The organism is Mesomycoplasma sp. (assembly GCF_056854695.1).
Map to the genome: position 1 here is coordinate 1 of NZ_JBXGGF010000009.1, position 193,948 is coordinate 193,948.

A 193,948-nucleotide genomic window follows, 5' to 3' on the forward strand; every position below is an offset into this window, starting at 1 on the left:
ATTTTTTTTTTTTTTTTTTGGCGTAGATTTTCTTTTGCATATAACCTTTTTTTTATTTCTTAATTTATTCAATGAATTATTGATTAAGGAAACTGATGTTAATTTATTCAATTATGATAGTTTGAATTAAATCACTTTTAACTCAATTATTTCCTTATTTAATTATCAAAAAAATATTCATTTAACCATCTTATAACTGTATCATTTAATTATTAATTAAATATTAAACACAGATAATTAATATAATAATCTAATTTTATTATTTAATAAACAAATATAGTTTTATAAAATAATATTTTAAACTTTTATAAATCGCTATTATTCATAATTACATTCAAGTTTGAAGGTATCAAATCTAATATTTTTGCTTGAATAAATTATTTATTTGTGTTTTTAATACTTGTGTTATTTTTCTTTATTTTCGGTTGATAAATTCAAACCAAAATTGTGCAAATTACAATTACAATAAAGTAAGCGACAAAGGCATATAAAGCTCAAATTGTTGCAAGGTAAGTAAATAAAATCACAAATAAAGAACCAAGTATAATTCTAAAGCTTAAAGAAATACCATTTTGTTTATGGAATGTACTATTATCAAATAATTCATAGGTTAAGCTATAATATTGACTTAAAAATAAAGAAAATAGAAACTGTTGAATCGAACTAAAGGTTAAAAATAAAATTAGGTTTGTCATTTGATTTTTTATAAATAATAAGCCTAAAATCCAGATTAGTCCGGATAATGAAATTATAGTTAAAACCCAAGACACCTTAATTTGTTTGATTTTTTTCAATCTAAATTGAATTATTGAAGAAATTAAGGCGCTAGCTGAAAATATAATGTTGATGTAAAAAGCTCAAGTATCAATCGAAAACTCTGACATTAACTTAAAGTACTGTGGCAAACCGCTGCCACGAGGATAAATAAAAATGCCAATTATCATTGATGCGCTAAGTACATAAATTCATTTTTTATATGCTTTGTCTTCTATAATAGCTATACTAGTTGGTTTTAAGGTATTTGTAACAAAAATAGATTTTTCTTTGTGTGTTTTTAGTGATAAGTATAAAAAACCGGATAACAAATAGGTGATACAATTAAAAATAATTAAATAATAAAAATCTAAATTTTTATAAATAAAAAAAGATAAAATTGGTGAAGCCATAAAACCAATCGATGTAGCAAATGATGATCCAATATTCATTTTCCACATTTGCTTGTCATCTTTTGCAATATAGTAGACTATATTTTTAATATAAATAAATCTAAAGGAGTGTACAAATCCTAAAAGAGAGGATATAGCAATTAATAAAATAGAAAAAATGTAACTATTGTGTATAGCAAAAAACATACCGATTAACGAGATTAGTAATAAAACACTAAGAATGTCACAAATAAACAAAATTAAACGGCTAGAAAATTTTTTTAAAAATGTTACAATTTTAGAACTAAAAATATAAACAATAATTGTTGGCAATTGTATCAATAAATACAATGTAGAAACTAATCAAAAATCTCCAGTGATACGATAAATATACAAAGATGAAGCAAACTTAAATGCTTCAGATCCTATTAAAGAGGTCGCCAAAGAACTTGTATATTTATAAAGGTTATTACGAAAATGCATCATTTAAAATAACAATAGCAAAAAGCATATAAAAAATATTTTTGTTGAAGATTTTTGATGAATATGAGTGGACATCATTTGCGGGAATTGCTAGTGTAACTGAATTTTCGAATTCCAATTCAGTTACATCGGTTGAAGCATCTCCAAAATAATATTTAAAAGGAATAGCATAGTCATTAAAGATTTTTGTAATTCTATCGATCATTTTTGTGTTGATTCCTGTATAAAAATCCGATACTCGAATTAAAAGATTTTCGTTATCCCAATTTAAATGTTTAGATACTTCCAAATTGCAAATGTATTTATTTTGTTTTATAATTTGTTTAACTTGTGATGTTTTAGAGGATTGTAATTGAATCTCTCTTCTAGTTGTTATTAAATAGTTAATGTTAGATAATTTTGTTTTATCTACAAAATTAAGCCCAAGCACATTAATGCGGTTATCATGATTTCTTGTGGTAAAGTAAAAATCATTAAATTCAGCTTTTTGGCTTGAGATCATTTGTAAAATTTGGTCATTATTGCTTGGTTCATCTATTTCCACTAAATTTTTAGCAACCTTTATTTGAAATTCTTTTAAATATTTTTCATCTTTTATTTGATCTGTATTTATTTGTTTAATAAATTCACCTTTAAGGTTATATAAGTCATATTTACCTGAAATTCAATTATATTTGCCAAGATTATAAACATTTTTTCCTATAATGACAGCGCCCACTTCATCACAATGGCTGACAAATATAGTTTTGTTTTCATTATTTTTTTTAAAATAATCAAATGCTTTACTATTATCATCAAGCTCAAAAATACTACTTAGCAACTTTGATTCTGCCCCTGATAATGAAGGAATTTGATAATTATTTAACAAAAAATCAATAATTGTTTCTTTATGGTTTAAAATTTTTTCACCAATTCTTACAATTTGTTTTATTTTTTCATCAGTTGAGAAGGCATCATAAAATTTAACAATAATGTCAATAACTTCTTGGTCATCTGTTATTTTTATATAATCTTCTTTATTGCCATAGTCAAAAATTAACATTTGTTTATAGTTATATTTATAAAAAATAAAAAAACTATTTCACAAACAAGATCTTAAAAAACCAATCGATTCATCATCGAGTAAAGAATCTAAATCAACTATATTTTTTCATTTAGATAATTGTTTAATTGTGCGTCGAATCTTTTTATCTCTATCATGAGGGAAATAATCACTCATTATATAAGGCAGAGCAAGAAGTTTTTGGATAAATAATCACTTTTTTTTAAGTAATAAAATACCTTCTCATTGCGAGCTAGTTGCAAACTTTTTATCTAAATATTCAAGCAAGATAATTTCAATAGTTATGTTCTCAAAATTAAAAATAAATAAATTACCATCACTTTTTATAATTTCTATCTTGGCATTTAATTCTAAAAAATTTAGGAAAGCAAGCTTTTTTTCGAAGTTATTTTCAAATAAAATTACATCCAAATCTCCAGGAGTATTATCATTTGTTTGATTATCGAGTCAAAACAAAGTACTACCTTTAAGAATTATTTGCAAATTTGAATTTGTTTCCTTGTTAAACTTTAATATTAATTCACTAAGTTTTTTAAAAATTTGTATAGTCATTATGGTAAAGTCCCTTATTGGTCAACCTTGGAATAATTAGATTTTGTGTTACCTCTGATTTTATAATTTTTCAAAAAATTATTTTGATAATTAATAAATCACTTTTTTTATTCATAATGTGCCACATTATACTTTGTTTTTTAAAAAAAATATACAAAAAGTAACAAAAACTATATGCAAGTTCATGTTGCATATAGTTTTTGTTAGTAATTTTTAGACCTTTTTTTAAAACTAAATAGTTAATTAATAAAAAGGGATAATGTGAATGTGAGTGTGAAAGATTTGTTGATTAGCGGCTGATTCATTATTTACTAATAATTTAAAACCTTTGGCTCCTAACAATTTAACTTGTTCAAGAGCTAATTCTCTTGCTTTAATTATTGCGTAAACTAGAGTTTGATCATCAATTTCAAACAAATTACGAGAATAAATTTTAGGAATTACCAAAAAATGACCCTTTTGATGTGGAAATTTATCTAAAATCGCGATTACTTTATCATCTTCATACAAAATAGTTGCTGGTAATTCGCGATTAATAATTTTTAAAAATAAATCTTTATTTTCCATATTAGCTTAGTTTGATAATTTTATCTTTAACATCTATTGTGTAGCCTTGTGCTTCAAAAAAGTTTTTAGCATCATTGTAAATTCCATTTTCATCAGCTAGATAAAATAAATATGCGAGTTTTTCTTTAGAATCTTGACTTGCCCAAGGAGTGTTCACTAAAGAGAAGTAAAACTTATTAGATGCACTATCTTTTTCATAAAGGGGTGCTAATTTATTGACAAAGCGAATGTTAATTTCATCTAAATTTTCATTTACACTAGATAATCCATCTGTAAGTTTCATTAATTGTTTACCAGTGTCTGGAAATTCTGGGCTTTGAGTAATTTGTTTATCATTTCAACTAAAATCAATTGAATAATATAAATTAGTTGTAGCTAAAGCAATTTTAATCACTGCTGTTGCACTACGATTATTATCACCACTACTTGGGTAAACTTTGATAACACTATAATTTAAATGATTAACACTTACATCGCTAGTTGTTATTTCTGTGTTAGTTTTCTTTTTATCAAAGTTTGGGCTAAAGGTTAATGGATAAACTTTAGTGGAGTTAATTTGATTATATGCTGCGATTTGTGAACTTGATCAAATTTTGTGTGTTTTAGGATCAACAAAACCTGAGCGAACTTCACCTTGTGATTTTAAAAAGTTTAAACTATAATCTAAATCTCCAAGTGGATTTGAGTTCCCTTGATTATAAAGTATTCCGCTATATCCAAAAAGTTTAGTTGTAACAACTGAATTATCATTTGTTCCAATATTTTCATATGTTTGTTCTTTTTTAGTTAAAAGAGCATTATTCGTAGCATCGCCTTTTCGTAAAAAAGTGTTAAATGTATCAACATCGCGAACACGCAATTGGCTTAAAGTTGTAATATCGATAGGATCTTTTGATTCGAATTTTCAAACTTGTGCTGGTTGTTTAGTAAGCATTAGTTCCAATAAGTAAAAATCACTATTTTTTGGATTAAGACTTTGATAAATTTCTTTAAGTCCTGAACCTGCAATTGCATCTTTATAATTAGAAGATGAAGTTATATCTTGTTCGCTTAGGTTAAGTAGGTACCCTTTCACTAATAGCATTTTATTTACATTTTCCCTAATACCAGTAGAAAAATTGTTATATAAGGTAATAAAAGCACTAGAATCAAACCTTTTATTTCAACCAGCTTGTGATGTTAATTTTGCTAAATCTTCATTTGCTAATGCGTTATTTTGACTAAGTTGATTTAGCAATTCTAATGTAAATGTTGGATTTTTAGCAATTTCGGAATCCTGATAAAAATTAAAAGCTTTTAAAGAGTCTTTGAAAATAGCAGAATTTGAATCATCAAAATTTTGTTTAAAAGTTAAAGAACTATTTGGATAAAATTTATGACTTAAAATGTTTTCGATGTAAGCATTTTGAACATATTTGCTAGTTTCTGATGAAGCTAATTTTTTATCTTGTTCAATTTTTGCTCCAGTATCAACCACAGTACCACAAGATACAAGAGCAACTACTAATGGCATCCCTAAAAATGGTAAAATAATTTTTTTAAATTTAGACATTATTTTCTCCCTGTTCCAATTCCAAATGTATCTTCAAGGTCGTTTAAAATTTGATCTCTAATTTCAACGCCTGGTTTAGAGGCAAGTTCCCATTCTTCTCTGCTTTTATTATATGTGTAATCTGAATTTAAATTATTAGTTGTTACTTGTAAAATATAATCTTGAATTTTTTTATTTACTTTTAAAACTTGTTTAATTAAATATGAATTTAAATAATTTTTTGCAGTTTTTTCCACTGATTGTATAAAGTTTGGATTTTTCTGGATATTAGATGTTGAATTATCTGTCAAAATCTTTACATAATCTGGTTCTTGCATCACTAATGATTGGATAAAATCGTTATCAGTCATGCTATTAAAAATGTTATTCAAATCTAAAGTGCTATTAATATTAGAATCAATCAAATTATTTGCTTTTAATTGAAGTTGTTTTTTAATAATTGCAAAAAAATCATCATAAGTAGTTATTGGTTTAAAAGCAACAGCATTCAAACCATTAGAATTTAATACTAATTTTAAATTATTATTAATTTTATAACTAGTTTGAATACGACCATCATTTGCAGAAACTCCAAATGTATCACGAAACGCTTTTCCAACCTCTTTTAAATCATTGTCACTTAGACCTTCGATAAATTGTTTAAGTTTGAAATTAATTTCCTTAATATTATCTAATGAATCATTAGCTAATGTTGAAGGGTTTGGTAAAAGAGTTGTGTGATTTTTAAATATAGTTGTTTTTAATTTGTCAAACAATGTTTGAGACAAAATATTTGGAGATTCTTTTGGTTTAAAACTACTTAAAAATGATAAAAAGTAACTTGGATCATTTTTGTTAAATAATTCTTCACGACTAACTAAACCAATTCTTCCCAATGATTTAGCATTTTTTTTGTTATCAGAATAGTCTAAGGTACTTAACAGGATTTGATCATTTAAATTTTGATTGCTATCTTGAGATAATCCGCCTTTAAAATTTTGGATTAATTCTAAATTATTTTTAACTGTTAATGCATTATTAGTATCATTTTCTGTTAGTGGTCTATAACTTAGCAAGTACTCTAAAGTTTTTTTGTCAACAGTTCAAGGGGCGTTTGCATCTTTAGAATCTGGTTTTGCATTTAAAGATAATTGAGAAATGTCATAAAAATAAAAATTATTTTTTAAAGGAGCATTTGCATTCTTATAAATTTCATTAATTATTGTTCTTGGATTCATATATTGTTTAATAAATGATTTAGTCAAAAACGCTGCAACTTTTTGGTTCTTATCTTGTTCTTTGCTTGCAGCACCATTGTTTGGACTAACTATAGAAGGCGCAATAGCATTATCTCCAAAAACTAAAATATCTTTAAATAATTTTTGACCTTTAGCAAAAATTATTTTATTGTTTTTATCAACAATATCAGCCCCTACAACACGATTTTCAATATCATCACGAGTAAAGCTTGTATCGAAATTAAGTTTAAATCTTGCAAAAGCTATATCAGTTGCTTTGGAAATTGTTAGGTTATCAACAGCTTGATCGAAAGTTGTTGCATTACCAAAACGAGGGTCACTATTTAAGTGTTTATTAAATTCTGATTCCCAATTATTAAAACCATATGTCTTTTGATATCTAGCTCTCTCTTCTTCTAAAACTTTTTTTTGAGATTCTCGAATTTCATCATAAGATTGAAGTTCAAATTTTCTAGAATTATTTTGTGTTTTATCATTATTAGAACTATCTCAAGCTTTTTGGAAAATTTTAGAAGCTTCATATTCCTGATTATATAAATATTTAATTAAAGTTTTTTTAGCTTCTTGAAAATCTTCTTTTTCTTTGTTGGAGTTTGAATCAAAATTGGATAAAAGTTGACCAATTGTGATGTTGTTGTCGCCATTTTTACTTTTTAAAACAACAGCAATATCCTCTGCTTTATGAAGTTGTGCATCTTTTCCTTTTTGAGAAGTAACTGAAATAGGAACACCAATACCAATGGCTATCACTGCAATTAAAGAACCAGGACCTAAAATAGAAAAAATAATTTTTTTCTTTTTGCTAGATATTTTTTTCTCATTATCATCGCTTAAATTAGGTTGGTTTTTAGAATTTAGTTTAGCAACTTTTTTAAAGAAGTTTAAACTTTTCATAATTTGCCTTTCTTGAACTTTTTACAGTCTATTAATTATACATTAAGTTGGTAAAAAAACATCGGAAAGTATATAAAAAAATGAATTTTAAAACACTTGAATTTCAATTTTAGTAAAAGTAGTGAAAAAAGTTTAGTATAATTTAAGGTTTTGCAAGGAACCACTAAAAATAAATGAAATACAAAATAACTTTTATTGATTTAGACGGGACTTTTTTAGACCTTGGCTATGGTGTGAAATCTGGCGTTTCTAAAACAAATATTAGAGTAGCCAGACAATTATCTAACTCTAGTATAGTTGTTATTTCTACAGGTCGAAAAATGAGTAAAAAAATCCAATTAATTGGTGAAAAAATAAATGCTAAATATTACATTTGTCAAAATGGAGCTGCCATTTTTGATGCTAATTTAAAATTAATAAGTCATCACTTAATTGATAAATCTATTGTGGAAGAAATATCTCAAATTGCTTTTAGAAATAAAGCGACTATTGCTTTTGATGATCAAGTAATTTATGGTAAAGGTGGATGAAAACATATTGTTTCTTGATTTAGTGAATTTAAACCTAAATCAAACAAGAAAATAAATATTTTAGATACTGAAAAAATTTTAATTATTTCTTATAGTCGAAATAAAATTATAAATATTGAACAAACTTTAAAAACTATATTTTCAAATAAAATCAATATTTCTAGAATAGGAAAAAAATTCGCTCTTGAAATAACAAACAGCAAAGCGTCTAAAGGAATTGGTGCTAAATTTATTGCTGAAAAAGAGCAAGTAAACCTTAAAAACACAGCTCATATTGGAGATTCTATGAATGATGCTAGTTGTAAAGGGGTTGTTGGTAATCTTATTGCAATGAAATCAGGCTCCAAAAAATTAAAAGCCATTGCTGATAGTATAGGATTTTCAAAAAGACATGGAGTTGCCAAAACAATTAACAAACTTATCTTGCAAAAACCTTCTATAGCCATAATTGGTAAATATGCAAGTGGAAAAACAACTTTTTTAAAAGAAGTAGAAAAATTCGGATATTCTGTTTTATATACTGATGAATTTTTCAAAAATTCTTATTTAGCAGGTAATTTGGGTTACAAAGCTATTAAAAAAATAAATTCTGATTTAGTTACAAAAAAAAGTGTAGATAAAAATAAGTTAAGACTATTTATAACAAAATCTGATATTAACCGTAATTTAATAGAGCAAAAGGTCTATAAAATTTTGGAAAATTATTTAACCAAGAATCATTTCGATTTTGTTGAAATTCCCAACATCGATAGTCCTAATGCTAATTTTCGAAAATTTTTTGACAAAGTTGTATTGATTTCAACTACCGAAGAACAAAGAGTTATCAACATTACTAAAAAAAATGTGGAAAACTTTGCTGCTAAACTAAATAATTCATTAAATAAAAAGGAAATTAAAAATTTTGATGTGGAAATAAGGAGTCAAGAGTGGAAAAATGATGGTTTTTTTTCTGCTTTTTTCCAAAACATTTTTAATTAAATTATAAAATAAAGTCATTATGGATAAATATCATGTTATCAATGAAAAAGTAATAAGTTGAAGCGATTTACAAACTATTTTATATTTTTATTTCCCTATAATTAAAAAAAACGGATTTGTACTTTATCATTATCTTTATACTTTAGGCGAAATGACAATTAATTTTGAACTTTTAGAAAGGCTTTTTCAAATTAATTTTGTTGTTTTTGAAAGTTTAAAAAAAATTTTTGAAGCATTGGGTTTAATTTCAACTTTTTATAATAAAAAAACAAAAGAATTTTTTATAAAATTACAAAACCCACTTTCTGTTGAAGGGCTACAAAAAAACCAATATATTACACAACTTCTTATGAAACATATTTCTAAACCTTTAGTTGAGGAATTATTCGATAAATTCACTCAAAAATCAATTAATTTAAATAATTTAGAAGATGTTTCCCATAATTATGGAAAAGTTTTTGGTTACAATTTAGAAAAATTAGAAGAAAATTCTAATGAAATAAGTAATATTAGCTTAGTGGATATGAGTGTAAGAGAAGCTAAACAAATGTTAGATAATGTGCAATTTTTTCAATTTTTATCTAGACGAGACCCTATGCCTAGTTTAAAAAATCATTTTCGAAAATATTTAAAATTAGGCTACACTCATGTAAGTATTAATCATTTTATCGAGTTTTGCTACAAAATAAATGGTGGGAATCTTAACCAGAGATACTTTAGCAAAGTTATTAATGACTTTTATAAAAATGGTGTAGTAAATGAAAATGATGTTAAAGTTGAATTAGAAGAAAAATATAGATACAAAAAAGTTAATCAACCTATTTTTGAACAAGATTTTAGCTTTAATAGTGATGCCAAACCCCAAAAATTTAATAAAGACAAATCTAAAAATAATGATTATAATAAAAATGAATCTGATAGCAATTTTTACGAAGACCTTCAAAATGGTAAAGGGTGGTTTTAATGAGGTCTAGTAATTTATCTTCAATTTTAGATTTAGATTTTAAAAAACCAACTGATAAAATTGAAGAAGAAAAAATATGAAACAGTCCTGAAATACAAGAAATTGCAAAAAAATGAAATATTAGTTTTGAAGAATTTCGAGCTCATATTTATTTATTTTTAGTTCAATTACAAAATAAAGATAAAAATTTAAATTTTTCTATTGTACGTAATAACAAAAATAAATTAGTAAGAAAAATTCATTTTATTAACAAGCCAGAAATTGATTTTAGATCTTTTTTAATTTATAAGGAAGAAGGCTTTGCAGAATATGAAGATATTTTTGAAAAAATTAAAAACATCGATAAAGCACCTGACTTATCTAAAATTTTTACTTTTTACAAAAACAATTTATCTAAATTTTTAAAACAAAACAAATGAATTTTTTGATATGGTGGCACAAGTAATTGAAGAAGCACTTTGTTAAAATTTTTAGCAATCATGTTTGCTAAAAAAGAAAAAACAGTTGTTTATTTTGATATAAATGATTTTCATTGATGAATTTATAGTAAATCAAAAAATGAATTTCACAGTATCATGAAAAAAATTAAATCTGTGGATGTTTTTATTTTGGAAGGAATTAACAACAACAACTTAAATTTGTGGACTGTTGAACTAATCAATCAAATATTAAAATCAAGAAGTTTTCATAGTGACAAAATAACTTTTGTTTCTTCAAACTATGATATTAACCAACTTCAAAATGCTATAAACATAGCCAAACAAAAAAAAGAAAATATAGTAGAAGGTAAAAAACTGATCGATTTGATTAAAAACCAATCTAGAATGGAATGTTTTGGCGACATAGAAAACAATAGCAGCTCAATTAATTAATTTGTTAAAAAATAAATAATTATTTAATTTTTAAATTTTCTTACTATAATAATATAGTTATTTTTTGCTATTTTAAGGAATATAATGCTAGAAATTAGAAATTTATCAAAAGTTTTTGCTGACAAAAAATTGTTTGAAAACGGGAATTTGAAATTTGTTGAAGGAAATACATACGGAATTATTGGTGCCAATGGTGCAGGTAAATCCACATTTTTAAAAATTCTTTCAGGACAAATTGAGCCAACGTCTGGTGAAATTATTATTTCAAACGAACAAAGAATTTCAACTTTATCACAGGATCACTTTGAATTTGATAACTTCAATGTAACTGATGTAGTTATCATGGGTAATCAAAAAATCTTTTCAATCCAACAAGAAAAAGATGCTATTTACAATAACCCTGATGCGACAGAAGAGGATTATAATCGTGCAAGCGAATTAGAAGAACAATTTGGTGCATTAGGCGGTTGAAATGCTGAAAATGATGCTCAAATTTTATTATCAGGTTTGGGTGTGCCAAAACAATATTGAAACCAACAAATGAAAAATTTAAAATCAGCTCACAAAGTTAAAGTTCTTTTAGCAAAAGCGCTTTTTGGTGAGCCAGGTATTTTGATCATGGACGAACCAACAAACCACCTTGATATTAAAGCTATTAAATGACTTGAAGAACTATTAATCAACTATAAAAATATAGCTATTATTGTTAGCCATGATAGCGATTTTTTAGACCAAATTTGTACTCACATTGTCGACATTGACTTTAATGAAATTAAGTTGTTTACAGGAAATTATAGTTTTTGAAAACAATCTTCTGAGCTTCTAAAAGAAATGGTTAAAAATAGCAATGCCAAAAAAGAAGAACAAATCGCCAAGTTACAAGCCTTTATTGCTAAGTTTTCAGCTAATGCAGCCAAATCCAGCCAGGCTACTTCTCGTAAAAAATCTTTAGAAAAAATTCAACTTGAAGAAATTAAACCTTCATCGCGTAAATACCCATTTATTCGTTTTAATGTTCATCCTAGACCTGGAAAACAAATTTTAAATGTTGAAAATTTATCTTATAAAAATCCACAAACTGGTGAAGTTTTATTTGATAATATTTCTTTTAATTTATTACCAGGTGAAAAACTTGCCATTTTCGGTGAGGATGATCTTGTTAAAACTAAATTATTAGATATTTTAGCTGGTAAGGATCAACCAACTAGTGGAACAATTACTTGAGGAAGTACAATTTCATTTGATTATTTTCCCTCCAATAATGATAGTTTTTTTGAACAAGATGAAAATCTTCTAACTTGACTTAGCAAGTGGCCACTAAACAATTCTATTCAAGAAAACCAAGATAATTCAGACCATAGAATGCGCAGCTTTTTAGGTCGAATGCTCTTTAGTGGTGAGCAAGTTTTTAAAAATGTAAAAGTTACATCTGGAGGTGAAAAGGTTCGCCTTATGTTTGCCAAAATGATGTTAGGTGAGTCTAACTTTTTGATTTTTGATCAACCTCTTAACCACCTAGATTCTGAATCTATTGACTCCTTTATTGAGGGTGCTAAATCTTTTGATTCAGGAATGATTTTTACAACATATAATCGAACTTTAATAAAAGAAGTGGCTACAACTATTTTAGAAATTCGTGATGATTCTTCATTTTTCTTCCGTGGAAATTTAGAAGATTATCAGAAAAAAATGGGAATTTAAAAATTTTTTTATGATTTTCGACACTATTGCTGCAATTGCCTCTGGCTATATTAACCAAGCTATTTCGATTATTCGAATTAGTGGTGAAAATGCCATCAAAATTATGGAACAAATTTTTGATGGCAAAGTTGGCAACAATCGACAAATCACTTATGGTTGAATTCACAACAAAGGACAAAAAATTGATGAAGTTTTAGTTCTTTGATTTCCGGGAAATCAAAACTTTGTTGGTGAGCCCACTGTTGAAATTAATGCTCATGGTGGTGTGCTTAATACCAACTTAATTTTAGAACTTATTCTTTCAACAGGACTAGCCAGACTTGCAAATCCAGGTGAATTTTCTTTACGTTCCTTTTTGAATGGCAAAATGAATTTAATTAAAGCCCAAGCTATTAATGATTTAATTCATGCTCAAAGTAAGTCGCAACATAGCCTTGCTTTGAAACAGTTTCAAGGCCAAACTAGCAAATATATCAAAGATTTAATAACTGATTTAGAGTTTATTATAGGCGCTATAGAGGTTAACATTGACTATCCAGAATATGATGAAACTAGCCAACTAACTTCACAAACAGTTTTAGATGGTATTGTTAATTTGGAAGAAAAATTTGTTAATTTAATTAAAAAAGCTGAAAATAGTCGACTAATTTATAATGGGATTCAAATGGCCTTGGTTGGTAATGTTAATAGTGGCAAGTCTTCCTTACTTAATGCATTAATCAATGAAAATAAAGCTATTGTTAGTGACCAAGCCGGAACAACTCGAGATATTGTTGAGGGTTCATTTGTTTTGGATAACTTACTATTTAAAATTAGTGATACTGCAGGAGTGCGGCAAACCGATGAAAGTATCGAGCGAATTGGGATTCAAAAAAGTTTTGAACAAATTCGAAAAAGTGATTTAGTAATTCATGTTATTGATTCACAAGTTGGATTTAGTCAAAACGATCAAGAAATTATTGATAGTTTAACAAATCAAGTTTATATTCAAGTTTACAACAAAAAAGATTTACTTACAAACTTTGAATCTAATAAAATCTATATTAGTGCTAAAAATCACGATATAGATGCGTTGCTAAAATATATTAAAAACTCATTTGAGTTTTTAGAAAATAATAATGTTGGTTATAATACTTATCAATTTAGTCAAATAAGTAAAGCTCAAAATGCACTTTTAGAAGCTAAAACCAGTTTAGATAACTATGGGCCTGATGTAGCTATTGTTGATTTAAGAACTTGTTGGACTGAACTTAGTTCGATATTTGGACGAGCTGATGATGAAAAGTTGCTTGATTCCATTTTTTCTAATTTTTGTCTAGGAAAATAAGAGTGTTATGAGAAAAGTTAAAAAAAAATGAATTATTAGTTTTGCTGTATTTGCATCAATTTCAATAGGGGTTGGAATTGGGGTTCCTGTTGGTATCCATGTTGAAACAAATAGAATAATAAACAATTCTATCATTGAAATTAAAAAAGAAATTCAAACATCTAATTTTGATTTGTTGTATACAAAACTTATAGAAAATCTTTATCCTAAACAAATAATTAATAGATATATTCCAAAACTTGATGAAAAAAACAACGCCTTAAATACTCAAGAAAAAGTTGCTAATTTAAATGAAAAATATTATCAAAGTTATAACAAAAAAATAAAACAAGAAGATATAAAACAAAAAAATATTCTCAATAAAAGCATCACCACAGCTAAGTGGTTTTTAACAGAATTACTTTCTCAGTCATTTTCAATCAATGTTAGACTAGCAATTTTGTCATTTTTAAACAAAATTAAAAATGGTGAAGACCCTTATCAAATAATTAAACAATCTATAAATAGTCCTGATTTTAAATCTAGTATTGAATCCTTTTTCGATGGATGAATTAATAGTGATAATATAAAAATTACAAATTTACAACAAATCAATCAAGATGTTAATAACAATTATTCTTTATTTGATTTGAGTATTAAATTTTTTCAAGATGTTTTTCAAATCAATTTTACACATCAAGAACTTAAGGTTTTTTTATTTGCTTTAAAATCTTTATTATTTCAAACACCACAAAAAACTCAAACCAACAATAATTTTATTGCTACATTATTTGAAGAGGCAAACAAACTAAATGAAAAAGAAGTTAAAATAAATAATCAAAAAAATAAGGTTAGTGTTGAAATATCAACTTTGTTTTCAAATATTTTTAAAGCAACTCTAAATAGCAATGTTGTAAAGTTTGTGATTTTTAATTTCAACTATTTATACAAAGAATTAAGTGACGATGATAAAGTGAATTTAAAATCTAGTATAACTAAATTTTTCCAATCAAAGCCGATTTCAAAACAATTTTATTTAGCTTTAGAACCTCAAATAAAAATAGTTTTACCTAATGAGTTTAAACCTTTTTCGGATGATATAACAACTGTTTTAATACAAATGCTATCTAATTTAAAAACTTATATTTTTTTATTTAATCATTTTTTAAAAAACATCAATATTAGTGAGAATAGTCATCTAAGTATAAGTGAAATTTTAGCAAAACTTTTAAAACAAAATGCACAAAAGTTTTTCAATTTGTTAGATGACTTAGAATTTGAGACGGATTTTGCTCCAGGAACACTTGCTTCTATAGCATTTATTAAACTTAAGCCTGAATTTGAAAAAATAGCTGGAATACAAAACGATTTAGCAGAACCAGCAAAAAACACGAATGAAACTTTTTTAAATAATGAACATTAACTTGTAATTTAAAAAAGATAAAAACTACTTTTAAAGTAGTTTTTTTATAATATTATTTAGATTTTTGATTTTGAAACACATTAATTCTATTAGAATCATCAAATCCGTTTGGAAATAAATATGTTTTAATATTTTTGTAACTTTCATGGTTGCTCTGCATTAGTTTTTGCATTGCATCAAAGTAAGATTTTTTTTGATCTCCTTGACCATTAGGGGTTCCATCACCATAAATTAAATCATATTTGGGTAAATTGTATGTTCCATAATAACCATGATAATCATGACCATATGATCTAACATTTAAACTAATATTTGTTGCTGCTCTATCATCTGCAGCAAAAACTAATGAGTAAAGCTTATCTTTATAATAAACACCGCTTCCTGACATCCCAGTTCCACCCGACATATTACTCAAATTAGTTGCCAGACCTCAAAATACATAAGGAATTTCTTCAAATTTATGAGCTTCTTTATTGTATTTTCTTATTTTGATTGTTCCATTAGAAATATATGGAGATGTAATAAATAAATCATTAAGCCCTGGTAAATTAACAAAGGAACGGAATGAACGAGATCAGGAAAGATCACCACCACCTTCGAATTTTTCTAAAATATTTTTATCTTCACTCTTAGTTTTGTAATAAAGTTCTGTTGGTTTATTAACTGTTGCAGAAAGACTAAAGTTTACTATAGTATCAAATTCATCTTCTTTACCTGTGTAATCTCTTCTTAGTTGTTCAAGTGTTCCACTTCTTTTTTCAAACTTACTAGCTGGATAACCTAAACTATAAAGTTCATTTTTACCAAATTTTTTATATTGATCACTATCTAATAAATTTAAATCTGAAGTTATAGTATTGCTAATATTTTTTTTATCATTTTTATGAGCATCTTTATTACTGTGTTCTTCATATCATTTTCCAGTAATAGTTCTTGCTTGCTCTTCGTTGTCGAAAGTAATTTCTACAACTGCAAAGTCCATAAATTCTTCTTTATTTTTTCACAAATCTTGATTAGTATAATCACCAATACTTGTTTTAAAAGGATTTGTTCCGATCACAATTGTACGAGCATTAAGATTGTCTTCTATTGGTTTATTATTATCACCTAATTTAATCGCATTATTACTATCATATGTTTGATTGTTATTTGGTGTACCTGTTTTATCACGAACTTTTATAGATAATTTGTCATAAAAACGATCTTGATTTTGTATTAATGGAATGATAGTTTTAATATCTACATCGGGTTTGAGTTTAAAAAAATTTAGTTTATCAGTATTGTATTGACGATTATGGGTGTCAAAAACATCATAATCACGACCATAAACACCATTACCTGTATCATTAGCAAGTTGGAACGCATTGGCAACGTGAGCGTTTGTAATGAAATACCAAGTCAATGGATATGTATTACCTTCTGGCAATTTATAATCAATAATATTGAATGTTCCTTTGAAATTATCATGACGATGAACAACTTGAGTAGGTTCAACATAATCATCAACTCTAGTTGTATTGCCTTTTGAATACTCTTGTTGACTAGCTCGTTCTTCTCCTGTATCCTTGTCAACAATTTTATCTCAAACATGAGCATTTGAAACAGATATTGAAACCGCTGAATTAATTAATTTTTTATACTTCTCATTTGGAATTACACGAGGCAAGCCATATTCACCTGGAGCACCAAAAATTTTTCCATCTGATAAAACTTGCAAAGCAGGAGTTGTTAGTGCTCGTTGTGTGGTAGGGATGTGAATTTTTCCATGCCCATCTGGGGTTGAAAAACCTCTAAATCAAGCATTTCCTGGCAAAGGTTGATTTTCAGTTCTGGCCTGTTGATTTAACTGTTGGGAAAAAGTTTTAGTATTATTTGGATCTCAATTAGTTAGTCCATCTGGATTACCTTGTGTTGAACCAACAACAGTAGCTTCCCCTGAATAAATTGCAGTAAAATAATCTAAATCAGATTTTGGATTATCATATTCATATTGGTCAGTAACAATGCGTGTGCCATCTGGGTTGAATTTAGCTCTATTTTGACCTTTTGGCTTAATAGCTTCTATTTTTTTAACATATTGATTGATTCTATCTTGTGAAATGGCTGGTTGTTGGGGTTTTTTGTGTGGTTGTTCTTTTTCTTCTTTAGGTTCAAAGTATTGATGAAAAGAATTAAGAATTAAACTAACTGTTTCACTGTTAGAATACCCTGATTCTTCAAGTGATTTTTCCAAAGCACTTAGAGGTGTTTTTAAATTAATAGATCTATCTATAGATGAAACAGTTTCAGAAAAATGTTTAAATCCTTCTTTATTTAAATTTTGAAGTAGCGCTGATTTTGCATCATCAATTTTTTCTTTAATATTTTCTATCGTTTTATTGCTTTGCTTGTTTTTAGATATCAAGTCATTTTTATCAGCACTAACTTGTTTACTATCTTGGTTATTTAAAGTACCACATGATACTAAATAGATCAATGAAGAAGAAATGCTTGATAATATCAATAATGATTTAAATTTATTTTTAATTGTTTTTGTCATTGTAAACCTCAAAAAGTTAAAAAAATAGAACTTTTATTATAAATAATTAAATAAAACCTTCACTATCATCACCTGAAGAATTAGAATTTATTTCTGTAGATGGTTCATTAGGACTAATTTTTGTAATTTTATCAGTACCTGGAGTATTAATGTTTTCTTGATTTTTAAATAGGTTAAAGTTTTTAGGACCAACATTTACTAAAGTAATATTCATTCCACTAGAACCACTGTTTGCAATATGAATAAATTCAATTAAATTTTTAGCACCAGCACTATTTAAATCACCTACAACCTCAACAGTTGGATTTGGAGTAAACTCATCACCATCTTTGATTTCAATTTTGGGTTGTTCTCGCTCATTTTTAGCAAATCAATTTCAACCCGCATCATTTAAATCAGCTGCTTGAAAAATTAATTTATTTGATTTTGAACCAATAATTAATTTAGTAAATCTTAAATCCCTATGTTGAAAATCTTCAACTGCATATTTATCATCAGGTCAATTTTTGATTTTTTCATTAAATAATTTATTGATTTCATTTAAATGTAGCCCTGTAAATGTATTTTGACTTGTAGCAGAAAAATCTAAAACTGTTGGATAACCACCTTTACCACCAGAACGACCTTGGAAAATTCGCTCAGTTAATTTTGTATCATAAGCAATTTTTAATCCTTCAGAAATAGATTCTCGATTATCATTTTTTGTCCATCTTAAAGTGTTAAATACAATTGAACCACCAGCTTTACCAGCGTTTCTATCTAATTCACCTTGGTTGAAATAATCAAAACTAATATAGTTGACATTGGCAATATCATTTGGATTAATTGCTCAGTCATCGTTTAAAGAATTTTTTTCTGTATAAATTGCTAGTTCATCTAATTTTTTGCCGCGAATACCATCTAGGGAATCTGCTGCATAATAATTATTTAAAAATACATAAACTGCTTTAATAGAATTTGGCAAATGACTTAAAATATTAGAAGCATTTTGGGTTGAATAAACTTCCCCAATATTTTTAATTCGCACAGCAGTTAATTTTGAATCAGATGCTGAAACTTGCTCTACAACACTTAAAAACTTATTAAATGATTGTTTGTCATTTGCATCCAACTCTATTAAGTGTTGCTCGGTTTTTTTCTTACCATCTACTGGCTCATAATCTGATCCTGGTTTATAACTATAAACCTTAATGTATTGTCCATCAACTCCTTGAGCTCTGTAATTTTCAGAAATATTAGTTTTAGTTCATCCTGGAAAATTACCATTTGAAATAGATTCACCTGTTAGTTGTTCTCAACCTGGTGTATTAAAGAATCTTTTTTGATTTCGAATACGATAAGTTCCATTTTTACCTGTAATAGGGTTATCATCTGGATTGCGAAATGTCATAACATAATTATCATCCCGGCTAAAAGTCATTCCTCTCGAAATAGCTTTGAGTTCGTCAGGTGTTAAACTAGTTTTTACAGGTTGATTTGCATATAAATCTAATTCACGTTGATAGTGTTGTAAACTATTATTATATGAAACACCAATTAGTTCAAAACGCTTACGATCATGGGCTTCTTCTCAAAGAGAACGGTTTCCTTTAGCATAATAATTATAAGGAGTATCAAAGTCTTCTCTTCTAGAGCGTTCATTTTCTAAGTATTGCTGTTTTAGATTTAAATAATCTTGTAATGTTCGTTTGATTCTAGCTTTAAGTCCTAATTGATAATTTATGAGCGCTTCTTTTTGATTTTCATCTGTTATATTATTTGGAACAACAATTGCTGAACTTAATTTTTCTTGCAATTCTTTTAACAATTTATCATCATTTGGTAAGATCGTATCTATTGATAGGGGGGGGGTTCACTGGTGCTGGATTTGAAATAGTTGAATCTTTTGACCGAACAGGAGTAGAATTTTTAATAGGTTTTACTTCAATTTTTGGATTTGAAATAGATAGTTGAGTATCTGGTGCTTTAATATTTTGTTTCGGTTTGGGTGGAATAATATTGCTTTGATCAGTTTTAGGTGCTTCTACTTTTTTAATTGTTTCAACTTTTTCAGGTGCTTTTGGTGGAACAAATTTGACATTTGAAACAGGAGATTCAAAAGTTCTATCGTTAGCAGAATTTTTTTCTATAGTAGAAGGCGCTGAAGTAGAATAAATAATATTTTGACTAGCAAAATAACTAAAATTAAACAAATTTGTAGTCAATCCAAAACTAAACACTCCAATAGAAGCTATAGTAGAAATTCCAATAACAAACTTGGTTCTTCTAGTCAAATACAATTTATTCATTATCACCTCATTTTAACTGTTACTTTATAATCTACTAATAATTTTATAACTAAATAAAAATTTTTAAACTCACTTTTATTTTTTATTTTTTTTAAAAAAAAACAAAAAATGTTAAAGCTAACATTTTTTTGTTTTACTTTAATAATTTTATTGTTTGCTAAATACATGCACTCTATGGGATTCACTAAATCCATTTGGAAATAAAAATGTTTTTACATCCTCATGTTTATCGGTATACATATGTTGCATTGCATCAAAATATGATTTTTTTTGTTCTTGTCCACCACCATAAATCAAGTCATATTGTGGTAAATTATATTTACCATAATATCCTTCATAATCTTTCCCATAAGAACGCAAGTTTAAAACTCCCGCAACAGAAGCATTAGGCCCACTCATATAAATAAGACCATACATTTTGTCTTTTAAATAAACCGCTGAACCAGACATACCTCCATGCCCAGACATATTATCTAATGTAGTTCCAAGGCCAGAAAAAACATATAAATCATCTGTTTTAAACTTTTGAGTTTGACTATCATAAGTTTCAAGTATTTGGCCACCTTGGTCTAGATAAGGAGCAGCTATAAAAATATCCATAATTCCAGGTGTAGACATAAAAGTCCTAAAAGACCTTGATCAATTAAGATCGCCCCCATCTTTTTTAAGTGATTCCAGTTTTTTTAAATACTCCGGAGTTGGACGAGCTATTGGAAATAATTTGGAAGGTTTGTTAATTAAAGGTGATATCGAACCATCTAAAAGGTTTTCAATAGCTGGTTTATCAAAACTTCTTCCATTGCTAAGTGGAATTTTGTGATCAATTTGAGGAATCATTTTTTCGAAAGCTGAAGTTGGGAATCCAAAAGCATAAAATGGATTTTTTTCTAGTTTAGAATACTGATTTTTATCAAGTAAATTAACATCGGAAGTTAAAACATAATTTGGATCAGGAGTTTTATGTTTTTCATACCAATTACCAGTTACTTCTTTTGCTTGTTCTTCATTTTCGAATGTAATTTCAATAATTCCAGCATCCATTAAAAAATTAACACCTTTTCAAAAGGATTGATTTGTTAGATCGCCTAATTTTTGTTTCATTATTTGAGAACCTATCATAACCAATTTCACTTGATTAGGTTTTATTGGAATTTGCCTGTAATATTCTTTTCAATCACCTTGACCAACCAAAGGTATTTCTTTATTTAGTTTGACTTTTTCTTTTATAAGTTTTGAAATATTAATTTCTCTTGTATTATATGCTACATTATAAGTGTTATAATTGGATTTATCTCTTCCATAAACACCATCACCTTGGTCATCTTTAAGTCTTAATTGAGCTAAAACGTGTGTGTTAGTGATGAAATACCATGTTAAAGGATACTTTTCTCCTTTTTTAATTTGGTAATCAATAATATTCATGGTCCCACGTTTTCCTTCTGTGTTTCCACGCTCTTCACCTGGTTTACGATAATCTTCTTGAAAATGTTCTTGGCCATTTTCATCTGTTACTAATTTGGTGCCAATAGCACCATCACCTATGTAAATAGAAACCGCGTTATCAATAAGTTCTTTATATTGATCATTTACAATGTCACGAGGAAGTCCAAAGTGCCAAGGTCCTGATTTATCTTTGTCAATCTCACCTTTCCTTAACCCTTTTGTGTAAAAACTAATAGGAGGGACAGGAAAGCTTCTCTTAGTTGTAGGAATATGTATTAAATTTCTATTATTTGGGTCCGGAGTTACAAATGTTCTATAATAGGCATTTTCTGGAAGAGGTTGATCAACTTTTTTTGCTAATTGCTCAAGTTCGGGAGAATATTTTGGAGGATGATCACCATTTCATTGTCCAAAAACTTTAGAAGGTTTTCATTCATAAGTTGCAGACTGAGAAGCACCTAAATTGGGGAAATATGTTAAAAGATACTTAACCTCATTTTGCGGAAAATCATATTCATATTGATCTTTAACAATTCTAGTTCCATCGCGAAACTCAGGAATATTTTGCCCTTTAGGTCTTGCATTAGCTAATTCGTTTTCAAATTCTTTAACTCTTTTTTCGCTTACTGGAGGTTCTGGTGTAAAAGATGGTGATTCTGATTTCTTTTCTTGTGCTTTAAAAATTTCATCAAGAGAGTTAATTGCTAATTTTGTGTTCTCAGCTCCTATGCCATCAGTTTCAATTTCTTTCCTAATAAAATTAATTGTTCTTTCAAGTTGTTTTTGTCTTTTTGCTTTAGTTTCAGCATCTAAAGAAAGACTATTTAATTTTTCAGAAAGAGATTTAGAAACTTGATTAAGAGAATCTGAATCTTGGATTTGATCTTTTAAACTTGAAATATCTACTGATGAAGAATTTGGGTTATTAGGTGTCTTTGGTGATTCAACATTTACACCTTGTTTTTCTTGTTCCTGTGGGTTAACTCCACAAGAAATCAAAATAGGCAAAGTTATAATAGGTGATAAAACCAAAATAGCTTTCATTTTAAGAGATAATTTAAAACTAAATTTTTTGAATTTCATAATCTCTCCTTATTTAATATGAAAAAAGTAATAATTTGTTTTATATAAATTTAAGCAAAATAATAAATATAAATTAAAGTATATTAGCAAGAAATAATTAAGTGATTACAAGTTTATGAATTACCTTCGCTGTCATCACTGTCATCATCACTGTCATCGTCACCATCGTCACTATTGCTTGCGATTTTAGCTACATTAGGATCAACTTGTATTTTTGTAATAGTACTTGATGATTGAACTACAACTTGTTCAGGTTCTCCCTTAGGTCAATTTTGAACTATTACTTTTTCAATTCTATTACCTGAGCTGCTACTGTTTGCCATTTGAAGAAATGTTATTAACTGACTAGCTCCATTGGCGTTTAAATCACCAGTAACAGTTATAACTGAATTATTTATTATTTGAGAAGTATCTCTATCTCTTATTGATATTTTAACTGGATTTTGGGGACCGCCAGGTTTAAGTCATTTATCAAAACCTGCATTATTTAAATCTGCTGCCTTAAATTTAATCTGCTCATTTGTAGAACCTACTATCAACTTAGTAAAACTTAAAGTATGATGTTCATAATCTTCTTGTGCATATTTATCTGTTTTTCAATTTTTAATTGAGTTGTTGAATAGATCTTGGATATGTTCCATATTCAAACCATTAAAAGTATTTTGATTAGTTAAAGAAAAATCTAAAGTAGTTGGGTATCCACCCTTTCCACCAAAACTACCTTGAAAAGGTCGCTCTTCCATTTTTTGACCAAAAGCAATTTCAAGACCTTTTTCAATAGTGTCTGTGTTATCACCAGCATATCATCTTAGTGTATTAAAGACAATAGAACCTGCAATTTTACCTTGATACTGACCATATTGTGCTTGGTTATTATAATCAAATGAAATAAAACCTACATTCTGAAGGTCGTTTGGAGAAACAGATCAATCGGCATCAATTGAATTTTTATCTGTGTAAATAGCAAGTTCATCAAGATGTTTATTTCTAAGTCCTCTAAGAGAATCAGTTCCTAAATAATTATCTACAAATAAATAAACTGCTTTAATAGAGTTTGGTAGTGATTTTAAAATATCTTCTGCGTTTTGAGTGCTATTGTTTTCACCAACATTTTTAAGTCTAACACCTTTAAGTTGGTGGTCTGCTTGATTAACATTTGCCAAAATTTCTTGGAATTTTTCAAAAGCATTATCATCATTTGCATCCAATTCAATAATATCACCTGGTTGACGAGCTTTATCTTCATTTTGAGAGTTTGGAGTATAGTGATAAATTTTAATAGAATTTTCAAAACCTTGAAGTTGAGCTTTATAATTAGAAGTTACATCAGTTTTATCTCAACCTGAAAAATTACCATGAAGAATATCATAAGGACTTTGTGAATATCAACTTTGAGTGTTAAAAACTCTTCTTCTATTATTAACCCTTAGTCTTCCATTAGTTCCTGTTTCTGGATTGTCATTTAGATTATCATATCCTCATACATTTGGACTTTCTGTACTTGGTATCATCCCTCTTGAAAGCATTGTTATCTCATCCTGAGTAAATGAAGTTTTTGGTGGTTGATTTTTTAAATATTCCAAATAATTTTTTTCTCTATCTAAATCGTATTTGGCCAATGATACTTGACCTTGAAGCTCTGCTTGTCATTCATATTTGGATAATCTACCTTTATTTCACATAGGCGAATAGTCATTTCATTTATTCTGCTGAATGTCAACTTTATTATCATAGACTTGCTGAGCACTTTCAATTCTTTGTTCAGTTCTTTTAATTTCAGCTTGCAAACCTTTCCGATAATTTTCTAAGGCACGTTGTTTTAAATCCTCTGTTACTTCAACATTTCTAATTACTTGTGGTGTATATTGTACAGATGGTTGAGTAACCTTTGGAACTGGAGCAGGAGAAGAAGGCACTATAGGAGTTTCCACAGTTTTTGGTTTTTCTTTGGGTTTAGGAGCAGGCTCAATAACTTGAATATCTGGAGCTTTTACAACTTGTTTAGGTTTTGGAAGTGGAGTTGCACTTTGCTCAACTTTTGGTGTTTCAGTTTTTTTAGTTGTTTCAACTTTTTTTGGAGGTTTCGGAACAAATTTCACATTTGCAACAGGAGATGAAAAACTTTTATCATTGACAGGGTTTTTTAATATGGTTGAAGGTGCTAAAGTACTATAAATAATACTTGAATTAGTAAAAGAATGAAAATTAGACAAATTTGTGGTTAGTCCAAAACTAGTTAATCCTACAAAAGCAATGGCAGAAAAGCCAACAATAATTTTTGTTCTTTTAGTAAAAGACAATCTATTCATTTTTACTCCTATCTCACTTTGTAGTTATTGAGATTTTATATAATTTTATTACTAATTATAATAATGTGACTAAAAAGTTTAGTTTTTCAAAATTAAGTGTAATTTTTAAAGACAAAGATTTATCAAATTACTCATATTACTCATAGATTAAAATAGGTGTAATTTTTTGATCATCCATTCGAGTCGATAATTCTAAAATAACAGCATTAAATTGACAACTATTTTTAGATGTTACAAAACGAGTGCTATGATTATAACGAGCCATTCTATAAACATCTAAGAAATTTACTCCAATAGCATCATTGGCCGGACCTGTCATTCCCACATCTGTAATAAACAATGTTCCATGAGAAAGACGGCGAGCATCATTTGTTTGCACATGAGTGTGAGTACCCAGTACTGCATTTACTTTACCGTTTAAATAAATTCCTAAGACATTTTTTTCACTTGTCGTTTCAGCATGAAAATCAACAATATGAAAATCACTTTTATCATTTGCTATAATTGGATCAATAGCGTCAAAAAAGTTTTGCGCTTCTTCTTCTTGTCAAGGTTTATTCAATTTATTAAAAGTTATTCCAAGGAGAGAAGTTACTCTAAAAATTTTTTTATTTTTTTCTATAGTTACACTACCTGTTCCTTCATAATGATCTGGAATATTAAGGGGTCTAACAATGTCGCCATTATTTATAATTGCATTAATGTCAGGATTAAATCAAACATGATTTCCAACTGTAAATACATCAATTCCAATTTTTTTTAAATATCAATAGTCTGCTTGATTTAGCCCTTTTCGCCCAGTGATATTTTCAGCTTGAGCAATAACTAAATCAAAATTGTGCTCTTTTTTTAACTGCTCAAATGTCCGCTCAAACATTTGTATTCCGGGTTGACCAAAAATATCGCCAATAAATAAGACTTTTGCTGTTTTCATAGTATTCCTTATTATTAATTATTGAAAAATTTATCATCTAATTTGTATCAGTCACTAATTTTATTTAATGATTTACTATTAACTTGATAATGTTCAGATAAAATTTCTTTCATTTTTTGATTGATAAAAAATTTATCACTTTTTTGATTTTGAATACATTGCTTTCAAAATAGGTGGGGTATATTGTCTCAAATTTCAGAAATTTTTTTATGCAAATCAAGTTCATTTTCACTAAAATCATAACTCCAGAAAAACTGCTTGCAAACATAATTTTCAAAATCCTCTATTTTAGAAATTTGCACAATAAGTTTTAAAAAATCAGCAAGCATATTTGGACATATTTTGTCACTTTTGTCTAAAAATCTTTCGCTATAAATATGTAAAAAGTATGAATTGGGTTTGGTTTTTATTAAAAAATTATTAAAACTAAAACTTGTAGTTGAAAGAATTTCTTTGAGTTTAGTAAAAAAATTAAAGAAATTTAAATCAGTGAATTTTATAGAAAAAGCTGTTACACTGTATGAGTTTTTAGCAAACTTCGGACTTAGATTACTAAAAAGAGAGTTAATAAATGGAAGTTTATTTTCTTGAATTTGTTTTTCCTTGTTTTGATTCTTATTTTTGTTTTTTATTTTCTCTTTTTTTTCTTCTTCAAATTTATTTAAATAAGCTTCAACATCAATAAGTTTACCGGTTTTTACATGTTTGTCATATTGTGAAACTTTACCACAAAACAAAAATCTATTTTTTATATTTTTTTTCTCATTGTAATAAACTTTATATTGGACATTATCGATTGAAAAACTTAATTGGTCTGCCTTGGATTCATTTGTTAATATTGATGTTGGTTGAAGATTCATCTCATGGTCTTTAGAAAAATTTGGAATTAAATTAGTTTGCTTAAATTTATCACATTTACTTTTAGGAATGATGTGGTCCAAATTTCATTCTTTAAAATATTTTTCTTTATTAATTTGCTTACCAGCAAAATCCAAGTATTTATTTTTATTATTTCATCCGCGATAATATAAATCTCAAATTTCATTAGCTTCTTTAATGGTTTTTTCATTTGGTTTGTGATTCAATTCAACTTTAAGTCCATTTTTTTGCTCTTCAAATTGACTTTTATCAAAATTTAAAGTTTCTGTTTCGCTTTTTTTGCTAGTTTCTTCTATTTGTTTATCTAAATTTTCATTATTCTTAATTTGTGTTGATTGAGAATCTTCTTTATTTTTAAGCATTTTTTAACAAGTACCTCCTATAAAATAAAAAAAGATGCAAATAATAGTAGCATCTTAGGTCTATATTAGATATGGTGCCAACAACAGGAATCGAACCTGCGACCCCATCCTTACCATGGATGTGCTCTACCGAATGAGCTATGATGGCTTACATTTAATTAATTTAACAATTAAATTATAATATATTAATGTTAAAAAGTAAAAAAATTGAATATTATTTTTCCTATTTTTGTTTATTTTTAAACTGGTTTTAAAAATTTACTTAAAAAAATATTCATTCAAAAAAATAATATTAATCATAAATATTTTTTCAAATATCATCTTTTCAAAATCCTTTTTTTTCTTTTTTAGCTGCTTCTTGAGCTTTTGAAAATAATTTAAAAAGTTTTTTATATTGAGGGAAATAATACTTGCTTTTAGAATTTTCGATATCAAAAAAACGAATTTTAGCTAGACCATAAATTAATTGTTCAAAACTAGCATTTTTATCATCTATTTCAACAATTGCAACCTTACGATCATAGGCATCTGAAGCAACAATTGTAATTTTAACCAACTTATTTAAAATTAAATCACTTAAAATTTTTCTTGCTTTTAATCCATATAATTTACTTAAACGAACGTTAATTTTATTTTTATTGTGTTTATAGTTTTGTTTGGGTTTTAATTCGGGGGTATCAATACCAAAAAGTCTAATTCGATTGCCAATGTAATCCGTGAAAGTGTCGCCATCATAAACACTTTTGACAATAGTGTAATAGCTTTTATTTGCAAATAATTTAGTTTCTTTTTTAACAAGTGGAAAATCTAATTTTTTATTTATATTTATATCAACTTTATGAACTAGAATTTCATTAGTATCGCTAGAGGAGCAACTAGTAAAAAGAAAAAAAGTAAATAAAAAAATTAATAGTTTTTTAAAAATGATTCAATTTTCCTTTTTTGATCACGTTCTTTAATAGTTTCTCTTTTATCGTGTTTAGTTTTTCCTTTCCCTATTCCTAAGATAATTTTTATCTTGCCATTTTGTCAACCTATAATTTGCGGAATAATACTAATTCTCTCTTTTTCTTTGAGACTAAATAATTTGCGTAATTCAGCTTTGGTAAGTAATAATTTGCGTGACCTAGTAGAATCACCTGCAACATTCATATATTTGCTTATATGAATGTTGCTAACAAATAATTCACCTTCCTTAAAATAGCAAAAACTTGATTTTAAGTTAACATTTCCGGCACGAATTGACTTAACTTCTCAACCTAAAAGAGACACTCCCGCCGTTAGTTGTCAATCAATTTGGTAGTCATAGTTAGCAATTTTATTTTTAGCAATCTGTTTCATTTTAATTGTTATAATTATATTATATTTTTTAAAGGTTTTTGCTTATGAAAAAAGAAAAAAATAACAAAATTGATGCAAAAATTGTTAATTTTTTAACTACTATTGATCGCACTAATGGGCCCTCACATCAACAAGTAATCGATTCTAAAAACAATTTTGGAATTAACAAATTACCAACTATTAAACCAAAATCATTAGGAAAAAGAATTTTTGAATTATTAATAGAACCACTGACTATAGTGCTTTTGTGTGTTATTATAATTTCATTGATTTTAACTATTGTATTCCACCATGAACATAAATTATCTGAACAAATTGTGGCTTATTTAGAACCAATTCTTATAGCATTTATTATTGCGATTAATATTTTTTTTAGTTTGTTACAACAAAATAAAACTCAACAAGCCCTTGAAGCTATTAAAAACCTTAATTCACCTGTTGCAACTATTATTAGAGATGGAAAAAAAATAGAAATTGATAGCACTTTAGTTCAAATTGGTGATTTATTAGTTTTAAGTGCCGGTGATATTGTTGCTGCAGATGCTTTTGTGATTTCACAAATCAACTTACAAGTTCAAGAAGCGATGCTCACTGGTGAATCGCATGCAATTTTTAAAGAAAATTGTAATAATTTCGAACAAATTAATAGCCAAATTTATGCAGGTTCATCTGTGATTTCTGGTCAAGCCATCGCTTTAGTTTATGCAATTGGTGAAAATACTAAAATGGGCGAAATTGCAAAACTTGTTCTAAATACAAAAGAAGCACAAACTCCAATGCAAAAAAAAATGATTTTATTTTCTAAAATCATTTCTATAGTTGCTATTTTAATTAGCATTATTTTCTTTTTTATTTATATTTATGTAGTTGCAAAAGGAGATTATCAACAATCTAAAACTGCCATTGTAGTATCGTTGGTATTAGCTATTGGTTTTGTTCCAGAATCTCTTGTTCCTTTGATTAGTATCAATTTAATCATTGGTGTTAAAAAAATGGCCAAACAAAAAGCTATTATTAAAGACTTGTCAACTATTGAATCTCTTGGAAACATCTCTATTGTGTGTAGTGATAAAACTGGAACTTTAACAGAAAACAAAATGACTATTGTAGATGTTTACACAACTAATGATCGAATAGAACAATTTTGGGAAGAAATTGTTCTAAATTGTAGTGCTTATTCTTTTTTTGAAAATGGAATTGAAGAATTTAGAGGTGATCCAGAGGAAATTTTAATTTTACAAGAAGCTAAAAAATACAACATAGAACAAAAACAATTGTTGGAAAATTCTACAATAATTGGTAAAATTCCTTTCAATTCTAAAATAAAATTTAGCGCTGTGGCAGTTAAAAAATTTGAAGAAAAACTATTATATCTTAAAGGAGCACCCGAAGTTTTAATTCCACTAGCAAAAGAAAAAAATAGGCAAATAGAGGCAAAACTAGCTTGATTCCATACAAAGGGATATCGTGTTTTTGCAACCGCGATTGCAAAAATTCAAGATTCTGATAATTTGGAAAAACAAGTAGAAAATCTTGAAATTACTGGCTTAATAGCTTTATTCGATCCTCCTAGAGTTGAAATTAAGGATGTTGTAGATAAACTAAATAAATCTAGTATTTCAACAATCATGATTACAGGTGATAGTTTACCGACAGCCAGCTCAGTTGCAAGTCAAGTTGGTATACTAAATGAATCAAAACATTTAGCAGTTTATAGGGATGAATGAAATAATGATTCTCAATGATTGGAAAACTTAGAAAATTATAAAGTTTATGCTCGAATGCAACCTGAGGACAAGTTAGAAATAATTCAAGCATTGCAAAACCAAAATCATCAAGTTGCAATGCTTGGTGATGGTATCAATGATGCTCCCGCACTTAAAAAAGCGAATGTAGGAATCGCAATGGGTCGAACTGGAACTCAAGTTAGCAAACAAGTTGCAAATGTTGTTTTAGAAGATGATAATTTTACAACCTTATATAATGCAATTAAAAATGGACGAATCACCATTTTAAACATTAAGCAACTGATTAGCTTTTTATTTATTGCTAATTTGGTAATGCTACTTACTATGTTTATAGGGACCTTACTGTTTAAAAACAATATTTTTGGTTCATTACAAATTCTTTGAATTAATGTAGTTTCAGAAACTTTTGGCGGTATAGCAATTAGTTTGACAAGTCTAGAATCTAGTGTAATGAATCAAAAATTTTTAAAGCAAAATAATTATTTACTTACTAAAGAATTAATAATAAAAATAATTATTTGAGTAACTTGCATTACTTTTTTAACTCTTTTATCTTATTATTTTAATAAAGATAATAGTTTACAAGCATCAGGAATTAGTTTTTTTGTTGCATCTGTGGGCTTGGCAAGTTGTTCATATTTACTAGCTAGCAATCAACCTATTTTTAAATTCAAATTAACTCAACAAAAATACTTACATTTCGGATTTTTAATTAGTTTTTTAACTATTATTTTTGTTACTTTTATACCACATTTAAATGTTATTTTTCATATGAATATCTATGAAGGTAAAAGTCTTAAATTAACATTTTTAATGCTTGCTTTTCTACCTTTTATAAGCGATCAATTAGTTAAAGCATTTTTGACAAGATTTATAAAATTTGTCAAAAATAAATAATTTATATTTTTACTTTTATAAACTAACTTAAAAATAGTGCCAATGGCACTTTTTTTTTTTTTTTTTGTAATTTTTAATTATTTTTTAATTTGTAAACAATTAAAAAAATTTCACTATTATATTAAATAACTATATAAGTCATAAACTATGTTAATATTATTTAACAGTATTCATAGGAGTGGTTATCATTTAATTTTAAAAAAAATCAGCTTATAAAGCTGATTGATTTTTAATATTTATTTTGTATAACTATTTACAAGTGATTCAAAAACAGAATTTAGATCATCTTTAATTGCAGGATTTGTTGATGCTTGAGATGATTGAGGAACTAGAGTAGTTTTTGGTGTTTCTAAATGGTTGTAAAACATTAGAGAGTGTAAGGTTGTTTTTGAAACAGCTGTCTGAGTAGGGTTGGAGTTAACAGGTGAGGCAACTGTAGTAGGTGATGGAGGAACTGTGGCACTAGTTGTTCCTATAATAATCGAAGAATTCGACTTACCTAAGTTACTTAACAAGTTAATAGCTGTTGAAGGAACATTATTATCAAGTTCGAAAGGTGTTTGTTTATCTATATTTTTACCATCAAACATTGCTGAACTAATTTTAATTTTGTCATCATTTCTATCAATTGTTAAAATAAATGTAGTTGTTGATTTAGTATCAAAACCTTCAGTAATTGGAAAGGCAGCTAAAATTTTCACTTTGTCATTAATAGTTCCAGAACCAGAAGCTTGAGATAAAGAATTAATGTTACCTTTATTACCAAACCCTATAATTCAAGCTGCTCCTGTGATTTTAGATGTATCAATTTTATGATTTGAAATATTTTCTAATTTCTCAATTTCGGTTTTATTTGAAACTTTTTCTACAAATAATACATAACTATCTTGTGTAGTAGTGGTTTGCATAGCTGAAGTTTGAGTTTGTGCTTTTTCTTCTAAAATAATTTTTGGTTTATCGTTTTCTAATGAATTATCTTGTGAAAATACAATTCCAAAAGATGGGTTTTTCACTGTTACTTGATTTGTTTGTTGTGCCACTGGTTGAGTAACTGTAGTTGTGGATGGTTTTGGTTCAGGTTTTGGAGTATTATTTGTTAAAGTCAACTCACCCGAATCCAAACTAACACCATTAAATCCATTAGCATCATTAACTTGTATTGTTGAACCGGCTTTTGCCTCGAATACAAAATTACTATTTAACAATGATGGTAAGACTAATTTAGAACTTTTAACTTGACTAGTTTGATCAACATTATCGATTGTTTTTAAAGCGGCCCCATCAAAAAATAAATCAGAACCAGTACTTTTGACTATATCAAGTGCTGGTAATGATGGTGCAAATCCAGCTATAACAACACTTTGAGTTGCCACTCTTTCATTTTTATCATTATAAATAGAAATACCAATAGTTAGTTGTTGAGATTTGTTATCAAAACTTAAATTATAGTTAACCTTATCTTTTTTAAGTCCATTTTGATTAATGATGTTGTTAAGGCTAGAAAATATTTTCGCAAGTGCCTTAGATGCTTTATTTTCTATTTCTAGTCCAGTGCTTGGATCAATTATTTTTTCTTTAACAGATTTTTTCCATTCTGGAAAATCAATAACCTTATCAAAAATGTGTTCCACTCAATAAACTATAGCTTGTTGAATAGTTAAACTATCATAATCAGATGCACCTGTTAAACTAACAACAGCAAAACCTTTTGGTAAAGTAATATTTTGTAAAAATGCATAATAGGCAACATTCATATTTTCTAATCTAGATATAATGTCAAGACCATTAATATATTTAGCTTCAGGACGAACTACAAAATAATTGTTGTTTTCTACAACTGCATTCAAAAAATCTTGAGCATAATTGCTAAAAACCTTAAAATTAAAAGAGAAAAAATGACTTTGTGAGTTTTCATCTTCTTGCTCAGAATCATCATTTGTATCGGCAACTGCTTGAACAGCTATTGGTTTAACATTTGATGTTGATGATTCAGTTTGCTGGCTTGGGGTTGTACTTTTTAAACTGTTTTTAAAATCGACAATTGCACGAACTTTAATTTCACCAAGCTTATCTAGTCTAAAGTTAGTTTCTTCAATTTCGGCTCTAAAACTTGGATTTAAATGTTTAAAGTAATGTTTTAAAATGCTAAAATCAAAAAAGTTTGTTACATCTTGACCGACTTTAAAAAAAGTTGAAAGATTTTTTTGACTCAAAGCAATTTCTCTTTGTTTTTCAGGAACTATTTTAACTGCATTATGATCTTCATTAACATTAGATGTTAGTTTAGTAAATTCTTCTAATGCTAATTTATAGTAATTTAAATTAGTTATTTGTAATTTAAATTCCCCGACTTTATTTGTTCCATCTAATATATTGATAGAAACCAAAATAGTTCCATCATTATCGCTAATGTTTTCAAAATCAATTTGATTATCAGAATTTTTCGCAAAATCTAATCTAAGTTCTGAAGGTATTGTAATAATATTGCCACTTTTATCAATAAGCTGCATACTTCCGAAATGAGAAATAGTTTGGGAAAAATTTTCATTGGAGCTATTGTAATATTTTTGAATCTCACTTGCTAAGACAGAAGGAAGAATATTGGTTGATGGATCTGTATTGTTATAAACTAATTTAGATTTATTTTCATCAACACTAAAAACTGGCACACGAGATAGTTGTGCAGCACCAAATCCAGAAATATTTACAACACTTGAATAAATTTCATCTGTTACATTGTCAACAGCAGTAAATAAAACATTTTTTAATTCTTGAGCTGTTGCAATTGAGTTATTTGCTGCTAAATCACTAGTGATTAAAAAAGAATTAACTTTAATGTTAGGATATTTTTTTGCAAAAGCACTTAAATCGAAAATGTCAATTAAATTTATAGCACTTTTTTTATCTGAAGCCAAATGAAAAATTTGGCTCGGTGAATATTGTTTATATTTTTCTCGAAGTGGTAAAGTTTCCATTTCTTTTGCAAAATCTTTGGCACTAAGAGGTGTAGAAGAGCTTATTAACTCTTCTGTTTTACCAAATTTAACAAAATTTTTGTAATTTTTCTTTTGAATATAATTGTAAGTTGCTCAACCTGCGGCTATTGCAGCCGCTGGAACTAACAACGCTGTACCTAAAATTAATATTGCTTTAAAATGTGATACTTTTTTAACTAAAACACGTTTCATATTATTGATTTTCCTTAGCTTCTGAAACTGTAAATACTATAATACTTGAACCAATTTGTTTGTCTTCTTCAGGTTTGGAGACAGGTGCGGCAGCACCACTGTGTCCTGCACCGCTATTAACAACTCCTGGTTGTACCACAGGGGATGAAGGACTGGTCGATGATTGTGATACTATAGGATTGTTTTCATAATTGTCTACAATCTTATCTTCATCTTCTTTAGGAATTCTGGTTAAGAAAAATTTAACTGTGGTTTCACCAGAAAAATTGGTAGAAACATTATTTGGCTCATAAAATAGAGCTAAACCTTTTAACAATGGTTGAATTTCCATAAATTTTTTGTAACCAAAATATTGTTGAAAAGCTTGAGCTGTATCTAAATGAGACATCTTTGTGCCATTAAATTTTGATTTAAAATCAGCTAATGTTTTATTTTTAAGAACTAATTGATGCAAGTTTGCTGGCAAGTTATTTACAACTTGTCTTGCTAAACTCATATCACTTACTTGCTCTATTGTTAAACTAGAGACCATTAAATTTAATTCTTGTTCAGTTGTTTTGAAAACTATATTATCTGGTTTGTCTGCCTCATAAAATTCGTAATGATAAGTTAGTTTTAAATTTTTTTCATTTGTTGGTGTAGACTCTGATGAATTTTGAACTTGTTGGGATTGTGATTGACTAGAAGGTGTGTTAGGTTGAGTTTCTTTACCTGGTGTTTGCAAACTATCAGTTGCATCATCAAACTTAATGTTGTATCTTAAAGATCTAGCAAAATTGTCATAATCTTGAATATCCTTATCATCTTTATAAGTTGAAGCAAATAATTGAGCAAAAGAAGAGGCATCTAATGGAGAGTCTTTTTTCTCACTAATTGCCTGAATTAATTTATCAAGCAAATCAATAACAAATGTTTTTTTAACAAGTTTTAAAGATTCAAGGATTAGTTCATTAGATTTTTGAGTTTTTTCTACTTTTTGTTCCCCTGCTTGTTTAGAAACAGTTGAAGAATGCGTATTATCATGCTCGTTTTCAGGAACCAAGTTACCACCATTGTTTAAATTATGTTCTGTAGGTGGTGCAGAAATAACAGCACTTTTAGCTTCAACAACATGTGTTTGTTGACTTTCCTTAGTTGAATTTGATTTATCTTTATAGTCTTGGTTGAGGCTATTAAATAAATAAGTTAAATAAGGTAATCTATCTTCTTCACTTAATTGTAAAATTTTATTTGTAAACTGACCGAATGCAAAATTGCTATCAAAAAACAATTTAGTATACTCGTTATTTTTAATATGTGTTGGTAATAAAGTTTGGGTTTTAAAATCATCAATATTTGCTAATTTGTATTTAGAAATTCAAGCATTTAAAAATGGTTGCTCAATGAATGTATAATCGAATTGACTTGGATCTTTTAGAACATTTATCAATTTATTATAACTTTTATCCTTAACTAATTTTTCAATTTCTTCATAAGAAATTAATTGATGAGATTTTAAAAATTCCTTTTCAGAAGTTTGCGCAACTGATTTGTCGCTATTTTTTAAATCAACAACATTTGAAATATTGGCGATATAAGGAACCACTGGTGCTCCATCTTTGATTTGGTAAGAACCTGGTTTACCTTCAACAGGTTTATATTGGCGAAGTAAAATAGTTGTATTTTTACTTAATTCTGAAGAAGGAGATTTATATAAAATTTTCAAAGGCACACTAATATAAGTGGAAATGTCATCTCCACCTAAAACAATGTTGGAAACATCTATTTGATAACTAAAACGATTGCGAACTTCATCTGAGATGTCCTTGAGTTCGTTAAAATTAAATGGTAAATTCGTTTTTAAAAAAGAGTTTAAAATAATTTTAGATTCATCAGAAGTATTTAGTAGTTGATTATTTTTGAATTTAAGCTCACGATAAACATTAATAAGAGATTCGTTAGAAATATCTTTTTTTGTTTTAATTGTTGTGCTTGGGTTTGATGGGTTTTTAGACTCCACACTTTCATCAGCCGTTGTTTGAAGACCTGTTAGTTTTTGTTCTTCGTTAGAAAAATAATAATTTTTCGCGGCAGGAGATTCAATAGTCACTTGTGCTAAAAAATTTTCTTCACTAATAAAAGGTGATTTTTTAGTTTTTGAATTTGTAATTTCAAAACTAATTTTATTAGTCAAATCAGTGTTGAAACTTTTTGGAAATTCGTTTTTAGCTTGATCTGTAAAACTAAGTTTTATGTTAGCTTCAAATGTATCTTCAGCTGTTGTTGAACGAACAATCCATTTGACTCCATCTTCATTTTTGAAAATTGGCTGTAGTGAAATTGAGTAGGGTTTAATTGTTTTATTGTTTAATTTAACAAAAAAGTTAGAATCATTTAATAAATTGCTAATTAATTCTTTAATATTAAAATAATCATTAATTTTTTCAATAGCTTCTTCTGAAGTTGTAGCTTTATTTACATCAGAAAAAAAATCACTGGCTAATGTTATTTTAGCTAATTTGTGTTCACTAGAAGGGGCATCATATGGTCTTAATGCACTACTAAATAAAATTTTAGTGGCACTACTGAAGTTGTTTAAAAAAAATGTAGATTCAATATTGATAGGAACAGTTGTGCTTCTTTTTTTAGAATAAAAAGTCTGACCATTTATTGTTGTAGTTATATAAAACTCAATATCAAATGATTGAGTTTTATCATTTGGTTTGACATTTGAAAATGTTACATAATAAGAACTAGGTAAATCAAAATTAATAAATTGACCATCTACAAATTTACGTAAAACAAAAAAATCTTTTGCCTTGTCTAATGTTTTATTTTCATTTCATTCATTTTTTAATTCATCAAAATTACTAAAAGGACTAAGTTTACTTGAGCGAAAAGAAACTCCATCTACTTCTTTGGCATATTTTTCTAATTGAGATGTGATTTTAGAATAATCATTATTGCGACTTTCAGCCAAAACATAAGCAATTCCGGCCGAAGCTCCAATCGCAATTACCGAACTAGTTATCGCTGTTAGTCCTATTAATAATCTAATCTTTGTTTGTTTATGAACACCTTTATCAACTATAGTTTTTTCTGCCATATAAATCCTTTTATTTTATTAATTAAAAAATTTAATAAACTATTTCATAGTAATTTTACTATAAAAACCTAGCTTTTTAACTTATAAATGTTAATAAATAACATTTTTTAAGCAAAAATATTATTTTTAAAAGTTTTTTTACAAAAAAATTAAATTACTTTTAAATAATAGGGATAATTTTGATAGGCTCTAATTCAATTAGTTATCACTAAATAATATTTAAAATTATTTGAATAATAAAACTTTAAATGCACACAACTTAACTATAACACTAAAATTGTAATAATTCTATTTAAAAAGAATTATGTTGGAAAATCTTTTTACCAGTAGGTTAATTAACTAGCAAAAACTCAAACTAGAAGAAAATAAGAACTACTAAATTATAACTTTAAAGCCTATCAAAATTATCACTAGTATTTTTGAACTTTAATTTCACCTCCGGGGTTTTAAAGGTTATTATATCATTTTGAAATTAATTATATTTTTATTTTATTAATTCTTACTAGTTTCTTTTGATAATTTGAAAAAAAATAATAAAAATTGCACTAAATTTATTTTAGTGCAATTAGTTTATTTAAAACTTAACTAGCTTCTGGATTATCAATTTGAAATGATGTTTTTAAAATAGAGGGATCAATTTCAAGTGAGTTTGTACTATTTTTATTGTTTGGATCATATTGTTTGCTATCAGAAATAAATTGATTGTGAATAGAAGTTAAAAAGTAGTAATAACCTTTTCTTCATGGTAAATTTACAACAAAAACATATGAATTATCTTTAGAACCTGCTCTATTGTATTCTGCTACAAATTCTTGATCTTTATTTTCATCTGATTTTTTAATATATTCTGGAGCAAGTGGTTTGGTTTTTGCTTTAAAAATTAATTTGTAATTTGAAACATTAGAGCTGTTAACTATTCCTCGAGCAAATTGTACTTCAAAATATTGTCTAATATTTTCTAATTTGGAGTCAATTGCATTCTCATTTGGATTAGGAGGTAAAAGCTTTAAATCAATAACATCTGAACTAGTTTGGAAATTCAACAAATCATTTGGTTCAAAACGCAAAGATTTACCTTGACTATCATAAAAACCAATTACTTTATAGTTTGTAGCACGATCTAGGTTTGTTAACCGAATATGAATCAAACCATCATTTTCTTGATTGTTAACAAATGATTGACTTATATATTTATCATTGCTTAATTGATTGGTTTTAGCAATTCGAATTGTAATAAGTTGATTTGTTAATTTATTATCAGTTATTGTTGCATCGAAAGAATATTCGCTTGATTTATCATTAACTGGGACCACTTTAAAATTATTGATTTGAGGGGCATCCTTGGTTGTAAAAATATTATCTCTGAAAAAAAGTTCTTTTCCAACATTTTCAGTTGGAAGTTGTTGGAAAATTTTTGCAACATATTTTGTGTTAGGTTTCAAATTGTCAATTGTTATAATAACTTGATTTTGATCACGACCAATTAGTTGATTAGTTATAGGTATAGACTTGTAATCAGCACCTTCTGTTTTTAATTGAACATCAAGTTTACCAAAATCATCTTTGTCTCCAACTTTAACCTTTGAAACATTGCTAAGAATTAATTGAGCGGATGTTGATGTAATATTTTGAATGCTAACTTTACTAATTGTTTCTTGTTGGCCACAAGCTACAAAATAAATTGGAGCAACACTTACTACTAGTGAAGTTGCAAAAATAGTTTTAATTTTTTTTATGTTCATGGTTGATAATCCTTGCAAAATTTCTTTAAATTTTACCACAAATTAAAGTTTGTAAAATATAGTTAACTTTATTCCTTGTGATATTCACTACTTTTTAGAGCAATAAAGAAAAATTGAGTATATTTATCATACTCAATTTTTCTTAATTTTAAACTAACAACTTGTTTGAAATAATTGCTATTATTTAGCAATATTTTTAATTTCTTCTAAAATATTATCACTGGTTTTTTGAGTTGGTTTTTCAAAATCAGTTCTTTCAATAAGTGAGTCACCAATTATTGCGTTAATTTTTCCAGCTTTTGTATTACTACTATCATAAAGGAATTTAGTTTTGCCATCTTTTGTATGTTTTAATGCTTCCAACATCGATGTCATTGATAAAATAACTGAATTTAAATTAGCTAATTTTTCATAAAGATTTCAGTTAATATTTTTAGCTTCATCGTCTCGTTTTTCAAATGTTTTACCAGTAGTTTTTTCTGCTTTTTGAATTTCAGCCAGAATTCCATCACGCTCTTGAGTTAATTGATTTAGTTTAGCTTCATTTAAGTAATTATTAGTTGGTACAAAATAAGCTCCAACTTCAGCGATATAATCAAGGTTACTCATAGCTTTACCTGTTATATTATTGGTTCCTGTATACAATCACTCCAAGAACTTAACTGTTCCTTTGTTAATTTTTTCATCATCTGTTTTGATTGGGATAATTGATGATCCACCTGATCAATAAACTGAATAAGGAGCATTTGGTGTCGCTTTTAACGCTTGCCCTGTTGTATAAACATCTTGGTAAGTTGCAAAGTGTGCAATTTGGTCTGGGAAAAGTGAACGAGATGTAGCTGTGTCAATTGATTGTTTAATACCTACACCTGGAACATACCCAAAAGCAGTACGATATAGCAAAATGTCATGACTTCCTCACTCACCAAATCCACCTGGTTTTTTGTAGTTTTTATACTGAATAGCTTGAATAACTTTGGTTTCACCATTAACAGTTGTTTTAATTTTATTGATTTGTTTTGCAAATTTATCATATGTTGATTTAAAGTTATTTTGTAATTCGGTATTTGTATCAATTGGGAATTCAAAAGATGGTTTACCTGTTGTATCTGTAATATCTCATAAACCTTTACCAGTGTTTGAAATAACATCTTTAACAAGTGATTGATGTGCATAGTCGATGTCGAAAATTGAAATATTTTCAGTTTCATTATTTAAAGCACTTTTTTTGGATGGATCAATTTCAATTCCGGCAACAAAATCATTAGCAAATTTTAAAGCACTTTCAATGGTTGTGAAAGTATCTTGGTTAACATGCATCCTTTGAAAAATTGTAATTGTTTTTGGCTTAATTGCTCTAAATAAACTATTTTCTGGAACAGAATTTCCCTCGCTTTTAGAATTCATGGCTTTTTGATAAAGTGACATGGATGTATCAACAGTTCCACCACCATGCTGAATTAAGTCAAAAATAATCGCCATATTGTCTAAGTTAAAACTTGTAGCATCAACATCATTTACATTGAAAGGGATGTTAAATAATTTGTTACCACTAAGGTTTAATTTATTGTAATTGTTAACCACTTCTTCATTAAATAAATTTGAATTTAATTTGGATGATAATGATGATAAATTTAATAATCTATTGTTTCGGTTAGCAACTATTGCAGATGTAACATCACCCAAAACAAGAGCTGGAAAATCTTTACTATTTGTAACAAATGCATTTTCTAAATTATTAGCGGTATCTAGTTGTGTTTTAGTTTTTGTTTCATCTTGTAATTGTAATCTAACTGGAACAAAATCTGGATCGTTTTTAAATTTTTCATTGTAATATGGTATTAACCCACTTTTGTGTTGCCCAAGTTTATCTAGAGCAAACACTAATGGTCAATATGGGCCCTGTGAAGTAGCAAATTTAACTTCTTTAGTTTCTGCTGTAGGTGTTGCTGTTTTGGAACCTTCTGCAGGTGTTGCTGACTTCGCGCTTTCACTTGATTTAGAACCGGAAAGATTAGCACAAGATGCTAAAACAACTATTGGCGCTACAACAGGTAACGCAAATAAAATTTTTTTGAATTTCATTCTTAAAAAATCGCTTTCTATAAAAATATTTATATTATTAAAATTAATAAAAAAGTTTCATTTTTTTGATTATAATACTTAAAAAAATGTAAAAAACTTAAATTTTACTATAATTAAAATATTTAATTATTAAAATGAGAATATTTTTATGCAAAACCCAAAATTAATTGAAGTAAAAAATTTAAATTTTTCTTATGATAAAAAATATCAATTAAAAATTTCAAATTTAACTTTACCTTCTAAAAAAATTATTACACTACTTGGACCATCTGGATCAGGTAAAACAACTTTTTTAAATTTAATAGCTGGTTTTTTAAACTCAAATAACCAAATTACTAATTACAAAAATTTTGAAAACATTGGTTACATAATGCAAAAAAATAATTTATATGAACAAATCAGTGTTATTAAAAACTTGTGAATTAGTACAAAAAACTCCACAAAATGAACAAATTGTACTTATAAAACAATTATTTCTGAATCTAAATTAAGTAACAATGACAAACAAAAATTATTAAATATTTTAGATCAACAATCTATTTTTTTAAATAAATCTCAAAAATTTTATTTCAAAATTTATAAGTATAAATTTTGATTAATACTGCTATTTCATAACAAATTATTTTTTTATTTTTTAAAACAAAGAAAACAAATTTTTGAATCTCAAGTAAATGATTTGCTTAAAATTTTGCAAATTGAAAACATAAAATTTAAAAAAGCTAGTCAAATTAGTGGGGGGCAGCAACAACGAGTTGCTTTTGCAAAAGCAATTATAAAAGGAAATGATCTAGTTTTGATGGATGAACCTTTTGCTTCTTTAGATGCTAAAATAAAAGAATCTACTATAAAATGATTGGAAAATGTAAAAAATCAATTTGATTTGTCAATTATTTTTGTCACTCATGACCAGGTAGATGCGCTTAAAATTAGTGATCTTGTTGTCTTATTAAAAGATGGAGAAATTGCCCAATTCGGAACGCCTCAAGATCTTTTTGAAAACCCAAAAAATCTTTTTGTTGCCAAATTTATAGGTAATCCGGAAGTTATCTTTCTTCAAAAACAAAATGAAGTCGAGTCTTATATTAGGGGCAAATATATAAGAATTTCAAAAGGAACCACAAATAAAGTGATTAGTTCTAAAAACATAGGTGATGGTTTTTTAACTAAAATTTTTTATGAAAAATTTCAAGTTGAAATCGAATTAATTACAATCGAAAACTTTGAAAATCAATTTGTTGAAATAGATTATGATCAAAACAAAGTTTTATTTTTTGACAGACAAGGGCAAAGAATGTATGAACATTAAAAGAAAATTAATTCAACTAAAAAAAGTCCAAAAACATAATTTAATTAGCATTTCTTTAATGGCTCCAATATTAATGTTTGTCTTTGTTTTTTCTATTTATCCTATTGTTGATGCATTTGTCCAATCTTTTAAAATTCAGGATCCTCTTGAACCCAAAACAACAATTGGAATTGACAATTATAAAGAACTTTTGTTAGATCGAAATTTTACTAATGCAATTCAGAATAGTGCAATTTTATTTTTTGTAAGTTCACCAATTGCGTTATTAAGTGGATTTTTAATAGCTTTACTTTTAGATAAATTATCAACAAAAATCAGTAAAAATTTTTTTATAACAGCTTTTTATTCTCAATTTTTCATTTCTGCATTTGCAATTGGTCTTTCATTTACTTTTTTATTTGGAGAGAAAAATATGTTATCTAAAATTTTAGGTATCAATTTTTCTTTTGGAACAGGAAAAAAAGCTATTGATTTAATTTGACTTTATGTAATTTATCAACTTTGACGAGCAATTCCGTTTAATACTGTCTTATTTTTTTTCGCTATTTCAAGTATCAATAACAGATATCGCAAAAATTTTGCTATTGACAAGTTAAGTTTGTGAGATAAAGTTGTTAATCTTTATCTTAAAGAAATTGGTGTCCAATTCATTGTCATTGCATACACAAATTTTATTTTTGCAACAATGTTATATCCACCTGTTATTACAGGTTCAACCAATTTAAATTTACACAAAGGACACACACTAACTTCATATATTATAGATTCATCGAAAGATAATTTGTATAAACGCAATGCCGCTTCCTTTGTTTCATTACTATTTTTAATTGCTATTTTTAGTTCATTTATTATTTTTAACCCAAAAATGTGAGTTAAATCTTATAGTTTTTTTAAAAAAATTACAAAGGTGAAACGTGTTTAAAAATAAATTTAATTATTCTAGTTTTTTCTTGCAAATATTTTTGTGAATTTTATTATCTTGTATTTTAGTTTTGGTTTTATTTCCTTTATATTACTTGATAGTAAGCGCTTCATTACCGATTGCAAAACAGGACAACCCTGATGCTAGTTTAAAAATTAGCAGTTATTTTTTTCAAAATTTCAAGCAATCAATAAATGAAAATTTTTGAAATGGACTTGGTAACTCTTTAGGCACTATTGTTTTAGTCAACTTTTTTCGTTTAACTTTATATACTCTTGGAATTTTTGGAATTTGATGAGCTAGCAAAAAAGTTAAGATTATTTTTTTAAGTATTTTTATTCTTGTTTCAATGATTCCTGAAGTCACAACATATATTGGAATTGCCAAATTACTAAATACAAACAATATTGTTAATAAATCACCAATATTTTCTTTAGTAGTAAATCAATTTTTTTCTTTTTTTAGTTTTTATTATTTATACAAAAGCATCAAAGCTATTTCACAAGATAAATTACAACTTGCCAAAATTGACAATTTACCAACTATGGCTAAATTTAGATTGATTTTTTTCCCACAATTAAAAATGGGTTATTATTTAATTATTATTTTTTCATCCATACAAGCTTGAAATGATTACTTATGACCTAATTTTATTTTTTCTTTTACAAAACACGACACCATTTCAACATGGTTTAGCAACACAGCGGGACAAAATTCACTAGGAACTTTTCAAAATATACAAGCCTCTGGAGCACTTTTTGCTGTTTTAGTTCCTTTAACTATTTATTTAATATTTTCACCATTTATTAACAAAATTAATAGCAAAAGTTTTAGCTAATTATAGTAAACATAATAAACCTTTTAAAAAGTAACCGAAAATAACTTTGCAAATTATTTTGCAATATTCTCTTTTTAATATTATAAAAATTAGTGGTAAAATTTTTAATTAATGAGTCAAGTAATTACTATAAACAATAAAGTAGTTTATGAAATTAAAAAATCTATTTTTATAGCTTATAGCTTTGAAATTTTTCACAAAGAAGAAGTAAAAAAATTAGTTGAGCAAATTAAAAACAAACACAATGATGCGAATCATATTTGTTATGCTTGAAGATTAAACAAAAATAATTTTGGTTTTTATGATGCGAATGAACCAAAAGGAAGTGCGGGTCAACCAATTTTCAAAATTTTAGAACATCAAGACATTGTTGAAATTTGTGTTATTGTTGTTCGTTATTTTGGGGGAATAAAACTTGGAGTTGGGCCTCTAGCTAAAGCTTATTTACAAAGTGCCAAAATGGTTATCGAATCTAGTCAATTAACAAATTTTGTTCAAAAGTTTTATTATAAGTTTAGTTTTAGCTTTTTAGAACAAAAACAATTTTGAAATTGATCAAAACAAGTTGAATTTACTGAAACTCAAAGAAAAATGGAAAATAATTTGATACACATATATTTTGAATCAAACATTAAAATAGAACCACCTTATTTTGGTAAATTGGAACAAATCAAATAAAAAAACACCAACATTTGGTGTTTTTTGAAAGAAATTAAAAAATATTTTAAACATTTGATAAATCAACATCTGCGCGTTGAGTAGCAGAAGCTTGAAACAATGGATAAGTTTGTAATCTTAAAAAACTAGAAATAACTGTATTTGGATAAGTTAAGATTTCTGAATTAAACTCTGTAACTTTAAAATTATAAAGGCGACGAGCTGCTGAAATTTCACGTTCTAAATAAATAGCTTGTTCCATTCCTTCTTTATATAATTCACTAGTTTTTAGTTGTGGATAATTTTCAAAAGTTACAACCATTCTTGAAAGCACACCATTTGTTAACTCATTTAACTCACCTGTCTGTTCAAATTTACGTCCAGATTGTGCTAATGAGCGAAGACGAGCAATATCAGAAAATAATGATTGTTCATGTTCTTTATAAGAACTAAGTAAATTTGCTACTTTAATAAGTGTATCTGCTCTTTTTGCAAGTTGAGTATCAATAGTACTTGCTGCTTGATTAATTTCATTTTGTTGCACAGTTCATTTATTTCTTCTAGAAAAAAAATAAATTGGAGCAAAGAAAAATGTAAATGTTCCTATAACTCAAAAAAAAATTTTTGCTGCAATACTTGCAATTGGTTTTACTGGTGTATTATCTACATAAGGAGAGAAACCTTCCTGAGAACTGGGTTTTCTTGAATCAAATAAATTTGCCATTTTTTCCTTTAATTTTTAATTTTATTTTTTAATATAAATACTTATAAAAATTATAAAATGTTTTTTTATTTTTTAAATAAATATTTTCTACAAAATAAATAATATTTCATTATTTTGTATTATCTATTTATTTTTAATTTTAATAACTTGAAAAAATTATTATATTTTTTTAAAATAATTTTATTTTTTTGTTACAATATGTAAGGGTTCTAATTGATAAAGGACAAATATGGGGGGTTTGCAGAGCGGCCAAATGCGGGTGGCTGTAACCCACTTTCTTCGGATTCGGGGGTTCGAATCCCTCACCCCCCACCATTTTGCCCCATAGCCAAGCGGTAAGGCAACGGTTTTTGGTACCGTCATGCGTTAGTTCGAATCTAACTGGGGCAGCCATTTGTTTATTAAAGGACTCCATTTACCTAGCCATTGCTAGGTTTTTTATTAAATAAAATTAAGAAAATAAGTTTCAAAACGCAAAAATTAAATTAAAGATATGAAAAAATTAGAAAAAATTACTCCATGGCAGCAAGATTTTGCTAAATGATACATTGATGTTGTGACTCAAGCCGAACTTATGAGTTACGCCCCTATCAAAGGCACAATATACTACAGACATCATGGATTTTCTATTTGAGATAAAATTCGGCAAATTGTTACTTATAATCTTTCTTTTAGAAATGTCAAAAATGTCTATTTACCATCACTCATTCCACAATCATTTATTTTAAAAGAAAAGGAACATGTTGAAGGTTTTGCACCCGAACTATTAACAATAACTCATGCTGGTGATAAAGAATTAGCTGAAAAAATTTACATTAGACCGACTAGTGAGGTTCTTTTTGCTGATTTTTTTAAAAAAGAAATTGACCTTAACAACAAGTTACCTTTAATTTATGCTCAATGAACATCTGTGGTACGTTGAGAAAAAACTACAAATCCTTTTTTAAGAAATACTGAATTTTTATGGCAAGAAGGTCACACTGCATTTGCAAGTGCTGAAGAAGCTAAGCAAAATGCCATTGAAATGATTAATTTTTATCACGACTTTTTAAAAACCTATCTTGCAATACCGACTATAGTAGGACAAAAAACTGTTCGTGAACGGTTTGCAGGAGCAGAACAAACTCACACAGTTGAAGCGATGATGTTAAATGGAAGAGCTTTACAATCTGGGACTTCACATTATTTAGGGCAAAATTTTTCAAAAAATTTTGACATAACTTTTAAAAATGTTGAAAATCAATTGGAAAATGTTTATCAAAGCTCATGAGGAATTTCAACTAGATTATTAGGTGCTATTGTTATGTCTCATAGCGATGATCGTGGGTTAGTTTTACCACCAAAAATAGCGCCAAATCAAGTGGATATTTTAGTCTTTTATGGGAATAAAAATCCCGAATTAAAACAAGTGGGAAAAAAATTAGCTTTAATTTTACAAAGCAACCAAATTACTACAAATTTAAATGATAGTGATGACCAGCAAGTTGGTTTTAAAATAGCAGATTCTGAAGTACATGGTACTCCAATTAGAATTGAAATTGGTCCTCGTGATTATGCTAACAAAATGATAACTATAATTAGACGAGACACATTAGAAAAACAACAGTTTAAATTAGAAGAATCAACATCAGAAAATGAATTTATAAATCAAATCAATGATTTATTGACAAAAATTCAAGATAACTTGTTGTTTCAAGCTAACTTGAGATTAAAAAATAACTTTGTTTATACAAATAACTTTGAAGAATTTACACTGTATACAAAAATTAATAAGTTTATTGTTGTTCCATTTGAAGAAGATTCTTCAGTAGAACAACATATACAAGAAATAACCGGCGCCACAGCTCGTTGTATTATTGATGTTGATTCATTTAATTATTTAAATATTCCTAATCAGGATAATTCATTATTTAGCAAAAAAATTACTAAAAAATTTGTGCTTTTCGCAAAAGCATATTAAAATTTATTTTATAACATTCATATATAAAAAAAGGAAAAAAATGGCAAGTTTTAACTTATCAAAAATTGATGAAATTAAAAAAGAAATTACACAATCAAAAGCGGCTATTGTAGTGTTTTCTCAAAAAGGTTGCGGAGCATGTGTGATGTTCGAGCCTACTATTGAAGAAGCTGAAAAAAGATTCCCTAATCTTTCTATTATTAAATATAATATTCGCGAAGATTTAGCATTTGCTAATGAATCTAAAATCCAAGCCACTCCTACAACATTTTTTTATCGTGATGGTAAATTTGTTGCAAGTGAATTAGGTTATTTTAGAATTGAACGTTTGGAACAAATCTTAACTGTTCATAAAATGATTAATTAATAAACAAACTTATGTAATAAAAAAACTCGCTTTTAGGGCGAGTTTTTTTATTAATGACTTTTTTTAAATTTTTAAATTATGATAAACGTCTTGAATGTCATCATCTTCTAAAAAAGTGTCAATTTGATTCAAAAGTTTTTCAGTTAATTCTTCTGAAAGTTCCACTTCTTCACTTGCAAAATAACTAATTTCAACCGTTTTAAAATCTGGATTAAATTTTTGCTCTATAGCATTTTTTAAATCAGGAAAACTTCTAGGTTCACAATAAATTTCAAAAGTTTCATCGTTTGCAACAAAATCATTAGCACCATTTTCCAAAACAAACATCATAACTTCATCTTCGTTTAAGTTAGTTTTATCAACTTCGATCAATCCTTTTTGTTCAAAAATATAAGGAATTGAATTTTGCTTACCTATTTGACCATTAGCTCTTCTAAATAAAGCTTGCAATGATGAAATCGCGCGATTAACATTATCTGTTAAAATTGTGACAATTAATGTAACACCATGTGCTAAATTTCCTGAATAAATTAATTCCTTAAAATTAGCTCCGTCACTTGCACCACCAGTTGCTTTTGCAATAGCTTTTTCAATATTTGCTTTAGGCATTGATTTGGCTTTAGCTTTTGCAACAATCATTCTAAGTGCTGAATTTGAATTTAAATCTGGACCACCTTTAGCTGCGGCTACCATTATTTCTTTAGAAAATTTATTAAATATTTTTGCTCTAATTGCATCCTGCGCACCTTTACGGTGCTTAATATTTGCTCATTTTGAATGTCCTGCCATTTTAGACCTCTAACTTTAATTTTGGTTTTGGTAATTTATTTCTCTTGTGTTCACTAATTTTGTGAAGATATTCAATTCTTTCTTTTTTTGCCTTACTTAATTTAGATGAGTTTGCTAAAAATAAATCAAATTCTTTATAAGTAAATCCCATTTCATTTTCATCCCTTTGATTTTCTCAAAGTCCAGCTGAAGGCGCTTTTTCTAAAATTTCTTTATTTACCCCTACAAACTCAGCTAACTTATAAACTTGGGTTTTAGTTAAATTGACGATTGGTAATAAATCTACACCACCATCACCATATTTAGTAAAATAACCAATATACATTTCAACAAAATTATCAGTCCCTAAAACCAAATAGTTATGTTCTTGAGCCAAAGCATACAATGTTGTCATTCTTAATCTTGGTTGAATATTTGCGATTGCTAGGTGATCACTAACATTTAAAGCTTTTGAAAGCTTTTCGAAAGTTTCTTTTAAACTTACAGTAGTAACTTTAATATTAAATTTATTAACTAACTTGTTGATATGTTCAACATCAGTTGTCATATCTCTAATTGGCATAATAACACCTAAACTATTATTAGGGAAAGCTTTTTTTGCTAAAACACCAACAAGAGCAGAATCAATTCCACCTGATAAACCAACAATAACTCCTTTTTTGTTAGCTTTTTTAACTTGATTTTGTATTCATTTAACTAAATAGTCTGCATATTTTTGAAAATTATTCATAGTATATTTGAAAACCTAAAAATTTTAAATAAAATAGCCAATTCTAAGTTTGGCTATTTTATTATGGTACTTTTGTATATGGCGCGCCCGGAAGGAGTCGAACCCTCAACCTCTTGGGCCGTAACCAAACACTCTGTCCAATTGAGCTACGGGCGCATTTTTTGGAGGCACCAACCGGACTCGAACCGGTAATCAGGGTGTTGCAGACCCATGCCTTGCCATTTGGCTATGGTGCCAAACCAAAAAGATATTATAACATATTTTTTATAAAATTAGTTTTTTTAAAAATATTAAATTATTTTTTACAATAAAAATTTTATTGGTAAGTTGTAAATGAAAATAAAATAGTAATATTTATGGTAAAATTCTAATTTAATTATGCAAAAAATTACAGTTTTAATACCTTGTTACAACTCAAGAAAATTTCTATTAAGACTGCTTACATCTTTAGACAAACAAACTAATAAAGATTTTCACATTATTTTTTTAGATGATTTTTCTAAAGATGCAACTTTGTCAATGTTAAAAGATTGAACTGCAAAAAATGAAAGCAATTTTTTATCAATTAAAATATTAGAAAATAAACAAAACAAAGGTATAGCATACAACCGCAATTTCTTAATTGATTCTTGTGAAACTTCGCACTTTATTTTCTTTGATTCAGATGATAAATTATCTCCAAAATGTATTGAGATTTTTTCTCAATATTTAGATGAAGGCCAAGATATGGTTTTTTCTAAATTTCGTTTATTTTTTAGAAATATTCCTTTGGTAAATATTTTTTTTAAATATAGAAAAATAAAGAAAAATTTAACTCCCGAACAAATCATCAAATCTGGTTATAATTTTGTTTGAAATATTTTGATTAATAAAGAATTTTATAAAAAAATTGGAGCAAAATTTTTAGAAAATTACAATTGCGAAGATATGCCTATTCTTCCTTTTTTAGTACTCAAAGCAGGAAAAATTTCTTTTACAAATCAAATTACACATTCATATTTTTTAAATTCCAATTCTATAAGCAATACAAAATCTGTTTTTAATTTAGAATCGCTAAATGCTAATGCTAATTATTTTTATGAATTAGTTATTAAACACAATTTACTTTCAAAGGTTTTAATTCATAATTTAGATATATTTTTATTAAAATGTCTATTTTTTATTGTTAGGCCTATTAAAAATAATAAAAAATCCAGAGAAATTTATTTGCAAAGTTGAAAAGAAATAGAAAAAGTAAACAAATTACTTGAAGAATGAAAAGTTTATGAACGTTTTATGAATTTGAAAACAAATGATTTTCATTTTGTATATTCATACAAATTAAGTGCAAAAGTTTTTAAATTTTACACAAAAAAATTATCAAAATTTGTGTAATTAGCACTATTAATAGTTAATGGTTTTTAAGTTAACGAAAGGTTTGAATTTAAGATATGAAAATTCGAAAATGCATTATACCGGCAGCGGGTTGAGGGACTCGATTTTTACCTCTTACCAAGATTGTTCACAAGGAATTAGTGCCTGTATTAAACAAACCGGCAATTGATTATTTGATTCAAGAAGCTTTTGATGCTGGTATTGAAGAAATCTATTTAATTGTTTCACCACGAAAAAATGAAATTATGGATTATTTTCGCAAATATGATTTACTAGAAGAACAACTTGAAAATAATAAAAAATATGAACTTTTAGATTTAGTTAAACTAACTAATCGCGAAAGCAAAATAAAGGTTATTTATCAAAATGAACAATTAGGCCTAGGGCATGCTATTGGTATTGCAGAATCTAAAATTGGAAATGAACCCTTTGCAGTTATTCTAGGTGACGATTTAATTGATGGTGCCTTACCAGCCATTGGGCAACTTGTTGACATTTACAATAAAACAAAATCTAATGTAATTGGTATTGCAAATATAGATATTAAGCAATCAAACAAATATGGGATTGTAGCTGCTAAAAATCCGGATGATTTAAACAAATCTGTTTTTGAACTTGACTATGCTATTGAAAAACCCAATCCAAAAGATGCACCTTCAAACAAGGCTATTATAGGTCGGTATGTTTTTAATCCATCTATTTTTAATTTATTAAAACACCAAAAAGCTGGTGTTGGCGGTGAAATCCATTTAGTGGATGTTTTCTCAAAATTAATGGAAACAGAAAAAATTTATGCTGCAGAATTAAAAGGTAATCGATATGATTTGGGTTCTGTTTTAGGTTTTTTGAAAGCTAATATTGATTTTGCTTTGAAAGATCCTCAATATCAAAAAGATTTAATAAAATTTATAAAAGAAAAAAAACTATGATAAAAATTAATAATAGTTTTTTATATATTTGAAAATCATAAAAACTATTTAGAAATATCAAATTGAGGGGGTAGTTGAGATTCAAAAGTATAAATTTGACCATTTAAGTGCTCAAAAGTTATTCTGAAAGCATGCAATCTTTGACCAAAGTCATCAATTTTTTTTCCATACACTCCATCCCCATAAATTGGAAAACCGATATGAGATAAGTGAACTCTAATTTGATGAGTACGACCTGTTTCTAAACTACACTCAATTAAACTAAAATTTTGTTTTTCATAAACAAAATTTTTAATTAATTTAACATTTGTAATTGCATTTTTAGAATTAAAATTTGAAACCATTTTTTTTAAAGGGTTTTTCTTATCACGAGTTAATGGCATATCAATGCGCATTTTTTTATGCAAAATAGTCCCAACTGTAATAGCTTTATATTCTCTATTAATTTTATGTTCCTGTAATTGTTTTGCTAAAAAAGCGTGCATTTCATTTGTTTTAGCTATCAAAATTAACCCACTTGTGTCCTTATCGAGTCGGTGCACAATACCTGGTCTTAAATTACCATTAATGTTGGATAAATTATTTTTAAAATGAAAAACTAATGCATTAGCCAATGTTTCATTTCAATTCCCCACTCCAGGGTGCGTCACTAGTCCTGATGGTTTATCAACCACTAAAAGATGCTTGTCTTCGTAAACTATGCTAAGTGGAAAATTATATGGCAAAAGTTCACTTGAAGTTTCTTGAATCTTTAAACTAAATTCAACAGTTTGGTTAGTTTTTACCAATGTTTTTGTTTTAGAAATTACTAGACCATCAACAAAAACTTCATTATTTTCTATTAACTGCTTTGAGAGAGATCTTGATATTTGCGCAATGCTAGAAACTAAAACATCAAGGCGTTGTTCTAAACCTTGATGTTTTAGTTTAAATATTTTCTGACTTACTTGCATTAATTTGTCAAAGTTCTTTATGATAATATAAAACTATTTCATCTAACAATGGAGTTAATAAAACTAATTCTGAACTTTGTTCTTCATATAGACTTTTAGTAAAATCAAGAATTTTTGAAATTTGTTCACTCAAACTTCTTCAAATTTGACTTTCTGAATAAAATTTTGAAGCTTCTAAATTAATTAATGAGTTTTTGCGAATTTCATCAAAATCATTGTTAGCAAATTTGCCAAACATTAAATTTTTTTCAGCAAGTTCATCAACAAAATCTATTGTTTGACTTGCTAATTTGTCTGTATATTTGTGAATTACTAAAAAATTGGAGCCTTGAACATTTCAATGAAAATTTTTAATATTGTTATATAAAACAAACAAAGAAAATTGTAATTTTTCTATTTTGTTAGTTATGGAATTCATGGTTAAAGTTATTTTTTATTTTTAACTGCTTTAGCAGCCATTTTGTTGAAACGTTCAATACGACCTGTTGTTCTTGCTAATGAATGGTCACCTGTGAATTGTGGGTGGCATCCTGAGCAAATATCGATGGTGAATTTATCAATGGTTGTTTTAAATTGGTATTCATTATTGCAAGTTGTACAACTTACTTTTAATGTATTAGATTTTGGATGAATGTTTTTTTGCATAAATATCCTTTAATTTAAGTTAAATTTGTTTAAATTATACACTTTTTTAAAATTGTTTTGCTAAACTAATCAATTCTGACTTATTTTCGTCTACTAATTCAGAAATAGACTTTTGATTATTTGGGGAAACTTTAGTTCCTGCAAGAATAAATGGTTTGTTGCTAATTGTAGCACCTAATCATTTAAAAGTATGAAAAATAAAGCTAGTGTGATCTCCGAAAGGATATCAACCTAAAGGTGCACCTTGTGATGTTATTATTTGAACATTTTTTATATTTGTAAGCAAACCTGTGATTTTTTCTAATTCTCTATCTAATTTAAAAGTTTTATCAGCAACAATTATCGAATCAAAAAAATTTTTAGTTGTTGCTGAATAATGAAAATTAGTCATAGATGTTGAAAACACAATTTTATCAGCCTCTTTGAGTTTTTCAATTCAAAATTCTGATTCTGATTCTTCTCAAAATTTACCATCTACTAAACTATCTTTGTTTAATGAAACATTTGCCAACCTGTAATCATTCAAATCAAAAACTTCAATTTTATCATTTGGATTTAATTCGGAGTAAAATTTTACAAAATAATCTGTGATTGTTGATGAATATGAACCTTGCAATTCATTAACTGATGATTTAATTACTAAAATATTCATAATTTATCCTTTTTTTACTAAAAATTCCTTGCTAATTTTTCAATCTCAGGATCGAATTTTTTCAACAATTCTTCTTTATTACGAAACTCAAAACCACGATATACAACAAGAATTTCATTAACGTTTTGTGCACCTATAAATTTAAATGTTCCAGCAATGGAATCTTCGATATTAAATGGTAGTATTTGTTCTTTAGAACTATGGTATGTTGTAATAATTTGCACATTTTTAATATTATTAACTAGCCCAATAGAACTACCTTTTTTACTATATTTATAAGAAAAAGTTTTGTCTGCTAAACAAATTGCATCAAAAAAGTTTTTTATTTCAGCTGTATAACCTCAATTTATTATAGGGGTTGAAATAATAACTTTATCAACGCTTTTTAATAAATTAATTAATCTATCTGATTCGGTATCTAACCAAAATGTTGCTCTATTGCGAGTGTTTAATGAAATATTGGTTAATTTTTCAGTGGTTAAATCTAAATTTATTATCTCCAAATTTGGATTTTTTATTGATAAAAATTCAATAAATCTTTCTGCTAAAATTGTGGGTTTTGAGTAATTATTTAACTCAGATTTAATGTATAAAATTTTCATTTTTATATTTCTCTCCCTATTTTTCTATATAATTATATCTTAATTTTATTTTTGGGAAGGGTAATTATGTTGAAAATTTTAAAACATATTTTTAGCTCGTTTTTGAAAAAAAGAACTATTTTTGTAGGTTTAACAACTCTAATTTTTTTCACAATTGGAGTTTTTACATTATTATCTACAACCACTAGCGCATATAACAAAAGATTAAATGATTATAAAAGGGTATCTGGACTTCAAGATGCTACAATTAACACTGATTTTAACTTTTTTGGAAATGCTGTCAACAACGGTTATACAAAACTTTCTGATGAAGTTTATGAAACCACAAATCAAAATCCTAACAAAAAACAATTAGTGATTAGTAATAATTTTGTTTCTTTAGCAGCGCTCAATAAATCGGAAGAAAATAAATATAAAAATAAATATATTTTAACTTCTGATTTATTAAATCAATTTTATTTAAATAATACCAACAACAATTCCTTAAACTCATTATTAATTAATGTTAAAAATAAAGATGTTGCTCCTATTTTTGAAAAAAATGGAGACAAATATCAAAAAATTAGCAAAACATATACTATAAATTCTTCAAATACTATTCATTTAGATAAATCTGATTATAAAATTGATGATGTAATTTTGTTTCACAAAGAATTTGATAAGTATGTTATTGATTTTGTAAATGATTTAGTTGTAAACGCTTTAACTAATCAAGCCACATTTAATACTGAATTAGCATCTAAATGACTTCAATCAAACATCGGTATTAAAGTTAATTCAGATGAGCTTTTAAAATTATTAGGATTAACAGTAAACTCTGAATCTAAAAAACTCGAACTTACTAATTCACAAGCAAGTACAACACAACAAACAACTAATAATTCACAAGCAATTGCTACAATAGTATTAGATAATACTGAACAAAAAATCACTTTTAATAAAACAAGTTTCAACTTAACTGAAACTCAAACATTAAATTCTTCTGATTTTTTTACTTTTGAACCTAACAAAGTTTTAAATTTAGATCCAGAATGAATTCAAAATATAGATTCAAAAGTCGAATATATTAATCATAGATTCAAACTAAAAGAACTAAATAATCCGGATAATTTTAGTGGTTTTATCAAACAGTATTTAACCTTATTAAAAGAAAATAATCCGGAAAAGTTTGCTAAAATAGAAAATATTCATTATTGAGAGAAAAAAACAATAACTACAACTGATAATATAAGTCAATTTAATTCTTCAAAAGTATCAATTGAAGATTTAAATACTCCAATTTTTCTATTAGACAACACAAACTCAAAAACAACACCAAAAACTACAACAATTGCAAAATTAGAAAACTTGAGCCAAGATGATATTTTAAGCTTAACAAAAGAGCAACTGGATGAATTATCGAATGCCAATGTTAAAGATGCAACATTTCTAAAAATTAGTGAAGATGTTCGTCACTTTGCAAATGCTTATCTTTATAAAAAATTACAACAATACAAACAAACTATTAATGGAAAACAACAAGAAGCTGTTCAAGCGATAGGTACTCGTGAATTTTTAACTCTCGACTTATCACAAAAAGATAAAAAAGAAGGTCGAAAAAATCAAATTATTCAATTTATAAATGCTGGAATTAGTCCTCAAAACTTTGATGAAATTGAAAATTTAGCAAATGGGTCTAAAGAAAAAGAATCAACTATCGATTTACCACAACAAGTTGGAAGACTATACAATGAAACTTTAAAATATAAAGACAAAAACAATAGCCCCTTATTTCCAGTAGCGAGCAAGAGTAATAACACTAATAACTCAAGTATTCCGCCTATTTATGCCGCACAAATTATAAATAATATATTTTCAGGAAATGCTGTTGATCCAAATTATTTGAATGTTGATGTATCATTTATAACATATCGTGATTTGAATATTGATCCGTCAATTCAAGTTGTAAAAAATCAACAAAAAGCTGTGTTATTACAACAAAACGGAACTAATAAAATAACACTAGACAAAGCGATTGTTTTAATTAGTCCTACACAATTTGGAGTAATTGAAAAACAAGGAAATCAATGAATTTTAACCCAGATTTTAGGAGATGCCTTCAATCCAGATTCTTCTCAATCTAAAGCTTCTGGAAATAGTGGTGTAGTACAACTTGCACAATACTTACAAAAAAATAACTATGAAATAAGTGGGAAAATAGGTCCTAATGGTTGACTACGTTCAAACGATGACTATTCCAATACAAAAACTGTTCCATTCATTTTTTATGCACCATCAACTGATGTTTTAAATGAAATTCAGCAAAAAAAAACAATAAATCTGCTATTCAGTCAACTTGCCAACTCTATTAATAACTCAGCTATTGTAGCACAAGGGTTCTTCTTAAAACCAGATGTTGATGCAATTGCTAAAGCTTTTGCACAATCTGCGCAAGATTTAAATGTTGTTTCTTTTTTCACTGGTGAAAACACTAACTACAATATTTTATATAAATGAGTCTTTAAGTCTTTAAAGTATTTAATTGATGATAATAGACCTACCATTATTAGAGACATTTTAATTAATTTTGTCGATAAAATGATTTCAAAAACACAACAAGAAAGTAATGTGTCAAATCAGCAAAGTTTATACTTAATTAAGCAATTACAATCATTAAGTTCTTTTTTAAAAATTTTTAATGTAAATATATTTGACTTACTATTTGCATCTACAACACCCGAACAATTGTCTAGAGCTATTAAAAACCCTATAATCTTATTACAAGGAATTAAACAAATAATTTATAGCATTGATTTTTCAACTTTTGTTTTAAAAATAAACCAATGATTGGCTCAAGATAAATTGAGTGAAAATAAAGTCAAAATCCTAACCAATGCCGATATTGCTCAAGCTTTTTTTAGTTCAATAAATAGTCAAAATTTCAAAGCAGGCTTAATTAACATAATTGATAATATAAATTTTGAAGCTATTATTTCAGCTAAAGTTATGAGTAACGGCAATGGAAAAAGTTTTGTAGGATTTCTTGTTCAACCTTTACTTAACAAAATAGCAAAAGAAAAACAACAAGAATTTTTAAAATTTTTAAATAAATTAAATAACAAAAAAGACCAAAACTTCACTAATATTAATGAAGGTTTAAAAAATTTAGTAATAAATTTCGACTTAGAAACCTTTACTAAAAACTTACAACTAGCATCCACTAGTGTGACAGAGAGTTCAACTAAAACTATAACTAACAATGGGCAAAAAAGTCAACAAATTATTCAATTTCAAAAAAATTACATTTCAACTAATGGTATTTTAGTTGCATTACTTACAACTTTTTTCAAAGATGAGTATACTAGACAAAACACTATAAATCAAATTATTAAAATTTTCAACATTTCAGACAAAATCGAAAGAGAAGGAAGTGATGATTTTGGTTTGACTATTTTCAAACCAGCAAAAGATGAAAATAAAATTGATATTTTTGATTTACAGAATTTAAGTTCTTTTCTTTCAGGTGATACAAATTTAGATGAAACTATTGAAAGGCTAACAACAAAATTCGCTATTAACAAAACCTTGCTTGCAAAAGACTTAACTCCTGATGAAAATAAATTTATAATTAATTTTTTAAATTTCGAACTACCAGGTAATAATAATTTAGCAAATAAATTAACTGCTTTTAACAAAATTTATGATCTTTTTAAAGTTAAAAATTTCAAAAAGATTGGAAAGGGTAAAAATCCTTTATTACAAAATTTATTTAGATCACCTGGATCACCAGCCTTTAGTGGATTAGCTTCTATAGGTGATTATTACTATCAATTAACAAAATCTACAACCGAAGCGTCCACAAGCAAGATAAGTTATCCGGATGAAAAAAGCAAACCAATTTACACAATTGCTTCTAAACAATTAATACAAGATATTCAGTCAAAATATATTCAAAATCCTAATAGCATTATTGGTGATGCAATAAAAACTTTTGATTTCTGAATTCGTTTTTCAATCGAAAATAATCTAAACACACAAGATCTTCGTTCAGCGTTTGAATTGTTATATGAGGAAGCAACTAATTCGACAACTCAACTATCCCAAAAATTAAACTCCACAGATTTATTTGGTACTCATAATTTGAAAAGTACAAAAGCATTAATTGAAGGATTTCCATTACCTTCAAATTCTTTGGTAAAACCTTATCAAACAGCTAATCAATTATTTGAAAACTCAGGAGCTTTAACACTGTTTTTAAATAAAAACCCTATTTTTCAAAAACATTTTACAACACCATTGGGAACATCAACATTAGCAAAATGATTAATATCAAATAAAGTCGATTTTGTTGAAAATTTAGGATTATTAGCTTTTTACAAACAACACTATCCATTTGATATCAACTTCGCTATTGCTGTAAAACAAGTTGTAGAACAATATTTACTAAACACAAATGCACCTTTGTCTGAACTAGATAAAATTATTTTAAAAAGTTTAATTACAAATTTCGCATCTATAAACCCTCTAATTCAAGGTTTAAATTTAAATTTAAAAGGTTTATCTACAATTTTTGCTGCACAATTACCTCAAATCGCTCTTTGATTTAGTGTTAATCCAGATGCAACTAGCGAATCTCAAGCAAATGCTGGGAATTTAGCCTTTATTTTACTTCATAGATTACCTCTTGCCTCACAACTAAAATCCACTGACCATCCTATTGGTATTATCGATTTATTTGCAACCCTAAAAAGTAATTTAGCTCAACAAAAAATTTCAGATTCTAAACAACCTAATTTTAGTATTGACTACTATTATCTCAATTGAATTGGCAAACAACTTAGCGATGAAACTCAAGGTGAATTTTTCGGAATTAGCCTTGGTAATTTCTACTACCAAATCTTAAATAACACTTTAGTTACTAAATCATTTTATAATCTAGTTAATGTTAATGATAATCGAGCTTATGTTATTAAAATCAATGAAGCTTTCTTAAAAGCAAATAATAAAGAAGTTTACACTGGCAAAATAGGGCAAACTAGTGAGGAAATTGAACAACAAATTGCTTCTTTAGATCCTAAATATATACTTGAAGCTGGTGGTTTAAAATACATTATTGTTGGTACTGATTTTACTGCTGATTATTTATACCCGGTTTTAGACGAAAAAAATCTTCAAGTCGACCCTACAAACCAAGTTCTTGGTTATGTAAACAAATGGGGGTTTGATAAAGCTCGTTATTCTTTTAGAACAACACCTGTTAAATCTTACTTACTAGTCAAACTAAAACCAGGAGCCTCATTTAATAAATTTAAAAAAGATGTTGATGAATTAATGACTCAAAACTTTGGAGAGAGCAAACTAGAAAGAGTCTATGGTGCTACGCAAGTTGACTTTTTAAATCCAGAACGATCATTAAGAATTTCAGTAGCTACTCAAATTATCAATGGATTTAAAACTATCAACATTTACCTAACACTCTTTTTATCTATTTTAGTCATTTTTGCTGTTGCTTTTATTACCAAACGTTTTATTAGTCAAAATAACAAAATATTAGGCTTATTAAGGGCTCAAGGTTACACATTATTTGAAATTGCAACCTCGTTTATTGCTATTTCCTTCTTCATTTCTTTTATTGGTGGTATTTTAGGATATCTGGTTGGATTTTTCTTAAAAATCCCCGTTATTAATTTAATTTCAGGATTTTGAGAATTTGATGTTAACTTATTTGGCTTTGAACCTATAACTTTTATTGTATCTATTTTAGGTCCTTTTGTAATTTTAACTTTACTCGTTTATGCAACTATTTTTTGAATATTGCGCCAAAAACCTTCCATGTTATTATCAGGTATGAGTGAAGTCAATACATCTCGTTTTGCTCAAAAAGTTGGCAAAACCTTCATGAAAGCTGGTGTGACTACTAAATTTTCTATATCATTAGTAGTTAACTCGATTTGAAAATTAATTTCTTTAATAGTTTCAATTGTATTAGTGCAATTTATTCTAATTTTTAGTTTGTCTTCACAAAACATATTTAGTAATGCTGTTAACAAAACTTATGAAAACCGAAATTATAACTATAAAGTAAATTTATTTACACCAACTCGCGAAGGTGGTCCGATTATTCCATATGATCCTAAAAATGTAGCAAACTCACTTTATGTGCCAAGTGGAGATGTAGGTGAAATTAATCAAAGTGCAGGTACATATTTTGAACCCGGAAAAGCAACTGTTATGGGGTCAAAAGGTCAAAATGGTCACCTTCAACCAAATCAACCTATTTTAATAACTTATTCATCTCTTAATTTAAAAACAGGTAGTGCAAATGGAACAACAATTTTCGACATTGTTCTTGGTCAATTACCTGAAGCTCTTAAAAATAATATTTTTAGCATTTCAAATAAAGTCATTGAACAAATGGAACAAAGTCAAGACCTCAAAGTTGAAAAACGTAATGGTGTTGATTTTGTCTACAAAGGAACACCTCCTAATTACGAACCTTATTTTAAATTTATCAAGGATCAAGATAGTAATCAAGGACGCTTTTGATATTTCCAGTACAATAATAAAATAAACAACTATCAAGCTAGTGAAGTTTCTATTTTTGGTGGTAATAGAAATGCTTACCGTAATTTCTTAGTAGATTCTTATCTAAGTCCATCAGTAAGTAAAGATTTTTTAATTTCATTTGGTGGAATTGATTTTGATAAAAATAAAGATGAAGTTTACACATATTTGGAAACAAATTATAGTAGCGGTCCTTCACAAGAGTCAGGACTAAAAATTTATGGATATGATGTAAATAGCAAATTAGTTTCAATAGTTGATGAAAATGGTAAAAATTTACTAAAAGTTATTGATAATAACTTTGCCCAAAATTCTAATCAACCATACCCAATAGCTGTTAATCAAGTTTTTGCCAAAAAACATGGTGTAGGAATTGGAAGTATAATCGATCTTCCTATTCTTAACTCTATAAATCGTTTTACAGACTTTATTAACCATGAAGAAGCAAAAAAAGTTAAATTTAAAATTGTGGGAATTTCAAACACTTTTATTAATTCTGAATTAATTACAACAAACACTGTTGCTAATAAAATTTTAGGCTTAGATTCATTCAACTCTGCTTTAGCACCTTACAATGTAGAACCATTTAATGGTATTTTGATTAAAGGTGGACAAATTGACCAACTTACATCTTCATTTGGACTTTATGCTCCATCTGGTTATTGAGCAGGACAACCAGATATTGATGCAAATAAAATAACAGAAGATGATGCCGCTGGATTTTTTGCAAAAATATTCGCTTTCAGCCCATCTAATGACAATAATATTGGATTAATGCAACAAAAACACTACAGTAAAAAACAGATTGTAGAAGTCATTAATTGAAACAAACTAAATGATCCACAAGATTGAAAAATTAATGATTCAACTGATCTTTCTTACCAAAACTTAACTAATAGAAATTTTGTAAATCAAAATATCGGAATTATTAGACAAGCTCTCCAAAATTTCAACCAAATTTATGGTAAATCCTTATACCAAATCGAAACTCAAGGTGTTGAGGCAAGAAATATCGAAGTTAACTTTATATCTAATTTTGGTAGCTTATTTGGTTCAGGAATTAATTTAATTGTTATCATATTCCTTGTAGTTGCCGTAATTATTTTGTTGATTATATCTTCATCCATCATCAATGAAAATGAAAGAAATATTGCAATACTAAGTATTATTGGATACTCAAATTGAACTAAGATTAAATTGTTTTTTGGAATCTACCTTCCAATTGTTTTAATTGGTTCTCTACTTTCTGTTCCAATTGTATTAGGAGCGATGTCTATTTTTAACAATTTAATTTTAGCAAGCAACTCTATTTATCTAGCCCTTGGATTGACAGCTGGTATATTCATAGCAGCTCTTGTGATAGTTGCAATTATATTCACCATTACATTAGGGGCTTCTTGATACATTCTAAATCGCAAAAAAGCTGTTATGACATTAAAAGAACAAGATTAAAATAGGAAGTAAATATGAATTTTAAATTTTGAAATATATTTAGCAAAAAACACAAAGCATTAAAAAAACAAAACATTCTTGAAACTATCAAAAACCAAGATACACCCTTAACTAATAAGCAACTAAAAGCTATTAAAAAAGCGAATGATTGACCTTTGATTAAACAAGGTGAAATTGATACTAAGAACTCACCAAATTGCATTATAGATTTTAAAAATGTTTCTAAATATTATATTTTTGGAAGCGTTGTTACTAAGGTTTTTACCGATATCAACTTCCATGTTAAAGAAGGTGACTTCGCTATTCTTAGCGGAAAATCCGGTTCTGGTAAATCCACAATTTTAAATCTGATGTCTGGTTTAGATAGAGCTTCTGAGGGACAAATTATTGTTGATGGAAATAATCTTTCGTATTTAAAAAATTGGGAATTAACTAAATTTAGACGTGAAAATATTTCTTTTATTTTTCAATCATACAATTTGTTAAACAACATCAATAGTTATGATAATGTTGAAGTTGGAGCTTATTTGCAAAAAGATAAATCCAAAATTTTAAATATTGATGAACTATTTAAAGAATTCGAACTTGAAGAAGTTAAGTTCAAGTTCCCTTCACAAATGTCAGGTGGCCAACAACAACGTATTTCCATTTTAAGAGCTCTTATTAAAAATGCAAAAATTATTTTTGCTGATGAACCAACAGGAGCCCTTGATGAAACAAACACAAATATTGTGTTAAAAATTTTAAAAGAAATTAATAAAAAATACAAAACTACAATAATCATGGTTAGCCACGATGATGATATGAAGCCACTTGCTAATCTTTTAATACAAGTGGAAAAAGGAACAGTCAAAACTATTCGACAGGAAGCGATGACATTTGAAGAGTTTATTGCTAAAAAAGAAAAAGAACAATTATCAATTCAACAAAATATCAATCCTAAAATGGAAGAATTAAAAGTTACAGAACTTCCTCATATTGAAGAAAAAATACTTTAGTTCAAGTTATAAAGTGGTGTTGATTCAATTTTGTTAAACCAAATTTTTTTAATAAAATCTACTTTTTTGATAGATTTTCCTAATATTAATAATCTACTTAATTTTGTGTTAGTATATGAAAGAGCTGTATAAAAATGGCAATAGTCATGTTTATATAAATCGCTTTTACTATTTTTATTCAAACCTATAATAGCGTATCTTTTATTTTCAAATCACATCAAACCACGAAAAAAATTTAAATGCTGTGATAAGTTAACATTTGAAAGAACCAAGGTTTTTAACGTTACACCTTCTAAAAATAACAAATATTTTCCTCAAACAAATATTTTAGCTTCAATTTGACTTATGATAGCACTTGTAGTTTTAGAGAGATTTTTATCTTTCATTTTTTTTACAAATTTTCCACTTTTAATTCAAATATTAATTTTATTTGCAGATCAATCTTTAAAATAAGCTAATTTCTTTAGCCCAAGTGCGTGAGGAAAATCTAAAATATTCATTTGTATGGATAAATTTGGTTCACTTTCACTATAAATAACTTTAACATTTCGAATTTCATTGGTAATTTTTTGGTATCGAAAATAATAGTTTTCTATTTTATGTCTTCAATCTAAATTGCTAATTTCTGTTTTCATACTTGATTAATTAACAAAAATTGACAGAAATTCATTAAAAGCAAAAAATAAATAAACTTTTTGTAGGTTTTGTGCTATTTTTTACTCAAAAAAAAAATTAATTAATCTTTTTTTGAGTAAAATTTATATAATCACAAAAGCAACGCTAGGATATTTATGAAATTAATAAAAATTGAAATAGAAGGATTTAAATCCTTTGCAGACCCTGTTAGCATATCATTCGATGGTTCTGTTGTAGGTATTGTTGGTCCTAATGGGTCTGGTAAATCTAACATTAACGATGCAATTCGTTGAGTTTTAGGTGAAAAATCAGCTAAACAGCTACGTGGTTCTAATATGGACGATGTTATTTTCGCTGGTTCAAAAACAGTCAAGGCACTTGATAGAGCAATGGTGCGCTTAACTTTTCAAGATCTTTCTAGAGTTGACGAGTCATCACAAATTTTTACAATTGCTCGTGTTTTAAAACGTGGAGAGGGAACTAATGAATATCTTTTCAACGGACAACCTGTTCGTTATAAAGATATCAGAAATTTAGCTGTTGAATCTGGAATTTCTAAGTCTTCACTTGCCATAATTTCACAAGGGACCATTAGCGAAATTGCTGAAGCAACTCCCGAACAAAGAAAAGCTGTAATTGAAGAAGTTGCAGGAACTGCAAAGTACAAACTAGACAAACAAGAAGCACTAACAAAACTAGACCAAACTCAAAATGCACTTGAAAAAATAGATATTAAAATTAAAGAATTAGAACGACAAACTAAAAATCTTGAAAAACAAGCAGAAAATGCAAAAATTTATCTTGAAAAATCTAAAGCTCTTGAATCTGTTGAAGTGGCTTTAATTGTAGCTGATCTTAATAATTTTTTAAATAAATTTGATGTCTTAAAAAGTGAAATTCAAGATCTTTCAAATAATGAAAAGTTTAGTAATGATGAATTAGACAAACAACAACAAATAATTGTTAAAAACATTGAAATTAAAAATGAACTAGAAAAGCAACTTAGTGAAATTCAACAACAAATTAACTCATACAAAGATAAAATTAATCAAATCAACATTGAACAAGCTAAAGCCGAAAGCATGCGTGAAATGATTCTTTCAGGTCAAATTCAAGTCGATTTTAAACAAAAATTAGAAGCTTTGCGTAGTGAATATGCACAAACTCAAACAACTATCCAAAGTACAGAAAAGCAAATTAATAATTTAGAAAATCAAAGATATTCTATTGAAAAACAGCAAAATGAATTGTCAAGTTCTAAGCAAGATATCGATTCCAATTTGCGTAAAATTATTAATTTTAAATCACAAGCTGAAGCACACATAAACCAACTTAAAACACAACTTGAAAGGCAATCTTTTTTACCTAAAGGAACAAAAACTATTATTGACAACAAACACTTGTTCGATGGTTATTGTGGAATTGTTTCTGAACTTATCCAAATTAAACCAGAATATGTTAGTGCGATTGAAAGTGCAATTGGACCAGCATTAAAACAAATAGTTACAAATGGTTCAGAAGACGCTGTTCAAGCTGTTAACTTTTTGAAGAAAAATGCAAGCGGAACAGCTACATTTATTCCTCTTTCTTCAGTAAAGGGTAGAACAGTTAATGAATCTCATATGTTAGCAGTTCGTGGGCAAAAAGGCTTTATAAATGTAGCAATTAACTTAGTTTCTTTTGAAAACAAATATCAAATTTTAGCTGAATTTTTACTTGGTTCTATTTTAGTTGTTGACACAATTGAAACCGCTAATAGAATTGCTAAAATTATTGACTTTAAGTATGTTATTGTTACCTTAGATGGTGATTTAGTTCGTCCTAGTGGAACTATCACAGGAGGGCAAAAAGTTAAAACTGATTCTGTATTTAGCATACAGCAACAAATTGATGAACTTGAAAGTAAATATGAGTTTTACACCAAAAAAGAAAGTGAATTATACAACGTTTTATATCAAAAAGAAACTGAAATTAAAAATTTAAATAGTCAAACTAACAATTTAAATATTGAAATTGCAAGATTAAAAGATAACTTATCAAATTTAAATAATAAATTGTTTAAAATTCAAGCTGATAATGCACAATATAGTAAAGATCAAGAAGATTTTAAAAACTCGGATTCAATAATTGAAGATAACTTTCTTACCAAACTAGAATTAGAAAACACGTTAAGTTCTTTGGAATTGACACACAAATCACAGGCTGAGAGATTGTCTAGTTTAGCTGAAGAAATCAATGAAATGCAAATTGAAAATAAAAAATTATCAGATAAACAAAGGCAATTTAATAATAGCTTAAATGATAAAAGAACTCAATTAAATAAACTAGATATGTTGATTAATGACTTGCAAAGCAAGTTATCTCAAAAATATGGTTTAACTTTCGAAAACGCTTCACAAAATTACAATCTTGAAATTGAAATTGATGACGCTCGTCGTTTTGTTGATGCCTTAAATGCTGAAATTAAGGCTTTAGGTAATGTTAACTTAAATGCTATTGAAGATTTTGAAACTACAAAAGAAAGATTTGACAAACTTTTAGCAAATCAAGAAGAGTTAGAAACCGCTAAGTCTAAAATTCTTGAAGCTATTAGTGATTTAGACAAAATCATTATTAATAAAACTATGGAAGTATTAGAAATGGTTAATTCAGAATTCAATCTTGTTTTCCAAAACATGTTTGGAGGTGGAAGTGCCAAAATTTACTTCACAGACAAAAATGATATTTTAAATTCTGGAGTTGAAATTAGTGCTCAACCACCTGGTAAAACCATCAAAAATCTAAAATTATTTTCAGGTGGAGAAAAAGCAATTATTGCAATTTCATTGTTGTTTTCAATCATCAAAGCTAGACCAATACCACTTTGCATTCTAGATGAAGTTGAAGCTGCGCTTGATGAATCAAATGTTATTCGCTATGTAGAATTCTTAAAACAATTAAAAGCAAATACTCAATTTTTAATTATCACTCACCGTCATGGAACAATGTCTAGGGTCGATCAATTACTTGGTGTAACAATGCAAAAACGTGGAGTAACATCTATTTTTTCTATTGAGCTTTCTAAAGCCAAAGAGTTACTTAAAGACGAGATGCAATAAATTATCTTAAATTTGGCACAAATGGAAACATTTTGTGCTTTTTATTTAAATAATTCACTTTAAGTAACTATTATAAATTATTTATTTTTTCGTTTTAAAAGTAAAAATTTTATTTAAAACATTGTTAAATTCAAAATTTAATGCTTTTTAGTATTAATTTATAACTTTTTTTTATAATTAACAATAAAACAAATTAACACATTTTTATAGCAACCAAAAGGAAATTTTATGTTTGATAATTCGAATAAAAAAGATATTATTTTAAAAAATATTAACAATTGAAAAACTAAACTCTTGGACTTAAGTACTAGAAATAAAACTATTAATTTTAGCATGAAAGAAACCAAATCAACTCCCTCTCAATTGGAAATTCTTATTCCTGATTTTAATAATTTTATTAGTACAATCCTAGATTCAAACAAACAAAATTTTGATATAGTTAGCTATAAAAGCAAACAAATCAGTTCAAAAGATGTTAAAAATTTTTATTCATTTAGAGTAGAGTCAACTAACGAAATTGAAAAACGCAACCAAATTATGCAAGGCAAAATTTATGGTGAATTTGGTGGTGAATATGTTAATTTAGTTATTGATAAAATTTATAAAAATTACAAAAAATTTCAAGAAGAATATTCAATTGATATTTTATTTTTAACATTTGGACTTCTTGAGTGATATGACTCACCCTACACTGATGAGAAAAAGTTTGCTCCACTTTTATTTTTACCAGTAGATCTTAAAAAAGTTGGCAATAATTGGACTTTAGTTATTAAAAAAGAAAACCTACTTGCACAAAATGAAGCTCTTGTTATGAAATTCAAAAAAGAATTTAGCATAAACATAAACATTGATGCTGATGTTCTTGAAGGTAAAGGTAATATTTTGTCTACTCTTGAGCAATTTAATAGTTTGATTTTAGACCAAATTCAAGACAAACGTTGAAAAATACATAACAAAATTTTCTTATCTAATTTCGATTTTAGTAATATTCATACTTACAAAGATTTAAGTGAAAATACTAATAATGTTATTCATAGCCCGTTTTGTCAACACATTATGGGGGAAAGTAACACTTTAGATACAGATATTAGAACAATTAATGAAAAAAATATCAACGAAAAAATAAATATCGAAGATGATTTTAAAATTTTAGATGCCGATTCTTCTCAAGAAATTGCCATAAAACAAGCTGTTGCTGGTAAAAGTTTTATATTACAAGGACCTCCAGGAACAGGGAAATCACAAACAATTACAAATATTATTACTGAATTAATTTCTCGTGGTAAAAAAGTTTTATTTTTAGCTGCAAAAAGAACAGCTTTAGATGTTGTTTACAATAACTTAAAAAAAGTTCATTTAGATAAATTTGCTATTCCTATTTATGACTTAGCAGTTGATAAAAAAGAAATTATTAATGAAATAATACAACTTTCAAATGAATCTAATCACAGTTTGTTAAGCGAATCTAATTTAAGAAATTTTATAAAAAATCATAATCAAGTACAAGAAATTCTTGAAAAATATGGTTCTATTTTAACGAAATCTTTTGGTCCCGAAGGATTAAACTTATATAACTATATTGGTAAATTTTCTGAACTAGATTCTATACCTGATTTGAATTTTCAAATTGAAGATAGTCCTTGAAAAATGAGTAATTCAAAATTTGAGGATACACTAAATACAATTGATAGATTTTTTCAATCATACCAGGCTATTAATTTTGATTGAAAAAAACATCAATGATTAGGTCTAAATGTTATAGATATCAATGAAAAAGAAGAAATTTTTAATAATTTAGATAATATTTTAGAGATTGCTGCTCAAACAAGACAACAAATTATAGATTTGGGATTGCAAAGAAACAAAAATATTCTTGAGAATAATTTCATTGCCTCCGTGTTTGCAATTCACCATCTAGTTAATTTTTATAATAGTTTAAAATTTGAGCAAAATTTTGATTCAAACATTGATATTAATAACATTATAATTCAAATAAAAGAGTTAAAGAATATAGTTAAAGCAAAACAACAATTAGTTTCAGAACTTCTACAAATATGAAGTAATGTTGAGTTTTTAGAGCAAAAAAACGCTAGACAAATTTATGAAACAACAACAAATAAATCTAAAAGTTCCTTTAGATTTTTGTCAGGATCATGAAAAGAAGTTAGTCTTCTTTTTAAAAGTAATTTAAAAGAAAATTTAGAGTTAAAAAATATTGATTTAATACAAGAATCTGAAAAATTTGTTAACTTAGAGGATTACAATAAAAGTATTAAAAAAATGATCGACCAACTTCCTTTCAAACCTGATTTAATGGATTTGGAAAGAATAGAACAAGGTTTTGAACAAATTGAAAATGCGATGGAAGAATTTGAAATTCATCATTCAATATTTAAATTGTTAAGTATGTCTTATCACAATTCTAGAATTGTTAACTTTCTAGAAAAATTTGTTTTAAGAATTCAGTTGTTGATGAATAAATTTGATAAATCTTTATTGAATTTTAAAGACATTAGTTTTCAATCATTTAACAATAAAATAGAAGGATTTATTAAATTTAAATCTCAATTTGATGACTATGTAAGATTTAATTTTTATAAAAATTCTTTACAAAATTTAAATTGTGATAACTTTTTTGAAGAAATTTTAGAATCTAACTTAACTAGTGATTTTAAAAAAATTTATTTAAAACAATTTTATAAAAAACTTATTGAACACACAATTAAAACTGAAATTCCTTATTATGATTCTATTTATCTAAACAATAATTTAAATTTATTTAGAACGCGTGATCAGGAAATTATTAAAAATAATATTGCTAAAATTGCTTTTAACTTAGAAAAAAATATTAAAGAATTTTTAGCTTCAGCAAATTCTAATCCACAGTACATGCAACTAAAAAAAGAAGCCGCAAAACAAACTTCCAAAATTTCATTTAGACAACTTTTTGCTAACTCTTTAGATTTTATTTTAAACGTAAAACCTTGTTTAATGCTTTCTCCACTTGTTGTTAGTTGGTTATTTAAAAATTTAGACTTTAAATTTGATGTAATTATTTTTGACGAGGCATCACAAATTAGACCTGAAATTGCCATCACTTCACTTTACCGTGGCAAACAAGTTATCATCGCTGGTGACAAAGAACAAATGCCACCATCTAATTTCTTTGTTTCAAATTATGAAGATGAAGATAGCTTTGATGAAAATAATTTAAGTGCTGAAGATGATTTTTCAAATGGTTTTGACTCTGTTCTAAATTTAGGAGAAGCTATCTTAGATTCTATCGAACTTAAGTGACACTATCGGTCAGAATTTGAAGAACTAATTTATACTTCTAAAGAAAATATCTATAAAAGTCTCAAAACTTTTGCAAATGCAAGGCAACCACAACTAAATGAAGGTTTAAGGTTTGTTTATGCACAACCTGATTTAGCAACCAAAATCAGTGATGAACAAAATATTATCAACAAGTCTTTTGAAATTCTCAAAAAACTTATAAACAAATATCAAAATAAAGCTTCAATTGGTTTTGTTGTATTAAACTCAGAAGTACAACAAAAAGTTGAACGTGAAATTGAAAAATTCAAATTAAATAATCCTAAATATAAATTTTTCTTTGAATCTCAAACGGATAGTCCTTTTTTTGTCAAAAACATTGAAACTGTTCAAGGTGATGAGCGTGACTTTATTATTTTCCTAATTGAAGGAAAAAGAAATAGCGACTCTAGAATTGGTTTATCATTTGGAGCAATAAATAGAAATTTTGGATACAAGAGATTAAATGTTGCCATTACTCGTGCTAAAAAAGGTATGTTTTTAATTTCTAACTTTAAAAGTGATGAAGTTGATTGATTTAAAAGCGATAATCGTGGAATCAAATTACTCGAACAATTTTTTAAGAATGCGGAATTTGGAATAAAACCAGTTGAAAACACAACAATTGATAAAACAAATTCAATTTTTGCAAACCAAGTTTATTTAAAATTAAAAGAAAAAGGTTTTAATGTTCACAAACAGGTTGGTTCATCATCTCAATATATTGACTTAGCTGTTGTTGATAGCAAAAATTCCAACCACTATGTTTTAGGAATTGAATGCGATGGTACTACCTACAAACAATCAAAAACTAGTCGAGATCGTGATAGACTTCGTCAACAAGTTTTTGAACGTAGAGGTTGAAATATTCATAGAATTTGATCTATAGATTGATTTAAAAATACTGAAGAACAACTTCAATTAATTGTTAACAAACTTATTAATTTGGGAACTTATCCAGAAAAATCAAATAATAATTCCGCTATAAAATCAAACAATGATGATAGCTTCAATTTGAGAGATTTTTCTTCTGCTAATTTGTTTGAAGAATTTCCAAATATTGATGAAATTGTTGATGTTTTTGCAAACAAAAATGATACAAATTCATTTTATCAAGCTGATTCAAAACACAAAAGCTTAATAATTAAACAAATTTTAGACAAAACTGGACCAATTCTATACAACAAACTTGCAACAATTATCAAAAATTGAATGCACGAAACTAGAATAAGTCCTTCTTTTAAGGAGAAAATAAATAATTGAGTATTGCCTGTTGCCAAAATTGAAGATAATTTCATTCTCCCATTGGACGCTAATTTTCACTTTAGACAAAGTAAAACACCATCTACTCAAAGAAATATTTTAGAAATTCATGATAACGAACTTAAACATTGTATTTTAACAATTTTTGAGCACAATAATATAGCTATTAGTTTAAGCGAAATTACTAGGGAAATTTGCAACCGTACTCAAAATAATTTTAGAGCAGTGTTTAGTCAAAAAATTAAAGAAGTTTTTGAAGAACTAAAGGAAGAAAATAAAATTTTGGAAGTTAGTTTTGAAATATATAGACTCTCAAATTAACTAAATAATAAAACTATTATGGATTGAATTCGATTTAAACATTACTTAAAATTATCAACAAGCCAACCTTATTTTATTTGAAATAAAGTTAGCAATTTAGATAAAAAAGATTTGAATGAAGATTTGAATGAAGATGATTTGGAAGAGAATGAACTTTTATGAAATTTTGATAGTTTTTTTGAAGCAGAACTAGAAAATTATGTGGACATTCATATAAATGTTTTTAAAAATTTTACAAATTATTTTTTTGAATTTGTAAAACAAAATTATCAACAAAAAATTTGTGTTGTTAGTTCTGCTAAAACGGAACTTGCTATAGAACAAACTAAAAATTTTATGTTAGATGATTCTTGCGAAATAATTTTATGACCTACTTTTAATTTTAAAAATGCAATTTCCAAGCCAGATGTTTTTATTAAAAAAACTAAAGAAATTGGTCACCTAAAAATAAGTTCTTCTACTTCAATCAAGGAATTTTTGCGTTCTCATTGAGATTTTTGAATTAGCACTTATAGCTTAAGAGAAACTTTAAATATTAAATTCCCTATTGAAAATATAGCTATTTTTATTTTAGATACTGTTGAAAAACCAAAGGCTAAACAAATAGAATTTGCTAAGCTAAACCACATTAGTTACAACAAAACTACAAAAAAACCTAGTCAAACAGAGATAAAAAGTGGACAATATTCTACTTTTTTTCTTAAAAAAATAGCTAAACAAATGGGAATTACTGCCAAACAATTTAATGATATTAATTACATGAATGCTAACAAAATTTTTACTCATGTTTACAAAGGGAGTATAAATAAAGGATGATCAAACAAAAATAAAAGTGACATTTATATTCCAATGATAGATATTTTAGATGCTTTAGAGATGATTGAAGAAGCAAAAAATGCAACAACTTTTGTTCAACCCCTAGCAATAGATAATGGAGAATTTGCAAAAAATAGCGATTTTAATCAGATCGTTTCTCAAACATTACCTGAAATAGATGGATTTAGTGGTAACTTAATTAAAAGCAATATTATTATTGAATTAAAAAATAAACCCGAAATGCTTCAAAATTGAATTAATAATTCTTTTTGATTCAATTTTTTTAAACAAAAGAATCAAATAATTGTCAATGATAAACCAAGTATTGATGTTTTTTTAGACAAGCTAAAAAATAGTGAAAAAATTGTTTGATTTGATTTTGAAGCCTTTAGCTTACCTTATCCTGCAATTCATTTTAGCCAACCATACCAACAACTAATTTTCCAAGCTTCCGTTATTGTTACAGAAAATGGCAAAGAAATAGAACAAAATTTTGAAAATCGAAATTTTGTTGTTGATCCAAAAAACTATAAATGACAAGATTGTTTTGAAATTATTGACAAAATTTATGATAATACTGCCGATTTATATGTAGTATTCAATAAAAGTTATGAGCACTCTAAGTTGAAAGAAATGCTCAATCTTATACATGATAATTTAAGTTCTCAATTCGAAAAGCACATTGTAATTGAAAAAATGGAATCATACACTCGAAAAGTCAATGAAATCATTGACAAAACAATAGATTTAAAAGATCCCTTTGCAAAAGGGTGAATGGTCGTTTCTGACTTAAAAGGATTTTTTTCAATTAAAAAAATCGAAAACTTCATAACTAAATATAGTTATGAATTAACACATTTGATAACACCTTATAAAAAACTAAAAGTGCAAAATGGCCTGATGGCTATGCAAAAAGGTATTGAAAGATATTTGGGTTTAATTGGTGATAATGAATGAGTAGGTGTTAAAAAACATCTTCAAGATTATTGTCAAAATGATGTAGTAGCTATGATTATGGTTTATGATTTCTTAATATTTGTGATTGAAAATATTGATATATCTGAGAATATCAAAGTTCAGAATTTTATTCCTGTAAAACTCTAATTAGCACTCTTTTTTTAAAAGCACTTTCACAAATGCATCAAATAAAGGATGGGGTGAAAGAGGTTTAGATTCAAATTCAGGATGATATTGAACTCCAATGTAAAAGTCTTTAGTTTTATCTTCGCATGATTCAACCAATCCTGTTTGTTTTTCAAAACCACTAAAATAAAAATTTTCATCTGAAATCTGATTAATATATTTTTTAACAACTTCAAAGCGATGTCTATGACGTTCTGATACAAGTTGCTTACCATAAATTTGTGCAATTTTACTATTTTCTAAAAATCGAATATCGTAACTACCCAAACGCAGTGTTCCGCCCAACTGTAATGCATGTCCATTTTCTTTGTTATAATCTAAAACACTTGTTTGATCTGGCTGATCTTTTAAAAATTCTGCTGAATTAGCATTTAAAATACCTTTATGTCTTGCATAAGCAACAGTCATTGCTTGCATTCCTAAACATATTCCAAAAGTAGGAATATTATTTGAATGTAAAAATGTTGCAGATGCGACTTTAATTTCAAAGCCACGGTAACCAAAACCTGGCAAAATTAAGGCGCCATTATATTCTTTTAATTTATTTAAGTCAAAAGGATATTCTCCCGATGTATCTATAAAATCTACATTAATCTCACAATTATTGTATGCACCCGCAAAATTTAGTGCTTCTAAAATAGATTTATAGGCATCCTTAAATTCAATATATTTTCCAAGCGCTGCTATTTTGACACAGTGTTCTTTTTTTGAAAGCATTTTTTGATTAAATTCATTTCATAATCTCAAATCAGGCTCAACAAAATCTAAACCAAAATATTCTAAAATAATTTCTAAAACATTAGATTGTCTTAATAGTTCTGGTAAAGAATAAATATTAGCTAAATTGGGAATGGCAATAACATTCTTAGTTGACATTCAACTAGATTTGGCTACTTTTTGACAAACATATTCATCAGTTTGAGTGCTATCCAGACGAACAAAAACTAAATTTGGTTTAATCCCCAAAGTATTTAAATTAGCAATGGAAAATTGTGTTGGTTTAGTTTTAAAGTCCTGCGATGTTGATAAAAATGGAACATATGTTGTGTGAATAAAAAAAGCATCCTTATAATCAGACTCTGCCGCCATTTGTGAAGCAGCAAAATAAAATGGATTCGATTCCATGTCTCCAACAGTTCCACCGATTTCAACTAAAACAAAATCAGTTTTATGTTTATCAGCCACCCCTTTAATATAGTTCATAATTTCATCTGTAACATTTGGGATTCATTGAACTGTTTTACCCTTATATTCACCACGGCGCTCTTTTTCAATAACCGAAAGTAAAATTTTTCCTGTAGTATGATTCGAATCTTTAGAAAAATTTTGATTAGTAAAACGTTCATAGTGCCCAAGATCTAAATCAGTTTCGCCACCATCAGACGTAACATAAACTTCTCCATGTTCATAGGGAGATAAAACTCCTGGATCAACATTTAAATAAGGATCTAACTTTAAAATAAAAACTGAAAAATTAGCAGCTTTAAGCAAATTTGCCACAGATGCAACAGCAACTCCTTTACCAACCCCAGATAAAACACCACCTGTAATAAAAATAAATTTTGCCATAAATTTCCTTACCTAAAAAAATTAAATTATATAAAAAGTTGCAATTATTTTGCAACTTCAATGATAAAAAATGACTTTTTGCCTTTTTTGATTAGTAAACGATTTTGTTCATCCAAAAGATCGAGACTTAAATCCTCATTTTTTTGAATTTTTACTCCATTAATTTCTAGGGCATTATCACTAATAAACTCTCTTAATTCTCTTTTAGAACTAAAAATTTTGCTTTCAAGCATAACATCTATATTAAATTCTTTAACTTGAAAAAATGGTAAAACTTTAGTAAGTTCTGTTTTTTCTTCTTGATTTATCATTTCATAACTAATTTTACCAAATAAAATATTACTAATTTTATGAGCAAGGTCTAAACCTTTTTGACCATGTATATCAAAAACAATTTCTTCAGAAACTCTTTTTTGTAATAAACGAGCTTTTTTATTTAAATTATGTTCACTTATTAAATTTTTTATATCATTTAAGCTAGAAAAAGATAGCATCATCATAATTTTTTCTGCTTGTTCATCACTTTGGTTGTATAAAAATTGATAAAGTTTGTAAGGACTAAACATTTGCCCATCAAGTCACATAGGTTCTCCACCAAATGTTTTACCAAATTTTCGGCCTTGTTCATCTGTGAGTAAATTAGTTGTAAAAACAAAAGAATTAGTTTCACCAATAGTTTTTTTAATAATATCCAATCCAGTTACCATGTTTCCTCATTGATCAGAACCCCCACCTTGACCAACAACATTTAGATTTTCGTATAAATACTTAAAATCTCATCCTTGAATTAATTGATAACTAAATTCTGTAAAAGATAAACCACTTTGAATTCTAGTTGCAATAGAATCTTTAGCTAGTAGGTAAGCGATATTGATAGTTTTACCAATGTCTCGTAAAAAATCAATAACCGTCATTTCCTGATAAATTTGAAAATTATCAAAAACTTCTAAACCAAAACTTTCAAGTTGTTTGATAATTTTTGCTTTATTAGCTAGTAATGTTTTAGAATCTAACAAAACTCTTTCCTTGGATGCAAAAGATGGATCTCCAATCATACCTGTTGCCCCACCAACTATTGCTATAGTTTCAATACCTAATTTTTGAAAACGTTTTAAAACACTAATTGCTATGTAATTTCCAAGATGAAGTGATTGGGCAGTTGGATCAAAACCAATGTAAATTTTTTGACCCTTTTTAATATTTATGAATTTTTCTTCATCACTAATATCTTTTATGATATTTCTTTTTTTTAGTTCAGTTATAAATGCTTTGATTTTATTATTTTTTTTTAAATCCTCTGGAAAACTGGATAAATTAACATGACAATATCCTTGAGGATTTTTTTCCAAATATTTTTGATGATATTCTTCAGCTATTGTTAAGTCTTTAACTAAGTCGAATTCTAAAACATTATCACGTCTTTCAGAATCAACAAATTTTTTATTGAACTCTAAAAAAATATTTAAATCTTCTTGATTTTTTGCATAAACACCACAACGATATTGAATACCTTTATCGCCCCCTTGTTTATTTAAACTATATGGATCTACTATTTTTAAAAATAAATTTCAAATTGTTTCTGAACTAATTTCCTTTAAATCATAATTTATTTCAACAACTTCTACGTGTCCTGAATTTTGGCACACCTGCTTATAACTAACACCTTCAAATCCACCATTTAAATAAGCAACTCGAGTTGAAATCACTCCCTTGGCTTGATCAAAAAACGCTTGAGCTCCTCAAAAACATCCTGCAGCTAAATAAATTGTTTTCATTTTTTGTCCTTTTTTACTATTTTTTCTTTAGTAACATTTTTATTTCTTCATCATAGATTGGTTGATTGTCCACTCATGGTGTTTCCAAAATAATAGGAATATTATCAAACAAGGGCTCATGCACTATTTTTTGCAAAGTTGCCAATCCTATTTTGCCTTTATCTATATTAGCATGTCTATCGTGATGTGAACCTAATTCATTTTGCGAATCATTTAGGTGAATTACTTTTAAATAATTTAGCATTCTTGTAGATTTTAAAAGTGTTATAAATTCCTCATAATTATGCAAATTATAACCTGCATCCCATACATGACAAGTGTCCAAACAAATTGCAACCCTTGGTGAATCGATGGATTCAACAATATAAACTAATTCTTCAAAAGTTGTACCAATTTCAGTCCCTTTTCCAGCCATTGTTTCAATACATATAACAACATCTTTTGTTTGTGATATCACAAATTTAAGAGATTCAATAAGTTGTTCAACTGATGCTTGGCGACTAAAAGTTGTATAGGAACCTGGATGAAGAACAAGATATTTGGCTCCTATATGATTCATTCGATTAATTTCCTCAATCAAAAACTTGTTAGCAAATTCAGCCTTAACTAAACTTGCATTATTGATAATATACGGTGCATGAATCACAATGTCTTCTGGAGGAATCATTTTAGAATACATTTTTTGGTAATCCTCTAAACGATAATTACTAACACTAATTCTTTTTGAGGTTTGTGGAGCTCCTAAAAAAATCATCATTGTATTAGCTTTGTTTGCCACAGAATCACTACTTGCTCCAACTAAATACAATGGTTTTTTAAAAGAAACATGAGAACCTAATTTAATCATAATCACCTCTAATATTAACAAAAATTTCATTTTGTCAAAAAATTGTTGTTTTAACTTTTGGAAAATATTGTTTTAATATTTGCTGAATATCAAGCGCAAAATATTGTTCAACTAAATGGCCAAGTTGTAAAACATTTATTTTTTTAGCATCAATAGAGATTCAATCAGACCATTTTAAATCTGATGTTAAAACTAAATCGGCTTTATATTTTTTAGCAGCTAAAACCGCTTCAATTCCACCACTCCCTGGCAAAATAGCTATTTTTTTTATAGCAAAATTTTTCATAACATTTGATTGTAAATTTAAAATTTTTAAATTTTGATTTATAGCTTTAACTACTGAATTAAAATTAGTTTTTACATCAACAATTAAATTATAATGATCAATTGCTTTTTTGTTATGTACTTCTAATCCAAGATTATTTAAGATTGAATTAGCTGTTCCATGGTTTGTTGAATCATAATTTGTATGTATAGTGTAAACAAAAATTCCTTCTTTACACAACTTTGAATAAATTGTTTTTTTATGTGGTGCTTTTTTGTATTCATCTTTTTTTGTTTCATGAAAGAAAAATGGGTGATGAATAATAATTAAATCTACTTTTTTTCCGATTGCATCATCACATACTTTTTGAGTTAAATCTAACGCAACTAAAACATTGCTAATTTTTTTGTCAATACCTAAAATTTCTACCCCTTGAGTATCTCATGAAGCTGCAAACTGTGATTGAAATTTAGATTCCAAAAAATTAATTACATCTATTGTTGTAGTAAGTTTGGAATTTGTATTCATTTTAATTAAAAGAAATCCTTGTGCATTCAACGACGATATAATGGTTTTAATTTTTTAATAATTTTAGTCTCAATTTGACGAATTCTCTCTTTAGTTACTTTTCGTAATTCTGCCATTTCATCAAAAGAATGCGGTTTGTATTGGTTTCCATTTTCATCTTCGCTGATTCCAAAACGACGAAAAATAAAATCTTGTTCATCTAAGTCTAAATTTTCTTTAATAATACTTACAAGCATTTTCCCACGTTCTTCACGCTCTGCATACTCAACTGGAGAAATAACACTTTCATCTTTGATAAAATCTGAAAAAGAACTATCTTCTTCTTTACCAATAGTTTTATCAAGAGAAATAGGTTCAATGTTGATTCTACGAATATGCTGAACTTTTTCAGCAGTAAAATCCCCTCCCAAACGAGCAGCAATTTCTTCCGCTGACGGGTTAAGTCCTGTTTCTTGTTGTAATTCTCTATCTATTTTATTTATTTTATTTATGGTTTCAACCATATGAACCGGTATTCTAACTAATCTTGCTTGATCTGCTACTGCGCGAGTGATTGCTTGACGAATTCACCATGTAGCATATGTACTAAATTTAAATCCTTTAGTACGATCAAATTTTGATACAGCCTTCATAATCCCTAAATTTCCTTCTGAAATTAGGTCTATAAAACTAAGCCCTCTATTTTTATATCGCTTAGCATTATTAATAACAAGTCTTAAATTACGTTTGACTAATGTGTCTCTAGCTTTTTTGCCAACTCTACCTGGTTGTTGCATTTTGATAGTTAATTCCTGCTCTTCTTCAGCAGTTAATAATTTACCATATTTTCCAATTCAACGCATGTATCATTTGATAATATCATTAGTGTCTGAAAGTTTGTTTCGATAAGTGTCATCACTATAAATTTTAGTGCGTCTATGGTTAATGCTATCTTCATCTAAATGGTCAAGTTTACTTGGCTCTTGAATTAATAGAGCCTCATCAATGCTATCTTCATCTTCGTCATAATTATCAAAATCATCTTCGTCATCAAATTTATTTTTGCTTTTTTCATTTTCGAATTTGAAACTAGCATATTCCGATAATTCTCTAACTTCAATATTTTCCAAATCTAATTCATCTGTTTGACTACTTAAGATTTTTTCCCTAATTAAAACAGCATACATATCATCAATTTGATCTTCATAAATCTGAAGATTCTTTTTTTCTAAAAATTGATAAACTTCTTCATTTGTTAGATAAACTTCTTCATTTTTCTTGATCTCTTTAGATTTAAGCAATTTTTTTCTTTTTTTATCTAAAACTTTATTAAGAGCACTAATTAAAGAATAATAAGTTTGATCTTCTGGATTAAAAGAATCTGTTTTTAACTTATTTTCTGTTTTTTTGGTTGTTTTAGGTTTGCTAGTATTTGAATTAGATTTTTTTGTAATTTTAGTTTTGCTACTTTTTGCTTTTTGTTTATCCAAATTCGCCAAAGAATCTTTCTCGATTGATTTAGATTTTTTTGATTTAACTGCTTTTGTTTCGATTTCAGACTCAATAGTTAATTTTTTAGAATTTTTGATTTCAGATTTTAATTTTTTAGTTTTTGACTCTTTTTTTTGTAAATCATCTACTTTAAATTTAGACTTATTTGTACTTTTGGTTGTTTTTGTAACTTTTTTATCCAAACTTGTTGAATTTGTTTCTTTTAAAGATTTAGATATTTTAACTTTAGTAGCTTTTTCTATATTATTATCTAAGCTTTTTTCTTTCAAAGTTAATTTTTTTTTAGTTTCTTTTGATGCCATAAAACTTCCTAAATATTTTTAATAATCTTTTTTATAAATTTGTTTAATCAGTTCCTCTTGTTCCTTTGAATCATTTGATTCTTTAATTCTATTTACCTTATTAACAAGATCTAATTGCGATCTATGTTGTTGTGCTAATTCAATTCAATTTAAAAATTCCTCATATGAATTTGGAGTTTCTAATTCATAATTCTTGCGATATTCATCATGAATTAATTCAAATATTTTATTTTTTATTAATCTTATTATTTCCTGTTTTTTTTCATCATTTTGCCCCACCTCACTCAAGTCTTGAAAAATTATCTTATTATCTAAATTTAAAAAATTATATTTCTTCTCTTTGATACCTTTTATAAAATTGGGATTATTTACCAAAAAAAATAAAATTTTAAGTTCTAGCATTGTTAAATACTTTAAATGTTGCAAGGATTTACGATCATTTTTTTTATGATTTGTAGGTGGGACATCTCTTAACTCACTTAAATCATCCGTTGGTGACTGACTGTAAAATTCGGATCTTGAATGTTGAAAAGCTTGAGTTTTTTTAAAAGAACCATACTGAAATTTAGATTTTTTTAAGTTAAAACTAGATTCAGGTATATTTAATTCGCTACTAATTTTTTGAATAATTATTTTTTGAATTTGAAAAGGTGCAAATCTTAAGAATGTTTCAATTTTACTAATAAATTCAGAAAGCTCGGCTGCGGAATTTGACTTAATTTTGTTTTTAAAGTGTTGATAAATAAAATCAAAAACACCAATTTTCGTACTTAATAATTTAGCCAAACTTCCTGAATTATTTTCTTGAAAATATTCGTCAGGATCATAACCTTTTGGACAACTAACAATTTCGGGAAATATTTTATTTTCAATCAACAATTGAATAGATTTCAAAGTTGCTAGAAGACCAGCTTCATCACCATCTAAAACTAAAATAATTTTATAACTACCAATTAGTTTTAAATGATTCTGTGTTAATGAAGTACCCATCAAAGCTACAACATTAAAAATATTATCACGATAAAAAGCAATGGTATCCATAAAACCTTCAGTAATAATCAATTCATTTGTGATAGGAATTTTTGCTTTAGCATTATGAAAGTTGTATAAAATACTAGACTTTACAAATAAACTACTAGCACTTGAATTTAAATATTTAGGTTCTTGACCATCAATACTTCTAGCCGAAAAGCCCACAATATCACCACGATCATTTCTTATTGCAAAAGTTATTCTGTTGCTAAAAAAATCAAATCCCGCTGAATTCATTAACGAATTATTAACTAATACAAATCGATCATATTGCCGAAGTAATAATTTGGATAAACCTTCTTTTTCAGCGTATCCAATATCGAAATCTTTTAATATTTGTGGTGTTAAATTTCGTTTTTTTAAAAATTCTATAACCAGAGGATCTTTAGGTTGAAATAAATTAGTTGCATAAATTCTAGCAGCTGATTCAAAAGCCTTAATAGCTTCTTGATCTTGTTCACTATAATTAAATTCATTTACAGAAAAAAAAGATTTATCAATTTGTAAATTATATTTTTTCGCTAAAAAAGCAATAGTTTCATTAAAATTCCATCTATTAATTTTATTAAGAAATGCAATAACATCACCAGCAACTTTACAAGAAAAACATTGAAAAATTTTTTTATTTGGAGTAACTGACAATGATGGATTACCATCTTCGTGAAAAGGACATAATCCTCAAAAGTTATTACCTTTTTTAGTTAAGTTAATATATGCTGATATTTCGTCAACAATACTAACATTATTTTTGATTAATAAACGTAATTTTTTATAGTCCATTTAATCCTTTATTTTTTTCTAAATATTCTACTATTTCATCAATAGAAATTCTTTGTTGTTCCATTGTGTCACGGTGGCGAATTGTAACTGTATTATCTTCTAAACTTTGATAATCATAAGTAATACAAAAAAAAGTACCCATAGCGTCTTGAATTCTATATCTTTTACCAATATTGCCACTTTGATCAAAAGTTGTACTAATTTTATTTTTTAGCAAGTTTTGATAAATTTCAAAACTTGAATCATTAAATTTTTTAACTAAAGGCAAGATTGCAACTTTATAAGGACTTAAATCATATTTCAAACTTAAGAAAAAACGATCATTTTGTTGATCATATGTAAAAGCATTTTCTAAAATAGCTAACATAAGTCTGTCTGCACCAATAGAAGGTTCAATTACAAAAGGATAAAATTTTTGATTTGTAATAGAATCTAAATACATCAACAATTCACCACTGTGCTCACTATGTGTTCTTAAATCAAAATCGCTACGATTACTGATACCAATGAGTTCACCTCAACCAAATGCAAATTTAAATTCATAGTCAGCTGTTGCTTTTGAATAGTGAGCAAGTTCTGAGTTATCATGATGTCTAAGTCTTATTTTTGAATTTTCTAAACCAAGACTTCTTAAAAATAGTTGAATTTTATTAATGTATTTGTCATAAATTTGAGTAGCTTGATCAGGATGACAAAAAATTTCCATTTCCATTTGCTCAAATTCACGAGTTCTAAAAATAAAATTACCAGGTGTTATTTCATTGCGGAATGATTTACCAATTTGAGCAACACCAAAAGGTAATTTGGGTCTTTGGGAACGCAAAATATTGCTAAAATTAATAAAAATTCCTTGCGCTGTTTCTGGTCTTAAGTAAATTGAAGATTTTTGATCTGCTACCACTCCTTGAAAAGTTTCAAACATCAAGTTAAATTGGCGAACTTTAGATCATTGAACTTTTGAATTATCATAATTACTAATTTCTGACAATTTTTCTTCAATTTGTTCGTTACTTCATGTTTCTATATTTTGTAAACCAAAAACATTCTCGAGTAAATGATCAACTCGATAACGTTTTTTATTAATTGTGTTTTCTACTAAAAGATCATTAAAATTTTGTTGGTGTCCAGAAGCCTGTCAAACTTGTGGATTTAGCAAAATTTTAGTATCAACTAAAAACATGTTTGGTTCTGTGGTCACAAAAAAATCAAGTCAAAAATCCTTAATATTTTTCAATAATAATGAACCTAAAGGCCCATAATCTCAAGTATTTGCAAGACCACCGTAAATTTGAGATCCTTGAAAAATAAAACCAAATTGTTTAAGATGATTAATAAAAAATGAGTAATCCTTTTCTGCTATCATAATATTAAAAGTTAATTAACCTTTGAAAATATTTTCAAAAATAGAACTTTTGCCTCCAAAATTTTTGATTTGTTTTGACATTTGTTCAAATTCATTAACCAAACGATTATATTCAAAACTACTTCTTCCAGAACCTTTTAAAATTCTTTCTTTTCTTGATTGCATTTTAAGCAGCTTGGGTTTTTTTCTTTCTTCAATAGTCATAGAAGAAATTAAAATCTCATATAATTTAATTTTATTTTCAGCATCACTTATTTGTTCTTCGCTAATTTTTCCTGCAATCCCAGGAATCATATTGATAATTTTAGAAAATTTACCGATTTTTTTAATTTGATAAAGACTTTTAAGCAAGTCATCTAAATCAAACTGCCCACTAAACAATCTATTCCCAAGTTTTTTAGCTTGATTGTGATCAATATTTTCTTCAGCTTGTTCTAACAAACTAGCAACATCACCCATACCCAAAATTCTATCAGCTATCCTTTGAGGATGAAAAATCTCTAATGCTCCAATTTTTTCTCCACTTCCTATAAAATAAATTGGAATTGATAATAAATGTGTTATAGAAAGCGCAGCACCTGCTCTAGCATCTGAATCTAATTTTGTAATTATAGATCCACTCAAACCAACTTCATCATTAAATGTTTTAGCAACATTTATAATGTCTTGCCCCGAAAGTGCATCCGCAACAAATAAGATTTCATCTGGGTAAATAATTTTTTTCAAATTAACTAATTCTTGCATCAATTGTTCATCGATGCTTAAACGACCCGCTGTATCAAAAATAACTAAATCATGATTTTGATCATTAGCAAATTGTAATGCTTTTTGTGCTATTTCTTCAGGTGTTCCAGAAGTGCTAAATACTTCTATAGATGTTTGTTTTCCTAATTGTTTTAATTGTTCAATAGCAGCTGGTCGATAAATGTCGCAAGCAACTAAAAGTGGTTTTTCTGCTTTCTTTTTGTTTCTAGCAAATAATGCTAATTTAGATACTGTGGTAGTTTTTCCTGAACCTTGTAATCCGACTAAAATAATTTTGCTAATAGGTTTTTTAAAACTAAATTCTTTTGTTTTTTGACCCAAAATTTTAACTAAATTCTGGTGTAAAATTTTTAAAAAATGTTGTTGCGGATTTAATTTAGATGTTAAACCTTCAATTAAAACTTGATTTTTTACTTCCGAAATAAACTCTTTCACAACATTTAAATTAACATCTGCTTCCAATAAATTTAATCTAATTTCTCTAACAATGCTATTTAAATCTTCTTCATTTATTAAAGTAGATTTTTGCATTTTAGTTAATGATTTTTGTAATCTGCTACTTAAAAAATTTAACATAAAAAATCAAAAAATTTTCCAAATGGAAAATTTTTCTCCTTATTGTTTAACAAAAAACAAATTGATTATTTAGAGTTTTCAATTTGGTTTTTAACTTCTTCACTAAAATTAGAAACAACTTTTTCGATTCCTTCACCTACTTCAAATCTAATAACTTTAGTAAGTTTGGCTTGATTGTTTTGTAAATATTTTCCAACACTAATTTCACTTTCAACAACAAAAGGTTGGTATTCTAACACAAATTTAGAAAGTTCTTTTGCCAACATTCCTGTCATAATACTTTGTTGAATGTTTTCAGGTTTTCCAACTAGTGCTGGTGATTGAGCAAGATCAGATTTAATTTTATTTAATTTGTCAGCTGGAATTTCACTTTCAAAAGTAAATTCTGGGTTCATTGCAACAGAGTGCATACATACATTTCTAGCAACTTCTTCAGAACCACCTTCAATAACTGCGATTGCAGATGTTTGACCATTAAAGTGAACGTAAGAACCAGCATTTTGTCCATTTGAAATTAAAACAAATTCAACACGACGTAAACTAATTTTTTCACCTAATGTTGCAGATGCATCAGTAACTAAATCTGCTATGTTTTTCCCACTTGTACTTTTGATTTCAAAAGCTTGATCCAAATTGTTAAAATCATTTTCCAATAATAAAGATGCAATCTCATCTTTTAAAGAAATAAAATTTTTATTTTTAGCAACAAAATCTGTTTCAGAATTTAACTCAAAAATAACAATTTTTTTGTCATTTTTGATAGCATAAACTAAACCTTCAGCAGCTATACGTCCTGCTTTTTTAATAGCTTTTGCTTTACCATTTTCTTGTAATCATGCTATTGCTTTTTGAATATCATATTCAGATGCTTCTAATGCTTTTTTACAATCTACAAAAGGTGCATCTGTGATATTACGTAATTCTTTTATTTTATTTAAATCTGGTGCTGACATTTTAACTCCTTCTAAAATTTTAATTTTAAAAAATTTAAAACTAATTAGTTACTTGCAACTTCTGTTTCAGTAACTTTGTTTTCTTGTTGTTCTCCATTTGAACTAAAACGACGAACATATTTAGTTTGTTTTAATTCACGATCTGGATCTTCAGGAAGAATAACTTGAGACTCTGGTTGGAAAGCAAATAATTGTTTTCCACCTTTTGCTGCTGAAATAGCATCAGCTAAAATTGTGAATATTAATGTTAATGTTTTAATAGATCCATCATTTGCAGGAATTGGGAAATCTACAAGACCTGGATCGGTATTTGTGTTAACAACACCAATAATCTTAACTTCTTTTTTCTTAGCTTCTTGAACTGCAATGATATCTTTATTTGGGTCTGCAACCAACATAATTAATGTTTCAAATTTAGTTTCTTTTAATTTACGGATACCATTTAAGTTTTTTTGAAGTTTTTGAAGTTCTTTTTGTTTTAAAAGACCTTCTTTTTTAGTATAACCTTCAAAATTATTTTCAGCTAATTTTTCTAATTGTTCCATTGTTTTTAATCTTGACAAAATAGTTCTACTATTTGTTAGTGTACCACCTAGTCAACGATCTGAAACATAAATAGAATTTGTACGAATAGCTTGTTCTAATATAACTTTTTTTGCTTGTTTTTTTGTTCCTACAAACATAAATGTTGCACCTTTTTGTGCAAATTTATAAATTAATTTATAAGCAATTTCAAGCATTTTTTGAGTTTTCAATACATCAATGTGGTGTCTTCCACCTTTTTTTTCTTTGATATATTGTTCCATTTTAGGATTTCAAAGTGAAGCTCTTCTTCCGAAGTAAGCTCCAGCTTCCATTAATTTTTGTTTAGAAACTACTTCAATTTCTGAAGAAGTTGTAGGTTTTTCAACTTGTTGATTTTCCGCTTGATTTACAGCGATATTTTTATTTTGAATGTCATTCATTTTTGTTCCTTTAGTTTGTTTAGCTTCTTAAAATTTCTAACAGCTAGAACTCTTTATTTTAAAAATAAAAAGCACACCCAACTGAATTCATTTTAATGTAAAAAATAATTTAGTTTTTTAAATTTAAAACTTTAAATAGTAATATTATAATAAAAAATTACTAAAAGCACATAAAATAACATGAATTTTATAGCATATCAAAAATATAATCAGCAAAATCTATAATACCCGGATAAGTTAGAATAACTTCTATACCATTTTGCTCTAAAAAACTCAAAGAAATTGATTTTTGTTTTAAATCTAATTTCGCTATATCAAGTAAGAAAAATCTTTCAAATTCTTTGAAAAAAATTATTAAAAAAGCGCAACCTTGGTGAAAGCGAATTCTTTTCAAATAATTTAATTGATGTTCTTGAATTTGTTTTAAGTTCAAGGTGTTTTCTTTTGTACTTTTTGCTTCAAAGGCAACAAAAATGCCCTTGTAGATCCCATAATAATCAACGGTAGATTTTCTTAGAACTACCGCATCTTTTACCACTAAATCCTTTCCTATTTTTTTAAAACTAATGTCTAACATTTTTTTGTGCATAATAGCAACGTTATTTTGATTGTAGAAATCTATTGTACTATTTATTATAGTTTCTAAAATCATTCCTCTGTTTTTGTGATTCATTCCTATATTAATAAAAAAATAACTAAATTTTTTTAAAAAATAATCTTTTTTAACTAAAAATGAATGTTTTTTGTTATTTTTATAAACAAAATTTAAAAAATGACTAATAACTATAATAAAATTTAATTATTTATGATTGGAATAGACATAACCAAATTATCAAGATTTGAAAATAAAACTAATGCTTTTTTAAAAAAAGTACTACATCCTAATGAATTAGTTTTGTATAATCAACTAGATCAACAAGAAAAAATAAAATTTTTAGCAACAAGATGAGCTATAAAGGAAGCTATTTTCAAAGCAGATAATAAAAAGTCTATTTTTTCTGAATTAAATATTGTTAAAAACAAATTTAAATATTGATTAACAGACAACAACCAAACAATAGATAATAGATTTCGAATTTCAACTTCCAACGATGGCGAATTTGTTGTTGCTGCTGTATATTTGATGGACGGGCAATAAAGTATGATTATTCAATTTAAATTATTTTTATTTTCACTTATATGATTATGAAGAATTAAAAAAATTTTTTCACTATCTAGGAAATATCGCAAGGGTAAATTAGAATTAAATGCGCAGTATAGATTTGATTTGACTTTGAAATATGCCAAAAAAATATTAAAAATTTTTATGATTGATGTAAAAGTCAAGGGCAAAGAGAATTTAATTAAAAATTCAAGTCTAATTGTTGCAAACCATAAATCAATGATAGATCCTTTTGTTTTAATGGTTGCTACTGAAGCTGAAGAACAAGGACAAGATGCAATCAATCCTATTTTAACTTTTTTAGCCAAGGCCGAACTTAAAGACAAAATTATTGTAAAAAGAATTTTAGAGCTTATTGATACTTTTTTTATTGAACGAAATAAACCTAAATCCGCTTTTAAAACTTTGGTAGAATTTGGAAAATTTGTAAAAGCTAATCGCACAAATGGTGTTATTTTTCCAGAAGGAACTAGAGTTGATGGGGATTATATAGGAGAATTCAAGGCAGGAGCTTTTAAAGTTGCGAAAGAAAATGCTCTTAGTGTTATTCCAACTACTATTAAAAATTCTAAAGGAATTCTTAATTTATCTAGAAATAAAAGAATAACTGTTGAAGTCATATTCCACAAACCTATCAAACCAATACATGTAAGTTCACAAACTATCGAATCACTTGCAAAACAAAGTTATTCAGTTATTTCAGAATCATACAATGATCAAAAAGGAAAATAAAATGATTTTAGACAAAGATATTGAATTTCATTTCCAAAATTTTAGCGGACCATTAGAACTTTTACTAGAATTAGTTAAAAGCAAAAATGTCGATATAATGGATGTTGACTTAGTGGATTTGGCCAATCAATATGTTGCAATTATAGAAAATGTAAAAAATAAAAATATTCAAATTGCAAGTGAATATTTAGTTATGGCAGCAACTTTAATTCATATTAAGGCCAAAATGCTTTTACAAATTGATAAACAAGAGCCAGACCCTGAACTAGAAGAAGATAAACAACAAATTTTGGCTCTCTTATCAGAATTTCAACAAATCAAAAACATCGCATTAATGTTAAAAGAACAACTAGAACATCGTAATAATTATTATGAAAAAAGTGTAAGTAGTTATGATGAGTTTAAAAGACCTCTAGTTAAAGACCAACTTGATGGTCGTTCTTCACTTGTAAAATTAAGCGAAGTGATAAAATTAATGTTTGATAGGACTAGAGCTCAACAAAAAATAACAATTAAAACGGATGAGGTTTTTGTTAGCCCTGATGAACAAAACAAATACGTTTTAGCTTTACTAGAAAAGTATAAAGAATTAGATTTTGATAGCGTGTTTGCTTTGCCTTCTTTAAAACATTTTTCAATAACTCTAATTGCCGTTTTAGAAATGGCAAAAAAACAATTTTTATACTTAGAGCAACAAAAACAATTTGGAGATATTAAAATTTATAAAGGTAGTCAAGATGAAATATAGAATAATTGAAGCGATAATGTATGTACAAGGAGAAAAAGGTCTATCATCTGCACAATTGCAAAACACATTAAAATTAGATAAAATCAATGAAGCAAGAAAAATGTTAAAGGATTTTATGGTTCGTTTCAACAAAGAACACCATGGCTTTACTGTAGTTGAATTTGATGATGTATTTAAATTTGTTACAAGTAAAGACATGAAAGAATTTTTAATAGATTTTGTTTCCAATGAACGTAAATATAAATTAACAAACTCAGCAATAGAAGTTGCAGCTATTGTCGCATACAAACAACCTGTAACTCGTTCAATGATCAATCAAATTCGTGGAGGAGTTATTTCTGACTACATAGTGGGTTCATTGCTTGCAAAGGGAATTATTGAAGAAGTTGGAGTTGCATCAACACCCGGAAACCCAACTTTGTATGGTGTTACATCTAGGTTTTTTGATTATTTTAAGTTAAGATCTATTAAAGACTTACCTAAATTTAAGGAATTTGAATTTCACAAAAGTGAAGAAGAAAATGAAAACGAAGAAAATGAAGAGCCTACATTTGACTTATTTGGTTCACAACGCGAAATGGATGAGTAATGTCATCTATATCTGTTTTTAATAACTATGCAATCAAAAATACCAATAAAAAAACTTTTTTAGCGTTAAATTTTGATTATTTACCAAATTTTTTTAATTCTAAAATTGTTGCAAAAATTGGTGATGGGAATAATTTTATAAATGAAAATTTTATTTTTTCTAAAGCTATTGCCCTAGCAAATTTATTAAAACGAAAAGGATTTAATAAAGTTTTAATTTATTATAATGAAAATAATTTTTCACTTGCTTTTGCAGGAATTTTTTCTAGAATTTTTCAAGAATTTAAAATTGAAGCAACATTTTTCGGAGACTCAGGAAATAACAAAATTACTATTGCAAAAGAATTTTTTATAAATAATGATTTTGATTTTTTTGTCGGAATTCAAGGTATTTTTAACAAAAAAAACTTAAAAACTGTTGAAATGCTTTTTTTAAAGAAAAAATTAGACTTGCTAAGTTTAGAAGAGCAAAATTTTCTTAATGAATTCACAGTCAATGAAATTAATTATGATAATCGATCAGAATTAACAAAAAAAGTTGATGATTATTTTACAGATTTAAATTATCAAATAGACAATCTTTCTTTAGATAAACTTGAAAATAAGTATGAATTTTTTGAAAGCAACAATGATAGATTAGAGTTATTTTTAAAAAACAATTTTATTAAATCTAATAATATTATTCCTATAAAAACAAAAATTTTAAAAAATTTTAAATCAAACGTATCAATTTGACAAAAAATATTTAGTAGTTTACAAAATAAACCTGATTTTGCTTTTTGATTAAAAGAAGATGAAGTTCAAGTTGCTTTTTTGCAAAAATTTTTTTATAAAGTAATTTCGAAAGAAGACTTTCAACTTTTAGTTATTGATTACATTTTAAAAAACCACTTATCAGATGCGTTTTTTTTAATTAGTCAAGACACACCTAATTTCATAATTGAAAAAATAAAAACATCTTTTGATAATATTAAAATCTATAACCATTCAAATAGCGAACTTGAAAAATATTTTTTTGAAATAAAACAAAATAAAAATGAAATTTTTATTTTAAAAGATAATAAGATTTTTTGATCTCCTAAAAATCAATACTTATTTTTAGGTGAGGACTCTAGTTTCATAGCTTTGTGATATTTGAAAATTTTAGAATTTTATAAAAAAAATGGTTATGATATCATGGAAGTAATAAATTCTATAAAACAAAGTCCGAATTTTATTTTTAAAAACAAAATTGAATTTTTTGCAGATAACAAGACTTTCACTAATTTTATAGACCAATTAATTTATGAACCCTCAACAAAAATAAATATCTTAAATTACGAAATTTCTGAACAAAACTTTAATAATAATATAATTTCAATTAAAATGACTTTGCCTAATGATGGTGTTTTAAAATTAATTTATTCTAAAATTCATGAGTCAGTTGAAATTTATACATTTTTGCATTCTAGCTATAACACATATAAAGATAGTGCTTTTTTAGAGTATGAAATTCAAAATAAAATAAAAATTGCAAAAAAAGACAATCTAAACATTGTGCAACCAAATAATAAATATAAAAATATTTTAAAATTTGGTTTTTTCATTGCTGCAATAATATCTATAATATTTGTTTTACTTTATAAATTTTATAACACTAGCTTTAGTAGTGGTTCTCCTACAGAAATTTTCACTAAATTTTATCAATATTTTTTATTTAAAAATATTGGAAGATGAATTGTAATAACACAATTTGCAATGTTTTGAATTTTAAACTTGGTCTCGGGGTTACAAATAAAAAGAATTTTAAGTACCCAAAATGTAAAAATAAAACTTAAACACACTTTCATTGGAAGTGTAATAGCTATTTTTATGCAATTTTCTACTCCCTTTTCTTTTGGAGGAGAAATTTCTTACTACTGATATTTTAACAAAAAGGGATATCCTTTAAAAAATATTAGTGCCACATTGACTTATAACGCTTTAGTTCATCAATTGTTTCAATTAATTATATCTTTAATTTTTATTCCTATTGGTTTTTACTATTTTAAAGAATTATTTTCTTTTGACTCAATTGAAAAAATTTTATTTTTTATTTGATTAATTATAAATATTTTTTTAAATATAGTTGTTTTAGCAATCATACTCATCATTTCTATTTGAAAAAAACTTCAATATTGGCTTATTGCAATATTTGTCAAAATATTAAATTTAAGATTTTTGCATCAAATTGAAGATTTGAAAAAAAATGAATTTAAATATCAATTTTTTATAGATAATTTTAAAATTCATTTTTTAGAAATTTTTGCAAATAAAAAAATATTATTAGAAATATTATTGTTGTATAAATTCCTTCCTTTTATTATAAATTTTTCCTTTTTAACAATGTTTGTCACACTCAAAAATGGTGGTTACAACGTTGAGTCATTAAGTGTAACAGATTATTTTAAATTTATTTCTGGAAATACCATTCTAGCAATGTCTAACAACTTGAGTCCCTCCCCAGGTGGTGTAGGCTTTGTAGATATTACAACTAAAATTGTCTTTCAAAACTTTTTTAAACCTAATGACTTATTAAATCTTAATATTTTTAATTTTGGTAATCGACTTTTTTCTTGATTTATACCTTACTTTATTTCATCAATAGTTATTATTATGGTTTGAATTGGTGAAAAAAGGAACGATAAATATCAAGAAATTAAAAAAGCTATTGAAATGAACCCACAACTCAAAACTCAATATAATCGATTTTATTCAAGATTTTATTGAATTGCCTCACCTTTACTAATTCTTATATTTGTTAGTTTATTATTATTTATTATATTTCATTAATTTCTAGACTTACTCAATTCTATTTGAGCAGCTTTCGCTATCATAGCACCATTATCTGTGCAATACTGCATCTTTGGAACAACTGTATTTAAGTGACTATAAGATTTTACTAACTTTCTAATTTCTGAATTTGCTGCTACACCACCTATTAATGTGAGTGTTTTAATTTCTGGATACATTTTCATAGCTAAATCGATTTTATTTTTTAAATATTTAATAATTGTTTTTTGAAATGAAATAGCAATATTTTTTTGCATTTCATCATCTAATTTGTCTTTATATTTATGAATATAATTTATTACTTGTGTTTTCAAACCACTAAAAGAAAAATTCAATAGGAACTCTGGGTTTTGAGTAGGAATAGTGAAATTAATTAGAGAAGCTGAGCTAATTTCAAACTCATTATTTAGTTTATCAATTTTAGGTCCACCAGGAAAACCCAAACCCAATTTACGAGCAATCTTATCATAAATTTCGCCTAAAGCATCATCATGCGTTGTTCCAATAATTTTTAATTCATGCGGGTTGTTTGCTAATATAAACTGGCTATGTCCTCCAGATAAAAGCAAACCTAAAACTGGAAATTTAAATTCTTGTTCAATAGATGCTGATCAAAAATGACCGTAAAGATGATTTATTGGAATTAAGGGTTTGTTATAAAACATCGCAATTGCACTAGCAAACAAAAATCCCACTTGCAAAGAACCTAACAAACCCGGTTCTTTTGTATATGCGATTGCATCTAAAGATTTAAAATCAACCCCTTTTAATTTTAAATCTTCTAAAATAAAAGCAAAATTTTTTATATGTTCTCTAGAAGCTACTTCAGGAATTGTGCCACCAAATTTAGCATGAATATCAATTTGACTATACGATGTCATTAAAACAATTGAATTATTATCTAACAATGCAACAGAGGCATCATCATGTGAAGATTCAATTCCCAAAATTTTCATTTTAATTCCTTAATTTCTATTTTATATGGTATAATATTCAGTTAAGTGGATCAGTACTCAAGAGGCTGAAGAGGACGCACTGCTAACGCGTTAGGGGCTTTACCGCCCGCGCAGGTTCAAATCCTGTCTGATCCGCCATTTTTTTATGCCTTTTTTTGTATTTAAAAAAAGTATAAAAAAATGAAACAAAAATAAAAAGGGAAAAAGTGTTTTACTTTTTCCCTTTTTTATCTAAAAATTATTAAGCTTGTAATTCATTATGTTTATTAACAAACAAATCAAGTTTGGATGATTTTCTTGCAGATTTATTACGGTGGAAAACACCTTTTGATGCAGCTTTGGCAATTTCTTTGTGAGCACGCGCAACCAATAAGGCTTGAGAATCATCCTTATTAATAACAGCAATTTTAGCTTTTTTTATTGCTGTTTTTACACGTGATTTAATTGCATTATTTCTGGCTTTTGCATTTTCGCTTTTTGTAATAGACTTGATTTTAGATTTTATATTTGCCATTTATTATTTCCTTGTGAAATTTTTAAAAAAAAGTAATATAAATTGTAACATATTTTTAGAAATATTCATAATTATTAAGTTTATTTTGTATCTCTTTATAATTAGGACAAAATTGTTTAACAATACTTCAAAACAATCTATTATGACCCCAATAGTAATGATGTGATAACTCGTGAATAATTACATAGTCAACTATATCTTTTCCAAAAGGAATTAAATAACTAGAATAATGTATTTTTTCTTTTTTATAATTTGTAGCTCAAGCAGATGATTTAGGCCTAATTGTGACTTTATAATTAGGGATTTTCATTTTTTCTGTTCAAAAAAATGTTCTTTCTTCTATATATTTTTTAAAATAAGTTATTATAGCTTTTTGAATTGAATCATATTTATTTCTCATACTACCAATAAATAAAACTAAATTGTTACTTACAAGAAACCATTCTTTTTTTACTTTTATAAGTGAGTACAAATATTTTTGACCTAAAAATCAAAAATAATTGCTTTCAATATTTAATCATTTTTGCTTTTCAAAAATTTGAAAATTATTTTTAGCAAATGAAGAATTTGTTACAAAATTAGTGATGTTTTCATCTGTAAAAATTGGAGAACAAAACACTGTAACTTGTTCATCTTTTATTTTTAAAATCATTCTAGGTTTTACATAGGTTTTATAAACCACTAAAATTGAAATAATTTTACCATTTATATTTAAATCAATATTTTTACTATTTAACATTTTTGCTAATTTTAACTTCAATTACATTGCTATTTTTATTTTTAATAACAAAATTCAATTTTTCTCCATCTTGCTCAATAGTTATATTTTTTCCTTTCACTATTTTTTTCTTCCCGATTCTTGTAATTAAAAACTCATACAAATCTTTGTAATTTGTAGGTAAATTAATATTTAAAACTTTATTGATCGTTGAAATACTAGTTGATCCAAAAGTGATAATTTCATTTTCAGAAATTTGATAAACTTCTAAATTATCACGATAATCGTATTCATCATAAATTGGTCCAAAAATAGATTCTAAAATGTCTTCAAAAGTCAAAACACCAATAACTTTGTTGCTTTTATTATCATCCACAACAAAACCCATTTGAGTTTTTTCTTTTTTAAGAATATCGTAATTTTGCTTAATCAAACTATTCGCAGATAAAAAAGGTATTTTAACAATATGATCATCAATTTGAAATTCTGATAAATGTAAAATATCTTTTGCTAGCAATATTCCAACAAATTTATCTTTATGCCAAACTGGTATTCTAGAAAACATACTCTTTACAAAAACATCTATAATATGATCAAAACTATCTTCATAATCAACATAAACAAGATCTTTAATTTTTGTATAATATTTATCAGTTTTAATTGAGTCGAATTCTAAGGCACGAATAGCTAAATCTGATTCATCTTTTTCCAAAACACCTTCACGTTCACCTTGTGAAATAATTTTTTTTAATTCATTTTCTGTATTAGTTATATGATTTTTTTTTATAAAGTGAGTAATAAAACCAGCAATTGGATAAAACAAATAATATGCTGTAGCAATTCAAAATCAAAATAATTTTAAAAATAAAATAGGTTTTTTCCGACCAAAAATTTTTGGATAAATTTCACCAAAAATAATAATTGGTGGTGTAGTGGCCGCTAGTGAAACAATAATTTTTAGTGATTCATTAAGAGACAAAACTGCAAAAAGTGTTGAAATAATAACAGAAATCAAAATATTAATAATGTTATTGGCAACTAAAATAACAGTTAATGTGTGTTCATATTTATCATAAAATTTAAATATTATTTTTTTTACTCTTTTAGACAAAGCACTACTTTCAATTTTAGCTTTTGAAAAACTAGACAATACTGACTCAGAAGCTGAAAAAACACCCGAAAGAAAAAAAAGTATAAATAAAACAAAGCCTAGTGAAATATAAAAAGCCATATATTAATCCTCAAAATTATCGGAATAATCAGAATCAAAAGAACTATTTTGTTGTTCTACAAACAAGCCATTTTCGGGAATAAATGCAAATTCAATTACTCCTGTCGGTCCATTTCGATTTTTGGCTATTTTTAGTTGTGTAATTGACTGACTACTATCATTGCCATTTTCTTTTTTGCTATAGTAGTCATCACGATATAGAAAACCAACAATATCGGCATCTTGTTCAATTGCACCAGATTCACGTAAATCAGATAAAACAGGCATTTTATCTTCACGTTTTTCCACACTTCTGGATAGTTGAGACAAAGCTATAATTGGTGTTTCCACTTCACGTGCAAGTTGTTTTAATTTCCTTGAAATGATAGAAACTTCGACTTGACGACTATCCCCTCTATTTTTTTGGCTAGAGTTAATTAATTGTAGATAGTCGAAAATAATTAATTTATATTTTTTACCATTATTTTTATAATTTTTAACTACTTGTCAATAAATTTCATCAATATTTATAGAACCAGAATCATTAATAACTAAATCGTAGTGACTAACTTGATTTTCAACTATTCTACGAATCAAATCCATTTGATGATTTGATAAATATTTAGGAGTTTTAAAAAATGTTGCATTAATAGAAGTTTCAAGAGATAAAATTCTGGTAACCAAATCCTTATTAGACATTTCAAGTGAAAAAAACAAAACAGAATCACCATTTGCACAAATATTACGCGCTAAATTTAACGCAAAAGCGGTTTTGCCTACTGAAGGACGAGCCGCTAATATAAAAAGTTCACCTGGTTGAAACCCAGAAGTTACGGAATCTAAATTTGCATAACCACTAGATAATCCTACATAAGAATCTTTATCACGGTTGGTTTCTAAGTACTCAACAATTTCCTTAGAAATTACGTCTATATTCGCAAACTCATCTGTATTGGGTTTGTATCAAATTTCATTAATTTGAGATTGTAAATTAGTAATTACTTCTAAAACATCTACATTAGAATTACTCAACTCTTTTAAAGATTGATTTAGTAATTCTTTTGTTTCACGCATTAAAGTTTTTTCACTTAATTTCTTAATGTAATAATCAATGCTATGTGGGGTTTTTGGAACATAATTAATAAGATCTGCAAAAAAATGAGCCCCACCTATCATATCATACTCATTATTTTCTTTAAGTTTATTTGCTACTAAGTTTACATCATAAGTCATTGAATTATCCCAAAAATAGTCAATAACTTTAAAAACAGTGCGAAGTTTATTATCGGTAAAATCAGCCTCTCTGAGTAATTTTGCAAAACGTTGATCATCACCGTTTTTTAAAAGAAATACAATAACACTCCTTTCTAGTTCTGGAGCGCTAAATCGTTCATCTATATTACTACTCATCTTTGGTGATATTTACCTTTAATTTTGCGCTAACATTGTGTGCGATTTTGACAGTTACAATTGATGTACCAAAAGTGTGTAAACTAATATGTTCTACAGCATGTTTATCAACAACTACACCTTGTTCTTCAAGTGCCTTGTGAATTTTTTTACTAGAAATCGCACCATGAACACCATCACTTGTCCCTTTAAGTTTAAATCAAAGAACTGTTTTTTCAATTTGTTGCTTAATTTCTAAATTTTTTTTATCTCTAATATCATTTTCAATTTTTAGGTTAGTTAATTTTTCTTTTAAAAAAACTTCGTTTTCTTTTGTAAAAGGAATGGCAATTCCATTTTTAAATAAAAAATTACTTGCATAACCACCTGGAAAATCTTTGACAGTGAATGCTTTTCCATCTTTTGAATCTTTAACTAAAATTACTTTCATATTACTCCTTATTGACTCTTAAAATTGCAAGTTTAATATTTTCAACAAATTCATCAAAAGTTTCTTTTGTTGAAAAAGCAGCCGCTGACGTAGGATTACCACCGCCACCAACTTGCTCACTTATAAATTGTACATTAATATTTTCTAAACTACGTGCAGACATTTTATAATTTTCTTTCTCAGGAACCTTGGCAACTACAAAAGCTGCTTCCCTTCCTTTGATTGCTAAAATTTGTTCACAAGCAATTGAAATCAAATCCAAACTAACTTCTTTATCAATCGCTGCTAAAAAATATCCCGTTTTAATAGGTTTGGCTGTAGCTAAAATTTCTTTAATAACATCCGATTCTTCTTCATTGATTTTTAAAAATTCAGCAGTTTGTAATGGCCTTGCGCCTCAACGAACTAGAGCTGAAATTGAATTAAATGTTGCAGATGTAGTTTGTTTTTTAAATTGTGCTGAATCTACATAGATACCATTTAACAAAATTTGAGCTACCTCTGGATCAATTTGAATTCGTGAATTCATATTTAATAGTATTAAATTTGTAATAATTTCGCAAGTAGAAGAAGCGTTTGTATCAATATAGACATTAGATGGATTAAGTTGATTCTTATTGTTTAATGTAATTCCATGATGATCAAAAATAAATAAATTTTGAGTTTTAGATATATCTAGTAAAAATGAATTTTCAATTCTAGAAAAATCAGAAGTATCAACTAAAATCGAAAGAGTCGAATTACGTTTTAACTTATCATTCAATATTGCACTAGATTGATCTGCTGAAATAAAAATTTTTTCTCAAAAAGATTTATTAATGTTCAAAAAACGTTTGGTAGTGCTATCGAATGTTTTATTTTGAATATAAAAATTAATATTTTTTTTTAAAATTTTTTTAGCATATTGTTTTAAAAAATATCCTAATCCATATGCAGCACCAAAAGAATCAAGATCTGAGTTCACATGACCAAAAAGAACTATATTATCTGTCTCTTTTAGTTGGTTCATCAATAATCTTGTAACATTTTTTAGTGGTACCAACGAACTTTCACCAGAACCATATCCATAAGAACCATAAGAAAAAGGTTTTTTACCAAATTCATAGATCGAAATTTGATTTCCACCACGAATTTTAGAAAAAGCTAAAGCTTCATTAGCTAATCTTTGAATTTCATCTAAATTCGAACTACCAAAACCAAAACCTATAGAAAGTCAAAGATTTTGATTGTTTTTTAGTTTTAATCTTTCATTCCTAAAAACAGAAAAATGCTCTTTTTGTCACTGTTCAAATGTTTCATAGTACATAGTAATCAAAAATTTACCAGAATCTAATTCACGATATAAAAAGTGATATTGTTTTGAAATTTCATCCAAAAATTGAGTAGTAAAAATTTTTAATTTTGAAATATTTTGATCATCTAGTTGAAAATTAGATGAATTTAAATTATCTATTTCAATTTCTCCAATAACTAAAGCTTTTTTTTCATTATTTTTTACAACAGATTCTAGTAAGGTAATATCTCTAATTGAAAATCAATTTTCACTTCTATTAAAATTTACTAAAAAATAATTATTTTCTTTTTGAATTTTAAACTCATTAGGGAATGATTCCAATGTTTTATATTGCGGAAACAAAGAAAAAATATCACGCCCTACAATGTTTTCGCCAAAAACATTGTTTGCGTACTCAGATGTTGATAAGACGTCATAAGTAGATGATAAAATTACAATACCAATATTATTAGAATTATTAATAGAGGCATATTGTTCATAGTAAAAAACGTTATTGTCTATTATATACCTATAAATTCTATAAACACTATAACAAAAACTTATAATAAATAAAACAAAAAAGATTGCACTTAGTGCAATAAATGGGGGTTGCTGTAAATCAGGTTGAAAAATTTTGACAAATAAAACAACTAAAATTAAAATAAAAAAAACAATAGGTGTTAGAAAATTAATTAAAATTTTTTTCATATTAACTTTTACTCTGTTTTAACCTTGCCTACAAAATTTACCATCTTTTTAGGAACATAAATTAATTGATGTGATTCCAGTTTGCTTAAAAATGCTTGAACTTTCGGATTATTTTTACATTCTTCAATAATTTCTTCGCTAGAAATATCTGTAGAAAAAGATAAAATCAACTTAGTTTTACCATTAATTGCAATAGGTAAGTTAAACTCATTAGATTCCAACAAAGATGTATCAAAGCTTGGCCACTGTTGTTGAGATAAATCTTGTTGTCCTAATTTTTCTAACAATTCTTCAGCCATGTGAGGGGCAAAAATTCCAAAAATAATTACAAAATCAATCAAATATTTTTGACTAGGTAATTCTTTAGTTTTATTTAAAAAATTAATGTAAGTCATCATTTTTGATATTGCAACATTAAATTTAAGCTCACTAACTAATGTTGTAACATCAGCAATAAAATTATGATATTGTTTTTCAAATTTTGGATCATTTGTAAGATTTGAATCAAATTTGTAAGTGCCTAAAATAGTTCGATAAACTCTTTTAACTCAACTATACATACCTTTAATTCCATTTCAATCTCACACTTTAACTTCAGTTAACGGACCGATAAACATCAAATATAGTCTTAAGGAGTCTGCTCCGAATTCTTCAACAACATCATCTGGATTAATGATATTACCTTTAGATTTAGACATTTTTTGGCCATCTGTGCCTAAAAGCATCCCTTGATTTACCACTTTAAAAAATGGCTCACTAGTTGAAACTAATTGTGCATCAAAAAGAACTTTATGTCAAAAACGAGAATAAATTAAGTGACCAACAGCATGTTCCTGCCCACCTATATATAAATCAACAGGTAATCACTTTTGAAATCTTTCCATCGCTTCGGGATCTGTAAAATCTAAATAAGTACCATCATCATTTTTTAAAATATAAGCTAAAAAATATCATGAACTTCCGGCTCATTGTGGCATAGTGTTGGTTTCTCGACGATATTTTTTACCTTCATGTTCAAAAAACACTCACTCTTTGGCATTTGCAAGTGGTGACTCTCCGGTACCAGATGGTTGAATTTGTTCCAACTTAGGTAATTCAACCAATTTTTCTTCTAAGTAAATTTTATCTTGTTCATCAAAATAAATTGGAAACGGTTCTCCCCAATACCTTTGACGTGAAAATACTCAATCTTTAATCTTATAAGCGGTTATTGTTCTAGCTAATTTTTGTTTATTTAAAAAATTGAATAAATTTAATCTTGCTTTTTTAATATCTTGGTTATTAAATTGAGATGAATTAATCAATACACCATCTTCAATTACTTGAATAGTAGGCAAGTCAAATAATTGCCCAAATTTAGCATCACGCTCATCATGTGCTGGTACACCCATAACTGCACCACTTCCATAGTTTCCTAAAACATAATTAGTAATATAAGTTGGAATTTGTTGACCACTTAAAGGGTGAATTAAAAATAAATTAGTAAAAATACCCTTAATCTGAGTTGAAATTTTATTACTAATATTACTATTTTGTTGAATGAATTGAGCAATTTCTGGATTAGATTCCATTAACTTTTTGCTAATTGGGTGGTTCATAGACAAACCTATGAAGCTAACTCCAAAAATAGTTTCTAACCTTGTTGTAAAAACTTCAACAAAATCTACTCCGTTTTTCAAAAAAAACTTAACTGCCCAACCTGTAGATTTTCCGATTCATTTTGTTTGTAATTGTTTTAGAGAATCTGGAAACTCAAGACCTTCTAAACCTTCTAATAATTTGTCAGCATATTCTGTGATTTTTAACACTCATTGTTTCATTTGTTTTGCAACAACAGGAAAACCACCACGTTCACTAATCAAATTTCCCTCATTATCTAAAACTAACTCTTCATTTGCAAGAACGGTACCTAACTGTTCACATCAATTTACTTCTGTATCACGTAATTCAGCTAAACCTTTTTTATAAAGTAAACGAAAAATTCACTGAGTTTTTTCATAAAATAAAGGATCTGTTGTGTCAATTTCCTTATCTCAGTCATAAGAAAAACCTAAAGATTGAATTTGTTTTTTAAAATTTGCTATATTTTTTTTGCTAAACTCTGCAGGGTGATTACCAGTGTTAAGTGCGTATTGCTCTGCTGGAAGACCAAAAGCATCTCATCCCATTGGATGCAAAACGTCAAAACCTTGCAATCTTTTAAACCTAGCCACAATATCTGTTGCTGTATAACCTAGTGGATGTCCTAAATGCAATCCTGCAGCAGATGGATATGGAAACATATCTAAAACATAAAATTTCTTATTGTTTTTGTTTTGTGTTTTAAAAACTTTTTGCTCAAGCCAAAAGTTTTGTCATTTTTTTTCAATTAACCTATGATCAAACATAACTCTAATAATTATATTAAAAAACAATTTGTAATAATTATTTTCAATACCTTTCAAGTTTTAAAATTACTATTTTAAATAAATAAAAATTACTAAAACACTATAAAAAGAAACTATTTATAAATTTTAACTAAAAATTTATTTATCTTTGGTTATTAAGTTTTTTTAAATCTACAATTGCTGTTATTTTCCCATTTCAAATATCTACTTCAGATAAAATGATAGGAATTTTAGTTCCAACTTTAAATGTATACTCTCCATTTGATAATTCAAAATCTTCAGGAGCTAATATATAAGGATTTTCTTCAGCACCTGGAAGCTGTCGGGCGAAAATTAAAGCATCAAATTTTTCATCTATTTCAACAAAAACTCCATAATTTACTACCGATGTTATTTGTGCTTGAAAACTTTGACCTATCTGATGTTGCATATACTCAGCTTTTTTAATAGAAACAACTTTTCTTTCAAGAGTTACAGCTCGTCTTTCTAAATTAGTAGTTTGACTAGCTTGTGATTCCATAATATCTTCAAAAGCTTCAAAATCTGTATGATTATCCAATAAAGCATATCTAATAATTCTATGAACTAATAAATCTGGATACCTTCTAATTGGGCTGGTAAAATGAGTGTAAAATTTCGATGCCAATCCAAAATGTCCATCATTATAGGTAGAATATATAGCTTTTTGTAAGCAACGTAAAATACTATATTTTATAAAATTACTATCATCAATGTTTTTGATAATTTCAACTGCTTTAGCAAATTCAACTGAGTTAACATTTTCTTTAATTTGATGTTTTGCTCCAATTTGTCTAGCAATATTGTTAAACACATCTATTCCCGCCTGATCTGGTTTGTGATGAATTCTATATAATAATGGCACTTTTTTTTCAAAAAGAACTTGAGCAACATTTTCGTTTGCTCGAACCATAAAACTTTCAATCAGTGTCTCACCTAAGCCCCTATGCTTAATTTGAATATTTTCAGTATATCCTCTAGCATCCAAAACAACTTTTTGTTCAGGCACTTCCAAATCAACATAGCCTTGATTTAATTTAAATTTCTGTAAAATTCTATGTAATTCCAAAGCAATGTCTAACATTTGAGCTGCCTCATTTTTTTGTTTTTCATTACTTACACCAGGGTTGTCTCAAGAAATATTCTTATCTTCAAAATATTTATTAACTTGATTGTAAGTTAAACGAAATTTTGAATTAATTACAGAAGAATAAATTTTAATGTCTAAATTATTACCTTTTGAATCAATTAAAGCTTCCATGGTCAATGTGTAACGATCAACATTAGGGTTTAATGAACAAATACCATTCGAAAGTTCTTCTGGTAGCATAGGAATTACTGTATGTGGTAAGTAAATAGAAGTTCCCCGCTCTTGAGCATCTATATCTATTGCACTATTTTCTTTAACATAGTAACTCACATCTGCAATATGAACTTTTAAAACATAATTATTACCTTGACGAAAAACAGAAATTGCATCATCAAAATCTTTAGTGTCATCTCCGTCAATTGTAAAAACCATTTCATCACGTAAATCCACTCTATTGCTATCAATTTTATCTACTTTTTGTGAAATTTTTTTGGCCTCTTCACGTGCAAGCTCGCTAAATTTTATTGGTACATTCGATTCAAAAATAGGAATTTTCACATACACAAACTCTTCATTTGCATCACCAATTTCTTTAAGTAAACTAATTTTCAAGGTGTTTCTAAAAAAATCGATAATTTGAACTTGAACAAATTTGTCTGCTATCAAATTCTCTAGGGATTGTCAAACAAAATTAACAGGTTGATGAAAGTTGAAAGGTTCCAATTTAAAACTTTCATTTTTAAACACAACTTTTCCAATTAATACTTTGGTGTTTCGTTGCAAAATTTTTGTAATTACACCATATTTTTGGCCTTCACGGATTATATCTTCATAAACATTAACACGAACTTCATCTCCATCAAGCGAATTTGCGCTAAAACGTGCTGCAACAAAAATACTAGTGCTTTCAGTAGTTTTTTCTTTATCTTCTACAAATCCATAATGAGCATTACGACAACGAAACAAACCAACTTTAGTCTCAATTAATTTCGGCCAATGATAGCGGCCATCTTGAAGTTTGAAAATTGCAAAATCCTTAATTAACTTAACAATTTGTTGCGTAACATCATGGTGCAAGTGTTTGGGAATATTAAAAAAACGCACTATTTCAATGTAGCTTCGTGGTGTTTTTAAAAAAACACTTAATTTATCAGGTGAAATTATCATACTTTTTTATAGTAACCTAATGACAAGAGCTAAAATTATAAAAATAAACCCAGAAATAAACATAGCTCATTTTGTAAATTTTTTAAAACCACGCTCTTTGGATACTTGAAATAAGTCAAGGTCGCTAGAACCTATAAGAGCTCCAGAAAAAGAATTTGAGTGTGGTGACATTAAAAATGATATTAATATCATAAATATTGCTACTATAACAAGCAAAATAACAATAACAGTTGTAATCATAATTGAAATTAAATTGTAAATTATATCATAAATAAAGATAATAATTGATAGATTGAGTCGTAGTAACTACACAAACATTATTTAGAAAGCATTTTTTTATTTTTTAACATTTGTATTTCACTAGGTAATAATTTTCGATATTGTCCTTGTTTTAAATTACCAACACCTAAACCAGCAAATCCTACCCTATCTAAACCAATAACTTTTTTGTGAACGAGTTCAAAAAGTTTTTTCACATGATGATTTGTCCCCCTTCATAAGGTTACAACATACTTCCGACTACTTAGTTGCCTAACAATTTGCTTTGATTTTTTTTGATCTACAAAAACGCTATTAGAATTTAAAAATTCTAGTTCTGATTCAGAAAGTGTAAAATCCACTTTCGCAACATATACTCTCTCAATTTCATTTTTAGGGTGCAATAAATAACTAGTCAAGTCTCCATCATTTGTAATTAACAGCACACCTGTTGTATTAAAGTCCAAACGACCCACAGGATATAAACGTTGACTTTGATTAAAAAAATCTATAACAGTTTTTCTACCAAAATTATCTTTACAAGTTGTTAAACATTCTTTTGGCTTGTTTAATAAATAATAAAATTTTTTTTCTTCTTTTTTTAGAAAAATACCATCTATTTCAATAGTTGCATCTTCATCTACAAGTTGACCAATTTGTGCGACTTGACCATTGACAACCACTCTTTTTTGCTCAATTAATTTTTCAGCTGCTCTTCGTGAGCAAAACCCACTTTGTGATATTAATTTATGAATTTTACTTTTTACTTTCATTTAATATTTCTATCTCCAAAGCTTCAAGTGGTAATTTAACACAAGTCAATCGATTTAAATGATTTTTTGTGTTAACAAAAGCATTTAGATCTCCCAAAACTAAGTCAATTTCTTGATTTTGCAACATATTTTTAAATTTCCCAATAAAATTTGTGATTTCAGAAATATCTTTATTTAATAAAACATTTTCTAAAATATGACAACTAGCTAAAATTAACGCACAACCTGAAGCACAAAAATCAATTTTAGTAATTTTTTGTTTAATGATTTGCAAATCTAGTTGTAATTTATCATCACAAAAACTATTACGATGTAAATAATTAGATTTACAAAGACCTTTTTTTTGCGCAAATTTTTGTGCAGCTTGGCTAATTATAGTTCGACGGGTGCTAAAATCACTATACAAAGCTAAAAAAATCCTTTCTTTTTAAAAATTTAATAAGTTTATCAATATCTTCATAATCATTATAAATAGCCAAAGAAATTCTAACAAAACTTTGTTCATTTAGAACATTCGAAATTAAAGGTACACAAAAATTACCACTTCGAACATAAATATTTTCATGACCTAGTGCAGAAGCGATGTCCTGGGCTGAAAAACCTTCGATATTAAATAAAATAATGTGATCAAATGGCTTAGAATAAATTTTTATATTGTCAATTTCTGATAATTTTAAAAATGCATAATTACTTATTTTTTTTAATTTTTCTTGAATTTTAGCATATTCTAATTGGTTAAAAAAATCTAATGCTGCATCAAAACCTCAAAGTCCTGCTAAATTAGGTGTTCCGGGTTCAAAAGCCTGTAAACCTTTGGAAAAATCAAGCTCAAAATTAATGATAGATGTTGCACCACCTCCAAAAGTGGTTGGTCTTAACAAGTTTAAAAAATTTTTTTTAATAGCTAGAACACCTAAACCTGTTGGGCCAAAAAACTTATTTGTGCTAAACGTAATTACATGAGCTAATTTCAAACTAACTTTTTCCACACTAATAGCTTGAGTGGCATCATTGACAATAATTGCATTAAATTCTTCAGCTTTTTTTCAAATACTCTCTAAATTTAAACTAATTTGTAATGAATTATTCACTTGTGAAAAAGCAATAATTTTTGTTTTACTATTAATTTGATTAATAAAATCTATGGTATAAACTATTTTTGCACCTTTAATTTTTGCTCAATGTAATCAAGGCGTTAAATTTGATGAGTGATTCAAGTAGGAAACTAAAATTTCGTCCCCTGGTTGAATAAAATCTTGAAACATTTGTACAAACAAATTTATTGAATTAGTAGTTCCTGATGTAAAAATAATTTCATCACTTGAAGCTTCAATTAATTTTGCGCATTTATCTCTAATTGCATTAATTTTGCTTTGATTTATAAAGCCCAAATCCGAATTAATCGAGTGACTATTGGTTGCAAATTTTGTGTAAAAATCAATAATAGATGAAATAACAGACTGTGGTTTTTGCATCATCGCCGCTGAATCTAAATAAGTGTTTTTACTTAAAAGTGGGAATTGTAATTTTAAATTATTCATTTTTTTGAAAGTAGAGAATATATTCTATATTTTTAGATTTTTTACCTGTTATAGGCGATTCTATTTTACCAATAAAATTAAAATTTTCCTTTGCAAAGTTTAAAAAACGATTAATTAAGAAATCATGGTATTGTAAATCAACATAACCGCCTTTTCCCACATATTTTGAACTAGCTTCAAATTGTGGTTTAAATAAAACAACAAAATCAGATTTAGCTTTTAGTAAAGTAGCAGCAACTGGTGCGACATAATTCAAGCTAATAAAAGACACATCACAAACAATTACATCAATTGGATGTTCAAAAAAAGTAGGATTAACATTTTTAATATTTGTTTTTTCCATAACCCTAACATTGTCATGAATTCTTAATTTATAATCAAGCTGATTAGTGCCTGAATCTAAAGCATAAACAATTTTGGCTCCATTTAATAAGCAAACTTGAGTAAAACCGCCTGTGGAAGAACCTATATCCAAAACAACTTTGTCCTTAAAATTGAGTTTAAATTCTTTAATTGCAGCTAATAATTTATACGCTCCTCTTGATACAAATTCTTTTTCTTGTTCTACTCTAATATTGTCTGTTTCTTTTATTTTGACATGTGGCAAAAATACAACTTCACTATTCACTTGTACTTTTCCAGAACGAATTAATGATTCAGCATTATCAAAACCTTGGGAAATTAATTTATTTTTTAAAGTCATCTTATTTTCACTTTTTTAGCATTGCCAAAACCTTAATATTAAAATCATTTTCTTCATTCATTAAAGAAACTGTAATTTTGTTAAACGCATTTCTTCGTTTTTGTTCATAAAAAGATAAAAAATTATTAATCTTAATTTTTTTAATAACTCAACTACAATATAAAAAAGTTGCAATATTTTCTCAAAAAAAACAATCAAAAGATATAAACGCAAATTTATAAAAAACTTTTTTTCAATGTTTGAGATTTTCGATATTACGAACTAAACTAATTTCTAATTTAACTAGTTTCCAATACTCTATTTGAAATTTAAAAATTTTTGAAATTTCAAGCAAAACATAAATAAAGTCTTTCCCTAGATTGCCTTTGTAAGTTTGAAATGAAATTTTTTGATTGCTTAATTCATAAATTAATTGATTTTTGTATGGTTTATTAGTCATTTAAATCTCAAGTAAATCGTTATAGTTTGTTTTTTCTTTAAAAAATCCTTGTTGGGAAAGTTTTAAGTAAACTTTTTGTAAAATAGCATTAACAAATTTGTGCTCTTTATCACTGTCTAAAATAAATAATTTAGTAATTTCAATCATTTCATTTATTACAATTTGGTGAGCTAAAAAAAATAGTTCGGCACAACCAAAAATTAAAATTGATTTTAAAAGCGGCAATGTTCTTGCTCAATTTCAGTTTAAATTAAATTCTTTTTCAATATTTCTTTTAAAAAAATTATAGTTTTTAGCTATAAAACCCAACATTTCAAGCATTTTTGCATCTAAATCAGGGTATTTTAAAAATAATTCATTAACATCAAGTTGTTCATTCATTAACTCAAATGAATAAATCAATCCAATCATATCTGTTCTTTGAATATGAGGTATTATAGGTTTTTTATTTCTTTCTTTAGTCATAACAAAATCCAGTTAATTTAATTCATCAAAAATATCTTCACCAATATCAGATAATTCTACTCCAAAATTTCTTGCAATAATATTTCCCACAGTAGCTAAAGAATCTATGTTATCTTTTAAATTTTTTTTTGAATCAACAAATAATTTAGAAAAGATTGTAAGTGGTAAAGCTTCTCTTGTGTGATTTGTCCCAGGAAACATAGGATCGTTTCCATGATCAGACGTAATAATCAATAAGTCATCTTCTTTTAAAGCGTTAACTAATTTAGCTAATTTTATATCAAAATCATTTAAATTTTCTGCGTAACCATCTGGATTTCGGCGATGACCATAACTCGAATCAAACTCCACCAAGTTGACAAAAATTAATTCGTTTTTTGTGTCCTTGGTAGCTCTATCAATTGCAATATCCATATTTTCATTATCGCTCGCAGGTCCAAACACCTCATTAATACCTTGACCAACAAAAATATCATTAATTTTTCCAACAGCAACAATATTGACTCCAGCTTCTTGTAATTTATTCAACATTGTTCTAGGCGGTATATTGGCGTAATCGTGTCGATTGAATGTTCTTGTGAAATCACCATTGTATCCAATATATGGTCTTGCAATTACACGTGAAACATTTCATTCTGAACGAGAGGAACATATTTGTCGAGCAGCTTTAGCATAACGATAAAGATTTTCAAGACCCATTTTTTCTTCATGACCACAAATTTGCAATGTTGAGTCTGGTGATGTATAAACTATTATTTTATTTTCATTAATTTCTTGGTTTCCTAACTCTTTTAAAATTACGGTTCCACTAATAGACTTATTACCTATAATTTTACGGCCATCAAAAGCTTCCTCAAGTTTAGTGATTAATTCTTGTGGAAATCCGTTGTCAAAATTGGGATTAGGCTTTTCTGTAAAGATACCCATCATTTCTCAATGGCCAGCTAATGTGTCTTTTGCATTAGATTTTGCAATAATTTTTGAAACATATGCTAAAGGTTCCTTATTTTTTTTTGTTTGTGGCTCTATCTTAGCAATATTTGAAATACCCATTTTTTTTCAAAAAGGAATATTCAGCAAACCTGTTTTAGAAGCGCTTAAAAAAGTATTTGCTCCTACATCATTAAATTCTTTTTGACGACCATCATCCCCAATTCCTAATGAATCAGTAACTATTAAAAAAATTCTATTAAATTTTGAACTTTTCATATTTTTTGCTTGTTTTTTCCTTTTTTAGTATTATTTTTTGTCTATTTACCTCAATTTTACTAAATTTTAGCAAATGAAGACATATAAGCAAAAAGATTTGAAAGATTGTGGGTTAGCGGTTTTACAATCTGTCTATCACTTTTTTTATAAAAAAACTCTGTCAATAAATGTTTTAAAAAATGAAGCATTTTATTCTCATGATGGAATTAATATTGCAAATTTAGAAAAATTAGGAAAAAATTTTGGATTAATTTTAGATTCATATGGCGGTTCTTTTGAAAATTTAAAAACAATAAACATATCTCAACCTGTAATTATTTTAATTAATGCAGGAAAATTTAACCACTATGTTTTAGTAACTAAAATAACTAAAAAATTTTTTTATTTAATGGACCCTTTAAAAGGAAAAACCAAAATATCGTACTTGGAAATGGAAAAGTTATTTCAAAATGTTGCTATTTTTTGTCAAAAAGATATAACATACAACAAAAAAAGTGAAAAAAGAAGCTGATTTAATTTGTGATTTTTTCTTGAAACTAAAAGTAATTGATATTTAATTTTTTTAGTATTTTTAATAGCTATCACGAATTTTATCTCTGCTCTTTTTTTAAGAACAGTTATTGATAAAGTGTTTCCTCAAAAAGATATTTCACTTTTGATAAAAGTGTCTCTTTTCTTTGTTTGAATTATTGTTTGACGAATTATTCAAGAAACATTTAAAAAAATTTACATGCACAAAATTGAATTAGCAGTTGAAAAAGATGTTTTTGATAGATTTTTTCTTGCCCTAAAAAATGGTAAAAATTTCCAACTTTTAAAACTAGATAACCATGATTATATTAGAAGGATAAACCTGATTCCTAGTTTCGCTTCTTTTACTGCGAATTTTTATTATCACATTTTTAATGAAGTTACATCTTTTGCAATTTCCTTTTTAATTCTTCTTTGAATCGATTGAAAGATGTTTATTTTAATAATTAGTATTAGTGTTATTTATGTAATTGTTGCTGCTTTTGCGCGCAAAAATTTAAATAAAAAACAACAAGTGCTTATTGAAAAACAATTGGACAACCTAACTTCAACACATGATTTAATTTTTTCAATTGTTGATTTAAAAAAAGAAGATGTTTTTAAAAATTTGAAAAAGCAATTTGATGAAAAATATTATAAATACAAAGAGGCTGAATATTCAATGTGAAAAAGACAAACATTTTTATCTGCTTTTAATAATTTTTTATTTAGTCTGGCGCCAATTGCTATTGTTTTTATTTCATCTTTTTGAATTTTTGAAAAACAACTAAAAATTGGAGATTTATTGCTATTTTTGAGTTTTTTTAATTTTTTTATTAATCCATTAACATCTTTTGTTGAAATAATTACAAGCCTTCCTATTTTTTTAAAAGAAGTTGAACTTTTAAATTATGTATTAAATATTGAAAAAGAAAAAAGTGGCAATTATCACGAAAAAATTAGTGACATAAAATTTCAAAATATAAACATTGCCTATAACGGTAAACCTAACTTACTTCATATAAAAAAATTTTTAATTGATAGAGATATACAAATAGTAGGTAAAAATGGTGTTGGAAAATCTACATTTTTAAAACTTTTAAACCAAGAACTAGAATATGGTGGTCAAATAATGATTAACAATTTAGATTTAAATTACTATGACATAAATTTATTAAGAAATAGAATTTGTTATATTAAAAATGAACAATATTTTCCAAGTATAAGTGTTTTTTCTTTTATCACTAATAACCAACCTGAAAAACTTAAAACATTTTTGACCAATGTACAACGTTTTGACTTGCAGAATTATTTTACAAAATGGCAAATTAATCCGGAAACCTTGTTTGTTAATAATGGTTCTAATTTTTCAAGTGGACAAAAACAAATTATTAATTTATTAAAACTTTTAACTCAAGAATTTGACCTAATTTTGCTTGATGAAGCTTTTGAAAATATAGATAGTGATAATTTTGAGATACTTAAAAAAATTATTTTGACTTACCAAAATGAAGCAATAATTGTTGAAGTATCTCACTCTAAAAAATTTATTTCAAAAAAAGGGGAAGTCATTGATATTAAAACTTTATCAAAAAAACTTTTTTAGTTTATTAATTAGTGTTTTATTAGTGGTAATTCTTGCTGGTTCAATTTACTTGTTTTTGCAAATTAAAACAAAAAAAATAATTGATGTCCCAATTATTGTTGATAAAAAGGGCAAATTTACAACTCTAGTAGATTCTAACATTTATTATCAAATTAAAAAAGGTGATTATGCAAGTTTTACTTTTAATTTTCAAACAATTCGCTTAGAAATAATTAAAATTTCTAATATTAAACAAAATATCTTTGAAATAGAGTTTAGCAAATCGCCTGTCTTAAAACCTTTAACTCAAGTTGCTGGAAAATTAATTTTAGGCGAGGAAAAAAATTTTTTTAGCATTTTTTTTAATTAAAAATATACAATTTTAAGTTGAATGATAACAACTAATTTAAATTATTTAAATAATACCCAAAATAAACTAAGGTATCTAAAGGAATTTAAGCAAATTTTAAACTTAATTGCACTTTTGGAAAGATTAAACTACAATTTTTCTATTGATCTTACTTTGATTGAAAGGGAAGAAATGCGTGCAAACTGTTTAGAATTTAAAAACAAGGATTACATCGCCGATGTACTTTCATTCCCTTCGAAAATTCAACTTTTCAATTATGAAGAAAAAACCTTTTTTATAGGAGAAATTTTAATGTGCCCTTCCCAAATTTATGAGCAAGCAAAAACATTTGGACACAGCAATAAACGAGAATTTTGTTATATGTTTGCTCATAGTGTGTTTCACCTTTTAGGTTATGATCACATAAAACCTAATGAAGAAATAGAAATGCACAATAAAATTGAAAACATTATGCAACAATTACAAATAAGTAGGTAATTATGAAATATTTAGAAATATTAGAAAATTTACAAAAAAACGCTTATGCTCCTTACTCTAATTTTCCAGTTTCATCAATAATTATTGATAATGAAAACAACAACTGAAAAGGTGTTAATGTTGAAAATGCCGCTTATCCTTCTGGAATGTGCGCTGAAAGAGTTGCTATTTTTAGTGCTGTTGCATTTGGAAAAAAACCAGGAGATTTTAAAGAAGTGCACATCTTATCAAATAGCGATTTTTTTATTGTTCCTTGTGGTGGTTGTTTGCAGGTACTATCTGAATTTTTAGACGATAGCACTCCTATTTTCATGTACAAAAAAACCGGAGAAATGAAGCAAAGTACTTTAAAAAATTTTTTACCTTTTGGTTTTAATAAAGATTTTTTTTAAATTATGAATAGAAAAACTAGAACCTGCTTTGTTTCAATTATAGGATTACCAAATAGCGGTAAATCTTCTTTGGTAAATTCAATAGTTAATTACCCTATTTCTATTGTTAGTCCAAAAGCTCAAACCACTCGTGATCAAATTAACGGAATTTACACAAAGGATGATCTTCAAATTGTTTTTGTTGATACACCTGGTTTTCACAAAAAAATTAATAAATTTAGTGACGTATTAAATAAAAATGTGTTAGAAGCGCTTGAAGGAATTGATTTAATTTTATTTTTACACCCTGTTAATAAAAAAATAAACGAAACAACTAAAGAGTTATTCCAATCTATTGTAAATTTTAAAAATAAAATTGGAATTTTAACAAAATTAGATTTAGAAAGCGATGATCAACAAATAAATATTCAAGCTCAAAATCTGAAAAAATTAGGTTTTGAAGTTGTTATGGGTTATTCTACAGAATACAAAGTTGCAAAAAGCGATTTAATTAACAAAATTGAAGAATTTGCTTATGAAAGTAATTTTTTTTATGAAGAAGATTTGACAACCAATCAATCTACTAGATTTTTTGTCAAAGAAATAATTAGAAAACACTTACTACTTAACCTCAAAGAAGAAATTCCGCATCAATGTGCCGTTGTGATTGAAAACTTTAGTGAAGAAAATGAAAAATTTATTGAAATTGAAGCAATTATTTATGTTGCCAGAAAATCACACTTACCAATAGTTATAGGCAATGGGGGTAAAATGCTAGAAAAAATAGGAACCGGTGCTCGTAAAGAAACAGAATCTCTTTTAAATACTAAAATAGTTCTAAAAAACAAGGTGAAAATTAACAACAATTGATTTACAAATGAATCAAAAATTAAAAAACTTGGTTATTAACCTAGAGACTTAAGGTTTATAATTATTTTGCTAACAAATTAAAAAAAATATGATAAAATCACAAAATAATAAATGGGGGTGTACTGGCTTTGACAGGTGCTTAAGGAATAGTAGGCAGTGGTGTTGTAAACCTAAATACTATAAAATTCTAAATGCAAACAAAAAAGAATCAGCTAACGAATTTAACTTCGATGTTAACTTATTAGCTAACTCAAACACAAACCTAGCTTACGCTTTTTAATTAAATATATTTCGAGCTAGTCAAACAACCTAAACTTGTGTGGATTGTTTGTTATAAACAAGTTGATTGATAAAATTTGCTATTTATTTATCAATTAAATTAAAATAGCACAATTAATTTGATTTTGTAGTTTTTAAAAAATTAATTGTTATTAAAAAACTAATAAACTGTAGACTATTATTCACTGATGCATGTGGACCGGGGTTCGACTCCCCGCATCTCCACCATATAAAAAACACTAGGTAATCCCTAGTGTTTTTTTAATTTTATTATTAAAATTGGCAAATATAAAATTAGAGTGCTAAATTTAACTATTTTTAATTGTGTTTTGGTAAAATAATTGTAACTTTATTGTAGAAGTTAGTGTAAAGGAGATAGCATGATTCCCAACAACCCACTACATTTTGAAAAAAAACCAACAGTAAGTGAGTTATGAAAAAATGAAAAAAAACAATATCGTTTATGAATATTTTCATATTTAGCAGCTTTGGTATTTAGTTTAATATTAATCACTATTCAAGTGATAATTTTAAATTGAAATAATACTAGCCAAAAAACTGGATTTTTACCAACAGGGGGGGTATTATCTGTTATTTTACTTTTATTTTCTGTCATTAATTTTATAGTTTCTGTGTTTCAGTCCTACAAAAATAAATCATTTATTTTAATAGGGCAAAACGCTTTTATTCCAACGATTCTTGCTCACATTTTTTCTATAGGAATTGCAATTTACGCTCTAAGTGATATTATTTTACCAGGCAATGATGGAAATAAAATTGATCAAGGTTTATATGATTGATTAACTATTGTTACAAGTTTTTTACTTATTCATTCATTATTATTGTTTCCTTTTTTGTTAAGACAAGTTTCAAAGATTCGTAATGAATTTCGTATCTCATATAACTCTGAACAAATAGAAAAGCAAATGGAAGAAATTAAGAAAAACCCTGAACAATATAATGCTTTTATGAATATTTTTGGACAGTTTGGTTCTTTTAGTCAAAATTCAAACTCAACTAACACAACACACACAACCCAAAATTCCAATACAAATGATTCAAAAGAACAAAAAAATCCTTCATCAAATAGCCAATTTACAAATAAAAAAGAAGAACAAATTTTCAACAAAGTTAGTGCTTTATCAATTACAGAACTTTATAGATTAGCTGAAAAATTAGAGATTTCAAGCTACAAAGAAATGAGCACAAAAGAACTAATTAGCATTATTGTTAAAATTTTAAATTCACAATAATATTCATTTTGTAAAAAATGTATTATAATAGTATAATTATTTTTATTATTTTTTATTAATTCCTTGGTTTAATTTACTAAAACTAAACCCAAATGTCCAAAAGGAGAAATATGCCAAAATATGAAGTTATGTTTGTTTTAGACCCTAAAGCGGAAATTAGTGTAGTTGAAAAAATTAGCACTTCTGTTTTTACTAAAGCAAAAATTGAAAAATTAGAAAAATTGGAAAGAACAAATTTAGCATACCAAATTAACAAATCTAAAACTGCTACATTTGTTCTTATGTTAGTTAATTCAGAACCAAATTTAATTAGTGAATTTTCACGTAGATTAAATATTGAAAAAACTGTATGACGTTATTTAGTTATCAATTTAGATAACGAAAAAGGTCTAAATAAAGTTGTAAAAGCACGTCCACAAAGACCTGAAAAATTTAGATCATACCCAAAAACTGACAAAAATGAACAAGGTGAAAAACGCACATATCGCCGTTTCGTTAACAAAAGTGAAAATAAAATTATTGAAGGTAAAGTTTCATCTAGTTCAAAATCAGTAAAAACTGAAAAAAAAGAATCTAAAACTATTGATTCAGAATAAATTTTATGAATTTAAATAATGTAATTTTAGTTGGTCGTTTAACTTCTAATATTCAAGTTACTTACACTAAAACCAACATTGCCTATACTCGCTTCACTCTTGCAATTTCAAGAAAATATAGCTCACAAAATGGTGATCAAATAACAGATTATATTCCAATTGTCGCTTGAAGACAAAATGCTATTAATCTGGAAAAACTTGTTTGCAAAGGTAGTCCACTACTTATTGAAGGTAGTTTACAAACCAATAGATATCAAAACAATGAGGGCAATTTAGTAACTAGCTTTGATGTACAATTAGATAGTTTTGAAACACTTGAAACTAAAGAACAATTTCAAAAACGCCAACAACAAATTAATGGAGAAGGTTCCAATTCTAGTCAACCTAGTTTTGGAGATCCCCAAAACACCCAAGAATCATCACATATTGCATCAACTCAAACCGAATCAGATGATTTACTTTCAGGTTGAGATTTAGATGATATTTAATAAACATAATTAAAAGAGGAAAAATGAACAGAAAGTTAAAGAAAAAATTTAAAAAAAGACCTTGCCAATTTTGTGAAACAGGTTTGAATTACATTGATTACAAAAACATTGAATTAATTTCTAAATTTATTAATGGTTTTGGTAAAATTCAACCTACTAGAATTTCAGGTACTTGCGCAAAACATCAAAGAAAATTAGCTCTTGCTATTAAAAGAGCAAGAATGATTGCTTTAATTCCTTTTGTTGCAGAAAGAATTCGTGGTGGTGAGCGTCCAAAAGCTAGCCTTTAATTAAAATTATGGCTTTAAAAGCTGGAATTATTGGTTTACCTAATGTTGGTAAATCATCTCTTTTTAGTGCTTTAACAAATTTAAATGTAGAAGTGGCAAATTACCCTTTTGCCACTATCGAACCAAACACTGCTGTTGTAGAAATTGCGGATAAAAGATTAGGCGAAATTGCCAAAATAGTAAATCCTGAAAAAATCGTTTATTCTACATTTAGCTTTGTTGATATTGCAGGTCTTATAAAAGGTGCTGCAAGTGGTGAAGGTCTTGGAAACAAATTTTTATCCAATGTTCGCGATGTTGATTGTTTAGTCCATGTTGTTAGATGTTTTGAAGACTCAAAAATAATTCACGTTAATCAACAAGTTAATCCAGTTGATGATGTTGAAGTCATTAATTATGAATTAATTTTGTCAGATTTATCAGTAGTTGAAAATGTTTTAAAAAGAGTTGAAAAAAAAGCACAAAACAGTACTGACAAGAAATTAAAACTCGAAGCTGAACTTGCAAAAAAATTGCAGAGCCACTTTCAAAAAGGTTTGGCTGCTAGATCTTTAGACTATACAAATGAAGAAAAATTAATTTTGTCTTCATGACAATTACTTACTATCAAACCTGTTTTATATGTTGGTAATGTTGATCAAAATAGTTTAACAAATCTTGAATCCAATCCACATTGAAAACATTTGCAAAAAATTGCTGAACAAGAAGGAAACCAAGCAATCCCGATTAGTGTTGCTTTCGAACAACAAATAAGTTCGTTTGATGAAAATGAAAAACAGATTTTTCTTTCTGAACTAGGATTAGAAGATTCTAGTTTGGATCGTTTGGTTTATAGCACATTTAAACTACTAAACTTAGGAACTTTTTTTACAGCAGGTGTAAAAGAAGTTCGTTCATGAGTATTTAAAATGGGTTCTTTCGCACCACAATGTAGCGCTGTAATTCATAGCGATTTTGAAAAAAAATTTATTCGAGTTGAAGTGATTGATTACTTTGATTTTATCAACTATGGTGGCGAAAAGGGTGCCAAGGATAATGGTAAACTCAAAGTAGAAGGTAAAACATACATTATTAAAGATGGTGATATTTGTCACTTCAGAATAAATAACTAATTAAATTAAAAAACCAATAGATATTACTATTGGTTTTTTAATTTATATATTTATTTGCAAGATAATAATACTTTTTATATTATATTTACAAATTCATTTACAAAATACACTATAATTAAAATTGTTTAGTATAATTTGCAAATAAATTTTTGAGGGGGTTTAGTATAATGGCAGTACCACGGACTCCAAACCCGTTAGTGAAGGTTCGAATCCTTTAACCCCCGCCACTTTATTATTTAATTAATAATTACATGTTTGCCTTACATACTTTAATTATTGTTTTAATTTTATATTATTTAGAAATACAAATATATAAAACAAAAAAGCTCATTTAGAGCTTTTTTTTGTATTTTTTTATATAATTTTTTTAAATGAAATCAATTAATTCACACTTTTCAAGTAGATATTATAGCTATTTAGATTTTTCAGATCACGATAATCATCACTTGTTTACTCTGTTTAATGCTATAGGCAATTATTGGAATCCATACAATGATAAACCTTTAAAAATTTTAGTAGCTTGCAACACTCAATTTCTTCAATCTAAAATGGGATTAATAGCAAGCACACTAGATTTATGGAGAGTTCAAGTTTTTCAAAACCAATTTGTTCATGGCAGAAATTTTCAACTAGATTTATTTGCATTAGAAGCTCTTGATAATTTTCAGAGATTTGATTATTTTTTATACCTAAATGAATCAAATAATACCAAATTAAGATTATATATTTGAGACAACGATTTTAAAGGATTAATTGAATCTGATTGAAAAAACATTACAAAATTGACAAGTTTAAAATCTGGTTTAACTCAATTAAATGAAGTTGAAATAAATTTTTTTAAATCTTCTATTGTGGAAAATTTAAAAAAATATTTTTTGTTAGAAAATACCAATAACCAAAACCTAAAAATTGCTTTTTTACAAGATAAAAAGGGTGCTTTTTCTTGAAAAGATATTGAATTAAATATAAATTTTGACTTGAAAACCATTTTAAGTTATGATTTTTTTGTTAAATTAACTAGAATTTTTTGACAAAAAAAATTTAATACACTTATAGATTCTGATTTTAATATTTATTCAAAAACAAATAAAAGTTTTGAAAAAATAAATTGGGCTGAAAGTCTGTTTTTAATAATTTATTATTATTTATTTGTTCTTAAAACTGAAAAAAGAATTTTAATTATTTCTGAAATTGATTTCGAATTTTTAGCTAAAATGAATGAAAAAATTATTTATAGTAATGAAAACCCTAAGTACATTGATTTAGACAAATTTATATGTTTATTTGTAAACATTAATGGTGAAATTTCTTTTTTACCTCAAACAAACTTATATAAAAGTAATATAATTTATTCTTTGTTAATGCTAGAAATATTGAATTATTTTGCAAGTCAACAAAAAAATTTATTAGATTTAAATAGAATTATTTCAAAATGAAAACCAATCCCATTTGTTGAGGTAATTCATTTTCAAAGTACAAAAAGTATAATGGAAATACAATATAAAATATTAAAAATTAATGGGATAAAAACTAAGCAAAAAGAAGTTAAAATACTTGAAAATCAAGATCAAGTTATTGAATTCGAATTTCAAACAGCAAATAATAAAATCTTTCTAGTAAATAGCAACATTGACAAGACTTTTTATGTCTCTATTTTTGTTTCAAATGGTAACATGAAAATAAATAAAGTAATTAAAAAAATTAAAAGGATACTCAACTAATGACAACTAAATTTAAAAACAAAGAATATAAATTAACTTCTAATTTAATTTCAGTTGGTGACAAACTACAATTTGAAGTTACAAATTTAGCTTTCGAACCAGTTAAATTAGATAACTTTCAAAAGACTACTGTTATTTCTATTTTCCCATCTATTAATACAAAGGTTTGTGATCTACAAACCACAGAGGTAATAGAATTATCAAGACAATACAAAGATATTCGATTTATTTCTATATCACTTGACTTACCATCAGCTTTGAGTGAATGAGCACAGTCCCATGAAGGAGAAAATATGGAATTTTTCTCAGATTATCGTTTGCGTGATTTTGGTAATAAAAGTGGTTTTTTAATCGATCAAATTTTTTTATTAAATCGTGGTTTTATTATTTTGGATGCAAATGGTACTGTCTTGGAAGTTGAACCAAACGATGATGTTCATGAACAAATTGACTTTAATAACTTAAAAAATCTAATTAAAAAATATTCAAAATAAAACAAATATAAAAAACATCCTTATTTTAGGATGTTTTTTTATTAATTTTAGAAATTCACTTATCGTAAAGTTCTTTTCACTGTTCTTGATTTTCACAAGACAAATATTCTAAAATTTCTCCATCGAGTTTAGGATCAAATTCAGGAGAAATACCTGACTGAGTGTGTTTGTGGTATCATTGTTTAATTTTTGCAATATCATCTTCTACTTGAGTATTATCCACATTGAATGAATAAGATTTTATTTTTCTTTGTTTAATAGGATATTGTGAAGGATTAATATAATCTTCTTCTTTTAAAAAAGTTGCAACTATAACAAATTTGTTAGTTTTTTTCAAATAAGAATACAATTGCGCTTGCTTCAAATATTTAGAAGGCAAATTCTCACCTTTGCTTCCCCATTTTTCTAGATTTTTTTCACCTGTAGTTTTAATCTCAATAATTGTATTGATTGCTTCAATATAACCATCGGGGATTCCCCCTATTATTGGATCATCTTTAAAATAATCATAGTTATATTTAGCTGGTGGAAAGACCTCTACATTATAACCTGTCTTAAGTTTAATAGCTTCTACAACTAAGGGTTCTATAGCTTGACCTGCATCAACATATTTTGTATCCAAAATAGGCATATCTAGTTTTGCTATTTTAATAAAAGCTCTAAATGGAGTAGAATAGTCATCCACCCCTAAAACTTCACCTATTGTTGAACCACCTATTTTTTTAAATCCTGTTTGAAAAGCAAATTCTTTGTTTAACAATTTTTTATGAAAATTATCATTGAGTCTAACTACCTTATTTTCCCAATCAATAAAATAATCAACATTATTGTAAAATTTTCTAGTTTTATACATAATTTAAATTCAAGGAGCAAAAATAATCATTGCCGTTGAAAGACCTCCTATTAAAATATAAAAAATATTAATTTTTTTTAGGTACAAAATTGTAGAAATACTTACTCAAATAGGAACAAACAAAATTAATAATCAATATCGAATACCTGAAAAAAAACTAATTCTTTCTGTATCATTGTTAATAAAAATGTATCCATGACTTGTGTTAAAAACATGTTGAATCATAACAAGATTAATAAACAAAGACACTACAAGCGCTATTATAATACCTAAAATAGCTGGTCGAAATAAATTTATTAATTGTACCCAAAATACACTTGTTTTTCCTTTATTTTTTATTTTATTTTTATTTCAAACCACAACTAACAAAATAGCTGGAAGAGTAAAAACTAAATAAAATAAAATAGCTATTAATCAACCTCATCATTGGAACTTAGAAATGATTAGACCTGTAGCTGCTGCAAACTTTAATGACAAGACTCCTGGAGTTGAATTTCCAACAATAAAAATTGTTTGAATATCTTGTTGACTAATTGAAACCCCAAAACTGGGTAACAAATTTCAAAATCAAGTAAAAAAAGGTATAAAAACTTGTCCACCACCAAAAACCAATAAGCCTAGCAAAAAAATAATAAAAATTGAAATTAAAATGGCAACAACTAACATTTGTTACCTCTGCGTTTTTTAATTCAATAGTAGATACTATAAATAAAAATTAATGCTAATAATGCAATTAAAGATAAATTGTAAGGTGATGGAACAAAAAAACAATAACAAAAAGTGCAAATTAAAATCGCATAAAATATCGGAGCAGACAAACTTTTATAACTACTTTTAAAATAATTTACACTAAAACCAATTAAAATCCCTATAATTGTGCTAATAATACCAATATTAGCTACTAATAAGTATTTTTGAGGAATCAATTGAACTAGATAAAGTAATAATAAAGATAAAATTACATGTGGAATAAAAGCTAATAAGCAAGCAAATATCCCCAACCACTTACCTAACTCTTTTATAGATATATAGGCCAATACTTGAAGTGATGATGGTCCTGGTAGTAAATTTGCCATTACAACAACATCATCAAATTCATTTTTTTCTAGTCACTGTTTTTTCTCAACTGCTTGTTGATAAGCAATTGGCATCATAGCATTTCCACCACCAAATGATATTAGTGATAATTTCACAACAAATCATAAAACAATGAAAAAATGCTTTAATTTACTATTATTTGTTTTTATCGAATTCATTTTCATCAATAATTTTACTTTAAACTTAAAAAAAAATATTTTTTTGCTATAATATTAGCTTAGTGTAGAGGTGTAGTTCAATGGTAGAACAACGGGCTTCAACCCCGTATGTTGTGGGTTCGACTCCTATCACCTCTGCCATTTTTTTATTGCCTTTTTTCAGTTATATTTACAAAATGATTTGCAAATATAGCAACTGCAGTAGCGATATTTAATGATTCAAAATCAATTTTAATAAATAATTTTGAATCTAAATATTTTTGAATTTCTTTGCTAATTCCATTCCCTTCATTTCCAAAAACTAAAGCATATTTTTGTTCATTTTTTACTTTGAAATTATGTAAAAAACTAGCATTTAAATCAACTATTGCACCAATAATTTTTTGTTCATGTTTTTTTTGAATAAAAAATTCTTTTAAATTATTAAGCCGTAAAATATTGGTAAAAAAAATAGAACCTTTTGTTGCAGATATAACCTTTGAATTATATAAATCCACACCCGAATAAACTAAATCAAAACCAAACGATCTACAAAGACGAATAATGGTTCCTAAATTTCCAGGATCTTGGATGTTGTCTAATAAAACAAGTTTTTCACTTTTAAGGAAATAATTTAAATTTTTCAAAAAAGGCATAGATGCTATTCCAACAATTTTTGACTTAACATTTAGTGGAGATATTTTATTCAAAACTGATTCAGAAACCACATTAATTTCAACATTCATTTTATTTACTTTTTCGACATCAGCTTCTAAAACAAAAACTTTTAAAAGCAAATTTGATTGACTGGCAAGCTCGATTTCTTTTCAACCTTGAACTAAAAACATTTTATGTAAATAACGATATTTTTTTTCTTGTAATTTTATTGCAAATTTAACCTCTAAATTTGCCAATGAATTAATCTTTTTCAATGAAATCATAACCTTTTTGAACTTCCAAGGTTGATAAACCTTCATAGTTTAATTGCCGTAGTACTTCATAGAGTAAAATTACTACTGTGTTAGCTAAATTTAGTGAACGACATTCTGAGTACATCGGAATTCTTAAACACTTACTCAGATTTGGTCTCAAAATAGATTTAGGAATTCCGGTTGATTCGGTTCCAAAAAGAAAAAAAATATCTTTATTTTTTTTATAGTTATCTGCAAAATCGACATCACTATGACTTTTTTGTCCGTATCTACTAATATAAAAAATATTTTGATCCCCGTATTTTTGAACAAAATGCTCATAGCTTGAATGAACTTCAAACTCAATATCAGACAACAATTTACCAGCAGCAGCTCTTTTTAAATATTTAGGTTCCAATTCAAAAGCAATAGGCTTGATAATATGTAATTTTGCTCTTGTAGCAAAACAAGATCTAATTATATTACCAGTGTTAGGGCTGATTTCAGGTTGAAACAAAACAATATGAATCATTTATTCACTTATCTCCATTTTAACAACATAACTACCTATAAGTTGTGTATTTTGGTAATACAAATCATATTGTAATTCCAATTGTTTTTCTTTCTCATACACCAAATTTGTTAAATGAGTTTGAATACGCATTTCTTGTTCAATTTTTACATATAAATTATCAATTTGTTTATTAAGTTCAAAAAATAATGTAGAAGAACCAGAAAAAACAGTGACTAATTGTGCATTTACAACTTCAATACGAATGTTTTCATTATTTTCAGGATTAACACATTCATAAACATCTGTAGGTAAATCCTCAATAATTTCTTCACTAAAAATTAGTGGAGCTGTAAAGCTAACAATGTTTTGATTTTCCTTATCAGATAAAATTTTTGAATAAAAATTTACAACCATTTTGCCAACCTTTTACTTATAACTTTTGGCCCTAATAATCAAATTGCTGTAGATAAATCTGGACCTTGTTGTGATCAGGTAGTTACTAACCTAATTGGTAATAATAAACTTTTTCCTTTAAGTGCAAAATGTTCACCAGCTGCTTTAATGGTTTCTAAAATCTGATCTTTACTTCATATTTTAAAATCTAAATTTTTAGCAATATAAGTAATTAAAGATTCATTTGTTATAGTTGCTAAAAGTTGTTCTATTTCATGAGGAATCTCTTCTATCGGATTTATAAAAAAATCTAAATTTTTGTAAAAATCTTGAAAAGTAATGGCACTTTTTTGAAAAGTATCTATAAATGTAGCTGCTCAATTTTCATCGCCTTGAATATTTAGTTTTTGTTGTAATTCTTCAACAGTCATTTGATTAATATAATGTTTTGAAAATCATTTTAATTTTTCAAAATCAAATTGTGATGGTGCTTTAGAAAGTCTTGAACTATCAAAAATTTCAATTAATTTTTGATGAGAAAAAAATTCTTCTTCAGTTCCACTAGTTCAACCTAAAAGTGATAAAAAATTAAAAATAGCATTAGGATGAAAGCCTTCATTTTTATAGTCTTCTATGAATTGGAATAAAGAATTATCACGTTTAGATAATTTTTTTCCACTTTTATCAGTAATAATTGTTAAATGTCCGAATTGAGGTTTGTTTCATTCTAACATTTCGTAAAGTGCTAATTGTTTTGGTGTGTTCGAAATATGTTCTTCACCACGAAAAATATGTGTGATTTTCATATCAAAATCATCAACTACAACTGCAAAATTATAAGTGGGGAAACCATCTGATTTAATTAAAACTCAATCACTGATACTATCTGAATTGAACTCAATTTTTCCTCTTACCAAATCATCTCAACTATAAACGTAATTTTTAGGCATTGCTAAACGAATCACATATTTTTTATCCAAATGTCTTTGTTTTTGTTCGTTTTCATCAAGTTTTAGTCAATTCCTATCATAACGAAAACTAAAAATACCTTTATCCAATTGTTCTTGTTTTTGCTGTGCTAATTCTTGTTCGTTATCATATGCATAATAAGCAAAGCCTTTTTCAAGTAAAATTTTTACAATTTCTTGATAACGATCAAGTTTTTCAGATTGTCGGTATGGTCCATAAGAACCTTTACCTGGCATTTCATCTGGGTTTATTCCTAATCAAGCCAAATTTTCTACTTGAGATTTCTCTCCATTTTCGACATTTCGAGCTTGATCAGTATCTTCAATTCTTAAAATAAACTTTCCATTTTTATTTTTTGCAAACAAGTAGTTAAAAAGAGCAGTTCGTGCCCCACCAATGTGTAAAAATCCAGTTGGACTTGGTGCATAACGTGTTCTAACTTCCATATATTTTCCTTTTTTAATAATCAAATTCTAACATAAATAAACATCTTAATTTAATAAGTTATTTTTTATTTGCTCTATAAAGAGCAAAACGAATTTTGCCATTTATGTCTCTTAAAATTTCGAATTCAGGGTATTTATTTTCAAAAAAACTAAGATGAGTATAGTCAATTTCAAACAACATAGAACCATTCTCACTTAAAAACTCAAAACCTTTAGCAATAATTTGTTCTAAGAGTGAATAAGAGTTAGGTCTACTAAATAGAGCGATTTCGGGTTCAAAATTCATTACTGAATCATCAAGTTTTTGCAATTCTAAATAAGGAGGATTCGAAATGATTAAATCATATTTTTTAGATTTTAGGTTTTCAAATAAATTTGATTGAATAACTTCTAGATTTACTTTATTCCATTTAGCATTAAATTTAGTTTGAATTATTGCACTGATATCAATATCTACTAATGTAACTTGAGCTTGTATGTTTTTAGCAATAGCAATTCCAATAAACCCACTTCCACAACACATATCAAGTACTTGAGAATTTTTATTTATTAATTCATAAGACAAAAGTAATAATTCCTCTGTTTCATAACGGGGAATAAAAACTTTTTGATCAAGTCAAATTTGCACATTTTGCATCTCAATATAGCCAATGATTTTTTGAATGGGGTAACCAAGCTCTAGCTTAATATTTTCAGATTCACTAATTTCAAGTGGTAAATTATAACGTTGTTTTTCTTTTAATAATGCTTGTCTTCTAGATAAAAAATCTTGATTTTTATGTATTTTTTTGCTCATAGCTTGCTGCAATTCGCTCCGCCCTATCCTCAGCTAATAAAGCATCAATTATAGGGTCTAAACCACCTTGCATAACACTTCTTAATGAAGTAGAAAAAGAAATTCGATGATCTGTGACTCTATCCTGCGGATAGTTGTAAGTACGAATTTTTTCAGCTCTTGCTCCACTACCTGCTAGCTTACGAAAAGCAGATTCGGTTGCCATTTTTTTTTCAACTTCTAAATTATAAATTCTAGTTTTCAAAATTCGCATTGCAACATCTCGATTAGCTATTTGACTTCGCTCATCTTGTGAAGTTACTACAATCCCTGTGGGAATGTGAGTGATTCGAACAGCACTATCTGTAGTATTAACAGATTGCCCACCAGCTCCTGATGAACGATAAGTATCAACCTTAATATCATTTGTGTTAATTTGAATATCGATTTTTTCATCAGCTTCTGGCATAACAGTTACAGTTGCTGTCGAAGTATGTATTCTACCCATTGTTTCAGTTTCAGGAACTCTTTGAACTCTATGAGCCCCACTTTCAAATTTTAATTTTGAGTAAACACTTGCGCCACTAACAACAAAAACTAGTTGAGTAAAACCACCGCTATTTGCAGGAGAAGAATCTAAAACCTTAATTCCTCAACGTTTTGATTCTGCTCATTTTAAATACATTTTGTACAAATCACCTACAAAAATATTCGCTTCATCACCACCTGCAGCCCCACGAATTTCCATAATAACATTTTTATCATCATTTTCATCTTTTGGCAACATTAAAACTACGAGTTCTTTTTCTAAAATTTCTAAATTTTTACTTGATTCAGCAATTTCTTCTTTAGCTAGTGCAACAATTTCTAAATCTTTTTCACCTAATAATTTTTTAGCTTCTTGTAATTTTTGTTCATTTTCTTGATAAGAATTAAAGGCTTCAACAATATCGGAAATTGCTGCAATTTCTTTGTTTATTTCAGTATATTTTTTGATATCTGAAAGAATTTCGTTTTCTAATAGTAATTTTGTTAATTCATCACTTTTGGCTTTGATGCTCAAAAGTGAATTGTACATTTGCTTTTCCATAAGTTTCCTTTCTACACTAATTTATTTAATTTAGTTACAATTGGTGAAAAACTAATTCAAGGATTTTTAGTATTAATTTGAGCTAATTTTTTAGGATCTTCAAGTTTAAAAACTTTACTTTTATACTGGTCAAGTTCAGTTGTGATATTTTCAGTTTGTTCTAATCATTTGGCTAAAATAGATGGATTATCATCAACTTTTAAACCAATTGGCGCAAATTCACCAATTCCACGCACTAACTTTGAGCTAGAAGCGCTTGTTTCAGGAAAAACACCACCTCAAAAAATTCCTAAAACTTGATTATATTCATTGACAACCAAAGAACCACTCATTCCATGACCACCTCTTAATCCTGGCAAACTAATTGAACGAGCAGACTGATATTGTTTAGTTCCATAATTATCAAAATCACGATCTCTTTTATAGCTTAAATTACCAATAAAAGCATTTCTGGTATCTGTAATTCAACGGTGTCCACCTAAAAACCCACCTAAAGAGGCTCGAATTGGAATAGCTTTAAATCTTGGTTGGGCATTAAATTGTTTAGGATTAATTGCTTCACTAACATGAAAATCTTCAAATTTAATTTTATTTGTAATTAAAAATTGTAATGGTTTTTTATCATAATAGTGCGCTGCATCCGGAATATTTTGAATTTTTTGTTCATACTCTTTTGGCTGCAAATCATCAAAAAGGTCTCCAAAAAAATCTAAAAATCCTCTTTCAATTCGTGAACGAGATTGTAATTTTATGACTTGATCATCTGGAAAGGTTACTTCAATAATTGCAATATCACGAAATTGAGATTTTTCTGGTGAATCTAATCCAATTGGATCAATTTTTAAATTTTTTCAAAATTCTTTAGATGTATCATTAACATATTTTAGACCATCTTCTGGGAAAAATTCACTGCTATCAAGTGGATTTGGAACAATTCTATCAAAGCGTCTAAATAAATTATCATCATCAAAACTAAAAGTTGAAAAATCTTTAGTATTACCATTTAATAAATAGCTAAATGAATAAATTTGATCAGGTTTGTTGAGTAAATCTGCAACAACGTGCATGTTTGTTGCTAAAAAATAAGTGTTTGTACCTTTCATTTTTGTTGGATTTTTAGGATCTGGTTCAAGTTTTCTATCAAAAATCCAAGCTGTTCCAGATGTAGAACGAATTGAAACTTCATTGCTACCTGGTTGCTTTTCAACACTTTTAATTTGAATGGCAAGTGAACGTGAACGTAAATCTTTTTCAATCTCTTCTGTTGAATAAACAGTATTACCAAAATCAGCAACTATGTTTTTAGGTTGGGCTACATTGTTGAATTTAACATTAATTTTATAATAGTCACCCAATCAGTTAGCAAAGTAAAAACTAATTCCTTGCTCAGTTACTTGAAAATCAGCTAGCGATGAAAGACTATAATCGCTTTTGTCAGCACCCCCGATTTGTCCAATGTTGTTGAATAAACTGGTGCTATTTTGAACAGAATTAACAATAGCCTTACCAAATAATGGTCAAATTAAAGTATCAGTGCTAGAGTTTAGTGAAAGTGATAAATTTTTTAGTTTGGTTGCTAAATCAGCTTGATCTGGTAATTTATATCATTTATCAATAAAACTATAATCAATTTCATTGGTAAAAGTAGAACTTTCAAAAATTTTATTGTATGAATTAAAGCCTGAAACTTTAATAATTTGTCCTGGAGTTAAACCATTTACTTGAGGTATGGCTATACCATTTGAATTAGTGTGTGAATTTTTAGGTGATACTAATACATAAAAACTACCATCTTGATCATTCGCTAATGAATCAACAATTCGTAAATTCATAGTATTTTTATTAAACCCATTTAAATCAATAAATTTTCCTAAATCTTCGTTGTCTTTTACAAAATTAGACCTTGTGAAAAAAGTTGGTAAAAAATTAGAAAAAGTAGATTTTAGTAAAAATTTAGGTTGGCTAATTAATGGCTGAATGTTAGCGCTACTATTTGGAATGTTAGGCAATTTGACAGAAACAAGTTTAGAAGATGAGTTGGTGTAATTATCATGATAAATCGTTAACAAAGCATCAAAAGTATTAGTTTCGCTATTATAAGAATTTTGTAGTAAAGTAGCTTTTAAATAGTAAAAATGTTTGGCTTTTAAACGAATAGGATTGCTTTCCACATCTTCTTTATATGGTTCTGGATTTTGAATTGATTTTAAAATATTAGCATTTGCTTTTGAAACCAATTGGGTTGAATTGAGCATTTCAAAATTAGATGGAATATCAAAGTAATTTCAAAAATTGCTAGGGTTCAATTGATCTAAACTAGTAAGGTGTTGACCGGATTTTAATTGTAAATTTTGAATTTTACTAAAAGCGGTTTGAATTCTTTGTTTAAACAAATAATGTCCGGTAAAGCTGGACTTAAATCCAGAAACCACAAAAATTCTTTCTTGGATAGGGTTTTGGTCTTTATTTAAGCTATTTTTTCTAAAAGCTTTGACTTTAACTTTAATAGTTCCGAAATGATCATCCGCTGATTTTGGCACTAATTCAACTTTAAAATCAAAAGAGTTATTCAAACTCTCAGAATTTATTCCTGGTACATAAGATCAAACCATTGCTGAATATAAAATATTTTCTGGGTCTTGATTTTTATTTATATTGAAACTAGATTTTATAGAATCAATTTGTTTTGCTACATTATCAAGAGCTTCAATAAAAGCACTTGCAGTAATTTCACTAGTTCCAAATTGCAATGAAATTGCTGCAGGATTTAAATGAGCACTAATAATGGAGTTTAATGGTTGATCCTGATCAATTGGAGTGTTAATAGGATTATTTAACACCGGTTGATTCTGTAAAGGGAATGTCGCTTTGAGGGAACCAAAAGGGGTGCAAGCCACTACAGTTAATGGTGTAAGTGCTAGTGGTAATAGTTTGATAAATTTTTTCATAATTTTTCAACCTTTTTTTCAAATAAATTTCTTATTATATTATAATATTATAATTAATAAAACAAAATGGCTCATTGGTGGAATGGTAGACACGGCAGACTCAAAACCTGCTGCTTAACGGCGTATCGGTTCAAGTCCGATATGAGCCACCATTTTTGGTTAAATTTTCTTTTTAAAATATAAACTATATACTTTCCATTTATAATATTTATTAACATTATTTTTTGTTATTTTAATTTTTAAATCTAGATTTTAATTTTTCTAAATATTTATTTGTATATTTCTATTTCTTTATAATAAGTTAATTTTTTAAGTACCACAAAACAAATTAATAAATTTAAACAATTAATACTTAACCTTTCTTTTTTTAGTTGTATACATTCTTATTTTTATTTGTTGTAATTTAATTAAATTTTTTTAAATAATAAAATGGACTATTAAAAAAATCACCTAATTTAGGTGATTTTTTTAATATATTTTTCAATTAAACTGTTACTAGGGATATAACATTGTATTCTTTTAATGTTTCACGTCCTTTAAGAGCAGTTAGTTCCATTAAAAAAATAATTTTGTCAACTATAGCACCTTGTTGTTCAACAAGTTTGGTTATTGCTTTAACAGTTCCACCAGTTGCAAGTACATCGTCTATAATAGCAACTTTTTGTCCTGGTTTTAACATTCCTACTTGAAGTTCTAAAACAGCAGAACCATATTCAAGATTGTATGAAAATTGATGTACTTGGCCTGGTAGTTTGCCTGCTTTTCTAACCATAACAAATGGTTTTGATAAAAAACTTGCTGTTGGTGTTCCAAATAAGAAGCCACGGGCGTCTGGACCAACAATAACATCTACATCTTTAGACAATTCTGCCATTTGTTTAATAGTATAATTCAATGCTTCTCCATTAGCAAGTAATGGAGAAATATCTTTAAAATTAATTCCTGGTTTAGGGAAATCAGGAACATTACGAATAAATTTTTCAAGTTCTAATTTCATTACTTTGTTATATTATACAATTAGAAAAGAGAAATTGTTTATCTTTTGGTATAAATTTAAAAAATTAATAATTTAACTTTGTCCTGTTACATCTTGTTTGAGTTTTTTTAATTTGTATTTATTTACTAAAATGGGAATGATCGGTAATACTACAAAAATAATCAAAACAATAACTTTTGTCAATCTAGTTTGTAATAATAAATTGTAAGTTTCCAAACTTTTATCAACTCAAATTAATAAAAATAAATCTAAAATAGGAACAGCAAAAGCAAAAAATAAAATTAAAAAAGTTGCAACAATAGAAATCCAAGCTCATCAATAAAAGTGCTTGACCTTTGTAGTTTCAATTTTTTTATTTTTTCTATTTTTAATGCCGCCATAAATTGCTAATGTAATTAAAAAGAAGGTGATTAAGGCGGACCAATTACCAGAAATATCTGCAAAAGCATATAAGTTGTTTAAATTTGTGCCATAGTTTCCTTCTGAATTGGCGAATCCAAAAACACCTATTAAAAATAAAACTATAATAGCTAGTGTTGAACTAAGACCGATTACAATTGTTGAAATTAATGGTCTACTTAAATTTGTTTTATCTTTATATTTAACAAGTAGCTTAATTTCTCCTTTTTGGATTAATTCCTCAAGAGCCCTAGGACCTCACATAGTAAAACTATTTATAATACCCAAGATGCTAATAGCAACAAATAAATTAGTTGTTCCTATTATTAATTTAATTAAACTATTTGATCATTTAAGTTTTTTTTGAGCTATTTCTAAAAAATTAACAATAGAACCATTACCAACTATAGAAGTGGCTATTGCTATTAAAAGATAAATTACTGTAGTGACTCCTATACCTAACAAAATAGCATAAGGGGTTTTATGTGGTTCTTTCATTTCACTTTGTAGACCAGCAGCTGTAAAAAAACCTTCATAAGTGAAAAAAATGGCAGCCATAGCTAAAAACACACCTACACCTGGCAATGTTTTTTCAAGAGATGCACCTTGTTTAATAATGTTCTTGTAATCCTCAAAAATTGGGTTGGTTTTTAAATTATTTCCAACATTTAAACCAAAAAAAACAAATCCTAAAATTACAACAATAATAATTGGCAAAAATTTAAAAGCTAAAATTACTTGATTATGAATATTTGCAACTCTTGTGTTTAAGCCAATAGCTAAAAAATAATAAAAAATGGCAAGAGTAGCTATTAAGACAATGACTCAATCATAGTTTGGAAGAAATTCTAGATTGTTAGATAAAGTAAAGGCTGCTAAACTATCTTGAAACATTTGAATAAAGTAAACCGGCATAACAAAATAAGTAAAAGGTAAATATAGATAAATAATAAAATTTTTAGATAATTGATAAACAAAATCAGAATTAAAAATCTTATTTCAGCTAATAATGGATAAATTAGATTTTTTAGATGCTGAAGCAATTTCAATTAATGAAAAAGCCATTGCTACTATGACAAAACAAGCAAATAATCAACTTAAAATTGCAAAAATTAAATTTTGACCAGCACCATCCAACACTGTTTTGGATTTAAAAAAAATTCCAGCACCAATGCTGGCCCCTAACACTATTGAAAGTGCACCAAAAAAAGAAATTTTTTTCTTGTCTTTTAGTTTTGCTGATTTAAATGATTTTATTTCCACATTTGCCTTTCTATTTAAATTGCTACTTGTATAAATATAAATTATAACAATTTTACTCAGCTATTGTTTGTGTTATTAAAGGGTAAAAATATTTTTTAATTAAATTTAATTTGCTGGAACCTAAAATTTCAAAAATTGTTTGAATTTTATACTGTTTTAAAATTGGTAAAATAAATTCATTGTAATATTTTAGAATTCTATCATAAAAATATTGGTTATTTATTCCAATATTAAAATCATTTCAAAACACAAAATCGGAATTTAAACTCAAATGCAAGTTTGGATCTAAAAATTGAGAAATTAGGTAAACTAATTTTCTTGTTTCGTCTCTACTTGGAAGAAAAATCTTAGGATTCTGGATTAATTCATTTTCTTTTTTAGATGGTTTGTATCCTTTGGCGATTTGTTTTTTCAATATTGATATTTGATAATTTGCTCGATTTTTTTCTTTTTCTAGTTCATTTTTACTTTGCTCAAACTTTATAATTGATAACAAAATTTGTTGAATCAAATCCTGAGATTTTAAGGAGAAATCAAAGTTATAATTTAATAAGTTAAAGGAAAACAAGGTTTTTAAAGTTGGTTCTCATTGAATTTTTTTATTTTTAAAATATTCTTCAATAAAGTAGCTATTACTTCGGTGATTAAAAAATAAATTAGAATTGTAATTGGAGTCAAAAACAATAATTTGTTCATTATAAAATTTTTTTAATTTATCATCTAATTTTCATTTTCTTTTGATTTGGGGTTTTTCAAAATTTTTAATATTTGAATTAAAAAAATTAGTTTTAAAATTATTTTTAAAAATATTTAATTTTTTTTCATTAAATTGATTAATAAATTCTTTTTGTTTGATAGAGTAAAAAATATTAAAAAAAACCGCAACCATTTTGTCAAGGCCAACAAAATTGTTTTCGAAAGATCCAAATCTCACATTTTGAACCCGATCTCAATCTTGTAAATTTAAAAAATTATTTATAGGTTTTTTAGGATTGGGTTTTTGGCCCGAAATAATAGACGCAAAATTATATACATCTGTTTCATTGGATAAAATGTTAGTATTTGTAATAGTTTTAGGTGTTCTAAAGTCAAAATTTATACAACTTACTAAAAAAGTAATAACTAAAAACAAATTCACAATTATTGCAAATCAAGAAACATATTTTTTAAGATGCTTTAAAATTGCTGTTTTCATTTTAACCTTCCAAAATTTATGTTTATTTTAATGTTTATGATTTTTAAACATTTTTTATTAAAATTAAATAAGAAATAGACTTTGTGTTTTTTATTTCTCATTTTAAATATTTTAAAAAAATAAAAAATCAGGTTAAACCTGATTTTTTATAGTTTATCATTTTAAATTAATATTGAATAACTAAGTTTCTAATTATTGAGATTAGTGTCAACATTCACTGGATCTTCATATTTTTTGAAATGTTTTTTTAAATATCTTTGATTATAGAAATCTGAAATTATTTTCACAACATAACCTAGCGCAATTGTAACTATGTAAGAAATTAATGGTAAAAAGTTTTCAAAATTAGATTTTTCTCCTATCAAGAATGGAAATTGAGAAAATATTAATGTAAAAATAATTGCAATTGCCCCAATGATATAAATAACTCTTTCTCACAAAGGGATTTTATCAATTTTTTTCATATGTCACATATAAATAGTTACAATAGTTAATAAATATTGCACTAAATAAGCAATATTTCCCGCATCAAGCATTTTTTCAAAAACATTTCCAACACCTAGGGCTTGTGGAATTATTGTAAAAATAATTGATGATCCAATAGCCATTAACATTGCTAAAACAATAGCATTTTTATATTCTCCGTGTTTGTTAGTTTTAACAAGTGGTCTTGGTAAAAATCCATCATCAGCTAAAGGCATAATCATTCTAGCATATGGTGCTGGATTGGAGGTTGTGCTAGTGATACGATTAAATAAAAGACCAACAGTAAAGACACTAAATCCTGCAAATCCTCATACATATTGATAAACTTTTTCAAGTCCAAATGAAGAAATTAAATGATTTGGTAATCCTATAAAAATAATGTAAAACAAGAAATAACTAGCAAGAATAATGAAAAAAATTAATAACATTATTTTTTTAAATCTACTAGTTTTAGTATTACCTGATAAAAGTGCTAATGATTCAAAACCACCATAAGCATAGATAAATGATAAAATGGTTGAAGCAATAGATGTTACTGAAACAGCTCCGTATTTTCTAAAAGTTACCCCATAATCGCCGGATTTACTAATTAAATACAAAATTAGACCCATACCTAGTCCGAGTGTGATTCACTTGAGAATAGCAGCCCCGAAAATAAATCATTTTGATAATTTAAAACCAAAAAAACCTGTCGAAATTAACCCTATATAAAGTAAAAGTGATAGTAAAATATAGACTCATTTTCTATCTGGGTCAACATTAGTAAGTAATGTTGATAAAAATAATGGTGTGGTTGATGAAAACAGAATAATTTGACTAACCTGGTTTCATCCTTGAAAAAATACCATTTTTGGACCAAAAACTCTTTTGGCATAGGCGTATGACCCACCTGCTTTATATTGGAATTTTTGTCCGGCACGGGCAAAAGAATAAATTACGGCCAATGTAATTAAAGATGTAATTACAAAAACAAGAATTCCTCAAACACCTAAGTTAATTACTTTAGAAATAGTAGCTATAAAACCAAAACCCACAACATAGTTAAGGCCGAAAAAAATAAATTGTTTTTCTGATAGCTGATTTTTACCACTAGTTTGTTTACTCATTTATTAGTTGCTTTCCTTTTTGTTAAGCTTTAATCCATAATCAACTAACTGAGAATCTTGTACTGCAGTTGGTGATTCAAATAGTAAGTCTTGACCTTTTGAGTTAAGAGGGAATGGAATAACTTCCCGAATTGATGATGATTTTGTTAAAATCATTAACAACCTATCAAGACCAATTGCAAAACCACCATGTGGTGGTGCGCCATATGAAAATGCTTTTAATAAAAAGCCAAATTGAGATTCAATTTGTTCATCATTTAAACCAATTACTTCAAAAATTTGCTTTTGAAGTTGTTGGTCAACAATTCTAATTGAACCACTACCCAGCTCATAACCATTGAGCACTAAATCGTAAGCTTGTGCGCGCACTTTGTTTGGATCACTAGTTAAAAACTGACGAGTTTCGCTAGTTGGATGTGTAAATGGATGGTGAGCAGCTGAAAAACCTCCTTCTGAGTTAGTTTCAAAAAGTGGTCAATCAACAATTCACACAAACCGATATTTTGAATCATCTGCTAAATTAAATAGTTGACCTATTTTAACACGAAGAGCTCCTAAGGCTTTACAAGTGTTTTCATATTTGTCTGAAACAATAAACAAGGTTCCTGTTTCAAAGTTTTGTTTTGCAACAAAACTTTCAATTTTATCAATAAGTTCTGGTGAAGTCTTAAATGAATAATAATCAACCTCTTTATTATTAATGTGTAAATATAATAAACGATTACCTTGATTTTGCAAAATGGTTTCAGATAATGTTTTATAATCATTTTTACTAATTAAATGATTTTCTAAAAACACAACTTTAGTGGTATCGCCCGAAAATAAAAATTCATCCTTATTAGTAAGTTCACTAGCATCAATCAATAGGTTTTTAAAACGTAAGTCAGGTTTGTCAGTTCCGTATTGATCAATAGCATTGTCAAAACTCATAGATTCAAAAGTTCCATCAAAATTGATTCCAAAACGATTGAAAACACTAACCATAATTTTTTCAATTTCACTTTGAATCATTGCAATAGTTGGGAAAGAAAACTCTAAATCTAATTGAACAAATTCATATTGACGGTCATTACGCAAGTCTTCATCACGAAACACACGAGCAATTTGAAAGTAACGGTTAAATCCAGAAACCATTAATAATTGCTTGTAAAGTTGAGGAGATTGCGGCAAAGCAAAAAAATGACCTTGCTTACGAGTAGGTACTAAAAAGCTACGAGCACCTTCAGGTGTTGATTTGGACAAAATAGGAGTTTCAACTTCAATAAAATTATTTTCATAAAGATATTGTCGAAGTTGGTGTAAAAATTTGTAACGAAAAACTATTTTGTCGTGAACAACTTTACGACGTAAGTCTAAATAACGATATTGCAATCTTAAATCTTCATTTGCATTGGCTTCGTCATGTATTTCAAATGGCAACTCTGCTGCAAGTGAAATAACTTCAACTTTTAAAGCTAAAATTTCAAGGTCACCATTTTCAATTTTTTCATTAACACTAGAACGCAATTTCACTATCCCAATAACACTAATCACTGATTCTTTGGTAATCTTGATAGACATAACTTCGCCTTCCAAAACCACTTGACAAATACCTTCATAGTCTCTTAAGTCAATGAAAATTTTATCCTTAAACTTGCGAATATTTTGAACTCAACCTTGTAAAAAAACTTGTTTTTCGAGCAACTCTCGAGAAAGTGTTTTGCTATTTATCATAAGTTAAAACTCCAGACTTGAAATTATACATTATAATTATAAATTATTTTTTTAATGATTTTATTATTGTTAAAGAAAGTGATTCCACTATTTGTTTTTCACCAGTGGAAACCGTTTTTATTGTTACAGTATTTGCTGGTTGGTCTTTTTCGTAAAATACTATAAATTTAGCATTACTTTTTTGAGCTTTTTTAAAACCTTTAGTAAAAGATGTTGCTTTTTTGTTATATTCAACTAAAAAATTTTCTTCTCTAATTTGGTTTGCTAGAAACGCAAATTTTTTAATTTCATCAAAATTAAATCCTAATAAATAAAAATCAATTTCACGCTCATTTTGAGTATTTAGACTCAAAATTTCTAGCAATCGATCAACCCCTATTGCAAAACCCACACCTTTAGCGGGAGGCATGTCAAAATCTGAAACCAAATTATAGTAACAACCACCGCCTAAAATAGTAGTTCGTTGCCCTAAAGCTGGTGAATCTGAAACAAATTCAAAAACTAAATCATCATAATAATCTAATCCACGAACTAAATTACTATCAACTTCAAAAGTAATTTTGTTATCTTTTAATACTGATAAAATGGTTTCAAAATCTTGTTTTTCTGCTTCTGTATAAAAAGCATTAATTTTTGGAGCGTTAATAACAAAATCCTTTTGAGACTCAATTTTATCATCTAAAATACGCAAAGGATTTTTTTCTAATCTCTCTTTAGAAACTTTTTCCAGTTTATCTTTGTATTGCTCAAAATATTGTTTTAACGCATTGATATAATTTGCACGAGTTTCTTGAGTTGCCAAATAGTTTAGTTTAATTTTATAATCAATGTTTAACCTATTCAATAAAGCTATACCTAATTGTAAAATTTCTAATTTTTGATAAGCTGACGTTTGGCTATCATCGCTTAAATCTATAAATTCACAACCTGCTTGCCAAAACTGTCGTGATCTACCTTTTTGCGGACTTTCATAGCGAAACATTTGCCCGAAATAAAAAAATTTTTTATTATTCAAAAATAATTTGTTTTCAGCTATAGCTCGCATAACTGGCGCTGTCCCTTCAGCTCTTAAAGCCATTTCTCTATCTGAGCGATCACTAAATTTATAAAGCTCTTTACTTACAAGATCGGATTGTTTACCTGATGTATAAAAAACAGTTAAATATTCAAAAATAGGTGTGTCAATAAAGTTAAAATTAAAATTATTAGCTAGTTGAAAAAATAAATCTCTAATTTTTAAAAAAAGTTGACCTTTTTCGTCAAAGAGATCATAGGTGCCTTTTGGTCTTAAATTATTCATGGTGTTCCGTTTTTATTAATTTTATTTTTCAAAATCATTAATATTTGCAAAAGATTGTTCATAAACTCTTTGAACATTTCAAAATTTATTATCAATTCTTTTTTGTTTATGACGGTTACGTATAACCTCAAATTCAACAATTAATAATGGTGCAAAAAAAGTTGAACTCATTAAAACGACTACAAATCCCACAAGCATAACTAATGCAAAACTTAAATGAATAGCTTGGTAAGCTAGAGCTAAAGTAATAAAGAGAATTATAGATACAATAAAAATTAAAAAAGATTTTTTAGCATTTTCTTGAATTGCTAATCGACTATGTTGCTTAATATCTTCTCTAGAATAAACTTGATGTTTTGGAAGTCTACTTAAAACTTGTCTAATATTTGAAAAGTAAACAACCAAATCATAACTAGAATAAGCTGCAAGTGCTAGGAAAGCAATCATAAATGGTGTAGAAATTTGGATTCTTACAATAATAGATATTGCAAAAATCATTAATAAATTAAAAGCAACTGTAATCAGTAATGTCAAAGCATAACTTCATCTATAACGTAAAAATACAAAAATACTAATAAGTAGTAAACTTAAAGATATTGCTGCAAAAATACTTTTAACTACATTGTTGGCTTCAACTGTAGTAATTGCAAATGAACTCGCTTTGATGTTGCTAAATTGTGATTCAATTTGATTAATAAGGTTAGAAGCCTGAGAGTTTAAATTTTTAAAACTTTGAACTTCAATATTAAATGAATCACCACTTGCATTAATTGGCATAATTGCAATATTGGCGTTTGAAGAATTTATTCCTTGATTATTTAAAAATCCAATAATTTCATTAGCTTTTGTAGAGTTAATTAAGTCAAAAGTAGAATTTTTACTCTCAATTAAAAATGAAGTCCCATTTTGATAACCTATAGCAAAATTAGCTCCAAATAAACTCTTATTCGCTCCAGCAAAACTAATATAAAACACCACTGCTAAAGCCAAAATTACAACAGGACTTCATTTTACATATTTTAAAAACTTATTTAAATCTAAACGCTCAAAGATAGATTTATAGCCTCTATGAAATTTTTGCAATGATTGGGTATGAATTCCTAATAAAAATGGTTTATGTTGTAATCAATCTGCTTTTAAAACAAATAAATTAACTCATCTAGTGAAAGTAATTGAAATAATAAATGTAAATGAAACAGCAAAAATTAAAATAATTGAAAATTCTTTAATTTCTTTTGCACCAAAAAAGAATGAGATAAGTGCGAAAATTAAAACAACTATGTGTGAATCAATAATAGTTGATAATGAACTCTTGTTAGCATGACTATTTGATTTAAGAACACTTTGACCTAAATACATTTTGTTTTTAAATGATTCTAAACCAATGATTGTTCCACCAATATTTAGTAAAACTGCTATAAATGTAGCAAGAATTGCAAAAGGAGAAAACTCTGCTCCAACACCAACTATAAAAAGTTCTAACAAGAATACAAATAATCCCATCGAAAAAGTTGCAATCAGTCCTAAAAGTCGATAATAAATTATTAAAAATATAGCAATACCTAATAATGAAACTGTTATAACAACTCAAGCAATAATATATGCTAAATTAGATTTTTTTTCATTTAAAAATGATGAACTAATTAAGTCTAATTTAAAATCTGCATTAGAGTAATTTATATTAAGAGCTAATTGGGCTGCTTGTTGAGAGCTAAATTGACCACTAATATTTAAATATTCTGAATTTTGAGAATTAAAAATAGGTATTTCGGAAATTAAATATTTTTTAGCATCGAATTGAAATTGCTTTAATGCTGGTTGAAGTGTTTTTTTATCTGCTAATTGTTTAGGAGTAATTTCTTCATCAACATGAACAAATTTATAAATATTTTCGCCAGAAGCTTTTCATTCTTCTGGAAATTTACTTTTTGCCAAATTGATAAGTCCTTCTAAATTAGATCAAATTAAAATCTTATTTTGTCCATAAGGTTTTTTAGAAATGTATTCAGTAGCTTTAGTTCACTGAAGTTGAGCATCATTATTTAAGAAATTCACACGAACTTGATTAAGTTGTGGACGCGATGGATTTGGAATAGCAATTGCTGAACCAGGTTTTAATTTTAATGCTCAATCTTGTGGGTTGGCTTGATTAAAATCTAAAGTTTGGTCAGAATTAAACTTCCCATCTAAAAATAATGGGTTGTTATTAGAATCTGTTACAGTAATTATAGGCTTATTGATAATTTCATCTGTTAATTGTTTTAAACTAGCAGCGTTATAAACACCCTTGCGAACAATGCGAATTTGATCCTTTCCTTCAATTGTAACTTGAGTGCCATTTAGACTAGTCCCACCTGTAAGTCTATTTAAAATTTGTTTATCAGCAGCAACCACTTTTTGAGCACTTGGTAAGCTACCGTCATTATTTTTTACAGCAACTAAAACTTCAGCACCACCACTATATGTTGCTGAACGATTTATTTTAGGAGAAATGTAACTAGTTGCAATAACTGATGCACCAGCAATCAAACCTAGAGCACAAATTGTTGCAATAAAAAAACGTTTTCAACTATTGAGTTGAAAAATTTTTTTGATAGAAAATTTTATTGCCTTCATTTGTTCCCCCATATTTTTTTTGCTAAAAATTATTTTAAAAAGTATAATTATACCAAATTTTACTTTTTGAAAACCTAAAAAAAGGAAATAAAATGAAAAATTTAACTGATAATTATTTAAAATTAGAAAAGCCTACTTATAAAAATATTTTAAGGGTTTTGGGAATATTAGTTGTTGTAATTAGTTTGGTTTTTTTAATCACTGACGCTGTTACAAAATTACCTAGTGAAACTCAAAGTGTTTTTGAAGGTAAATATATTAATTTTAAATATTTTTTAAAAGGTTTTAGTGCTGTTACTTATTTTACTGACCAGTCTAACATAATTTTAGGTATATCTATTGCTCTTTTAGGGTTTTATGGTAATAAAAAATGATCAAGAAACTTTTTCTTTTCAGCTCTTGTGTGAATATCAATTACTTTTGTAATTTATTGATTATTAATTTCTTGAAACACAAACGCTTGATCAAAAGCATATAACACAATCCAATCCCTTGTTTTGCACGCAATAAATCCATTTATTGCATTTGTAATAATAATTTATTTTAAAAAAGATTTTACTGTTTCACAAAGTTTGTTTTTTAAATTATCTCTTTATATTTTTGCTTACTTTATTGCTCTTTGAATTCTTTACATATCTACATTGAATAGTTACGTTAGTCAAGATGGCAAAAGAAGTGTTTATGATGGTGCTATTGTTTATAACTTTATTAACTTTTTATTCCCATTCTTTTATCGGGGACAAAATATAGCACTAGTTATAATTTTAGATATTTTAATTTTTGTCATTGCTTTTGCTATTCCTGTCTCTATTAGTTTCTTTTGAGCAAAAGTGCTTAAACTTAAGTTTGAAAAAAATCAGTGATTTAAGTGATTACAAATTAAATAGAATTGTTTGAGTTATAAATGTATATAAACCCAACTTTATATAAGTTGGGTTTTATTATAAAATTAATCTAAATTAATAATAGTTGAATCTAATATAATTTAGTTACTAAATAACTTGTTAGGAAATTATTATGTATAAAAAAGTCAAACTTTATGATAAACAAATTACCAAAATAATTAATGATGAGTCTAAACGTCAACAAGAACAAATAGAACTAATTGCAAGCGAGAACTATGCTTCTCAAGATGTTCTAGATGCTACTGGTTCATCTTTAGCCAATAAATATGGTGAAGGATATCCTGGTAAAAGATATTATGGCGGATGCCATAATATTGACCAAATTGAGCAAATTGCTATCGAAAGGGCTAAACAACTTTTTGGTGTTGAATATGCTAATGTTCAACCTTATTCTGGCTCAAGCGCAAATGCTGCTGTATTTGCCGCATTGCTAAAACCAGGTGACAAAATTTTAGGTTTAGATTTGGCAAGTGGCGGTCATCTCACCCATGGTTATAAAGTTAATTTTAGTGGAATGTTTTATATGGGATTTAGTTATAAACTTGATGAAAATGAACTTTTAAATTATGATCAAATTGAAAAAATAGCACTTGAAGTAAAACCTAACTTAATTATTTGTGGTTACTCCGCATATTCAGGACACATTGATTACAAACGTTTTCGACAAATAGCTGACAAAGTTGGAGCTTATTTGCTTGCAGATATAGCCCACACTGCTGGGCTGATTGCTGCAAAAGTGCTAAACTCACCAGTAAAATATGCTCATGTAATGACAGCAACAACTCAAAAAACTTTACGTTGTACTCGTGGTGGTTTGATTTTATCAAATGATCAAGATATTATTGCTAAAATTAATAAAGTTGTTTTTCCTGGAATGCAAGGTGGGCCCCTATTTCATGCAATAGCAGGAAAAGCTGTCGGTTTTGGTGAAGCTTTACAACCTTGGTTTGTTGATTATGCAAAACAAGTGGTAGCAAATGCTAAAGCTTTTGCTGAATTTTTTATCCAAAAAGGTGCTAGAGTAATCTCAGGCGGAACTACTAATCATTTATTTATTGTTGATGTGTTTTCTTCTTATGGCTTAACTGGAAAGGAAGCTCAAATTTTACTTGAATCTATTAATATTATTACAAATAAAAACACAATTCCAAATGATACTAAAAGCCCTATGATTACATCTGGGATCAGATTTGGTACACCAGCAATGACTTCACGCGGTTTTAAAACTTACCAGTTTAAGCAAATTGGTGAAATTGTTCATCAAGTTTTAACTCTCAAAACACTTACAAAAACTCAAATACTTGATTTTAAAAAACAAGTTGCTCAATTAGCCAAAGACTTTCCAATTAAAAAATCCTATTGAAAATAATTTTTTTATATTAAAAAGAATAAATAAAAATTGCCTTCTAATAGGCAATTTTTATTTATTAAGTGTAACTAATATTTTAATTATTAGCTTTAAATTTATAGAAGTATTGATCTATAAATGCTTTAGCAATATCACTTTTTACTATTGGGTTTAACGGATTAGAATCTTTGGCTCCTCCATTATTGCTAAATACTGCAAATCCTTTAAGATTAAATAAACCTTTACTTCCTTCAGTTCGACCACCAATTGTGTTGTAGTCAATTCCTCGTCCTAAGTATGGAAGACCTAAATCGGTAGTTAAAGATGGATTCTTTGTATCAAAGGTTATTGTAGATTTAATATATTGATTTAATGGATCATTATTTTTTGAAGATCTTAAAATAAATTCAATACTTTTAGTTGTATTGTCTTTTTTACTTATATTAATTTCTAAAAGAAATGTTTCACCTTGAGTAATTAAAAAGTCTTCCATTTTTTTGTAACCATTAAATGTTTGTGAAAATGTAGCATCACCTAAGTGAACATCTGAGCCTGTTTTTCCAATAACAAATGGTTTGTTATCAGTAGAAGTTCCTTTATTAGCAGCTGTTTCAAGATCAACTGGACTTGTAAATAGTCCAATAATAGTTGCTGCTGGGGTATTTGTAGCTCGTGTTACTTGATGAATACCAACACTTGGTACTGGGGCTACACCGGGTATTTCACCATACTCAAGCCCAATAATGTAACTATCTTTAACAGATGCTAAATTAGTTGCAACTGTTGTGTCAGGTTTAGGCATTTTTTGAATAAACACATTAATACCTGATGGAATTTTATCTGTAGTATCAGTGCTATTTAAAGGTTTGTCTTTAGATTTTAATAAATAAAGTTTGTTAGTATCTTTTGGTAATTGATCTACACTAAACGCCATAAACAATGAACCATTAGTTAATGTAGTTGCTTTATCACTATATTTAATACCTTCAGATTTAATATCAAAGTTTAAACTTGAATCTCCTAAAGTAACACCATTTACACTATCGTGTTGTGGAACTCCTTGAGTTTTTCACTCAAGTGTTTTGTCATTGAGGTCACTTAGTGACAAATTGTTTTCTTGTTGAGCATTTGCATCAATTCTTACTGAAGTTCCAGTTGCATCAAAGTACACAGTTGGTGAGTATTGTCTAATTTCTGTTCATGCTTTGTTTGTTGGGTTTACACCTGGAATGGTAATTACATATTGAGCAGCTACATTATCTTTTTTAGTAACTAAAATAACATTGTAATTTCCATCATAACTAGTAGTAACACTTTTGTTTGGTAGTGAAGAATTTACAAATTTGTCAATTAAACTTTTTACAAGTTCACCAGGTCTTTTAATTTGTTTGTCTTGTTGTGAAGCATCGAGTGAACCAACATTGTTTAAAAAGCCAAAGAATTGAGCACCAGCTTGGTTAACTTGGTCAACCATTGATTCAACAGGTTTAGCTGGAGCTGCTGGTTTTGCTGGTTGTTTAACTGCTGGAGGTTGTGGAGATACACCAGTACCAGCTTTTAAAGATGTAGTACCACCAGTTTGGGTTTGTGATTGTCCACCTGCTGTAGTTTGTTGTTGGGGTTGTTGAATCCCAGTGCCACTAGTTTGCGCATGTGTATCAGCAACTAGTTTGCTTGCATTAGCTTTTTCTTGAATAGCTTTGTTAAAGACTTGGGCTAATGGTACAAAAGATGAATTTAAATCATTTACAAACACATAATTATATTTACTTTGTTCTAAGTTAACTAATGTTGCTGAATTCCCAAATAATGAAGCTAATTGACCACGTAATGCTTCAATGTCTCCATTAATTTTAATATTAGCACTTTGCAATACGGAGTTTGTTCTATCTGGATTTAATTTAACTCCATTTGGTAAATCAACTGGGTTTGCAAATGTAGTTGCATAACCAAAGTTGAATAAAATTTTACCTTTTTCAATATCTTCTTGTGATGGTTTGATTAATGCTCCACTATTATCATGAGCAAAATCAACATTAAAATCACTATATTTTGGAAGCGCGTCATTTGAATTTAATAATTGACCAAGACTTCCTGTTTGTGTATATCAAAAATCAAATTTTTGAAGATCAGCTAGTGTTTTTCCAGCAAACAATTGAATTATAGCATCTGATGCCTTATTTTTCTTTTCAACTGGAGTAACAATTTTTTGTTGACCGTTTGTTGATTTACTTCTATTAGTTCCATCTGACTGAGATGAATTAGCTTGAGCTGATGGGTTTGTAATTGGACTTTGAGTTTCTACTGGATTTGTTGTACTTTGAGCTGGTGGATTTGTTAGATTTGTTGGAGTAGTTTCTGTACTTGAAATTACAGGTTCTGCTGCAACATAATCACTAAGAGCTTTTGGAATTGAATCTCCATAAATAATTGAAGCCAAACTTACATTAGTATCATTTAAAAGTTTAGCAAGTTCAGGTTTAATACGATAAGATTTGCTAAAGTTTGTTTTAACTGCATTTTCAAAATTAGATTCTACTTGAACTAAATTAGTTACTTTCAATTCAACAGGAACTATTGTTTTGTTTGCATCTGGTTTCACAATTTCCATCTCTAGTGATAATGTTTTTTGAACATCATCTAAATTAGTAAATGATAATTTACCATTTACTAATTTAGGTTGCAAGATGTAACCTTGTGGCAATAATGTAGGATTACCTTGACGGTCAACTAAATTTAATTTTCCTACATTAGGCAACATCGCTGTAAAAGCACGAGCAATTGGATTGCTATGATCATTTTTGTTTGGTAACTGGGCAACAAAGTCTGCTCCTTTAGGAGTTGGTGCGGGCGAATCAGTTGCTAATTTAGATGCCGCAGCTGGTGTTGAAGGTGCAGCTGGTGTTGAAATAACTGGGGCTTTAAATTCTTGATAAGCTTTATCAAAAGCTTGTTGCAATGCAATAGCTGTTAGAGTTGCTGGTTTTTCACTAAAAGCAATGTTTGAATTTACTTGAAGACCTGATTGTAGTTCATCAATGAAAAAATCGCCTTTATCTTGTCCATCAGAAGTTCCAAATCCTTGAATATTACCTATAGATTGATAATAAATACTATTTTTTGAATCAATACCAGTTAGCACAACGTTTTTAATAGTGTTACCATCGACAGTGGTAGCTGCACTAGAGTTTTCATTAGCACTTGTTGTTTTTAATTCAAAAACCATATCTGGGTCTAATGATTTAAAAGGACTAAAATCAATAGCTTGTACTAACTGAAAAACATATGAATTATCATTGTCTAATTCAAGTGCAGTTTGTGCACTTAATTTATTTTTGTAATCATTATTTAAAGTTAATTGCTGTGCTAATTCTTTAAACTTATCTTCTGTTAATTTAAAGTCAACAGACAAACTTGTAGCTTTAGAACTATCATGATTTAGAAGAGAATATTTTTTTGCAAAATCTTCTCTAACTGCTTTTTGTGCAACAAGTGGAGATGCAACTATTGCAATAAATGCTGCAGTTGAAACACCAACAATAAGACCAACTTTTCAATTTAATAATTTTTTTAACATATTATATTTCCTTAAATTTATTTACAAATAAATTAGTTTTGTTCATATACCTTAAGAATTAATGGAGTTTTAGAAATTTCTTTTCCTGATTGCACAAAAAGTCTAATTTCTTTATAGTTTTGTTTAAATCTATTTGAGTCTCCACCATTACTTTCACCTTTTTTAGATTCTTCAATTAGTTGTTCTTGAGTGGTTGTTAACTCTATTCCTTTGGCTGGTTGGGTTGTTGTTAAACCAGCCTTTTTTGCTAATGCTTCGTCTATAGTGTGTGTATAGGTAACTGGGGTATCTGATGCCTTAGGCAATTCATGCTCTTTTGTTTTTGGAGCAGATGTTGAATCCGCAAAAGCTCTAAATACTCAGAATTTAGCGTCTTTACCAAAAGTGTTTTTATAATAATTAGCAACTTGTGGAGCATCTAATGATTGTCATAAATCTTCAATAGTCATTGTAGGTGTGTCTTTTTTATAAGAATATTTAACAGCAATATTACCACCTAAATCTGCATATTTTTCTTTTGATAAGTAAAATGTTTTATAGTACTCTGGTATAGATTTGATTTTTTCTTCTAATTTTGGAGTTAATGATGTGCTTGGAGTTTGAACATCATTTGTTACTTCAATATCTTTGCCAAGAGATTTTCATTCAGTTTTAAACAACCCGTGCTGAATACTATTAGGATTTTTAGGATCAACAAACCCAATAAAATATCTATATTGAATTTTTAAACTACTAATATCATTATTAGATTGATCAAAGCTTGCAAGTTTGTTAATATTAGAATTATCTTCTAATTTAAACTCTACTTTGTAACCTAAGTTGCCATTAATCTTGGTTAAAGGTAAAGACTCATCGCTAATAAAATTATGTAGTTTTGTATAAAAAGCAAGTAAGACATCAGCTACTGATTTAAATTTACTTTCATTTTGATCAGAACTTCAAGAATTAACAGATTTTAAAATTTCGCTATCACTAGTAATGGTTCCTTGTTGAATTTGTTGTGATATATTTGAACTAATATCAAAAGCGGACAAGCTTGAAAAATCTATTGAACTATTATCATTTGAACTTTGTGTAGAGGCACCTGGTTTTGGCTTGTCTAAGAAATCATCAAAAGCATCAACTTCTTTTGAAGAAGGTGCGACTGTACTAGCTGCTTGTGCATTATCTTTATTTAACTGGTAGCTATTTGCAAATGAAAATGTATTAAATCCATTTTCCCCAGCTTTAATTAATCTTATTTTACTTAATTGTTCAAAAACAGGTTGATTAATATTCAATTGACTATCTTGTGGAATATTGCCTGTTGATTTTAAAATATCAAACAAGTATTGTGCAACTTTAGTAAATCCTTGTTTTTCTAAAGCAAAATAGAATCTTAATACATCTATATTATTTTTGAAAATATTTGAATCAATATTTAAAATACCATTCTGAATATTGGTATTGCTAGTTGCATTTTTAAAAGTATATGGAATTGATTCTAAACTTGGAAGTTGAAACTCTTTTGTAAGGGCATCTAAATTTTTAGCTGAATTTAAAACTAATCCATAATAATTAGGGTCGGACAATAATTTATATATTGTTTGATTATCATTTGAAAGATACGCTTTTCTAAACTCAGATAACAATATTTTTTTATTTTCCCCATTATCAAATACAAGATTGTCAATATCTTCATTGTCAAACAAAAAGTCTTCAAAAGATTGTGGTGCTTTTATGTCTTTGTATGGGTATGCAATCTCTTTATTTTCAGGACCCTTAGTTACAGTAGAATCAAAATCTTTGAAATTATCTAATTTAAATGAAATTGTAGAAAATTGTTGAGGATTTAAACTTTTATCTTCTTTTTCAATATTTGTTGATTTAGATGCAACTGAATAAATCAGTTTTCCTTCAATAACTGGTTTATTTTCTTTCTCATCATATGTTAGTGTCAATGAATCAGCATCCACTTGAACATAATAGTTGAAAAGTAATGCTTTTTCCTTTTCATTTAATAATTTAATACCTGCATCTTGACCATTATAAGTTGGTGTTAAATTATTTTTCAACATAGAGTTAATGTATGAAGTTACAAATTGGTTTTGTTCTTCTTTTGTTGAAAAAAAACTACTATCAATCTGACTTAAAAAATCAAAAACATTTATTTTACTTGAATCCACTTTTTTGGATTTGTTTGATTCATCTGTTGTAGATGTATCTGCAACAGCAGTTACTGTGTGTTGAACAACTGCTGCTACTTTTGAACTTTTTGAACTAGCTGCATCTATATCAGGTGTAGATGTGTAATAATCTGTTTTTTTAGTTGGAGTATTTACTGTTCAATCGCTTGTAAAATTAGATTTTAAAAATAAATCTTTAAATTTATCACTTGATAAATCAAAGTCAATAGTATCAATGTGTGCTGCATCCAATTCTGGTAAATATGAGTGTTCTGCTTTATATGTGCTTGATAATTCAGTTTTTAAATATAGGCGGAATAAGGTTTTTCCGGCATCATTTACTTGAGTAATATATTGACCTTCACCTGGTTTTTGTGATAAATTAGGGTTTTTAATTAAACTGAATTGATAGTCACCTTTTTTAAAAATTCTATTAAACACTGATGAAAAATTAAAGTATCTATCTAATAATTGAAGTACTTCTTTTAATGAACTAGCTCTATTAATATCATTAACAAAATCAGATTTAGTAACTAATGCAAGTGGTCTAATAAAAGTATTACCTGCTTCTACTCTTGTTTTAAAATCTTGAATAGTATATGGATTAAGTGATAAGTCACTATCATTATTTTTGATAGCTTGTTCAAATTCACCCACTTTTGAGTGTGCTTCTGTTGCTAATAAAAATTCTGGTTTAACACCAAAGTTAAGTTCTGCTTGTTTGACTTCAGATTTAAGCTTTTTACCAAATTCATTCTCTTTTGTGCTTTGAACATAATAAAAGATGGTGAAGTTTTGACTTTTATCATTTGCTTTCAAATCATCAACTACAATTTCAAAGTTACCACCAAAAGATTCTTTATCAATTTTAGTGAATTGATTTGCACTCTTATCTTTTTCAAAAAAATCAAAGTTAGAAACTACAGCTTTGTCGTTTTTTTGGTTTTCGGAGTCAAAATAAAATGATTTTAAACTTTGGTAAGTTGTTTTTTTGTTAATTTGACCTTGCTTTTCTCCTTGTTGAAAGGACACATTCGCAATCATGTTTAATGCATCTTGTACATTTTTGATAGAATCACCCTGATATGTGAATTTTGAAACTATTGCTAATGGAGTTGCAACAATAGCAACAGATGCCGCTACTCCAAGACCAATAATTAAGAACTTTTTGTTTATTTTATTGAACATAAAAATATGAAATACTCCAAAATAAAATCTTTAATAATAAAAAATATATATCACAAAAATTCAAAAATAATGCTTTTAGTTAGCATATTTTTTGTGAATAACTATAAATATACCACATTTTATGGTAAATAATATAAAATAACTCTATGTTTTAAAGGGGATTGAAAAAAGTAAAGTAGCAAATAAAATCAAATAATTTAACCTAAAAAATGAACTTTTTTTGTTATTTTACAAGCAGAAAAATAAATTGAATTTTTATAATAATAAAACTTTAAAACAATAATTGTTTCGCAAAAGGATCAATATGAAATTATTAGAAGAATACAAAAAATTAATTGATGAAATTTCATCAAAGGAATTTAATCAAGACCAAAAAGATTTGGCCAAAGAAATTTTGGAAAAATTTGATGACAAAAAACTTGAATATATTTATCAATTTGTAGCTCAAAGAGTAAAAATAGGTTATCGATTTGATATAGCACCAGAATCAGATTCAAAAACTATTGCAATTTTGGAAAAAAATGAAGATTTAAGTTTCAAATTTGATGAAAATAGTTCAAATTCCAATAATTTAATTATTGGTGAAAACTATGATGCTCTCAAAAATCTTCTTCTCATAGAGAGAGAGAGAGAGAGAGAGAGAGAGATCGGATTTAGAATCTAAATACGACATTATTTATATTGATCCACCATACAACACTGAAGCAACACACAATGATGGTAATTCTGTTACTAATGACAAAGAAAATATTGAGTCTAAAAAATTTATTTATCGTGATAAATTTTCACGCAATGGTTGACTTAATTTAATGAATGAACGACTTAGACTTGCTAGAAAACTTCTAAAAGATGATGGTTTTATTGCTATTTCAATTAACGATTCAGAACAAGCTTATTTGAAAATCTTAATGGATGAGATTTTTGGTGAAGAAAATTTTATAACTAATATGATTTGAAAAAGTAAAAATGCAGGAAGTGGTAATGATAGCAAATTTACCAAAAATCTTACTGAGTACATTTTGCTTTATACCAAAAATATTAACATATTTAAATTAAATACATTAAAACAAAATGATGAACAATTTAAAAGCTATAAGTTTGAAGACAAACACATTGCAACACGTGGCAAATATAAACTATCCCAATTAGATGTTGCTTCTTTAACATATTCAAATAAAATGGATTATAAATTTGAGTACCAAGGCAAGTATTATTATCCTGGTGGTGATGAAAACAAATGACTGGCACGTCAACAAGGCAAATTTAACAACAATGATTGATGTTGGCGTTGAAGTAAGAAAAATTTACTTCAGGGACTTGAAAAAGATCTTATTGAAATCAAAAACAACAAATTATATAAAAAACAATATCAATTTGTTGACAATTATGGTAAAACGATTGAAAGAACAAATAAATTTGTAAATTTAATTGATACACCAGATAAATTTAGCACTAATGGTGTAAAAGAAGTTAAAGCAATCTTTAATGATAATAAAGTTTTTAATTACCCAAAACCCATTAATTTAATTACTCATATTATCTCTATGCACCCAAACAAAAATGCAAGAGTTTTAGATTTTTTCGCAGGTTCAGGAACAACTGGTCATGCTATTTTAGAACTTAATAGACAAGATGGTGGAAACCGAAGTTTTACACTTGCTACCAACAACCAAAACAATATTGCAACTAATATTACTTACGAAAGACTCTTTAGAATTAACAAAGGGCAAGGCACAAAGGGTGAAACTTTTGACTGAGCAAACAAAAATGAAGTATATAAATCAAATTTAAATGTATATAACATTAATTATTTTGATGTTTCATTGACACAAGATCAAACAACATTAAATGAGTTAATGGATAAACTCAAAAAACTTTTTAAAGATTTGAATATTAATCTTGAAAGCACAAAATCAAATAACTACAAATTATTATTAGATTCATTGCTAGCGCTCAAACCACAAAAAACAGATGGATAAAATTAAATTTAATTTCTACTGAGGAGAATTATGGAATTATCCAATATCCAAAATAAAGCAATTGCAAATTTACTAGAAAAAGCCGAACAAATATTATCAAAACAATTATCAAAACAAAGTGATGATAATATTAATAAAAGTGTTTATTTTAAAGCCCCAACTGGTTCTGGTAAAACCTTTATGATGCTTAATTTTATAGACAAATTAATCAATTTAAATCAAAGCAAAGGTTTTAACCTAAACCTAGTTTTTGTTATTGTGACACTCTCTAGTGCTGAACTACCAAAACAAATGGAGCAAAGTTTTAAAAAATATAGATATTTTATAGATAATCAAAATATATTAATTAAAAGAATTGAGAGCCCTTCAAACAATAATGCATTTTCTGAAAAAAACTATGAGTTTCAAGCTGAACCAAATTCTGTTTGAATTATGGGTGGAGCCACCTTTAGAACCAACACTATTTTAAATACTCAAGGTTCTCTTGAAATCTTTTTAAATGAATTAAAAAGAAATCAGTACACTTTAATTTATATTAGAGATGAAGCCCATATCGGAGCTGAGCAAAAAATTAATAATAAATCTAAATTAAGTAATTTTGAACAAGGATTACAAGATTCAGCTGATTTTATTTTAAAAATGACTGCTACACCACCAACTGATTCAATATATCAATTAGTCGAAATTAAAGAAAAAGAATTAATTAATGACAACATTAAACTTATCAAACCTACAAAGCAATTCAATAAAGGACTCCAACAAGGACAACAATATGATAGTGATGAAATTTTAAATATTGCTTGTGAAGAGTTTAAAAAAATTAAATCAAAATACAATGATAGTGAAAATGAGCCAGGTGTTGTGGGTATCAACCCGGCAATGCTAATTCAAGTTGACAACAAATCTTCTAATAATGAAGAAGAATTTGAGAAAAATATAGAGAAAATTATTGATATTTTAGAAAAACATGGTTTTTCTTGAGTTAAATATTTTGACAGCAATAATAAAAATACAAATTTAAGACAAAAAGAAAACTGAAACTTGCAAGATATTTCTAAAAAAAACTCTCCTTGTGATGTAATTATTTTTAAAATTGGGCCTGCCACAGGATGAAATATTCCAAGAGCATGTATGTTAGTACAACTAAGAAATGTGTCTTCTTCTAATTTGAGTATTCAAACAATTGGACGAATTAAAAGAAATCCAAATCCTAATTTTAATTTTCACAATGAATCTATTGCAAATGAATATTTTATTTATAGCAACACTGATGATAAAAAATTTAATAAAAATATTCGAATTGCAACTCTTAAAGATGAATATATGGATGAATATTTTCTAGTGGGTGAAATTCAAAAATCTACTGTTCAAAAATTAAATGAGGATTTCATTGAACACTATGAAGATTTATCATTTTTAGTGTTAAATGATGCATTTAACAAATCAGATAATAAATCACAATGAGATAAGGAAAAAATTCAAAAATACTTTAATAATAAATTGCATAAAATAATGGAAGAATATTTGGAAAACGGGTATATTGCATCTGAACAAAAAAGCCATGGCGAAAGTGCTTGAATTGCAAATAGTTCGAAGATTTACAATATTTTTGAACTAGAAAAATGAAATATTACAAATATTAATAGACACAGAAAATTTTTTACAATCAATTTGCAAAAATATTTAGATGATTTGTTGAATTTTTGTAATAAAAATATTGATTTTAATCAATTTCAAGATTCTTCAAACATTCAAAAAATAAATATTAGCAAGCAAAAATCTCAATTTTTTTGATACATTATTTATGAAAATTTTGTTAAAGAGTTTAAAAACAAATATAGCGAAGCTAAAAAGAAAATTGATAAGAAAAATGTTGAATACAAAGTTAAAGGTATTCAACAACTTCCAAAACAATTTGTTTTATTCGAAGATGAAGATGCAAAAAATGTTATTAAAGAAACAAACGATACTTTTGCATATAAAATTAACAATGAAAATATTAAAGATTTTCCACTTGATTCTGAACCAGAAAAAATATTTGTAAATGAAATTTTAAATTATACAAAAAGAGACAAAATTAAGAAAAATAGCAAAGACAATAAAAAGGAAAATAAAGAATCTAATAATAAAGATAATATAAAATTATGATCAAAAAATCCCGTTTATAATGGAATTGGATTTAATTATGTTGATGACAACCTAGAAATTTCTTATTCATACCCTGACTTCGTAATTAGAAAAAATAATCATCTTATCTACTTTGAAGTTAAAAAATACAATAGTGATATAGATGAAAAGAAAACTGAACAAATTCACAAAGCATATGAAGAATACATTAAAATATTTAACAAAGATAAGCAAAATCCAGAAACAGCCATTAACACAAAATTTTCTTTAATTTTAGTTTTAGTCAAAGATAAAGACACTATTTATTATGCAGGTTTTAGTTCACTAGAAGAACTAAATGAAAAATTATCTGAAACAAATAATAAAAACATAAAAATTCATGATCGAATCAAATCTACTTATTTTTTAACACTAAAAGATATTTTGGAGCATAAAGAAGATTAAAGCATTAATTTAAAATTAAATTATTACTTTCAATCTAAAAAAAGCAAAGTTTTTTTGCTTTTTTTTATTAAATTTAATTTAAATTGTGGAAAATAGAACAAAAAGTTTCAAAAAAGTTCTATTTCACTATATAAATTCAAAAAACTAATAAAATACTAGTAAAATATAGAGAGATTTATAAATATTAAAGAGAGGTTAATATGTCAAAAATTATTAAATTACTTGCTCGTGAAGTTTTAGACTCACGTGGTAACCCAACTATTCAAGTTGAAGTTCATACTGAAAAAGGTGCTTTTGGTTCTGCTATTGTTCCATCAGGTGCATCAACTGGTTCACGTGAGGCTTTAGAACTACGTGATCAAGATAGTCAATATGAAGGAAACTGATTTGGTGGAAAAGGTGTTCAAACTGCTGTTGATAATGTTAATAAAATTATTGCTCCTGGACTTGTTGGAAGTTGTGTTTTCAACCAAAGAGGAATTGACAAAGCGATGATTGATTTAGATGGTACTCCAAATAAATCAAAATTAGGAGCAAATGCTATTTTAGGTGTTTCTCTAGCTATTGTAAGAGCTGCGGCAGATGAACTCAATATTCCTTTATATCGTTACATTGGTGGAACAAATCCTAGTCAGTTACCAGTTCCTATGTTAAATGTTATCAATGGGGGAGAACACGCTTCAAACACCCTTGATTTCCAAGAATTTATGGTTATGCCTTTAGGCGCAAAAACTTTTAAAGAGGCACTTCAAACTGCAAACAAGATTTTTCACACATTAGCTAAACTATTAAAACAAGCTGGACATGGAACTCAAGTTGGAGATGAAGGTGGATTTGCACCAAACTTAAACTCACATGAAGAAGCTCTTGACTTTTTAGTAGAAGCAATTAAAAAAGCTGGTTTCAACCCTGCAACTTCAGGAACAAACGCTGTTGCAATTGCTCTAGATTGTGCTGCAAGCGAATTATACAAAGACGGTGTTTATAGTTTTAAAAAACTTAAACAAGCACACGCAAATAATCCAAAAGCAAATATTAAATATGACTTTACTAGTGAAGAATTATTAGACTACTATGGTGCGTTATTTGCAAAATATCCAATTATTTCAGTAGAAGATGGATTTGCAGAAGGTGACTGAGCAGGATTTATTAAATTTACAGAACGTTTTGGAAAAACACACCAAATTGTTGGTGATGATTTAACTGTAACTAATGCAAAAATCTTACAAGAAGCTATTGATAAACAAGCTATCAACTCAATTCTAATTAAATTAAATCAAATTGGAACTGTTAGTGAAACTATTGACACTATTCAACTTGCTCAAAAAGCTGGATTTACAGCTGTTGTTTCACACCGTTCAGGTGAGTCTGAAGATACCACAATTGCTGACTTAGCAGTTGCTCTTAATGCTGGACAAATCAAAACCGGTTCACTTTCTAGAACAGATAGAATTGCAAAATATAATCGTTTATTATTAATTGAAGAAAGAATTTCATCACACTCTTCATACCCAGGTCACAAAGCTTTTTATAATATTAAAAACAAATAATTATGAATGCCCGTTTTTTAATTAAAAATAAAGATTTAATTAAAAATAAATTAAAAACTCGTAATTTTGATGTTTCACAAATTGATGATTTATACAACTTAGCAGTTGAAAAAAATCAATTAGAAGCATTAATTGTTGACCTGCAAGCTCAAAGAAATCAAGTAACTGCTACAATTTCTTTAGCTATTAGAAATGGTGAAAATGTTGAACAAAAAAAAGCTCAAGTTGTTGAAATAAACAAAAAACTTGAAGACATTAAGTCTAAGTTTACAGTTTTAGAAGAACAACTAAATCACCAATTACTTGCAATTCCTAACCTCCCACAAGATGATGTTCCAATTGGTAAAGATGAAAATGATAATGTTGTTATTAAAACCTGGGGTAAGCCAAATCCTATTTTTGAAGGTAAAGCACACTATGATTTTGGAATTCAAAAAGATTATTTAGATTTTCATCGTGCTGTCAAAATTTCAGGTCAACGTTTTGTAATTTATAAAACTTTAGTAGCCAAATTAGTTAGAGCTTTAATGAATTTCATGTTAGATACTCACACAAGTCGTGGTTACCAAGAAATTTTAGCTAACACTTTAGTGCAAAGTCAATCACTTTATGGTACAGGTCAGTTACCTAAATTTGAAGAAGATCTATATAAAATTGAAGGTAGAAATTTATGACTAGTACCAACTGCAGAAGTGCCAATTACCAACTATTATCAAGATGAAATTATTAATCTTACAAAACCACAGGCCTTTGTAGGTTATAGTAAATCTTATCGTTCAGAAGCTGGAAGTGCTGGAAAAGATACTAGGGGGATCATTAGAATGCATGAATTTCATAAAGTTGAACTTGTGAAATTCACAAACCAAGTAGATGGTATTCAAGAGTTTGAAAAAACCGTTGAGGATGCTAGTTACATTTTAGAACTTTTAGAAATTCCTTATCGCCAAATTGTTCTATGTACTGGTGATATGGGGTTTTCATCACAAAAAACTATTGATTTAGAAGCTTGAATGCCTTCTGAAAACAAATATCGTGAAGTCTCATCTGTAAGTTTTTGTGGCGATTTTCAAGCCCAAAGAGCTAAAATTCGTTATCGAGATGAAAATCAAAAAATTCAATTCGCTTGCACAATTAATGGTTCAGGACTTGCAATTGATAGAATTGTTGCGATTTTACTAGAGCAGTACCAGCAAAATGGTGAATTTGTAATTCCTAAAGCATTAAAACCATATTTTAATTAATAAAATTTTAATAAAGGAGTGCAAATGCTAGAATTTGGAACTGCCGGTATTAGAGGTATACTAGGTCATTTGCCCAACCAACTTAATGAAAATCACGTAAAACGTGTAGTGTTTGGTTATGCTAAATATTTATTAAAACAATTCCCTGATGTTCGACAACAGGGAATTGTTATTGCTAGAGATAATCGTCAAAAATCTTTGCAATTTGCAAATATTTCTGCTCGTATTTTAGCTAATTTTGGAATAAAAGTCTTCATTTTTAAAGATATTTGTCCAACTCCAATTGTTTCTTTTGCCATCAAACAATTAAAAGCATGTGGCGGGATCATTATCACAGCATCACACAATCCTGCTCAATATAATGGTATTAAGATATATAATAAATTGGGCTTTCAAATTTTGCCTGATCAAGTTATTCAAATTACTAATTTTTTTGAAAATTATCAAAAATTTACTACTAAAAATATTAGTAGTAAAACATTGCATTTTTCTAGAAAAATTGTTAAAGTTGATTATTTAATTGACAATTATATAAATCAACTTTTAGACTTAATTCCATTTACAACCAATAAAAATCAAAGTTATATTTACTCACCTTTACATGGTACAGGTGGGCAAGTTGTAAAAAGAATTGCTCAAAAAATTAAACTAAATTTACAATTTGTTGAAAAACAAATGCCAAAATCTACTAAATTTCATTTTGTTTCATCTCCAAATCCAGAAGACAAAAAAGCTTTTGAACTCATGGAAAAACAAATGGAAGAACAAAACTTGCAATACGGTTTTGTTAGCGATCCTGATTCTGATAGATTGGGAGTTGTTGAAAAAATTGGCAATCAGTTTTATTATTTTAATGGTAATGAGATGGCCACTTTAATTGTTGATTTTTTAATTAAGCAAAACCATTTAAACAGCAACTCTCAGTTAATAACATCTTTTGTTTCTTCATCACTACCAGCACTCATGGGAAAAAGTATAGGTTGTCAAGTTAAAATCATCCCAACAGGTTTTAAGTGAGTGGCTAACAAAATTTTAAGCAAACCAAACATTACTAACTTTGCTTTTGAAGAAAGTTACGGATCATTAATTTACCCACAACTGTCGCTTGATAAAGATGCATTACAAATAATTGTTTTTTTCTGAAAAATTCTTTCCGAAAAACCAATGTCGCTAGCAAAGCGGCTAGAACAAATCTATGAAAAATATGGATACCCAACATCCACTGTCTACTCATTAACATTTAGTGATGATCAGTTTAGTTATCTAAATGAATATTTGCAAAAATTTAGTCAATTAAAATTTGACTATTCAATTGCTCAAATTATCGATTATCGTTTAGGATTTGAAGACATTCGAGCTGAAAATATGATTAAAATACTATTTGAAAACAACTCATGGGTAGCCATGAGGCCTTCTGGCACCGAGCCAATACTAAAAATTTATGTTTTTAGTATTGATGCTCACAAAAATCAGTCCAAAATAATTAACCAATCTATTTTAAATAAGGTAAAATCTATTTTTGAAAATGAATAAAATTACTATTTTAATACCTTGCTATAATAAGCAAAATTTTTTGCCTCGTTTATTTAAAAATTTAAATAAACAAAGTGATTCTAACTTCAATATTTTATTTTTAGATGATGGTTCATCTGATAAATCAGCTAGCATGATTGCAAAATTTATTCAAGGAAAAACAAATTATAGAGCAATATTTTTAGAAAAAAATCAAGGCCTATCTAATGCAAGAAACACTCTAATTAGTCAGTGTCCTAGTGAATATTTTTACTTTATGGACCCTGATGATTTAATTTGCAAAAACACCATAAAACTTTTTAATGAGGTTTTAAAACAACAAGATTATGAAATTATTTATGCTAGATATTCTCTTATTTTTTATAGAATGCCTGTCATTAATTTTTTATCAAAATGAAAATGAAATACTAATGATTGAAAATTACCAATAAATTTTGCAGCTGATAATTCACCTTTTGTTTGAAATAAAGTTTTTCAAAAACAATGGTTTTTGGACAAAAAACTCAAATTTATTGATGGCCACATTTTCGAAGATGTGCCAATTAGTTTTGCTTCAATGATGATGGCTCAAAAAACTTATTATATTTCAAAGAAAACATACAAATATGATTTGAATTTAAAAGGTTTATCTAAAAAACCAAGCATTAGTAGAATAAAAGGTATTCATGCAAATTTGATTTATTTACACACGTTAATCAAAGAAAATAATTTCACTCAAACTTGAAATCATGTTGTTGAACAGTTTTTTTTCAAAAATATTTTAGTACATTTGTTTTTTGGCTTAAATGCAAAATTTATTATTAAAAATTTTGAAAAATGTGAAACAACTTTGAAAAATTTATACAAATTTTTCCAAAAACACAATTTTGAAAGCAAAATGGCTAAATATAGTAATAGAACAACTTTAATATTCAACTCAGCCATCAAAAATTATTTCAAAATTAAACAACTAATTTTTAAAGGAGAATATTATGAATAAATTATTGGTTATTTTACTTGACAATTTTCAAGATATTGAACTAACAACGTTTTTGTCAATTATAAAAAAAGCTCAAATATTTAATGAAATCAATTTTTATAATCCTGAAAATAAAAATGTTTCTGGACAATTTGGAATTGTAAAAATTGAAGCACAAAACCATTGACAATCAAGTGATTTTAATGCTATTTTTGTTCCAGGTGGAAAGGCGGTTCAATTACTTAGAACAAACCAAAAAACTTTAGATTTAATAAATGAGTTTTTTCAAGACAACAAGTATGTTTTTGCAATTTGTGATGCTCCAAATGCCCTTTATGAACAAAATATTACTAAGAATCTCAAATTTAGTTCTTACCCAATTGAAAATTCACAAAATTATCAAAATAGAGTTGATGATAAAGTGTGTAAAACTGGCAACTATTTTAGTGCAAGAAATGCAGATAGTGCTGCAGAGTTAGCTTTTTTAGTAATTGAGCACCTGGATTCTAAAGAAAAAGCCCAACTTATTTTAGAACAACATCAGGCTTAATTTTTCCAACTAATTCATTGATTTTTTCATTGATTTTTTCAGATTTTTCAAAAAACAATGCATGGCCACATTCTTCTAAAACATTTAGTGAAATGTGGTATTTATTTCTTACTTGCTCTAATGTTTCTAAAGGAACAAATAAATCTTGACGACCTGAAATAATTTCATAATTTTCATTATTTGCATACAATGGTTCTAGATTTTCTTTAAGTCATTTAGAATTTAAAATTTGTTTATTGACCATAAAAGAAAATAATTTATATTTTATTTGAGTTAATTTTAAGAACATAGATCCTATTTTTTTGAGTTGATCTTTATAGTTATTTTTATTACCAAAAACTAAACTTTTAGAACTTTCTACAGCATCTTTCAATGTTTTTGGAAGTAATCAATGTTTTAAGGTTTTAGCTCTAATTTTAAGAGCATCATCAACAGTAAACGGGTTTAAAGGACCACCTAAAAGTGCATAACTAACTAATTTGTTATTAAGCAAATACAAAGCACTAGCACTACCAAGTGAATGAGCGACAACCAAGCTGCCTTTAAGGTTAAAAAGTTCAACAAATTTAGCACTAATTTGTTGATAATAAGTGATATCAATGTCTTTATTAGCGCTTGATTTTCCACAACCCGGAAAATCAAAGGCAACTATATCATAATCACGATTTTCAAGCTTTTCTAATTGGAAAACAAAGGAATGCGCTGAATTAAAACCATGTAAAAACAAAACTTTCGGTTTACCTGTGTCTTCAAAAATATAGAAAATTTCTTCTTCATCTATGATTGTAGTACTCCGTTTAATCATTACTACTTAAAACCCCAAAAATAACATCTAATAATTCAGATTGAGGGATGCTGCCAAAATATTCATCAAAATTTTCAATAGAATTAAATATATTTTCAATTTCTTGACGTTCAAAAGATTTCCCAATTAATAAAGAACTAATTTCTTGAGCATCACCCTGAGATAAAAAATCACCTTCAAACTTAATGGATTTTATAGTGTTTTGCTCAATATTGGCTTTAACTTGAACAATTCCGCCACTTGTTTTAACTTTGTTTTCATATTTAAACATAGGATTGTGACCAAAGACTCATTCCTTAGATTTGCGAAAACTTGATAATTTATCAAAAATTTCTTTTTTTTCTGGTGATTCTAAAATAGTTTCTATCAAAATAGCTTTATTTTCATACTTGTTTTCAAAAAAGCTAACTAATCTTTTGATAAATTCATCATGAGAAAGTTCAAAATTTAATTCATCTAAAATATTAGTAACTCTTTGACGAATAGATTTAATTCCTTTTGATTCAATTTTTAATTTAGATGGAATCAAAACTTCAGATAATTTAGCTAAATTGGCATCAAATAAAATGGTTCCATGATGTACCATTTTATTTTTGTGAACAGCTTGTGCATTTCCTGACACTTTTGCACCATTTACTAGAACATCATTGCGACCTTTAAATTCAGCTTCTAGCCCAAGGGATTGGAAAAATTCAATAATTGGTGTCAAAAATTTCTCATAGCTATGACCAGCTTTTTTGGTAATAAAAGAAAAATTGATGTTTCCAAGATCATGATAAACAGCTCCACCACCTGATAAACGACGATAAACTTCAATATTTTCTTTTTCTACTACATCAATTTTAACTTCTTCATAAATATTTTGATTTCTACCAATGATAATAGCATTATCGTGTTGATAAAAATATAAAATATCTTCATTAATATTTTCATCTTTTAATAACATTTCTTCTAAAACCAAAGTAGTATATGGACTAGTATTTTTGCAATAATAAATTTTCATGATTATCCTTTTATTTTCCTACAAGTAAATCAAAATTTGAAATAGATTTAAACTGATTTTCAAAGCTTTCCTGATTTTCGCCAAGTTTTAAACTATCAATATTATAAATATAAATTTGTTCATAATCTCAACGGCGAGCATATTTATTTTTGTCTAAAAAATAAATCAAATCTTCCATGAATCAACCGAAAAATTTATCATTAAAATCTAATTTTCTAAGCATTCCATTAAGTTTAATTTTTAAAATTCGATAACTGTAACTCTCAACTTCAAAATCAAAAGATAAATTCAGTTCTTTACTAGTGATTTTTTGCAATTTATCATTTGGTAAAAAATTTGTAAAATTCATAATACTATAATTTTATTACTATTTATAAAATAAGTAAAAATAAAAACTTAAAATTTAAAAAGTCAAACTGAATTTTTCTATTATAATTTTTAAACTATGAAAATTGCTATTGTTGTTGATTCTTCAACCGGATTATCACCTAAGCAGGTTGAAGGAAAAGGTTGATTTTTTTTACCTTTAAGTATTGATGTAAATGGTGAACAAAAACTAGATGGTATTGATATTTCGCCATCTGAATTAAAAACTGCTTTGATGGATGCAAACAGTAATTTAAAAACAGGAACTACTCCTTATGGATTAATGCAGGAAAAATTAGAAAGTTTATCTAAAGAATATGATAAAGTAGTTGTGTTTCCTATTAGCAAAAATTTATCTTCACAATCAAATTACTTAAAAGAATTAAAAATTTCTAACTTATATGTTGTAAACTCAACCAAACTCACTTGATTGACTGTTATTGATTTATTAAAATTTGAGAAAAATTTAAAAGAAGGACTTGAATTTGAAAAAGCTTTTGATCAAATGAGTTTAGAATATGATGGTAAAGTTTTAGCTGTTCCATTTTCAACACAATCCATTGTAAAATCTGGAAGACTTTCACCAGCGGCGGCTGCTGTTGCTAGGCTCTTTAAAATTTATCCTGTTATAAAATTAGAAAATGGGAAATTAGAAAAAGAAGGGGTTGGCCGTAATTTTGAAAAAACACTTATAAAACATTTTGGTGAAATGGCAGAAACATTTAAAGATGAAGAATATTTCCCTGTTGTACTCCACTCACATAATTCAAATATCAATGATTTGGTTAGTGAATTTCAAAAATTAACGAACAAAAAAATTTTTGTTGATGTCTTACCCAATGTTGTTAACATTCACATAGGTCTTGAAGGAGTCGCTATAGGGTTTGTAAAATGTGATAAACAAATAGAATCCGAACTATTAAAAATTTATGAAAACAAATAATAATTATTATTTAGCATGATACCGTAAGTATCGACCACAAATTTTTTCTGATGTTGTTGGACAGGAATATATTGTTCAAAGTCTTAAAAATATTGTTCAATCACAACAATATTTTCATGCATTTTTATTTTCAGGGCCAAGAGGTACAGGTAAAACATCCTTAGCTAAAATTTTTGCTAACACTATAAATTGTCAACACAAACGTGATATTTTTATACCTTGTGATTTTTGTATTAGCAATATTAATAATTCATTAGACATTATTGAGATGGATGCAGCATCTAATAATGGTGTAAAAGAAATTAGAGAACTAATTGAAAACATTCACACTTTACCTCAACATTCCCCTTTTAAAATTTATATTCTAGATGAAGCACACATGCTAACCACTAGTGCCTTTAATGCTTTTTTAAAAACTTTAGAAGAACCTCCACGGCATGTAATTTTTATTTTAGCAACCACAGAAGTTCATAAAATACCTCTCACTATTTTATCTAGACTACAGCGCTATAATTTTTCAAAAGCAAAAACATCAGAAATTGTTAACAGACTTGCCTCAATTCTTGATAGAGAGGGGGCAAAATATGAAACAAACGCTCTTGAAAGTATTGCTAAACTTAGTGAAGGAAGTTTACGTGATGCTATTTCTCTTTTAGAACAATGTGCAACATATAGTAATGGTAATATTGAGCAACAAGCTGTTGAAAGTCTTTTTGGTGTAACATCAAATGCTAAATTAATTAGTTTTATCAATAATTTAGCTTCTGAGAACTTAAAACTAGCTCTTCAAGATTTACATGAAGTTTTTAACCAAAATAAGCAACCTCGTTTGTTTTTGCACCAATTAATTGATTTGATTAAAAGTTGATTGATCTATAAAACTAATGCTTCATTCGAAATGATAAGTGATTTTAGTCGAGATGAAGTTATGGATCTTCGAATTGATAGAAATTTTGCTTATAAATCTTTATTAGCGATTTATGAAACTCTTCGTGAATTGATTTATAAAGATAATCCATTGACTTACCTAGAATTAATGGCTATAAAAATAATTTCTAAAAAGGCTACAGACAAAACAACTATTGAACGACCAATTCCTGAAACAACCATTTATAAAAATGCAAATAAAATTGTTCAACAACCTAGTTTTCAAGCGAAAGAGTCAAGTGAATCTAAAATTAAAATACATTATCAGCAGCAAGATAATTCAAGTTTTTTAAATAGCACAAGTTGAAAAAACGACATCGAGATTCTTGTAAATGATCAATTTTTAGAAACCAATATTCCAGAAGAGTTGCAAATTAAAGAGGATTTGGATTTAGAGTATCAAGATAATCTCGAAACCAAAACTAATCAAAATAACATTAATGTTGATTCAATTAATGATAAAACTGAACAATTAGCTAGTTCCATACCAAATAATCCAAGCGATAATATGGAAATGACAAATTTAGATTCAAGTCAATCAAATAACTTTGAAACAAACCTAAAAGTTGAAGAACCTATAGATCAAGTCTACAATAAAAATTTGGACTATGTTTACAAATATAATAGACCAGAAAACAATATAACTGTAGATGAGTTAATGAATTTAATTGTACTAGGAAAACGTTTTGCTAAGAATTTTCCTTATGATTGAAAAGAAATAGAAGATAAACTGAAAACAGGTTTAGAAACCTATCAATTTGATAATAATTTTAATGAAATTATTTCTATTTTAAACAAAAGTTTTTTATTATTATCTGATAAAACTTTTCTTGCATTTAGTGCGATGGATCCTAAATATCATGGTTTGTTAGTTAGTATAAAAGACGATGTAAATTTGAAAAATTTTATTGTTAAAACATTTGGTTATCCAATGCACTTTTTTGCAGTTGAGCGTCAAACAATGATTGAAGCTGTAAATGCTTTGAAAAAAATAAAAGAGCAAGGGGTAAAATTTGAACCAAAACCTTTAAAACCTATAGAACAAACACAAGTTACTAAAGATGAATTTAAAAAAATGATTTTTAGTAAATAATAGCTTATTTAAATTTGTTTGTTTTGTTTTATAATTATTTTCTTAGGAGTTTATTATGAATATTCAAAATTTAATGCGACAAGCACAAAAAATGCAAAAAGAAATAGAAGCAAAAAAAAATAATCTTAAAAAACAAGAGTTTAATTTCGAACACCAAGGTGTTTCTCTTACAATGCTTGGGAATTATCAAATTAAAAAACTTACAATTGATAAAAATTTAATTGATCCAGATGATGTTGAATTACTCGAAGATTTTATTACATTAGTTATTAACAATGCGGTTGATAAAATTTCAGAAGAACATGAAGAAATAATGCCAAAACAAGAAAGTTTATAGAATGTTTGGCAAGGATTTTGAAAATCTAGCATTATTGGTAAAACAAATACCAGGAGTTAGCAAAAAACAAGCAGAACGTATCATTCACTATCTTATTGAAATTCCTGCTAATGAAATTGAAGATTTTGTTGCTAAATTATTAAATTTAAAACAAAATATGATTTTTTGTCAACGTTGTAATTTTTTGTCAGAAAATTCTACTTGCCATATTTGTTTAGATTTAGACAGGTCTCATAAGGTTTTGATTGTTGAATCGCCTGAAATTGTAGCTAAATTTGAAGCTACTAATACATATAATGGTCGCTATTTTGTTTTAGGCGACTATAATATAAAAAAATTAGAATTGCTTGAACCAAAATTAAAACAACTAAAAACAATGATAAACCCAAAAACTGAAATTATTTTAGGTATTTCATCAACATTAAACGGTTTAATTGTTTCTAGTCACATCAGCCAACATCCAACTTTTGCTAACAATAAAATTAGCCAACTAGCTACAGGGATTCCTTTTGGCGCAAGTATTGAATACATGGATAATGTTACCTTAGAACAAGCAATGAATAATAGGAAGGAAAATTCAAAATAATGTTTATAACTTTTGAAGGAATAGATGCTAGTGGTAAAAGTACAATAATAGATTTATTTGCCAAGTATTTAAAAGATAAATATCCTAATCGAGAAATTGTTATAACACGCGAGCCTGGTGGAAATCAAGTACCTGAAGCTGAAGCTATTCGATCTTTGTTGCTCGATAATAAAACCAACATTTCTCCATATGTAGAAATGCTTTTGTTTGTAGCATCAAGAAGAATACATTTAGAAAAATTAATTTGACCTGCGCTTAAATCTAACAAAATTGTTTTATGTGATAGATATATAGATTCCTCTATTGCCTATCAAGGTTTTGGACATAACTTGAATGTTGATATGATAAGTGATTTAAATAATCAAGTTTGTGAAAACACCCAACCTGATATGACATTTTTTCTTGATATTTCTATTTCACAAGCTCAAGAAAGAATGGATAAAATTAAAAATTATAAAAAAGATCGCTTTGAAGAGCATCAACAGACTTTTTATAGCGATGTAATTAAGGGATATCAATATTTAGCGCAAACTAAAAATAATTTTTTTAGTATTGAAGCATCCAAAGATCCTAAAAGCGTTGTAGATAGTATTATAAAAATTTTTGAAAATCAAAATAAGACTTGTTAAAATGAATGAAAAATGAACATTATTTGTTAAAAATATTCAATCAAATGAACAACTTTTTCACTTATTACTATTAATTAGTAATCAAGAAAATTTGACATCTGATGCTATTGATTATTTGCTCGCTAACTTACCAGACAAATATACTGTTGATTCGTTTGATTTAGCAAATGAAAAGTGAACAAGGGTAGATTTTGTTGAATGAATGAACAAATTGTATTTTACAAATTTAGAAAAAGTAGATTTTCACTTTGTTATTATTAAAAACATAGATTTGGCTCATCCTTCATTAGTCAATTCTTTTTTAAAAATTATTGAAGAACCTCCTAAAGGTGTTAAATTCATTTTTAGTTCCAAAAATGAATTTAAAGTTTTACCTACAATTCGTTCAAGAAGTCAAATTTTTTATTTTAATGAAAAAGAAAACCAAAATATTGTTAAAGATAATTTAGATGCTTGAAAACCTAGTGAATATAATGTTTTTTTTAGTAATATTTTCACCAGCACGAGTGAAGCACAACAACATTTAGAAAATTTTAATAATGATATTTTAGTTGAATTAGAAATTACACTGGTTCAGATAGGGAAACAGGCTTTTAATTTTATTTTAGATTTAGATGAATTGCTTACAAAAGATAACGCTTATATTATTTTGAATTTTTTAATGCATTTTTTTCTAGCTTTAGCAAGTGGTATTTCAAACAAATTAGCTTCAAATACAAAAAAATATTTACACAAAATTAGAAAATGCAATGATTACGAGCAAATGTGTTTAGAAATTATTCAAGTTACTGATAAATTATTACAATCACTAAACACAAATGAAAACTTTCAAATTCAAAAACAGAACTATTTAGTTCGTCTAAACAAGATTATTGACAAATTTTATGAATAAAAAAATAACTTTAGTTGCAACTCCAATTGGAAATTTACAAGATATTTCTTTGCGAGCAATTGAAACCCTAAAAAACTCTGATATTATCCTATGCGAAGACACACGAAATTCATCGATTTTATTAAAGTTTTATAAAATTGATAATGTTAAATTAGCTTCATATCACAAATTTAACGAAACTAAAATGTTAGAAAAAATTGAGCAATGACTCAACTCTAACAACAATATTTCTGTTATCAGCGATGCTGGAATGCCATTAATTTCTGACCCAGGACACACTCTTGTAAATTGGTGCCATAACAATAATATTGAAGTTGATGTTATTGGTGGCGGAAGTGCTGTAATTAATGCTTTTGCTTTGTCTGGATTTCCTATTCCATTCATTTTTAAAGGGTTTTTTGATTCTAGGATTTCTAAAATTCAAAATCAAATTGCTGATTTAAATTATGATACTAGTTATATATTTTTTGTTAGTCCTCACAAATTATTGGAAGTCTTAAAACAAATTGATTTAAAATATCAAGATGAAGTTAAGATATTTTTAGTTAAAGAATTAACTAAAAAATTTCAAAAATATTTTTTAGGTACAGCAAAACAAGTGATTGAATCAATAGGAGAAAATTTTAAAGGTGAATACACAATAATTTTGCAAAAACCAACAAAACCAAAAAGCAAAGTTAAAGTTAATAAATATCAAAATCATTCTAAAACAATGTAAAATAATGTAAAATTTATACACTGATTTTGGAGTGTTAATATGGAAAGAGACTATAGGATTAAAAAAATTTTATTTCATAGAGAAGAGATTGAATCACGTATTGCGGAAGTTGCTAAGTGAATCGAACAAACCTACCAAAATAGTAAAGAAATAGTGATGGTCGCTGTTCTAAAGGGAGGAGTTGTGTTTTTAATGGAGTTAATTAAACACATTAAAAAAGATATTACTATTGATTTTATAATTGCTAAATCTTATTTTGGTGGTGCTCAATCTTCTGGAAGTTTAAAAATTATTACAGATATTGATAGCGATATTAAGGATAAAGATGTTGTTTTAGTGGATGACATATTAGACTCCGGAATTACATTATCTAAAATAAAAGAACATCTTTTACTTAAAAAACCAAAAAGTGTAAAATTAATTACATTATTTAACAAAAAAGTTGATCGCAAATACAATATTGATGTTGATTATTATGGAATTGAAATTCCTAATGAATTTTTAGTGGGTTATGGGCTTGATTATCAAGACAAATTTAGAAATTGGCCATTTGTAGCAGTGTTTGATCCTAATGCTCAAAAAGGAAGTGATAATGATAAAAGTTAATAATGTGAGTTTTAGTTATCTAAATGACATGAACAAATTAGCTCTTGATAATGTTAGTGTTCATATCAAGCAAGGTAAATATTATGCAATTTTAGGTCACAACGGTTCTGGAAAATCAACATTTTCTAAAATTTTGTCTGGTATTTTTAAACCTCAAAAAGGTTCTATTTTTATAGAAGGTGTTGAGCTATCTAAAGAAAATTTACCAATTATTCGTAAAAAAATCGGTATTGTTTTTCAAAATCCTGATAATCAATTTGTAGGTGCAACTGTAGAAGATGATATTGCCTTTAGTTTAGAAAACAATAATGTTGATCCAAAATTAATGCGCAATATTATTGTTGATTTAGCTAAAAAAGTTAATATGGAAAAACATTTATCTCGTGAACCTCAGTTTTTATCTGGTGGACAAAAACAACGAGTAGCTATTGCTTCGATTTTAGCTTTAAATCCTAAAATAATTATTTTTGATGAAATTACTTCAATGCTCGATCCTAAAGGTAAAGCTGATGTAGTCAAAATTTTGGATGAATTACGAAATGATAAAACAAAAACTTTAATTTCCATCACTCATAATATGAATGAAGCTATTTTAGCTGATGAACTAATTGTGTTTGCCAAAGGTAAAATAATTGCTCAAGGCGACCCTAAAACTATTTTAAATGATTCTAAAATTATTGAAATGGCTAAAATTGATTCGCCTTTTATTTACAAACTATCTAGTGCTTTAAACGGTATTGAACCCACATATAACGAAGAGGAATTGCTTAACAAATTATGACAATTAAAACAAAAAATTTAGTCAAAATTTTCGATAAAAAGCTACCAATTGAATTAAAAGCACTCAATGATGTTAGCACAACCATCAAGCAAGGTGAATTTATAGCTATTATCGGGCAAACAGGTTCTGGAAAAACAACCTTTATTCAACATATGAATGCTTTAATATTACCAGATGAAGGACAAATTGAATATTTTTATCGTGAAAATCAACAAATTATTACTAAAAACTTAAACACTTCCGCTGAGCAAGTTTTAAATAATGAGCAACAACAAAAACAAGTTGATCAACATATATTCGTTAAAAAACCAACTTTTTTTAATAAAAAAATTAAAAAAATTAAAGAAGTTAGGCGCCGTATTGGTGTTGTTTTTCAATTTGCTGAATATCAATTGTTTGAACAAACAATTGAGAAAGATATTATTTTTGGCGCTATTTCTATGGGAATAAAAAAAGATGTAGCTATTGAAAAAGCTAAGGAAATGATTAAGTTAGTTGGACTTGATGAATCTTATTTAAAACGTTCACCTTTTGACTTATCTGGAGGACAAAAACGAAGAGTTGCAATTGCTGGAATTTTAGCTATGGACCCAGACATTATTTTTTTTGATGAACCAACAGCTGGTTTGGATCCCGAAGGTACTGTAAAAATGCTTGAAATTTTAGATCAACTAAACAAGCAAGGCAAAACTATTGTTTTAGCAACTCATGATTTAGACAATGTTTTACAATGAACTAAACGCTCATTGTTTTTTAAAGAGGGTAAAATTATTTATGATGGCAATACCTATGATATTTTAAGCAATAATGATTTTTTACTTGAAAACAAAATGTTGCCTACTAATTTATTAAGTTTTGTAGAAAAATTAAAAAAAATTGGTTATGATGTCGGCAATGTCAAATCACTAGATGAGTTAATTACAAAACTTAATATTTTATTAAAGGAGAATTATGCAAATTAGTGTTGCCAAATATGTACCTCGTGACACCATTATTCATAATATGGATGCTCGGCTAAAGATTTTGTTTAATATTTTATTTGCTGTTTTATTTTTTGTTACTACACATTTACTAACTGTGTTTATTTTGCTAGGATTTTCCCTTGTTTTCTTTTATATTACTACAAAAAGAATTAGTCATATTTTTTTGCTAATGAAATTACCACTTGTTATTTTCTTTGTAATGGTAATTTTATATGGTTTTATTATTGATGAAAATAGTATAAATGCAATACTAAATGTTGGTAAAGATGGGGTAAATAATGCTAAATCAGAAAGCATTCTTACAGGATTAAATAATGAAGAAGCAAAAACTTTTTTAAATTGATACTTGATCGATCAACCTAATTTATTAGGTACCAAACTACATTTTTCAATTGGTACATTAGGTATCATTAGAGCAGCCGTACTTGCTATTCGTATTTATGGAATGATTATTTCTACAACCATTTTAACTTACTCTACAAAACCATTTTTATTAACTAGAGCAATAGAAGATTTAATTTTACCTTTAAAAGTATTGTTTATCCCAACACACATAATTGCTATGATAATTTCAATAGCAATTCGTTTTATTCCAACTCTTCTACTAGAAGCTAGTAGAATTATGAAGGCTCAATCCTCTCGTGGGGTTGATTTTAAAAATGGTAAATTTACAGATAAAGTAAAATCTCTAACTACATTAATTATTCCTCTTTTTGTACTCGCATTTTCTCGCGCTGAAGATCTTTCTAATGCTATGGAGGTACGTGGTTACGATCCTTATAGTAAAAGAACAAAGTATCGTAAACTATCTTTTAATAAATTAGACTATTTATTTAGTGTGATTTTTATTTTATTAATTGTACTCACTATTTTAATGGAAACCAACACCATCCCTATTTCTCATTTACCAAAATTTTGACTTTACACAAACCAAAAAATTTAATTTATGGACACACAAGAACAAATTAAAAAAAAAATTTTAGATCTTCAAAATCAAATTAAGCAATGAAATAAAGAGTATTTTGAAGATCAAAACCCATCCGTCGATGACTTGGTTTATGATAATGAACTAAAAAAATTAGAACAATTGGAAAATAAATATTATTTTTTATTTTCTTTAGAAGAATTAAATAACTCTCCTACTAAATTAGTTACAACTAGCCTGAATAGTCAATTCAAAAAAATAAGGCATAGTAAGCCTATGTTGTCATTAGCAAAAGCTTATGATTTTTCAGAATTAAAAAAATGAAATAGCAAAGCTGAAAATTTACTAGGAAAAGAACCTGAATGCTTTGTTGAACCTAAAATTGATGGACTTTCTATTGCACTTTTGTATAAAAATGGCCAACTTGTCCAAGCTTTAACACGAGGCGATGGGGTTTCGGGTGAAGATATTACTGATAACGCTAATAAAATTTCAGATAAATTTATTCCTAAACATATCAATTATTTAGAAGATTTTGAGGTTCGTGGTGAAGTTTTTTTGAGCAAATCGGGTTTCGAAATTTTAAAAGAACAAAATTCTAATATTGCTTTTGCCAATGCCAGAAATGCTGCTAGTGGTATTTTACGTAGATTAAACAAGACAGTTTCAGGAAAAGTAAAAAATCAAAATGATTTTTTACTTTTACAATGTTTTATTTATACAGTTATTCATCCTGAAACACACAATTTAAAAACAGTGGATCAAGCAAATTTATTTTTAAAAAATCTTGGATTTTATACCAACGAATCTAGCAAAAAAGCTAAAAATATTGAACAAGCATTTAATTATATACAAACGCTAAATTCAAAAAGAGAAGATTTAGACTACAATATTGATGGTGTTGTCTTAAAAGTTAATGACTTTAGTATTTATGAACAATTAGGACAAACTTCGAAATTTCCTCATAGTGCTATTGCATACAAGTTTGAAGATTTAATTGCCGAAACCCAACTATTAGATATTTTTGTAACCGTTGGGCGTACTGGTAAAATAACTTATAACGCTAAATTGGTACCTGTTGAACTAAATGGAACAACAGTTAGTGCTGCTATTTTACCTAACTACCCTTTTATTGAAAAATTAAAAATATGTATAAATTCCAAGGTTAAAGTTAAAAAAGCAGGAGAAATTATTCCTCAAATTATTGGTAGTGTGGATGATTTTCCTAAAACAAATTTTTCCAAAGTTATAAATTGTCCAAAATGCAATAGCTTATTACAAGATAGTTCGACTGGAATTGATCAATTTTGTATTAATCCAAATTGTCCAGCAATTATTTTAAAAAAATTGGTTCATTTTTGTTCAAAACAAGCGATGAATATTGCGACTTTAGCAGAAAGTAGATTAAATTCATTAGTTGAAACAAAATTAATTAAAAATAGCTGCGATATTTTTCTTTTAGAACATAAAATGGAAGAAATGTATAAAGTGTTTGCTAAACATAAAGTTAAATTACAAGGCAAATCTATTACTAAGTTTTTAAATGAAATTGCAAATGCAAAAAAAACTGATTTTTATAGATTAATTTTTGCACTGGGCATCAAACATGTTGGACTTACAGCATCTAAGTCATTAGCTCAGTACGCAAATTCTTTATCTGAACTTCGTGCCTTAGATTTTTCTAAATTAATAAATCACTATGATTTTGGGCCTGTTATTATAGAATCCTTACAAGAGTTTTTCACAAACGAATCAAATCAAGAATTTTTAAATTGTTTTGAAACTATAGACTTTCAATTTAGTAATTCAATAAAAAAAGATAAACCTGCTTGAGCCAGTTTTTCAATTACAGGTAAATTGTCCAAAAGACGTGATGAGTTTGTGCAAATCATTGAACAAGCAGGAGCGGAGTTTCATTCTAGTCCAACAAAAAAAACAACATATTTACTAGCTGGTTTAGATGCTGGTTCAAAAGTTGAAAAAGCTATAAAAAACAATACAATTGTATTAGATGAAGATGCTTTTTGAGAGTTAATTGCACAAAAAAATAAATAACAAAATTAAAGATTTTTAATTTTTACTAATAATTCATTGTTTATGTTTTCAGTTACTAAAAAATCATAAATTAGATTAGCAATTGTGTGTTCATAAAGATTATCATTACCACTTTGTATAAATGTTGTTTTAAACAATGTCTTTTTTGAAATAGCATCGACATTAAATAGTGTTTTAATAGATGTTAAAACTGTTTTTAAATTAAAATATTTTAAATAAAAAGTTCAGTCAATATTTTTAAAAATTTCATTTGTATTTAAAATACCTTTATTTTGTTCGTATTTTTGAATTTTTGCCAATAAATTAGAACATTTATTTTCTTGATATTTAATATTATTTTGAGTCACAAATGTATTAAAAGGTATAAAATAACCGCTATGTTTATTTATAAATTCATGGGTTGATATTTTTACATCATTTATTTTAATTTCACCTGTATAAAGTCAAGTTAAAAACTTGATTATTGCTTTATTAGTTTGCATATCACTAGAAACACTTGCAATTATTGATGATCCACCCAATAAATAAGTGCATTTTTTAGTTCCTTTAGTCTCAAAAATAATTTGATTAAATGTTTCAACATTTTTATAATTAGTAAAATTACTAATTTTTTCTGTATTTGTTGATTTATTAGCAAAATATTTTCTAGTAAAATATGAATCTACAGCATAACGCAAACCCACACCTGTTACTATACCAAAAATAGATTTATATTGCAATAAATCATAATTTCCTCATTCATTTTCATAACTTTTTAAAAACTTAACTGAACAAATTTGTTTGCTATATTTATCATTTTTAATTACAAATGAAAAATTTTGCTTAATATTTTTGAGTAAATTAACCAATTTATTTCTATTTTCTTTATCATACCAATGATTTTTAACTTCAAACTTAGATAAAAACATTTTAATTAAATTTTTTTCAGGATAGTCGAATACAAAAATATTTAAATCATTAATTGAATCATTTAATAAGTGCAGTTTTTCTTCAATAAGAGTCAATCCTTGGACAAATTGATTACTAATTAAAATTAATTCTTCAGTAATTCTAAAAAAATTTTTTTTAATTGAAATATTTTTATAAATATCAGAACTAATTGGTTTAACAAAATTTAAAATATTGTTTTTTATACTTTTTTTGTTTGGATTAAAACTATTTTTACTTTTAATGTAAAGATCGTTTTGAAAATCAATTTGAGCTCCACCTGCTTTTAATAATTTAAAAAATAAGTATAAATTATCTAAATTAAATCTTAAGGCATTTATATCAGCTACATTAAAGGGTAAATTATAAAAACCAAAATCTAAATTTGGATTTAATAAATCAACAATAGCTTTATGAAACAAATTGTCTTTTAATTGAGTTTTGTTAAAATCTAAAGCTAAATGATAATTTTTAAGAACATTAGCACTTCATTGGTCAGCTAAAATAATTTGTGGAATTGATTTATTTGAACTAATTTGGTTTTCTAAATAGGAGGCTATATCTGCTTGATTTTTAAAATTATTTAAATCAGATAATTCTAATTTAATAGGTAAAAAATCAGAATCATTTTTAAAGGTCTTATTATAGTAAGGAATTAAACTAATTAAATTTTTATTTGACTTGTATAACGCATTAATAAGTGGTCAGGTAGATTTTTGTGCAGTTAAAAAAACTATTTCTTTTTTCATACCTGTTTAAAATTTTTATTTAATTAAAATTAAATTATTTTATTTTGGAGAAATAAAATTACGTTTTTTACCTCTTCTACGAACAATTCATATAAAAATAATTGTAAAAATTGCTCAAAGCATATGTCTTTTAAAGCGAATTAATTCAACATTAATGTGTTGATGGTAAACATTTCCGAAAATTGCTTCAATATTAGTGATCCGACGACGTAAGGATAGGTCATAAAATAATGATATAACAAAAAATAATGATGATACCACAATAGCTGCAATATATTCATTTGAACCACCATTTAATCAATCTGGTTTCAGGTTTTTAATTCCAGCAAATGAAGCAATTAAAATAATAGATACAATTAATGATAAACCTGTCATTCACATTGCATTTACTTCTTTTAAATTAACTTTTTTAGCAAGCCAAGGAATCATGGGAGGCATCTGAATAATTTGAGAAGAAGCTTCTAATTGACTACGAAATAGTTTGATATTTTTCTTAATTGCAGAGTATTCTTGAAAAGCTTTTGCCATAAAGAAAATAAATATAACACAAGCAAAGGCAGGTATAGCTATAATAGGATCATAGCTTGCTTTATAAGTTCAATTTTGAAAAGCTGGTAAGCTTTGTAATTTTTCAAATCTTCACAATAGTGTAAAAATAACTATAACTAAAATGAATGCAATGAAAATGGCAGCTTTAAAAGGTAAAAAAAATGTTTCCCGACCGAAAATTTTACGAACTTCCTTATTTATAAATTCTTTTCTAGTTTCATTAGCAAGATCTTGTGGATTTTGTTCTAACTGAATATAATCAAAATGTTCTTTTTCAAAAGATTTTTGAAAGTTATTTCTTATATTATTGTACTCTTGTTGAGGGTAAGGTTGTTGAAAATTTTGTTGAGGGTATGCTGGTTGAGCATATCGAGGTTGTGAATGATACTGTGGGTGCCCTTGTTGTGGATAAGGTTGCTCAAAATTTGGTTGAGGATATCCTGGTTGAGCATGGTTTGGTTGGGAAGGATATTGTGGGTATCCTTGCTGAGGATAAGGTTGTTGGGAATTAGGATTAGGTGGTATATAACCTGGTTCCTGTGAATTTTTAAAATTTAAAGATGTTTCTGGATTTGGTTGTCCATATAAATTTGTTTTTTTATTTTTTTTAGAAAATAACCCCATAAAAAGTTCCTTATTTGTCATCAAAATTTGTTTTTAAAATTGCTAAAAATGCTTCTTGTGGCACTTCTACCACTCCAAATGATTTCATTCGTTTTTTTCCAGCTTTTTGTTTTTCTAAAAGTTTTTTTCTTCGAGTTACATCGCCTCCATATAATTTGGCAGTAACATCTTTGCGATAAGCTTTAATTGTTTCTCGAGCAATAACTTTAGAACCAATAACAGCCTGAACCGGAACTTCGAACGAATGTCGCGGAATAATTTCTTTAAGTCGTTCCGTTAAATCCCTAGCTTTTGGATATGCAAAATCTTTGTGAACTATCATTGATAAAGCATCAATTTTTTGTCCGTTTAGTAAAATGTCTAGTTTTACTAATTTTGAAATTTGATAATCTATTATTTCGTATTCGAAAGAGCCATAACCCTTAGAAAGTGATTTTAATTTATCAAAAAAATCAAAAATCACTTCGCAAAGTGGCATTAAATAAACCACTTTTCTTCTTTTATTGTCAATGTATTCTAAATTTTGGTAAATTCCTCGTTTATCTTGACAAAGCCCCATAATGGTTCCTAAATATTCATCTGGTACCAAAATAGTTGCTTGAATAAATGGTTCAGAAATTGATTCAATTGTAGAGGGATCTGGGAAAGAAGATGGGTTGGAGATCTTTACAGACTCACCATTAGTTTTTTGAACAATGAATTCAACAGAAGGAGCTGTTGCGATTACAGAAAGATTGAATTCACGTTCAAGTCTTTCTTGCAAAATTTCCATATGTAATAAACCTAAAAAACCAATTCGAAATCCAAAACCTAATGCTTTGGATGAGTCTGGTTGGTAAATAATTGATGAATCAGATAAAGCTATTTTTTCTAATGAATCCTTTAATAAATTATAATCCTGTGAGTCTGTTGGATAAAAACCAGCATACATAACTGGAACCATTTTTTTATAACCAGGAAGTGGATTTGCGGCTGGTTGATCAACTAAAGTTATTGTATCACCAACTGCAACATCTTTGGCATTTCGAATTGATGCTGCAATTCAACCAACTTCTCCAGTTTGCAATAAATCTTTTTTCACTTCATCTGGTCTTCTAATTCCGAGTTCAATAACATGAAAACGGTTATTATTAGACATAAATTTAAAGTGATCACCTACTTTGATTTGACCAGAAACTATTCTAACAAAAATAATCACACCACGATAAATATCAAAGTATGAATCAAAAACTAATGCTTGTAAAGGTTTATTAGAATTATCTTTTGGTGATGGAACATTATTAACAATAGCATCTAAAACTTTATCAATATTAATTCCATTTTTTGCAGAAATTAGCACAGCATTATCAGTGGGTAAACCAATTATATTTTCAATTTGAGCTTTAACTGCATCTACATCAGAAGATGGTAAATCTATTTTATTGATAATAGGTATGATTTCCAGGTTGTTTTCAAGGGCCAAATAAACATTAGCAAGTGTTTGAGCTTGAATGCCTTGAGTTGCATCAACTAAAAGAAGCACACCCTCTGTAGCAGCTAGTGACCTTGAAACTTCATATGTAAAATCCACATGACCCGGGGTGTCAATTAAATGAAAAATGTAATCCTGATATTTAATTTGAACAGCATTTAACTTAATAGTAATTCCACGTTCCTTTTCAAGATCCATTGAATCTAAGTGTTGTTCTTTTAAATCTCGTTTTGAAATTGTGTTAGTAAATTCTAAAATACGGTCAGCTAGCGTAGACTTTCCATGATCGATGTGAGCAATAATTGCAAAATTACGAATTTTTTTAATATCCATTTTAGTAACTATCTAAATAAGGTAAAAATATTGATTCTAGTGTCACTGAAATAGAAAACTAACACTGCTAAAATTAATAATAGCACTAAAGCAATAGATGCAATTAAAGTAGTTATGGCAAATTTAAAACCTCGTTTATTTTGACGAATTTTATTTTTAGCCATATTAGCATAAATCACATCCGAAACACTAGTATAAGCTGGAGTTTCAACAACTTTTTGCTTTTTTTTCATAATTCAATTTTTAACTAAAAGCTTAAATTAAGCAACTTTGTCTTTCAAAGCTTTAGAAGCTTTGAACTTGACCACAGTTTTAGCTGGAACAATTATTTTACTTTGAGTTAAAGGATTGATAGATTCTGTTGCATCTTTGTGAATCCCTTGAAAAGTTCCAAAAGAATTAATTACTAATTTTTCTTCTTTTTTAACCACTTCAGTAGTTATAGCGAAAAATTCTGTTAAAACTTGATCAATATCTTTAGATTTAAGTGATGTTCTTTCACTAATAGCTTCAATAAGTTCTTTTTTGTTCATAATAATTCCTTTTTTTGTTTAATTTATTAATTTTACTTTATTTTATTGTCTTTTTATCTTTTTTAATGATTATTTTCAAATTAAATAAACATTGTTATTTATTTTTTTCTTTATTTTTATAAATAATATTTAATGGACAACCCTCAAAACCAAAATATTTACGAAGTTGATTTTCAATATACCTTTGATATGAAAAATGAATTAACTTCTTATCATTAACACTAAATACAAAAGTAGGTACTTTACCATTGACTTGTTGACCAAAATAAATGTTTAATCTTTTACCAGCGACAGATCTAGGTGGTTGCATTGTTAAAATTTCAAGCAAAAAACGATTAATAGAACTTGTTGGAACTTTTTTATTCAAATTTTGAACAACTTCAACTATTTTTTGTTCTAGTTTGTGGACTTTTTCACCAGTTTTTCCTGAAATAAAAACAATTGGCGCTCATTCAATAAATTTGTAATTTTTCTGAATTTTTTTCACAAATTCAACTTGAGTTTGAGTTTCTTTTTCAATTAAATCCCACTTATTAATTACTAAAATTATAGGTTTTTGTTTTTCAAAGGCAAACCCACAAACCCTAGAATCAAAATGTGATAAATTTTGAGTTGCATCAATTAAAACTAAAGTAATATCAGCTTCATCAAGGGCCTTAAAAGCACGCAAAAGTGCATAAAAATCAATAGAATCTGCAATTTTACTTTTTTTAATAATCCCAGCAGTATCTATAATTTCAAAGTCAATATCACCAATTTTTCACTTAGCTTTAATTGCATCTCTAGTAGTGCCAGCAATTGCTGAAACAATTGCGCGATTAGATTTGGTAAGTTTATTTAAAAGTGTTGATTTTCCTGCATTTGGACGCCCAATAATTGATAACTTGATTTCATTGCTTTCAGTTTTTTGACTAAAATCCAAGTTATTTAAAACTTCATCAAGTAAATTACCAATTCCGCTACCGTGAATAGCTGAAATAGGAAAAATTGTTTCAAAACCTAAACCATAAATACTTGTGTCAAAGTTTTGATTACTTTCTAGTTTGTTTGCTGCCAAAATTATTTTTTTGTTGGATTTACGAAGTAAATCAACAACAAAAAAATCGTCAGCATCTATTTCTGCCCGACCGTCAAGTAAAAAAATTATTATATCTGCTTCTTCAATAGCAACTTTGGCTTGAATTTGAATTAAATCTTGAAAACTACGATTTTCTAATTCAATTCCACCTGTATCAATTAAATTAAAAAACTTACCAGCTCAAGTTGCTTTTCCATAAATTCTGTCACGAGTAACACCTGGAGTAGCATCTGTGATAGAAATTTTTTGACCAATAATTTTATTAAAAAGTGTTGATTTACCAACATTTGGTTTACCAATAAGTGCAACAGTATTAGTCATTTTAATTTAATTTCGCATTAATTAATTTAGATATTTGTTCAACAACTTGGTCAAAATTTAAATGAGTTGAATCAATAAAAATAGAATCTTCTGTTTTTTGCAAAGGATCTAATTGGCGATGAGTATCATTGTAATCTCTTTTTTCAATTTCTTTTCAAACTTTATCTAAATTAGTTTCTAAATTTAATTCACCATTTTGTTTCACACGCCTTAAGGCTCTTGTTCTAGAATCTGCTCATAAAAAAATTTTGAGTTCAGCATTTGGCATAATATTATAAGTAGTATCCCTACCCTCCATAATCACGCCTTTGTTAATTGTTTGAAAATTTTTTAAAATTTCGTTAATATCATTACGAATTTTACTGTATTTAGCAATAATAGATGATTTTTGAGAAATAATATCATCTCTTAAAAAAGATGTTACATTTACACCTTCAATAAAAATATCACCATTCATTTTAAGGTCTAATTTACTATTAGACCATTTAGAGCAAACTAGATGTTCGTTGTGAAGATTAATTTTGTGGCTATTTAAATAATAAGCAATTGCTCGATACAAAGAACCCGTGTTAATAAACAAATAATTAAATTTATTTGCTATTGTTTTAGCAATGGTAGACTTACCCGCTCCCGAAGGCCCATCAATAGCAATATTAATTTTTTTAGTCATCTAGCTCCTTGTAAACTCTATTATTTTTAATATATTATACTAAAAATCTCTAAGCCATTTGCTTTTTATTTTATCATTGACTTCGCTAAATATTTCATTTAATTTTTCTTTTTGCTTGTTATTAAATTCTGGAACATAAAATACAAGATGAACTTTTAAATCACCAACAATTCTTGAATTTCTAGGATCTGGTGCACCAGCCCCCACAATAGTTAAAACATCTCCTGATTTATTTGAGTCACGAAGCTTTAAGCTTTTTATCCCTGTGGGACTAGGAACTTCTACAACATTTTCAGAAATTACATCAACAATGGAAACTGGTAAGTTAATATGAATATCATTGTTTGCTCGGGTGTAATGTTTATGTTCTTTAACACGAACTATTAAATAAAGATCACCATTTTGACCACCATTGGAACCTGGTTCACCAAAACCTGTCATACGAATTTTAGTGCCATCTTTAATTCCTGCAGGAATATCTATTGTAACTTCTTGAGTTCCTTTGACAAATGTTTGTCCCGAACATGCTCTACATTTGTGAGTAATTACTTTACCTTGACCACTACAACGATGACAAGCTGATTTGTTTTGAACTCGTCCAAACCCTGGAACAGATATATTTTCAACTATTGTTCCAGATCCACCACAACTTCCACAAACTTGGATGTCAGTTGGTGAATTTGCACCTGTACCATTACAACTTCCACATTTTTCGTATTTGTTAAATTTTTGTTTAAAACTTGTTCCCAAAATCGAATCAACAAAATCAATTTGAATGGAAGCGCTTAAATCATCACCTTCAGTTGGATAATTTTGTCTTGCTCGCGAAGAACCAAAACCACCAAATCCAAAACCAGAAAATAAATCTGAAAAAATATCAGAAAATCCACCAAAACCTTGACCAAAACCTTGTTCAAAAGCCTGATGTCCATATTGGTCATATTGGCTTCTTTTTTCTGGATCGGAAAGAATTTCATACGCTTCTTGAACTTCTTTAAATTGTTGTTCAACAACTTTTTTTTCACTTTCAGATTTGTCATTGTTTTTATCTGGGTGGTATTTATTAACTAAAACACGATATGCTTTTTTGATTTCACTGATGTCAGCAGTTTTTGAAACACCTAAAACTTGGTAATAATCTTTTTTGCTCATAATAGTTTGTTAATTTTAGCAAAAATATTGTATAAGTGCTAAAAAATTTATATTTTGTTAAAAATAAATTAAATTTTTGTTTTTTAAAAACCCTCAAAAAATAAATGATTTTTTTATTTTGATTGTTTTATAATAATACTAAATGAAGCAAATCAAATCATTACTAGATTCTGAAAAAAAAACTTTAAATATCTATGTTTGTGGGCCAACTGTCTATGATCATGTTCATATAGGGAATTTAAGACCTATGATAATTTTTGATGTTTTAACATCAGTATGAAAATTTTTGGGTAAAGACATTAACTTTTTATTGAATATCACAGATATTGATGACAAAATTATTCAAAAAGCTATAAATACACAACAAAGTGAAGAAAATATTGCTAACATTTATTTGCAGAGTTATTTGGAAATTTTAAAAATATATAATATTTCTTTTCCTACAAAAATTTGAAGAGTAACTGACAAATTAGAGGAAATTATTAACTACATTTCTCTTTTAAAAAAACAAGGTTTTACTTATGAAAACGAAAAGGGAGATTTGATGTTTTTAACAGAAAAGCTGTCTAATTATGGGACAATTTCAAGACAAAATCTTTCAAAATTATTATCAAATAATACAAAAGATAGAGATTTTGTTCTTTGAAAAAAAACTAAAGTCGGAATTACATATAATTCACCTTTTGGTAAAGGTAGACCTGGTTGACACACCGAATGTTGCGCCATGATTTGAAATTATTTTGGTGATTCAATTGATATTCATGGTGGTGGTGTGGATTTGGTTTTCCCTCATCACGAAAATGAAAATGCTCAACATTATGCTTTATTTTCTAAAGATATTACAAAATATTGACTTAGAGTTGGAAGTCTTACAAACAATGGGCAAAAAATGTCTAAATCATTAGGTAACTTTATTTATGCAAAAGATTTTTCTCAAAAATATAACCCCGATATTTTAAGATCTTTATTTTTATCTTCTGGATTTCAATCACCTGTAGACATTAAAGATGATATTTTAAAAAATAATAAAAAAGTTATAGAAAACTATAGAGTTAGTTTTTATAATTTTTTAACAGAAAATTACACACCAAACTATGAAATAGTAAATGAAATTTTAAAAAATTTTGCATACTTAAATTTTTCAGTAGCTAATTCATTAATTTCCAAAGCCTTACAAAAAAAAGATCATGGATCTTTAGCTATAGTTTTTAAGACACTTGGTTTTGGCTTTGCAAGTCGTTCTTTAAGTGAAGAAGATAAATTAAACTATCAAATGTGAAAAAAATTTAAAGAGGAAAAAAACTATGAAAAAAGTGATAAACTACGTGAAAAACTATGAAAAAAATTTATTTTTTCATAAATAAATCTACTCTTTTAAAGAAACGAGAATAAATATGCTTAAATTTGTTTGTGGTAAAAATTCTATACTAGATGCAATAAGTAATAATTTAGTGTTTAAAATTATTTATATTAGCAAAAAAACTGATAGCAAATTTTTTACCAATCAAAAAATTCAATTAGTAACTACAGAGTTTTTAAACTCTCTAACCAAGGCGAATCACCAAGGATTTGTAGGAATTTTAGAAAATGCTAAATTCTTCCCTTTGGATGTAATTGCTAAGGATCTCCCTAAAGCAATTTTGATTTTAGACCATATTCAAGATCAGCAAAATTTAGGTGCTATTTTGCGCACCGCTAATGCTGCAGGTTTAAAACATATTATTCTGCCTAAAGACAGAGCTGCTAGTATTTCTGAAGTTACTTTAAAAATTTCATCAGGAGGTTTTGTTGGGCTTAAATTTATTGTAGTTTCATCCTTGTTAGCGGCTGTTACAACCTTAAAAAAACAAGGTTTTTGGATTTATGCTTCATCATTAGAACATAAAAGTAACTCTATCTATAATTGACATCCTAATTTGCCAGCAGCTATAATAGTTGGTAATGAGTCCAAAGGCATTAGTAAAACCTTGTTAAATCAAGCTGATGAGTGTATATATATTCCTATGGAAGGGACTGTGCAATCACTTAACGTTTCAGTTGCAACAGGAATTATCTTATTCAATTTCAATAACAATATAAAAGGAAAATAAAATGATCGATAATGACAAATACAGAAATAATAAAGAACTTACCAAAACCTTTCTTTCATACGCAAATTTAATTTCATCGTGTGCCAAACAAATTATTCGAAAGTTTCCTCATGTCCCTTTAACTTGAGAAGATTTATTTAATCATGCAATTAATTATATCGCTGATTTAGCAGAAAAATTTGACCCTAGTTATGGGATTCCTAAATCTACTTATTTAGTATTTAATATCAAATTGCAAATGATGGGTTATTGCACCACATTTACAAACAAAAATAATCAAATTATGAATTGAGCTGCTCCTTTAGATGAAGAATTTGTTGCCCAAAACTTTTATGTTAATGATTTTGATTCTGATTTTGAATTAAAAGATATCATGAATAGATTAACTAAAGACTTAGATGGTTTGGAGTCAGAAATTTTTCATTTATCTTTTATAAAAAACAAATCAACTAAAGAAATTGCTAAATTAACAGGAGTAACTTCGCAAAAAATTAATCAAATAATTAAAAAATTTAGAGAAAAAATCAATGAATACATTCTTTAAAAAATAATTTTTGTTAAAATTTTATAAAATGAAAAAGAAAATTTTATTGAGTTGTAGTGTTTGTAATTCTAGAAATTACTCTACAAACAAATCAATAAGTGAGCGATTGATATTACAAAAATTTTGTTCTAAATGCAATGCTAAAAGATTACACAAAGAGGAAAAATAATGGAAAGTATAGACAAGGCCACTGTTCAACAAGAAACAAATGAAACTTTAAAAACAAAAAAGTCTAGAAAACCTAAACGCTACTTTTTCCGTTTGTTCTTTAAAGAAATGAAAAGAGTTAAATGACCTGAAGGATCATATACTTTTAAAAGCGTTTCTAAAGTATTAATTTTTTCTATTGTATTGATGTTAATATTTTTTGGAATTTCAATTGCAGCAGCACTATTATGAAACCACACAGGAGTTGGAATAAATTAGAATTTTATGAGCAAACCACATTGATATATGATTTCTACCATTTCTGGTAAGGAAGATACAGCAATTTCATTGCTAAAACATAGAATTAAAAACGAAAATTTACAAGAATTTTTTGAAGAAATTGTTAAATTTGATGTACCTCAATTAGTGCCAAAAGCACCTGGTTCAACACAAACTAAGGTAAAAGAGGTCAACTTATTTAAAGGTTACTTTTTTATTAAGATGCAAATGGTTGACCAAGCTTGATATGTTGTTAGAAATACACAATATATTACTGGTCTAATTGGTTCCCATGGTAAAGGAGCAAAACCTACACCAATTTCAGACAATCAATACGAAAAAATGAAACAAAATTGAATTAATAAATTAAAAGAATTCGAGGAAACAAATGGTATTTCTTTAGATTTTAAAATTAATGATTTTGTTAAAGTTATTAGCGGCCCATTTAAAGATGATATTGGTCAAGTTATTAAAATAGAAAATAACAAAACTGTTGCCCGTGTTCGCCTAGACAACATTTTTGGACGTAGTGCGGAAGTTGATTTTCCTGTTGCTACTTTAGAAAAAATAAGTGTAAATTAAATTTATTTTTTAAATTTAACCATAAATTTATTATAGAGTCAAAAAATAAAAAAACCTATACCTATTGTTGAAAATAATACTACTGGTATTAATCAATAATAGGTTTTTTTATTTAGAAAAGCACTTTTTTGTTTAGTGATTTTGGAAGATTCTGCACTTTCATTAATAATTTTTATTTTATTATTCCCTGATAATTGAAATGTTAAAGGTTCTATTTTTAAGCTTTGAGATTTTAAACCTGGATTGTTTTTAAAATTATTAATAACTTCATCTAAATTTGCAAGATGAATAAAATTAGTTGAATCTAAATTATTTTTTAAAAGTTCATTGCTAATTTTATTTTTTAATTCTATTTCAAAATTAGGATTGTTTTTAGTGCTAATTGTTATATTATCTAAATTAATACTTGATAAATCTGATACTTTAGAAACATTTAAATTTCCAACAATATTAACTAATTCAATATTTGTGCTACCATAAATTTGGTTGTTAAGATTATCTAAAACTCTAAGTTGTAATAGAAAAATTTGATGTGGTATTTTGTCAAATTTTTCAATATTATTTATTGCTTTTAGTAAAATATTTTCAAAATCTAAAATATGTCAATTTACACCATATATTCAATTGTTATTTTTTCAGTTTTGATTAATCATTTTTAAAACAAATTCTTTAGCTTGTTCTAAATTATCAATTCCGGTTAAATTAATTTGTTTTAAATCTAAATTTTCAAAAATATTTGTAAAATTTGAATCATCTATTTTATCATTAATATCTTTTCAAAATAATTTATTTTTTGAAATATAAAATTGATTTTGATAATCAGATTTTACAACAAATTCAGCCATTACTATATCACCCTCTTTTTCAAAATTAACATCTAATTTGTCTCAATTTGGTATGTTTTTAAGTAATTTATAAACTTCTTCAGTTGTTTGATTTGTTTGAATTTTGTCTTCTAATTGACTTATTTCAATTTCTATTTTATCTTCATTTTTTAAGTTATTTGGCTTGAAATTTCTAATAGTTATCGAATCTATGTCTACCAAATTTTTAAATTTATCTTTTGGATTAAGTGTTGTAATATCTAATTTTAAATCATAGGTTCCATCATTATTTTTGCTAAATCTAGTTAAATTTAACTCTAAATTGCTTAAATTTGAGTTATCCTGTAAAAGCAAAGATAACAATTTTTTAGCATTTTTCTCTGAAATAGCTGGCTCATTATTATCATTTAGTGAAATAAAATCTGAAGCTATTTCTGAAATATTTCATTTTTGTTCTAATTTATTTGGTGTTGTTCTATAAAAAGTTTTAAATAATTCTTGATTAATAAAACTTTTTCAATAAATTAAAATTTTTTCATAACTTAACTGTTCAATTGTTTTAGGATTTAATTTTCTATTTACTAAATATTTTTTTAGTTTAGCGCCCGCTTCAGATTCTCAAAAAGGAGTTATAACTTGATTTTGAAAAACATTAGTAAACAATTGCTTGTTGTCTTCTTGACCAATTGCCACAATTTTGTATGATGTTGTTCCTTTTGGAAATTGAGATGTAAAAAGCCAAATACCAGATGTAGAAAAATAATTATTTTCATTTTGACTAACTTTAATTGGTGTTGCTATTTTATTATTAAACATCGCAAGTTCCAAATTTGTTTTATTATTTTCATTAATAGAATAATAAAAATTACTAGTTTCTAAATTTTCTATTGCATTATTTACTTGTAAAATAGCACCTTTACCACTCACACTTGCTTCTGCTATAAAACCAAAATTAGTTTCTTGATGGTTTTGAAATTCTTTAATTTTACTTGGAAGTTGATTAAAAAAAGTATTACTTGGTAAATTATCTAAATTGGAACCAATAGAAACTCAAACAATTTGCTTTTTAGTTCCTGTTTTAGGATCTAATAATGGGTCAAAATCAGGATTTTCAATTTTATTTCCTAAAGAATCTATTAAAAAGTCACCATTTTCATCTGTTAAAAATGGTGTTATTAATTTTTTTTGTTCAATATTTTTATCTGGGTTTCAAGCAAATCATTTTATATCTAAAACAGAATTAGCAACTTTTATTATCACATCAATTTGATAAATTGCTAATAATTTCTCATTTTCTTCTTGATTAGAATTTTTATCAAATTGCTTTACTTCAATTTTATATTCATTTGTGTTTTTGAAACTTTCTTTTTGTGATAATCTCAAATCTTCTAAATTAAAATGAAAACTTTGATCTAAAACATCAACAGGTTGCTCATTGATATATAAAATTTCATTTTCTTGTTTGCTTGCAAAAAATGATACATCTACGTTGTTATGAAACTCTCACTTACCCCCATATTTGAAACCATAAGAATTTTTACGAATTGGGTGTTGTGGTTCTTCTACTAACTTAGGTTCATCATCCACCAATTCATAATGATTATCTTCTTTATAAACCTTATTTGGTGTTAGAATTAATCTTTTTTCAAGTTCTTGAGAAAGTTCGTAAACTGTTGAAGGAAAAACTATTTTTACTTTGGGGTTTAAAACATATGTATATCTTTGTCTATTTTGTGGATGATCAAACTTAATAACAAAAGCTAAATTTTTGTTATCTAAAACCATATATTCTATTCGTGAATTATAAGACCTACCATTTCATTGATTACTAAAATTTGTTAATTTTTCGTCAATAACTTCAGCACTTTTTTTAATTTGTTCTTCCAAACTAACCACTTGATTAAGTGGGATATCAAGTCTTTTATTGATATTTAGTATATTTTTTGGAACAACTTGATTATTAAAAGCAAATTTAGAACTTTCTAAAAAATTTTTTAAATTTGCATCAGGTCTAAAACCAACATGATAATATGAGTATTTTAATGTAAGAGTGGCTGAAAAATCAAAAAAGTAATTTTCACTATTTAGAACATTAATTTTATAATTAATATCTCAAATTTTTAAATTAGAATTAGTAGGTTCTTTAAGAATTTTTTCAAATTTTTCAATAGCTTTTTGATTTAAAAATTTACTTATTTCAAAAGTTATTTTATTATTAATTTGAATTTTTAAATCAACATTTTTTAAAAAATTTAAATTACGAACACCTCTGATTGAAAAATTATTGTTTTTAACATAATTCTCTCAATATCAATTAGATGCTATTGAAAAATTTCAATTATTACAACTTTTAAAACTATAGCACTGGTTATTGTGTGAATTTTGATATCATGATGTTTTTAATGAATTTTGATTAAATCAATTATCAAATTGAGATTGTTGAATAAATTCTGAATTAAAACGCCTAGTTTCTGTTTGTCCTGTTCCTGGGTTTCACAAATAGGAAAAAGAATTACTTTCCTTTTTAAAAGTCCCTGGAAAAACATGTTGAAAAGTTGCATTAATTTCTTTATAACCACCTTCATCAAAAGCATCGGGGTCAAAATTTTGAATATCAAGTGGGGCTTGAGAAATAAAAATTAATGGCATTGACATTAAAGTTATAATTCCTATTTTTTTAGTCATTGGTATCTTCCTTTTTTTCAAACTTATTTCCTTGATCAAAAAATAATTGTTTTTCTAATTCATTAAAATAGCTAGAACATAAATAACGCTCATTACTATTGATGGAAAAAATAAAATCACCTATTTGAGCTAAGGCAAGAAATCTTTTTTCTTCAGTTGTTAGTCCACCGGATGAAGTAAAAAGTTTGTCTACCTTTTCAATATCATTATTTTTTAAGTTAAAAAAGAAGGAATATTGACAATTTTCTATAATTGCTTCGCTTTTTCTAGCTTGTTCTCCACTAATTGCAAAATCTCCTGGATTTTGTGTGGTTATCATTATTGCTCCATTGTATTTTCTAATTGTTTTTGATATTTTAAAAAGAAAATCTAAAGCAATTGTGTTATTTTCATCAATAAATTTATGAGCTTCATCTACAACTAAAAGTATTTTTTTATCTTTATGATAATTACTAGCAATTCGACCTTCAATATAAGACAAAATAAGAAAAAATCCTGCTTGATATACACGTTTTTCTAAATGCATTAATGTTGCAACATTGAAAATAGTTAAATTTTTTGCTAAATTTAATTCGCTTGATTTACCATTAAATAATTTGCTTAATTTTCCTGGTTTTTCAAATTCATAAATCAGTGTTGCAAGAGTGATTGATTTATCTTTTGAAGTCAAATAATCAAAATTTTGCTTTTTAAATAAAAAAATTAAATCAGTTATTGTTGGAAATTTATCACTGTCCAATGTTGTTATGTCTTCTTTTATTTCATAAAAGCCTAATTCATTGTAAAGTTTATTTATAACTTCTATAATGGACATAATTAAATTATGTTTTAAGTTTGGTAATAAAATTGTAAAAAATTTTTCTAAGGTTTGCAGATGAAAAACTATTGTTTCATAATTATTAAATTCTAATAAATTCACAGATTTGATTTGTGGAGTAAAAACTTTTTGAATTTGTAAAGGGTTAAAAATAGTGGTTGAATCGCTTCCAAAATTAATAATATTACCTTTAGTAAAATTGGCAAGTTTTCAATACTCGTTTTGTGGATCTAAAACAACAACTGCGTTATCAACACCCAAATTGTAAGTAATAAGCTTTTTTGTTATTGTGGATTTACCAGCCCCTGAAGTTCCTAAAATAAAAGTATTAGAATTTTTTCTATCTTGATTTTGTTTAAAAAGATCAAAAAATAAAGGGCTATAATCATTTTTTGAAGTTGCAATAATATTGAAATTATTATCATTAAAAGTTCTACTAATAAAAGGCACTCCAAAAGCAATGTTACTTGCTGGCATTTCAATTTCTTCATGTAACAAATTAGCAAAACGAAAATAAAGTTGAGTAAAAGCTTGAAGTTGTCTGTATTTCAGTGTGTTTATTGTTGCACCTATGTTTTTTAAATTATTTTTATTAATAGTTTCAGACTCTTTTAATTGTTCAAGTGAATTTGCATAATTTAAAAATAAAAAAGTTGAATAAAAAATTTCTTCTTTTGAACTACCAGCTACATCGACAATTTGTTCAAGTGCCATTTGTTCATTTTGAGTTTGTGATTTTAGTACTACATTTCTGTTTTCGTTTAAGTTAGATTCTAAATTTTTAGCTCCTCTATTAAAACTTACTTCTTTTTGCTGAGAAGTTAATCTAGATAAATGTCATATAACGTTGCTATCTGAAGCAAAAAGTTGTGCTGCTCACCCTAAGGGCAATCGAAAAGGGTACTCATTTATACTTTGAATTGAAAAAAAATTATCATTTATTTTAAAATAATTTTTAAACCAACGAATTTTTTCTTGACTTAAATATTTTGAAATACTATCACCTTGAATAATTGATTTATAGTTTTCTTTATCTAATTTATCAAAATAATTAAAGCATTTAACATTAATATTCAATAAATCTTCAACGGTTAGTTGACTTGTTTTAAAACCTGAAATAGCAATATTAGAACTTAATAAATTTAATTGTTGAACTAAAGTTTGAATATTTTTTTCATAAATCACAATAAAATATTTGTGTTGCAAATAGGTATCAAAATTAACAATATCTTGACTATAATTTTTACACAAATCTAAACTTAATTTTTCAGAACAAATATTAAATGTTTTATTCAAAAAAATTTTATTTTTACTTAAATCATTTTGTTCAGCTATTTTAATAATAGTAATTTTATTGCTCACAGCATTCAAAGCTATAGTTATCTGTTCTAAAATTTGTTCAATTTTTTGAGAACCAATGCTAAAAATATCTTGACCTTTTAACTCAATCCCGGCTATAAATCCACCCGGAATTTTAATAAATTTTTTTTCAAATTTAATATAAGGAACTAAATTTTGAGTGTTTGCATTGCTTTTGGCTAATCTAGAATAAATTTTTGGTCTTGAATGAAAAAGAATGCAATATCATAAAATTTTATAACCTTTTAAATTTCAATTTTTATAGTGCTTTACAAGCGGTATTGCTGTTATTGTAAAAATAATAAATGTTAAAAGCATTTTTCATAAAACCAATACTTTTTCACCAATGTTAAATCCAATACTAGCTGCAAGAAAAAACAAACCTAATAATATTGGTAAATCCAAAAGTGTAATTCGTTTAAAAATATAAATTTGTACATTTTTAATTCGTTTATTTTGCAGTTTCATACTAAGTTGTTAATTATTTTTCCTTTTTTATTTTGATTAATCGTTGGGTTTTCCATCTTCTTCTAAATTTTTGGTTTTTTTAGTTTTTCTTTTCTTAGTTGGCTCTCCTTTTGTTTGTTCGTCTTTTTCTATTTTTTTTCTTCCTCTTGTTTTTTTAGGAGA

At 27.1% G+C, this 193,948-nt stretch carries 152 protein-coding genes, 9 tRNA genes, 1 other RNA gene and 1 pseudogene; 72 read left to right on the forward strand and 91 right to left on the reverse strand.

Translation table 4 applies throughout. From position 1 onward, the window contains the following. Positions 1 to 377: 377 nt before the first annotated feature. From ACJHWB_RS02090 to ACJHWB_RS02110, 5 genes are all read right to left on the reverse strand, one after another. Positions 378 to 1,631: an MFS transporter gene (locus tag ACJHWB_RS02090; protein WP_483132855.1), complete on the reverse strand. Its 1,254-nt coding sequence runs from the start codon at positions 1,629 to 1,631 to the stop codon at positions 378 to 380. Continuing rightward, positions 1,615 to 3,243, reverse strand: coding sequence for a hypothetical protein (locus tag ACJHWB_RS02095; RefSeq protein WP_483132856.1), 1,629 nt, complete (start codon positions 3,241 to 3,243; stop codon positions 1,615 to 1,617). The genes ACJHWB_RS02090 and ACJHWB_RS02095 overlap by 17 nt, the downstream gene beginning before the upstream one ends. A gap of 243 nt (positions 3,244 to 3,486) precedes the next feature. Continuing rightward, positions 3,487 to 3,810, reverse strand: coding sequence for a histidine triad protein HinT (gene hinT, locus ACJHWB_RS02100; protein WP_483132857.1), 324 nt, complete (start codon positions 3,808 to 3,810; stop codon positions 3,487 to 3,489). Position 3,811: 1 nt separating this feature from the next. Next, positions 3,812 to 5,362 (reverse strand): HinT-interacting membrane complex lipoprotein P60, encoded by a 1,551-nt coding sequence (locus tag ACJHWB_RS02105; protein WP_483132858.1) that lies wholly within the window; start codon positions 5,360 to 5,362, stop codon positions 3,812 to 3,814. Beyond that, entirely contained in the window at positions 5,362 to 7,494 is a 2,133-nt protein-coding gene (locus tag ACJHWB_RS02110; protein WP_483132859.1) for a HinT-interacting membrane complex protein P80, read from the reverse strand. The genes ACJHWB_RS02105 and ACJHWB_RS02110 overlap by 1 nt, the downstream gene beginning before the upstream one ends. Before the next feature lie 173 nt (positions 7,495 to 7,667). Here ACJHWB_RS02110 and ACJHWB_RS02115 point away from each other — a divergent pair, with 173 nt between their 5' ends. The 6 genes from ACJHWB_RS02115 (at position 7,668) to ACJHWB_RS02140 (ending at position 15,268) form a co-directional block, all read left to right on the forward strand. Further along, positions 7,668 to 9,002, forward strand: coding sequence for an HAD-IIB family hydrolase (locus ACJHWB_RS02115; RefSeq protein WP_483132860.1), 1,335 nt, complete (start codon positions 7,668 to 7,670; stop codon positions 9,000 to 9,002). Positions 9,003 to 9,021: 19 nt separating this feature from the next. Continuing rightward, entirely contained in the window at positions 9,022 to 9,966 is a 945-nt protein-coding gene (locus ACJHWB_RS02120; protein WP_483132861.1) for a hypothetical protein, read from the forward strand. Further along, positions 9,966 to 10,838: a hypothetical protein gene (locus ACJHWB_RS02125; protein WP_483132862.1), complete on the forward strand. Its 873-nt coding sequence runs from the start codon at positions 9,966 to 9,968 to the stop codon at positions 10,836 to 10,838. The genes ACJHWB_RS02120 and ACJHWB_RS02125 overlap by 1 nt, the downstream gene beginning before the upstream one ends. An 84-nt stretch (positions 10,839 to 10,922) precedes the next feature. Then, positions 10,923 to 12,539 (forward strand): ABC-F family ATP-binding cassette domain-containing protein, encoded by a 1,617-nt coding sequence (locus tag ACJHWB_RS02130; protein ID WP_483132863.1) that lies wholly within the window; start codon positions 10,923 to 10,925, stop codon positions 12,537 to 12,539. Between the two features lie 10 nt (positions 12,540 to 12,549). Further along, positions 12,550 to 13,866: a tRNA uridine-5-carboxymethylaminomethyl(34) synthesis GTPase MnmE gene (gene mnmE, locus ACJHWB_RS02135; protein ID WP_483132864.1), complete on the forward strand. Its 1,317-nt coding sequence runs from the start codon at positions 12,550 to 12,552 to the stop codon at positions 13,864 to 13,866. Positions 13,867 to 13,873: 7 nt separating this feature from the next. After that, complete coding sequence (locus ACJHWB_RS02140; protein ID WP_483132865.1) at positions 13,874 to 15,268, forward strand: hypothetical protein; 1,395 nt, start codon at positions 13,874 to 13,876, stop codon at positions 15,266 to 15,268. Between the two features lie 52 nt (positions 15,269 to 15,320). On the opposite strand, the gene mip (ACJHWB_RS02145) is transcribed toward ACJHWB_RS02140, so the two are convergent. The 10 genes from mip (ACJHWB_RS02145) to smpB all read right to left on the reverse strand — a co-directional run bounded on the left by mip (ACJHWB_RS02145) (position 15,321) and on the right by smpB (position 28,446). Beyond that, positions 15,321 to 17,795 carry an Ig-specific serine endopeptidase MIP gene (gene mip, locus ACJHWB_RS02145; protein WP_483133002.1) on the reverse strand — a complete coding sequence of 825 codons (2,475 nt, stop codon included), beginning with the start codon at positions 17,793 to 17,795 and terminating at the stop codon, positions 15,321 to 15,323. Between the two features lie 58 nt (positions 17,796 to 17,853). Then, entirely contained in the window at positions 17,854 to 19,614 is a 1,761-nt protein-coding gene (locus tag ACJHWB_RS02150) for a putative immunoglobulin-blocking virulence protein (RefSeq protein ID WP_483132866.1), read from the reverse strand. 1 nt (position 19,615) lies between these two features. Then, positions 19,616 to 20,095 (reverse strand): hypothetical protein, encoded by a 480-nt coding sequence (locus ACJHWB_RS02155; protein WP_483132867.1) that lies wholly within the window; start codon positions 20,093 to 20,095, stop codon positions 19,616 to 19,618. A 147-nt stretch (positions 20,096 to 20,242) separates the two neighbouring features. Continuing rightward, positions 20,243 to 22,621 (reverse strand): Ig-specific serine endopeptidase MIP, encoded by a 2,379-nt coding sequence (gene mip, locus ACJHWB_RS02160; protein ID WP_483132868.1) that lies wholly within the window; start codon positions 22,619 to 22,621, stop codon positions 20,243 to 20,245. A 113-nt stretch (positions 22,622 to 22,734) separates the two neighbouring features. Further along, a complete protein-coding gene (locus ACJHWB_RS02165) occupies positions 22,735 to 24,930 on the reverse strand; it encodes a putative immunoglobulin-blocking virulence protein (RefSeq protein ID WP_483132869.1) in 2,196 nt (731 codons plus the stop codon). A 136-nt stretch (positions 24,931 to 25,066) separates the two neighbouring features. Then, complete coding sequence (locus ACJHWB_RS02170) at positions 25,067 to 25,864, reverse strand: TIGR00282 family metallophosphoesterase (protein ID WP_483132870.1); 798 nt, start codon at positions 25,862 to 25,864, stop codon at positions 25,067 to 25,069. 14 nt (positions 25,865 to 25,878) lie between these two features. Next, positions 25,879 to 27,105, reverse strand: coding sequence for a hypothetical protein (locus ACJHWB_RS02175; protein WP_483132871.1), 1,227 nt, complete (start codon positions 27,103 to 27,105; stop codon positions 25,879 to 25,881). Positions 27,106 to 27,177: 72 nt separating this feature from the next. Further along, positions 27,178 to 27,253 (reverse strand) — tRNA-Thr (locus ACJHWB_RS02180). Positions 27,254 to 27,397: 144 nt separating this feature from the next. Beyond that, positions 27,398 to 28,033, reverse strand: a complete 636-nt coding sequence (locus ACJHWB_RS02185) for a thermonuclease family protein (RefSeq protein ID WP_483133003.1) — start codon at positions 28,031 to 28,033, stop codon at positions 27,398 to 27,400. After that, positions 28,012 to 28,446: an SsrA-binding protein SmpB gene (gene smpB, locus ACJHWB_RS02190; RefSeq protein WP_483132872.1), complete on the reverse strand. Its 435-nt coding sequence runs from the start codon at positions 28,444 to 28,446 to the stop codon at positions 28,012 to 28,014. The genes ACJHWB_RS02185 and smpB overlap by 22 nt, the downstream gene beginning before the upstream one ends. A gap of 44 nt (positions 28,447 to 28,490) precedes the next feature. Here smpB and ACJHWB_RS02195 point away from each other — a divergent pair, with 44 nt between their 5' ends. Then, positions 28,491 to 31,091 (forward strand): cation-translocating P-type ATPase, encoded by a 2,601-nt coding sequence (locus ACJHWB_RS02195; RefSeq protein ID WP_483132873.1) that lies wholly within the window; start codon positions 28,491 to 28,493, stop codon positions 31,089 to 31,091. A gap of 236 nt (positions 31,092 to 31,327) precedes the next feature. On the opposite strand, the gene ACJHWB_RS02200 is transcribed toward ACJHWB_RS02195, so the two are convergent. The 4 genes from ACJHWB_RS02200 to ACJHWB_RS02215 all read right to left on the reverse strand — a co-directional run bounded on the left by ACJHWB_RS02200 (position 31,328) and on the right by ACJHWB_RS02215 (position 41,191). Further along, on the reverse strand, positions 31,328 to 34,279 hold the full coding sequence (locus ACJHWB_RS02200; RefSeq protein WP_483132874.1) for a P110/LppT family adhesin N-terminal domain: 2,952 nt from the start codon (positions 34,277 to 34,279) through the stop codon (positions 31,328 to 31,330). A 1-nt stretch (position 34,280) separates the two neighbouring features. Next, positions 34,281 to 37,364: a P97 family adhesin gene (locus ACJHWB_RS02205; RefSeq protein ID WP_483132875.1), complete on the reverse strand. Its 3,084-nt coding sequence runs from the start codon at positions 37,362 to 37,364 to the stop codon at positions 34,281 to 34,283. Between the two features lie 581 nt (positions 37,365 to 37,945). Then, the gene (locus ACJHWB_RS02210; protein ID WP_483132876.1) at positions 37,946 to 39,106 is read right to left on the reverse strand and encodes a hypothetical protein; all 1,161 of its coding nucleotides are present in this window, start codon (positions 39,104 to 39,106) and stop codon (positions 37,946 to 37,948) included. Between the two features lie 180 nt (positions 39,107 to 39,286). Further along, the gene (locus ACJHWB_RS02215; RefSeq protein WP_483132877.1) at positions 39,287 to 41,191 is read right to left on the reverse strand and encodes a P68 family surface lipoprotein; all 1,905 of its coding nucleotides are present in this window, start codon (positions 41,189 to 41,191) and stop codon (positions 39,287 to 39,289) included. A gap of 148 nt (positions 41,192 to 41,339) precedes the next feature. Between ACJHWB_RS02215 and ACJHWB_RS02220 the strand changes: the two genes are divergently transcribed. From ACJHWB_RS02220 to ACJHWB_RS02235, 4 genes are all read left to right on the forward strand, one after another. Further along, positions 41,340 to 42,497 carry an ATP-binding cassette domain-containing protein gene (locus tag ACJHWB_RS02220; RefSeq protein ID WP_483132878.1) on the forward strand — a complete coding sequence of 386 codons (1,158 nt, stop codon included), beginning with the start codon at positions 41,340 to 41,342 and terminating at the stop codon, positions 42,495 to 42,497. After that, the gene (locus ACJHWB_RS02225; protein WP_483132879.1) at positions 42,487 to 43,419 is read left to right on the forward strand and encodes a carbohydrate ABC transporter permease; all 933 of its coding nucleotides are present in this window, start codon (positions 42,487 to 42,489) and stop codon (positions 43,417 to 43,419) included. Before ACJHWB_RS02220 ends, ACJHWB_RS02225 begins: the two co-directional genes overlap by 11 nt. Continuing rightward, positions 43,412 to 44,257, forward strand: coding sequence for an ABC transporter permease subunit (locus ACJHWB_RS02230; protein WP_483132880.1), 846 nt, complete (start codon positions 43,412 to 43,414; stop codon positions 44,255 to 44,257). Before ACJHWB_RS02225 ends, ACJHWB_RS02230 begins: the two co-directional genes overlap by 8 nt. Before the next feature lie 111 nt (positions 44,258 to 44,368). Next, positions 44,369 to 44,935 carry an IMPACT family protein gene (locus ACJHWB_RS02235; protein ID WP_483132881.1) on the forward strand — a complete coding sequence of 189 codons (567 nt, stop codon included), beginning with the start codon at positions 44,369 to 44,371 and terminating at the stop codon, positions 44,933 to 44,935. 46 nt (positions 44,936 to 44,981) lie between these two features. Here the strand turns inward: ACJHWB_RS02235 and ACJHWB_RS02240 are convergent, their stop codons facing one another. Continuing rightward, a complete protein-coding gene (locus ACJHWB_RS02240; protein ID WP_483132882.1) occupies positions 44,982 to 45,638 on the reverse strand; it encodes a LemA family protein in 657 nt (218 codons plus the stop codon). Positions 45,639 to 45,869: 231 nt separating this feature from the next. On the opposite strand from ACJHWB_RS02240, the gene ACJHWB_RS02245 reads away from it, so the two are divergent. From ACJHWB_RS02245 to ACJHWB_RS02260, 4 genes are all read left to right on the forward strand, one after another. After that, positions 45,870 to 45,953 (forward strand) — tRNA-Tyr (locus ACJHWB_RS02245). A gap of 3 nt (positions 45,954 to 45,956) precedes the next feature. Next, positions 45,957 to 46,031, forward strand: a tRNA-Gln gene (locus tag ACJHWB_RS02250). A gap of 100 nt (positions 46,032 to 46,131) precedes the next feature. After that, positions 46,132 to 47,598, forward strand: a complete 1,467-nt coding sequence (proS, locus tag ACJHWB_RS02255; protein ID WP_483132883.1) for a proline--tRNA ligase — start codon at positions 46,132 to 46,134, stop codon at positions 47,596 to 47,598. 40 nt (positions 47,599 to 47,638) lie between these two features. Next, a complete protein-coding gene (locus ACJHWB_RS02260) occupies positions 47,639 to 47,965 on the forward strand; it encodes a thioredoxin family protein (protein WP_483132884.1) in 327 nt (108 codons plus the stop codon). 63 nt (positions 47,966 to 48,028) lie between these two features. Here ACJHWB_RS02260 and ACJHWB_RS02265 read toward each other — a convergent pair whose 3' ends face one another. The 4 genes from ACJHWB_RS02265 to ACJHWB_RS02280 form a co-directional block, all read right to left on the reverse strand. Next, a complete protein-coding gene (locus ACJHWB_RS02265; protein WP_483132885.1) occupies positions 48,029 to 48,754 on the reverse strand; it encodes a YebC/PmpR family DNA-binding transcriptional regulator in 726 nt (241 codons plus the stop codon). 1 nt (position 48,755) lies between these two features. Beyond that, complete coding sequence (gene nadE, locus ACJHWB_RS02270; RefSeq protein WP_483132886.1) at positions 48,756 to 49,484, reverse strand: NAD(+) synthase; 729 nt, start codon at positions 49,482 to 49,484, stop codon at positions 48,756 to 48,758. A gap of 79 nt (positions 49,485 to 49,563) precedes the next feature. Beyond that, positions 49,564 to 49,640: transfer RNA gene (locus tag ACJHWB_RS02275), tRNA-Arg, on the reverse strand. Positions 49,641 to 49,646: 6 nt separating this feature from the next. Further along, positions 49,647 to 49,720 (reverse strand) — tRNA-Cys (locus ACJHWB_RS02280). 142 nt (positions 49,721 to 49,862) lie between these two features. Between ACJHWB_RS02280 and ACJHWB_RS02285 the strand changes: the two genes are divergently transcribed. Then, complete coding sequence (locus ACJHWB_RS02285; RefSeq protein ID WP_483132887.1) at positions 49,863 to 50,858, forward strand: glycosyltransferase family 2 protein; 996 nt, start codon at positions 49,863 to 49,865, stop codon at positions 50,856 to 50,858. Positions 50,859 to 50,914: 56 nt separating this feature from the next. After that, positions 50,915 to 51,790, forward strand: a complete 876-nt coding sequence (locus ACJHWB_RS02290) for a UTP--glucose-1-phosphate uridylyltransferase (RefSeq protein ID WP_483132888.1) — start codon at positions 50,915 to 50,917, stop codon at positions 51,788 to 51,790. A gap of 41 nt (positions 51,791 to 51,831) precedes the next feature. Here the strand turns inward: ACJHWB_RS02290 and ACJHWB_RS02295 are convergent, their stop codons facing one another. From ACJHWB_RS02295 to ACJHWB_RS02315, 5 genes are read right to left on the reverse strand one after another with little or no spacing between them, the layout of a single operon-like run. After that, positions 51,832 to 52,740: an RluA family pseudouridine synthase gene (locus ACJHWB_RS02295; protein WP_483132889.1), complete on the reverse strand. Its 909-nt coding sequence runs from the start codon at positions 52,738 to 52,740 to the stop codon at positions 51,832 to 51,834. Next, positions 52,715 to 53,158, reverse strand: coding sequence for a ferritin-like domain-containing protein (locus ACJHWB_RS02300; RefSeq protein WP_483132890.1), 444 nt, complete (start codon positions 53,156 to 53,158; stop codon positions 52,715 to 52,717). Before ACJHWB_RS02300 ends, ACJHWB_RS02295 begins: the two co-directional genes overlap by 26 nt. An 8-nt stretch (positions 53,159 to 53,166) precedes the next feature. After that, positions 53,167 to 53,385 carry a 50S ribosomal protein L31 gene (gene rpmE, locus ACJHWB_RS02305; protein WP_483132891.1) on the reverse strand — a complete coding sequence of 73 codons (219 nt, stop codon included), beginning with the start codon at positions 53,383 to 53,385 and terminating at the stop codon, positions 53,167 to 53,169. Between the two features lie 46 nt (positions 53,386 to 53,431). Then, positions 53,432 to 54,037 (reverse strand): FMN-dependent NADH-azoreductase, encoded by a 606-nt coding sequence (locus ACJHWB_RS02310; protein WP_483132892.1) that lies wholly within the window; start codon positions 54,035 to 54,037, stop codon positions 53,432 to 53,434. Between the two features lie 17 nt (positions 54,038 to 54,054). After that, positions 54,055 to 54,639 (reverse strand): FMN-dependent NADH-azoreductase, encoded by a 585-nt coding sequence (locus ACJHWB_RS02315; RefSeq protein ID WP_483132893.1) that lies wholly within the window; start codon positions 54,637 to 54,639, stop codon positions 54,055 to 54,057. A gap of 66 nt (positions 54,640 to 54,705) precedes the next feature. On the opposite strand from ACJHWB_RS02315, the gene ACJHWB_RS02320 reads away from it, so the two are divergent. Both ACJHWB_RS02320 and ACJHWB_RS02325 read left to right on the forward strand, forming a co-directional pair. Further along, on the forward strand, positions 54,706 to 62,634 hold the full coding sequence (locus ACJHWB_RS02320; RefSeq protein WP_483132894.1) for an ABC transporter permease: 7,929 nt from the start codon (positions 54,706 to 54,708) through the stop codon (positions 62,632 to 62,634). A gap of 14 nt (positions 62,635 to 62,648) precedes the next feature. After that, a complete protein-coding gene (locus ACJHWB_RS02325) occupies positions 62,649 to 63,632 on the forward strand; it encodes an ABC transporter ATP-binding protein (RefSeq protein WP_483132895.1) in 984 nt (327 codons plus the stop codon). Here the strand turns inward: ACJHWB_RS02325 and ACJHWB_RS02330 are convergent. Beyond that, a complete protein-coding gene (locus ACJHWB_RS02330; RefSeq protein ID WP_483132896.1) occupies positions 63,629 to 64,267 on the reverse strand; it encodes a hypothetical protein in 639 nt (212 codons plus the stop codon). The genes ACJHWB_RS02325 and ACJHWB_RS02330 overlap by 4 nt on opposite strands. A gap of 156 nt (positions 64,268 to 64,423) precedes the next feature. Between ACJHWB_RS02330 and ACJHWB_RS02335 the strand changes: the two genes are divergently transcribed. The 3 genes from ACJHWB_RS02335 to ACJHWB_RS02345 all read left to right on the forward strand — a co-directional run bounded on the left by ACJHWB_RS02335 (position 64,424) and on the right by ACJHWB_RS02345 (position 74,185). Next, positions 64,424 to 67,366 (forward strand): AAA family ATPase, encoded by a 2,943-nt coding sequence (locus tag ACJHWB_RS02335; RefSeq protein WP_483132897.1) that lies wholly within the window; start codon positions 64,424 to 64,426, stop codon positions 67,364 to 67,366. 228 nt (positions 67,367 to 67,594) lie between these two features. Continuing rightward, complete coding sequence (locus tag ACJHWB_RS02340) at positions 67,595 to 72,265, forward strand: DUF4011 domain-containing protein (protein ID WP_483132898.1); 4,671 nt, start codon at positions 67,595 to 67,597, stop codon at positions 72,263 to 72,265. Between the two features lie 18 nt (positions 72,266 to 72,283). Beyond that, entirely contained in the window at positions 72,284 to 74,185 is a 1,902-nt protein-coding gene (locus tag ACJHWB_RS02345) for a DUF2779 domain-containing protein (protein ID WP_483132899.1), read from the forward strand. On the opposite strand, the gene ACJHWB_RS02350 is transcribed toward ACJHWB_RS02345, so the two are convergent. The 12 genes and pseudogenes from ACJHWB_RS02350 to recU all read right to left on the reverse strand — a co-directional run bounded on the left by ACJHWB_RS02350 (position 74,186) and on the right by recU (position 88,108). Continuing rightward, positions 74,186 to 75,793 (reverse strand): CTP synthase, encoded by a 1,608-nt coding sequence (locus ACJHWB_RS02350; protein ID WP_483132900.1) that lies wholly within the window; start codon positions 75,791 to 75,793, stop codon positions 74,186 to 74,188. Positions 75,794 to 75,837: 44 nt separating this feature from the next. Next, positions 75,838 to 77,085: a tyrosine--tRNA ligase gene (gene tyrS / locus ACJHWB_RS02355; RefSeq protein WP_483133004.1), complete on the reverse strand. Its 1,248-nt coding sequence runs from the start codon at positions 77,083 to 77,085 to the stop codon at positions 75,838 to 75,840. A gap of 39 nt (positions 77,086 to 77,124) precedes the next feature. Continuing rightward, a pseudogene (gene msrA, locus ACJHWB_RS02360) lies at positions 77,125 to 77,568 on the reverse strand (peptide-methionine (S)-S-oxide reductase MsrA); the annotation flags it as partial. 16 nt (positions 77,569 to 77,584) lie between these two features. Further along, positions 77,585 to 78,415 (reverse strand): deoxyribonuclease IV, encoded by an 831-nt coding sequence (locus tag ACJHWB_RS02365; protein WP_483132901.1) that lies wholly within the window; start codon positions 78,413 to 78,415, stop codon positions 77,585 to 77,587. Continuing rightward, complete coding sequence (locus ACJHWB_RS02370) at positions 78,408 to 79,208, reverse strand: Nif3-like dinuclear metal center hexameric protein (RefSeq protein WP_483132902.1); 801 nt, start codon at positions 79,206 to 79,208, stop codon at positions 78,408 to 78,410. Before ACJHWB_RS02370 ends, ACJHWB_RS02365 begins: the two co-directional genes overlap by 8 nt. 5 nt (positions 79,209 to 79,213) lie before the next feature. After that, complete coding sequence (locus tag ACJHWB_RS02375; RefSeq protein ID WP_483132903.1) at positions 79,214 to 81,001, reverse strand: RNA polymerase sigma factor; 1,788 nt, start codon at positions 80,999 to 81,001, stop codon at positions 79,214 to 79,216. Between the two features lie 18 nt (positions 81,002 to 81,019). Next, positions 81,020 to 82,813: a DNA primase gene (gene dnaG, locus ACJHWB_RS02380; RefSeq protein ID WP_483132904.1), complete on the reverse strand. Its 1,794-nt coding sequence runs from the start codon at positions 82,811 to 82,813 to the stop codon at positions 81,020 to 81,022. Further along, on the reverse strand, positions 82,803 to 84,176 hold the full coding sequence (locus ACJHWB_RS02385) for a glycine--tRNA ligase (RefSeq protein WP_483132905.1): 1,374 nt from the start codon (positions 84,174 to 84,176) through the stop codon (positions 82,803 to 82,805). The genes dnaG and ACJHWB_RS02385 overlap by 11 nt, the downstream gene beginning before the upstream one ends. A gap of 15 nt (positions 84,177 to 84,191) precedes the next feature. Next, positions 84,192 to 85,517 (reverse strand): signal recognition particle protein, encoded by a 1,326-nt coding sequence (gene ffh / locus ACJHWB_RS02390; RefSeq protein ID WP_483132906.1) that lies wholly within the window; start codon positions 85,515 to 85,517, stop codon positions 84,192 to 84,194. Between the two features lie 65 nt (positions 85,518 to 85,582). Beyond that, positions 85,583 to 86,470 carry a translation elongation factor Ts gene (gene tsf, locus ACJHWB_RS02395; protein ID WP_483132907.1) on the reverse strand — a complete coding sequence of 296 codons (888 nt, stop codon included), beginning with the start codon at positions 86,468 to 86,470 and terminating at the stop codon, positions 85,583 to 85,585. Between the two features lie 44 nt (positions 86,471 to 86,514). Continuing rightward, positions 86,515 to 87,435 carry a 30S ribosomal protein S2 gene (rpsB, locus tag ACJHWB_RS02400; RefSeq protein ID WP_483132908.1) on the reverse strand — a complete coding sequence of 307 codons (921 nt, stop codon included), beginning with the start codon at positions 87,433 to 87,435 and terminating at the stop codon, positions 86,515 to 86,517. A gap of 187 nt (positions 87,436 to 87,622) precedes the next feature. Next, positions 87,623 to 88,108: a Holliday junction resolvase RecU gene (recU, locus tag ACJHWB_RS02405; RefSeq protein ID WP_483132909.1), complete on the reverse strand. Its 486-nt coding sequence runs from the start codon at positions 88,106 to 88,108 to the stop codon at positions 87,623 to 87,625. Between the two features lie 132 nt (positions 88,109 to 88,240). Between recU and ACJHWB_RS02410 the strand changes: the two genes are divergently transcribed. From ACJHWB_RS02410 to ACJHWB_RS02430, 5 genes are read left to right on the forward strand one after another with little or no spacing between them, the layout of a single operon-like run. Beyond that, positions 88,241 to 88,573: a holo-ACP synthase gene (locus ACJHWB_RS02410; protein WP_483132910.1), complete on the forward strand. Its 333-nt coding sequence runs from the start codon at positions 88,241 to 88,243 to the stop codon at positions 88,571 to 88,573. Positions 88,574 to 88,576: 3 nt separating this feature from the next. Beyond that, complete coding sequence (locus ACJHWB_RS02415) at positions 88,577 to 89,329, forward strand: lysophospholipid acyltransferase family protein (RefSeq protein ID WP_483132911.1); 753 nt, start codon at positions 88,577 to 88,579, stop codon at positions 89,327 to 89,329. Position 89,330: 1 nt separating this feature from the next. Further along, positions 89,331 to 90,077: a segregation/condensation protein A gene (locus ACJHWB_RS02420; protein WP_483132912.1), complete on the forward strand. Its 747-nt coding sequence runs from the start codon at positions 89,331 to 89,333 to the stop codon at positions 90,075 to 90,077. Then, complete coding sequence (gene scpB / locus ACJHWB_RS02425; RefSeq protein WP_483132913.1) at positions 90,067 to 90,666, forward strand: SMC-Scp complex subunit ScpB; 600 nt, start codon at positions 90,067 to 90,069, stop codon at positions 90,664 to 90,666. Before ACJHWB_RS02420 ends, scpB begins: the two co-directional genes overlap by 11 nt. After that, a complete protein-coding gene (locus ACJHWB_RS02430; RefSeq protein ID WP_483132914.1) occupies positions 90,666 to 93,476 on the forward strand; it encodes a lysylphosphatidylglycerol synthase transmembrane domain-containing protein in 2,811 nt (936 codons plus the stop codon). The genes scpB and ACJHWB_RS02430 overlap by 1 nt, the downstream gene beginning before the upstream one ends. On the opposite strand, the gene tsaD is transcribed toward ACJHWB_RS02430, so the two are convergent. Next, on the reverse strand, positions 93,473 to 94,432 hold the full coding sequence (tsaD, locus tag ACJHWB_RS02435) for a tRNA (adenosine(37)-N6)-threonylcarbamoyltransferase complex transferase subunit TsaD (protein WP_483132915.1): 960 nt from the start codon (positions 94,430 to 94,432) through the stop codon (positions 93,473 to 93,475). The genes ACJHWB_RS02430 and tsaD overlap by 4 nt on opposite strands. A gap of 47 nt (positions 94,433 to 94,479) precedes the next feature. On the opposite strand from tsaD, the gene ACJHWB_RS02440 reads away from it, so the two are divergent. Next, positions 94,480 to 94,570, forward strand: a tRNA-Ser gene (locus tag ACJHWB_RS02440). A 103-nt stretch (positions 94,571 to 94,673) separates the two neighbouring features. Here the strand turns inward: ACJHWB_RS02440 and rpsT are convergent. From rpsT to ACJHWB_RS02520, 16 genes are all read right to left on the reverse strand, one after another. Beyond that, entirely contained in the window at positions 94,674 to 94,946 is a 273-nt protein-coding gene (gene rpsT / locus ACJHWB_RS02445) for a 30S ribosomal protein S20 (RefSeq protein ID WP_483132916.1), read from the reverse strand. A gap of 55 nt (positions 94,947 to 95,001) precedes the next feature. Further along, positions 95,002 to 95,685, reverse strand: coding sequence for a YgjP-like metallopeptidase domain-containing protein (locus ACJHWB_RS02450; protein ID WP_483132917.1), 684 nt, complete (start codon positions 95,683 to 95,685; stop codon positions 95,002 to 95,004). Then, positions 95,675 to 96,895 (reverse strand): CNNM domain-containing protein, encoded by a 1,221-nt coding sequence (locus tag ACJHWB_RS02455; RefSeq protein WP_483132918.1) that lies wholly within the window; start codon positions 96,893 to 96,895, stop codon positions 95,675 to 95,677. Before ACJHWB_RS02455 ends, ACJHWB_RS02450 begins: the two co-directional genes overlap by 11 nt. 3 nt (positions 96,896 to 96,898) lie before the next feature. After that, entirely contained in the window at positions 96,899 to 98,284 is a 1,386-nt protein-coding gene (dnaB, locus tag ACJHWB_RS02460) for a replicative DNA helicase (RefSeq protein WP_483132919.1), read from the reverse strand. Then, positions 98,277 to 98,714, reverse strand: a complete 438-nt coding sequence (gene rplI / locus ACJHWB_RS02465) for a 50S ribosomal protein L9 (RefSeq protein ID WP_483132920.1) — start codon at positions 98,712 to 98,714, stop codon at positions 98,277 to 98,279. Before rplI ends, dnaB begins: the two co-directional genes overlap by 8 nt. Position 98,715: 1 nt before the next feature. After that, positions 98,716 to 100,695, reverse strand: a complete 1,980-nt coding sequence (locus tag ACJHWB_RS02470; protein WP_483132921.1) for a DHH family phosphoesterase — start codon at positions 100,693 to 100,695, stop codon at positions 98,716 to 98,718. Positions 100,696 to 100,703: 8 nt separating this feature from the next. Beyond that, positions 100,704 to 103,082, reverse strand: coding sequence for a leucine--tRNA ligase (gene leuS, locus ACJHWB_RS02475; RefSeq protein ID WP_483132922.1), 2,379 nt, complete (start codon positions 103,080 to 103,082; stop codon positions 100,704 to 100,706). 142 nt (positions 103,083 to 103,224) lie between these two features. Then, the gene (rnr, locus tag ACJHWB_RS02480; RefSeq protein ID WP_483132923.1) at positions 103,225 to 105,357 is read right to left on the reverse strand and encodes a ribonuclease R; all 2,133 of its coding nucleotides are present in this window, start codon (positions 105,355 to 105,357) and stop codon (positions 103,225 to 103,227) included. Positions 105,358 to 105,363: 6 nt separating this feature from the next. Further along, positions 105,364 to 105,597 carry a preprotein translocase subunit SecG gene (gene secG / locus ACJHWB_RS02485; RefSeq protein WP_483132924.1) on the reverse strand — a complete coding sequence of 78 codons (234 nt, stop codon included), beginning with the start codon at positions 105,595 to 105,597 and terminating at the stop codon, positions 105,364 to 105,366. Positions 105,598 to 105,674: 77 nt separating this feature from the next. Then, positions 105,675 to 106,388 (reverse strand): pseudouridine synthase, encoded by a 714-nt coding sequence (locus ACJHWB_RS02490; RefSeq protein WP_483132925.1) that lies wholly within the window; start codon positions 106,386 to 106,388, stop codon positions 105,675 to 105,677. Continuing rightward, entirely contained in the window at positions 106,372 to 106,794 is a 423-nt protein-coding gene (locus ACJHWB_RS02495; RefSeq protein WP_483132926.1) for an iron-sulfur cluster assembly scaffold protein, read from the reverse strand. Before ACJHWB_RS02495 ends, ACJHWB_RS02490 begins: the two co-directional genes overlap by 17 nt. Further along, positions 106,787 to 107,929: an aminotransferase class V-fold PLP-dependent enzyme gene (locus ACJHWB_RS02500; protein ID WP_483132927.1), complete on the reverse strand. Its 1,143-nt coding sequence runs from the start codon at positions 107,927 to 107,929 to the stop codon at positions 106,787 to 106,789. The genes ACJHWB_RS02495 and ACJHWB_RS02500 overlap by 8 nt, the downstream gene beginning before the upstream one ends. After that, entirely contained in the window at positions 107,922 to 108,632 is a 711-nt protein-coding gene (locus ACJHWB_RS02505; protein WP_483132928.1) for a TlyA family RNA methyltransferase, read from the reverse strand. Before ACJHWB_RS02505 ends, ACJHWB_RS02500 begins: the two co-directional genes overlap by 8 nt. A 1-nt stretch (position 108,633) precedes the next feature. After that, positions 108,634 to 109,071: a hypothetical protein gene (locus ACJHWB_RS02510; RefSeq protein ID WP_483132929.1), complete on the reverse strand. Its 438-nt coding sequence runs from the start codon at positions 109,069 to 109,071 to the stop codon at positions 108,634 to 108,636. Beyond that, positions 109,072 to 109,536, reverse strand: a complete 465-nt coding sequence (locus tag ACJHWB_RS02515) for a transcription antitermination factor NusB (protein WP_483132930.1) — start codon at positions 109,534 to 109,536, stop codon at positions 109,072 to 109,074. 12 nt (positions 109,537 to 109,548) lie between these two features. Beyond that, on the reverse strand, positions 109,549 to 110,745 hold the full coding sequence (locus ACJHWB_RS02520; RefSeq protein ID WP_483132931.1) for a phosphopentomutase: 1,197 nt from the start codon (positions 110,743 to 110,745) through the stop codon (positions 109,549 to 109,551). 73 nt (positions 110,746 to 110,818) lie between these two features. Between ACJHWB_RS02520 and ACJHWB_RS02525 the strand changes: the two genes are divergently transcribed. The 14 genes from ACJHWB_RS02525 to ACJHWB_RS02590 all read left to right on the forward strand — a co-directional run bounded on the left by ACJHWB_RS02525 (position 110,819) and on the right by ACJHWB_RS02590 (position 121,161). Then, positions 110,819 to 112,861, forward strand: coding sequence for an Mbov_0121 family peptidase domain-containing ABC transporter (locus ACJHWB_RS02525; RefSeq protein WP_483132932.1), 2,043 nt, complete (start codon positions 110,819 to 110,821; stop codon positions 112,859 to 112,861). Then, the gene (locus tag ACJHWB_RS02530) at positions 112,827 to 113,210 is read left to right on the forward strand and encodes an MAG1140 family protein (protein ID WP_483132933.1); all 384 of its coding nucleotides are present in this window, start codon (positions 112,827 to 112,829) and stop codon (positions 113,208 to 113,210) included. Before ACJHWB_RS02525 ends, ACJHWB_RS02530 begins: the two co-directional genes overlap by 35 nt. A gap of 21 nt (positions 113,211 to 113,231) precedes the next feature. Next, positions 113,232 to 113,687 (forward strand): rRNA maturation RNase YbeY, encoded by a 456-nt coding sequence (ybeY, locus tag ACJHWB_RS02535; RefSeq protein ID WP_483132934.1) that lies wholly within the window; start codon positions 113,232 to 113,234, stop codon positions 113,685 to 113,687. 2 nt (positions 113,688 to 113,689) lie between these two features. Continuing rightward, complete coding sequence (gene cdd, locus ACJHWB_RS02540; RefSeq protein WP_483132935.1) at positions 113,690 to 114,079, forward strand: cytidine deaminase; 390 nt, start codon at positions 113,690 to 113,692, stop codon at positions 114,077 to 114,079. 3 nt (positions 114,080 to 114,082) lie between these two features. Continuing rightward, the gene (gene era, locus ACJHWB_RS02545) at positions 114,083 to 114,967 is read left to right on the forward strand and encodes a GTPase Era (RefSeq protein WP_483132936.1); all 885 of its coding nucleotides are present in this window, start codon (positions 114,083 to 114,085) and stop codon (positions 114,965 to 114,967) included. 74 nt (positions 114,968 to 115,041) lie between these two features. Then, positions 115,042 to 115,435, forward strand: a transfer-messenger RNA (tmRNA) gene (gene ssrA / locus ACJHWB_RS02550). Between the two features lie 152 nt (positions 115,436 to 115,587). Beyond that, entirely contained in the window at positions 115,588 to 116,460 is an 873-nt protein-coding gene (locus tag ACJHWB_RS02555) for a hypothetical protein (protein ID WP_483132937.1), read from the forward strand. A gap of 110 nt (positions 116,461 to 116,570) precedes the next feature. Beyond that, entirely contained in the window at positions 116,571 to 117,056 is a 486-nt protein-coding gene (gene rpsF / locus ACJHWB_RS02560) for a 30S ribosomal protein S6 (protein WP_483132938.1), read from the forward strand. Positions 117,057 to 117,061: 5 nt separating this feature from the next. Beyond that, the gene (locus ACJHWB_RS02565) at positions 117,062 to 117,544 is read left to right on the forward strand and encodes a single-stranded DNA-binding protein (protein WP_483132939.1); all 483 of its coding nucleotides are present in this window, start codon (positions 117,062 to 117,064) and stop codon (positions 117,542 to 117,544) included. A gap of 23 nt (positions 117,545 to 117,567) precedes the next feature. Then, positions 117,568 to 117,834, forward strand: coding sequence for a 30S ribosomal protein S18 (rpsR, locus tag ACJHWB_RS02570; protein WP_483132940.1), 267 nt, complete (start codon positions 117,568 to 117,570; stop codon positions 117,832 to 117,834). A gap of 8 nt (positions 117,835 to 117,842) precedes the next feature. Beyond that, a complete protein-coding gene (ychF, locus tag ACJHWB_RS02575; RefSeq protein ID WP_483132941.1) occupies positions 117,843 to 118,946 on the forward strand; it encodes a redox-regulated ATPase YchF in 1,104 nt (367 codons plus the stop codon). A gap of 153 nt (positions 118,947 to 119,099) precedes the next feature. Next, positions 119,100 to 119,173, forward strand: a tRNA-Trp gene (locus tag ACJHWB_RS02580). Between the two features lie 144 nt (positions 119,174 to 119,317). Beyond that, positions 119,318 to 120,667, forward strand: coding sequence for a hypothetical protein (locus tag ACJHWB_RS02585; RefSeq protein WP_483132942.1), 1,350 nt, complete (start codon positions 119,318 to 119,320; stop codon positions 120,665 to 120,667). Further along, positions 120,667 to 121,161: a redoxin domain-containing protein gene (locus tag ACJHWB_RS02590; protein WP_483132943.1), complete on the forward strand. Its 495-nt coding sequence runs from the start codon at positions 120,667 to 120,669 to the stop codon at positions 121,159 to 121,161. Before ACJHWB_RS02585 ends, ACJHWB_RS02590 begins: the two co-directional genes overlap by 1 nt. Positions 121,162 to 121,186: 25 nt before the next feature. On the opposite strand, the gene ACJHWB_RS02595 is transcribed toward ACJHWB_RS02590, so the two are convergent. From ACJHWB_RS02595 to ACJHWB_RS02605, 3 genes are read right to left on the reverse strand one after another with little or no spacing between them, the layout of a single operon-like run. Next, complete coding sequence (locus tag ACJHWB_RS02595; RefSeq protein WP_483132944.1) at positions 121,187 to 122,014, reverse strand: MAGa7180 family putative nuclease; 828 nt, start codon at positions 122,012 to 122,014, stop codon at positions 121,187 to 121,189. 3 nt (positions 122,015 to 122,017) lie between these two features. Then, positions 122,018 to 122,680, reverse strand: coding sequence for a chromate transporter (locus ACJHWB_RS02600; RefSeq protein ID WP_483132945.1), 663 nt, complete (start codon positions 122,678 to 122,680; stop codon positions 122,018 to 122,020). Further along, positions 122,674 to 123,270 carry a chromate transporter gene (locus ACJHWB_RS02605; protein ID WP_483132946.1) on the reverse strand — a complete coding sequence of 199 codons (597 nt, stop codon included), beginning with the start codon at positions 123,268 to 123,270 and terminating at the stop codon, positions 122,674 to 122,676. The genes ACJHWB_RS02600 and ACJHWB_RS02605 overlap by 7 nt, the downstream gene beginning before the upstream one ends. A gap of 66 nt (positions 123,271 to 123,336) precedes the next feature. On the opposite strand from ACJHWB_RS02605, the gene ACJHWB_RS02610 reads away from it, so the two are divergent. After that, positions 123,337 to 123,411, forward strand: a tRNA-Trp gene (locus ACJHWB_RS02610). Between the two features lie 5 nt (positions 123,412 to 123,416). On the opposite strand, the gene ACJHWB_RS02615 is transcribed toward ACJHWB_RS02610, so the two are convergent. The 7 genes from ACJHWB_RS02615 to ACJHWB_RS02645 are packed head-to-tail and all read right to left on the reverse strand — an operon-like array spanning position 123,417 to position 131,295. Continuing rightward, positions 123,417 to 124,181: a TrmH family RNA methyltransferase gene (locus ACJHWB_RS02615; RefSeq protein WP_483132947.1), complete on the reverse strand. Its 765-nt coding sequence runs from the start codon at positions 124,179 to 124,181 to the stop codon at positions 123,417 to 123,419. Then, entirely contained in the window at positions 124,168 to 124,692 is a 525-nt protein-coding gene (locus tag ACJHWB_RS02620; protein ID WP_483132948.1) for a tRNA (cytidine(34)-2'-O)-methyltransferase, read from the reverse strand. Before ACJHWB_RS02620 ends, ACJHWB_RS02615 begins: the two co-directional genes overlap by 14 nt. Further along, the gene (locus ACJHWB_RS02625) at positions 124,693 to 125,088 is read right to left on the reverse strand and encodes a hypothetical protein (RefSeq protein ID WP_483132949.1); all 396 of its coding nucleotides are present in this window, start codon (positions 125,086 to 125,088) and stop codon (positions 124,693 to 124,695) included. Further along, a complete protein-coding gene (gene gltX, locus ACJHWB_RS02630) occupies positions 125,079 to 126,482 on the reverse strand; it encodes a glutamate--tRNA ligase (protein WP_483132950.1) in 1,404 nt (467 codons plus the stop codon). The genes ACJHWB_RS02625 and gltX overlap by 10 nt, the downstream gene beginning before the upstream one ends. Positions 126,483 to 126,540: 58 nt before the next feature. After that, the gene (locus tag ACJHWB_RS02635) at positions 126,541 to 127,278 is read right to left on the reverse strand and encodes a HemK family protein methyltransferase (RefSeq protein ID WP_483132951.1); all 738 of its coding nucleotides are present in this window, start codon (positions 127,276 to 127,278) and stop codon (positions 126,541 to 126,543) included. Then, on the reverse strand, positions 127,259 to 128,347 hold the full coding sequence (prfA, locus tag ACJHWB_RS02640) for a peptide chain release factor 1 (RefSeq protein WP_483132952.1): 1,089 nt from the start codon (positions 128,345 to 128,347) through the stop codon (positions 127,259 to 127,261). The genes ACJHWB_RS02635 and prfA overlap by 20 nt, the downstream gene beginning before the upstream one ends. A gap of 11 nt (positions 128,348 to 128,358) precedes the next feature. Further along, positions 128,359 to 131,295, reverse strand: coding sequence for a DUF31 family putative serine protease (locus ACJHWB_RS02645; RefSeq protein ID WP_483132953.1), 2,937 nt, complete (start codon positions 131,293 to 131,295; stop codon positions 128,359 to 128,361). Positions 131,296 to 131,363: 68 nt separating this feature from the next. Here ACJHWB_RS02645 and ACJHWB_RS02650 point away from each other — a divergent pair. Next, positions 131,364 to 131,447, forward strand: a tRNA-Leu gene (locus ACJHWB_RS02650). 332 nt (positions 131,448 to 131,779) lie between these two features. Here ACJHWB_RS02650 and ACJHWB_RS02655 read toward each other — a convergent pair. From ACJHWB_RS02655 to secDF, 7 genes are all read right to left on the reverse strand, one after another. Further along, a complete protein-coding gene (locus ACJHWB_RS02655) occupies positions 131,780 to 132,292 on the reverse strand; it encodes an adenine phosphoribosyltransferase (RefSeq protein ID WP_483132954.1) in 513 nt (170 codons plus the stop codon). Between the two features lie 72 nt (positions 132,293 to 132,364). Next, positions 132,365 to 133,954 (reverse strand): APC family permease, encoded by a 1,590-nt coding sequence (locus ACJHWB_RS02660; RefSeq protein WP_483132955.1) that lies wholly within the window; start codon positions 133,952 to 133,954, stop codon positions 132,365 to 132,367. Between the two features lie 52 nt (positions 133,955 to 134,006). Then, the gene (locus tag ACJHWB_RS02665; RefSeq protein ID WP_483132956.1) at positions 134,007 to 135,149 is read right to left on the reverse strand and encodes a hypothetical protein; all 1,143 of its coding nucleotides are present in this window, start codon (positions 135,147 to 135,149) and stop codon (positions 134,007 to 134,009) included. Between the two features lie 188 nt (positions 135,150 to 135,337). Next, a complete protein-coding gene (locus ACJHWB_RS02670; protein ID WP_483132957.1) occupies positions 135,338 to 136,741 on the reverse strand; it encodes an APC family permease in 1,404 nt (467 codons plus the stop codon). Between the two features lie 3 nt (positions 136,742 to 136,744). Beyond that, complete coding sequence (aspS, locus tag ACJHWB_RS02675) at positions 136,745 to 138,454, reverse strand: aspartate--tRNA ligase (protein ID WP_483132958.1); 1,710 nt, start codon at positions 138,452 to 138,454, stop codon at positions 136,745 to 136,747. Between the two features lie 43 nt (positions 138,455 to 138,497). Then, positions 138,498 to 139,754: a histidine--tRNA ligase gene (gene hisS, locus ACJHWB_RS02680; RefSeq protein WP_483132959.1), complete on the reverse strand. Its 1,257-nt coding sequence runs from the start codon at positions 139,752 to 139,754 to the stop codon at positions 138,498 to 138,500. 21 nt (positions 139,755 to 139,775) lie between these two features. Beyond that, positions 139,776 to 142,370, reverse strand: a complete 2,595-nt coding sequence (secDF, locus tag ACJHWB_RS02685) for a protein translocase subunit SecDF (protein WP_483132960.1) — start codon at positions 142,368 to 142,370, stop codon at positions 139,776 to 139,778. A gap of 92 nt (positions 142,371 to 142,462) precedes the next feature. Here secDF and ACJHWB_RS02690 point away from each other — a divergent pair, with 92 nt between their 5' ends. After that, positions 142,463 to 143,257 (forward strand): MAGa3780 family membrane protein, encoded by a 795-nt coding sequence (locus ACJHWB_RS02690; RefSeq protein ID WP_483132961.1) that lies wholly within the window; start codon positions 142,463 to 142,465, stop codon positions 143,255 to 143,257. A 130-nt stretch (positions 143,258 to 143,387) separates the two neighbouring features. After that, positions 143,388 to 144,644, forward strand: a complete 1,257-nt coding sequence (gene glyA, locus ACJHWB_RS02695) for a serine hydroxymethyltransferase (protein ID WP_483132962.1) — start codon at positions 143,388 to 143,390, stop codon at positions 144,642 to 144,644. 76 nt (positions 144,645 to 144,720) lie between these two features. Here the strand turns inward: glyA and ACJHWB_RS02700 are convergent, their stop codons facing one another. After that, positions 144,721 to 148,200: a P110/LppT family adhesin N-terminal domain gene (locus tag ACJHWB_RS02700; RefSeq protein WP_483132963.1), complete on the reverse strand. Its 3,480-nt coding sequence runs from the start codon at positions 148,198 to 148,200 to the stop codon at positions 144,721 to 144,723. Between the two features lie 32 nt (positions 148,201 to 148,232). Then, complete coding sequence (locus ACJHWB_RS02705; protein WP_483132964.1) at positions 148,233 to 151,553, reverse strand: P97 family adhesin; 3,321 nt, start codon at positions 151,551 to 151,553, stop codon at positions 148,233 to 148,235. 304 nt (positions 151,554 to 151,857) lie between these two features. Between ACJHWB_RS02705 and ACJHWB_RS02710 the strand changes: the two genes are divergently transcribed. The 8 genes from ACJHWB_RS02710 (at position 151,858) to ACJHWB_RS02745 (ending at position 161,935) form a co-directional block, all read left to right on the forward strand. Then, positions 151,858 to 152,217 (forward strand): type III restriction endonuclease subunit M, encoded by a 360-nt coding sequence (locus ACJHWB_RS02710; RefSeq protein ID WP_483132965.1) that lies wholly within the window; start codon positions 151,858 to 151,860, stop codon positions 152,215 to 152,217. Between the two features lie 16 nt (positions 152,218 to 152,233). Continuing rightward, positions 152,234 to 153,532: a site-specific DNA-methyltransferase gene (locus ACJHWB_RS02715; RefSeq protein ID WP_483133005.1), complete on the forward strand. Its 1,299-nt coding sequence runs from the start codon at positions 152,234 to 152,236 to the stop codon at positions 153,530 to 153,532. Positions 153,533 to 153,562: 30 nt separating this feature from the next. After that, a complete protein-coding gene (locus ACJHWB_RS02720; RefSeq protein ID WP_483132966.1) occupies positions 153,563 to 156,103 on the forward strand; it encodes a DEAD/DEAH box helicase family protein in 2,541 nt (846 codons plus the stop codon). A 200-nt stretch (positions 156,104 to 156,303) separates the two neighbouring features. Next, the gene (gene eno, locus ACJHWB_RS02725; RefSeq protein WP_483132967.1) at positions 156,304 to 157,653 is read left to right on the forward strand and encodes a phosphopyruvate hydratase; all 1,350 of its coding nucleotides are present in this window, start codon (positions 156,304 to 156,306) and stop codon (positions 157,651 to 157,653) included. Next, positions 157,653 to 158,894, forward strand: coding sequence for a serine--tRNA ligase (gene serS / locus ACJHWB_RS02730; RefSeq protein ID WP_483133006.1), 1,242 nt, complete (start codon positions 157,653 to 157,655; stop codon positions 158,892 to 158,894). The genes eno and serS overlap by 1 nt, the downstream gene beginning before the upstream one ends. Before the next feature lie 24 nt (positions 158,895 to 158,918). Continuing rightward, positions 158,919 to 160,427: a phospho-sugar mutase gene (locus ACJHWB_RS02735; protein ID WP_483132968.1), complete on the forward strand. Its 1,509-nt coding sequence runs from the start codon at positions 158,919 to 158,921 to the stop codon at positions 160,425 to 160,427. After that, positions 160,420 to 161,406 (forward strand): glycosyltransferase family 2 protein, encoded by a 987-nt coding sequence (locus ACJHWB_RS02740; RefSeq protein ID WP_483132969.1) that lies wholly within the window; start codon positions 160,420 to 160,422, stop codon positions 161,404 to 161,406. Before ACJHWB_RS02735 ends, ACJHWB_RS02740 begins: the two co-directional genes overlap by 8 nt. Further along, entirely contained in the window at positions 161,399 to 161,935 is a 537-nt protein-coding gene (locus tag ACJHWB_RS02745; RefSeq protein ID WP_483132970.1) for a DJ-1/PfpI family protein, read from the forward strand. The genes ACJHWB_RS02740 and ACJHWB_RS02745 overlap by 8 nt, the downstream gene beginning before the upstream one ends. On the opposite strand, the gene ACJHWB_RS02750 is transcribed toward ACJHWB_RS02745, so the two are convergent. From ACJHWB_RS02750 to ACJHWB_RS02760, 3 genes are read right to left on the reverse strand one after another with little or no spacing between them, the layout of a single operon-like run. Further along, positions 161,910 to 162,740 carry an alpha/beta fold hydrolase gene (locus tag ACJHWB_RS02750; RefSeq protein ID WP_483132971.1) on the reverse strand — a complete coding sequence of 277 codons (831 nt, stop codon included), beginning with the start codon at positions 162,738 to 162,740 and terminating at the stop codon, positions 161,910 to 161,912. The genes ACJHWB_RS02745 and ACJHWB_RS02750 overlap by 26 nt on opposite strands. After that, positions 162,733 to 163,743 carry a lipoate--protein ligase gene (gene lplA, locus ACJHWB_RS02755; RefSeq protein WP_483132972.1) on the reverse strand — a complete coding sequence of 337 codons (1,011 nt, stop codon included), beginning with the start codon at positions 163,741 to 163,743 and terminating at the stop codon, positions 162,733 to 162,735. The genes ACJHWB_RS02750 and lplA overlap by 8 nt, the downstream gene beginning before the upstream one ends. 10 nt (positions 163,744 to 163,753) lie before the next feature. Next, on the reverse strand, positions 163,754 to 164,092 hold the full coding sequence (locus ACJHWB_RS02760; protein WP_483132973.1) for a hypothetical protein: 339 nt from the start codon (positions 164,090 to 164,092) through the stop codon (positions 163,754 to 163,756). A gap of 96 nt (positions 164,093 to 164,188) precedes the next feature. Between ACJHWB_RS02760 and ACJHWB_RS02765 the strand changes: the two genes are divergently transcribed. Genes ACJHWB_RS02765 through ligA form a run of 12 tightly spaced genes read left to right on the forward strand, consistent with a single transcriptional unit; the run spans position 164,189 to position 175,584 of the window. After that, the gene (locus ACJHWB_RS02765) at positions 164,189 to 165,052 is read left to right on the forward strand and encodes a DegV family protein (RefSeq protein ID WP_483132974.1); all 864 of its coding nucleotides are present in this window, start codon (positions 164,189 to 164,191) and stop codon (positions 165,050 to 165,052) included. Next, a complete protein-coding gene (gene dnaX, locus ACJHWB_RS02770; protein WP_483132975.1) occupies positions 165,039 to 167,072 on the forward strand; it encodes a DNA polymerase III subunit gamma/tau in 2,034 nt (677 codons plus the stop codon). Before ACJHWB_RS02765 ends, dnaX begins: the two co-directional genes overlap by 14 nt. Positions 167,073 to 167,127: 55 nt before the next feature. Next, entirely contained in the window at positions 167,128 to 167,409 is a 282-nt protein-coding gene (locus ACJHWB_RS02775) for a YbaB/EbfC family nucleoid-associated protein (protein WP_483132976.1), read from the forward strand. Between the two features lies 1 nt (position 167,410). After that, positions 167,411 to 167,995, forward strand: a complete 585-nt coding sequence (locus tag ACJHWB_RS02780) for a toprim domain-containing protein (RefSeq protein WP_483132977.1) — start codon at positions 167,411 to 167,413, stop codon at positions 167,993 to 167,995. Next, positions 167,995 to 168,624, forward strand: a complete 630-nt coding sequence (gene tmk / locus ACJHWB_RS02785; protein WP_483132978.1) for a dTMP kinase — start codon at positions 167,995 to 167,997, stop codon at positions 168,622 to 168,624. Before ACJHWB_RS02780 ends, tmk begins: the two co-directional genes overlap by 1 nt. Before the next feature lies 1 nt (position 168,625). Then, positions 168,626 to 169,516 (forward strand): hypothetical protein, encoded by an 891-nt coding sequence (locus ACJHWB_RS02790; protein ID WP_483132979.1) that lies wholly within the window; start codon positions 168,626 to 168,628, stop codon positions 169,514 to 169,516. Next, complete coding sequence (gene rsmI / locus ACJHWB_RS02795) at positions 169,509 to 170,234, forward strand: 16S rRNA (cytidine(1402)-2'-O)-methyltransferase (RefSeq protein ID WP_483132980.1); 726 nt, start codon at positions 169,509 to 169,511, stop codon at positions 170,232 to 170,234. The genes ACJHWB_RS02790 and rsmI overlap by 8 nt, the downstream gene beginning before the upstream one ends. A gap of 39 nt (positions 170,235 to 170,273) precedes the next feature. Then, a complete protein-coding gene (gene hpt, locus ACJHWB_RS02800) occupies positions 170,274 to 170,840 on the forward strand; it encodes a hypoxanthine phosphoribosyltransferase (RefSeq protein ID WP_483132981.1) in 567 nt (188 codons plus the stop codon). Next, positions 170,827 to 171,642 (forward strand): energy-coupling factor transporter ATPase, encoded by an 816-nt coding sequence (locus tag ACJHWB_RS02805; RefSeq protein WP_483132982.1) that lies wholly within the window; start codon positions 170,827 to 170,829, stop codon positions 171,640 to 171,642. The genes hpt and ACJHWB_RS02805 overlap by 14 nt, the downstream gene beginning before the upstream one ends. Next, positions 171,618 to 172,583, forward strand: a complete 966-nt coding sequence (locus tag ACJHWB_RS02810; RefSeq protein WP_483132983.1) for an ATP-binding cassette domain-containing protein — start codon at positions 171,618 to 171,620, stop codon at positions 172,581 to 172,583. Before ACJHWB_RS02805 ends, ACJHWB_RS02810 begins: the two co-directional genes overlap by 25 nt. Then, the gene (locus ACJHWB_RS02815; protein ID WP_483132984.1) at positions 172,573 to 173,547 is read left to right on the forward strand and encodes an energy-coupling factor transporter transmembrane component T family protein; all 975 of its coding nucleotides are present in this window, start codon (positions 172,573 to 172,575) and stop codon (positions 173,545 to 173,547) included. Before ACJHWB_RS02810 ends, ACJHWB_RS02815 begins: the two co-directional genes overlap by 11 nt. 3 nt (positions 173,548 to 173,550) lie before the next feature. Further along, a complete protein-coding gene (ligA, locus tag ACJHWB_RS02820) occupies positions 173,551 to 175,584 on the forward strand; it encodes an NAD-dependent DNA ligase LigA (protein WP_483132985.1) in 2,034 nt (677 codons plus the stop codon). 5 nt (positions 175,585 to 175,589) lie between these two features. On the opposite strand, the gene ACJHWB_RS02825 is transcribed toward ligA, so the two are convergent. The 8 genes from ACJHWB_RS02825 to ACJHWB_RS02860 all read right to left on the reverse strand — a co-directional run bounded on the left by ACJHWB_RS02825 (position 175,590) and on the right by ACJHWB_RS02860 (position 183,991). Continuing rightward, a complete protein-coding gene (locus ACJHWB_RS02825; protein WP_483132986.1) occupies positions 175,590 to 177,260 on the reverse strand; it encodes a hypothetical protein in 1,671 nt (556 codons plus the stop codon). 39 nt (positions 177,261 to 177,299) lie between these two features. Continuing rightward, a complete protein-coding gene (locus ACJHWB_RS02830) occupies positions 177,300 to 178,433 on the reverse strand; it encodes an MSC_0882 family membrane protein (RefSeq protein ID WP_483132987.1) in 1,134 nt (377 codons plus the stop codon). A 10-nt stretch (positions 178,434 to 178,443) separates the two neighbouring features. Next, positions 178,444 to 180,237: a translation elongation factor 4 gene (gene lepA / locus ACJHWB_RS02835; protein WP_483132988.1), complete on the reverse strand. Its 1,794-nt coding sequence runs from the start codon at positions 180,235 to 180,237 to the stop codon at positions 178,444 to 178,446. An 8-nt stretch (positions 180,238 to 180,245) separates the two neighbouring features. Further along, the gene (locus ACJHWB_RS02840) at positions 180,246 to 180,470 is read right to left on the reverse strand and encodes a hypothetical protein (protein WP_483132989.1); all 225 of its coding nucleotides are present in this window, start codon (positions 180,468 to 180,470) and stop codon (positions 180,246 to 180,248) included. Positions 180,471 to 180,497: 27 nt separating this feature from the next. Next, positions 180,498 to 180,770 (reverse strand): HU family DNA-binding protein, encoded by a 273-nt coding sequence (locus tag ACJHWB_RS02845; protein ID WP_483132990.1) that lies wholly within the window; start codon positions 180,768 to 180,770, stop codon positions 180,498 to 180,500. Between the two features lie 94 nt (positions 180,771 to 180,864). Further along, positions 180,865 to 182,169: a ribosome biogenesis GTPase Der gene (gene der, locus ACJHWB_RS02850; RefSeq protein WP_483132991.1), complete on the reverse strand. Its 1,305-nt coding sequence runs from the start codon at positions 182,167 to 182,169 to the stop codon at positions 180,865 to 180,867. A gap of 1 nt (position 182,170) precedes the next feature. Beyond that, positions 182,171 to 182,839: a (d)CMP kinase gene (gene cmk, locus ACJHWB_RS02855; protein WP_483132992.1), complete on the reverse strand. Its 669-nt coding sequence runs from the start codon at positions 182,837 to 182,839 to the stop codon at positions 182,171 to 182,173. A gap of 39 nt (positions 182,840 to 182,878) precedes the next feature. Further along, positions 182,879 to 183,991, reverse strand: coding sequence for a DnaJ C-terminal domain-containing protein (locus ACJHWB_RS02860; RefSeq protein ID WP_483132993.1), 1,113 nt, complete (start codon positions 183,989 to 183,991; stop codon positions 182,879 to 182,881). A gap of 142 nt (positions 183,992 to 184,133) precedes the next feature. On the opposite strand from ACJHWB_RS02860, the gene cysS reads away from it, so the two are divergent. Genes cysS through nusG form a run of 6 tightly spaced genes read left to right on the forward strand, consistent with a single transcriptional unit; the run spans position 184,134 to position 187,633 of the window. Beyond that, positions 184,134 to 185,351: a cysteine--tRNA ligase gene (gene cysS / locus ACJHWB_RS02865; RefSeq protein ID WP_483132994.1), complete on the forward strand. Its 1,218-nt coding sequence runs from the start codon at positions 184,134 to 184,136 to the stop codon at positions 185,349 to 185,351. A gap of 34 nt (positions 185,352 to 185,385) precedes the next feature. Then, positions 185,386 to 186,081, forward strand: coding sequence for a 23S rRNA (guanosine(2251)-2'-O)-methyltransferase RlmB (rlmB, locus tag ACJHWB_RS02870; protein ID WP_483132995.1), 696 nt, complete (start codon positions 185,386 to 185,388; stop codon positions 186,079 to 186,081). Position 186,082: 1 nt separating this feature from the next. Continuing rightward, positions 186,083 to 186,625, forward strand: a complete 543-nt coding sequence (locus ACJHWB_RS02875) for a sigma-70 family RNA polymerase sigma factor (RefSeq protein ID WP_483132996.1) — start codon at positions 186,083 to 186,085, stop codon at positions 186,623 to 186,625. Between the two features lie 28 nt (positions 186,626 to 186,653). Next, entirely contained in the window at positions 186,654 to 186,794 is a 141-nt protein-coding gene (gene rpmG / locus ACJHWB_RS02880; RefSeq protein ID WP_483132997.1) for a 50S ribosomal protein L33, read from the forward strand. After that, positions 186,794 to 187,051, forward strand: coding sequence for a preprotein translocase subunit SecE (gene secE, locus ACJHWB_RS02885; protein ID WP_483132998.1), 258 nt, complete (start codon positions 186,794 to 186,796; stop codon positions 187,049 to 187,051). Before rpmG ends, secE begins: the two co-directional genes overlap by 1 nt. Before the next feature lie 6 nt (positions 187,052 to 187,057). After that, positions 187,058 to 187,633 carry a transcription termination/antitermination protein NusG gene (gene nusG / locus ACJHWB_RS02890; protein WP_483132999.1) on the forward strand — a complete coding sequence of 192 codons (576 nt, stop codon included), beginning with the start codon at positions 187,058 to 187,060 and terminating at the stop codon, positions 187,631 to 187,633. A gap of 2 nt (positions 187,634 to 187,635) precedes the next feature. Here the strand turns inward: nusG and ACJHWB_RS02895 are convergent, their stop codons facing one another. Together ACJHWB_RS02895 and ACJHWB_RS02900 are read right to left on the reverse strand one after the other, a co-directional pair. Beyond that, positions 187,636 to 191,142, reverse strand: a complete 3,507-nt coding sequence (locus ACJHWB_RS02895) for an Mbov_0399 family ICE element protein (protein WP_483133000.1) — start codon at positions 191,140 to 191,142, stop codon at positions 187,636 to 187,638. Continuing rightward, positions 191,135 to 193,786 carry an Mbov_0397 family ICE element conjugal transfer ATPase gene (locus ACJHWB_RS02900; RefSeq protein ID WP_483133001.1) on the reverse strand — a complete coding sequence of 884 codons (2,652 nt, stop codon included), beginning with the start codon at positions 193,784 to 193,786 and terminating at the stop codon, positions 191,135 to 191,137. The genes ACJHWB_RS02895 and ACJHWB_RS02900 overlap by 8 nt, the downstream gene beginning before the upstream one ends. Positions 193,787 to 193,948: the final 162 nt, after the last annotated feature.